This window comes from Desulfovibrio sp. JY (genome assembly GCA_021730285.1).
Taxonomy (GTDB): Bacteria; Desulfobacterota; Desulfovibrionia; order Desulfovibrionales; family Desulfovibrionaceae; genus Solidesulfovibrio.
Window position 1 is genome coordinate 2,018,408 of sequence record CP082962.1, and the last position, 229,463, is coordinate 2,247,870.

A 229,463-nucleotide genomic window follows, 5' to 3' on the forward strand; every position below is an offset into this window, starting at 1 on the left:
ATGCACTCCAGCCAGTGCCCGACGGTAATTTCCTTGGGGGCGACGCTGCGCAGCTGGGTGACGCAGCCGGCGCAGCCGGTGACGATCTGGTCGCCCGGGGCCGGATCGTAGACGGCCAGGGCATGGGCCGCCACGGCGTCGGACAGTTCCGGCGAGGTCAGTTTGGTCAGTCCCCCGAAGCCGCAGCACGGGGTTTCGGATTCCTTAAAGACAATGCGGTCCCCCATGGCCCGGCGCAAAAAGGTGAGGTCCTGGTTGCCGCCGGCCCCGTGGCAGGGGCGGTGGTAGCGCACGTGCGCCGGGGCCGCCTCGCCGAGGCGAAAGGACGTGTCGCCCATGAGCTCGGCCAGGGAGACGAGATTTTCGCGCCACAGCCCGATTTCGTCCATGGCCAGCCCCAGGTCCTTGCGGGCGTAGGCCCGCAGCCCGCAACGGCAGGTGGCGCAGAAAACCACCATCAGCGGCCGGCCGGCCTTGCGCCAGGCCTCGATATTCTGCTGCTGCATGGCGGCCTGGGCCTCGGGCGCGCCGGCATGGCCGAGCGTGCAGCCGCAGCAGGTGAACCCGGGATCGGGCAGCACGTCGAGGCCAAGGCCGGTCAGCAGCCTTTTGGCGGTTTTCTTCCACTGCGGGTTGGCGTGCTCGGCCACGCAACCGGCGAAGATCACGCACTTTTTGCCGGCGTGGGCGGTCTCGAAGGTCTCAGGGAAAATCCAGGGTTCCGGGGCCTTGCCCGCGCCCATGGCCTCGATGGCGGCCTTGGCCCGGCTGACGGTTTCCACAGGCACCTTGCCGGGCACGAGCTTGGTCAGGGTCCGGGCCAGCGGCCACATGAGCCCGGCCTGCTCGATCCACAGCTTCCAGAGGAAACCGGCGAAACCCGGGTGCGAGGCGCGCAGCTCGGCCACCAGATCCGGGCCGCAAAGCCCCAGCGGACAGGCATTTTCGCACTTGCCGCAGGACAGGCAGACCGTGGCCAGGATGTCGGCGGCCTTTTTGGACAGCTCGGCCCGTCCTTCGGCCACGGCCCGGGCCAGGAAAAATTTGGAACGCGGCGAGAGCTCCTCGCGGCCGGTGGCGATGAAAAGGGGACAGGCGGGCAGGCAACGGCCGCACAGGATGCATTCCGGGCGGCGGCCCTGGCCGTGCAGGCAATGGACGGGGGTAAGCTCTTCGGCCACGATCAGTACGCCTTTTGGGGATTCATGATGCCGGCCGGGTCGAAGACGGCCTTGACGCGGCGCAATATCCCGCGCTGGCCGTCATCGAGCTGCCGGTCGAGAAAGGGCAGCTTGGACAAGCCCACCCCGTGTTCGCCGGAGAGCGTGCCCCGCAGTTTCAGGCAGCGCATGAGGATGCGTTCGCGGGCGTTCTGGGCCCGGGCATGCTCGTCGGGCTTGGCGGCATCGTGCATGATGTTGACGTGGAGGTTGCCGTCGCCCACATGGCCGAAGAGCAGGATGCGCACGCGCTCTTCCTCGCCGATGGTTTTGATCGCGGCGGCGGCCTCGCGCAGCTTGCCGCGCGGCACGGTCACGTCGTCGCTGATCTTGTCCGGCGCGGCTTTAAACGACGCCGGGTTGAGCAGCCGGCGCAACTCCCACAGATTTTCCTCGGCCTCGGGGGTGACGGCCCGCTCGGTCCAGACCGGGCCGGCCGCGGCCGTCGCCCGCTCGATCAGGGCCACGTCGGCGGCCACGGCCTCGGGCGAGCCGTCCACGCGCACGAAAAGCGCGGCCCCGGCGTCGGCCGGCCAGGGCACGGCGTTTATGGCGGCCACGGCCTTCATGGCCTCGTGCCCGAGCATTTCCAGCGCCACGGGCAGGATGCCGGCCCGAAAGACGTCGCCGGCGGCGGTAAGCGCCGCGTCGATGCTCGCATAGGCCACGGCCAGGGTGGCCGTGGCCTGGGGCAGGGGCAACAGTTTGAGCGTCAGCTTGGTGAAAAGCCCAAGCGTCCCTTCCGAGCCCACGAAAAGGCGCGTCAGGTCCAGGCCGACCACGTTTTTGTGGGTGCGCCCGCCGGTCGTCAGCACCTGCCCGCCGGGCAGCACCGCCTCGATGCCGAGGATGTGGTCGCGGGTCACGCCGTATTTGACGGCCCGCATCCCGCCGGCGCAGGTGGCGGCGTTGCCGCCCACGGTGGAAAATTTCACGCTGGCCGGGTCCGGGGCGTAAAAGAGCTTTTGCGGCGCGATGGCCGCCTGCAGGTCGCCCGTGACCACGCCCGGCTCGACCACGGCCACGAAGTCGTCCGGGTCGATTTCGAGAATGCGGCCCAGGCGCGCCGTGGACACCACGATGCCCCCGGCCACCGGCACGCAGTCGCCCACGGTGTTGGTGGCCCGGCCCCGGGGCAGGATGGGGATGCGTTCGGCCTGGGCGAAGGCCAGCAGTTCCTTCACCTGTTCGAGGCTGTCCGGCCGCACGGCCGCGGCCGGGGGGGCGAAGCGGCGCGAGGCGTCGGTGCCGTACACGAGGGTCTCTTCCGGGGTGAAAACGGCCGCGTCGCCGGGGAAGACGCGCTCGATGAAGCGCCGGGCCGTCTGGGAAAGCGTGGGATGGGAAGTCATGTGGGCTCAATCCGCCTCGGCGGTCCAGGTCATGGCGTTGATGACGCCCTTGTCGTCGAAGGTAAAGGTCAGTTCGTTGTAGCCGCTCATGTCGGAATAGCGCCAGACGCTGTCCTCCACCTCTTCGGGCTGGCCGAGCACGGCGGCGAGCTTTTCCCGGGGCGTGCCCAGGCAGATGCCCCGGGCGAAGCAGACCTGGCCGGAGGTGGCGCTGATCTGGTGGAAAAACTGCCGTGCGCCGCCGTCCATGCTGTAAAGGGATACGGTCAGGCCGTCGTAGGCCAGGGTGATGATTTCATAGGTGGCGTCGTCGTGGGGGCTGGTAAAGGGCACGGCCTGGCGTTCGCGGGGCGCGCCGAGGCGGCTGGTGACGGCGGCTTCGTTCGGGCCGAACAGGGAAGCCGTCTCGTCGAGAAAGGCGTCCACGCGTTCGTCGGCATCGGTGGGGCCGGCGGCTGCCGTGGCGGCGCAGCAAAGGCACAGAAAGAGCGCCAACGGCAGGACAGGGCGGATGCATGCCATTACAAGACTCCTCGTTGCCTGATCGCCTCTGGCCGATCCAAGGTGCGTCGCACGCGCCGCGCCCCCTATGCCGTCGGCCGGGGGCGTGCGCTAATGCCGGGCCAGTTCCCTGGCCGCGTCGCGGTCGAGGTCCCGGTTTTTCAGGTCGTCGCGGCGGTCGAAGACCTTCTTGCCCCGGGCCAGGGCGATTTCCGTCTTGGCCCGACCGTTTTTGAAATAGACCCGCACCGGCACCACGGTCAGCCCCTTTTGCTCCACCTTGATCCGAAGCGTGCGGATCTCGGCCGTGTGGAGCAGGAGCTTGCGCCTGCGTTCCGGTTCGTGGCCGGCATAGCCGGCGTTCTCGTACACCCCGATATGTACGCCGACGAGGTAGGCCTCGTCGTTCTCGAATTTGACGTATCCGTCCTTGAAGCTGACGCGGCCGGCCCGAAGCGATTTCACCTCGGAACCGGTAAGCACCATCCCGGCCTCGTACTTTTCGAGAAACTCATACAGGTGTCGGGCTTTTTTATTTTGGGCGACGAGTTTTTCGCCCGATTCCTTGGCTGTCATGTCGTCCTTTCAGATGGCGAGGCTTCGACTGATACGTGTTTTCCCGGCGTCCGGCCAGTGAAATAAGGCTGTCCGCCCCGGCCGGTCACGACGCCGCGCCATCCTCGCGGTCGAGCAGGGAGGAGTAAAACATCAGCTCGTCCGGGAACTGCCGGAAAATGGTTTCCTGGACCAGGGCGTTGGTCCGGGAGACCGACGGACTTTCCAGGACCAATTTAAGCAGTTTTTTGCAGTCGTCCATGGTGGCCTGGCGAATGATGCGCTTGATGCCGGGAATGGCCTGGGGCGTGAGGCTTATGCAGTCGATCTGCATGCCCATGAGGATGGGCACGCAAAAGGGATCGGAGGCCATTTCGCCGCACAAGCTCACCTCGATGCCGGCCTGGTGGGCCGCGTCGACCACGTGCTTGATGCTCCTGACCACGGCCGGGTGCAGGGGCTGGTACATGTGGGAGACGAAGCGGTTGGTGCGGTCGATGCCGAGCGAATACTGGATGAGGTCGTTGGTGCCGATGCTGAAGAAATCGACCTCCCGGGCCAGGATCTCGGCGATCATCACGGCCGAGGGCAGCTCCATCATGATGCCGACGGGCATGTCGGCCTCGAAGCGGCTGCCTTCCTGGCGCAGCTCGGCCTTGGCTTCGGCCAGGAGCGCCTTGGCCTGCCGGATTTCCCGCAGGCCCGAGATCATGGGGAACATGACCGAGATGTTGCCGGCCAGCGAGGCCCGCAAAATGGCCCGCAACTGGGTCTTAAAGATGTCGCGGTGGCGCATGCACAGGCGTATGGCCCGAAGCCCCAGGGCCGGGTTGCGCTCGTCGAGGGAACCCAGGGTGGAGACGAACTTGTCCGCGCCGGCGTCCAGGGTGCGAAGCGTGACCCGCCTTGGCGACATGATCGTGGCAAGGTCCAGGTATTCCTGGTAAAGTTCGTCCTCGGTCGGCAGCTTCGACCGGTTCATGTAGGAATATTCGGTGCGGTAGAGCCCGATGCCCTCGCCGCCGTTGTTGACCACGGTCGACACCTCGTCGAGCATCTCGATGTTGGCTTTGACCTTGATGCGGTAGCCGTCGATGGTCTCGCCGGGCAGGTGGCAGCCGCGCATGATGCCGGCCTGGTAGGCCTCGAACTGGTATTTGAGGTCGGAAAGCCTGGCCAGTTCCTCCTCGCCCGGGGAGAGCAGCACCACGCCGCGCAGCCCGTCCACCACCACCAGGTCGCCGTCGCGCACCTCACGTTCGAGCTCCGTGACCCCGACCACGGCCGGGATGCCCAGCGTGCGGGCCAGGATGCCGGTATGGGAGGTCTTGCCGCCCTGGACCGTGACCAGGGCCATGATCTTGTCGGTCTGGAGGCTTGCGGTATCGGCCGGGGAAATGTCGTGGGCCATGAGCACGACCCGGTTTTCGATGGCCCGGGTGCCGCCGGTCTGTCCGGCCAGTCTGGCCAGCACCCGGCCGGCCACGGTGCGCACGTCCTGGATGCGGTCGCGGAAATAGGGATCGTCGAGGGCGGCGAAGGCCTTTTCCAGGTCGTCCACGGCCTTGTCCAGGGCCCACTCGGCGTTGATGGAGAGCTTTTTGATGTAATTGCGGGCCGCTCCGGCCAGTTTCGGGTCCTTCAGGATCATCAGGTGCGAGTCGAGGATGAGCGTGTGCTCCTTGAGCTCGGCCGGAATACGGTCGCGGGCCTGCTCGATCTCGCTTCTGAACTGCTCGAAGGCCCGTTCCAGGCGGCTGATTTCGGCCGGCAGCATGGCTTCGGTCAGGGTCTGGCGGGGCAGGGGGCCAACGCCCGAGCGATTGAGGAAAAAGGCCCGTCCGATGGAGATTCCGGCCGAAACGGGAATGCCTTTAAGCGTCGTCATGACCGGTTGGGTCCTCGGGGCGCGGCCGGGTCCGGGGCTGGCCGGCGCGGTCGCGGACTGGGTTTGGGGCAGGCGCGGTCACGGGACGCGGCCTACCGGAAACGGTTGCGGATAAGCGTGGCGAGGCTCACCAGGGCCGCCTCGGCCTCCGGGCCGCTGGCCCGCAGTTCCAACTCGGTTCCGTTGCCCGCGGCCAGGGTGAGGATATCGAGGATGCTCTTGGCGTCAACGGTTTCCCCCCCCATGGAGAGGCTTATGTCACAGGGGAACTTCTGCGCCTCCTGGGCCAGCTTGGCCGCCGGGCGGGCGTGGAGTCCCTGCTCGTTGAGCACGCGCACGGTCAGCGCGAAGCCCGTATCCGTGGGCGTTATGTCGTCGAGGGCCATCGCGCCCGTATCGTTGGTTTGGTTGGTCATTGTCCACCGCGTCGGCGGAGGTTTTCCCGGCCCGGGGCCGGGAGGTTTGGCCGGTCAGATCGGCCCGATGGAGCGCAAGAGGACCCAGCCCGCGGCCAGGACCAGCAGCGCGATCTCCCGGGAAACCGACGGCCGGGTGGCGGCCCAGGCCGCCAGAATGCCGATCAGTACGGCGTCGGACATGGATGCCGCCTGTCCCAGCGGATGGGCGAGCATCCAGAACACGGTCAAAAGCCCGGCGTTGACCAGCTTGATCTTGCGGCCGAGGTTGACCATATCCCAACGCTTGAGCCGGCGCAGCACATGGAATCCTTCCCGGTAGCCGGCTCGAAATGTCGCCGCCTTGAAGACCTGGGCCGCCAGGAACAGGCCGCTCGCGAGAATGCCCAGGGCGACGTAGCGGCCCCCGGCCACCAGACAGGCGGCGGACAGCCCCCACAGGCCCATGACGCTGGCGGAAAAAAACGTGTCGCCAATGGCGGACAGGGTGAATGCCGTCGTGGTCTTGACGTTGTCAAGCATTTCGGCCGGCAGAATCCCCTTGGCGATTTTGGCCTCCAGGGACAGAAACAGCCCGACCAAAAGCGGCGTCCAGAAAAAATGGGTGTTGTACAGGTCGAGGTAGCGGGCGAACACGGCGTCGCGTTTGTCCGGGTCGGGATACAAAACCGTCAGTCCCGGCTCCATGGCGTAGGCCAGCCCCACGTGCTGCAACCCGCGCGTGTTGTAGGCGGCGCCGACCAGGTAGCAACGCAGGAAACAAGCCGAAAGCGTCCTGGCGCTCAACTCTTCGCGTAAGTCCCCCAAACACGCACCGCCTTTCCGCGTGCCGGCCGGTTTGCCCGGTCGAAACCTCGCCAGCGGGGCCACGTCGTTCGCCGCGCCCCCTGCCTTTTTCCCATACGGATAAACGATAGGCGGGGTTCTGGTCAAACGGTGCGGTCAGGAAGGCGCGCCAGAAACCGGCCGAAGGGCGTGTCGTCGAGGCGGGCCCGCCAGGGCGGGGCGGCGAGACGGGCCAGATCGTCCGGGGTGTCGCAGTCCGGCAGCTCGGGGAGAAGCGCCAGGCTTTTTCCGGCCGCGGCCAGCCGGACCCGCGTCAGGGAGGCGACCGTTGCCGTGCTCCAGGGCATGTCCGTAAATATTTCCGGGCAATAGCCGGCGCGGGTCAGCCCCAGGGCATAGTAGCCGCCGTCGGTTGCCGGGCCGAGCACGGCGTCGTTTCCGGCAAGCTTCCGGGCCGCCCGGACAAGGAGCGGGCCGGTGACAAGCGGTAGGTCGCTGCCGAGCAGCACGGCGGCGTCGGCTTCCCGAAGCGTGGCGGTGAAGGCGGCGGCCATGCGCGCGCCGAGGTCCCCGTCCGACTGGGCGCGGCAGGTCCGGTCCGGCCCGCACAGTCGCCGCAGCGCCTCCAGCTCTCCGGCCGGCGTATAATAGAGGATGGTGGGCAGCCCCGAGGCGTCGGCCGCCTCCAGCACGCCCTCGACCATGGCCCGGTAGGCGGCCAGGGCGGCCGCGTCGCCGATGCCGGCGGCAAGCCGCGTCTTGACCCGGCCGGGCAGGGGGGCCTTGCAGAAAACGAGCAGGCGCACGTCCACGGCCGCTACCGTGTCCCCGGCCGGTCCGTGTCCGGCGTCGGGGGGTAGTGCTTGGCGAGCCTGCCCGGGGACACGCCCAGGCTGTAGAGCGTCAGCAGGGCCAGGTTGCGGGCCGTGGTCCGAAAAGTCCCCTCGGCCTCCCAACGCCTGGCCGAGGTGGTGGCGTGGGTCGGCAGGACGGCGATCCTACCCCCGGCCCGCCTGACGGCGCGCACGAGCGCCACGTCCTCCATGATGGGGATGTCCGGAAACCCGCCCAGGGCGCAGAAGAGGTCGTGCCGCAGGAACTGGGCTTGGTCGCCGTAGGGCAGGTCGAACCACTTCGAGCGCAGGGTGGCCCCGGCGGCGACCAGTCGCAGCCAGGGATTTTTCGAGCGGATGGCCAGGGAGAAGGCACCGAGGGCGGCGCCCGCGTCGAGGGCTCTGGCCGCGTCCTCGAAGGCCCGGGCCGGAAGCCTTGTGTCGGCGTGCAGGAAAAGCAGGCGCTCGCCCGAGGCGACAGCCACCCCGGCGTTGCACTGGCTGGCCCGGCCCCGGGGCGCGGTCAGGCCCAGCACGCCCTCGCGGTCGAGGGCAGTCAGCGTCGAACCGGCCGGATCGCCGTCGACTACCACGATCTCCACGGACAGGCCGTAGCCGACCATGCGCACGTGGTCCACCAGGGCGTTGATGCGCCGCGCCTCCCCGAGGACGGGCGTTATGACCGAAAAAAAAGGGCGCCCCAGGCAGGGCGGGGCCAGGCTGACCTGACCGGGAGGGAGCCGCATGGGGTGCAATAGATTTTTTCGGCGGAAACCGCTAGGGTCCGCCGATGTCGTACGCGATTGCAACTTCCCTCCACGACGGACGTCGTTTCCGCTTCGGCGGAGTCTGGCGATAGCCCATGCTTGAAGCCGAATACGCGACCATGTTCGCGGCCGAGGAGACCCACTGGTGGTACCGGGGCCTGCACGATCAGGTGCGCCGGGCCGTTGCCCATTGCCGCGAGGACGCACCCGGGCCGCTTCGGGTGCTCGACGCCGGCTGCGGCACGGGCAAGGTGCTGGAAGCGCTCGCCGCGGACAAGGCGACCGGCCTGGACCTCTCGGCCACGGCGCTTGCCCTGGCCCGTCGCCGGGGGGATTTCCCCCTCACCCGGGCCTCAGCCGTGAGCCTTCCTTTTCGGGACGCCAGCTTCGACGTGGTCCTCTCCCTGGATGTCCTGGCCAACGTGTCGCCGTCGGCCGTGATCCCGGCCCTGGCCGAGGCCCGCCGCGTGCTGGTCCCCGGGGGGCGGCTTGTCCTTAATATCGTCGCCCACCAGGCCCTTTACAGCGAACACGACCGGGCCGTCGGGGTGCAGCAGCGCTATACGACCCGGCAGATCCGGTCTTTCTTGGGTTCGGCCGGCTTTTTCGTCGAAAAGCTGACCTATTCCAACACGCTGCTTTTCCCCATCGCCGCCCTGGTGCGGCTTTGGCGCAAGCGTAACCGGCCGGGCCATGCGCCGCGCTCGGATCTTGCGCCGCTGCCCCCGCGCCTCAACGCCGCCCTGGCCCGGGCGCGGTTTGTGGAAAACGCCCTCATGGTGGACTATGGCTTTGCCATGCCTTTCGGGCTGTCGGTTTTCGCCATGGCCAAAAATCCCGTCGGACCGGCGCGGCCGTGGTCCGGCCGGAGTCGTACACGAGCATGAATCCGGAACCTTCGCCCTCGCTTACCATCGTCATTCCCGTCTACAACGCCGAAGCCACCATCGGCCGGCTGGTGCGTGTGCTCCTGGCCGATCCGCCGCTGCCGGGCACCGACATCGTGCTGGTCAACGACGGCAGCCGCGATAGGAGCCACGAGGTCTGTCTCGAGTGCTGCGAGGCTTTTCCCGGCCGGGTCACCTACCTGCGCCTGGCCCGCAATTTCGGCGAACACAACGCCGTCATGGCCGGACTGCGCCAGTCCGGCGGGGACTGGGTCGTGGTCATGGACGACGATTTTCAAAATCCCCCGGAGGAGATCGCCCGGATCGTGGCGGCGGCCCGCGACGGCGGGTTCGACGTGGTCTACACCGCCTTCCGGGAAAAGCGCCACGGCCGGCTGCGCAATCTGGGCAGCGCCTTCAACGACAAGGTGGCCACCCTGCTCCTCGACAAGCCGCCGCGCCTGTACCTGTCGAGCTTCAAGTGCTTAAGCCGCTTTCTGGTGGACCGCATCGTGGACTATACCGGTCCCGCGCCCTATATCGACGGCCTGATTTTGCGCGCCACGAACAATATCGGCCAGGTGGAGGTGGAGCACCGCGACCGGGAGGCCGGCCAGTCCGGCTACACCTTGTGGAAGCTCGTGCGACTGTGGCTGACCATGTTCGTCAATTTTTCCGTGGCCCCGCTGCGTGTTTCGGCGTTTCTCGGACTGGCCATGGGGGCTTTCGGCCTGCTTCTGGCCGTCTGGAGCCTGGCCGAGAAGGTTCTCGGCGTGTCCGTGCCCTCAGGCTGGACCATGCTCTACATCACGGTGATCATTTTCGCCGGGGTGCAGCTCGTGATGCTCGGGCTGCTCGGGGAATACGTCGGCCGCTCGCTCATGGAGATCAATCGTACGCCCCAGGCCGTGGTGCGCGAGGTTCACGGCGGCGACGGCCGGCCGCCAAGGGAGGTTCGCCCGTGAAAAGTCCCCTCGACGGCGTGCGCCTGCTCGACGTGCCGACCGTGCGCGACGACCGGGGCGCCTTGTCCGCCCTCGAAGGCGGCTGCCACATCCCCTTTGCCGTGGCCCGGGTCTTTTACATGCACGGCATGACCGCCGATCGGGGCGGCCACGCCCATCCGCGCACCGAACAGTGTGTGCTGGCCGTGGCCGGGTCGTTTACCGTAACGGTGACCGACGGCCGCGACACGGCGGCGTATCGCCTGGACGACCCTGCCCGGGGGCTCTACCTGCCGCCCATGGTCTTTCTCGACATCCGCGACATCAGCCCGGACGCCGTGTGCCTGGTGCTGGCCAGCACGCACTACGAACCCAAAAGCGTCATCCGCTCCCTTGACGTCTACCGCGAGGCCCTGGCCGGGGTATGAGCACCACCGCCGCGCGCCTGGCCTTTGCGCGGTCCTGCCGCGCCACCTCCGGCGTCTTTCCGGACATGGAGGCGGTCATGGCCTGGTTTGCGACCAAGGACCGCCGCGACCGTTTCGAGGTGCGCCGCGTGCCCCTTGCCGCACTGGATCAGTGGGACTTTCTGCCGGCTCCCCTGCGCCTGGGGCACAGCTCCGGCAAGTTCTTCACCATCGAGGGCATCCGGGTCGAGACGGACTTCGGCCCGGTCCCGTCCTGGGACCAGCCCATCATCAACCAGCCCGAGGTCGGCATCCTGGGCCTTCTCGCCCGGGAAATCGACGGCGTGCTCCATTTCCTCATGCAGGCCAAGATGGAGCCGGGCAACGTCAACGTGCTCCAGCTTTCCCCCACGGTTCAGGCCACGCGCAGCAACTATTCCCGGGTTCACGGCGGCCATGCCTCGCGCTACCTGGAATATTTCACCGAGCCGGGCCTGGCCACGGTGCTCCTCGACCAGCTCCAGCCCGAGCAGGGGGCCAGATTCCTGCGCAAGCGCAACCGCAACATGGTCGTGCTCGTTTCCCACGACGTGCCGGTGCACGAGGATTTCGCCTGGATGACGCTCGGCCAGATCAAGGCCCTGCTTGCCTGCGACAACCTCGTCAACATGGACGCCCGCACCGTGGTGTCGCTCATTCCCCTGGCCGATCCCGACGAGCCGCCGGACGCGTCCCGCCTCGAGGGCCTGTCGCCCTTCCGCCGCGACGTGTACCTGTCCTTTTGCCGCTCCGATCGCGAGCGCCACACCATGGACGCGGTCATGGGCTGGCTGACCAAGGGCAAGGCGGCCACTTCCATGCGCGTTTCGTCCCTGCCCCTGGACAGCCTTCGCGGCTGGACCGTGGCCGAGGACGCCATCCGCCACGAAACCGGACTGTATTTTTCCGTCATCGGCGTGGATGTCACGGCCCATACCCGCGAGGCCACGCGCTGGTCCCAGCCGCTGCTTCACCACGAAGGCCTGGGACTGGTCGGCTTTTTGTGCCAGAGCCAGTGGGGCGTGCTGCATTTCCTGGTCCGGGGGAGCCTCGAGCCCGGCAACCGCGACGGCATGGAGATCGGCCCCACCGTGGCCTGTTCGGAGGTGGCGACTCGGTCCGGCCGGGCCTGCGCCCCGCAGTTCCTGGAATATTTCCTTGATTCCGCTCTCGGCGCGGTGCGCTACGACGCCGTCCAGTCCGAGGAGGGCGGGCGCTTCCATCATTTCCAGAATCGCTATATGATTGTGGAAATTTCTCCGGGTACGGTCGTGGACACGCCCGGCCATTACCTGTGGCTGACCCTTGGCCAACTGTGGCGCATGGCCCGCCACGGCCACGTCAATATCGAGGCCCGCAACCTGCTTGCCTGCATGGGGGCCGTGGAGCGCAGGTCATGAAGCTGCTTGTCTGTGGCGGTTCGGATATCTTCGCCCGCCGCGTCTTGCCCGGCCTGCCCGGGCTTGGCGTTACGGCCGTGGACGTGGCCTCGCGAAGCGGCCGCCGCATGGAAAGCCCGCCGGGCCTGCCCCTGCGCTTTTTTGGCGACCCCGAAGCCGCCCTGGCCGCAAGCGACGCCGAGGCCGTCTACGTGACCACGGAAAACAGCCGGCATGCGCCGCTGGCCCTGGCCGCCCTGGCCTCCGGCCGCCACGTCATCGTGGACAAGCCCGCCTTTCTCGACCTCGCCACCGCCGAGAAAGCCTGCGACTTGGCCGCGCAAAAAAATCTCCTTCTGGCCGAAGCCACGGTCTGGGCCGAGCATCCCCGCGTCGCCGGCCTGGCCCAGGCCTTTGCCGACAGAAACACCGCCCCGGCGCGCATCGTCGCCACCTTCTCCTTCCCGCCGCTGCCGCCGGAAAATTTCCGCCACCGCCCCGAACTCGGCGGCGGCGCGCTTTTCGACCTCGGCCCCTATGCCGTCAGCCCCGGCCGCGTCCTTTTCGGCATCGAGCCCGAGGAGGTCGTCTGCCGCATAACCTCGCGCGGCCCGGCCGTGGAAACGGCCTTCACCTGTCTGCTCGTCTACTCCGGCGGCCGAACCCTGGCCGGCACCTTTGGCTTCGACACCGGCTACGTCAATCGCCTGGGCGTCCTCGGCCCCGGCCTCGCCGCCTCCATGGACCGGGCCTTCACTCCGCCGCCAAGCGCCACTCTGCCCCTTTCCTGCAACACCCCCCAAGGCGTACGATCCGTCGACTTCGAGCCCGCCGATGCCTTTGCCCGCTTTTTTACCCGGGCCTTTGCCGCCATGGAGCGCGGCGACGGCGAGGCCTTTATCGCCGCGCTGCTCTCCGACGCGCGCATGCTGGCGCGGCTGCGGGCGAGCGCCGGGTAAGGCGGGTAAGGCTGGCTGGGAGGAGATGGGGAGACTGGGGCGCTGCCCCAGACCCCGCCGGGAGGCCACGGGCCCCCCGGACCCCCCGTCCGGTGTGCTTTGGCTGGGCGGGGGAGGGATGGTTGCCGGTAAGGCGGAGAGTGGAGAAGATGGAGGCGGAATTTGTCGGGACGGTGCATGTCGCTTCGCGACAAGCTCGTCCCAAGCAAATTCCGCCTCCACCACGCCGTCGCCCCTTCGGGGCGAAAGGATAAGGAATTTTTTTAACTATTGAAAATACAATAGTTTAAAGTAGTTGGCTACAACCCTTTAGAAGTTTTTGGGGAGGGTGGGGGGCCCGGGGGGCGGGAACCCTTTTTTACCAAAAAAAGGGTTCCCGCCCCCCGGTTCCTCTCTCCGCTCCTCTCCTCACAAGGAACGACTATGGCGGTCAATGTTTGGGGATATTTGAAGGAATATGAAGCGGAGCGGGAGGAGATCTTGGCCGCCGTTACCGCTGTTTTGGAGTCGGGCAAGCTGATTTTGGGGCCGCATGTGGCGGCTTTTGAGGAAGCGTTTGCCGGCTATTGCGGGACGCGTTTCGGCGTGGGTTGCGACAACGGCACGAGCGCGGTGCTGTTGGCGCTGTTGGCGGTGGGGATACAGCCCGGCGACGAGGTGATCACCGTTGCCAATACGGCCGTGCCCACGGTTTCGGCCATTGTCAGCGCCGGGGGCGTGCCCCGGTTCGTGGATATCGACCCGGCCACGTATCTGATGGACGCGGCCAAGCTGGAAGCGGCCGTGACCCCGCGCACCAAGGCCATTGTGGCCGTGCATCTCTTTGGCCAGTGCGTGGCCATGGAAGCCGTGCGGGAAGTGGCCGAGCGCCACGGGCTGCGCGTGGTGGAAGATTGCGCCCAGGCCCATGGCGCGGTGCGAAACGGTCAGGTGGCCGGCTCCATGTCCGACGCGGCCTCGTTTTCCTTTTATCCGACCAAAATCCTCGGCACCTACGGCGACGGCGGCATGGTGTTGACGGGAAGCGAGGAGACGGCGGCCAAGCTCAAGCGCCTGCGTTTCTACGGCATGGAAAAGACCTATTACGCCCTGGAGCACGGCTACAATTCGCGCCTGGACGAGATCCATGCCGCCATATTACTGGGCAAGCTCAAGCACCTGCCGGAGTATCTCGCCCGCCGGCGGCAGCTGGCCGCGCGCTACGACGCCGCTCTGGCCGACACGTCGCTGACCCTGCCGGCCGTGGCTCCCGGCAACGAGCACGCCTATTATCTGTACGTGGCGCGTCACGAAAAACGCGACGCCGTGATCGCCGGGCTCAAGGAGCGGGGCGTCAACGTCAACATCAGCTACCCCTGGCCCATCCACACCATGACGGGCTATGCCCATTTGGGCTATAAGGAGGGCGACCTGCCCGAAACCGAGCGGGCGGCGCGGGAGATTTTCTCCCTGCCCATGTACCCGTCGCTGTCCGATGCCGAACAGGATACGGCCATCGCCGCCCTGCGCGACACCCTGGACGCGGTCGGGGCCTAAGCCCCAAGGAGTTTTCCCGTGGAATTCGGCGCCATCGCTTTGGCCATTATGGCCGCTTTTACCGGCGCGGCCCTGTATATCAACATCGTCGAGCATCCCGCCCGGCGCGTTTTCCTGGATGCCGACATGCTGGCCCAGTGGCAGCGCAGCTACCCAAGAGCCAGGCGGATGCAGGCTTCCCTGGTCATGGCCGGCTTCTTTTTCGGCATGGTCGGGCTCCTCTGGACGGGCAAGGGGCTGTATCTGACGGGCTCGCTTTTCACCTGCGCCATCTGGGTGGTGACGCGCAAGTGGATCATGCCCCTCAATAACACGCTCATGGCGATGAACTCCGATGACGCCAATGCCGACACCCGGGCGCTTCTGGAGAAGTGGAACATTCTCCACGTCGTGCGTGCGGGGCTCGGCATCCTGGCCGTATTGAGCTTCTTTGCCGCGCTTTAGGGAGAAGAGAATGCGAGAGGGGAAACCCTTTCAAGAAAGGGTTCTCCCCTCTCGCGCTCTCCCCTTCCTAAAGTTTATAATGGTTATGGGTGGGCTATGGATAACATTTTGTTATCGTTAAAAGTCTTTGGAAAGGGGGCCCGGGGGGAGAACCTTTCTTCAGAAAGGTTTCCCCCCGGTTCCTATGCCCTCTCTCTCCACTTCCCTTTGGCCTGACGGCGAGTTCCGGAGCGTCTGCCGTGTCTGCCATGGCGGTTGTGCGACCCGGGTGACGGTTGCCGGCGGGCGGGTGACGCAGGTGCGGCCCTGGCCGGGGTCGCCCTTTAATTGCGGCCGCATGTGCGTCAAGGGCCTGTCCACGCCCGAGGCGATGTACCACCCGGACCGGCTGCGCCATCCGCTTAAGCGCGTGGGGGAGCGGGGGGCGGGGAAATTCGTCCGCGTTTCCTGGGACGAGGCGCTCTCCGACATCGCCGCCCGCCTGGACACGTTTCGCCGGGAGTCCGGCCCCGAGTCCGTGGCCCTGGGCCAGGGCACCGGCCGGCACCATTATTTCCACGTCATCCGCTTCGCCAACACCTTCGGCACGCCCAATTGGTACGAGCCGGGGCTGGCCAACTGTTTCATTCCGCGCATCACGGCCTGCAACCTCACTTATGGCGGTTTCGTGGCCGGGGACTATTACGGCGACGTGCCGCCGCGCACCATTTTATTCTGGGGCCACAATCCGCTGGTCTCCGGGCCGGACGGCGAGCTGGCCTTTCCGATCAAGAAGGCCCTGGCCGGGGGAGCCTACGGCATCGCCGTCGACCCGAGGCGTAGCGAGACGGCCAAGCGTTGCGGCCTGTGGCTGCCGATTCGGCCCGGCACCGACGCGGCGCTGGCTCTGGCCATGATCCGGGCCATCATCGAAGAGGGATGGTACGATCGGGAGTTCGTGGAAGCCTACGGTTCCGGGTTCGAGGCGCTGCGGGAGCGGGTGGGAGCGGCCACGCCAGCGTGGGCCGAGGAAGTGACCGGCGTGCCGGCGGCCTCGCTTCTCGAGGCCGCCCGGCGCTACGCCCTGGACAAGCCGTCCATCCTCGAATGGGGCGTGTCGTTGGAGCAGAATCCCAACAGCCTGCAAACCGTACGGGCCGTGGCTATTTTGCGTGGGTTGACGGGCAATCTGGACATTCCGGGCGGGGATGTTTTCGGCCACGATCTGGTGGCCGCCTATCCGGTCATGCGGCAGGCCCTGCCGCCGGACGCCCTGGCCAAGCGTCTCGGGGCCGACCGGTTCAAGCTTCTGGGCGGGTTTCGGGCGTTCATGCCGGCGGCGCACCTCCCCGGGCTTTTCGGGGCCATGCGCACGGGCGAGCCCTACCGGGTGCGGGCACTGCTCGTCTTCGGCAACAATCCCCTGGCCACCGTGGCCAACAGCCTGGGTGTGCTCGAATCGCTTCGCGCCCTGGATCTGCTCGTGGTGGCCGATCATTTCATGACCCCGACCGCCGCGTTGGCCGATTACGTGCTGCCGTCGGCCTATTGGCCGGAGATCGACCAGATCATCGAGTTGCCGCTGGTGGCCCCGCAGGCGGTCTTTGGCCATCGCAAGCTGGCGCAGGTGGGCGAGTGCCGGCAAAACGAGTTGATTTTAAACGACCTGGCGAGGCGTCTGGGGCTTCCCGGGGCCGACGAGACGCTGACCGACATTCTCGACCAGCGCTTGAAGCCTATCGGCCTGACTTTCGACGAGCTGGCCGACCGGTTCATGGTCATGGCCGAGCCCGCCTATCGGCGGTTTGCGGCAAAGGGCTTTCGCACGCCGAGCCGCAAGGTGGAATTTTTCTGCAAGGCGCTGGCCCGGCTGGGCTATGATCCGTTGCCGTCCTTTGCCGAACCGCCGGAAAGTCCGGTGTCCGCGCCGGAGGTGGCACGCGAGTTTCCGCTGGTCTTGACCACCGGGGCGCGGCGACTGGAATTTTTCCACAGCGATGGCCGGCAGGTGGCGGGGCTTCGCAAGAGGCGTCCCGATCCCCTGGCCGAGCTTGGGCCGGCCACGGCCGCCCGCTTCGGCATCGTCGACGGTGACTGGATCATCGTCAAAAGCCCGCGCGGGGCCATCCGCATGCGGGCCAAAGTCACGGCGGACATCCGGGAGGGAGTGGTCAGCGTCGACCACGGCTGGTGGTTCCCTGAGCGCGGCGCATTCGATTTCGGGGCGTTCGAGTCCAACGCCAACGTCCTGACCAACGACGGCCCGCCCTATGATCCGGCTTTCGGCTCGTACCAGCTGCGCGGACTGCTCTGCGCCGTGGAAAAGGAGCCGGACTAGCCTCCGCCCAATCGGACTCCCCGCGCTCCATCACAGAGAGGAATATCCTCTCTCTATCCCAGAAAAATTGAAAAACTTTAGGAAGGGGAGAGCGCGAGAGGGGAGAACCCTTTCTTGAAAGGGTTTCCCCTCTCGCATTCTCTTCTCCCCTCTTCCTGTCAGTGGATGAAAGCGCTTTTGTACTGCGCGTAGAGCGCCGCCGCCGCCGGGCCGGCGAAGGGCGAGCAGTATTCGGGCAGGCTGAAGGCGACGATGCCGTCGTGGGGCAGGCGTCCGGCCGTGTCGAGCTGTTTTTTCAGGCGCTCGAGGGGCGCGGGAATGGCTTGGAACGGCTTGTCGTTGATCGGCGGTCCGGCGACCTGGGTGAAGGTTTCGACGACCGGGGTGAAGGCCCGGCCGGTTTCCTGGGCGGCCTGGGAAACCGCCGTCAGGAAGATGCCGGTTTCGCCGTGGAGCAGCTTGGCCACGCCCACGCCGTCCTGGAAGAGCACCCGGTCGATGCCGCTTGCGCCGAGAATCCGCGTCCAGAGCCGTCGCAGCACGAGGGGTTCGGCAAAGGCGTTGGAAAATCCGGAAATGGCCACGGGCAGGCCCGGCACGATCTGGCGCAGCCCTTCCCGCAAATCGGTCAGGTATTCCACCAGCACGTCCTGGCGATCCGGCTCGAGCCAGCTGCGGTCGTCGATTTCCTGGGGAATGTAATAGCCGACGACGGTCGGGTCTTCCGCCGTAAGCGCGGCAAGCTCCTTGGCGGCGGCTAGGCTTTCGAGGAGCAGCCGGCGGAAATAGACCCGCACGAGCTTGGGGTCCCGCTTGATTTTTTCCCAGTAGGCCGGGTCGTGCACGAGCCCCAGCACGAGATGCATGCCGCTGGCCCTGGCCGCCTGGAGCACGGCCGGCAGGGAGAGGCTCGGCGGGGCGGTGAAGTGTTCGCTCTGGTAGGTGGGGGCTTTGTCGTTGACGCTCCACTGCACCACCACTTCATCCACGCCGATGGCGCGCAGGGCGGTGAAAAGCGCCTGCCAGCGGGCCGCGTCCCAGGACGCATGGTCGGCCAGAAGCTGGAGAAAGGTGCCGGTGAAACGCGGCGTCTCGGCGGCTGCCGGCCTGGCCGGGCCGAGCAACGCAAGGAGGCACAGCAGTGCCGGGACGATGCGGCGAAAAGCGCTTCCCATGGCCCCCTCCGATCAGAATTTGAGAATGGTGGTCAGAAACAGGGCGTTGATGACGTTTTCCCTGTCCGTGACCTTGGTTTTGTTGAAAAGCGTCCCGTACTTGTATTGCAGCAGGAATTCCAGGGACGACCGCTCGACCTCGTAGTCGGCGCGGTTGAAGAGGTATTTGAATGACAACCCGCCGCCGCCTTCCACATAGGACGACTCGTTGAGGTCCGGCGACCAGACCCGCACGTCGGCCACGACGTGGGGCGTGATGAGAAACCGGTCGCGGACGTTGAACGAGATGCCCTGCCGGCCTTCGGCGTAAAACATGCTGCGCGGGTCGTTTTCGGTGTAGTAGTCGTATTCGCCGTAGAAGTACGAGTAGTTCCAGTATTTTTCTTTCGGTTTGACGTCGTAGCCGTCGGTCAGGGAATACATGGCCCGCAGCAGCCAGTTGTCCTCGGCCGCCTTGCCGAGTTTGAACAGCCGCTCGACGCCGACGTTGAGGTTCTGGGTCTTGAAAGGCTTGTAGCGCAGTCCCGCCGCGCCCTGCCAGGACTTGTCGTCGATTTCCAGGCTGTCCTTGTTGAAGCTGGCCGTCGCCCGGCCGATGACCTGGAGGATGCGGTCGTCGCGAAAGCCGATCTTGGGCGGAATCCAGGCGAACTCCGCGCCGGCCCCGGAGCGGATGGTGTCCATGGAGTCGCCCCCGGAGGAGGGCAGCGGCCCGGCGTCTCCGGCGATGTAGGACATGTAGGCCGTGGTGGTGAAGTGCGTCTCCAGCTTGGTCACTTCCTTGCGCATCCGGTAGACGTCCTTGTCCAGCTTTTCCCGGTCTTCGGGGCTGTCCACCGGGCGCAGCGGCGCGTTGTCGATGGCGCGCTTGAAGCGGTCCACGGATTTCGTGTTGTCGCACTCGTGCATGTAGGCGTAGCCGAGGTCCTCCCACAGATGCAGGTAGTCCGGGTCGCGGTGGAGCACGGTCTCGAACACCTCGGCCGCCGCGGCGTACTGCTTGTCCTCGCTTAAGGCGTAGCCCAGGGCGGTCAGGTAGCGGTTGGCGTCGTCGAGCTTCACGGCCCGGCGGTAGGCCTCGATGGCTTCCTTGAGGTGCTTCGCGTCGCGCAGCACGTTGCCGAGGCGAAATTCCGTGTCGGCGTCGGCTTTGATGGCCAGCGAGGCTTCGAGGAACTTGCGGGCCGTATCGTAATCCTTGTCCGCCTCGGCCAGGGAGGCCAGTTCGGACAAGCGCAGGACTTGCAAGTCCGGGGGGAGCGTTGCCGGGTCCACGGCTTCGAGGGTCTTTTTGGCTTCCTCGGGATGGCCGGCCAGCCGTTCCAGACGCCCGAGCCGCGTGGCCGTTTCCGGATCGTAGCCGAGTGCCAGGGTGGCCTTGAAGGCGGCGATGCCGGCTTCGTTGCGGGATTCCCCGGCGTAGAGGAAGCCCTTGGCCCGGTAATAGGCGCGGCGGTCCTGTGGCGACAGGGAGGAAATATCCGGGGTGGCTTTGTCGAAATCGACCAGAGCCAGGCCCGGCTTGCCGAGCTTTTCGTAGCAGCGGGCCATGGCGATGCGGGTGGCCGGGTCGGGATGGAGGGCCAGGGACTGGGAAAAGGCGTCCAGACCTTCCTGGTAGCGGCCGGTTGTGTAGGCGATCTGGCCCAGGGCGGACAGCACCCGCCAGTTGGGACCGGAGAGGACCAGGGCGCGGCGGAAGGCCTTTTCGGCGGCGGGCAGATCGCCGGCCCGGGTCAGGGCGTAGCCGAGATTTTCCTCGGAAGCGGCGATGTCGCTTCGAAGCGCCCCGGGCGCGGCGGCCGCCTGTCGCCAGAAGGCGATGGCTTTTGGGGCGTTGCCCAAGGTGCCGTAGGCCTGGGCCAGGGTCATGATGGCCTTGGCCTTGCGCGAGCCGTTGTCCATGAGGCCAAGGGCCTGGGTCAGGGGTGCTATGGCCTTGGCCGGCCGGCCCGAAAGCGCGGCCGCGGTGCCGAGGCCCAGGGCGATTTCCGCCTGTTTGTCCCGGGGCAGGTTCGAGGCCAGGCGCGAGGCCTGCTCGAAGGCGTCGTAGGCCTTGGCGGCGTTTTTCCGGCTGGCGTAGACATTGCCGAGGGCGAGCAGGGCTTCGGCCTTGTCGGCGGGGCTTACGTCCTGGCGCGTAAAGGCCTCGAGGCTGGCGATGGCGTCCTTGTCCATGTCGGCGGCGGCGAAGCTTTCGCCGGCCTGACGCAACAGGGTGGGTTGCCCGGACGCGGCCAGTTCCTGGAAAATGGGGGCGGCCTCGGCGTTGCGGCCCAGGCGCGAGAGCAGGTTGGCCACGGCCAGGCGGTAGGCGGCGCGCTTTTGCGGGGTCGCGGCCTTCTCGACCAGGGTTTTGTAGATGCCAAGCGCCCGTTCGGCCTGCCCGTCCTTGACGAGCGCTTCGGCCAGGGACGCCTGGATATCCTGCCCCGCGCCGGCCGAGAGGGCCTGGGTGAAGGCGGCCACGGCCGCCGGGGCGTCGCCCAGGCGCAGGCAGGTTTCGCCAAGCTGGGCCAACAGCCGGGCCTTGTCCGCGCCCGGAGCTTTGAGCGCGTCCTCCAGGACTTTGCGGGCGGCGGCGTTGTCGCCGGTTTCGGCCAAAAGCGTGGCCTTCATGGCCAGGATGCGGGTGCGCTGGGCCGGGTCCTTGGCTTCGTTCAGGGCCTTGTCGAGATAGGTGATGGCGGCGGCATTCTTGTCGAGCTTGGTGAGCAGTGTCGCCAGTTCGAGCAGGCTGTCCGGGTCCGCGCCCATGCTCACGGCCTCGTGCAGCGCCTGGGCGGCTTCCTGGGTGCGCCCCGCGCGCTCTTCGGCCCGGGACAGCCGGACCAGGGCCAGGGGCTCGCGGCGCAGGTCCACGGCGGCACGGAAATAGACGGCCGCTTCCCCGGGTTTGCCCGCCTGCATGGCCAGCACGCCCAGGCGCATGTTGAGGCGGTAGGCCTCCTTGGGCTTGGGCTTTTGGGCCAAAAGCGGCGTCAGTTCGGCGGCGGCGGCGTCGTAACGCTTGAGCGACGCCAGGACGTTGGCCAAAAAGAGCTTGTTTTCCAGGGTGGGGGCCAGCCGCGTCAGTTCCTGACCCAGGCGGGCGGCCTCCTCGAACCGGCCGGCCTTGTTGGCCAGGACGGCCTGCTGCTGCAAAAGAACGGGATCGCCTGGGGCCAGGCGCTGGGCTTCGGTCAGATACGCGCCGGCCTTTTGCGCATCGCCCGCGTCCGCGCTGGCCACGGCCAGGGCGCGCAGGGTGGCGAGTTTTTCCTTGTCGTTGCCGGCGGCGGCCAGGGCGTGGGTAAAGGCCTGGATCGACTGGACATTGTCGCCCATTTTCGCCAACAGCACGCCCTTGGCCTGCTTGAGGGCGTAGTCTCCTTCGGTCTCGGGCAGGCTGGAGAGCAGGGATAGGGCTTCCTGCAAGCGCCCCAGCTTCGCCAGCACGTCGGCCGTGGCCAAAACGGCCACGCGGTGGGGCACGGGCTTGTCCTTGGTCAGGGACACGGCCTGCTCCATGGGGGCGACGGCGGATTTGAGGTCGCCGGCGCGCATGAGGCAAAGGCCCGAGGTGAGCAGGGCGGAGGCGTCGTCGGGTTTGGCCGCCAGGATGCGATGGGCTTCGGCCATGGCCGCGTCGTAGCGGCCCAGGTCGTAGAGCAGGTCCATGTAATCGCCGCGCGCGGCAAGGTCGTCCGGCTGGATGCGCAGATAAAGCTCGAATTCCTTTTGCGCCTCCTCGCGCCGGTTCTCCTTCATGCGGCGGTAGGCCATGTCCAGATGCGGATAGGCCTTGAAATGCGACAGCTGCCTGCCGATCCAACTCTTGCCTTTTCCGTCGGTAGCCCCGACTTCATGGGCATTTCCCGCGGCCAGGGCCTGTCCGGCCGCGAGGCAGAGGACCAGGAGGGGCAGGACGAAAAGAATACGGCAGCGGGTGCTTTGCATAGTGCGGTCCACGTATGGCCTGGGTTGGTACGGCGGGGCCATGTTTATAAAGCAAGAACCAGTCCAACGTCTCGTTGGCTGTATCTAACCGGAAATGAAGGGACAATATCGAGAGGGGGCGGCTGCCGCATCCCTCCCGTTTGTCTGATTCAATCCCCGCCCCGTGTCCGTATCATTTTGTGATAGGGGCGGCCGACGCCGCATCCATCTCTCGGGCGGCGTCCGCCACCATGTCCGGCGTGGCGTAGCCGAGCTGGCACAGCACCTCGCGCAGCGACGGACAGGAGGTTTCCTGTTCGCGCAGGGCCTGGGTCAGCTGGTCGGTGGTGATGTAGCCCTGGCCGACCAGAAAATCGCCGAACCGGCCCGTGGACTGGGCGTGGGAAAGGAAGCGCGCCTCGGCTTCCTGGAGCCGGGAATAGTCGAGGATGTTGCTCCGCACCAGGATGTCGCCGAGCCGCGTGTAGCATTGGCGGCGCTTGCGGGCGGCGTCCTCGAACTGTTCCTCGGTCACGAGGTTGCGATTCTTGAGGTGTTGGGCGACGGAGCGGCTCTCGGCGGCGTCCGTGTCGGCCAGCCGCTCGAAACCGCGCCGCAGGGCGAAGGCCAGATCGCTTTTGGTGGCCAGAAAGAGTTCGATGGAGCGGCCGGCGGCCTTTTCCATGTCCATGAGGGCCTGGGGCGAAGGCGGGTTTTCCACGGCCACGGCCAGGGAGCCGCTCGGCAGGATCTCCAGGGGAAAGGCGTCGTTGGCCATGGCCACTTCGCGCGGCAGGGCGGCGATGGCGTCCACGGGGACCTGATAGGGGTCGATCGCCCGGGGCTCCAGGCGGAATTGCAGTCCCAGCACCTGGATCAGCTCGTGCTGGCTGGTCAGCCCCATGTCCAGGAGCACCTGCCCGAGGGGCTGCCCGGTCTGCTTCTGGCGCTCCAGGGCGGCGTCGAGCTGGGCGATGGTGACAAAGCGCCGGTCCAAAAGCAGGTCGCCCAGGCGGCGGCGGTAGCTCACCAGTTCCGCTTCCGAGGGATAGATGTGGTCGGTCTTGTCCCAGGCGATGACCTTGCCGGTGGCCAGATAGCGGGCATAAAGCCGCAGCGCCCGCATGGTGGCCACGAAGTTGATGGTATTGCCCCAGATGAGCCGGGGAGCGGAGAGCAGTCCCTGCCAGAAGCCGTAGACGCGCCAGACGTAGAGCATGCGTATGGTGGCGCGCCAGAAAAAGAAGAAGAGGTTGGCCAGCAGCAGGTACCAGGGCCATGTCCCGGCCTCGACGACGGGCGGGTAATGGTAGGCTTCGGGAAACAGCTTTTGGTACAGCCACAGCGCCCCGACGACCGGGACGATGCAGTTGGCCATCATGCTGATTTGGTTGGTCAAAAGGGCCTTGCGGTCGCGGTAGAGCATGTAGCGGTTCCAAAAGCCGCCCTGCCAGCCGAGGCTCGCCCAGCCTTGCAAGGCGATGCCCATGATCCAGCGGGACTTCTGGCGCACCGCCTCTCGGAAGGTGCGGGGGAAGTATTCGCGGATGACGATGAATTCCGGCTTGGTCACGGCCTTGGGCTTGCCGGTGAAAAAGCCCTTGCGGCTGACCCGGCGGTGCAGCACCTGGCGCACGAACACCTGGCGCAGGCCGAATTTACGCATGCGCAGGCCGAAGTCGTAGTCCTCGGTCAGGGAATCGATGTTGAACAGCTGGTTGTTGTTGTCCGCGGCCAGCGTTTCCAGGGCTCGGCGGCTGTAGCCGCTGCCCACCCCGGCCGAGGGCACGGACTTGCTCAGGATTTCCCGCACCAGCATGTCCCGGGCATGGTTTTCGGCGAATTCGTCGGCGTAATGGCCGGCCGTGAAGCGCCACCACTTGGGGATGAGCGGAAAGACCGGCAACTGGATCATGTCCTTGCGGGGAATGAGGTAGTTGAAGAGCTTTAAATAGAGAGGATGGACCAGATCCTCGGAGTCGTTCATCACGAAGATTTCAAAGGTGATCCCGTGTTCCTTTTCGAAGTGCTTGATGCCGGCGTAGACCCAGTTGAGGCAGTCGGCCTTGTTGGTGGGGCCGTCCTTGGGGCAGACAATGCGGTTGACGTTGCCGTAGACCTCCCGGGCCAGGTCCACTTCCCGTTGGGTCTTGGGGTCGTTGGGGTAGGTGCCGACGAAGATCTGGTAGTTGGAATAGTGGATGGTGCGGATGGTGTTGTCCAGCATGCGCCGGATGACGGCCGATTCGTCCCAGCAGGGGATCATGATGGCCACGGGCTTTTCCGGCGTCGCCAGGAGCAGTTCCTCGGTCAGGGGCGGGTGTTTGCGCCGGATGATCAGGTACCGGTAGGCTTGGCGCAGCATGTAGACGATATCGATGAAAAGCTCGTCGAAGCCGCTGAGCAGGAAAATGACGCCAAGGCCGATCAGCAACAGTTGGAGCCCGAGCAGGGCGTAGGGCATGATGAGGTCGAAGGTGGTCATGGCTGCGTGCCCTCCTGGCTTTGGAACTGTTGGCCGGCCGGGAGCACGGGCCGGTCGCCGGCGGCGAAGCGGCAGATGGCTTCGGCGATGCGGCCGGCGGCCTTGCCGTCGCCGTAGGGATTGGGGCCGCGCCGCATGGCCTCCCGGGCCGTTTCATCGGTCAAGAGCCGCGTTGCCTCGGCCACGATGGTCGCCCGGTCCGTACCGACCAGCCTGGCCAGCCCCAGGCGCGAGGCCTCGGGCCGTTCGGTGACCTGGCGCAAGACCAGCACCGGGGTGCGGAAGGTCGGGGCCTCCTCCTGCACGCCGCCGGAATCGGTCAGAATCAGGCTGGCGTCGCGCATGAGCAGCACGAAGGACCGGTAATCGAGCGGGTCGGTCAGATGCACGTTCGGCAGCCCGCCCAGGGTGGAAAAAGCCACCTCGCGGACATGGGGGTTGCGGTGCACCGGGTAGATGAAGGGCACGTCGGGAAAGGCCCGGGCCAGATCGGCCACGGCGTCGCAGATGTGGCACAGCGCCTCGCCCCAGCTTTCGCGGCGGTGGGAGGTGACCAGCACGAACCGGCCGGCCTGGGGCGCGAGTTCTTGCAGCAGCGGGCAACGTCCCGGCCCCAGGGTCTCGGACAGCCCGAGCAGGGCGTCGACCACGGTGTTGCCGGTGACGATGATGCGCTCCGGGTCGTGTCCTTCGCGCAGCAATTCCTCCCTGGCCAGGGGGGTGGGGGCGAAGTGGAGCCCCGCCAACACGCTGGTCAGGCGTCTGTTGGCCTCTTCCGGAAAGGGGTTGGCCATGTCGTGGCTGCGCAGTCCCGCCTCCACGTGCCCCACCGGGATGCCGCCATAAAAGGCGGCCAACGAGGCGGCGAACACGGTGGTGGTGTCGCCCTGGACCAGCAGCATGTCCGGTCGCAGCCGGGCGAGGCATTCGGTCAGCCCGCCGATGGCGGCTTGCGTCAGGCCGGACAGGGTCTGGTCCGGCGTCATGAGGGCCAGGTCCACATCGGGCTCGATGGAAAAAAGCGAAAGGGCCTGGGCCAGCATTTCCCGGTGCTGTCCGGTGGAAACAATGCTGTGGCGCAACGTGTCGCCACGCGCGGCCAGGGCGTGGATCACCGGGGCCATCTTGATGCCTTCCGGCCGCGTGCCGACGATGACGGCGACATGGTATTTCTCGGACATGCCTGCTCCTTCCGGGATCAGACCGTGGGCATGGTTTCCCTTATTTCGGATAAAAACGGTCTGAAATCAATCAATATAATAACCAAGCCCGGAGAGGACGCAAGGGGGCATGGCCGCACCGCGTCCCTACGGGCCGCGGAGTGTGCGGATGGAGGGGAAAGGGGAGAGTCCGGCTAGATGGTCAGGTCCAGGACGGAGCCCTTGGCCAGGGAGGGCTGGACTCCGGGCAGGACGCCCGGATCGATGCCGGCGTCGTCGCCGTACTGGCCTTGGAGGTAGGCGTCGGCGGCGGACAGGGCCGTGCCGAGGCCCTTGCGGTCCGCGCCGGTCTTTTCGAGGCTCGCGGTCAGGATGTCCGAGATGGCGTCGGCCGTGGCGTCGCCGAAGCGCTTGGACACGTCGTCGATGGCCGAGGCCAGGGTGGATTGGAGCGTATCCGTGGTCCCGGTGCCGTCAGAGGCGTAGAAAAGCTCGTTGTGGCCGTTTTGGAAATAGCCGTTGACCGCGTCGTTAAGCGCGCCGTTGAAATTGGCGATGGCCGCGTCGCCGGCGGCGATGCCGAAATTGCGGTCGATGAACTTGAGCGAGGAGACAAGCGCGTTGCCCACGGCGTCCTCGCCGCCCGAGCCGTCGCCCACGCCCTTGACGATGATGCCCATGACCGCCGTGGCCGCCGCGTCGCCGTGCTTTTCCCGGATGGCGTCGATGGCGCCCGACAGCGACGTTTGCAGGTCCCCGGCCGCGCCGCTGTCGATGAGCGCGCCGGCGTTGCTGGCGGATTGGGCGTTCTGGAGCCGGCGCAGGATTTCGGCGGCAAAGGTGTCCGAGGTCGTGCCGGAGGATTGGGCGGCCAGGACCGGCGTGGTTTCGGCCTTTTCGGAATAGCGCCCGAGTTTGAGCCCCCGGGCGTCTGCCTGGCTGGTCTGGGGGAGCAGACTGGAAAGGCCGGTCTGCTGGGGAGTAAGGGCCGTAATCCGCATGGGCGTTCCTCGACAATGCAATCCGTATGAAGCCTATCGGACGTTTCCCGCCGGGCTTTAGGCCCGCGATTGCCTCGTGCAACCCCTTCTGGTAGGTCCATCCCCACAAGATCGCGCATCAACGAAGAGCAGGCGACCCCCGTTGCACCCGGAAATCCTCCATATCGATCTGACCGCCGCGACGTCGCGCCGCGTCCCTTGCGACGCGTCTGCCCTTGGCCGCGCCCGGGGCGGCCGTGGGTTGGCCGGGTTGCTTCTGGACGAAAGCGCGCCTGATGCCGCCGTCTGTTTCGCGCCGGGGCGTCTGGCCGGGTTCGATCTGCCCGGGGCCGGACACGTTTCCCTGGCCTTTCTCTCGCCGCGCACCGGCGGGGCGGCCGTCACGACCCTTGGCGGCTCCCTGGGGCATGCCCTGGCCCGGGCGCGTCTTGCCGGCGTGGTCCTCACGGGCAGATCGGTCCATAAGGTGGGCCTCGCCATCCGCGACGACGCCGTCGGCTTCGTCGACGCCGCCGGGTTGGCCGGCCGGACCACCACGGAAATTTTCGACGGTTTGCTTGGGGAATACGACGCGGCGGCGGTGACCGGCCCGGCGGCGCTTTCCGGTTCGCTCCTGGCCACGGTGGCGGCCGACCGCTGGCACGATGCCGGCGGCACGGGCGCGGGGCTGGCCCTGGCCGCGAAAAACCTCGTCTTTCTGGCCGCCACGGGCACGGCCGAGGTCCGCCCGGCAGACGCGGCCGGTCTGGACGCGGCCCGGGCCGCCATGGAGCGCCTCATTGCCGCCGCCCCGACGCTGGCCGGACCGTGCGGCTTCGGCCGGTTCGGCACCGCCGCCCTGGTCGATCTGACCGCCGGGCGGCGCATGCAGCCGACGGACAATTTCCGGCGCACCTTTTTCCCCGAAGCCCCGGCCGTCAACGCGCCGCGCCTGGAAGCGCTTTTCCATGGCCATGGCGAAACCTGTCCGGGCTGTCCGGTCGGTTGTCGCCGGGTGGACGCTCGCGGACGGCTTTTGCCCGATGTGGACGCGCTGTCCCATTTCACGGCCCTGCTCGGGCTGGCCGATCCGGATCTGGCGGTTTTCGCCCGGCAATACTGCCTGGACCAGGGCCTCGACGCGGCGGGCTGCGCGGTGGTCCTCGCCGCCGAGGCCGAACGGACCGGGGAATCCCCGACGCCCGAGGGCGTGCGCCGGGGGCTCGCTTCGCTTGCGGCCATGGACGATGCCGGCCGGGCGCTCCTTGCCGCGCCGGCCCTGCGGGTGAAGGGCGTGGAACTGCCGGCCTTCGATCCGCGCGGGGCCTACGGTCTGGCCCTGTCCCTGGCCGTTGGCGCGTCCGGTCCCGATCCCTGGCGGGCCGGCTGTCTGGCCCATGAGTTGTTGCGCAAGCCCGTGGCCACAGAGCGCTTCACCTTCGAGGGCAAGGCCCGGGCCGTTTTTCTGGGTGAGGCCGCCGTGGCCGCCGTCGCCTGTCTAGCCGGCTGTCCCTGGCTTGGGTTGGCCATAGGCCTGGAGGAATGGGCGTTGGCCCTGGCCGCCGTCACGGGCGAACCGGTCGCGGCCGGCGATCTGGCCGATCTGGGCCAAGAGGTCGTGGCTCGGGAGCGCGCCCAAAACGCCCGGTGCGGTCTGACCGCCGCCGAGGACGACCTGCCGCGGCGTTTTTTCGTCGAACCCGGCTCGGGCGGGGACGGCATCGACGTGCCGCCGCTCGATCGCGCCGCCTTTCTGGCCGCCCGGGCGAAATATTACCGCTTGTGCGGCCTGTCCGCCGAGGGGCTGCCGGCTTCGGCCCCGAAGGAAAAGGACGCGCCATGGACGCGCTGACAAGCCTTTTCGCCGACCGGCTGGCCCGGGCCGGCCTGTGCGCGCCCGGCGCGGCGGTGATTGCCTGCGTCGACGACGCCGTCACCTTTTCCCGCGACGACGCCCCGCAAAACGCGATGCTGGCCGAAGCCGCGGCCCGCCTTGGCGCGGCCTGCCTCATGCTCGTGCCCCCGGCCGAGCCCTACCGCGCCATCCTGGAATTTCTGGCCGCCCGCGAGGCTCCGGCCATCCGCCCCCGCGACTGCGAAACGCGCACCTTCTTCCACGACATCCCGGTCGTCGAACGCCCGGACGCGGCGCTGGTCGCCGAGGCCCTGTCCCGGCGCAAGGGGGCCTACCTGCCCGGCCACGGTATCCTGGCTCACGGCGCGCTCTCGCCCGAGCAGGCCTTTATCACCGTGTCCTCGGTGGCCTTTGCCGGATTCGTGAAGTTTTTTTCCGATTACCTGGCCGCCCGCCGCGTCGGCGTCCGCGACGGCGAGGCGGATCGCGCCTTCGAGACCGCCGTGGCCCATCTGCCGCCGCCGCCGGAGCGCGTGCCGCCGCTTCTGCCCGGCCCGTTTGCCGACCGCGAGGCCGCTCTCGCCGCCATGGCCGAGGCCGGACGCGCCACCGTGGCCCTGGGACTGGTCGATTCGGTCTTCGGCAACATCTCCTATAACCTTGCCGGTACGCTGGCCATCAGCCAGACCGGCAGCGCCCTGGACGCCCTCGAAGGGGCCATCGACCTGTGCCCGCTCGACGGCTCGTCCTGTGCCGGGCTCACCGCCTCGAGCGAACTCTCGGCCCACGCCGCCCTGGCCGAAAAAGACGGCCGCAAGGCCATCTTGCACGGTCACCCCAAATTCGCCGTCATCATGTCCATGGACTGCGACGAGCCCCATTGCCGCAACCGCGACGCCTGCCACGTCGCCTGCAACAAATCCCGCTTTCTGGACGACATTCCCATCGTGCCGGGCGAGGTCGGCTGCGGCCCCCGGGGCCTCGTCCACACCATGCCCCCGGCTCTGGTCGGCCGGCGCGGCGTGGTCGTCCTCGGCCACGGCGTCTTCACCATGGGCCGCGACGACTTCAATGAAGCCCTCGTTGCCCTTTGCGCCATCGAAACATCCAGCCGCGCCCGCTATTTCGAAACGCTTGCGCGCTACAAAGCCTGATACGGAGCCACCCATGCACGAGCCGCAGACCCCTTCCCAACCGACCGTCAGCATCGTCATCCCGGTCTATAACGAGATGGAGACCCTCCCCGTCGTGCTGGCCAAGGTGCTGGCCCGGCCGGAAACCTGGGAAGTGGTCCTTGTGGACGACGCTTCTTCCGACGGCAGCCGCCAGTACCTGCAAGGGCTCGACGGCTCGGACCGCATCCGCGTGCTGTTCCACGAAAAAAACCAGGGCAAGGCGGCCGCCCTGCGCACCGGATTCGCCGCCGCCGCCGGCGACGTGGTGCTCATCCAGGACGCGGACCTCGAGTACGACCCCGAAGACTACCCCGTGCTGCTCGACCCCATCTTTTCCGGCAAGGCCGACGTCGTCTTCGGCTCCCGCTTCCTCGGCGGCCCCCACCGCGTACTGTATTTCTGGCATTCCGTGGCCAACAGGTTGCTGACGCTCTTCTCCAATATGTTAAACGACATCAACCTCTCGGACATGGAAGTCTGCTACAAGGTCTTTCGCCGGGAAATCCTCCAGCAGATCCACATCCAAAGCGATCGCTTCGGCGTCGAGCCGGAACTGACCGCCAAAGTGGCCAAGCTTCGGGCCCGCATCTACGAAGTGCCCGTCTCCTACTACGGCCGCACCTACGAGGAAGGCAAAAAAATCGGTTGGCGCGACGGCATCGCCGCCGTCTGGTGGATCATCCGCTTCGGGCTGTTGCATCGCGGCTAGGCCGGCGCGAGGATCACGTCCGTCGGGTCGCCTGTTCAAGCGCCAGTAGGGCCTTTTTCCGATCGAGCCCGCCGGCGTAGCCGGTGAGTGCGCCGCTTGCGCCGATGACGCGGTGGCAGGGGATGAGGATCGAAAGGGGGTTGCGCCCCACGGCCGCGCCCACGGCCCGCGCGCCGCTTGGCCGGCCGAGCCGCCGGGCCAGCTCCCCGTAGGTGGTCGTCTCGCCGTAGGGGATGGCGCGAAGCGCCTGCCAGACGGCCTTCTGAAACGGCGTGCCCCTGGGATCGAGCGGAATATCGAAGTGCCTGCTCCGGCCGGCCAGATAGGCGGTAAGCTGCGCCGCCGCCCGAAGGCACACGTCCCCCGGCGGCTCGGCTCCCGGCGTCGGCATTGCGGCCGGAAAGTGTTTTTGCCCCAAAAACCAGGTGCCGAGCAGCCTGCCGTCCTCGGCCACGAGCAGCATGGGCCCCAGTGTGGTGTCATGGTGGACAGCGGTTCGCACGGCCAGCCTCCTTATAATGTTCGCCACAGGTGCATGACGGCATAGGCCCGCCACGGCCGCCAGGCCTCGGCCCGTTGCAGCACGCGTTTGGCATCGGCTTCGCCGAGCGCCTTTTTCACGCCATGGTCCGTGTGGGGAAAGGCGTCCGGCCAGCCAAGCGCCCGCATGGCGATGTACTGGGCCGTCCATTCCCCGACGCCGGGCAACGCCCGTAGCGCATCGAGGGTTGCGCCCGGGTCGGCCGCCGGCGACAGGACGACGTCCCCGTCGCGTACGGCCCGGGCCAGCGCGAGAATCGCCCGGGCCCGGCCGGCGATCACGCCGAGCGAGGCGATGGCGTCCACGGACAGCGCCGCCACGCGCCCCGGGTCCGGAAACACGGTGGTCAACGCCTGGAAAGGCGTCTCCAACGGTTCGCCAAAAGCCGCCGCGAAACGACGGGCCAGGGTGCGGGCGGCGGCCACCGTCACCTGCTGGCCGAGAATGGCCCGCACCGCCACTTCGAAGCCATCCATGGCTCCGGGCAGGCGCACGCCCTCATGCCCGGCGGCAAGTCCCGCGAGCCCGTCGGCAATGGCCCAAGGATCGCAATCCAGGTCGAAAAGATGGGAAACGCGGGCCAGGACCGGCGGCAAGACCGGCATGAGCCCGGCCGACACCGTGACCCGCAAGGCGTTTTTCCCCGTAGCGTCGCTTACGGCGATCCATCCCGCATGGGCCGCGCCGTGGCGCGAGAGCTGCACCGTGCGGCGGTAGATGCCGCCTTCCACCTCTTCGACGCCGTCAACGGCCCGCGCGCCCAAAAAGGCGAGCAGGCTGGCCAGATCGTAGGGCGGGCGATAGCCGAGCCGCAGGCTCGGCGCATCCGTGGCCGGGGACTCGCCGGCGGCGTGGGCGCGCAGGCGTGTGGGCGACAGGCGGTAGCGGCTCGAAAAAAGCGCATTGAAGCGGCGCAGGCTGGAAAATCCGCTGGCAAAAGCCACGTCCGTCACCGGCAGAGAGGTCTCCGTCAGCAGCTTTTTGGCTAAAAGCAGACGTTGCGTCTGGGCGAAGGCCACGGGCGAAACCCCGAAGCGGCTTTTGAAGACGCGGCGCAAATGCCGGGCCGTCACGCCAAGCCTGGCGCACAGCCCTTCGATGCCGCCATCCTCCAGGCAGCCCTCGCCCATAAGTCGCACCGCCGCCTCGGCCAGCCGGGGGCCGGACCGGACCGTGGATAGCCCCGGCGCGCTCTCCGGCCGGCAGAGCAGGCACGGCCGAAAACCCGCCGCCTCGGCCGCCGCCGCGCTGGGGAAAAAACGGCAATGCTCCGCTTTGGGCAATCTGGCCGTGCAAACAGGCCGGCAATAGATCCCCGTCGACGTCACGCCCACGAAGAAGCGGCCGTCGAAGCGGGCATCCCTGGCCTGGTAGGCCCGGTAACAACTGGCGGCATCAAGCGACATGCACCCAGGCTACCGCTTGCCCACGGACGTGGCTAGCCGTTTTCGGACATGGCTGTGGCTTGGCGGAATGGGAGCCGGGCAACGTGGGGCTGGCCGGGGCTCTGCCCCGGACTCCGCCAGGGCGCTGCCCTGGACCCGCCGGGAGGCCACGGGCCCCCCGGCCCCCCCGTCCGGTGTGCTTTGGCTTGACGGGGGTGGGGTTGGCGGGCGGGAAGGCGGAGTGTGGAGAAGATGGCGACGGCATTTGCCGGGACGGTGCATGTCGCTTCGCGACAAGCTCGTCTCCGGCAAATGCCGCCGCCACCACGCCGTCGCCCCTTCGGGGCGACAAAAATAAGGAATTTTTCTTTTGGAAGTCTTGAAAGAGGCGGTGTTTCGTTGCCCACTCCTATGAAAGTTTTTGGGGAGGGTGGGGGTCCGGGGGAGGGAACCCTTTTTTGAAAAAAAGGGTTCCCTCCCCCGGGTGCCTTCCCTTCTTCTCCCCTCTACCCCTTCACATGCAACGCGCTGGCGTCGGCGAGGAGGTCGTTGATGCGGGCGACCATCTGGTGCGGGTCGGACAGGTAGCCGTCGAGGAGCAGGGCGGAGTCGTAGAGTTGTTCCACGGCCTTGCCGAGAAACGGGTCGGCGTCGTCGTTGCGGTAGATGGCGAGCAGGTTGCGGATGAGCGCGTGGTCGCGGTTAAGTTCCAGGGCTTTTTTCGGGACCGAGGAGTCCTTGGTGACCATGCGCATGATTTTCTGCATGCTCGAGGTCATGTGGTCGTCGGGGGAGACCAGGCAGGACGGGCTTTGGGTGAGCCGGGTGGACAGGCGCACTTCGGTGACGCGGTCGCCGAGGAGTTCCTTGATCTTTTTGAGGAAGTCGTCGAGGGAGCCTTCCTCGTCCTTGGACAGTTCCGGCGTTTCCTTTTTGGGGGCTTCGCCGGCGAAGGCGTCCAGTTCGCCGGCTTCGACCAGCTCGGCGGATTTGATGGTCAGGTCCTTATAGGTGCGGATGGAGTCCATGATGAACTCGTCCACGGGCTCGTAGAGGTAGAGGACTTCGAGGCCCTTGGCCCGGAAGATTTCCAGGTGCGGGTTTAAGTCCAGGGCATCGCGGGACGGGCCGGACAGGTAGTAGATGGACTTCTGGCCTTCCTTGGCGCGTTCGACGTAGGCGGCGAGGGAGGTGTCGTTGTCGTCGCGTGCGATGGCCGAGGAGTCGAAGCGCATGAGTTCGGCGAAGGTTTCGCGGTGGGCGAAGTCGCCGTAGCCGAGCTTGAGGGCCTGGCCGTGTTCCTTGAAGAAGGTGGCGTACTTGTCCGGGTCTTCCTTGGCTAGGCTTTTGAGCTTGTCGAGGACCTGCTTGACGATGACGGTCTGGATTTTGCGCAGCACCAGGTTTTCCTGGAGCGTTTCGCGCGAGAGGTTGAGCGGCAGGTCTTCGGTGTCGACCACGCCGCGCACGAAGCCCAGGTATTCGGGGATGAGCTCCTTGACCTCCTTGGAGATGAGCACCCGGCGCACGTAGAGGTCGAGGCCGTTGTGCAGGGCGTCGCGGAAGGCCATGGGGCCGAGTCCCTTGGCCGGGACGAAGAGCAGGGCGGTGAACTGCACCGGCGCGTCGACGCTGATATGGATGGTGGCCAGGGGCTCTTCTTCGTCGTAGGTCAGGAACTTGTAGAATTCCTTGTATTGTTCCGGGGTGACGCTGAATTTGGACTCGCGCCACAGGGCGGGCAGGGTGTTGGTCTTTTCGCCGTCGACCAGGACGGGGAAGGAGATGAAATTGGAGTGCTTGCGCAGGACGTCCTTGACGCGCTGCGGGTCGGCGTACTCCTTGTTTTCCTCGTTCAGTTCGATCTCGATGGTGGTGCCGCGCGGGACGTCGCCTTCCACGGCCTCGACGGAGAAGCTGCCCGAACCGTCGGAGATCCAGCGGGCCGGGGCGGCATCGGGGGTGAAGGAGCGGGAGGTGACGGTGACCTTGTCGGCGACCATGAAGACCGAATAGAAGCCCACGCCGAACCGGCCGATGAGGTTGGACGCGGCATCCTTGTTTTCGGCCACGGACTTCATGAAGGCCTCGGTGCCGGATTTGGCGATGGTGCCGAGGTTTTCGACCAGCTCGTTCTGGGTCATGCCGCAGCCGGTGTCGGCGATGGTGAGCTTGCCGCCTTCCTTGTCCGTGGTGATGCGGATTTCGAGCGGCGCCTCGGCGTCGGCAATGGCGGTTCCCTTGCTTATTTCGAAGCGCAGCTTGTCCAGGGCGTCGGAAGCGTTGGAGACGAGCTCGCGCAGGAATATTTCCCGATTGGTGTAGATGGAGTGGGTGATGATATCGAGGAGCTTACGGATTTCGGCTTTGAATTCGTGGGTTTCCCCTGCTGCGGCGGTCATGGGTCACTCCTTGTTGCGTGGTTTGGCCGGCCGGCGTGCGGCCGCAAAAAAGGCTCGCACCCCTCGGGCGGGTCGGGCCTGTGGGGGGATGCCCCGTCGGAAATATAAAAAGGGAGATAAGCAGGGGAGGGGACGTGTCAAGGGCGTGGCGTGTGGCGGGGCATGTGTGGCGGGAAAGTGGGCGCGCCCCATTGACAGGCCGGGGGTGTTGTTTATTTTCGGCTGTGAAGCGCAACCTTTGTCGGAGGTGCAGATATGGTTATTGATCTTGGTCCGTTTTACGGCGCCAACACGCCATTCGACCGGCTGTTCGAGTCCTTGTGGCCGGCCATGTCCATCAGCCAGCGCAGCGTGGCCTATCCGCCGATCAACATCGGCGAGGACGACGACAATATTTACGTGCGCTGCGAGATTCCGGGCATGGACATTGCCGATCTCGACCTGACGCTGACCGATTCGAGCCTGGTCATCAAGGGCGAGCGCAAGGCGGTCAGGGGCAAGTATTACCGCCAGGAGCGGCCCACGGGTTTTTTCCAGCGGGTGGTCAACGTGCAGGCCGCGGTGGCCCGGGAAAAGGTGACGGCTTCCATGCACGACGGGGTGTTGGAGGTCGTTTTGCCCAAATCGGACGAAAGCAGGCCGAAAAAGATCAGCATCGAGGCCGTGTAAGCGCGCCGGCGCGATTGCCGCAGGAGGACGATCATGACGGAAGGCGGTTTGAAAAACGAGGAGCGCCGGCTGCCCCGGGTGAAGCCGGCCACGGATATCATCGAGAAGGAAGACGGGTTTTATATTTACGTCGACATGCCGGGCGTGGCCAAGAGCGATCTGGTCATCGACCTCAATGAGGACGAGCTCAAGGTCTCGGGCAAGGCGGAGTATGTGTTGCCCGAGGGCCAGAAGCTCGGCCATGTGGAGTTCGGCGGGGGCGAGTATTTCCGCAGTTTCACGGTGTCGCACATCGTGGACAAGGAACGGATCAAGGCCACGCTTCGGGACGGGGTGCTGGAACTGCATTTGCCGCGTCAGGAAAAGGCCCAGCCCCGTAAAATCCAGATTCAGGCAGGCTAGATGCCGCATTGGTATGGCCGGGATGCGCAAAACGCATCCCGGTTTTGTTTTTTGTGGGGAAGAGAGGATATTTGTTCGAAGTTTCAAAATGAAAAATCAATATTTCAAAAATGTAATGTTAAGGTAGCCTTCGCTACTGCTTGAGGTTTGTGCTGTGCAGAAAAGGTGTTAGTGACATTTTCGTTCCTTCGTGTTGACAAGAAGGGGAAAGAGCCGCACTGTCCGTCGCCATTGCGGCATTTCGCAGGAATATCTCAAGGAGATGGTATGGAAGATTATCTCAAAAGCGCGCTGGAGATCGTCAAGGCCCAGGCGTCCGTGCGCAACATGACCGACGAAGAGATCACCTCCATGGTCCGTCGGCTGGCCATCGGCATCCGGGACATCAGCGGCGAGGCTCCTGCCGGCGAAGCGGAACAGACCGTCGGCATGGATCCGAAAAAGGCGATCAAGGAAAAATCCGTCACCTGCCTGGAATGCGGCAAGTCGTTTAAGGTGATCACCAAAAAGCACCTCGCCTCCCATGGCCTGACCCCGGAAGAGTACAAGGCCAAGCACGGCTACAAGAAGTCCATGCCGCTGGTTTGCAAGTCATTGCAGCGGGATCGGCGCAAAAAGATGAAGGATATGCGGCTGTGGGAGAAGAAGGGAAAAGTGGTGGCCTAACGCGGGGCTTTCTGCTATCCGGAAAACCGAATATGGGACTGGCCGCGCCGGACCTTACCCGCGCCGTCGTTTCCGGGGCGTCGGGTTTGGGCAGTCGCGGCAATCATACGAGAAGGAGATCGCACGCACATGGCTAAAACTGACATCATCGCCAAAATCCAGGCCAATGCCGGCATCGCCACCAAGGCCGAGGCGGGCAAGGTTCTTGACGCCGTCCTGGCGGCCATCCAGGATTCCCTGGCTGCGGGCGAGGCGCTGACCCTGACGGGCTTTGGCACCTTCAAGGTGTCCGAACGGGCGGCGCGTACCGGCCGCGATCCCCGCACCGGAAACGCCATCGACATCCCGGCCTCCAAGGCTGTCCGCTTCACCCCGGGCAAGACCCTCAAAGACGCCGTGAAGTAGTTTTCTTTCGCCCTTTGGGCGCAAGGCCGCGGGAAACCGCGGCCTTTTTTTATGGGAAACGGGCGCGTCGTCCGTTACAGCGGCGCCCAGCCGAGCAGCGAAAATCCCGTTTCCGGGTCCTTGGACCGGGCCAGATCCGTGCCCAGGATCTCGATCACCACCACCTCGAAAATCTTCCACACCTCGAGCCCCGGCCGCACGCAGCCGGCCCGCGTCTCCTCGCCGCGCCCGAGCACGCCGTGCATGTGCAGCATCGGCTTGCCACCGATGGCGGAGGGAAAAAGCGTGCCCACGGCCGCGGCCTCGTGCACGCGGGAAATGGCCGCGAACATGGTCGTCGGCGGCATGACCGTGCCATCCTCCGGCCCGACCACCAGCTTGCCCTTTTCCAGCCCGCCAAGGGCCAGCACCACGGCCGAGGTCACTTCCCGCTCGGCGGCGAACGCTTCGATGGCGTCCGGAATGCGGTCGCCGTCGCCGAGGCGCAACACGAACACGCGGCCGATGTGGCCTTCGGATACGATCATGCCATCCTCTCCGTTTTTTTTCTGGTTACCAAAGCGCCGGGCAAGACAACAGGCCAGGCCGCGCCAGGGGCGTCGCGCCGTCGGCGCGTTCGCCGTGGCGGCTTGCGGCCAGGCGGGACAGGGGTTCCCGTCGCGGTGGGCTTGGTGCGTGTCGCCCGGGCCGCCGCGATGTGGGAGGGCCGAAAGGCGTCGGAAAATGTCCCGGTGGGGGCGGTCATGGCGTCACGGGCGTGCGACGCGCTCCGTCGACAGCCCCCACCCGGCGGACATCCGCGCGCATCGCCAGGGACCGCGCGGGATTATGCGGAAAAAGCCGCGCCAGACGGCGCGGCATGGATCAGCCCGTGTCGTGCCCTCGAAAGGCGCGCAAACAAATTTCGAGGGCAACACGCTTGAATGTTCGTTTTTTGAAAAATACCGACGTATTTTTCAAAAATCTCGGCACTAGGCCTTGTTGAATTCGCTCTTCGGGGCGCCGCAGACCGGGCAGACCCAATCCTCGGGGATGTCTTCGAACTTGGTGCCGGGGGCCACGCCGTTGTCGGGATCGCCGGCGGCGGGGTCATACACATAGCCACAGATGCTGCACTCGTATTTGTCCATGATAAAGCTCCTTTGGGGTTGAGCCGGGTCGGCATTCCTTATTTGCCCGCAGCGCCGGGTCCACAAGGGTTCCCTTGCCTGCGCGGCAACAAGGTCATTCGGTCGGCGGGGCGCCGAAAAGGCATCCGCTTGCGCCTGCCGCATCGGCGGATGCGGCCCCACCGACAGTCCATAGCGACAGTAAATAGCGATCACGCCGGCTCAAGTCTATCCTTTAGTTCATACCAAATTGTCAAGACCGGCCGTGATCCCGGTTCACTCCTGGCGAAACTGTTCCACCAACTCGGCCAGATGGTGGGCCATGGAGCGTACATCGCCGATGCGGGTATTGGCGTCGGCGATCTGGCGGGCGATATCCTTGGACAGCTCGTTGATGTGGCTCACGCTGCCGTTGACTTCCTCGCTGGTGGCGGACTGTTGCTCGGAGGCGGCGGCGATGTTGCGCACCATGTCGGCGATGCGATTGGACTGCTCCACGATGCGGGTCAGCACGAGGCCGGATTGTTCGGCCATGCCCGCCGTCAGTTCCACCTTGGATTTGGTGTCGTTCATCCCGGCCACGACCTGGCGCGTGCTGTCCTGGATGTCGGTTATGGCCGTGGCCACCTCGGCCGTGGCGGTCATGGTCTTTTCGGCCAGTTTTCTAACCTCGTCGGCCACGACCGCGAAGCCCCGTCCGGCATCGCCGGCCCGGGCCGCCTCGATGGCGGCATTTAAGGCGAGCAGGTTGGTCTGGTCGGCGATGTCGCCGATGACGGTCAGGACCTGGCCGATATTGACGGTCCGGGTCTCGAGGTTGCCCAGGGACCCGGCCAGTTCGGCGGTCTTGACCGAGACCTGCTTGGTTTCGTCCACGGTGCGGGCCACTTCCTGCCCGCCGTCGATGGCGGCCTTGGTGGCCACGTCCGAGGCCTGGGCCGTGTCGCCGGCGTTCTGGGCCACCTCGAGCACGGTGGCGTTCATCTCCTCCATGGCCGTGGCCACGCGCTCGGTCTCGCGGGCGGTGTTCTCCACGCCGCCGGTGAGCTCGCCCATGCTGGCGGTCAGCACGTCCGAGGCGTCGGACAGGCTCTTGGCCACAGCGGTGACTTCGTCGGCCACGGCCAGAAGCTTTTCGCGCTGGGACCGGATGTGGTCCTTGTCCTTTTCCTCCTGGGTCAGGTCGATGAGCACGCCGATGACGCCGACCACCTCGCCCGAGGCGTTCTTGAGGGGGGAGATTTCGTAGTGCAGGGGGAAGACCTGGCCGTCGGTGCGGGTGAAGCGGGTAAATCCGCTCGAGCAGTCCCCGGAATCGAGCACCCCGGCGCAGCCCGAGCGGCCGTCCTCGCGCTTGAAGCTGTCGACCACGAGCTCGCCCAGCATTTCGGCGTCGGTCTTGCCGAGGATATGCTGCAGCGGCGTGTTGACGAATTCGAAACGGCGGTCCTTGCCGGCCACGAAAATGGGGATGATCACGCCGTTTAAAATGCCCTTGTTGTATTCGAGCTGATCCTTGATGGTGCGCACCATGGCGGAGAGGTTGACGGCGAGCTGAGCGATTTCATCCTGGCCCGGCACATCGAAGGAAAGGTCGAGGGAGCCGCGGCTTATGGCCTCGGACAGGCCGGCCAGCTTTTTCACCCGGCCGACCACGGAATATTTCATGAAGAGCAGCAGGGCGACGAGCAGGGCGGCCATGCCGCCAAGGGACAGGCCGGCGCTTTTGAGCTGGTCGTCCGTCAGGCGGGTCAGTTCCGGGGTGATGTCCTGGACCACCACCATGGCCCCCAGGATGGGCTTGGACGCGCCGTGGCAGTGGTGGCAGGCCGGTTCGTTTCGCACCGAGCCCACGGCCACGAAGGACTTCGTCCCGGCCCAGGGCAGGATGGCGCCGCCGTGGAAGTCGGCGGCCAGGGCTTTTCGCACCAGCCCCGTGACGTTCGCGTCCGCGGACAGGTCGGTGAAATCCCGGCGCTGGGCGGCCGGGTCCGTGGAGTAGGTCACGTTGCCGTTGAAATCGGTCAGAAAGACCCGGATATCGGTATGGGCCGCGGCCATCTTGGTGAACTGGGCCGCCGTTTCTTCGTTCTTGCCGAGGCGCATGGGCTCTTCGATGGCCATGCGCAGGATGCCGCTTATGCGGCGGGAGGTGCGGTCGATCTGGGCCACGGAGCCCTGGCGCTGCCAATGGGCGTTGGCCCAGAAAAGGCCGCTGAAGGCGAGGATGGTCAGGCCCGAAACGAGCAGGAGCACCTTGAGTCCAAGCGAGCGCGAAACGACTCCCATCCCTTCCCCCTGGTGGCATGTCCGCGAAAGGCGTCGGCGCGCGTTCCACGGGCAGCACATTTATTTTTCGATACCCGTGTGCAACCCTTGTCTGTGGCTGATTAAAAGATTGTGGTTGGCTGGTCGGCGTCCGGGGGTTGCGGCCGCGCGCGGCGCATATTTGAAGAATACGCATTCGCGCCCGTCACACCCCGCGCGCCATATCCGGGCGCACATCCCTGCCGCTGACCTCGCCGGTTTCTCTCCGATCCCTTTCGAACCCCGGGAAAGTCTTTCCCCTGGTCTCCCCATACAACACCGTTAAAAGATTTAGGAAGGGGAGAGCGCGAGAGGGGAGAACCCTTTTCAAAGGGTTTCCCCTCTCGCACTGTTTTCTCTCTCCAATCACCTAATGCGCTCCGGCGAAGAGCATGGGCTTGAAGTTGAAGTTGCGCACGCGCTCGGCGTTGTGGCAGCGCTCGCATTCGGCCATGGCCAGCTTCGATTTGATGAAGGATGGATCGCCGCCGGAATCGACATGGGCCGAGCCCGGGCCGTGGCAGACCTCGCAGCCGGCATTGGCCAGTTCGGGCGTTTTCTCGAAGCTCACGAAACCGCCGGGCCGGCCGTAGCCGGTGGTGTGGCAGGCGAAGCAGCCGCGCAGTTCCTCGGCGGTGAGCTTTTTGGCCATGATCTTGACCGATTGGGAGGAGTGGGCCTTTTTCGAATACCTGGAATAGGAGTCGTATTCCTTGGCGTGGCATTCCTGGCAGGCCTTGGAGCCGACGTAGGAGGCGGGCTTGGCCGGTTCGGGCGGGGCTTGTTCGTTTTGCTGGGCGAAGGCGGGGATCGGCAGGGGGGCGAAAAACAGGACCGCCGTAAGTAAAGCCGCATACAAAGACCGCCGCCGGACTGACATGGAGGGGCTCCTGGGCTTGGGTGGAAGAGGTAAATTACGTTAGCCTATTTTCCAGGCCCGAGCAATATGGTTTGGCCAATGACAGTGATGTCTCACGGAGGGGCCGCCGCGCGGCGGACAGGGGCAAGGGGGGGCGGGGAAGCGTTGTTCGATTGTGCCGCCGGGGGGATGGCCCCCCCGACGGACAAGGGCGGGAGAACCCGCCCGGAGAAGGGCTACCAGTCGAGGGTGGCCTTGAAGGCCTGGGCCAGATCCTCGGCGGTTTCGGCGCAGAAGATGACCGGTCCCCGGCGCAGGATCAGGTCCGGGGCTTCGGTGACCACGCCGACATGGCCCAGGGACTGACCGGCGAAAAGCGCTTCGAAGGCGTCCCGGTTTTCCGGGGCGACCGTCACCACCAGTCGGCTTTGGGATTCGGCGTAGAGCAGTTCCAGGTCGGTCAGCCCGGGGACGGCCGGAGCCAGGGCCAGATCCAGGTCCGCGCCGAGCCGGCCGCCGAGCGCCATTTCGGCCAGGGCCACGGCCAGGCCGCCGTCGGAGCAGTCGTGGCAGGCGGAAACCAGCCCCCGGCGCATGGCCGCGTGCAGGGTCCGGTAGCGCCGCGCGGCCGGGGTCGCGTCGACCTGGGGCACGTCGGGTGAGGAGAAGCCCAGTTCGTCGGCCAGTTCCGAGGCGCCCAGTTCCGGGCGCGTGATGCCGAGCACGTAGACCAGATCGTCGGCCTGCTTGAAATCGGACGTGACCACGCGGGCGACGTCGGGCACGAACCCCATGACCGAAAAGAGCACCGTGGGCGGGATGGAAATCTTGGCCCCGCCGCCGGAGTAATCGTTCTTCATGGAATCCTTGCCCGAGATGCAGGGCACGCGGTAGGCCCGGCTGAAATGGGCCAGGGCCCGGTTGGCGCGCACGAGCTGGGCCAGCTTGTAGCGGCCGTCCGGGGTCTTTTCCGATTCCACCGGGTCGCACCAGCAGAAGTTGTCCACCCCGGCCAGGCGCGCGGGGTCCGCGCCCACGGCCACGGCGCCGCGCACGGCCTCGTCGATGGCCGCGGCCATCATCCAGTAGGTGTCGATGTCGGAATAGCGCGGGCAGATGCCGTGGGAGAGCGCCACGCCCTCGGGACGCGACAGGTCCGGGCGCAGCACGCCGCCGTCGGACGGGCCGTCGCGCCGCGCGCCGCAAAGGGGCTTGACCGCCGAGCCGCCTTTGACCTCGTGGTCGTACTGGCGCACCACGTATTCCTTGCTGCAGATATTGAGCCGGCCGAGCATGCGTTTCAAGAGCTTGCCGTGACCGCCGCCGGGCATGGCGGGTTCGGTGCGGGCGATCTCCGGGCGCTTCCAGGCGGCGGCCAGGCGCATGCGCGGCGTGCCCCCGTGCAGGAAATCCATGTCGATGTAGGCCACGGTGCGCTTGTCGTAAAAAACGCGCAGGAACCCGGAGTTGGTGAAGTTGCCAAGCTCGGTGGATTCCACGCCCATTTCGCGGGAAAGCTTCATGAAGGCCGGAAAATGCACGGGCGGCACGGCCAGGGTCATGCGCTCCTGGGCCTCGGAAGTGAAAATCTCCCAGGGGACCAGGCCGTCGTATTTGAGGGGCACGCGGTCGAGGTAGAGTTCGCAGCCGCCGCAGTCCTGGGCCATCTCGCCGACGGAGCTCGAAAGCCCGCCCGCGCCGTTGTCGGTGATGGCATGGTAAAGCCCCAGGTCGCGGGCGCGCATGAGAAAATCGTACATGCGGCGCTGGGTGATGGGGTCGCCGATCTGCACGGCCGTGGCCGGCGAGCCCTCGTGGAGCTCCTCGGAGGAAAACGTCGCGCCGTGGATGCCGTCCTTGCCGACCCGGCCGCCGACCATGACGATGTAGTCCCCGGGCATGGCCTTTTTGACGTAGCTCGGCTTGCCGTGCAGGTCCGCCGGCAGGGTGCCGACCGTGCCGCAAAAAACCAGCGGTTTGCCGAGGTAGCGCTCGTCGAAGACGAGGGAGCCGTTGACGGTCGGGATGCCGGACTTGTTGCCGCCGTGCTCCACGCCCTCGCGCACGCCTTCGAGCACCCGGCGCGGGTGGAGCAGGCGCGGGGGAAGCTGGCCTTCCCAGAACGGCGAGGCGAAGCAGAAGACGTCGGTGTTGCACAAAAGGTTCGCGCCCATGCCGGTGCCCATGGGGTCGCGGTTGACGCCGACGATGCCGGTCAGGGCGCCGCCGTAGGGGTCCAGGGCCGAGGGGCTGTTGTGGGTCTCCACCTTGATGCAGATGTGCAGGTCCTCGGTGAAGCGCACCACGCCGGCGTTGTCGGAAAAAACCGACAGGCAGAAGTCGTTTTCGCCAAGCGTGCGGCGGATGTCGCGGGTCGAGCCCTGGATGTAGGTCTTGTACAGGCTCTCGATGACCTCGACCTCGCCGGTCTCCTCGTCGACATAGTCGATTATGGCGTTGAAAATCTTGTGCTTGCAGTGCTCGGACCATGTCTGGGCGATGCACTCGAGCTCCACGTCGGTGGGGTTGTGGTGGAGTCCCCAGCACGAGCGGCGCATTTTGAATCCCGGCCGGCCGAAATAGGCGCGGATGGCCCACCACTCGGGCAACGACAGGGCCAGGGTGCGCTCGCGCCCGAGGGCCAGCATTTCCGGCTCGAGCATGTTGAAGATGTCCGGAACCTCGACCTTGGCGCTGGCCTGTCCGGTCACCTTGGCCGCGCGGGCGGGAAATCCGGGCTCGGCGCGCCACTCGGCGCCGGACTTGATGTCGTGGCGCTGGAGCAGATCGTTGGCCAGCAGGTCCACGGCCACACGCTCGGCCGCAGCCCGGTCGGGCAGGCCCTCGATGTGGTACTGGGCGGCGGTGTAGACGGCCAGCGACGCCAAGCGGTCCTCGGGCAGGGAAAGCGCCAGGGCGATGGTGTCCCGGGCGGTCCTGGCCTCGTTGTCGGTCACGCCCGGGCGGAAGCCGATCTCGATGACCCAGTCCGTGGCCTCCGGGGCCGGGGAGAGGGGCTCGAGGGAAGCGGTCTGGACCACCGGGTCGTGCAGCACGCCGGCCGTGGCCACCTGTGCCGCCTCGGCCTCGGTCAGGCCATCGATGGTGAAGATTTTGACGAGGCGAACGGCCTTGACGGGCAGGCGCAGTTCGGTTCCGATCTTGGCGGCCACACGATGGCCGAGGACGTCCGTAACGCTTGGGCGCAGGCCCACGGCGACGCGACTGAGCATGGCGTTCCTTTCCTGATGGTCCGATGCGCGCCGGCAGCCGCCGGCCGAGCCCGGCCTATTTGTCCCGGGCGAGCATGGGCGCCAGCACCTGGCCGATGAGGCCGGCTTCCGGCGAGGGAGGGAAGACGGCCAGGGCGGCCTGGGCTTTTTCCAGGTAGGTGGCGGCCATTTCCCGGGTTTTTTCGGCGTGTCCGCCGGCAACGATGTTGCCGCGCAAATATTCGATGTCCTCTCCGGAAAGCTGATCCTGGCGGAAGTCCTCGGCCAGCCGGCGGCGCGCCTCGAAGGGCAGGGAGGCCAGGTAGAGGATCAGGGGCAGCGTGACCTTGCCTTCCTTGAGATCGCCGCCCGTGGGCTTGCCGGAAACGGCGGCCGGGGAGGTGTAGTCCAGGGCGTCGTCCACGAGCTGGAAGGCGATGCCGCAGTTGCCGCCAAGGGTCTTGGCCGCCTCTCGCAGGTTGGCGTCGGCCCCGGCCAGCACCGCGCCGCAGTGGCAGGCGGCCTGGAGCAGGTGGGCCGTCTTGCCCATGATGATGGAAAGATACGTGTCGAGGGGCAGATCGGTGTCGCGCAGGTGGGCGATTTCCAAAATCTCGCCCGTGGCGGTCTGGAGCAGGGCCTCGGAGAGGATGCGGGTCAGCTCCGGATCGTCGTATTCGGCCACGGTCCGGTTGGCCAGGGCCAACAGCACGTCGCCGGCCAGGATGGTGTGGGTGGCGCCGAAACGGGTGTGGGCCGAGGGCCTGCCGCGCCGCAGCGTCGCCCCGTCCACGATGTCGTCGTGGAGCAGGGTGGCCGAATGGAGAAACTCCAGGGAGCAGGCCAGGGGATAGACGTCGTCTTCCTGGTGCCCCAGCGCCCTGGCCACCAGAATGGCGAGCAGCGGACGCAGGCGTTTGCCTCCGGCCAAAAGCACATGGCGCACCACCGGCTGCACCAGAGGACTCAATGACGCCGTGGCGTCCTCCAGATGCCGGTTTATGGCCGGAACTTCCCGAGATAAAATGTCCGCGAAATCGCTCATCCGCTGGCGTTTAACAGTATTGGTCCGGGGCTGGCAAGGGGGAAGCTGCCGGGAAATGGCGTTCTTTGGCCATTTGCGCCAACTCGTGCAAATGCGAAAGCGCTTTGGCCCCGGTTTTGCCCATGGCCAGGCTCAGCTCGCCCACATAGGCGGCGATGTGGGCCCGGATGACGGCCTCGTTTTTTTCCCGGGCCAGAAGCCGGGCCAGGGGAGCCACCAGTTCCGGCTCCTCCCGGGCGGCCAGGAGGCTCTCGCGCAGCAGCTCCCCAAGCGCCGCCAGCCGCGCCTGCCCCAGGCTCTTCCTGGCCAGGATCACCCCCAGCGGCACGGGCACGTCCGGCAGGCGCGCCTGCCACCATTGGCCAAGGTCGAGGACCAGGCGCAGGCCATGGTCGGCGGCGGCCAGGGCGGTTTCGTGGATGAGCAGCCCCGCTTCGGCCCGGCCTGAGCGCACCGCGTCCACGATGGCGTCGTAGCGCACCGGGACAAAGGCGGCGTCCGGGGTCGGCAGGCCGGGATCGTCGCCGGCCAGGGCGGCCCGCAGCAGCGTCGCCGCCGTGGTGCGCAGTCCCGGCACGGCCACCGTCCGGGGCCGGCCGGAGAAATTCTTGTCGACCACCAGCTTGGGGCCGGCCCCGAAGCCGAAGGCCGCGCCCGAGGGCAGCACAGCGTAGCTCTGCGCCAGGGGCGCGGCCATGGCCGCCGACACCTTGACCACGTCGTAGGTCCCGGCCAGGGCGGCTTCGTTTAAGGTTTCCACATCCTCGAAGGCAAAGGCGGCGCGGGCGTCCGGCAAGCCCACCCGGCCGAGAATCCAGGCCCCGAAGATGACCACATCGTTGGGGCAGGGGGAAATGGCGACGGAAAGGACATCGCTTGGCACGGCGAACCTCGGTGCTCAGGAAAGAAGTCGGTCGGCGGCGCGGCCAAGAGCGGCCAGGGCCCCGGACAGGTCCCAGTCTTCCGGCGGACGCGAGCCGACCTTGTTGGAGATAGCGCGCAGTTCCAGAAACGGCACGCCGGCCAGGGACGCGGCCATGGCCACGGCGAAGCCCTCCATGGACTCGGTTGCGGCTTTGTATTTGCGGGAAAGGATCGCGGCCCGGTCCGGTTCGCCGGAAACCCCGGCCACGGTGACGGCGGCGCCCAGGGCGCAGCCGTCGGGGAGGCGCAGGCCCATGGCCGTCGCGCCGGCATCGGGGGCAAGGACCATGTGGTCGAAGACCGGGGCGCCGGCGAGGGTCAGCTGGGGAAAGCCCAGGCCCTGGGTGTCCACACCGGCCTTGGCCCGCAGGCCGTATTCGGGAAACGCCTCGGCCGTGGCCGCGACGATCCCCCTAAGGGGCGCGGCCGCGAAGTCGAAGCTCCCGGCCAGCCCCAGGTTGATCACGCCCGAAACGGACGTCCCCAGCCGGCCGAGGGCCAGGCCCAGGCTGGCGGCGGCGGCCACCGGGCCGACCCCGGTGACGCACACCAGGTGCTCGCGTCCGCCGCGACGCCAGAAAACGTTCCCCCCCGGCTCCGGCGCGGCCGGCGCGCCGAGCGGCGACAGCGCCGCCTTGTATTCCTTGGCCGTGGCCAGGACGATGACCAGGGGCGAATCGGTGTGTTGTGCCTGCGTCATGACGATGGGATTAGAGACGCCAGTAGCGGAAGCCGGCGGCCTCTCCGGCGGCGCGGTCGAAAATGCCCTTGACGTCCACCAGGATGGGATCGACGTTCGCCCGGAACCAGCCGGCGAGATCGGTCAGGGAGAGGCCCTTGAAGGCGTCGTGGCCCACGGCGACAATGAGGGCGTCCAGGTCGCGCAGTTCTTCCATGGGCACGAGGGTCAGGCCGTATTCCTCCCGGGCTTCCTCGGGCGAGGCCATGGGATCATGGATGAGCACGTGCATGCGGAATTCGCAGAGCTCGCGCACGATGTCCACGACCTTGGTGTTGCGAAGATCGGGCACGTTTTCCTTGAAGGTGAGCCCGAGTATGCCGATGCGCGGCGTGGTCGTGCGGCATTCCGCGCGAATGATGAGCTTCATCGTGGCCTCGGCCACGTGCTTGCCCATGGAATCGTTGATGCGCCGCCCGGCCGGAATGACCTGGGGATGCAGGTTCAGGCTCTGGGCCTTGTAGAGCAGGTAGTAGGGGTCCACGCCGATGCAGTGGCCGCCGACGAGGCCGGGCCGAAACGGCAGGAAGTTCCATTTGCTCCCGGCGGCTTCGAGCACGTCGGTGGTGTCGATGTCCAGCCGTTCGCAGATAAGCGACAGCTCGTTCATGAGCGCGATGTTGATGTCGCGCTGGGTGTTTTCGATGACCTTGGCCGCCTCGGCCACCTTGATGCTCGGGGCCTTGTGGATGCCCGCCGTGACCACCGTGCCGTAGACTTCGGCCAGGAGGTCGGTCACCTCCGGGGTTTGGCCGGAGACGATTTTCACCACGGTTTTTAAGGTGTGGACCTTGTCGCCGGGGTTGATGCGCTCGGGCGAGTAGCCGATGAAAAAGTCCTTGCCGGCGGCAAGTCCGCAGCCCTTCTCCAGAAGCGGCTGGCAGACTTCCTCGGTGAGTCCGGGGTAGACCGTGGATTCGTAGACCACCACCGAACCGGGGGTGAGGTGTTCGCCCAGCAGCGTGGACGCCTCGACGAGGGGGCCGAGTTCCGGCACCCGGTTGGCGTTTATGGGCGTGGGCACGGCCACGATGAAAAATTTGCAGGCGGAAAGATCGGCCGGGTCGCTGGTGTAGCGGACCGTCGCGGCGGCGAGGTCGGCCGGCTCGACTTCCAGGGTGCTGTCCTGGCCGTTTTCAAGCTCCGCGACGCGGGCGGCCTTGATGTCGAAACCGACCACGTCGAAATGCCGGGACAGGGCCACGGCCAGCGGCAGGCCGACATAGCCGAGGCCGATGACGGCAATGGGGGCATTTTTCTCGCGGATGTCCTCGAAAGTGATCAATGTCGTGTGCTCCTTCATAAGGGAATGGCTGAGAAGCGGTTTCGGGCCGGATAGCCCAAAGTCCGGCGGGGGGCAAGGCGGACGTATTTACTTGTCCCGGCCGAACCCGTATCCTCGCTCCATGCATTTCGAATGGAAAATTTTTCTGACGGCCTTGGGCTTGGCGTTTATTCTGGAGGGCCTGCCGTATTTTCTGGCGGCCGAAAAGATGCCCGAGGTGCTGCGCGCGCTTTCCGAGCGCAAGCCCCGCGAACTGCGCATGCTCGGCATGACCGCCATGCTGGTCGGGCTGCTGCTCATTATCGTGCTGCGCGGAGCGGGCTGAGGCGCTGCGTCATCGACCGGGGGAGGGGACCCTTTTTTGCAAAAAAGGGTCCCCTCCCCCGGACCCCCACCCTCCCAAAAAACTCTTTATAGGGTCGGTGGCGGAAGAACTTCGATGATCTTGTCCCAATCGTTTTCCTGCCTGCAACGATACCCGTTGAAAGTTTTTGAAGGGGGTCCAGGGGGAAACTTTTTCCAAAAAGTTTCCCCCTGGCCGCCGGAGGCATTCTTCCTTCTTTCTCCCGTCCCTGCTTACTCCGCCTTGACCCCGGCGTGCACGAACACGATGCCTCCGGTCATGGCCCGGTAGGACACCTCGGCGAATCCCGCCTGGCGCATCTGTTCGGCCAGGGCCGCTTCGTCCGGGAATTCGCGGATCGTTTCGGCGAGGTACAGGTAGGCCTCGTCGTCGCCGGAGATCAGTTTGCCGATTTTCGGCAGCACCCGGCGCAGATAGAAATTGTAGCAGCCGCCCCACAGCCGGCGTTTGCCCGTGCCGAATTCCAGCACCATGAGCCGCCCGCCGGGCCGCAGCACCCGGGCCAGTTCCCGGAAGGCGTTCTCCCGGGGGCGGATGTTGCGGATGCCGAACGCGATGGTCGCCCCGGCCACGGACGCGTCCGGAAGCGGCAGGGCCAGGCCGTCGCCGAGCACCGGATGGATGCGGCGGCCAAGGTGCGGCGGAATCTTGGTCTTCCCCCGCACGAGCATGGGCAGGCAGGGGTCCACGGCCACGACCTGCCGGTCGCACTGTCCGGCCAGCATGATGGAGACGTCGAGGGTGCCGGCGGCCAGATCCAGGACCGGCCCGGCCGGCAGGCCCGGGGCGGCGAGCGCCCGCACCATGGCCCGTCTCCAGGCGATGTCGCAGCCGGCCGAGAGCAGGTGGTTGAGCAGGTCGTAGGAGCCGGCCACGCGGCCGAACATGCCGGCCACGCGCCGCGCGTCGCCGGGCGTTGGCAGATCAGCCATCGTCGCGTCCGCCTTCTGCGGTCCCGGTCCCCTCGGACCGGCTGATCACCCGCAGCACTTCCTCGTATATCGGGCCGAAATGCTCGGTGAAATTCCCGGGCGAAATGCGGCCGGTTTCCACGAACTTGACCACGATTTCCTTGGTCACCTGCAAGGCCAGGTTTTCCCGTTTGTCCAAGCGTCCACCTCCAGAGAAGAAAAACCCGCCCGGTTGGGGAAATGGCCTTGGACCGTCCAAGGGCAAGGGCCGGGCGGGAAAAGGGAAAAACCAGGGGAGGCACTCCCCTTTTTTGCGCCCGGCCTAGCATGGCTTGGCCCGGACGTCGAGGGCCGGGCCAAGGGCGGCGGCGGGGCGTTTTTTGCGGGCGCGATTATTGTGGGACGCGGCGGGATCACGTAAGGTTCCGCAAAATCGCCGATCCCGTAACCGACCGCCGCGTTTGAGGTCGTGCGCGGGCAAGGAGTCTTGCCGCCATGCATCCGTCTCTCGCCGCCCCTCCCGGTCTGGCCTTGCCGTCACCCTGGGGAATTTTCGAAATCCTGCTGCTTGTCACCTTCGCGGCCCATCTGCTGGTCATGAACGTGGCGCTCGGCGGCACGCTGCTGCTTTTCTTCGCGCCGGGACCGGATCGGGGCGCGGCCGTGGCCCTGGGCAAAAGCCTGCCGACCGCCGTGGCCATCACCGTCAACCTCGGCATCCCGCCGCTTCTGTTCGCCACCGTGCTCTACGGCCATTTCCTCTACACCGCCGCCGTGCTTTCGGCCTCGGTCTGGCTGTCGCTTTTTCTGGTGGTCATGGTCGCCTATGCGCTCCTCTACCGGGCCCAACCCCGGCTGGCCGCCAAAGGATCGAACGCGATCGTCGTCCTGGCCGCCTGTCTGCTGCTGGCGGCAAGCCTCATTTTGGTCAACGTGTCCACCCTGTCCCAGCGCCCGGACGTCTGGAAGGCTTATTTCGACCATTCCGGGGGCACGCTCGTCAATTTGACCGACCCGACGTTTATCCCGCGCTGGCTCCATTTCGTCACCGCCTCCCTGGCCGTGGCCGGGCTTTTCCTGGCGCTTGTAAGCCGCAAGGCGGCCGGCCGGGGGGACGGGGCCGCGTCCTGGCGGCTGCGCACCGGGCTAAAGTGGTTCACCCGGGGGACCATGGTCCAGTTCGCCGTGGGCATCTGGTTTCTGCTGGCCCTGCCCCAGGCGGTGATGCTGCGTTTTCTCGGCGCAAGCGGGCTGGCCACCTTTACGTTTTTTTGCGGCATAGCCCTGGGCGCGGCCTCGCTTTGGGCCGGGCTCAAGGAAAAGGTCGTGACGGCCGTCTGGCTGACCGCGACCACGGTGCTGGCCATGGCCTGCGTGCGCGAGCTTGTCCGACAGGCCTATCTGGCCCCGGATTTCAGCCCGGCCACGCTGCCGACGCTCAGCCAATGGGGCCCGTTTTTCATGTTCGCGGCCAGCGCCGTCTTTTCCGGCGGCGTCATCGTCTGGATGGTGGCCGCCTATCGCCGTCAGGCGGGGAGGGGCTAAGCCATGGATTATCCCGTCTGGCAACTGGCCGCGTTCGGCGGCGGCTTCTGGATCATCGTCATCGCCGTGCTTCACGTGTTCGTGGCCCATTTCGCCGTGGGCGGCGGACTGTTCCTGGTCCTGACCGAGGCCAGGGCGCGCCGGCTCGGCTCCGCGCCCCTGCTTGAGTATCTCCATCGCCACACCCGGTTTTTCCTGCTCCTCACCATGGTCTTCGGCGGACTTTCCGGTGTCGGCATCTGGCTGACGATCACTACGCTCGCGCCCCAGGCCACCCTCGTGCTGGTGCGCACCTTCGCCTGGGGCTGGGCCACGGAATGGGCGTTTTTCGCCGGCGAGATCGGAGCCCTGCTCGTCTATTATTACGGCTTCGACCGGCTCGACGCCAAGACCCACATGCGGGTGGGCTTTTTCTATTTTCTCTTCGCCTTCCTGTCGCTTTTCGCCATCAACGGCATCATCGGCTTCATGCTCACCCCGGGCCAGTGGCCGGTGACGCTTGATTTCTGGGACGGCTTTTTCAATCCCACCTTCTGGCCGTCCCTGGTGCTGCGCTCGGCGTTGGCCTTGCTTCTGGCCGGGCTGTTCGGCTTCGCCACGGCCCTTGGCATTCGCGACGAAGAGGCCCGGGAGATCATGCTGCGCATGGCCTGCCGCTGGGTGGTCGCGGCCGCGCCGGTGCTGCTTCTTTCCGGCTGGTGGTACGTGGGCGTGTTGCCGGACGTGGTGCGCGCCTTCGTGCTGCATCGCTCCCTGGAAATCGCCTCCTACCGGGCGGCCTATCCCGTGCTGCTCGTGGCTCTGGCCGCCGGGGCGCTGGCCCTGGTGACGCGGCTGCCGCTTCGGTTGCGGCGCGTGTTCGCCGTGGTGCTGCTCCTTTTGGGCCTGGGCCTGGTCGGGACCTTCGAGACCATCCGCGAGGCGGCCCGGAAGCCCTGGCTCATCTACGGCCAGCTCTGGGCCACGGATATCCGGCCGTCGCGCGTCGCGCCCTACGACGCGCCGTTTCTGCCCCGGGCCAAATGGGCCAGGTTCAAGCGGGTCACCGCGGAAAACCGCTTGGCCGCCGGCAAGGAACTCTACGACCTGCAGTGTCTGGCCTGCCATTCCGTGGGCGGGCCGTTCAAGGACATCCGCAAATATACCGGTCATATCGGCGCGGCCGGCATGGCCGCCTACCTGACCGGGCAGGGCAAGCTCTTCACCCAGATGCCGCCTTTTCTCGGCGACAAGGACGAGCGCGACGCCCTGGCCGCCTACATTGCCGAAGGCATCAACGGGAAAAAGCCGCTTAAGCCAAAGCCCGTGTCCATCGACCCGGTAACGGTCGACCTGCCGGCCTTTGACGCCGCCTCCTCGCCGTATCTCCTGATCGGCGTGAGCAGCCTGGGCATGGTGGCTACGGCCGGCTGCGACGGTTCGTTTTCGCTGGCCGTGCCGGGCGACACCCTGGAAGCGGTACTCATCAAACGCGACGTCATGCCCGAGGTGGTGACCAAGGACGTGACCGTGAGCTACGCCGCGCCCGAGGGTTTCAAGCACCCGTCGGCCCGGTCGGATTTCTGGAAGTATTCCAAGGCGCTTGTCGGCAAGAAGCTTCCGCCTGACGTGTCGCTGACGGGCCTGACGCCGGACGGCGAAATGAAGGCCGGGGACAAGCTCTTTGCCGCCGCCGGCATCCCGGTTACGCCCTATCCCGAAAAGGGCGGCGTGAACCCCTATCCGGTCTTCACCCTGGCGGCCAGGGACGCCAAGACCGGCGAGGTGCTGGCCACGACCAAGGCCGTGGCTCCGGCTTCCACGGAAATGCGCTGCTACACCTGCCATGGCGGGAGCTTCGGCGTGGACGGCGTCACCGGCGTGTCCAGGGAGACCGCCAAAGGCATCCTGGCCGTGCACGACCGGCGAAACGGCACGGACCTGTCCGCCCGGGCCGCCGCCGGCGATCCCGTGGCCTGCCAGAGCTGCCACCCCGACGCCGGGCCCAATGCCGGCGTTTCGGCCCGGGGCGGCAAGGCGCTGCTGTCGCTTTCCGCCGCCATCCACGGCTTCCACGCCTCCTACCTCGCCGGCGGCGACGCGACCGCCTGCGCCAACTGCCATCCCACGGCCCCGGACGGCGTGACCCAGGCCCAGCGCGACAACCACAGCGCGGCCGGCGTGACCTGCGTCAACTGCCACGGCTACATGGAGGACCACGCCCTGTCGCTGCTGCGCCACGAGCGCATGGTCGGCAAGAAGGCGGCGGACTGGCTCATGAAGCCACTTTCGCCGCGAAGCGTGGCCGCCGTATCCGACGTGAAGCCCCGGGCCGCCTGGATTCAGGAACCGGATTGCCTGACCTGCCACAAGGACTTCATGCTGCCCGGCAAGCACGCCACGGCGTTTAACACCTGGACGGCCAACGCCACGCAGCTTTTCCGCAACCGCAAGGAATACACCGGCAACGTGCCCTGCGCGGCCTGCCACGGCAGCCCCCACGCCACCTTTGTCGCGGTCAACGACTACGGCATCGACATCAACAACATCCCCGGCATGCAGTACATGGGCGCGCCCGGCGTGGTCGGCTCGGGCAAACGCTGCGACGTCTGCCATACCGTGGAGATGGAAGGCGGCGAGGTCCACCACCCGAATATGGTGAAGGAATAGGGGAGAGGGAGACGTTGGGAAGATGCCTCCGGCGGCCAGGGGGAAACTTTTTGAAAAAAGTTTCCCCCTGGACCCCCTCCAAAAACTTTCAACGGGAAGTGGGGGGGGCGAGGAGAAAGGGAAGAGGAAATTCTATGAAATCGATGCTGATACTGTTCTTGCTGGTGGCGCTCCCGACGGTCGCCCTGGCGGCGGGCCGGCGGGTCACCCCGGAGATGCGCGAGGCCCTGACCCAGAAGCTGACCGCCCAGTGCCTGCAACAGGAGGCCGCCTTCGCCCAAAAGGGCTACACCAGGGCCCAGACCGTGGCCATCTGCAAATGCGCCATGCAACAAACCGGCGCGCTGCTGAATTCCCGGACCGTGGACTACATCCTGCGCCACGGCGTCATGCCGGAAGACATGCAGCGCAAGGCGGCCTCGGCCACCGAAGGCTGCATCCGCTCCATCACCATGCACCGCAAGCCGTAAAAAAAAGCCCGTCGCGTGAACGCGGCGGGCTGCGTCATTTCCAGTCGGAAGGATATCAGACGACCTTGATCAGCTCGTATTCCGGGGTGCCGAGCCCCATGGCCGCGCCGTGGGTGAAGGTCACGTCGCCGCGCGTCCACTTCCAAAGCGCCGCGAATTTGTCCTCGCCGGCGCCGAGGCCGTGCTCGAGCTGGCAGTCCGGGCAGGCCGCCTGCCCATTGACGAGGTCCAGGCAGGCCTTGTCCAGGGCCACCGGGTCGCTGGAGGCCAGAAAGCCGATGTCCGGCACGATGGGCGCGTCGGACCAGGGCACGCAGTCGCAGTCCGGGGTGATGTTGGTCAGAAAGTTGAAAAAGCCCGCCTTGCCGTGTTTTCCGGCTACCGCGCCGTAGGCGTATTCCACCAGCCGCTCCATGAAGGGCACGATCTCGGTGTGCCAGTCGATGCGCATGGCCTTTTTCGGGCACACGGTCAGGCATTCGCCGCAGCCGATGCAGATCGCCTTTTCGATGACGGCTTTTTTGTCCTGCATGGTGGCCGCTCCGGCCGGGCAGACCGCCACGCACTGGCCGCAGCCGATGCATTTTTTCGGCTCCACGACGAAACGCACGCAGTGCTGGTCCTGCTTGCCGGCGCGCGCGGCGCAGCCCATGCCCAGGTTCTTGACCGCGCCGCCGAAGCCGGCCAGCTCGTGGCCCTTGAAATGGGACAGCACGATCAGGGCGTCGGCCCGGGCGATGTCGCCGGCGATCTTCACCTTGTCGAAGTGCTTGCCCGGAATTGCCACCTCCACGATGTTGGTGCTGTCCAGGCCGTCGGCGATGATGACCGGCGCGCCGAGCACCGCGTAGTCGAAGCCGTGCTCCACGGCCGTGGCGATGTGGTCCACGGAATTGTGGCGGGCGCCGGAGTAGAGGGTGTTGGTGTCGGTGACGAAGGGCCGGCCGCCGCAGGCCTTGATCCGTTCGACCACGGTCCGGGCGTGGGTGGGGCTTATGTGGGTGTCGCAGCCGCGTTCCCCGAAATGGGCCTTGATGGCGGTCAGATCGCCCCTGGCGATGATGTTGTCGAAGCCCGCCGCCTCGAACAGTTTTTTGATCTTGGCCGTGCGGTTCTTGTTGGCGGCGCGGGCCCGCAGATCGGCGAAATAGACCTTGGCCGGCTCACGCGGCGCGGCGTCACTCATGGGACGTATCCTCTTTCGGGCGGGCGGGGCTTGCCTCGCGTCCGCCGGTTTTGCGTTCCAGGGCCGAGACCCGGTCGGCGAGATCGGACATCCGCCGCCCGTCCTCTTCCTGGCGGGTTTTCAGGTAGTCCTCCAGCACCGGCGCCGAGCGCAGATGCAGGTCGGACTGGGGAAAGGCGATCTCGATGCCGGCTTCCCGGAAAAGCCGGTCGATGGCCTCGCGGATGGCGCAGGTGGCCGCCACCGCGCCGGACACGTCGGCCAGCCACACCCGCAGGCGGAAATCCAGGGTGCTGGCCCCGAAATCCCAGTGCAGCACCTGGGGCGGCGGATTGCCGAGCACGACCGGGCAGGTTTCGGCGGCGGCCAAAAGCTTCTCGCGCACCAGCGCCGTGTCCGAGCCGTAGGCCACGCCCACGCAGATGTCGCGGCGCACGCTCGGGTCCCGGTGGCTCCAGTTGACGATCTTGCCGGAAATAAGCTCCGAGTTGGGCACGAACACCGTGGCGTTTTCGAAGGTCAGCACCTCGGTGTTGCGGATGTTGACCTCCTTGACCACGCCCCAGGCGTCTCCGAGCTGGATGGTGTCCCCGGCCTGGACGGAACGGCCGAACAGCAGGATCAGGCCGCTGATGAAATTGTTGACCATGGTCTGCAAACCGAAGCCGATGCCGACCGACAGGCCGCCGGCCACCACCGCGATGCTGGTCAGGGACAGCCCGAGCACCGTCATGATGAAAATGGCGTAAAGGCCCCACCAGACATAGGTGTTGATGGTCAGAAGCGAGGCCTTGGCCACGCGTTCCGTGCTGCGCCGCCGGCCGGTCGCGTTGGCGATGAAGGTGGCGGACAGGGAAATAAGCGCCCGCACGGCGTAGTAGCCGGCCATGAGGCTCACCAGCTTTTTGAGGCTGATGCCCACGGACTCGACATGGGTTTCGGTGGTGAGCAGCTCCAGGAAAATATCCTCGCCGCCGTATTGGGTCGACAGCAGCCACAAAAACAAGAACAGATAGAGCAGGAAGAAAAAGGGAAAACCGGCCTCGGCCGCCACGCCGAGCAGCGCGGCCCCCACCCCCGGATGCCGCTGGGGTTCGTGGCGGCTGAAGATGTGCGTGGTATGGGAGGCGAAGCGCAGGGCCAGGGCGATGTAGAAAAGCGACGAGGCCATCAGCACGGCGGTCTGGGGCAGGCCGACCAGGGCGAGGAAGGCCAGCACCGGCAGCAGGTAGGTCAGGGCCTGTGTCAGGCCGCGCTCCAGGCGCTGTCCCTCTGGGGTGCGGTTGTGGCGGGCGTGGAAGGCCCAGGCCGACAGGCACAGGATTACGCCGAAAATGGGGGCCATGATCGGTTCGGGGACGCGGGCGGCCTCGAGCAGCAGGCCCAGGGAAAAAATGCGCCAGGTGGGCCACAGTACCGGCGGCAACGCCACGCCGAGCGTTTCCGTCAGGCGCAGCCGCGACAGATAGACCAGGGCGGCGGCCATCATGATTTCGCCAACCGAGGACAGACACGTGAAAAGGAAAAACGGCGCGCGTCGGGACATGACGATAAAAAATACCCCCACCGCCAGGCAGACTCCGGCTTTGCGCAGGGTCGCCCGCGAAGGCCGGGGAAAACCGCGCCGTACCGCCAGCCACTCGCCAAGCAGGGCCAGGGCGAACACGGCCAGGGCGAAGGCGCCGCCGGTCATGCCGCCGCGCAGGAGCGCGAGCTGGTTGTGGCGGGTGTGTAGCAGTTCCCGGCAGAGCCCGAGCCCGAGGTCCCAGTCCTCCAATTCCTGGTGAAGATAGGTCAGGAAGAAGGGGGACAGGGGCGTGGGGAACACTTCCGTGTAATAGGCTTTCCAGGCGGGCGTCAGGGCGGCCTGGAGGGATTCCTCGGCGGCCTTGATCTGGGCGGCCAGCTCGCGCAGGGGGCCGGTTTCCGCCCCTATGGAATCGCGCAGGGCCGAGAGTTCGGCGGTGAGGGCGGCGATGGAATTGCGCGAGGGCAGGAGCGCTTGCCGATACTGCTCGGGGATTTGCTGCCGGGTGATTTCCAGCAGCCTGTCCCGGTAGGTGTCGAGCATGGCCACGTTCTGCTCCAGACTGGTCCAGGTCTGCTCCGGCCGCTGGCTCAGGCGTTCCACCGCGAAACGGAGCCGGGCAAATCCGGCCAGCAGGTCGCGGATTTCCCATGGGTCCGAAGCCGTGGCCTGCCACAAGGCCAGCTTGGCCCGTTCATGGACCAGCGCATCCACCTGCCTGTCCCGGTCGAGCACTTCCTTGGCATGACGCGCCTTGAAGGCGTCGAGGCGGTCATGGACCATCTTATCCTGCTTGCGCAGGGTATCCATGACCATGCTCCATTCGTTGCTGTCGTCGGCGTGAAGCGCCACAGGACCGGCGATCAGGGCCAGCAGCAAGACGAGCAGGAAGATGACGTCGCGGCGGGGCATCATGGCTCGGTTGATACGAGGTTGCCCCTGCCCTGTCCATGGCCGGCGTTTCGCCCGGGGAGGGCAAACGAGGAAGCGCTGTTTTTAGGCACGTTTTTCCCCGGCCGCGTCGGGGGAAAGAGCCTCTAGTCCGCTTGATCCCTTTTGCCGCCCGAGCCGAGCGCCCACTTGATCTGGCGGCACACGCCCATCAGCAGGCTGTATTCCTGGCGCTTGAGGCCCACGCGGTCGATGAAGCGCCGCACCGGCAGCATCCAGTACTCCGGATTGTCGGGCTTGATGAAGTCGATGGACAAAAGCGTCCGACGAAGCGCCGCGAAAAGCGCTTCCCGCTCGGCATGGGTGACCGTGCGCGCCGGCGTCGGACCGGCCGGTTCACCAACGTGGCCCGTTGTCGCCTTGAACATCTCGTAGCACATGACGAGCACGGCCTGGGCCAGATTGAGCGAGGTGGCCTCGTCCGAGGTGGGGATGTTGACCAGCCGGCCGCACAGTTGGGTTTCCTGGTTGGAAAGCCCCGCGTCCTCGGGACCGAACACCACGGCCACGTTGCCGCCGGCCGCCAGCGTGGGGCAGGCCGAAACCGCCGCCTGCTCGGGGCTTATGACCCCGGTGCGCCAGCCGCCAAGCCGCGCCGTGGTGCCGAAAACCAGCTCCGCCCCGGCCACGGCCGCGTCCAGGGTCGGGTAAAATTCCAGCTTCTCCAGCAACAGCCCACCCTTGCTCGTGGCCATGGGGCGCGCCCGGTCCAGGTCAAAGGCCGGCGGGTCGACCAAAAGCAAACGCGAAACGCCCATGTTGGCGCAGGCCCTGGCCGCCGCGCCGACATTTTCGGAGAACTTGGGCCGAAAAAGGACGATGGAGAGATGTTCGAGCATGGTGGTGATGATGATGGTTGCGGATTGTGGGGAGGGAGGCCCCTTTTTGAAAAAAAGGGGCCTCCCTCCCCACACCCCTCCCTCCCCCAAAAACTTCTCATGGGGGCGATTCGTTAAAATTCGCGGTGCGATACCTTTCGCCCCGAAGGGGCGACGGCTGGTGGTGGCTGGATTTTGCCCGACGCGCCTGCCGCGAAGCGGCGGCATCGTCGGACGAAATCCAGCCACCATCTTCCAGGGCTCAGACCCTTCGCAAGCCAGCCACGCCTCCCGCCGGCCAGAGCGAATCGGGGGGACCGGGGGGCGCGCCCGCCCCCCGGCGGTGAGGTCCAGGAGAGGCAGCGCCTCTCCTGGCCGCCGGAGGCACGCTTCTCCCCGCTACGGCTATACGCCTTCGCGCAGCCATTCGGCGAAGTCGGAGAGTTCGCCGGTCCAGCCCTGGCTTAAGCGGACATTTAAGAACTGAATATAGAGCGCGTCGAAGAAGCCGGCGCATTTTTCGATCAGGTACATCTTTTCCAGCACCTTGGCGTCGGGGTCGTCGCCTTCTTCGGAGCGGGTTTCCGTTTTGGGGGGGCGCAGGGCGTTGAACGTGAAGTCGTCGGCCTTGGCCACAACGGTCCAGGTTTCGCCGTCCTGTTCGAAGCGGATCAGCGCCCGGTCCACGCGTTTGCCGCTTTTGACGCCGAGGCGCGCTTCGGCGAACTGGGCGTGGGGACCGGAAACGGTGGCGGTTTCGGCTTCCTCGCCGGTGCCGCCGCGCACCGATATTTTCTGCTCCAGGTAGACGTTGACCTCGGAGCCGTCGGGCAGTTTGAAAAGCCAGCCGCTTTTTTCGCTTTTGAACCAGAGCCAGGTCAGGAAATCCTGGCCGAGCACCGGATTTTTGGCTTCCGCCATGTTTATATCCATACGCATGCCCTCCCGGCGTCGCTATGGTTCAGGTCTGGTGTGCGGTAGGCTGGCCGGCTGGGGGCAGGGCGGCCGCGCGCGGCGCATATTTGAAGAATACGCCTTCGCGTCCGACCTGCCCCCAGCCGGCCCTGGCCACGCGCCCCTTGCCGGGAGCAATGCTTCTCCCGGGGTGTCCGGTATGGTCAGCCTGGCGCACAAACAACAATTTTTGCCCTATCAATCCGAAAGATAAGGACTTCTCCCCAATACCGTATCGGGTCGTCCCCGATGCCCCCTATCGAAAGTTTTTGAAGGGGGTCCAGGGGGAAACTTTTTTCAAAAAGTTTCCCCCTGGCCGCCGGAGGCATCTTCTCTCTCTTCCTCTCTATCCATTGCCTCCGAACGCGCTGGGTTCGACGTGTTCGATGGCCAGGCCGCGTTCGACGCCGAGGATGCGTTCGGCGAGGTAGGCCGGCGTTTGCGGTTCCAGGTGCAGTTCGAAGGTCAGGGTGAAGAGGTCCTCGAAGAGCGTTTGGACCTTGCCGTTGGTGGAGCACAGCCAGATGACGTGATCCATGGTGTTCCACACGGCCTCGAACACGGCCGGGATGGGCAGGGACCGGGCCATGAGGTGGAGCTTGATCCGCTCGGCGATTTCCTTCTTGCGGTCCTTGGAGACGAAGTTTTTGCCTGCGGCCTGGTTGTGTTCCTTTTCCTGGTCGAGGGCCAGGCGCAGGTGTTTTTTGAGCACGGCCGGGGAGATGCGGCGCGTGTCCAGGCGCAGGGAGAAGGCCAGGTAGTGGCCTTTTTCCGGCGGCGCGGTGCGCCACTCGGTGTCGAGGTAATCCTCGAAGGCGACCCAGCCGAAGGAACGTTCGTCGGCGGTGCCGTCAATGTCCACGAAAGCGTATTTTTTGAGGCGGTCGGGGGCTTCCCGCAGGATGTCGTCCTTCACCTCGCCGACGATCCTGTAGCGGGTGAATCCGCCGCTGGCAGCCAAAAGTCCCAAGGCGTCCTCCTTTGCCGGCCGGTGGTATCCGGCATGGCGAATGGGTTGTGTGGCTCAATAGATCAAATCCGGCCGACGCGCCAGGGCCGTCGCCCGGGGTGGCATATTGGGTATAATCGTTGTGATATGAACAAGTTAGGGGCGCTATTCAACGCATTTGGCCCGCCTTATGCAGTGTGAAAAGAAACGGAGGTGACGTCATGGCCGTCATCAACTTCGCCCACACGGATGGCAGGATGCACATCGGCTCGCACTCCCGCAAGGCAATCACCCCCTCCGGGTGCAACGAACCTTTCAAGAAGTCCTACTGGTGCCCGAAGCGCAAGTGGTTTGCCAAGGAGCCGTGCCCGTTTTCCAACCGGTTCGAATGCATGAGCTTCGCACGCTTCAGCGGAGCCCTCTAGGCCGGGGTCCCTCATCCGGCGGGTTGCAGGAGGCCGTCCGGCCTTTTGCAACCATCGCCGCCACGTCATCGCGTCCTCCCGGGCGCAACCTGCCGCCGCGCCTTGTCCCTTTCCTTGATCCCACATGCGCCGCCCCTGGATATCCGTCACTGGCCTGACATTTTTGCCGGCCGGGGCTGCAAAAACGTCGGATTGTCCGGGCCGCGCATTTTCCCCTTGAGCCTGACGTAACGTCAGGGTTTATGTTCGGCCCAAACGGAGGTGCCCTGCCCATGTCGCTTCGCATCGGCGAGCTTGCCAGGAAATCGGGACTGACCGTGCGCGCCGACGGGTACGGCCCTTGGCGTGGCCACGCTGCGGGCGGCGCATCAGCTGCTCGACGGCCCGCCGGTCTTTGTCGATCCTCTTGCCCTGGCCATGGTGGGGCCGGGGCGCGAGGCGGTCATCCGCAACGCGCCGGCACGGTTCGCGTCCGGGGAATTGGTCGGACTTCGGGCCTCGGTGGTGGTGCGCGCCCGCTACGTCGAGGACGCCTGGACGGCGGCCAGGGGCCGGGGAGTGCGCCAATCCGTGATTCTCGGTGCCGGGTTCGACACCTTCGCCTTTCGCACGGCGGACCGGGAAAGCCGTATTTTCGAAGTTGACCATCCCGCGACCCAGGCGCAAAAACGCCAACGGTTGGCCGAAGCGGGCATCGCCGCGCCGGAAAATCTCGTGTTCGTGCCCCTGGATTTCGAGCGCCTGACCTTGGCCGAGGCCCTGGATGCGGCCGGGGTTCGCCGGGATGAACCGACTTTTTTTTCCTGGCCGGGCGTCACCATGTATCTGCCGGAAGCGACGGTGCTCGAAACGCTGGCCGTGCTTTCCGAGATGGCGGCGGACTCCGAGGTCGTCTTCGACTACGCGGCCGACCCGGAAGGATTGTCCGCAGCCGAACGCCGGGGCCGCGACGCGATCATGGCCCGGACGGCAGCCACGGGAGAGCCGTGGAAATCCTGTTTCGAACCGGCGGCCCTGGCTGACCGGCTTGCCCGAATGGGGTTCGTGGTTATCGAGGACCTTGGCGGCGTGGAATTGACGGAGCGTTATCTGGCCGGGCGGAGCGACGGCCTGCGAAAATCGGGTGTAAGCCGTATCGTGCACGTCGCTATCGGCCGATCTTCCTGACGATTTGGAAAGCAGGCCGCTTGCCGCTGGCTTCCCGCGATGCGCTCATGTAACCTTTCGCCTTCCGATTACGACGTGGGTCAGGCAACCGCATTTTTTCGGGTATTTTACGGGCGATTGCCTAAACGACAAGGATGTCCGTCATGCCGATACGTACCGACGGTCGGGCCGCGCGTGGGCCCATCAGATTTCTGGTTCTTCTGGCGGTTCTGGTGCTGGCCGCAGGGGCGCTGTGGCGTTTGGACGAGTGTTCGGGCGAGGCCCGGCCTCCGGGACCGCCGCCCGGGATGTCCATGGCGGTGGCCGTGACCACGGTCGCGGCCAGGCTCGGCGACGCGCCCGTGACCCTCTCCGGCATCGGCACGGTCACGCCGCTGAAAACCGTCACGGTCAAAAGCCGGGTGGACGGCGAGCTGACCAAGGTGCTGTTCAAGGAAGGCCAGCACGTCAAGGCCGGCGAATTGCTGGCCCAGATCGACCCGCGCGCCTTCGAGGCCCAGCGCGACCAGTACGAAGGCCAGCTGGCCAAGGACACGGCCCTGCTGCAAAACGCCCGGGCCGATCTGGCGCGCTACACCAATCTGGTCCAAAAGGACATGCTGGCCGGTCAGACCAAGGACACCCAGGCGTCGCTCGTGCGCCAGTACGAGGGCGCGGTGCGCTCGGACAAGGCCCAGATCGACAACGCCAATCTCCAGATCGAGTACAGTCGCATCACGGCCCCCATTTCCGGCCGGGTGGGCCTGCGCCAGATCGATCCAGGCAACATGATCCGGGCCGCCGACTCCTCCGGGCTTTGCGTCATCACCCAGATGTCGCCCATAAGCGTGCTGTTCACCTTGCCCGAGGACCAGCTTCCGGCCGTGCGCAAGCGCATGCGCACCGGGGAAAAGCTGTCGGTTGCCGCCTATGACCGCACCATGACCGAAAAACTGGCCGAGGGCAGTCTGGAGACCACGGACAACCAGATCGACACCGCCACGGGCACGGTCAAGCTGCGGGCCATATTCCCCAATACCGACGAGACGCTTTTCCCCAACCAGTTCGTCAACGCCGAGCTGCTCCTGGAAAAGAAAAAGGGCGTGGTCCTGCTGCCGGCTTCGGCCGTACTGCGCGGCCCCAAGGGGGCGCACGTGTTCGTGGTCGGCAAGGACGATACCGTCAGCGACCGCGCCGTGACCACGGGCATGACCGTGGGCACGGACCTCGTGGTGGCCTCCGGAATCACCCCGGACGAGACGGTGGTGGTCGAGGGCGCGGACAGGCTGCGCGACGGCGCGAAAGTGGTCATCAAAAACCCGGGCAGCGCGGCGGCCGACAAATCATGAACCTGTCGCGCCCGTTCATCGTACGGCCCGTCGCCACCACGCTCATCATGGTGGCGGTGATCCTGGCCGGCGCCGTCGCCTATTTCCAGCTTCCGGTCTCGGCCCTGCCCCAGGTGGATTACCCCACCATCCAGGTCCGCACGCTCTATCCCGGGGCCAGCCCCGACGTCATGGCCTCGGCCGTGACCGCGCCCCTGGAAGGCAAGTTCGGCCAGATGTCGGGGCTCACCCAGATGACCTCGGTCAGCTCCAGCGGGGCCTCGATCATCACCCTGCAATTTGCCCTGTCCCTGTCCCTGGACGTGGCCGAGCAGGAGGTGCAGGCGGCGATCAACACCGCCTCCAGCCTGCTGCCGGACGACCTGCCGACGCCCCCGGTCTACAGCAAGGTCAACCCGGCCGACACGCCCATCCTGTCGTTGGCCCTGACCTCCGATTCCCTGCCCCTAACCGAGGTCCAGGACCTTGCCGACACACGGCTGGCCCAGAAAATTTCCCAGCTTTCGGGCGTGGGGCTCGTGAGCGTGGCCGGCGGCCAGCGCCCGGCCGTGCGCATCGCCGCCAACCCGACGGCCCTGGCCGCCTACGGCATCACCCTGGAGGCGGTCCGCACGGCCGTGGCCGCGGCCAACGTCAACCAGGCCAAGGGCGGCTTCGACGGTCCCCACCAGTCCTCCATCCTCGGGGCCAACGACCAGCTTTTGACCAGCAAGGAATACCGGCCGCTGATCGTGTCGTACAAAAACGGCCGGCCGGTGCGCCTGTCCGACGTGGCCACGGTGACCGACGGGGCCGAGGACGTGCGGCAGGCCGCCTGGGTCAACGGCAAGCCGGCCATCGTGCTCAACATCCAGCGCCAGCCCGGGGCCAACGTCATCGCCGTGGTGGACCGGGTCAAGGCCATCCTACCGAGCCTTCGCGCCTCGCTGCCGGCCGCCGTCGACCTCGCCACCATGGCCGACCGCACCGTGACCATCCGCGCCTCCATCGAGGACGTGCAGCTCGAACTGCTTCTGGCCGTGGTCCTGGTCGTCGGCGTCATCTTCGTCTTTTTGCGCGACGCCCGGGCCACGCTCATTCCGGCCGTGGCCGTGCCGCTGTCGCTTGTCGGCACCTTCGGCGTCATGTACCTGCTCGGCTATGGCCTAAACAACCTGACGCTCATGGCGCTGACCATCTCCACCGGTTTCGTGGTGGACGACGCCATCGTCATGATCGAAAACGTGGCCCGCCACGTGGAGGCCGGCGCCTCGCCCATGCAGGCGGCCCTGGACGGGGCCGGGCAGATCGGCTTCACCATCCTGTCGCTGACCGTTTCCCTGGTCGCCGTGCTCATTCCGCTTCTCTTCATGGGCGACGTGGTGGGGCGGCTTTTCCGCGAATTCGCCGTGACCCTCGGCGTGACGATCCTTTTTTCGGCCGTGGTGTCGCTGACGCTCACCCCCATGATGTGCGGCCGCATGCTCGGCCACACCGGAGCCGGCGGCGGCCGCTTTTTCCGGGCCACCCAGGTCTTTTTCGATCGGGCCATCGCCGGCTACGGCCGCACGCTGACCGTGGTGCTGCGCCACCAGACCCTGACCCTGCTCGTGGCCCTGGCCACGGTGGTCCTGACCGTCGTGCTCTACATCTACGTGCCCAAGGGCTTCTTCCCGGTCCAGGATACGGGCATCATCTCGGGCGTGACCGTGGCCCCGCCCACGATCTCGTTTAAGGCCATGGGCGAGCGCCAGCAGGAAATGGCCAACCTGTTCTCCAAGGACCCGGCCGTGGTGTCGGTCGCTTCCTACGTCGGGGTGGACGGGATCAATGCCAGCCTCAACACCGGCCGGTTGTCCATCGTGCTTAAGCCCAAGGCCGATCGCGCCGCGACCGCCGCGGCCGTGGCCAGGCGTCTCGAGGAACAGGCAAGGTCCGTTGCCGGCATCACCGTGACCCTCTTGCCGGTGCAGGATTTGACCGTGGACGTGCGCACCACCCAGGCCCAGTACCAGTACACCCTGGATACGCCGAGTTCTGCCGAGCTTACGACCTGGACGCCGCGTTTCGTGGCGGCGCTGTCCAAGATGCCGGCCGTGCGCAACGTCGGCAGCAACCTGGCCGAGGGCGGGCTGCGCTACAATATCGACATCGACCGGGTGGCCGCCGCCCGCTACGGCATCACGCCCTCGGACGTGGACAACACCCTCTACGACGCCTTCGGCCAGCGCCAGATATCGACCATGTTCACGGAGCTCAGCCAATACAAGGTGGTGATCGGGCTCGCGACCGACATGGCCCAAGGAGCGGACGCGCTCTCGCGCATCCGCCTCCCCGGTGCGAACGACGCCCAGGTGCCGCTTTTGGCCGTGGCCAAGGTGACCGAGGGCACGGGGCCCCTGGCCATCAACCGGCAAGGCCAGTTTCCGGCCGCGACCATAAGCTTCGACGTGGCCCCGGGGTATTCGCTGGGGGACGCGGTGGAAGCGTTGAACGCGGTCAAGGCGGAACTCAACGTGCCGGCCAGCATTGTGGGTTCGTTCCAGGGCGCGGCCCGGGCGTTCATGGATTCGCTCAAAAACGAGCCGCTCCTGATCCTCGCCGCCCTGATCACGGTCTACATCGTGCTCGGCGTCATGTACGAGAGCTTCATCCATCCGGTGACGATCCTGTCCACGCTGCCTTCGGCCGGCATCGGCGGTTTGTGGGCCCTCATCCTCTTCCACCAGGATCTCGGGATCATGGCCGTTATTGGCATCATCCTTCTGATCGGCATCGTGAAGAAAAACGGCATCATGATGGTGGATTTCGCCCTTTCCGCCGAGCGCGAGGAGGGCAAGGCCCCGCGCGACGCCATCTACGACGCCTGCCTGTTGCGCTTTCGGCCGATCATGATGACCACCTTTGCCGCGCTCCTCGGCGCCTTGCCCCTGGCCCTCGGTACGGGCGTCGGGTCCGAGCTGCGCCGGCCCATGGGCATCGTCATCGTCGGCGGGCTGATCGTGAGCCAGGTGCTGACCCTTTACACCACGCCCGTGATCTACCTGTTCTTCGAGCGCCTGGCCCGGCGTCGCCGCGATGATTCTCCCCGGGACGAGGCGGTGCATACGTCATGACCCTGCCCGAGTTGTGCATCCGCCGCCCCGTCGGCACCACGCTGTTGACCATGGCCCTGATCCTGGCCGGTTCCATCGCCTTCAAGCTGTTGCCGGCGGCGGCCCTGCCCCAGGTGGATTTTCCCACCATTTCGGTCCAGGCCCAGTTGCCCGGAGCCGAGCCCCAGACCATGGCCACCTCGGTCGCCGCGCCGCTGGAGCGCCAGTTCGCCCGCATCGCCGGCGTAACCGAGATGACCTCCCAAAGCAGTCGGGGCTCGACGCGCATCAATTTGCAGTTCGACCTCGACCGCGACATCAACGGCGCGGCCCGCGACGTCCAGTCGGCGATAAACGCCGCCATGGGCTATCTGCCCTCCACCCTGAAGCAGAACCCTACCTACCGGAAGATGAACCCGGCCGACGCGCCGATCATGGTCCTGGCGCTCACTTCGGACTCGGTGTCGCGGGCCAGGATGTACGACGTGGCCTCCACCGTGCTCCAGCAAAAGCTCTCCCAGGTCGAGGGCGTGGGACAGGTGTTCGTGGGCGGCGGCGCGCTGCCGGCCGTGCGGGTCAACGTCGATCCCGCCGCCCTGGCCGCCAAGGGGCTGAGCCTCGCCGACGTCAAAAAGATGCTGACCACGACCACGGTCAACCAGCCCAAGGGCCGCATCGAGGCCGGGGATCGCTCCTACGAGGTGGAGACCAACGACCAGCTTCACAAGGCCTGGCAGTACCAGCCCCTGATCCTGTCCTATAAAAACGGCGCGGCCGTGCACCTGACCGACGTGGCCACGGTCACCTCGTCGGTGGAGGACGTGCGCACGGCCGGTTTCGTCAACGGCAAGCCGTCGGTCATGATCATCGTCTTTCGCCAGCCCGGGGCCAACATCATCGAGACGGTGGACAACGTCAAAGCGCTGCTCCCCCAGCTCAAGGCCTCCCTGCCCGGCGATGTGGGCGTCTCCGTGGAGATGGACCGCAGCCCGCCGATCCGGGCCTCCCTGGCCGAGGTGGAGCAAACGCTCGTCATCTCCTGCCTGCTGGTCATCCTGGTGGTGTTCGTGTTTCTCGGCAGCGCCCGGGCCACGCTCATTCCGGCCGTGGCCACGGTGGCCTCCCTCGTCGGCACCTTCGCGGTCATGTACCTGCTGGGTTATTCCCTGGACAATCTGTCGCTTATGGCGCTCACCATCGCCACCGGCTTCGTGGTCGACGACGCCATCGTGGTGGTGGAAAACGTGGCCCGGCACATGGAGCAGGGCATGGCCCCGCGCGCGGCCTCACTTCTGGGCTCGAAGGAAGTGGCCTTCACCGTGGTGTCCATGAGCGTGTCCCTGGTGGCGGTCTTTATCCCGATCCTGCTCATGGGCGGCATGGTGGGCCGGCTTTTCCGCGAATTCGCCATGGTGCTCTCCATCGCCATCCTCATATCGCTGGTGCTCTCGCTCACCTCCACCCCGACCCTGTGCGCCGTGCTGCTGCGCCCGACCGTGAAAAAGGCCTCCGGCCGGCCGGGACTGGCGGCCCGCGCCTTTGCCTGGCTTCATCGCGGCTACGAGCGCAGCCTGTCCTTCGCCCTGTCGCACCCGAGGCTCATGCTCACGGCCACGGTGGGGGCGCTGGCCGGCGCGATCTGGCTTTACGTGGCCATTCCCAAGGGCTTTTTTCCGGAACAGGACACCGGCCGGGTCATGGGCTTTATTCAGGCCGCGCCGGACACGTCGTTCCAGGCCATGGAGAAAAAGCTGCGGGCCGTGATCAAGGTCATCGGGGCCAACCCGGACGTTGCCTCGGTGACGGGGTTCACCGGCGGCGGCGGCGGGCCCGGCGGCGGCGGCACCAACTCGGCCCAGATGTTCATTTCCCTCAAGCCCAAAAACAAGCGTCCGCCCCTGGCCGTGACCATGGGGCGGTTGCGCAGGGCCCTGGCCGCCGTTCCCGGCGCGCCGGCGTTCCTCATGCCGGCCCAGGAGCTGCGCATGGGCGGCCGGCCGGGCAAGGCGCTCTACCAGTACACGCTGCTCTCGGACAGTTTTCCCGATCTGGTGGCGGCCGTGCCCAAGGTCGAGGCGGCCATGAAGAAGTTGCCCGGGCTCACCGACGTCAGCGCCGACCAGCAGGACAACGGGCTGATGACCTTTGTCGACGTCGACCGGGACACGGCCTCGCGCCTGGGCGTGACGACCGCGGCCGTGGACGCGGCGCTCTACAGCGCCTTCGGCCAGAGCCTGGTCGGCGTGTCCTACACCGACCAGAACCAGTACCATGTGGTGCTCGAGGTCACGCCGCGCGACTTGCAGGCCCCCGAGGGGCTGCGCAAGATCTACGTGGCCGGCAAGGACGGCGTCCAGGTGCCGCTGGCGTCGGTGGCCAGGTTCCGCCCGAGCGAGGCGGCGCTTTCGGTCAATCACCAGGGGCAGTTTCCGGCCGCTACCATCTCGTTCAACCTGGCTCCGGGCGTGGCCCTGTCCCAGGCGTCGACGGCCATCGAGGCGGCGACCCGGACGCTGCACCTGCCGTCCTCGGTGCGCGGCAGCTTCGCCGGCACGGCCGAGGCCTTCAAAAGCTCGCTGTCCACCCAGCCGTTGCTGCTCCTGGCCGCCCTGATCGCGGTCTACATCGTGCTCGGCATCCTCTACGAGAGCACCGTCCACCCGCTGACCATCCTCTCGACCCTGCCCTCGGCCGGGCTCGGGGCCGTGGCCGCGCTGTGGGCCTTCCACATGGACCTGACCATCATCGCCGTCATCGGCATCATTCTCTTGATCGGCATCGTCAAGAAAAACGGCATCATGCTGGTGGATTTCGCCCTTTCCGCCGAGCGCGAGCGCGACCTTTCGCCGCGCGACGCCATCTACGAAGCCTGCCTCAAACGCTTTCGGCCGATCATGATGACCACCATGGCCGCCTTCCTGGGCGCGCTGCCCCTGGCGCTCGGCACGGGTTCGGGAGCGGAACTGCGCCGGCCGCTCGGCATCGCTATCGCCGGCGGACTGCTCGTCAGCCAGGCCATGACGCTCTACACCACGCCGGTTATTTATTTGTATCTGGACAGGTTACGGTGCTGGGGGAGGGGGCCCCTTTTTGCAAAAAGGGGTCCCCTCCCCCAGACCCCCTCCCTCCCCAAAAACTCTTAACGGGGTTGGGGTCTTCTATGCGGCGCTTCGCCGCTGGCGCGTTTGTGGCCGCAATCGCGTCCGGCGTCGCGGCGCAGAGCGCCGCGTGTCGCCGGGCCGATTGCGGCCACAACTCCGGTATCCCGCCAACCCTACGCCTTCCCAGTCCCCCACCCCGTCAAAAGTTTTGGAAAGGGGTCCAGGGGGAAACTTTTTTCAAAAAGTTTCCCCCTGGCCGCCGGAGGCATCCTCCTCCTTCTTCTCCTTCTCCTGCCCCAACAGTGCGAACGTCAGTTCGTGCTTGTTGTGGGAGAGGTGGAGCAGGCGCGAGCCGGGGATGGCGCGGAATTTGTCCAGTAGCGTGAAGTCGGTTTCGCCTTGCAGTTTGACCGTCAGCACGAAGCGGCGGCACTGGCCGAATTCGAGCCAGCGCGACAGCCATTCGTGGAGCCGGTCGGGGTAGCAGATCACGTCGGAAAAGAGCCAGTCCACTTCCCCGGCGTGGCGGGGATCGAGGCCGAAGGCGCTGCCCTGGCACCAGGACACGAGCGGGTCGTGGGCCACGTTTGGGGCCAGCGGCGCTTTGTCGATGCAGAAGACCCGCGCTCCGAGGCTCGCCAGGACGAAGGCCCAGCCCCCGGGGCTGCCGCCCATGTCCAGGCACAGTTCCCCCGGCGCGGGACGCACGCCGGTGCGCGTGAAAAATTCCCACAGCTTGAGGTAGGCCCGGCTCGGCGGTCCGTCCTTGTCTTCGGCGAAGCGGTACTCGCCGCCCGGCACGGGCTCGCTGGTCGCGGGCGAGGCCAGCAGCAGGTTGTCTTCCCAGAGGGTGAACGCGCCGAGGGGGGCGGTGGGCAGCGGCGCGCCGAAAACGAGGGGCCGTGCCGCCACTTTGGGCAGCTTTTCGGCCACGAGCGCCGCCCGGCGGAAATGGCCTGTCGGCACGAGCGCCCAGTTGCGCTGGATGGCCTTGAGCTTTTTGGCCGCGTCGCCGATGGACTCCACGGGGATAAAGACCGGCTCGGTCCAGACGTTGGCGGCGAAGGCGGCCTGCCTGGGCGGGCCGTCGGCCGTGACCAGCGGGTCGCGCACGGCGGTGACGGCGTCGCCGAGTTCGGCAATAAGTTCGGGCAGGAGGCCCGGGGCGGCATGGTAGACGGTAAAGGGCATAGGCGGCACCGGAGAGTGAATTTTAGGGCCAAACATAATAGGCCGCCGGCCCGGGCGAGGCAAGGCGGGACAGGGCGGATACCGCAGCAGGGGCGAGGGCTCGTGTGGCGTTCTCTAAAAAATATGACAATATTTTTTAGAGAAAAAATAATTATCAAAATATATTATTCCCAAAATTCGTATGCACGAATTTCGAGAACGCGACACTAGGCCCTTGGCCGGACGAATTCCAGGCCAAGCAGGCTCAGGTCGTCGCGGGGCGGGGTGTCGCCGCAGAAATCCCGGGCCGCCCGGCGCACGGCGGCAAGGGTCGCCTCGAGGGGCTTTTTCGCCTCCCGCGTCAGCACGGACCGGATGCGGTCCTCGCCGAAAAACGCGCCGTCCGGGCCCACGGTGTCGGCCAGGCCGTCGCTGGTGACGATCAGCCGTTCACCCGGGGCCATGGAAAATTCCCCGGCCGGAAAGGGCAGGAAGCCCGAAAGTCCGATGATGGTGCCGCGCTCGGGAAGCGTCGCGATGTCCCCGTCGGGGGTGAGGCGGTACGGCGGCGGATGGCCGGCGTTGCTGTAGCGGACCCTGCCCGTGCCGAGGTCCAGGGTCATGTAGAACATGGTGAAAAATTTCGAGAAGTTCTCGAAGGGGAACTCCGCGTCGAGCCGCGTCAGCACCACTTCCGGCGGCACCACGGTGATGCGCCCAGCCGAACGGTCGACCAGGGTGGCCCGCTGGTAGTGCATGAAATTGTAGACCGAAAGCGCCACCAGCGACGAGGCCACGCCGTGCCCCGACACGTCGAGCATATAGAGCCCGACATGGTCCGGGCCCAGGGGAAAGACGTTGAAGATGTCGCCGCCGATGGATTCGCAGGGCAAAAATTCCCAGGCGAAGCGGATGGCGGGCGACATGGTGAAGCGCCGGGGAAGCAGGCTCTGCTGGATCTCGGCCGCCGCCTCCAGGTCCTTTTGATGGCGCGAGTGCTTCTTTTGCAGGTCTTCCTTCTGCTTTTCGAACAGGGTGACGTCCTGGATGTTCAGGATCAGGTCGCCGGTCGGCATGGTGGAAAGATGGATCAGGCAGACCCGGCTCTGGCCGTCCTTGGCGACATGGGGGGCGAGCCGGCGCCAGACGTGGCCCGGGGCCGGGCGGGCGGTCATGAGCTCGGCCAGGTCGGCGCGGACGCCCGGGTCCGGAAAGGCGATGTCCAGCCAGCGGTCCACGGTGGTGTAGGAATCGGCCGGCAGTCCGAAAATGCGTTCCATGCCGGGGGAGACGAAGCCGAAGCGGCCGTCCTGGCCGGCCACGGCGATGCCGTCGTGGGAATACTCCAGGATGGCGGCCATGCGGTCTTTTTCGTCCCGAAGCCTGCGCTCGTGGTCCTTGCGCGCGTCGTCGGCCTGCTTGAGCCGCAGCGCCGAGTCCACCCGGGCCAGAAGTTCCGAGCGGCGCAGCGGCTTGCGGATGTAATCCATGGCCCCGGCGGCGAAGGCCTCGGCCAGGTTGGCCTCTTCGTCGCTGACCGTGATCATGATGACCGGGATGTCGGCCAGCCGGGCGTCCGCCTTGATGCGCCGCGTGCAGCACAGCCCGCCGAGGCCGGGCATGATGCAGTCCATGAGGATCAGGTCGGGCAGCGGGCGACCGTCGCCTGCCAGCGCCGCCAGCAGCTTCTCGGCCGTGTCGTAAAAAACGAGGTCGTCGTGGCCCGCGCCGCGCAGCAGGCTTTGCAGGTAGACGGTGAAGGTCTCCGAGTCGTCGACGATGGCGATGCGCATGGCGGCAGGGGGGTCAGGAAGCGTCTTCCGGGGCGATGGCGAAAAATTCCGTCAGGCGCAGCATGGAAAAAAGCTTGCGGATGGCCGGGCTGGGGTCGGCCACGCGAAAGGCCTTGCCCTTGTCCTCGCACAGGCGGCGGATGCCGATAAGCAGCCCCACCCCGGAACTGTCCATGAAGTCCACCCGGCGCATGTCGCACACGACCTCGGGCTTTTGCGTGGCGTCGATGAGAAGCGTCAGTTCGGCCTTGAGGTCCGCCACCAGGTCCATGACGATTTCGCCGGAAAGGCCGATAATCAGCGCCTGATCGGTTTCCGTATGGGTGGGCTTTTCCATGGGGAATCTCCCTGGGACTCGGCTGCGGTGCGCCTGCGGGTTGGGCGAAGCCTGCCGCGCGCGCCGCGAAAATCCATGTGCGCGCACATGGCATTGGGGACGCGTATGGTGCGTGGATGATGATTACGTGTTGTGCTTATGGCAATCGACATCCTTAGGCAAGTCCGCCGCTTCGGCCTGGACCGCGGCAAGGCGTCCGAGGGTGGTCAGGGCCTCGTCCACGACCGGCGTCCAGACATTGCCGTAGCTTAGGCGCAAAAAACGGCTGAACTGGTCGCAACTGGAAAAGATGTTGCCCGGGGCCACGCCGATGCCCTTGGCCTTGGCCTCGTAGAAGAGCCTGATGGAGTCCACGGACTCGGGCAGCTGGACCCACAGCACCGTGCCGCCGCCGGGGTGGGTGACCCGCGTTCCCGGCGGAAAGCGGCGCAGGATGCGTTCCTCCATCATGCGGGCCTGGCGTTCGAGCACGGCCCGGATCTTGCGCAGGTGGCGCTCGAAGGAGCCCTGGGAAAGATATTCGGCCACGGCGGCCTGGGTGGGCGTGGCGCAGCAGACGTTGGTGGTGGCCTTTATCTCGAAGGCCTTGGCCGCATAGCGTCCGGGGAGCAGGTAGCCGACCCGGAAGCCCGGGGCCAGGGTCTTGGAAAACGAGGAGCAGTGGAGCACGTAGCCGTCGGTGTCGTAGGAGGCCAGGCAGCGCGGCCGGCCGCCGTCGAAATACAGGTCGCCGTAGACGTCGTCCTCGATGACCGGCACGCCCCGGGCGGCAGCCATGGCCGCCATTGCCGCCTTGGCCGGATCGGGGATGCGCGCTCCGTCGGGGTTGTTGAAATTGGGCGTGAGGATCACGACCTTGATGTCGAAGCGGTCCAGGGCCGCGGCCAGATCATCCGGGCGCACGCCGCCGTCGGGGTGGGAGGGCAGTTCCACGGCCCGCAGGCCGAAATTCTCCAGCAACTGCAGAAAGCAGTAGTAGGAAGGGGCGGCGATGGCCACGTTGTCGCCCGGCCGCGTGACCGAGCGCAGGGCGATGTACAGCGCCTCCATGGCCCCGGAGGTGACCATGACGTCCTCGGGCCGGGCCTCGATGCCGGCCTCGACCAGACGCCAGGCGATCTGGCGGCGCAGTCCCAGATTGCCGAACACGCCCTCGTAGGCCACCACCGACTCGCCGCCGGCCGTCGCCACCTTGGCCAGAAGCCGGGAAAGCTGGCGCGTGGGCAAAAGCGATTCGTCGGTCTGGGCCACATTGAGGGGCACCATGTCGTGCCGGCCCATGCCGTCGAGGACCTCCCGGATCAGCGCTCCCCGGTTGACGGCCGTGGGCGGCTTGGCCGGCAGGCGCGACGGCCGGGGCGCGGGCGGTCGGTCGGGCCGCGAACGCACGAAAAATCCCGATTTGGGCCGTGCCTCCACCACCCCGCGCCGCTCGAGGGCCATGTAGGCCTGGTTGACCGTGGACACGCTGACGCCAAGCCGGGTTCCCAGGGCGCGCAGCGACGGGATGCGCTCGCCAGGCAGCAGCTCCCCGGCCTCGATGCGCTCCAGGATATGGCGCTCCACGCTGACGTAGCGGAAGACGCCCTCGTCGGTCTCGGTCAGGGCCATGGCGTTTCCTCCTGCCCAATCTGTTATGCCCATTTTTTCTTTGAACTGTGTCTGTCATGGTAACAGACGTTCTGCTCTAAAGGAAGTGCGCCGCCGGTGGGGCCGACGGCGCAAAGATGAGGAGGACGCCATGTTTGCGGATCGGATCAAGGAAGACAAACAGCTTGCGGCGGCCCGTCCCGGGCTTTTGGACACCTGGCTTTCCCGCTTGCGGGACAACCGGCTCGCGCGGGTGGCGGCCGAGGCCGGCGAGCGTTTTTTCACGCCGGGGCGGCGGCTGACCGTGCGCCTGGGCCAGGGCAAATATCTGAGCCTTTCCGGCACGCGGTTTTGCCGGGTGGAGTGCCGGCGCGGCGCGGTCTGGGTGACGGCGGCGGGCGTCGGCCGGGATACGGTGCTGACGCCCGGGCAGCGGGCGAGCTTTTCCCGGGGCGGCAAGGTGGTGATCTCCGGGCGGGGCGACGCGTCGGAAGCGCGGGTGTGCTGGGACTGAAGCCTTTCGTCGGTGAGGCGCAATCCGTTCGACGCCGGATCGTGTTGCCGGGCTTGGCGCAACCTGCTATCGCCAGGACAGCAAAGGAGCCTGCCGCATGGAAGTAAGCTGTCCGATCGCCCCCATCGACACGTCCATCCCGGTTCTCGGCCCGGCCAAGATTCCCTCGCCGCTGCCCTATTGCCGCTTCGCCGACGACAGCCGCGCCCGGATGGAACTCGACGCCAGCGAATTCGGTTCGGGCGAAGGGCCGTGCTTCGCCGACTTCGAACTGGCCGGGCCGCGCAGCCGCATCTACTACGATTCCTCCAAGGTCAAGGCGGCCATCGTCACCTGCGGCGGGCTGTGCCCGGGCCTCAACGACGTCATCCGGGCCATCGTCATGGAGGCCCACCACAACTACCACGTGGCCGGCGTGCTCGGCATCCGCTTCGGCCTGCAAGGGTTCATCGAATCCTACGGCCACGAGCCCTTGGAACTGACCTCGGCCAACGTGGCCGACATCCACCAGTTCGGCGGCACCATGCTCGGCTCCAGCCGCGGCCCCCAGCGCCCGGAGGATATCGCCGACGCCCTGGAGCGCCTCAATGTCGCCATGCTCTTCGTCATCGGCGGCGACGGCTCCATGAAGGCGGCCCGGCGCATTCAGGAGGAAATCGCCCGACGCGGCTCGAAAATCAGCCTCATCGGCGTGCCCAAGACCATCGACAACGACATCAACCTCGTCACCCAGTCCTTCGGCTTCGACACGGCCGTGGAAAAGGCCGCCAAGGCCATCCGTTGCGCCCATACCGAGGCCATCGGAGCCTTAAACGGCGTGGGCCTGGTCAAGCTCATGGGCCGGGAATCGGGGTTTATCGCCGCCCAGGCGACGCTTGCGCTCAAGGAAGTCAACTACGTGCTGGTGCCGGAATACCCCTTCACCCTGGAGGGGGAGCATGGGCTCTTGCCGTCCCTGGAAAGTCGCCTGGCCCGGCGCGGTCACGCCGTGATCGTCGTGGCCGAGGGCGCCGGACAGGACCTGCTCCCGGACACGGGGCTGCGCGACGCTTCGGGCAACCCGGTGCTCGGCGACATCGCCGAATTTCTTTCCGGCAGGATCGAGTCGTATTTCCGCGACCGCGACATCCCCATGACGCTCAAGTTCATCGACCCGAGCTACATCGTCCGGTCGGTTCCGGCCAATGCCAACGACCGGGTCTACTGCGGCTTTCTGGGACAAAATGCGGTGCACGCGGCCATGGCCGGCAAAACGGGAATGGTGGTGTCCAAGCTCTACGGCCGCTACGTCCACCTGCCCCTCGACCTCGTGACGCTGCGGCGCAAGAAGCTCAATATCGCCTCGGACTACTGGCGCTCGGTGATCGAATCCACAGGCCAGTACACGGTGACGCCCTTCATCGACGACCCCGCCATTTTCTGCGCTAGGTAAGTTTGGGGGAAGAGGGAAGAGTGTGCGAGAGGGGAACCCTTTTTGAAAAAAGGGTTCCCCTCTCGCGCTCTCCCTTCCCAAAAACTTTCGACGGTTACAGACGCTGTGACGGTAATGATCTGTAACTATTAAAAGTCTTTTGGAGGGGGGTCCGGGGGGAACCTTTTCTTCAGAAAAGGTTCCCCCCGGGAAGTCTCTTTCCTTTCCCTCTCTCCCCTATCCCCTATTCTCTCTCCCAGGCCGCCAGGGCGCGCAGGGCGAATTCGAGGAGTTCGTCGATGGGGCGTTCGGGCAGGCTGGCGTGGGCGCAGGCCAGGTAGAGCGGTTCGCGCTCGGCCAGGGTGGCGGTGATTTCCTCGCGCAGCCCGAGCTGCGTCAATTTGGGCCGTTGTTCCTCGTTGAGGTCGGCCATGAGGCGTTCGGCCAGGCGTTCCGGGTCGGCCTGGAGGTAGAAAACCAGTCCCTTGCCCAGCAGGTCGCGGTTTTCGGGCAGGAGGATAACGCCGCCGCCCGTGGCCACCACCAGGCCCGGCTGTTCGGCGGTTTCGGCCAGGATGGCGGCTTCGGCCTTGCGGAAGGCGTCCCAGCCGTCGCGGCCGACCATGTCGGCGATGGTTTCCCCATATTTTTCGCAAAATGCCGCGTCGAGGTCGGTAAACGGCCGGCCGAGGCGTTCGGCCAGGCGTTTGCCCAGGGTGGTTTTGCCCGAGGCTCGGGGCCCGATGAGGTAGATGTTGCGGTCGTCGGCAAGGGGCATGGCGGCCTCCGTGAAGGATACTGGCGGGAAAAAACGGTCCGCCGCGCCCGGGAAATAGCGTTCCGGGGCCTTTCTGTCGAGCCGGGGTGTAACCGAAGGCCTCTTTGCCGCGCCCAAGACGGCAGTGTGGGTTTATGCCCGCGCCATCGAGGAGGGACTTGCGGCATGGACGGGGTGGCGGGCGTGACCTCGGCCCGGTCCCGGCCGTGCCGACGGCTGGTGGGCATGGGACAATTTTTGACGAAACTCGACGGCATCGACGACGGCTCCCTGGCCGCCGCCGCCGCTCGGGGCGATCAGCGGGCGTTTGCGGCCCTGGTGTCCCGGCATCAGCCCGGCGTCTTGCATCTCGTCTCGCGTTTTTGCGACGATCCCGACGGCATGGAGGATCTGGCCCAGGAGATCTTCGTCAAGGCCTACCTGAAGCTGGGGACGTTGCGCAACGGGGCGGTCTTTCGCGGCTGGCTGCACCGCATCGCGGCCAACACCTGCATCGACTGGCTGCGCCGGCGCAAATCCGACGTGGACACGGTGGCCGGGCTCGAGGAATCGCTGCCCGACGAGCGCGACCAGGCCAGGGTCGAGGCCCGCGATGCCCGGCGTCGGCTCGAGGCGGCCATGACCGTGCTCGGGCCCAAGGACAGGTTGCTGATGGTGCTTTTGGGACTCGAGGGCAAGAGCGTGGAAGAGGTGGCGGGCATGACCGGCATGACCCAGGTCAACGTCAAGGTCCGGGCCTTTCGCGCCCGGCGCAAGCTCAAGGCCTATCTGGAGAAGGAACATGACTGAGCGGACAAAAACGGCCCAGGGGCTGGCTCTGATCGCGGCTTGTCTGCTGGGCGTGGGGCTTGGCTGGCTGGGCGCCACCTACAAGGCCGTGCACGAGGGCCGGGCGCGGGACAACGAGCCGATGGATACCTTGCGCGCGCGTATCGAGGCCGAGGAAATGCGGCTGCTCGACTTGAACCCGTCCCAACGGGCGACCTTTATCGCCGCCCGGGAGCAGGCCCATCGAGAGATGGCCCAGGTGTTCGGCCGCAATCGGCCCGAACTCGAATATATCATGCGTCAAAGCGATGCGCGTATCCGCCCCATGCTTTCCCCCCGCCAACTGGCCGTCTATGACCGGCTGGAACAGGAACGTCGGCGCGGCCTGCCCGAGCGGCCGGACGGCGCGGACGACTGATCATTCGTTGCGCAGGTAGGGCCAGGCCTTGCCCGACAGGGTGCGCCAAAGCCCGGCCATGCCGAGCGTCAGCGTCAATCCCGCCGCCGCCCCCACCGTGAGCATCGCCGGCCCGGCGAAAAAGCGAAACGGCAGGTCCATGAAAAAGGCCACAAAGGCCCAGGCCAGCCCGCCGCCGATGACCAGGGCCATGCACCCGGCCAGCACTCCGAGCAGGGCGTTTTCCCCCAGAAAAACCGCCAGTATGTCCCGCCGCTTCGCGCCGCAGGCTTTGTAGATGGCCGCTTCGTAGGATTTGCGCCGCATGCCCACGGCCATGGTCTGCAGCAGCACCAGCATGCCCACGGCCAGGGTGGTTCCGGCCGCGACGCTCACGGCGGCCGCGACCTTGTCCGCCACGCGCAGCACGGCGCTTAGGGCATCGCCGGTGCCGATGGCGGTCACGTTGGAAAACCGTTTGGTCACGGCGTCAAAAAGCGCTTCGGCCGGATCGCCGGGGCTTTTTTTGTCCACGGAGGCCGTGGCCAGCCAGGTCATGGGAATGCCGTCGAGCGCTCCGGGCGAGAAGACGAAGACGTAGTTGATGCCGAGCGACAGCCAGTTGATGCGCCGCAGGCTGGCCACCGTGGCCGTGATCTCGCGGCCGAGCGCGTTGACCGTCACCGTGTCGCCCAGGGAAAGCCCCAGGCCGGCGGCGATTTTCGCATCCACCGACACCAGCGGCGGCCCGGCATAGTCCTTGGGCCACCAGTGCCCGGCCACGATATGCGTGCCTTCGGGCATGGTCGTGGCGTAGGTCAGTCCCCGGTCGCCTTGGACGGCCCAACGGGCGTCCGGCTCCACGCGCGCCTCCGCCACGGGCGTGCCGTGAAGTCTGGCGATGCGCCCCCGGGCCATGGGCGAGGTCTCGATACGGGTGACGCCCGGCACGGACCGGGCCGTTTGCAGGAACGCCGGCAACTGGCCCGGCTGGATGTCCACGAAGAAAAAGGCCGGGGCCGTGCGGGGAATGTCCTCGGTGAAGGCGGCGCGGAAATTGGCCTCCACCAGGATCATGGCGCACAGGGTGGAAAGCCCGAGCCCGAGCGCCGCCAGCACCCGCCCCACCTGGTTGTCCGGGCGGGAGACGGCGCGAAGGGCCAGTCCCCGGATTCCGGGCCGGCGGGGGATGCGCCCGGCCAGAAAGACCGCCAGTCTGGCGAAAAGCCAAAACAGGGCCGTTGCCGCGACGGCCGCCGCAACGAAGCCCAGCCCCAGGCGCCGGTCCGGGGTGGAGGCCACGGCCAGGGCGAACAGCCCGGCCAGGCAGACAAGGCCCGGCAGCCGGGCGGCCAGTCCGAGATGCGGGCGATCCGGGGCGTCGTAGCCGCGAAAAAGAAGCAGGGGCGGCACGTGCCCGGCGGCGGCCAGCTGGGGCAGGGAAAAGGCCAGGGCGGTCAGCGCCCCGCAGGCTCCGGCCAGCCCCAGCGCCCCGGGATAGGGGCCTGGCGGGAAACGCACCGGCACAAGCGTGCCGAGAAGCGGACCGAGCGCGACCGGAACCATGGCCCCGACGAGCAGGCCCACGGCGATGCCGCAGGCGGCCTGCCCCGCGATCACCAGGAGATAGGTGGTCACGATCAGCCGGCGGGGCGCGCCCAGGCATTTCATGGCCGCGATGGAGGCCGTGCGGCCGTCGAGGTAGCCGGAGACGGCCTGGGAGATGCCGATGCCGCCCAAAAGCAGCGCGGCAAGGCCGACAAGGGCGGTGATGGCGGCCAGCCGGTCCATGAAGCGCGTGAGCCCCGGCTGGGCCGCGGCGGCGTCGCGCAACCGCCAGTCGGCCGTGGGAAACTCCCGGCGCAGGGCGGCCATGGCGCTTTTGGCCGATCCCCCGGCCGGAAGCCGCAGACGGTAGAAGTGGCGGGTGAGGCTCCCCGGGCCGTCCAGGCCGGCGGCGTGCAGGCTGGACGCGGCCACGAGCAGGGGCGGTCCCAGGGCGGTCAGGCTGCCGGCGGCATCGGGCGTGCGGTCAAGCACGGCCCGCACGACATAGGCCGCGTCGGCGACGAGGATCGTATCGCCGACGCCGATCCCGAGGCGTGACAGCAGTTCCGGCGCGACGATTGCGCCGGGCCGGCCGTCCCGAACGGCCAAGGCCCGGGCCAGGGGCATGGCGGGGCGCAACGCCACGCTGCCGTAGAGCGGATAGGCCGCGTCCACGGCCCGCAGGGTGGCCAGCGTCCGGGGGGCCGGGCCGGCTGTCGCCTGGCGTCGGGCCATGACCTGCATGGACACGAGGTGGGAGACGCGGCCGAGGCGGGCCAGGGCGGCCTGTTCCTCGGCGCTCGCCGGCCGCTGGGACAGGGCCGCCTCCAGGTCGCCGCCCAGAAGCGCCGCCGCATCCTCGGTGAGGCCGGCCTCGTAGGAGGCCGCCAGGCTTTTGACCCCGGCCACGGCGGCGACGCCCAGGGCCAGGCAGGCCAGAAAAACGCCGAAGCCTCGGAAACCGGCCCGCAGTTCCCGCCCGGCCAGACGCAGAGCCAACCCTATCCCATTGGAAAAACGCATGTCCTTTGCCCTGCCTGTTGCCAGCATTACGGGAGATGGCGAGACGGGGGGGCCGTCTGGAAAAGTACTATTGGCATTGCAACACGTAGCGAAATAAGACAAGTAATGAAGATGCGCAGCTTCGAGTGCCCGCGTCCATTGCGGGTGGCGCGGTTTGTAATAGGGTGGGGATTTGGGAAACGCAAGCAACGGGGGAACGAACGTGAAAAACATGAAACTCGGCGTCAAAATCAGCATCGGCTTCGGACTGTTGATCCTCATTGCCTGCGTGCTCGGCGGCATGGCTGTGGTCAACATGCACGGCGTCGAAATCCAGTCCACCCGGCTGGCCAAGGAATTCGTTCCGGAAGTCGCCATCGCCAACACGATCGAGCGGGCCGCTTCGCTGGTGATGATGGATATCCGCGCCTATGGGTATAGTGAAAATAAAAAGGATCTTGAAGCCGGGCTGCGTAATTTCGCCGAACTGAAGCGGGCCCTGGGCGAGGCCAAGGCCCACTCGGAAAAATATCCGGACCTGACCAAACTGCGCGAGGATGTGGGCAAGGCCCAGGTCAGGGTGACGGAATACGAAAAACTCATTGCGGATACGTCGTCGCGCCTGGACGCCCTGACCTCGGTGCGGCGCACCCTGGATGTGGCCGCCGCCGCGTTTGTGAAAAACACCGGGGAGTACCAGGAAAGCCAGACCAAGGCGTTGCGCGACGAAATCGCCAGGGGTATGACCGCCGAAGCCTTGCGCGACCGCGCCGACAAGGTGGCCGGCATCGACGGCATCCTCACCCAGGTCACGGCCATCCGGGTCAACAACTACCGGGGCCAGCTCTACCGCGATCCGCGCGCCATCGAAGAGGCCATCAAGGAATTTACGCCCCTGGAGCAGGCCGTGGAAACGCTGCGGGGCAAGACCCGCGCCGACGCCAACCTGCGGCAACTGACCTCTATCAAGGACGCCGCCGGCAAGTACCGGCAGGCCCTGAGCGACTTCCTGGACAACTACAAGGTGTTGCAGGAGCTGGCCGCCAAGCGCCTGGAAGCCGGCAACGGCGTGCAGGAAGCGGCCGAGGCCATGGCCAAGGCGGCCCTGGACGCCACCCAGGGTATCGCCAACGAGGCCGTCGCCAGCCTGTCCACTGCGTCCACGATCATGCTCGGCGGATTGGCCGTGGCCCTCGTGCTCGGCATTCTCATCGCCATTTTCCTGACCAAGGCCATCACCGGCCCGGTGGTCAAGGGCGTGGACTTCGCCAAGGCCATGGCGGATGGGGACTTCACCCGCCTGCTCGACATCGATCAGAAGGACGAGATCGGCATCCTGGCCGCCTCGCTCAACGAGATGGTGAGCAAATTGCGCGAAGTGGTGGCCGAGGTGCAGTCGGCCTCGGAAAACGTGGCCTCCGGGTCGGAGGAGCTTTCCGCCTCGGCCCAGAGCATGTCCCAGGGCGCCACGGAACAGGCGGCCAGCGTCGAGGAAATCTCGTCGTCCATGGAGCAGATGAGTTCCAACATCAAGCAGAACGCCGAGAACGCCCAGCAGACCCAGTCCATCGCGGTCAAGGCGGCCCAGGACGCCCGTAAGGGCGGCGAAGCCGTGGTGTCGGCCATGGAGGCCATGAAGAATATCGCCGAAAAGATCTCCATCATCGAGGAGATCGCCCGCCAGACCAACCTGCTGGCGCTCAATGCCGCCATCGAGGCCGCCCGGGCCGGCGAACACGGCAAGGGCTTCGCCGTCGTGGCGGCCGAGGTGCGCAAACTCGCCGAGCGCAGCGGCTCGGCCGCGGCCGAAATCTCCGAGCTGTCCTCCTCCAGCGTCCAGGTGGCCGAACGGGCCGGGTCCATGCTGACCAAGATGGTGCCCGACATCCAGCGCACGGCCGACCTGGTGCAGGAGATCGCCGCCGCGAGCCAGGAGCAGAACTCCGGGGCCGACCAGATCAACAAGGCCATCCAGCAGCTCGACCAGGTGGTGCAGCAAAACGCCTCGGCTTCCGAGGAGATGGCCTCCACCTCCGAAGAGCTTTCGAGCCAGGCCGAACAGCTCCAAAGCACCATGGCCTTCTTCCGGGTGGACGGCACGGGTCGCCGGCAGGTCCGGACGGTCAAGGCCCTGCCCGCTTCCGGCGGCCGGCCGGCCGGCAAGACGCCGCCCCATGCGGCCACGGCCAAGACGTCGACCGGCGGGGTCGGCATCAACCTCGACGACAAGGACGACGATTTCGAGCGGTTTTAGAGATGGAACTGGGGGAAAACCTTTCTTGCAGAAAGGTTCTTCCCCCAGACCCCCTTTCCAAAGATTTTCAAAGGGGTGCTTTGTCGGCGTAATACCCTGACAGTTAAGAAATTTAGGAAGGGGAGAGCGCGAGAGGGGAGAACCCTTTTTAAAGGGTTTCCCCTCTCGCATTCTTCTTTCATATAAGGAGACTTCATGGATCAGGCCCGATTGCGCGAGGAGTTTCCGGTTGTGGCCGAAGCGGTCTATTTCAACCATGCGGCCGTTTCGCCTCTGCCCGGGCGCGCCTGCGCCGCCGGACAGGCCGTGTACGAGGACAGATGGCGGCGGGGCTCGGCCGATTATTTTCGCTGGCAGGCGGCCGTGGCCGCGGCCAGGGACGGGGCGGCGCGGCTCCTTGGGACCACGCCCGACCGGGTGGCCTTTACCGGCAACACCTCCCACGGCCTGTCGCTCGTGGCCGCCGGCATCGACTGGCGGCCGGGGGACAAGGTGGCCGTGACCTGGCCGGATTTCCCCACCGTTCGTTTTCCCTTCGATAATCTGGCCGGTCGCGGCGTGACCGTGGTGGAGCTGCCCAAGCACGACGGCCGCCTGGACATGGACGCGGCGCGAAGGCTCATTCCCGGCTGCCGGCTGGTGGCGGCTGCGACGGTGGACTGGACCACGGGCGTGCGTCTTCCGGCGGAGCCGCTTGGGGCGCTTTGCCGGGAGGCCGGGGCGCTGTATTGCCTGGACGCCATCCAGAGCCTGGGGGCGCTGCCCACGGACGTGACCGGGCTGGGCGTGGATTTCCTGGCCGCCGGCTGCCACAAATGGCAACTCGGGCCCATGGGGCTCGGCATCTTCTACGTGGCGCCGCAGGCCGATGCCGCCCTCGGTACGGTCATGGCCGGCTGGCGCTCCATGCGCGACGCCGAGGAACTCGGCATGACCTTTCGCTTGAAGGACGGGGCCGGCCGTTTCGAGGCCGGGACCCAGGACATCGCCGGCATCGCCGCGTATGGCGCATCGCTTGCCCTGTTCGAGGAGATCGGCCGGGAAGAGGTCGCCCGCCGCATTTTCGCCATCGTCGACATCCTGGCCGCCGGGCTCGCCGCGCGGGGGCTGCCCGTGGTCTCGCCCCTGACGCCGGAGGAGCGCTCGGGCATCATCGCCTTTGGCCATCCCGACGCCCCGGGCCTGTACAAGGCGCTTATGGCCGCGAACGTGGCCGTGTCGTTGCGCGACGGACGCATTCGCCTGTCGCCGCACTGCTACAACGACGCAACGGATGCCGAGCGCTTTTTCGCCAGGCTCGACGCCTTTGACGGACGCTGAGCACAGTTCCTGCGGGAGTTCGACGCCGCGGTGGAGGCCGTGGAGCCATGCCTGGGATGATCGCCAGGCCCGCACCATGATCGAATACGATCAATGCGGGCCTGACCTTCCCCCCATTTTCGCAATGCGCGCTCTTCTAGTCGACTAGAGCATAAATGAAGATCCGCATCTGTGCGTCTTTTACAGGATGGATGGTCAAGATCACGACGTGCTTGCTGTCGCCTGTTCCGGGCCTCACGTTAAGGCCTTCGAAATGCCCGAAGTCCTGGGGGTGTCCAATCGGGTTGAACCAGCACGCTTTTACAGGCCGGCTTCCAAAATCGATAAGGAACTCCTGGCTTTTGCCAACGGGCACGACATAGTTGCCCTCGCCTGACCCGCCGGCGACGACGACATTTTTCGTGATGATTTCCATAATGTCTCTCCTTGCTGCGTGGGTTGCGGTTTGCATGAGGCGCCAGGTAGGGGGAATACCGGGCGAGACGAACGAATAATTCCTATTCTATATATAAGTATTATTATATGCAATATATTATTTTCCCCGTCGTATTTCTTGATTTTCGCTGGAATCGTAGACGTTTTATATAAAAGGCGATCGTAGAAGATGCTTGTCGCGCCCGCCGGGGCACCCGGACGGCAAAGTCCAGCGACCCTACTCGAGGGCGCAGGCCGCCCCATCGGGCGCATGAAGTGAGCCTGATCGTCAGGCGACGCGCGGAGATGTGCAAGCGCAGGCGGATGCTCCGCCCGGGGGATCAGGCCATGGAACCCGGGATGCGGGGGTTGGACCCGGGAGGTCGGCCGGAGCGTCCCGTTTCGCGCTGGCGCGGCGCAAGACGACGGCGCGCCAGCCGATGCGGACGCGACGGTGACAGGGCAGATCCCGGCCCGTCTGTTCGAGGACTTCTTGGAGGAAGAAGTTTGCTTTTCAACTGGTCAGGCAGGAACGCCCGGAAGGGGAGGGTATCCCTTCCGGGCGACGAAAACGGCTGAGCCGACGCTCTTTCGCGAACGCCTAGCCGAACGAGCGGGTGAACAGGTCGGCGATGGCCGCCTTGCCGGATTCTTCGAGAAACCGGGTGCCGGTGCCGGTGAAATGGGTCTGGGTGATGGTCGGCGCGGCCACCGGGGCCCAGGTGTCGCTCTTCCAGGTGAACCAGCCGGCCTTTTGCTGGCAGAAGACGAAAAGCGGCTTGTTGCAGATCTTGGCGAATTCCGCGCCCCAGCCTGTGCCGCCCTTGACCGTGCCGTCCTCCTGGATGCTCCCCACCACGAAAATCTCCAGGCCGGCGTCGACCTGATGCATGATGGTGCGCAGGACCATGCGGATCTGCGGGCCGTTGGAAAATTTGCGCGCCAGAAGTTTGGACACGTAGGTGAGGCTCACGTCCTTCTTGGCCAGTTCCTCCTGGGTCAGGACGCGGATGCCGCGGGTGCGTTCGATGCGGTGCCCTTCGAACGTGTAGGTGACTTCCTGGACGCCGTGGCTTTCGGCCTGGCGGCCGAACTCGGCCTCGGCGCCCTGGGCGCCGCCGCTGAAAAGCGTGAAGTTGGTGGCCTTGGGCATGGGGACTCCTTGGCAGTGTGGTTCCTGTGGCGAGGCAGCGCCGACGCAAGCCGCCCATTTCCGGGCATTGTGCACGTTTTGGCCGGGCCGCGCAAGAAAAGGACGCGGTTTCCCGCGCCCCGGCCCGAACCTTCGCGTCCCGGCGGCCCGGGCGGTCGCGCCAGCCGGGCCGAAACGGGAAAGAACGTTATTCCAACCGCATACGGGTCATGGACGTCTTGAGGTCCGAGGCCAGATGGGCCAGGCTCGTCACGGCGTCGGACGTCTGGGTCATGGACCCGGCGGTATCCTCGGCGATGCGGTTGATGTGGTCGGTGGAGCGGTTGATTTCCTCGGAGGTGGCGGACTGCTGTTCGGCGGCTGTGGCGATGCCGCGCACCTGATCCGAGGTTTTTTCCACGAAATTGAGGATCTGGTGCAGGGCGTCGCCGGCTTCGTGGGCCAGGTTGTCGGCGTCCTCGATGCCCTGGGTGGTCTCGTCGGTGGCGGACATGTTGCGCCGGGCGCTTTCCTGGATGGCCCGGATGTAGTTGCTCACCTCTTTGGTGGCGGTCATGGTCTTTTCGGCGAGCTTGCGCACCTCGTCGGCCACCACCGCGAATCCCCGTCCGGCCTCGCCGGCCCGGGCCGCTTCGATGGCGGCATTGAGCGCCAGCAGGTTGGTCTGATCGGCGATATCGGAGATGACCTGCATGATCTGGCCGATGCCCTGGGCCTGGCCGCCAAGATCCTGCATTTCGGATTTGAGCCCGGCCGCCTTGACGTTGACCGACTCCATGACGCTTATGACCTTGGCCACGAGGTCCGCGCCGGTGGTGGCCATGGCATTGGCCTTGCTGGCCGTCGCGGCGGCGTCCCCGGCGTTTCTGGCCACCTCGAGGATCGTGGCGTTCATCTCTTCGATGGCCGTGGCCACTTCGGCCGTTCGGGAGCGCTGCTCCTCCATGCCTTCGGTGGACTGGGAAATATGGCTGGTCATCTGCTCGGCCGCGTCGGCCAGGGACTCGGCCACGGCCGTGGCTTCGGACACGCCCTGGGCGATGCGGTGGTTTTGCTCGGTGATGGTGCGTTCCTTGAGCACCACGCCCGTGAAGTCGGCCACGGACACGAAGCCGCCGATGAGGTTGTCGTCGAAGTCCAGGATAGGGGTGGAGAAGATGCTGATGTATTTGCGGTTGCCCTTGTGGGTGTCGAATTCCGTCTTGGAACTCTGGCGGGAGCGTTCGCGGATGGCCTTGTCGGCTATGGTCTCGCGCTCCTCGTTGTAGAAGAAGCGGGAGAAGCTCTTACCGACGTGGCTTTCCGGCGTGCCGTCGTTTTCCGTCAGGCGCACCATGTGCTGGTTGACCCATTTGATCTTGCCATCTTCCCCGACGATGGCCATGGGCGTGATGATGTTGCCGAGCATGGCTTCGTCCTTGCTCAGGCGTTCCTTGATGGCCTTTTCATGGGGCAGGATGGATTCGCGCAGGGCATCGGCGCGGAGCAGGGGGTCGTCTTCCAGTATGCAGTCGAAGGTGGCGGAGGCGACCGAGGCGAACATGCGGGTGATACAGGTAAACATCGTTTCCAGGCGTCCCTGGGCCCACAGCAGGAAGCCCGAGACGAGGACGAAGGCAAGCCCCAGGAGACAATAGGAAAGGATACCGCCGGCCAGGGCGCTTGCCACAAGGAGGACGGCGTTGGCGATAAGGACGGCGAACAGCAACGGACGTTTCATGATGCCTCCCGGGAAAAAATGGACAAACATCCGTGGCAGCGGACACGTCGGCCGTAACGTATAATCACCCGAACCGCAATAATAAGGGCGCAATTGTAACAGCGCGGACGCGTTCAGTAGACGAGGCAGGCGTCCTTGGCGGCGCGTTCCAGGAACAGGCGCACGAGCGGCGCGGCCATAGGCCGGGCGTCGCCCGGGGCGAAGGCGTCCCGGGGGGCATCCGGTTTGCCGTTCCAGTCGGAAAAGCGCAGCTCCACCACGTTTTCCCCGGTCTGGCCGGGCAGGACGGCGTCGGACAGGCAGGTCGGGACAAGCCAGGGCTCAGGCCGGCGATGCATAATAACAGCGCCCCTCGAAGCAGGGCCGGCAGAGCGTCTCCCCGCCGGAGACAATCTCGCGCCCGTCGAGGACCGATTCACCGCAGCGCGCGCACAGGCAGGCCCGCACCGGCCGGCCGGGCAGGTCCTCGGGGCGCAGGGGCACGGCAACCGGGGTCAGGCGGAAAAGCGCCTCGTCGGGGATCGTGGCGAGAAGCGCCGGATCGGCGTCCTTGTCCGGGCCGTCCTCGCGCGCGGCCACGCGCACGGCGGCCCCGGTGCGCAGGTTGACGAAGGTGGCCGCCATCTTGCCGTAATCGAGCACCTTCATGGTGCGCTTGCCGGGCCGGCAGCCGGTCAGGGCCATGATGGCGTCCGTGGCGCAGCGGTCGATTTCCACGAACACGATCAAATCCTTGCGGTCCGCGCCCTTGGGGTCGGTGATGCCGATTTCCCGCAGGCCGGCCATGGTCATGCGGGTGCCGATCCGGATGCCCCGGCAGACGTCGCCGTGAAAGCGGCCCGCCTCTTCGAGCAGACGGGCGTAGGTCTCGGATTGCGTTGTATCCATGCCGCTTCCTCCCTTGGCGCGTCTTGTCCCAGGGGCGCGGGAAAAAAGCAATCCATCACGGGTGGTTGTAAAATCGTGTGCCTTGCGTCACGCTCTTCGGCCTCTTCCCAACGTGGATTTCCGGTAAAAAGTTTCGGAAGGGGAGAGCGCGAGAGGGGAGAACCCTTTTCAAAGGGTTTCCCCTCTCGCATCCTCTTCTCACTTCTGTCTTTTCTCAGCTTCCCACTCGCGTTTGTAGTCCTCGAGCAACTCGCTGATGGCCCGGCCGATCCGCTTGTATTGCGGCGTGTCCAGGTTGGCCTGGGACACGCGCACGGACATGGTGGGGCCGGCGAAGCCGCCGCCGTCCATGAGCACCACGTCCTTTTCCCTGGCCAGCCGCCAGACGAAGTCGATGGGCTCGTGGGCGTCGCGCAGCCAGTCGTCGAAGTCGCGGCCGTAGCGCGCCGCCGCCAGCTTGTGGATATCGATGGTGGCGTAATAGCGGGCGCAGCCGGGACCGTCATGGGGCGGCGCGATGCCGAGGCCCCGGTAGAGCGCGGCGTAGCGTTCGGCCAGGAGCCCCCGGGCCTCGTTTTTATAGTCATGGGCTGCGGCGTCGAGGAGTTCGGCCAGGGAGAAAAAGACCATCATGGCCTGCTGGGGCGTGGACAGGCCGGCGGTGTGGTTTAGGGCCACGGCCCGGCTGTCGGCCACCAGCCGGTCGATGAGCTTCAAGCCGTCCGGGTCGGTGGTGATGGAGGCGTAGCGTTGCCGCAGGGCCTTGCGCTTGGCTTCGGGCAGGGCGGCGATCATGGGGTCGAGGGCGTTGTCCCGGGCGATGCCGATGACCCCGAGCCGCCAGCCGGTGCAGCCGAAATACTTGGAGTAGGAATAGACCAGGATGGTATTCCGGGGCGCCAGGGCGGCCAGGGAGGTGAAGCCGTCGACAAAGGTGCCATAGACGTCGTCGGTGAGGATGACGAGGTCCTTGCGCCGGCTGGCCACGAGGTCGGCGATGCGCTCCAGGGATTCTCTTGAAAGGCTGATCGACGGCGGGTTGGACGGGTTGACCAGGAAAAACGCCTTGACCGCGGGATCGGCCAGTTTTTCCAGCTCGCCTTCCGGGAACTGCCAGCCGAGGCTTTCGTCCATGGCGATGCGCAGGCTGGTCAGCTCGTAGTCGGCCAGGGGCGGAATCTCGAGGTAGGGCGAAAAGATGGGCGTGGCGATGGCCAGGGTGTCGCCGGGCGTCAGCAGGCCGTTTTCCTTGAGCGTGTTGAAAAGGTAGCTGATGGCGGCCGTGCCCCCCTCGGTAAGAAAGAAGTCCATGCCTCCGGCCGGGGGACGGCCGTCGAAGAGCGCGGCGTCGAGGTAGGCCCGGACGATTTTCTCGGTCAGGGGCAGCACCCGGTCCGGACTTGGATAGTGGTCGCCCAGGATGGCGTCGGCCATCTCGTAGGCAAAGGCGTCGCCGTCGAGGCCGAGCCGGCCGGTGACAAAGCGGTAGGCGTCGGTCAGAAACCGTGCGCCGTCCCGGTCGGCGTTGGCGGCGCAAAAAGCCAAAAGCCTTTGGCCGCAGCCCTGCCGTTCGGGGACGCCGGCCATGCCCGGCCGGGTCATCACGCGCCGGCCTTCCTCCAGGGCGAAGCCGCCGAAAAGGAAATAGGCTTCGCGCGGGGCAGTGGCGATCCAGTTGGGATTGCCCCGGCCGGCGTTGATCATCATCTTTTCGTGATTGGTTTTGGCCAGGTCGGCCAGCTTGTTTTTGAGCTCGAAGGGACTGAGATGCTCGTACCGTTTTTCTTCGGCGACCCGGTCGGCGGCCATGCGTGTCCTCCTTGGCGGTGTCGGAGAGGCGGGACCACGGCATGGTACGGCATGGCCGCGTTTCGGTAAATCGCCTTGCCGGGAAACCGCTTTCCCGGCGTCAGCCCGTCGTCCCGTGTTCCCGGGCGAAGGCGGCGAAGCGCTGGTCGTCGTTGCGGATGTGGCCGACGAACCACTCCCCCAGGTATTCGAGCGTTTCCAGGGACAAGAGTCCCGGCCCCTCGCTGGTGCGCTGTTCCAGGTCCCGCGTCATGCTGCGGAAGGTGTCGTGCTGGCGGCGATGGTCCGCGAGATCCGGGTAGTCGTAGCCGGCCATGGTGGCCTCCTCGTCGGTAAAATGGCCGTCGGCATAGGCCCGCATGCCCTGGAAGGCGTCCAGCACGCCCTGCCGATGGTGCCCCGCCTGTATCTGCGCCCCCAGTTCGGAAAGCATGTCCAGAAACATCCGGTGTTGCTCGTCGATGGCGTCAAAGCCGGTCCTCAGGCTGTCGTCGAAGATGGTGGACTGCATGGAGAATTCTCATCCTTCAAGGTGGTGGGACAGGCCGCCTCGAAGCCCGGGGCGGCCTGCCGGCGAACCGGGGATTATTCCGGCGGGGCCATGAACTGCGGGCCGACGGGGTCGGTCACGTGTTCGGCCAGGATACGGTTAACGGCCTCGAAATCGGCGGCCGTGAGCGCAAAGTCGAAGATGTCGCCGATGGGGGCCATCTGGGCCGGACGGCGGCCGCCCCACAGGGCCACCTCGACGCCCTGGTCGAGGACCCAGCGCACGGCGAAGGGGAGCAGTTCCTTGCCGTGGCGCTCCTTGGCCCAGGCGGCCAGGGCCCCGGCCGCACCGAGATATTGCCCGAACCGGGGCATGGCGAATTTGGGGTCGAACCGGCGCAGGTCGTCGCCGGTAAATTCCCGATCCGGCCCCATGGTCCCGGACAAAAGCCCCCGGCAAAGCGCCCCGTAGGTCATGAGCGCCACGTCGTGCCGCTTGCAGTAGGGCAGGATGGCGGTTTCCATATCCCGCTCGAACAGGTTGTAGGGCGGCTGGCAAAACGACAACCTGGCCCGGCCGCGGAAGGCTTCCATCTGGGCCGGGTCGTAGTTGCTGACCCCGAGGCAGCGCACCTTGCCCGACAGCCGCAGCCGCTCCAAGGCGGCCGCCGTTTCCTCGAAGGGCACCTTGCCGTCCGGCCAGTGCACGAAATAGATGTCGATGGTCTCGACGCCAAGCCGGCGAAGCGAATCCTCGACCTCGGCCTCGATGCGGGCGGGGCTGGCGTCGCGGCTGACCTGCCCGTCCTTCCAGGCCAGGGCGACCTTGGTCGAGATATGCACCCGATCGCGGCGGCCGTATTCCTTGAGGGCCTTGCCCACGATCTCCTCGGACCGGCCGAAGCCGTAGACCGGGGCGGTGTCGATCAGGGTGACCCCGGCGTCCAGGGCGGCGTGGATGGTGGCGATGCCCTCCCGCTCGTCGCTGCCGCCCCACATCCAGCCGCCGATGGCCCAGGTGCCGAGCGCCACCCGGGAAACCGTCAGATCCGTATCCGGAATGTGTACGTATTCCATGGCGATACTCCTGTCAGGTCGAGCGAGGGGAAACCCTTTCAACGGGTTCTCTCCTCTCACGCTCTCCCTTTCCTCGATATCATGCCGTTATGGGTGTTGTACGGGTAATGGTAATCGGCTGTTACTATTAAGAGTCTTTGGAAAGGGGGCCTGGGGGAAGAACCTTTCTGCAAGAAAGGTTTTCCCCCAGACGGTCTTCAATAGGCCCTAGGCCAGGCTGATGGCCTGGGAGGCTTCCCACAGGCCATGGATGTTGCAGAAGGCGGCGGCGGTCAGGGTGCCGGGGGCGGTGGTCTTCATGGAGAAGGTCACGCCGTGGAAGGTGTGGACGGGGCCGGTGTTGGGCCCCTCGACCGCCTCGCCGTGGGCGGTGAACTCGAAGCTGCCCACCTCGTAGGCGAATTTTCCGCCTTCGGGCTTGAAATAGACCCTGATCCAGCGGATGTGGTGTTCGGTGGTGTTGGGGTGGGCGATTTCCTTGCCCAGGGAGACGCGCACGTCGAAAAAGCCGTCCGCCGGGACCTTGGCCGGGCATTCGATCACCGGGACGTGCTTTTCCTTTTTCCAGTCAGCCGTTTGAAACAGATCGACCATACTCATGCTGCACCTCGCAGTGGTTTGGCGGCATGGTAAACACCTTTGGCCGTGGTTTGGCAAGCCCGGATGCGTTTAGCGGGGTATGTAGCCGTGATCCGCGCCGGTCGGGCCTTTTTTGCGGGCGGACGCGGGATGGCGCTCCTGCCAGCAGGCGCGTTCGGCTTCGAGCAGCCCCCAGTTCGTGAGCTTGATGGTGTTGCCGGCGCCGGTTTCCGGGTCCTCGCCCTCGACATGCTGTACGATCAGGCTGACCGGGCGGGTCCAGGGATCGATATAGCCCCACTTGTTGCCCATGATCCGGCCGTCGAGCTCGCCCTTGTATTCGGTCGGGTCGCCGTAGCGTGAAAGCAGCTCGCCGCTGATGCGGCGGAAGAAATCCAGGCTGCCGTCCCGGTAGCGGGCCTTGATCCTGGCCACCCGCCCCGGCGCGGCGCAGGTGCCGACCAGGACGTAGCCCGAGGAGAAGTACTTGTCGGGCTTGAGCGGAATGCGGCGCATCCAGGGGGCGTTTTGGACCGGGCGCTCCCGGGCGAGGGTGAGGCGGCCCCTGTAGCTTTTGGCCGCGTCGCCAAGGGTGATGCCGGCCAGGTTGGACGGCGTTTCGGCCCGGGCGGCGGTCGGCGCGGCCAAAAGCAGCAGGGCGAAAAGGACGAAGGCGCGGCAACGAAACATGGCGGACTCCTTGGGGGCGCGGCACGGGCATGGCGTCAAGGCCGATCCGGGCACCGGGCCGTGGCGGGGCGATCCCTCGCGGTTAGTGCTTGTTGCTGAAGCGGGTCCTGTCGTGGATGCCCCGGCGGTTGATCTCTCGGGCCTTGAACGCGTCGAAGTCGAATTTCCCCGGGGCGATGATGTCATGGCGCTTGCGTACGCTTTGGCGGATGAAAAACCATAAGCATATGCTGAGAATCAGGAAGAGCAAGGCGAAAACAAGAATTGTCTCCAACATGGGGTCGTCATAGCCTGAAAGAAAGCGAGTGTCATCCGGCGGCGTCGACTTCGGTGAAAAGCGCTTCCAGGTCGGTCGCCACCCGGGCCAGATCGGCTACGGCCCGGGCCGAGGCCTCCATGGCCTGGCTGGTGTCGGCGGCCGCGCCGGCGATTTCCCCGCCATGGCGGCCGGCCTCGTCGCCGGCGGCGGTCTGCGATGCGGCCGCCCCGGCAATGGCCCGCACATGGGCCGAGGTCGTATCCGCCAGCTCCAGGATGGCGCCCAGGGCCGTCCCGGCCTCACCGGCGATGCCGGTGGTCTCCGCGACCAGGGCCACGGCCTCGCCGGTGACCCGGTTGTTGGTCTCGGCGCTGTCGCGGATGGCCGTGACGTTGCGTCCGACCTCCTTGGTCGCGGCCATGGTCTTTTCGGCCAGCTTCCTGACCTCGTCGGCCACCACGGCGAAGCCCCGGCCCGATTCGCCGGCCCGGGCCGCCTCGATGGCGGCATTGAGCGCCAGCAGGTTGGTCTGGTCGGCGATGTCGGAAATGACGTCCAGGATGCCGCCGACCTCCTTGGCCTGGCCGGAGAGGGTCGCCATGTGCCCGCCGAGGTCGCCGGCCTTTTGGGACAGCTGTTTCATGCCCGAAAGCACCCTGGCCATGACGTTCGCCGCCCCGGCCGCCTGCTGGCGCGTCTGGTTGGCCACGGTGTCGGTCTGGCCGGCCTGTTCGGCGATGTCGCGGGAAGAGCGGCCGAGCTGTTCCACGGCCTCGCCCACCCGCTCCAGGCGCTCGCGCTGGTCCCGGGCCGCCCGGCTGGCCTGTTCGACCTGCGCGGCCAGGGTCTTGGCCGTCCCCGCCAGGTCGCCGGCCAGTTCTCCGGCCTTGGCCGCCCGCGCCGTCGTACGCTCGTTTTGCCGGCAAAGCGTGTCCTCCTTGGTCCGCAGCTCGGTGACGTCGAGGTAGAGACACAGCCCGCCGATGACCGTTCCGGCCGCGTCCTTGAGGGGAAAGACGTTGTAGAAGACGTTGCGCCGGCCGCCCTTGTGCCCGGTGATGGTCACCTCCTTGTTGGAGAAGACCATGTCCTGGCGCATGGCCTTGCCGACCACGGTTTCGCGGCCTGTTTCGTTGTAAAAGACCTCGGCCAGGGTGCGTCCGGTCTGGCTCGACGGCGGCGCGTCGATCTCCAGCATGCGCATGGTCGCTTCGTTGGTGTAAAGCGTGCGCTCGTCCGGATCGACGAGCAGGAAGGGGATGGGCAGGCCGCTCGTGATGCCGTTTAAAAAGCCCCGCGTGGTGCGCGAGGACTGGGCCAGGGCGGCGACCACCCCGGCCAGTTCGGGGGGCGCGTCGTCGCCGGCGGGCGTGTGCCCGGCCTCGATGTCGGCAAGGACCCGGCCCAGGCCTTCCAGGGTCTTGCGCCGTCCCAGGGCGGCGGCGATCCCCCCGGCAACGGCCACGGCGGCCGGGAACACCCCGCCGAGCAGGGCCGCCCCGGGCGCGTCCAAAAGCCAGCCGGCCAAAACGGCCAGGAGCAGGGAACAGGCCACGCCGCCAAAAAACAACCACAGCCGTCCGGACATGTTTTCCCCCTCGCCTGAAGGTCAGGCCCAGCCAACAGTTCGTCCCGATCGCGCACGCCGTCTCGCGCCGCCCCGCGTCCGTCAGTTCATACGCAGCATGCGGTGCGGCCCGCCGGTGGTGGTCATCTGCCACACCAGGCCGTCTTTGACGAAATAACGCGAGCCGTCGTACTCCGCCGTGACCGAGTCGCCGTTGATGACGGCCCCGGTCCAATCCTTGAACGTCGCCAGGCTCTTGCCGTCCATCACGTAGTACAGCATGGCGTAGCCGCTGCCTTCCTTCACCAGACAGAATTCGTACTTGTTGGGCCGGTTGTACTCGCTGGGCCGGCTCCTGACGTAGCAGCCGACAAGCAGCGGGTTGGGGGCTTTTTCGACCCTGGCGTACACCGACGGTTTCCCGGAGGCGTCCTTGGGACCGATGGCGTTGAGGCCGTTGCAGGCGCAAAGGCACAGGGTTAGGGCCGCGATGCAGGCGATGCCGGTGATGCGACGCATGGGTTGTCTCCCGGGTTATGGGTTGGTTTTATTTTCTATGTTTTTTCCCCGACAGAGTAAACCGTCACGGATGCGCTTTGTGCCGTGATGGCCGCCGTACAGGCGCATGGTCTCCCGGTCATCTCGCAGCGATCATTTTTGGTGATATTGGAAACAACTGCGGCCGGGGGTTGCCGGCGCATGGCAAAATGCCGTATCCCGACAATAGGCCCTTTATCCTCGCAGAGTAGAAACAAGGAGTTGCGCATGCCCCCGAGCCGACGTCGCATCCCGTTCCTGCGTTTTGCCTGTCTGTTGCCGGCGGTGTTGGGTCTTTTATTGCTTTGGGGCTGCGGCAACGGGGATGCCGACAAGGAGAAGGCCGCCGCGTCGCCGCCCGTGGCCGTCATGGTCGCGGCCCAAAAGCCGGTCGTGGCCGACGTGCCGGTTTACGCCGAATATGTGGGACGGCTGGCGGCCAAGGAGAACGTGGATATCCGGGCCCGGGTGGAGGGCTATCTCAAGGAGCGGCTTTTCACCGAAGGCTCCGTGGTGAAAAAGGGGGACCTGCTTTTCGTCATCGAGCCCCGCCAGTACCAGGAGAGCCTGCAAAAGGCCCGGGCCGAGCTGGCCCGCCAGCAGACGCTTTTGTCCAGGGCGCAGGTCGATTTCACGCGCTTCGAGAAGCTTTACAAGCAGGGCGCGGTCAGCCGCGATGAATACGACACCAAGCTCACCCGCCAGCACGAACTCGAAGCGGGCGTGACGAGCGCCAAAAGCGCCGTGGAAACGGCCGAGCGCGACCTCGGCTACACCCGGATAAGCGCCCCCATCACCGGGCGCATCGGCAAGGCCTTCGTCAATGTCGGCAACCTGGTCGGCAAGGGCGACAACACGCTTCTGGCCGAGATTTCCTCCACCGATCCCATCTATGTCGATTTCTCCATCAGCGAGCGCGACTACCTGGAACTGGTCAAGGCCATGCAGGCCGGCAACGGCGGCAAGGCCCAGGACTTTCCGCTGACCCTCATCCTGGCCGACGATTCGACCTATCCGCTGCCCGGCGAGGCGGATATGGCCGAGCGGGCCGTGGACGCCAAGACCGGGACGCTCGGCGTGCGCGGCGTGTTCCCCAACCCGGACGGCATCCTGAAGCCCGGGCAGTTCGGCAAGGTCCGGGTGCTTCTGGAAAACAGAAAGGGCGCCTTGCTCGTGCCCCAGCGGGCCATTTTCGACGTCCAGGGCAGCAAGTCGGTCTACGTGGTCGGCCCGGAAAACAAGATCGAGGCCAAGGCCGTGACCCTCGGCGGCAGCCAGAACGGCTCCTTCGTCATCGACTCGGGCCTGACCCCGGACGATATGGTGGTGGTCGAAGGCATAACCAAGGTGCGCCCCGGCGCCGTCGTCAAGGTCGCGCCGCCGTTGGCGAAGGAGGGGGGAGGAAAAGAATAAGGAACCGGGGGAGGGAACCCTTTTTTGAAAAAAAGGGTTCCCTCCCCCGGACCCCCACCCTCCCCAAAAACTTTTCAAGGGGAATGTGCCGGGCGCGATTGGTAGGGCATGGAAGGGAAGAGGCGGTGGCTGCTTGTAAAAGCATGGGGCGTATGGCCTGGGCCGGGGAGAGGGGGGCGCGGGCGTACCCCTCTCCCCGGCCAAACGGAAGTCGACGGGAACGCAAGCCTGAGGGGGGCGAACGGTCATGGTCAATTTCTTCATTGAAAGGCCTGTGTTTTCGGCCGTTTTGTCCATCGTCATCACCCTGGTCGGGGCGATCTGCATCCTGACCCTGCCCATCGCCCAGTACCCCCAGATCGTGCCGCCCACGGTCCAGGTGACGGCCACCTACGACGGCGCCAGCGCCCAGGTGGTGGAAGAATCCGTGGCCACCCCCATCGAGCAGGAGGTCAACGGCGCCCAGGACATGCTCTACATGAATTCCGTCAGCTCCAACGACGGGCGCATGGTCCTAAACGTCACCTTCGATATCGGCCGCGACCTCGACCTGGCCACGGTCGACGTGCAAAACCGCGTGGCCCTGGCCAACTCCCGCCTGCCCTCCGAAGTCGTCCGGCGCGGCATTTCGGTCAAGAAGCAGTCCCCGGACATGCTGCTCGTGATCAACCTGAATTCCCCGGACGGCAGCCGCGACACGCTTTTTCTCAACAACTACGCCAAGATAAACATCACCGATGCCCTGGCCCGGGTGCCCGGGGTGGGCAATGTGGCCGTTTTCGGCGAGCGCGACTACGGCATGCGGGTGTGGCTCGATCCGGACAAGCTGGCGCGCCTGGGGCTTACCGCCTCGGACGTGGCGAACGCCATCCGCCAGCAAAACGTCCAGGCCCCGGCCGGCCAGATCGGCATGCCCCCGGCCCCGCCGGGCCAGGAGTTCCAGCTCACGGTCCAGGTCAAGGGCCGGCTGACCGATCCCGAGGAATTCGCCGACATCATCGTGCGTTCGGGCAAGGGCGCGCAGCTCGTGCGGGTGCGCGACGTGGGCCGGGTGGAACTCGGCAGCCAGAGCTACACCGCCTTCACCCGCTTAAACGGCAAGCCCACCTGCACCATCCAGATTTTCCAGCTGCCCGGGGCCAACGCCCTGGAAGTGGTCAAGCAGATCCGGGCCATCATGGCCGAGCAGGCGACCTATTTTCCCCCGGGCGTCGCCTACACCATCCCCTACGACACCACCAAGTTCGTTACCGCCTCCATCCACGAGGTCATAAAGACCCTGTTCGAGGCCGTGGTCCTGGTGCTACTCGTGGTCTACGTCTTCCTGCAAAACGGCCGGGCCACGCTCATCCCCATGCTCACCGTGCCGGTGTCCCTGGTCGGGACCTTCGCCTTCATGCAGGTCTTCGGCTTTTCCATCAACACGCTGACGCTGTTCGGGCTGGTGCTGGCCATAGGCATTGTCGTGGACGACGCCATCGTGGTGGTGGAGGCGGTGCAGCACAAGATCGATCACGAAGGGCTGCCCGCCCGGGAAGCCACCAGGGCGGCCATGGCCGAGGTGGCCGGGCCGGTTATCGCCATCTCCCTGGTGCTGATCTCGGTCTTCGTGCCCGTGGCCTTCATGGGCGGGGTGACGGGCCGGCTGTACCAGCAGTTCGCCTTGACCCTGGCCGTGTCCGTGGCCCTCTCGGCCATTTGCGCCCTGACGCTCTCGCCGGCGCTTTGCGCCCTGATCCTGCGCCCGGCCGGCACGCCCAAGGGGCCGCTCGGAGCCTTTTTCCGCGGCTTCAACCGTGTTTTTACCGCCACCACCAACGGCTATGCGACCGGGGTGCGCGCGGCCATCCGCCTGTTTCTCGTGACGCTTGTGACCCTCGGGGCGCTGGTCGGCGGCACCTACTGGCTGCTGACCACGGTGCCCACGGGCTTCGTTCCCGACGAGGACCAGGGCTATTTCATCGTCAACGCCCAGTTGCCCGAGGGCGCGTCCCTGGAGCGCAACGAAGCGGTGGTCAAGCGCCTGGAAGAGCATATCGCCGCCGACCCGGCCGTGGCCGACGTCCTGTCCCTTGGCGGCTACAACCTGCTGACCGCCACCTACAGCTCCTATGCCAGCGCCCTATTCGTCATCCTGAAGCCCTGGGACGAGCGCGCCACGCCGCAGCTTTCCCTGGACGCGACCATGGGCCGGGCCAAGGACTTTTTCACCGGCATCCAGCAGGCGGTGGTCATGGGCCTGAACCCTTCGCCCATCCCCGGGCTCGGCACCACCGGCGGTTTTCAGTTCGAGTTGCAGGACCGCACCGGCGGCAAGGTGGAGGAACTGGCCAGGGTGGCCTATACCTTTATGGATGCCGCCCGGCGGCAACCGGCCGTGGCCAACGTCTTTTCCGACTTCAGCGTGGATGTGCCCCAGCTTTTCTACAACCTCGACCGCGACAAGGTGCAAACCCTTGGCATTCCGCCAAGCGACGTGTTCGAGGCGCTCCAGACCTATCTCGGCGGCCTCTACGTCAACGACTTCAACAAGTTCGGCCGCACCTACCGGGTCATGCTCCAGGCCGAGCCGCGTTTTCGCACCAGTCCGCGCGACATCGAGCGCTTTTACGTGCGCAGCGCCGACGGGGAGATGGTGCCGCTCAGCACCCTGGGGCAGACCAGATCCATTCGCGGGCCGGAATACATCCGCCGTTTCAACCTGTTTCGGACCGTGGAGATTTCCGGCGCGACCCCGCCCAGCTTCTCCTCGGGCCAGTCCCTGGCCGCCATGGCGACCCTCGCCCGCACCGACCTGCCCCAGGGCTTCGGCTACGACTGGACCGGCATCGCCTTCCAGGAGGTCCGCTCCGGCAGCCAGTCCATCTACATCTTCGCCCTGGCCCTGGTCATGGTGTTCCTGGTCCTGGCCGCCCAGTACGAATCCTGGGCCGTGCCGTTCGCGGTCATCCTGGCCGTGCCGCTGGCGGTGTTCGGGGCCATGGGCGCGCAGATGCTGCGGGGGCTCGACAACAACGTCTACGCCCAGATCGGGCTGGTCATGCTCATCGGCTTGGCCGCCAAAAACGCCATCCTGATCGTGGAATTCGCCAAGATGCGCCGGGAGGCCGGGGATACGGCCGAAGAGGCCGCCGTTTCGGCTTCCAGGCTCCGTTTCCGGCCGATCCTCATGACCTCCTTCGCCTTCATCCTCGGCGTGGTGCCGATGATGGTGGCCAGCGGGGCGGGCGCGGCCAGCCGCCATGCGCTTGGCACGGCGGTTTTCGGCGGCATGGTCGCGGCCACCATCCTTGGCGTCTATTTCGTGCCGGCGCTGTATTGCTTCATCCAGCGCGCCGTGGAGCGGCTGCGGCGGTAGGCGTCTCCGAAGAGTTGACGTCAGGACAGGAAGTCGCGGGGGACGGGGCTTTTCCCTGGCGCTCGTCGGCTACGCGTCGCCAATATCGGGGGGGAGCTGTTCCAGATCGAAGGGCAGGGTGAAGGTGAAAACCGAGCCCTGGTCCGGCACGCTGTCCACCGTGAGTTCCCCGCCCATGAGCGCCACGAGCCGTCGGGTGATGGCCAGCCCCAGCCCCGTGCCGCCGAAGCGCCGGGTGTAGGAGCCGTCGACCTGGGTGAAGGCCTCGAAAATGCGGGAGGTGTCCTCGGGGCGGATGCCGATGCCGGTGTCGCTGACGGAGAAGAGCAGCTCCTGGCGCATGCCGCGCACAATCGCCTCGGCCGGCCGGCAGGCTTCCACGCACTGTACCTGGACCACCACGCCGCCGTGTTCGGTGAATTTGATGGCGTTGCCGACGAGATTGATCAGCACCTGGCGCAGGCGGTCGGCGTCGCCCATGAGCATGTCCGGCACTTCGGGGGAGACGTCCACGGAGAGTTCCAGCTTCTTCTCCCGGGCCAGCACGCCCAGGGTGGCTTCCACCGAGGCCAGCACGGCGCGCAAGCCGAAGGGCTCGTGGGCCAGTTCCAGGCGTTCGGCCTCGATTTTGGAAAAGTCGAGGATGTCGTTTATCAGCGCGAGCAGCGAGGCCGCCGATTCCTCGATGTCCTTGAGGAAGCCCTGCTGATCGTCGGTGAGCCCGGTCTGGCCGATGACCTGGGCCATGCCGAGGATGCCGTTCATGGGCGTGCGGAGTTCGTGGCTCATGTTGGCCAGGAATTCCGATTTGGCCCGGCTGGCCGCTTCGGCCGCCTCCTTGGCCCGGGCCATGGCCGCCTCGGCCTCCCGGCGTTCCATGACCTCGTGGATGAGCTCCTCGTTCATGCGGTTGAGTGTGCGCGTCCGCTCCCGCACCATGTCTTCCAGGCGTTCGTTGACGCGCTCCAGCTCCAGGCGGGTCTGGGTGCTGTCGGTGATGTCCTCGATGGTGCCGGCCAGGCGGGAGATCACCCCGGAGGCGTCGGCCACGGGGAAATAGCGGGCTTGCACCCAGCGCACGCCGCCGTCGGCGCGCACCACGCGGAAATCGGGGAAGATCCCCTGGGCGGGCGGGCCGGCGGCCAGGCGGGTCAGGTGGTCGAGCACCTTGTCCCGATCGTCGGGATGGACGCTGTCGAGCCAGGACCGTGGCGAGGCGTAGAGGCTGACCGGGGATCTGCCCCAGAGGGTCTCGTAGGCCGGGCTGATGTAGAAAATGCGCTTGAGGTCCGGGGAGGCCAGCCAGAACACCTCGCCGATGGTTTCGGCCAGTTGCCGGAATTTTTTTTCGCTTTCCAGCAGGGCCCGCTCGGCGTTTTTGCGCTCGGTGATGTCGCGCGCCACGGCGATGATGCGGTCCTGCCCCCGGACCACGGCATGGCGCAGGTTGACCTCGATCCAGAAAAGCCGGCCGGTCTTGTCGCGGGCCAGCCACTCGAAAAGCTGGGGTTGGCCACGGCGGGCCTGATCGAGCTTGGCCAGGGAATCGGCTTCGGAATAGGGGGGATAGCCGGCGCTGAGCCCCTCCGGCGTGATCCGGCGCAGTTCGTCCAGGCCGTAGCCATAGAGGGAAATGGCGCGCTCGTTGGCGTCCAGGGTCAGGCCCGTGGCCGGGTCCTGGATGAAGATGGCGTCGTTGGCCGCGTCGAGGATGTCGCGGTACTCATGCTCCTTTTCCCGCAGGGCCGCCGCGACCTGGTTCATTGCGTCCACCTGCCGGCCGCAGGCGAGCACCATGGCCGGCCGGCCGTCGGGACCGTCGATAAGGGCCAGGCTCCAGCGCAGACGTCGCCAGCCCTGGGCGGTGTGGATGGCCTGATCCGGCGCCACGTCCCGGACGGACACCTCGCCGTCGAGAAGGGCGCGATGCAAAAGCCGCATGGTGTCACGGTCGTCGGGCGGCAGGGCCAGCTCGAACCAGTCCCGGCCCACGATCTCCGCCCGGCTGCGGCCCAAAAGCGCCAGGCCCTTTTCGTTGATGGACACCAGATGGCCCTCGGCGTCGAGGAGCATGACAAGATCGCCGGCGGCTTCCCACAGGGCGGTGAGCATGTCTCCGGCGTCGCAGGGGAAACGCGGAGCGGATGGGGATGGGCAATCGGGCATGGCGGTCGGGGCTCTTTGCGGTTACGCCGTCTACCATACGTATGGTCCTTTTCCCTTGCTCCGGCAAGGGGCGGGGGAGCGGTTGCCCGTGGCGGGCTCTGGCGTTATGGAGCGATGACGGATGCAGGGCGTTCAAGGAGTACCCGTATGGATCGCAGAAAATTTCTTATGACGGCGGGGGCCATGGCCGCCTGTTGCGGCATGCCCGGCGTAAGCCTGGCCGCTCGTGGCGTAGCGCTACCTCCCCCGGCAACTCCCGGGGCCAAGACCTTGGAGGAGGCGCTCAAAAACCGGCAGAGCCGGCGGCAGTTCGATGCCCGGCCCCTGCCCGAGGCGGTGCTGTCCGGACTTTTATGGGTGGCAAACGGCGTCAATCGTCCGGAAATCGGCAAACATACCGCGCCGACGGCCATGAACCGCCAGGAGATCGCCGTTTACGTGGCCAAGGCGGACGGGCTTTTTCTCTACGAACCCAAGGACCATGCCCTCGCCCGCGTCAAGGACGCCGACCTGCGGGCCGTAACCGGCAAGCAGGCCTTTGCCGCCACGGCCCCGGTCGATCTCGTCTACGTGGCCGACATGGACAAGGTGGCGGGCTCCACGCCGGAGGAAAAGCTTTTTTACGCCGGCACGGACACGGGCTTTATCAGCCAGAACGTCTACCTCTACTGCGCGGCCATGGACCTGGCCACGGTGGTGCGGGCCAGCATCGATACGGCGGCCCTGGCCGCGGCCATGGGGCTGCCCGCGACCCGGCGCGTCACCCTGGCCCAGACCGTGGGCTATCCCAAGGCCTGACATCACGCTTTACTTATAAATGGTGTTCGTGGATGCTGGATCAGCGCAAGATAGCAGCGGTTGTCCGCATTCCGGCACCACGATAATCGCAGCACACTTGTGCCAAAAATCACAAGCATGCTGCTGGTCCGGCCCGCAAGCAACACCCCTCACGTGATAAATCAGGCAAGGGCGCTTTGTTGTTGACAGTGCCTTGCTCAAATCGCTACCTCCCCTAGCATCGCAAAGCCGTTACGGTCGCCCGATGGCGCGGCGCCGCCGGCGCAAGTCCGGACGCCCGGGCGTTTTTCCTTGCATTGCCATACAAAAGGAGTCGTCATGGAAGAACTTTCGTATCAGGAAATGCAGCACGTGCTGATGGACGAGCTGCGGCTCATGCACTATCCGATTGCCGTCAAATACTTTTTCGATCAGGCCGAGCTTGACGACTTCAAGGAGCGCGTCTCCTACTACCTGCCGGCCAAGGCGCTCACCTTCTGCCAGGCCGAAATCGGCGCGCGCATGGAGGGCATCACCGTGCTCGTGGGCAAGGAACAGCTCGGCTGCTCCAACGCCAAGTGCGTCTTCGGCTGGAAGGACATCGACGCGGGCGAAATCAAGGGCCACCTCAAATACTGCGAAAACCTGGAGCAGGCCGAACGCTTCGTGCGCAGCAAGCCGCGCCTGAAGGAAGGGCTCCTGGCCGCTGTCGTCTCGCCCCTGGCCGACGCCGCCTTCCCGCCCGATGCGGTGCATTTCTACTGCGACAACATGCAGGCCTACCACCTGGTCGTGGACTGGATGGCCGTCATGGACAAGCATCCCCTGCGCCCCAACATGACCATGAACTCGGCCGCCTGCGCCGGCAACGTCTACGTCTACAACTCCGGCGAGGCCAACGTGTTTTTGGCCTGCAGCGGCAGCTACAACGCCGGCAAGACCGAGCGCGGGGAGATCAACGTGGCCATTCCCGGCAAGGACATCGGCCGCGTGGTGGCCCGGCTCAAGGCCCGCAAGGAGCGCGAGGGCGGCGCGGCCATCACCCGCATCGGCCACCCGTTCCCGGGCGCGGACATCTGCAAGAACTGCCCGCTGATCGTCTTCAAGAAAGCCAAGGACCCGGTCGCGGCTACGGAGTAAAGAGCCGGGGGGAAACTTTTCTGTAGAAAAGTTTCCCCCCGGACCCCCCTTCCAAATACCATGTTGGCCTCGACCCTCAAACTGGCTGATAGTGCCAGTAAACGTGCGTCTGGGCACAAACGAGGCGAGGAGACCAACATGGCAGGACAAGCGATATCCCAACTTCAGGCGTTTGTAGAGGCTTCTCAAGGTCGATCTTTTTTTGTCGGATTGGATATCCATAAGAACAGTTATTCTGTGGCATTGCGCCGCGTTGATGGGGCTGTCCACACCTTGGTGCTATCGGCGAGCCCGCAGGCTTTGATCGACAAATTGGCCGCGTTGGGCATCACCGTGGCCATGGCGGCCAGTGAATCCGGGCCAACCGGATTTCACTTGGCCAGGGCGCTTACCAAAGCGGGCATCCCCAACTTGGTGGCGGCTCCCAGCCGTATTCCCCGCCCCGTGATCTGGGGCGCAAAAACAGATCGGCTCGATTGCGTCAAATTGGCCGATTACGCCGCCAAGGGGATGCTGCGTCCCATCGCCGTACCGACGGAAGAACAAGAAGCGCAGAGGAGTCTGGAACGCCGGCGACACGACTTGGCCGACGACCTGCGTCGTGTGAAACTTCGCATCCATTCCCATCTGCTTTTTTTGGGCCTCACCGAACCTCCCAATCTGAAATACTGGAGCAAGGTCGCTGTAGCGTCCCTGCTTAAACTGCCCATGCATCAAGCCGCGCGGTTTACCCTGGAAAGTTATGTGCGAGAGATGCACGCCATCACGAGGGAATTGGTTCTCGTCGAACAGCAACTTGAGACCATTTGCCGCCAAACTGAGCATGACAAGGTCATCAAGTGTCTGCGCACCGTGCCCGGTGTGGGGCCGATCATCGCCGCGACATTCCGCCTGGAGTTGTTTCAGCCGGAACGTTTCAGCCGGGCCGAAGAGGTGACAAGCTATCTGGGACTTGCGCCCATGGTGCGCCAGAGCGGCGAAAGCAAGGGCCGGGCCAGGTTGCGGCCGGTGGGGCAGACAAAACTGCGAAGTCTTTTAGTGGAGGCGGCCTGGAAATGGCGCGCACACGATCCGAAGGCTCAGGCCTGGTATCACAAGCTGCTGGGGAAAAGCGGCTTGGCCCAAAAGGCCATCACAGCCTTGGCCCGAAAACTGGCCATCATTTTGTGGCGGCTGAGCCTGGAGAAAAGAGCGTACCGATTTGAGCCAGTCGTAGCGTGAAACGGCGGCGGGCGAGAATCACGCCGGCTCTGTGAAGCCCCGCGCTCCTTACACGCCAAGAGGGTATTGCAGCGCCAATAAGGACCTGTGGCAACGAACGGGGAAGACTGAAAGCCTAACAGCCAACAATTTTTCGGATTGGTCGCGGAAAAGTCTGGCCGCATGGCGGCGTTTCTCAAATGGCGAAAATCCGAAAACTACCGAATCGGTACTTGGCGCTTCGGGCGCGAATAGGAAACGGGCGGTTAGACTGCATCAGCCGGCTTGACTTCGGGCCACATAGGAAAGACTTTTAGCGGTTACAGAATATCAATCGTACGTTCTGTACCCGTTATAAACTTTAGGAAGGGGAGATCGCGAGAGGGGAGAACCCTTTTCAAAGGGTTTCCCCTCTCGCATTCTTCTTTTTCTTTCTTTCTTTCTCTCTTCACACACGCGTGCGCAGGATGGCGCCGAGGCCCGTTTCGAGGATAGGGCCGGTGGTGATGGCGTGGGGCGTGTCGTCGGGCACGTTGGAGCCCATGGACGGGGAGAGGCGTTCGATGGCGGCGTGGTCGTTGGCCAACTGCGCCACCATGTCGGCGGTGGAGCTGCCGTCGTAGCGGGTCAGGTAGGCGGCCCGTTCCCACATGCGGTCCGATATGGACATGGTTTTCTCCCGGATGGTCTTGGTTGCTACATAACGCGCCTTTCCCCCCCGGGCAAGGGATTGTCGACATATCGGCGATGTGGGCAACAAGTGTAACCGGGGTGTGCAAGATATGAAATGCCGGGTGGCCGAGGGCGCTGCCGCATCGGACTGTCATGCGGATTGAGTTGTAAAAACGGCCTGTTAGGGGTTTTGATTTCGGACGGGCATGGTTGGCATGGTTCTGGCTTGTAACAAGAAAACCAGAATCACACAGGAGGTACGCCATGAAGCGTCTTCTGAGCATCCTCGCCCTGACCTGTTCCCTGGTCGTCGCCGCCGGCACCGCTTCCGCCCTGACCGTGGCCGGACCGGGGTTCGCCGTAAGCGTTCCGCTCTACGTCGGCGTTGCCCCTGCCCCGGTCTATGTGGCGCCGCCCCCGCCGCCTGTCTATGTGGCTCCGCCGCCTGTCTACGTGGCTCCGGCCTATGTGCCGCCCCCGGTATGGGTGGGACCGGCCTATGTGCCGCCGCCGGTATGGGGCGCGCCGCGTCCGTACCGGGCACGGCCGCGTCCGGTGGCCGTGATGCCGCCGGTTGGTCCCCGGCCCTTCGGCCCCGGGCCTGTTGGTCCGCGTCCTCGCTAGGGCGGCAGGTAGTCTGTAATGGAAAAAACGCGCGGTCGAGTTTTCGGCCGCGCGTTTTCTTTTCAGATGCCTTCGGCCCGGGCCATCGCTTCCCGGGCTTCCCCGTCCCGTCCCTGGGCGGTAAGGGCGCGGGCCAGCGCCTGCCAGAATTCCGTCCGCTCGGGCCGCAGGGCCACGGCTTGCCGGGCCATGGCCTCGGCGATGGCCGGGTCCTGGCCCTCCTTGAGGTAGAGCCGGGCCATGAGGTGGAGCGACACCGCGTCCTTGGGGTCGTGGAGCAGGGCCTGATGCAGGTATTCCCGGGCTTCCTCGTTGCGGCCGCGCTTGAAGGCCAGCCGGGCCAGGTGGCGCAGGGTCTGGGGCGCGCCGCCCGGGGCGGCCATGGCCCGCTTGTAGTATTTGAGCGCCGGGGCGAAGCGCTTGTCCTCCTCGGCCATGCGCCCGAGCCGCAGCAGGCTGTAGACATGTCCGGGATTGGCCCGCAGGCATTTCTGGAAGGCCTTGCGGGCATCGGCGTTTTCGCCCAGCCGGCGGCAGACGCAGCCGAGGTTGTACAGGGCCATGGTGTTCTTGGCGTCGCGGGCGATGACCCGGTCGAATTCGCAGCGCGCCTTGTCCAGCCGGCCGAGCCGGGCCAGGCAGATGCCGAGCGAGTTGCGGGCCAGGGTGTTGGTCTCGTCGGCCAAAAGCGCCTGCTTGTACTCTTCCATGGCCGCGTAGATGTCGCCCATGGTGAAGTGCCGGTCGCCGCTGACGGTCAGCGACAAGGTGTCGAAGACGGCCGTCTTGGGGCCGGTCGGCAGGAGCAGGGCGTGGTCCAGGGCCTTGCGGCAGTTTTCCGGCACGTCGGCCCGGGTGTAGTTGAGAAACGGATAGCCGGCCACGCCCACGGCCGCCGTGCCGCCGAGGCGTTCGCCAAGGCCGGCCAGCACGGCTTCGGCGGCCTCGGCCAGCCCGGCCGGATCGCGGTCGGGCAGGTAGAAGACGAGCTTGGACGAGCTGAACCGGCCGCCCACGGCGGTCTGGCCGAAATGGGTCCGGCACACGGCTGCCGCCTCGGCCACGTCCGCCTCGGCCGGACGCCCGGCGCGCGGTTCGGACGACGGGTCGGGCAAAAGCACCAGGGCCATGGAAAACGTCTGGCGTTTCTCGCGGTCGGCGGTGGTCTGGCGCAGGAAATCCGCATGGGGGAAAAGGCCGGTGGCCGGATCTTTCTTGGGCGGGCCGTCCGGCGCGCAGGCATGGGAAGCCTCGTCGGATTCCGCCGCGAGCAGCAGCCGGTCCCCGGGCTCGATGGCCCAGCCCGGATCGTTGCACTGGAGCGTCTCGGCGAAGGCCAGATCCTCGCCCACTTCCAGCAGGGCGATTTCGCCCTTGATCATGGTGGGGGAGCGGCCGGAGACGCGTTCGCCGTCGGATCTGCGGATGTCGTGGGCGCCTTCGTGGCGCGGCGACCAGACCAGGAAGCGTTGCCCGGCTTCGGCGTCCACGAAGCGGCCGAGGCTTATGGCATAGCGCGACAGGGGCAGCGCCTCGAGCACCACGCCGCCCTCGGCCAGGATGCGGTGAAAGGCCATGGCCTGGTTGCGGCCGAGATCCTTGGCCACGGCCAGGGCTTTTTTGGCCTTGCGCAAAAGCACCCGGGCCTGTTCGGCCGGCGGGGCCACGAACTGGCCGCCGCGCATGTCCTGGGGATAGGCCACGCAGCCGGCGCTGGCCGTGATGGCGTGGCTTTCCCCGGTGGCTGGCGTCTCGAAGGTCAGGCGCGAGACCTCCCGCACGATGCCTTCGGCCGCCTCCCGGCAGCGCGAGGCCGTGGCCCCGGGCAAAAAAAGCCCGAAAAGGTCGTCGTGAAGCCGGGCGGCCAGCCCGCCTTCGGGGCACAGGCGGCGCAGCAGCGCGCCGGCTTCGGCCAGATCGCCCTCGGCCGCGACAAAGCCGTGCCGGGCGGCCAGCCGGCTGAAATGGTCCACATCGAGGACCACGAGCCCGAATCCGCCCCGAAGCCCGGTGAGCCCGGGATCGACCAGGCTGGCCGAGCCCGGTAGGATGCGGTCCTGGACCAGCTCGATTTCCCGGGTGACGGCCGCGATCAGGGCATCGGCGTTGGCCAGGCCCGTCAGCGCGTCGCTTGTGGCGGCCCGGGTCAGCCGGATTTCCTCCAGGGCCATGGCCGCGATGCGGGGCAGAAGCGCCAGCATGGTGCGCGGCGCGCCAAGGCCCGCTCCCCGGGCCACGAACACGCCAAGCAGCCTGCCCGCCCCGGCCAGGGGAATGAGCACCTTGCGTTCCGCCGGCAGATGCACGGCCTGGTCGTGGCCCGGGCCGAAGCCGGCGAGCAGGCCGTCGTCGTCGCGGGGAAAAAAGAGGCTGTGGGTTTTGAAGGAAAGAAACCGGGCGAAGACGTCCCGGAGAAACTGTTCGTTTGCGATGAGGTCACGCTGCGTGACGGATGCCGCCGGCATTGCCGCTCCCTTGCTGACTGTCTGAATGGGGCTTTTCTCTACCGTTGACGCGGCGGGAAAACAAGCGCGGACCGGGCGGCCTGCGGCGTCCCCTTGACGGGGGGCGGCCGGAAACGGCACTGCTTGCCACAGGCGGCGTCCGGCACGCTGTGGCCGGGCGGTCATCCACGGCCACGGGCCGGCAGGCGCGGCAAATCGTATGGGAGGGTCATGCGGCATGGACATCAAGACGTTTCCGATAGGTCCCCTGGAGACCAACTGTTACCTCGCGGTCGCGGGGAGCGCGGCCATTGCCGTGGATGTCGGCGGCAAGCCGACGGCGGTAGCACAATTTCTCAAGGAAAAAGGGCTTTCCCTCGAGGCGGTGCTGCTCACCCACCTGCACTGCGACCACCTTTACGGCGTGGGCGAGCTGGCCGGGGCCTTTGGCGCGCCGGTTTTCGCCGGAGCCGCCGACGCGCCGCTTCTGGAAACCGAACTGGGCCATGGCGGACTCATGGGCCTGCCCCAGGTGCCCGAATTTACCTACGAGCCCATCGCCCCCGGCGGGCGGACCCTGCTCGGCCAACCCTGCCGGGTGCTGGCCACCCCCGGCCATTCCCCGGGCAGCCTGTCCTATTATTTCCCCGAGGCCGGGGCGATTTTCGTCGGCGACCTGCTTTTTTACCGCTCCATCGGCCGCACCGATTTCGACGGCGGCGACTACGACCAGCTCATGACCTCGGTGCGCGAAAAGATTTTTGCCCTGCCGGCCGTCACGGCCGTCTATCCCGGCCATGGCCCGGCAACGACCATCGGTGACGAGATGAAGCACAATCCGTTTTTTTCGGAGTACGCCCGGTGACCTCCGGTCCCGCGGCTACGGTGTTTTTGTGCGGCCCCAGGGCCGGCGGCAATGCCGACGCGGCCGGGCGGGCCTTTGCCCGGGGGCTCTGGGATCAAGGCATCGCGGCCCAGGTCGTGGCCTTGCGCGACGAACGCATCGCCCCGTGCCGGGGCTGCGGCGCCTGTCTCGCTCCCGGTCACCGCTGCCCCCTGGATACGGAAGGCGACGCGGCCGAGGCGCTTTTCGCCCATGTCCGCGAATCTCCGATCCTGGCCTTTGCCGCGCCCATCTACTTTTACCACGTGCCGGCGCTTTTCAAGGCGTTCATCGACCGGGCCCAGCGCCATTGGGCCGTGCGCTACGCCGCCGGGGCCGGCGAGGTCATGCCGCCCGTCCTGCCGGAGGTCCGCGTCCTGCTGGTTGCCGGCCGGCCCCGGGGCGAAAAGCTCTTTGCCGGGGCGCTGCTCACCCTCAAGTATTTTCTCTGGCCCTTTTACCGCACCCTGGCCGAACCGTGCCTGTTCCGGGGCTATGACGCGCCGGGTGATCTGGCCGGCGACGTCGCCGCCGTGAAACAGGCGGTCGGGTACGGCCGGGATGCCGCCCATGGGGCTTTTTAGGGCCGGGCTGCCGCGTCTGGCCGGCTGGCTCGCCCGGGCCATGCTGCTTGCCTGCGATCGGTGTCAGGCCTGTTCGGGCCTGCTGCCGGCCCGGGCCGGACCGCATCCGGTGTGTCCGTCGTGCGCCGTGAGCCTGGCCCCGCGCCTGGGCGGCTACTGCCCCCGGTGCGGCGAGCTTGCCGCCGATCCCGCCGCGCCGCCGCAGGTCTGCCCCGAATGCCTCCGCCAGGGCCGCTCGTGGGACGGTTTCGCCTTTCACGGCCCGTACGAGGGGCTTTTGCGGGACATGGTGCTGGGGTTCAAATTTCACGGCCGACTCGGCCAGGGCCGGATCCTGGCCGGACTGGTCGCCGACGCCTACACGCGCGCCGCCGCGCGCTGTGGCCCCGGGTCCATGGACCCGGCCGGGCCGGACATCATCGTGCCCGTGCCGCTTTACCCCAGACGCCTGGCCTGGCGCGGCTTCAACCAGAGCCTGGAACTGGCCCGGGAACTCTCGCGCCGGCTGGACCGGCCCATCGTTACAAACGCCTTGGCCCGCATCCGCGACACCACGCCCCAAAGTCAGCTGCCCGGCGCCAAACGCCTGGGCAATATCCAGGGGGCCTTTGCCGCGATGCCGGAGATCGTCTCCGGCCGGGCCGCGCTGCTCGTCGACGACGTCATGACTACCGGAGCCACCGTGGAAACCGCCGCGCGCGCCTTGCTCCTGGCCGGGGCGACCCGCGTGGATGTGGTGGTGGTGGCGCGGTAGGGGGAGGGGAAGAGGGTGCGAGAGGGGAAACCCTTTAAAAAGGGTTCTCCCCTCTCGCGCTCTCCCCTTCCTAAAGTTTATAATTGGACAAGGGTGTTCGGTTAATACTGTATTATTATTGAAATTCTTTGGAAGGGGGGCCCGGGGGGAAACTTTTCTTCAGAAAAGTTTCCCCCCGGTATGCCGCCTCTGCTAGACTCCATCTGGAAACGACAAGGAGTGTGCATGCCCCGAAAGCCCTTCCCTGGCGCGGACGATCCGCTTTGGTTCAAGGACGCCGTCATTTACGAAGTCCACATCAAGGCCTTCATGGACGGCAACGGCGACGGCATCGGCGATTTCCCGGGCCTGACCAGCCGGCTGGACTACCTGGCCAGCCTCGGCGTCAACACCCTGTGGCTTCTGCCCTTTTATCCGTCGCCGCTACGTGACGACGGCTACGATATCGCGGACTATTACGGCATCCACCCCGACTACGGCACGCTCAAGGATTTCAAGGAATTCCTGCGCCAGGCCCACGCCCGGGGACTGCGGGTCATCACCGAGCTCGTGGTCAACCATACCTCCAAGGACCACCCCTGGTTCCAGCGCTCCCGGGCGGCCAGTCCCGGATCGGTCTGGCGCGACTACTACGTCTGGAACGACACCCCGGACAAATATCGACAGGCTCGCATCATCTTCAAGGATTTCGAGTACTCCAACTGGACCTACGACCATGAGGCCAAGGCCTATTACTGGCACCGCTTCTACTCCCACCAGCCCGACCTCAACTACGACAATCCGCGCGTGTGCAAGGAAATCACCCGGGTCATGGATTTCTGGCTGGGCCTTGGCGTGGACGGGCTGCGCCTGGACGCCGTGCCCTATCTGTACGAGCGCCGGGACACCAACTGCGAGAATCTGCCCGAGACCCACGCGTTTCTGAAAAAACTGCGGGCCCATGTGGACGGACGGTTCAAAAATCGCATGTTCCTGGCCGAGGCCAATCAATGGCCCGAGGACGCGGTGGCCTATTTCGGGGACGGCGACGAGTGCCACATGGCCTACCACTTCCCGATCATGCCCCGCATCTTCATGGCGCTCATGATGGAGGACCGCTTTCCCGTCCTCGACATCATGGAGCAGACGCCGGCCATTCCGAAAAACTGCCAGTGGGCCATGTTCCTGCGCAACCATGACGAGCTGACCCTGGAAATGGTCTCCGACGAGGAGCGCGACTACATGTACCGGGTCTACGCCAAGGACCGCAAAGCCCGCATCAACCTGGGCATCCGCCGCCGGCTCGCGCCGCTGATGCTCGGCAGCCGCCGCCGCATGGAGCTCATAAACTTCATCCTCTTTTCCTTTCCCGGCACGCCGATCATCTACTACGGCGACGAGATCGGCATGGGCGACAATTTCCACCTCGGCGACCGCGACGGCGTGCGCACCCCCATGCAGTGGAGCCCGGACCGCAACGCCGGCTTTTCTCGGGCCAATCCCCAGAATATCTACCTGCCCGTGGTCATCGATCCGCAATACCACTACGAGGCCGTCAACGTGGAGAACCAGGAGGCCAACCTGTCCTCCTTTCTGTGGTGGATGCGTCGGGTGATCGCCATGCGCAAACGCCTGCCGGCCATGGGACGCGGGGAAATCGAATTCCTGCGGCCGGACAACAACAAGGTTCTCGTTTTTCTGCGTTGCCACGAGGAGGAGACGATCCTGGTCGTGGTCAACCTGTCGCGGTTTTCCCAGGTGGCCTCCCTCGACCTGTCCCGCTTCGCCGGGGCGTCGCCCTTGGACGTCTTTTCCGGCACGCAGTTTCCGACCATAACCGAGGCCCCGTACGTGCTGCCGCTGGGGCAGTACGACTATTACTGGCTGCGGCTCACGCGCGACGACGCCGCCGTGGCCCTGGACGCCGCCCCGGCCCCCTATGTGGAGTTCGGCCAGGCCTTAAAAAGCATCCTGGGACCCAATGAGCGGGCGGTCCTGGCCGAAGATCTGCTGCCCGGCCACGCCCGCCGGGCCGGGCTTGCCGGCGTGCGCCTGCCCGCCACCCAGCGGGTGGAGATTCTCGACGCCGCGCCTGTGGGCCCGCGCGGGCTGCTCGCCTGGCTGCTGCTGGTCGAGGCCCACGCCATCACCGGCGAAACCCGCGCCATGCCGTTTCTCCTGGCCCTGGTCTCCGGCGAGGAGGCCGCCGCCGTGGCCCGCGAGGACCCGCAGTCCGTGGTGGCCCACATCACCCATGCCGGCAGGGAGGGCACGCTGGTCAACGGGTTCGTGCTGCCTCAGCTTCGCGCCTGGTGGCCCGAGGCGCTACGGCGCAAGGCCAGGCTTCGCGGCCCGGCCGGGGTGCTGGCCGCGCTGCCCGAACCGGGATTCCCTCGCGAATTGTGTTCGGACGGGGTCTGTCCGCCTTCGCACATGTTCCACGACGGCCAAAACAACGTCATCATGGCCTACGACGGCAAACTCTTCTTCAAGTTCTACGCCGCGCTGGACTCCGGGGCCCACCCCGAGGCCGAGCTGTTGCGCCATCTCGAAGCGGTGGGCTTCGACCATGCCCCGATCCTGGCCGGCGTGTTCGAATACCGCCCCAAGTCCGGGGCCGAGCCCATGGTTGTGGCCACGGTGCAGGAATACATCGCCGACGCCCGGGACGCCTACGGCTACAGCCTTGAGCACCTGACACGGTATTTCGAGCAGCGCCGGGCCATGCCCGAGGATGCCGACACCCTGGCCACAGGCAATATGCTTGATTTCGGCATGGCCAAGTCCATGGCCGGTATGGCCGACGAGTTTTATCTGGAGATGGCCAGGCTCCTTGGCCGGCGCACGGCCGGGATGCACCTGGCGCTGTCGGACGGCGGCGGAGCGTTTTCCCCGGAGCCCTTTACCAAACTCTACCAACGCTCGGTCTACCAGGCCATCCGCAACAGCATCCGCCAGGCCACCAACATCCTGTCCAAGCACATCGACTCGGTGCCGGCGGTTCTGCGCGAGGACGCCGCGCGCATCATCGACGCGGAAAGCGAAGCCCTGGCCGCCATCTCCGGACTGCTGTCCCGGGTGGTGGATACCGTCAAAATCCGTATCCACGGCGACTACCGCCTGGAACAGCTGCTTTTTACGGGCAAGGATTTCGTGATTGTGGACTTCGAGGGCGATCCCAGGCGCACCCTCGGCGAACGCCGGCTCAAACGCTCGGCGCTGCGGGACGTGGCCGGCATGTTCTACTCCTTCTACGCCGCCGGCGAGGAAGGCGTCAGTCGCCATGCCGCCACCCACCCCGAGGACAGCGGCCGTTGCGCCGGCTGGGCCTGGCCCTGGGCCGAGGCGGTCTCCCGCGCCTTTTTCGGGGCCTACGCCGCCGCTGTCGGCGATTCGCCCATTCTGCCGCCGCGCCGGGCCAGGCTGCTCCTGCTCAAAAGCTTCCTGCTCGAACGCTGCTACGACGCCCTGGGACAAGCGGCCGTCAACCGCCCGGACCGCATCGGCGCGCCGCTTTCCTGCATACGGTTGGTGTTGGCGCTTAAATAAGGAGGAGAAGGAACCGGGGGAGGGAACCCTTTTTTGAAAAAAAGGGTTCCCTCCCCCGGACCCCCACCCTCCCCAAAAACTTTAAAGGGGGTTGATGGGGGAGGAATATCTTTTGAAATTTCGGGCAGTAAAATTCCCTATCCCTTCGCCCCGAAGGGGCGACGGCGTGGTGGCGGCGGAATTTGATTGGGACGAGCCTGCCGCGAAGCGGCGGCACCGTCCCGGCAAATTCCGCCGCCATCTTCTCCACTCTCCGCCCTCCCGCCAAACCAGCCCCATCCCCGCCCGGCCAAAGCCGAGAAGGGGGGCCCGGGGGGCCCGTGGCCTCCCGGCGGAGTGCAGAGGCAGAGCCTCTGCCGGGGTCTGGGGCAGCGCCCCAGCCAGCCTGCGTCCGCCTGCTCAGGCCTAGCCGCCAAGCGGCAGGCGGACGCGGAACACGGTGCCGTCCTCGCGGGTGGAGGAGAAGTCCACCGCGCCGCCGAGGTAGCGTTCGGTGAGGAGTTTGATGCTGTAGGTGCCGAGTCCCCGGCCGAGTCCCTTGGTGGAAAACGAGCGGTTGAAGATGCGCATGCGCACGCTTTTGGGGATGACGGCGTCGTTTTGCACCCAGAATTCCACCCAGGTTTCGCCCGGGCGGCAACCGAGGCGCACGACGCCGCCCGGAGAGGTGGCTTCCAGGGCGTTTTTGATCATATTGCCGAGCACCCGGCGCAACAGCACCGGGTCCGAATCGAAGGTCACCTGGGAGCACTCGTCGCACACCTCGATCCGTTTTCCCTTGGCCTGTTCCGAGTTCTGGAAGGTCGCTTCCACCACTTCCAGCATGTCGCAGGAGCGCAGGGTGGTGAAATTGGTTTCCAGCTCGTTGGTCTCGGCCGCGAGGAGCTGCTTCTGGTAAGTGATCTCGTCGGTCAGATGGGCCATGGCCCGGTGGATGAGCTGGGCGTCGGGGCGCAGGTCCTCGGGGACCTCTTCGACCAGAAATTCCATGAGTCCCTGGAGGCCGCCCACGGTGTTGAGCATGTCGTGGAAGAAGATGCGTTCCAGGCTGCGCCGCCGGTGCTCGTGGCTGACGTCGGTAATGGAGAAGATGATGAATTTTTCCGCGTCGAAGGCCAGGGGGGAGGAGGACACGCGCAGGTCGAGGGCCTCGATCTTGCCGCCGTCCTCGCGGTTGATGTTGCATTCCTGGATGTTTTCCCGGCCGGCCAGACCGAGCAGGATGGAGCGCACGGCCCCGCAGTGCACGCAGAATTCCCCGGTGCCGCAGCCGCCCGGGGCGCTGGCGGCGTGGACGCAGCGAAAGGCCTCGCCCGGCCGTTTGCCGAGCGCCTCGCGGATATCCGTCACCCCGATGGCGTCGGCGAATTTTCGGTTGCCGAAGACCACCTGGCGGCAGCGGTTGAGCACCATGGAGATGACCGGCATGGCGTCAAGGACGCCCGGGATCTCGTGGTTGGAGAGCACCGCGAATTGGCGGTGGACTTCCTCTGCGGCGGCGCGCTCGGCCGGGGCGAAACAGGTCGGGTCGGGGGCGGGCATGGGCACTCCTGGCTGGTATGCTGCATCCGTATTGTAGGAAGATGGGGTCGAATGTAAAGCCCTGCCGCTCGCTCCTCCCGGGCCTTGAACAAACCGGCCGTATCTGCTCTTGTGGGCCGCTATGATGCGACGCCTTGTCCTGACTGATTTCATGGCCCATGCGCACACGGTTTTCGAATTCGCGCCCGGGCTTACCGTGCTCACCGGCCCCAACAACACCGGCAAATCCGCCGTGGTCGAGGGACTGCGCTGTCTGGCCCAGAACCCGACCCCGCGCCACTGCATCCGCCATGGCGCCCGCGAGGCCCGGGTGTCGGCGGAATTCGACGACGGCACGGTGGTCACCTGGGTGCGCCGGCCCAAGTATGCCCTTTACGAGCTGACCCGTCCGGGCGCTAAGGAGCCGGAAGTCTACGCCAAGTTCGGCCGCACGCCGCCCGAGGACATCCTGGACGTGCTGCGGCTGTCCCCGGTCCCCATCGAGGGCGGCGACCCCGTGGACGTGCATATCGGCAACCAGCGCGAACCGGTTTTTCTGCTCAACCAGCCGGGCTCGGCGCTTTCCGGATTTTTCGCCGCCTCCACCGAGGCCGCCCACCTGATCGCCATGCAGAACCTGCTGACCGATCGGACGCGCAAGGCCAAGACCGAGAAAAACCGGCTGGACAAGGAACTGGCGTCCCTGGCCGCTTCGCTGGACACGCTTTCCCCGCTGCCGGAACTGGAGTTGCGCCTGGAGCAGGCAGTTGCGGCGGAAGGCGACATCGCCGGCAGGGAGCGGGAGGCGTCGGGCCTTGCCGACTGGCTGGCGAGGCGTCGCGAACTGGCCGGGAGCATCGACCGATGCGAAAGGTCCGGCCGGGCGCTTTCCCGGCTGACCGGCCCGCCGGAGCTTACGCCGACCGCGCCCTTGGCCGGGCTTGTGGCCGCCCGGGAAACGCTGGCCCGGCGCATGGACCGGGCCGGACGTCGTGGCGGGGCGCTGGCCTCCCTGGCCGCGCCGCCGGCGCTTGTCGATACGGCCGGGCTGGCCGGGCGGGTCCGGGATTTGGTGGCGCTCCGTGGGGCGCTTGCCCGCACCGAAAAAAAGGCGGCCGCCGTGGCCGGGCTTGCGCCGCCCGGGGAACTGGCCGATGTGGCCGGACTCGGCGCGCTGGTGCAAGATTTGAAAGGCGTGCGGGACGGGTTGCGCTCCCTGGGCGGTCGGGCGAAAATTCTGTCACGTCTTTCCGGGCCGCCGGAAACGGCCGACCTCGCGCCCCTGGCCGCTTTGGCCGCCTCGCTCCAGGCGGCCCGGCGGGCCGTTTCCACGGCCAGGACCGCCGCCGTGGCCAAGGCCCGGGCGTTGGAAGAGCTGACGAGCCGCATCGCCGACAGGCTGGCCGCGCTCGGCTCCTGCCCCTTGTGCGGCGGCGCGCTGACCCCGGATGATTTTCTGGGCGCGGGACATGCCCACGAGACGAAGCCGGAGGGCGCGTCATGAATCTGCCCACCATCGAGGCCACGGGGCTTTTGTGCATCCCCGATCCGCACATTGCCGCAACGCCCCCCATGCAGCGCCTGGAATCCTACATGGACGACGTGCTGCAAAAGCTTGCCGCCTGTCTGGACCATGCCGTCCGGGAGAAGCTCGTGCCGGTGATCCTCGGCGACCTGTTCCACTGGCCGCGCGAGAACCCGAACACACTGATCGTGGCGCTTATCGAGCTTTTCCGGCCGCACCATCCCTTTGTCCTGGTCGGCAACCACGACAAGTACCAGGCGCGCTTTACGCCCGACACGTCCCTGGCCGTGCTGCGCGCGGCGGACGTGGTCACGGTGCTCGACGCGCCGGGGCTGTTTTTGCGCCTCGTCACCCCCACGGGCCCGGCCGTCGTCGGCGCGTCGCCCGACGGTTCGCCGCTGCCCGCCGCCGTCGAAAAGGAGGCCGGGGAGACGAGCGTGTGGCTCACCCACCATGGCATCGGCTTTCCCGACGCCGAGGACCGCCATGTGCGCATCCACGAAATCGCCGGCCTGGACTGGGTCATAAACGGCCACCTGCACCGGCCGCACCCCACGGTCGTTTCCGGGGCCACCCGCTGGGCCAACCCCGGCAACATCACGCGCCTCAAATTCACGCGCAAAGCCATGACCCGGGTGCCGGCGGCCTCGGTCTGGCGGCCGGGCGCGGACGACCTGGAACACTGGCCCGTGCCGTACCGCCCCTTTGCCGAGGTGTTTCCGGATCAGGAATTCCCGCCCGAGGAGGCTGCCTCGCCGGAGTACAAGTCCCGTTTTCTGGAAGGGCTGTCCCGGCTGGCCTGGCGGCGCACCCGCGAGGGGGCGGGGCTCGGGGAATTCCTGCGCGCCAATCTCAACCCCGAAAGCCCGGAGACGGAAGTCATCTGGGAACTTTACCGCGAGGTCACCCATGCCGGCAAATAACCGTGCCGCAAACGACGCCGACGCGCATCTCGAGCGCGAACTGGCGGGACTCAAGGCCCAGTACGAACGCCTGCGCGACGACAAGGTCCGCGCCGAACAGGACCTGACCCATCTGCAAGGCCAGCTGGCCGAGCTTTCCGCCCGGGCCAAGGCCGAATACGGCACGTCCGATCCGGCCGAGTTGGAAGCGCTTCTGGCCCAAAAACGTGAGGAGAACGGCAAGCTCGTGGCCGCCTACCGGGAACACATCGCGGCCGTGCGCCGCGACCTGGAAGCGGTGGAAAACGCCTTCGGCGGGGAGTAGGGCGGGGCTTATTCCTCTTCTTCGTCGTTGCCGGCGATCCACTGCTTGCGGCGGAAATAAATGGCCATGCCGGCGACCGTGGCCACCATGAACCCGATCAGGGCGTACACGCCCCAGTCCGTGGATTTAAACGGCAGGTTGTCGAAATTCATGCCGTAAAAGCCGACCAGGAAATTGAGCGGCAAAAAGATCGTGGCCACAAGCGTCAGGTACTGGCCCACGGCGTTCATGCGCAGCTCCGCCTTGGTCATGGACAGGCCGACCATTTCCGAGAGCATCTCGCGCAACGTCTCCACCGCGTCGAGCACCTGATACACGTCCTGGCGGATGTCGTTCCATAAAAGCGCGGCCACGGCATCGGCCTCGTCGGTTTCGCCTGGGCCGTCGGGCCGCGTGCGGCTGAGCATCTCCCGAAGCGGCCAAAGGGAGCGGTGCAAAAACAGCACCTCCCGCTTGAGCCGGTAGGTTTCGGTCAGGGTGTCGCCCCCGCCCGCGCCGGAGAGCACCTGCTGTTCCAGCTCCTCGATGTCTTCGGCCAGCCGCCCGAGCGTCAGGATGTATTCGTCCAGGGCCGCGGCGATCAGCGCATGGACAAGTTGTTCGCGTCCCCGCCGGGCCGGTTTGCAGCCGCCCTTTTCCAGGCGCGCCGCCAGGGCGTCCCACAAATTGGCCTCGCGCTCCTGAAACGTCAGCACGAAGCCGTCGCCCGAGGCCAGACACACCTGCTCGGCCAAAACCCGCTTGTCCGCCTCGTCGTAGCCCAGAAGCCGCAGCAGGATGAACACGATGGATTCGTATTCCTCGATCGCCGGGCGATGCCCCGTGTCCAGGATGTCGTCCACCAGCAGCGGATGCAGCCCGAACCGTTTGGCCACGGCGCGCACGAACGCCTCGTCATGCACCCCGATGACCCGCACCCAGTGGACCCTGCCCGGCTCGAGCACAGGCTCGTCCCCGGTCAGGGCGTCGTAGCGGCGGACGGTAACGGACGCGGCGTCATAGGCGTAGACCATGACGCAGGGCGCAAACGTCGGCCGCGCCGGAAAGGCGTTTTCGCCAGTGGCAAGCCCGCCGGCTCCCCGGGACCGTTTCTTGAAGCGCTCCAGCATGCCCATCCTCCCGCGGTCGTGGGTTGTGGCCGCAAGGGCGGCTTTTTCCGTCTTAGCCGGCCAGGCTCGTTCCGGGCAAGCCCCCGGTCGGCAGCTTTTCCCGCGTAAGCGCCAGCCAGGCCCGGGCCGCCGGGGAAAGCCGCGCCCCCTTGCGCCACACGAGCGCCGCCTGCCAGCGCAGGTCCGTCTCGTCGACCAGCACCGCCGTCAGCGGTGAAAGGGGCCGGCCCTCGGTCAATATGCGCGGCAAAAGCGCCACCCCGAGCCCCGAGGCCACGAGCGCGATGATGAAATCCACCTGGCCGCTGCGGGCCACGGTCATGGGCTCGAAGCCACGGGCCCGGCAGGCCGCCTCGATGCGGGCGTTTAGGGCGAAACCCTGCTCGAAAAGGATCATGGGCGCGGAAGCGAACCGGGCCAGGCGCACCGTCTTGCGGCCGGCCAGGGGATGGTCGGACCAGAGCAGCGCCATCATCGGGTCGTCGCGCACGAGCTGCCAGTCGAAGGCGTCCGGCACGGGCAAAAGCGACACGGCCAGCTCCACTTCGCCGGCCAGAAGCGCCTGCTCCAGCCGGGCGCTGCCCTGTTCCATGAGTTCGATTTCCACCCCGGGATGGCGGCTGCGGTATTCGGCGAAAAGCGGCGCGAAAAGCCTTGCGCTGCCGAAGATGGGCAGCCCCAGGCGCAGCCGGCCGGAGATGAGCCCCTTGAGGTCGGCCACCTCCGCCACCATGTGCTCGCTTTCAGCCAGCATGGCCACCGCCCGGGCGTAGACGATCTCCCCGGCCCCGGTCAGCCGCACCCCATTCCCCAGTCGTTCGAGCAGCGCCTCGCCCAATTCCTCCTCCAGCTGCCTGACAGCCTTGCTCACCGTGGACTGGGTGGAAAAAAGGGCGCGCGCCGCCCGGGTAAAGCCGCCCTGGCGCACGATCTCCACCAGGGCCCGCAGGTTGCGCAGTTCCATGCCCATTCCAATACGGAATAGGTTTTATTCTGACAATTCATTTCACAACTGACGCGGCCGTGCCTATCTCCAGACGAAGGAAACGTCATGAAACGAAAACCTGAAAATTGGCCCGGCAAAGTGGGGCTTTTCGTCCTGACCGTGGTCCAGGCCACGGCCCTGGTCGGGTTCTGGTGGGTGTGCGACCGGCTGGTGCGGATGGCCGGACTGCCGGTGCCGGCCGGCGTGGTGGGGATGCTCGCCATGATTGCGCTGCTGGCCCTGCACATCCTGCCGGTGCGCTGGTTCTCCCGGGGAGCCGGCGGGTTGCTCAACCATATGCTGCTTTTTTTCGTCCCGGCCTGCATCACCCTGCGCGACCATCCCGAGCTGGTCGGGGTGACCGGGCTCAAGCTTCTGGCCGTCATCGTGGTCGGCATCGTCTCGGTCATGGTCGGCACGGCGCTGATCGTGGAACTGCATTTTCGCACGAGGTCCCGTCATGTTCGCTGAACATCCCGCTATATTTTGGTTCACGGCCACCCTGGCCGCCTATGTCCTGTCGCGCATCGCCTACCATTACGTGAAGGCCTGGTGGACGTCGCCGCTGCTTCTGGCCTGCGTGCTGTGCCTGGGGCTGACCGTCGTCCTGCACGTGAGCTACCGCGAGTACATGCGCGGCGGGCAGTGGCTGCTCATGCTGCTCGGGCCGACCACGGTGGCCTTTGCCTTGCCGATTTACGAGCAAAGGGCGCTCTTGCGCCGCCATTGGCCGCCGCTGGCCATGGGGGTGTTTTTCGGCTGCCTGCTGGCTTTCGGCGGGTCCTGGCTGCTTTCCGGCCTGCTCGGGCTGCCCGAGGGGATGCGGCTTTCGGTGCTGCCGCGCTCGGTCACCACGCCCTTTGCCATGGCCTTTGCCAAGGAAGTCGGCGGCGCGCCGGATTTGGCCGCCGTGTGCGTCATCGTCACGGGCGTTTTGGGCGCGTCGTTTGGCGGCATGATCCTGAAGATCCTGCCCCTGCGCTCGGCCCTGGCACGGGGGGCCATGCTCGGCATGGGGGCGCACGGCGCGGGCGTGGCCCGGGCCCGGGAGATCGGCGACGAGGAAGGGGCCGTGGCCGGTCTGGTCATGATCCTGGCCGGCGTCACCTGCGCGCTCATCGGCCCGGCCGTGGCCATGCTCGGCACGGTGTAGGAAAGCCCGCAACGCCTAGGACAGGCGAATCACGCGATACCTGCCGGGCGGCACGCCCATGCGGCGGCGAAACTGGCGGGTAAGATGGCTCTGGTCGCAAAATCCGGCGGCCAGGGCCGCTTCGCAAAGCGCCTCCCCGTCCCCGATGCGCAAGGCGGCCAGGGCCACCCGCCGCGACAGGGCGTAGTCCAGAAGCGGCACCCCGAGATCGCGCCGGAAGAGCCGCTCCAGATGATACGGGCTCACCCCGACAAGCCCGGCCAGATCGGCCACGGTGACGGGTTCGGCCGGGGCCGCGTCGATGATCGCCTTGACCCGGCGCGTGGCCGGATGGAGCGGCGGCAGGGGGGCGGGGCGCAAATCGAGGCGCGTCGCCAGGGCGCCGAAAAACGCCAGGGCCCGCGCATCCCCTTTCGAGACGGCCTCGGCCGTGGCCACAAGCAGCTCCGCCGCCTGCCGGTCGCTCCATACCCTGGGCCAGACCTCCACGGTCCCGCCGTTGCGCCGGCCGGGCGGAAAACAGGCGGCGGATGCCGCCAGCACCACATACGAATGGCCCGCGTCCCCGGCCGGGGCGCAGGCATGGGCCACGCCGGGCGGGATGACGAACCCCTGGCCCGGCCCCGCCTCGAAGACCCCGCCGCCGGCCATGATGCGCCGCCCGCCGCCAAGGCACAGCCCGACCACGAGACGGGCGTGGGCATGGCGCACGATATCCGCCGCCACACCCACGCCGCGGATGGCCTCGAGGCCCGGCGCGGCCGGATGTCGGGACACGCGAAGCGCGCTGTCCGGCATGGCTGACTCCCTTGGCCGGAACCGTTCCCCGGCCGCCTCCGTCATAGCAGAGCCGGGAAGAACTTGGCAAAAAGGCACAGTCCCGCGTCCCCGGCCGTCACCTCGTGGGCGAGCCCCTTGGGGATGACCGCCACGACGCCCGGGCTGTACCGCGTCGCCGCGCCGTCGATGCCGGCCACCCCTTCCCCGGACACCACTTCGTGCAGCTCCCACTGTCCCTCATGGATATGGGATTTGAGCGTCTTGCCCGGCGCGACGCGCACCAGATGGCAACTGAGCGCTCCGTCGGTGTCGGCCCCGGTGACCAGATGCTTGAGGCTCACCCCCTCGAAGGCGGGATGGGGATTCCAGGGCAGGTCGGCGGCATCTTTCGCGCCGCCCACGGTGACGATCTGTCGGCCCTCGGCCAGGGCGGAAACGGTATCCGTGTTCATGGCAAAACCTCCGTTGCGTTTGACCGCACCCTGTCACGGGTCCGACCCGCCTTCTTGGACGATCTTGCCCCAAACAATGCGAACTTCGCTTTACGCGGGACGGATGCCTTGGTATCCTTAACGTACTTTTTTTCACAAGAAGGAGCCGCGACGCAAACATGGTCATCGCCGACATCATGCGCACCACGCTCATCAAGGTCCGCCCGGAAGCGCCGGTCGGGAATGTGCTTATCTGGTATGGCGGCATGGGGCACATCTTTCGCAACACCTACGTGGTGGACGAGCGCGAGCGGCTGCTCGGCGTGGTCACCATCCACAATTTCCTTTCCATCATCGTGCCGCCGACCGTGAACCAGAAAGCCAAGGCCGGGCTGTTAGACGGCCGCGAGGAACTCCTCGACGCCCTGCGCCACAACATGGCCGCCATCTCCGACACCACCGTGGGCAGCCTCATGGATTCGGACTACCCCTTCGCCCACCCCGACGACCTTTTCGTCATGGCCAATGAGTTGATCGTGGAAAAAGGCATCACCGCCTTGCCCGTCATCGATCCGAACGGGGTCCTCGTCGGCGAGATCAGCCGGCGCATGATCCTGCATTTCCTGGTGAAAAACCTGTAAGGATACACCCATGCGACACTGCGCCCTCACCGTGGCCCTTGCCCTGGTCCTGGCTTGCTCGCTCTTCGCCCTGGCCAAGGCCGCCCCGGTCGAAACCTTCGCCGCCTACAGCGACCACGTCAAAACAGACCCCCAAAGCGCCGTGGGCTGCGGCTGCCCCGGCTGCTCCTGCATCGGTTGCAGCTGCGGGTAGAGGAGAAGACCCAGGGGAGGCTCCGCCTCCCCTGGACCCCACCGGCAGGGGCGCTGCCCCTGCACCCCGCCGAGGGGCCACGGGCCCCCCGGACCCCCCTTTATTAGGGGACAGGGGAGGAGCGGGGGATGGTTTTTTGATGCGAGTGGGGGAAAAGAGGGCTATTCGTCGGAAGTTTCCGCTGAAGCATCAGCCGTGACGGGAGGCAGGGTCGCGTCGGAAGCGGCGCGGTCGCAGAGGATGTCCAGGCGCGGGCCATTTTCCCGGCCCGGGCGCAGGATGAAGACCCGGTCGGCCTGGTCCGCGAAAAGATCCACCGGATGGTGGCTGATGTAGAGCACCTGGATGCCGAGCTTTCGGGCGATGGCCGCGATCAGCCGCACGAAGCCCGGTACGAGGTCCGGCCGCAGCCAGCAGTCCTGTTCGTCGAGCACGAGAAAGGGGCGGTGTTTGGCCGGGTCCAGCTGGGACAGGGCGATAAGGCGCAGGCCCACGGACAGGATGTTGCACACCGAGCCGCCCTGGCCGCGCAGGATGTCCTCGGACTTGCCGTCCTGCTCCATCTCGAATTCGATGAAGAGCCGGCTGTTTTTCACGTCCCGGCGCGAGACCACCGTGCGGTCCTGGCCCAGGATTTCGCGCACGGCATGGGTCAGGTCGGCCTCGATCTCGTCCAAAAGTTCCCCGAAAAGCGCTCGCGTCAGCTCCTCGAGCTTCCCCGTCACCTGGGGGGCCATGTCCAGAAACCGTTCGATCTCCACCTTCGCCGTCCTGGCGGCGGCAAAAGCGCGCACCTTGCCGGCCGCCGCGCCCGAAAGGCGATCCAGTCGACGTGTGAGCTCCTGACGTTCTTCAGGAAGGGAAGAAGTGAAGACAGTGCGAGAGGGGAAAACCTTTGCAAAGGGTTCTCCCCTCTCGCGCTCTCCCTTTCCTAAATTTTCTAATGGGATCAAGGTCATGGCCCCTTGTTTTCCGGTAAAGTCTTTCCTGGTTACGCACAATCCTCAGCCAGTTTGAGCAGTCTGTAAGGCATGGGCGGCGTCCGCAAGGAGACCCAGGCCAACCGCGTGAGCATTGTCGCCAAGTCATAACGGCGATTGAATCGATATCCGAACGAGGCCAGATAGCGCGACACATGTTTGCCTCTCACGGCACGATATGTTCCCAATAATGCTGACTTCACATTGCCAAGCATGGTGTTGACCCACTTAAATACTGAGTCCTGCACAGCCTTGCGGCCACTGTCTTGAACGGGTTCGTGCCGACAGCCCGCAGCCTGGACCTCGGAAAAACATGGCAACCGGTCCGTCACCACCAATGTCCCGGAACGCAAGATTTTCTGAGATGCCCGCTGCACCTCATTACGCCGAAAACCTTTGACTCGGCACAGCTTCATCTTGTGTGGTTGTCCACTTTTTGTCGTTTCAACTGCCGCAATAAACGGAATTTTTCCTGGGGCACCACGTCCACGTTTCCCACCACGTCGTTTACCGCCAAGGTAAGCATCGTCCATCTCTACGCGGCCGGTGAGACGTTGCTGGTGTTCACGTTCGAGCATGACCTGCATCAGCTTGTGAGACATTTTCCAGGCCGTCGTTTGCGTGACACCAAGTCTGCGGGCTAATTCGACACTGGAGATGCCGCCCTTGCTTTGAGTGAGGTGATAAATGGCGCGGAACCACTTCTTGAGGGGAACTTTGGTGGAAGCGAAGATTGTTCCAGCGGTCACCGAAGTCTGCGTACGGCAATGTGAGCACTGAAAGAGCCGTCGCCTGCCAACAATAAGCAGCGAGTACTTATCCCTGCCGCAAATTGGACAAACGAATCCTTCGGGCCAACGCCATTGCACGAGGTGTGCCCAGCATTTCTCCTCGGTGCCGAATTGCGCCTCAAACGCATCTTCGCTCATACCCTTCTGGAATTGCACAATGTTTCTTGCCATATCCAGCGCCTCCAACCCCCAGAAAATACACAAAACAATGACCGCTGACAATTAGCTGATGATTGTGTGTAAGCAGGAAGTCTTTTGAAGGGGGGGCCGGGGGGAAACTTTTCTTCAGAAAAGTTTCCCCCCGGTTCTTTTTCTACGGCGCTCCGGCCGAGAGGATGGCGGCGGCGACGTCGGGATGCGTGACGACGAAGGTCCTGGGACAAAGGGCCTTGGCGCGATGGCCGAGCTCTTCGCGGTCGGCGACGAACAGGCAGCGGACGTCCGGGGTCAGGGCGGTCACGGCTTCGAGCAGTTCCAGCCCGTCGGGCCCGCCGCAGCACAGAAAATGGGGTCCGGTGGCCCAATCGAGGGACAGGGCGGCGTCTGTCGCGCGGAGTCCCTCGGCCGTGGTGAAATCGCGCCACACGTCCTGCTGGTTGGAGGTAGGGGTCACGATCATGTCCAGTCCGTCGTCTTCCACCCGGAAGTGTTCGCGCTCGGGGTCCACGGCGTCCACGATGTCGTGGACGTGTTCCAGGAGTTCCAGGGAGGCGTCCTCGTCCACGCTGCCCAGGCTGTCCTGGCGGGCGAGGACGGTTTCGCCGCGCCGGAATTGCAGCCCGGAGCCGACATAGGCGAAGGCGCGCCAGCTCGAATCGCCCAGCAGCATGGCCAGCCGGGCGTTGATCGATTCGAGCAGCGCGGCTTTTTCCCGGGACAGCGGCGCGTCGATGCCGCGCCCCGCGGTGTCCACGATCTGGCGGCCGAGCGATGCGGCCCAGGCGAAGGCCTGGGACGGGACCGTGGCCAGGTCGGCGATGCCGGGGCCGGAGAGCGGGGCGGCGGACCAGAGAACCGGCCGTTTGGACCGGGAGGTGGCGAAGCGGGCCAGGGCCACGGCGTTCCACAGGGGTTGCACGGCCGTGACGAACCGCTGGCCCGGGGCCCGAAAAAGCGCGTCGCACTGGCACAGGCAGACGTTTATGCCATGGCCGGAAATTTCCTTGAGCCCCTTGCGCATGGCGTCGCGCAGGCCATGCCGGCGGCGTCCCAGGTGCTTGAGCAGGGCTTCGCGGCCTTCCTCGAGGTAGATCGCGTCGTTTTCGAGCTGCTCGGTTTCCTCGGCCAGGGTCAGGCGCAGCGGCTGGTCCGGGTCCAAAAGGAGTTCGGCCCAGCCGTCTCGGTCGGCGGCCTCCGACAATTCGTCGCCGATGGCGGCGAGCGCCGGGGCGATTTCCGGAGGCACGGGCCGGCTGGCCAGAATGGCGGCGGCGGCCTGACGGCGAAGCGCAACCGATTCGGCCATGCGCGAGGCAAAGGCGTCCAGGGTGGTTATGGCGGGCTGATCTGATCCGTGGTGCATCATGGAAAGTGTTTTGCCCATTTCACCGGAAAAACGGTTCCCTGGCAAAGGAAAATTACGCCCCCCGCCGGAGGCCCCGAGGCCCCGTGTTGCCTCGATATGGTGTAGTTGGTATGAGAAGAAGAAGCGAGAGGGGAAACCCTTTAAAAAGGGTTCTCCCCTCTCGCGCTCTCCCTTTCCTAAACTTTATAGTGATTATTTATCCCAGCACAATAATTTAATTTTATTGAAAGTCTTTGGAGAGGGGGTCTGGGGGAGAACCTTTCTTCAGAAAGGTTCTCCCCCAGTCTCAAGGAGGCATCCATGCGGTTGTTGACGCGTTCGGATTTCGACGGGCTTATCTGCGCCGTGTTGCTCAAGGAAGCCGGGGTGATGGACGAGTGGACGTTCGTGCACCCAAAAGACGTCCAGGACGGCAAGGTGGAATGCGGCCCGAACGACATCCTGGCCAACGTGCCCTACGCGCCGGGCTGCGGCCTGTGGTTCGACCACCACACCAGCGAGACCGACCGCCTGGGCGACATCACGTTTACGGGCGCGTCCAAGCACTATCCGAGCTGCGCCCGGGTCATCTGGGAGTATTACGGCGGCCACAAGACCTTTCCCGAACGCTTCGACGAGATGCTCACGTTCGTCGACCGTTGCGACAGCGGCGACCTGACGCCCGGGGATGTGGCCCGGCCCGAGGGCTGGATACTTTTAAGCTTCATCATGGACCCGCGCACAGGCCTTGGCCGCTATCGCGACTACCGCATCAGCAACTACCAACTCATGATGCGTCTGGTGGACCTGTGCCGCCACGAGCCGGTGGGGAACATCCTGGCCGATCCCGACGTGGCCGAGCGCGTGAAACGCTACTTCGAGCAGGAGGAACAGTTCGCGGCCATGCTGCGGGCCCGCTCGAAGATGCTGGGCAAGGTGTTGGTCATCGATTTGCGCGAGCAGGACGAGATTTTCACCGGCAACCGCTTCACGGCCTATGCGCTTTTTCCCGAGTGCAACGTCAGCGTGCAGGTCATCTGGGGCAAGGCCAAACAAAACGTCGTGCTGACCGTGGGCAAATCCATTTTCGACCGCGCCAACCCGGTGGACATCGGCCGGCTGATGCTTGCCTACGGCGGCGGCGGACACAGGAACGTGGGCACCTGCCAGGTGCCGGAAGCCGAGGCCGAGCGGGTTCTGGCCGACGTCGTGGCGGTGCTCAACGGCGAGAAGCCCCAGCCCGGGGAGGGCGGCGTTGACGCCTGAGGTCCGCGTCCTCGGCCGCATCGCCTACGAGGCGGCCCTGGCCCTGCAGCAGGAAACCGCCGCAGCGGTCAAGGCCGGAACAAGCGGGGGGACGGTTTTCATCCTCGAGCACGATCCGGTCATCACGCTCGGGGGCAACAAGCCCATCAACAAGGTCTTGTGCGCGCCGCCGGACGTCAGCCTCGTGCAGACGGACCGGGGCGGCGGGGCGACGGTGCACAACCCCGGCCAGCTTGTCGTCTATCCGGTGGTCGGGCTTCGCGCCCTTGGCTTCGGCGTCAAGCCGTTCGTGGCATGGGTGCTGGAAATGGGCCGTGCGCTGCTCGAAAGCTATGGCGTGGCCGCCGAATGCCGCCAGAATCCGCTGGGACTGTGGGTAGGGGAGCGCAAGATCGCCTCGCTTGGCATCCACATCTCGCGCGGCGTGGCCACCCACGGCATCGCCATGAACCTTGCCAACGACCTGACGCTGTTCAATGCCATCGTGCCCTGTGGGCTGGCCGGCGTGGCCATGACCTCGGTTGCCGCCGAGACCGGCGCGCCCGTGGACATGGCCGAAGCCATGGCCCGCATGGCGACAATCGCCACGGACGGGCTTTCGCGGATACCGGCATGAGCGACACTACCTACACGCCGCCGTTTGCCATAACGCCGATCATCCTCGACCATGTGGCGGCCATCAGCCATTGGCTTGGCGCACAATCGGTCCTTGATGCCAGGAAGGTTTCCCCCCGCCTGCGTCGCGACAACCAAATCCGCACGATCCAGGCGACCCTTGCCATCGAAGGCAATTCCCTGTCCGTGCCCCAGGTGACGGCTGTTCTCGAGGGCAAGCGGGTACTGGGGTCTCCCCGCGAAGTGCAGGAAGTGCACAATGCCCTGACGGCATACGATATGCTTGCCGGCTTTGACCCCACAAAACGCGAGGACTTTTTGCGGGCGCATGGTTTGCTGATGTATGGGCTCATTGAGGATGCCGGGGCTTTTCGTCGTGGCGCGGTGGCTGTGGCGCGCGGGGAAAACGTCGTGCACATGCCGCCCCCGGCCATGCGTGTTGCCGGGCTTGTGGACGATCTGCTGGGGTGGCTCGGCAGGACGAACGTGCATCCGCTGGTGGCCGGGTGCGTCACCCACTACGAGATAGAATTCATTCATCCTTTTTCCGATGGCAATGGCCGTTTGGGCCGGTTCTGGCAAACCGTGATATTGGCTCACTGGAATCCGGTATTTGCTGCGGTTCCTGTGGAAAGCGTTGTGCGTGACCGTCAGGATGGCTACTACGCCGCCTTGGGCGCTGCCGACCATGCTGGTGCAGCCACGCCCTTTGTGGAATTCATGCTCCAGGCCCTGCGCGATGCCGCTCTTGCGGCCGTACCGGCATAACCCCAAACCGATTCGGAATGCCGCCTTGTCTCACGATATCCCCAAGACTCCCGCCGCCCCTGCCGCTCCCGACGATCTGCTCGCGTCCTATCGTTTCGACCTGCCGCCGGAGCGCATCGCCTCGCGGCCGTGCGAAACGCGCGACGCCTGCAAGCTCATGACCGTCTCCCGGGCCACGGGAAATGTTGCCGACGCCGTTTTTTCCGATTTGCCGGACCTGCTCCCGACTGGGGCGCTGCTCGTGGTCAACAACACCAAAGTCGCGCCGGTGCGGCTTTTCGGCCACAAGCCCTCGGGCGGCGCGGCCGAACTGCTGCTGACCACCCCGGTGGCGCTGCTGGCCCCGACCGTCGATCCGGACACGGGCTGGGCCGTCGCGCCGGCCTCGGGACTTTTGCGCGTCTCCCGGCCGCCAAAGCCCGGCGACCGGGTGGACTTCGCCCCGGACCTGCGCCTGACCACGACCAAGCGCGGACAGTTCGGCCGCACGGACTTCATTCTCCACTGGCGGGGCAGCCTGCCGGACATCCTTTGCCGCATCGGCCACGTGCCCCTGCCGCCCTACATCCGCCGCGCCGACGACGCCGACGACCGCAAAACCTACCAGACCGTCTACGCCCGGGACGACAAGCTCGGCTCCGCCGCCGCGCCGACCGCCGGCCTGCACTTCACCCAAGCCCTGCTGGCCCGCCTGCGGGAACGCGGTTTTGGCCTGGCCGCCGTCACCTGCCACGTGGGCATCGGCACGTTTTCCCCGGTGCGCGTGGAGGATATCCGCGACCATGCCATGCACAAGGAGTGGATCGAGGTGCCCGGGGAGGCGGCCGAGGCCGTGAAGCAGGCCAAGGCCGAGGGTCGGCCCGTCATCGCCGTCGGCACCACCGCCGCCCGCACCCTGGAAGGCGTGGTGCGCGAAGCCGGTGAAATGACTGCCTTTGCCGGCGAAACCGATATCTTCATCCGCCCCGGCTACGCCTTTAAAACGGTCGACGGGATGGTCACGAATTTCCATTTGCCTGGATCATCCCTGGTGATTATGCTGGCCGCCCTGGTCGGAAGGCAACGTCTGCTCGCCGCCTACGCGCGGGCCGTGGCCTCCGGCTACCGTTTCTTTTCCTACGGCGACGCCATGCTGGTCCTGTAAAAGGCCGGCGGGCGTCCCCCATCGCCTGGCGCTTTCGGGCACGGGGAGCGGCGGGCTCGCCCGTATCGGGGGCTCCTCCCCCGGGTCCGATTCTGCCCGCATAAGGAGTGATACAAACATGTCGCGGATTGCCATCGACGAGGAGCGGTGCAAAGGATGCCTCCTTTGCGTCGAGGTCTGCCCCAAGTCCATCATTGTGGCCTCCTCGCGCTTCAACACCAAAGGGTACAAAGTGGCCGAGGTTCCCGAGGCCGCCATGGAAAAATGCACCGGCTGCGCCTCCTGCGCCCAAATGTGCCCGGACGTGGCCATCAAGGTCTGGCGCACCGTTAAAAGCAAAGCCAAGGAGAACGCGTGATGTCGGGCAAACGCATCTTCATCAAAGGCAACGAGGCTATCGCCCATGGCGCGTTGGCCGCGGGCTGCCGTTGCTACTTCGGCTACCCCATCACCCCCCAGAACGACATCCCGGAGATGCTCTCTTCGGCCATGCCCGCCGCCGGCGGCCAGTTCGTCCAGGCCGAATCGGAAGTGGCCGCGGCCAACATGCTGCTTGGCGCCGCCGCCTGCGGGGTGCGGGCCATGACCACCTCGTCGAGCCCGGGCGTGTCGCTCATGCAGGAGGCCATCTCCTACATGGCCGGCTCGGAGCTGCCGGGGGTCATCGTCAACATGAACCGGGGCGGCCCCGGCCTTGGCGACATCGGCCCCTCCCAGGGCGACTATTTCCAGTCGGTCAAGGGCGGCGGCCACGGCGACTACCGCACCATGGTTCTGGCTCCGGCCACCTGCCAGGAATGCTACGACCTGACCTTCGAGGCTTTCGAGCTGGCCTACAAGTATCGCAACCCGGTGCTGCTTCTGGGCGACGCCATCGTCGGCCAGATGAAGGAGCCGGTCGTGCCCCGCGAACCTCTCGCCGTCGATCCGGAAGAGGGCGGGGACTGGAAGCTGACCGGACGCGGCCAGCGCGCCCCCAGGCTCCTCAAGTCACTGTTCCTCGAGGACGGGGCTCTGGCCGGCCAGAACATACTGCTGCAGCGCAAGTACGAGTCCATGCGCGACGAGGTGCGTGTCGAGGACTTCGAGACCAAGGACGCCGAACTGGTGGTGGTGGCCTTCGGCTCCATCGGCCGCATCGCCAAGTCGGCCGTGCGCACGCTTCGGGCCGAAGGGCTCAAGGTCGGGCTCTTGCGCCCCATCACCCTCTATCCCTTCCCCGATTCCGTGTTGCGCGAGCTTGCCGCCGCCGGCAAGCGCTTCCTCACCATCGAACACAACCTCGGCCAGATGGTCGACGATGTGCGTCTGGCCGTACGCGGCCTTGCCGACAGCGCCTTTTACGGCGTCTTCCCCGGCAACCTGCCCACGCCCGACGAATTCCTGGAACCCATCCGCGCGGCCGCAAAGGGGGCCTGAGCCATGTCCAGCATGCCTGAAATCAAGGAAGAACTCGTCTTCGACCGGCCGGGCGTCCTGGCCGACAAGCCCACCCACTATTGCCCCGGCTGCCAGCACGGCGTCATCCACCGCATCGTGGCCGAGTGCCTGGAAGAGTTCGGTTTGGTGGAAAAGACCATCGCCGTCAGCTCCATTGGCTGCTCGGTGTTTCTCTACAACTACCTCATGGTCGACACCGTCGAGGCCCCCCACGGCCGTGCCCCGGCCGAGGCCACCGGCGTCAAGCGCGCCCGGCCCGAGGCCTTCGTCTTCGCCTACCAGGGCGACGGCGACCTGGCTTCCATCGGCCTGGCCGAGATCATGCACGCCGCCAACCGTGGCGAGAAGCTCACCATCATCTTCGTCAACAACACGGTGTACGGCATGACCGGCGGCCAGATGGCCCCCACCACCATGATCGGCCAGAAGACCACCACTTGTCCCGCCGGCCGTTGCGCCGAGCGCGAGGGCGGGCCCATGCGCATGGCCGAGATCATCGCCGGGCTTGACGGCGTGGCCTACAGCGCCCGGGTGGCCGTCAATTCCATCAAGAATCTGGCCCAGGCCAAGCGGGCCGTGCGCCGCGCCTTCGAAACGCAACTGCACGGCGACGGGTTCGGCTTCGTCGAGTTTCTGGCCACCTGCCCCACCAACTGGAGAATGACGCCCGTGGCCGCCAACGAGCGCGTGGCCAAGGAGATGATCCCCGGCTTCCCGCTTGGCGTCTACAAGGACGCGGCCAAGGAGGACTAAGCCCATGAGCCTGTATCAAGACGTGATCATGGCCGGATTCGGCGGCCAGGGCGTGATGCTGATCGGCAACCTGCTGGCCTACGCCGGCATGGAGCACGGCCTGAATGTCACCTACATCCCGGTCTACGGCCCGGAGATGCGCGGCGGCACGGCCAACTGCACGGTGGTCGTCTCCGACGACGTCATCGGCTCGCCCATCATCCGCAGCCCCAAGAGCCTCATCATCATGAACCGGCCGTCCCTGGACAAGTTCCAGCCGCAGCTCGTCGACGGCGGGGTGCTGGTCATCAACTCCTCCCTGGTCGATCCGGAACTCGCCGACGACAAGCGGGTGAAGCTCGTGGCCGTGCCGGCCAACGAGATCGCCGACGGCCTGGGCAATACGCGCATGGCCAACATGGTGGCCCTTGGCGCCTACGTGAATGCCACCGGCATCCTGCCGCTTTCGGCGGTGGAGGACAGCCTCGGCCACGTGATCTCCAAGCACTACAGCCACCTGATCCCGAAAAACACCGAAGCCCTGCGCGCCGGTGCCGCGTATAAGAACTAGAAGAGAAGATGCCTCCGGCGGCCGGGGGGCGAGCTCGCCCCCCGGTCCCCTTTCCCGTCAAGGGGACTCGCCTGTGTTCCCAACGCATTGTTCAGGTGAAACGCATGGCTCTTGAATAGGGCTCTTGAGTATTCGGTATTGTTTACAGGGAAATGCAATGCAAGATGACAATACCCTTATTCTTACCACACCATGCGAGAGCCTCCTCCCCTCTTTTCGACGAGCGATTGCCAAGGGATATTCCCATGGCGTCCCGCCTGATTTTGATCCGAGTGATTCCCATTGCATGGATATGCTCAATATTTCCCAGGTTGGCGACAAACCCTGGCATCTCTATTGGCTGACGTTGTTGCCAAAATTGTCGCTCTTTCTCGGATCAGCCGGAATATGGGGTGATCGAGTAGGATACGAAATTTGCCAGGACTTTCGCGGTAAAGGCTTGGGAACAGAAATATTGAAACTCCTGCTTGCCCATGCCGGTACTCTTGGTTTGGACTCGGTTTATACGACGTGTGAAGAAGTGAATGCTGCTTCTCGAAAGGTTGTCGAACGTAACGGTGGCTGCCAAATAGACAAGCTGGTTCGCTTGCATGATGGCGTCGCCATGGTTCGCTATCGCTTGTTCACGAATTCCGCCTGCCACGAGTGCAGGTTGCAGTAGTTCCCCGTCCCCCAGCTTCTCATTTCCCACAAGGACAGCGATATGGAGCGGCTTTACGGCATCATAGGTCATCCCTTGGGGCATACGCTCAGTCCCTTGGTGCACAATTGGGGCTTCAAGCGTTTTGGGATCAAGGCCCGGTATGAGGCCTGGCCGACGCTGCCCGAGGAGCTTGGGGCGTTCATGGCCCGGCTGCGCGAGACGCCGGTGGAGGGCCTTAGCGTCACCATTCCGCACAAGACGCCGGTCATGGCCTATGTCGATGCCGTAACGGACCTTGGCCGGTCGGTCGGGGCCGTCAATACGCTGTACTGGCGCGACGGGGTGCTGTGGGCGGAAAATACCGACGTCGAGGGCTTTTGCCGGCCGCTGGTCCTGCGCAATATTGCGCCGCGGGCCGCCTTGATCCTCGGTTGCGGCGGCGTGGCCCGGGCGGCGGTGGCGGGGCTTGCGCGTCTGGGCGTGGAGCGGCTTGCCGTGACGGGGCGCAGCGCGGAAAAAACCGCCGTGCTGGCCCGGGAATTCGATCTGGAGCGGGTCGACTGGGACCGCCGGACGGAGTTCCCGGCCGGGCTCTTGGTCAATGCCACGCCCATGGGCATGACCGGCCGCCTGGAGGGCCTTTCGCCGTATCCGGCCGAGGCGCTACGGCCGGAACAGGTGGTCTACGATCTGGTCTATACGCCCGATCCCACGCAATTCGGCGCCGATGCGCTGGCGGCGGGGGCGTTGGTGGTCTCGGGCATGGAAATGTTTCTGTATCAGGCGGTGGAACAGTTTCGCTTGTGGACGGGACGGATTCTGCCCGACGACGAGTTGCGAACGTTGCTGCGGAAAGCGCTTTACGGGGCTTGACGCAGGAGGAGCGTCATTATAGCAAATGATTCCAATGTCGCCAGTTCCAAAATGCATGGCGATTCAATATTATTTGCGGTATGCAGCAGTTTATTTCGCTTCTCGATGCACACACGATGGTGTTCCTGTCGGCGGTCTTGTTTTTTTCGCTGACCGGAGTTCTTGCCTATACATATTCCTATAGAAAGACGTACCCAGGCTTCGGGTCTTTTACGCTGGGGCAACTGGCATGGTGCGTTGGTATTTTTTTGGTTTTCTTCAGAGTGCTTGGTCCGGATCCTTCGTTGATCATCGGAAACAGCCTGATATTTTTGCAAGGGATTCTCTGGTATCGCGGCATTGCCCTGTATGGTGAAATAGATCATATCGGCCTGCGCAATTCCTTTACCATCGCCCTGGCTGTGCTCTGCGAATTGTGCCTGATCTATTATACACTTGTCGATTTCGATACTTGCCGAAGAGTCTTTGTTTTTTCGGTGTATTGCATGCTGGTCTACGGACGTATCGCCATAGAGCCTTTTGTTGTGCGCAAATGGCGTACGTATGCGATGCAAACCGTTTTTTCCGGGTTTCTTTTTCTCGTTTCCATCTCCTACGCCTTTCGTGCCAATGAATCCCTGAAGGCGGTACAGTGCGCCATTGGCGGTCCGGACCCCATCGTCAAGGCACTGCTTTTGACCAGCATGTTTCTGATCCCGCTCTTGACGTTCTGCCTGCTTTCCATGACGTCCAGCCGCGTGGAGGCGGAATTGCGCGAGGCCCGGGATGCCTTGCGCAAACAGGCGCAGACCGATTTTCTGACCGGCCTGCCCAACCGGCGGCATTTCCTGCATCTGGCCGAAAAGGCCCTGGAGCGGGCCCGGGAGCGCGGCGAGCCGGTGAGCTTCATCATGCTCGATCTGGATTATTTCAAGGACATCAACGATACCTATGGCCATCAGACCGGGGATATCGTGCTGCGGGCCGTGGCCCGACGGCTGGCGGAGGCGCTTCGGGACGGGGATGAAATCGGGAGGCTTGGCGGCGAGGAATTCGGCGTGTTGCTGCCGGGCCTGGACGGGGCGGAAGCGGAAGACGTTGCCGAGCGTTTGCGGCAGGTCGTGGCGGCCTTGTCCCCCGGCGGGCATACGGTGACGGCAAGCCTGGGCGTGGCCTCGGGCGAGATGGGGCTCAATGCCCTGCTGGCCCGGGCCGACGGCTGTCTTTACGCGGCCAAGGGCGCGGGCCGCAACCGGGTTGTCGGCCGGGCATGCCCTGTCGTGGAAGCGCCGGAGGAGGCGCCGGCCTGATATGGAGACCCTGCGCCGTTTCGTGTCATTTTTCGAGGCCGTGGGGCAGGTGGCGGCGGTGGTTCTTCTCATCGCCGGCCTTGTGCTTGTCTGCGGGCTGGCCTGGCTCGGCCGGGCGAGCCGGCGCATGCGGCCGCTTGTATCCCCGGCCGAAGGGCCGCTTCGGGCCGACGGAAAAAAGCCCAACTGGGTCGCCACCACGGCGTCCCCAAACGATCCGCTGCATTTTGTCGCGCCCCGGCCCTGCGCCGAAAACCCCATCCCCGCTCTGGCCGCGTATCTGGAAAAAAACGGCTACGCCGTGGCCGCCTCGACCGGGCGCTATCTCCATGTCACCCAGTCCTCGTCCCGCTTCGGCTTCGTGGACGACGTGGAATTCCTCCACGACCCGGAGGCCGGACTGCTGCATGCCCGGTCCGCCTCGCGCGTGGGGCATAGCGACCTTGGCGTCAACCGCCGCCGCCTGGAAACGATTTTTCGGGAAACGGGCTTGTAGCGAGTCGGGGCCTTTCATGTCTCCTGCCCAGGCAATTCTCACGCTGGCAGGTTCTTCCCCACCACTTCCTTTCGCAAAGGCTCTTCTTTGAAAAAAGGAAGTTGTCTCTTAGGACAGCTTCAAAGACGAAAAGTTTAGGAAAGGGAGAGCGCGAGAGGGGAGAACCCTTTTTAAAGGGTTTCCCCTCTCGCATATCTTTTCCCTCTTTAATCCTTGCGGATGGTGATCTGGGAGCCGGCCTGGAGCGAGCTTGGGCTTTTCATGTTGTTCCAGGCCATGAGCGAGGACGGTTCCACGTTGAATTTCTTGGCGATGCCCCAGACTGTCTCACCCGGGCCGACTTTGTAATTGACGGACTTGGCCGCCTGGCGCTTTTGCGGGGTGGGCGGGGTTTTGGCGGCGGCGGGATGCTTTTCGGCCTGGGCCTGGGGCTTGGTGGCCCAAAGATTCTTTTTCGTCGGTTCGGCCTCGCGCGCGGCAATGGTCTTGGGCTGCTCCCGGCCCGAGCCCGGAATGGAGAGTGACTGGCCCACGCGCACGACGTCCGAGGACAGGTTGTTGGCCGCGGCGAGCTGTCTGCTGTCCACATTGAAGCGGCGGCTGATGCCGGAGAGGGTGTCGCCGGCGCGCACGGTGTAGGTGGTGCTCGGCAGGGCCGCGGCGGCCACGGCCGGAGCGGGGGGCGCGGACGGTTTTGCGTCGGCGCGACCGGGAATGGACAGCTTCTGGCCGGCGAGCAGGTCCCTGGCCGAGCGCAGGTGGTTGGCGGCCATGAGCGCGCCGGGGTCCACGTTGTATTTGTCGGCGATGCCGGAAATGGTCTCGCCGCGCTGCACGGTGTGGCTGCCGGAGGAGGAGGGGGCGGCGGAAGCGACCTGGACCGAACGGGCGGAAGCGCTTTGGGGGATGACGAGCCAGCTGCCAAGGGTGAGGCGGCCGGCATGCCGCATCTTGTTGGCGGCCATGAGCTCCTTGGTCGAGACACCGTATTTCCGGGCGATGCTGCCGATGGATTCGCCCTTGTTCACACGGTGGCGCTGGGGCTTGGAGGCTGCGGCCAGCTGTTTGGGCGCGCAGGCGGCCGGGCCTTCGGCCAGGGCGGTATTGTCGATGCTGAACGCGCTGGCGGCCACGCGCACGGCCTGGCCGGGGGGGAGCGTTTCGGGCAGCGAGGGGTTGAGCTGGCGCAGCTCGGCCACGGGCATGTTTGCCCGACGGGCCAGGGCCCACCATGTCTCGCCGGCCTGGGCGGTGACGCTTTGCAGACCGCTTGAAGGATAGTTGCCCGGAGTCTTCAGGTAGGCCACGGCGATCTGCTCCTTGGCCACGGGCACGTAGACGTTGACCGTGGAGTCGGGGGGGCTGACCATGCGGCGAAAACCGGGGTTGTATTCCCGAAACTGATCCCAGCTCAGGCCGCAGGCCTGGGCCAGGGCGGCCAGGTCCGTGCCGCCGGGTGCGGGCACTTCCTTGAGATTGGGGCCGGCCTGCCAGTTGACCTTTTGAAAGCCGAGGGGCTGGAGGTTCTGGAAGATTTTCAGCACCGCCAGGAACTTGGGCACGTAATGGCGGGTTTCGGCCTTGAGCAGCTTGGGGTCCTTGGCGATGTCGAAAAAGTCGCACTGGCCGCTTGCGGCCATGACCCGCGAAATCTTGCCCTCGCCGGCGTTGTAGGCGGCCAGGGCAAGGTTCCAGTCACCGAACATCTGGTAGAGTTTGCTTAAATATTTGGCGGCGGCCACGGTGGATTTGTAGGGGTCGCGGCGTTCGTCGACCCACCAGTTCACGGTCAGGCCGAAGCGGCGGGCGGTGTAGGGCATGAACTGCCACATGCCGCCGGCGCCGACCGGCGAATAGGCCATGGTGCTGTAACCGGATTCGATGAAGGGAAGGACTATCAGGTCGGGCGGCAGGTTGTAGCTGGCCAGTACGGCCCGCACGTAGGGCAGGTGGGGCTGGGCCCGGATGAGCCATTTTTCCATGGTGCCGCGCTTGTCCATGGAGAAATACTGGAGGAACATCTGGACTTCCTCGTTGTCGGCCACGTCCAGGTTGAACTGGATGGCGCCGCGCGAGGCCAGGGCTTCCTTCTCCTGCTTGGTCAGGGGGCGACCGCGCTTGAGGTCCTTGAGGATCTGGGTGGTGTCCCAGACCTCGGGCTCGAGGTTGGCCCGCATGTCATTGTTTTTATCGTATTTGTTTCCGGCGCAGCCGGACAGGACGAGCAGAACCGGCAGGATGGCAAAGAGGATATAACGGGCCATGCGGCTTTTCTCCACGCGAAGGGAGCCGTCCGCCGGGAGGCGGCTACGGCGGCGCGTTGGCAAGGATGTGCTTAACTACGCTAATTTTTTAACGATTAGCAGACTACTAGACCAAAGTTGATGAAAATGCAAGGGAAAAAAAGCTTGTGGTTCCGGCTGGTTTGGGCCAAGACGGGCCATGACCCGGCATGACCGCACCCATCGTCCCTTGCCTGCGTCGCCGGCCGACGCACAGCCCGAACCCGGCGAACTCCTGCCCGGGCGCAAGCCCGTACGCGAACTTTTGCTCGAACGCCCGCGCGGCATCGACGACGTGCTGTTGCGCCAGGGCCTTCGCGGCCCGGATATAGACGCCATTGTCGCCGCCTGCCGCGAAACCGGCGTGCGCTTTCGTTTCGTGCCAGCCGCCGACCTGGACCGGCTTTGTCCCGGCAACCACCAGGGCGTGGTGGCCAGGCTCGCCGCCGGTGAGCTGACCAGCCTCGAGGACGTGCTGGCCGCGACCCGCAGCGCGCCCCTGCCCGTGGCCCTGGCCCTCGACCGGGTGCAGGACCCCGGCAACGTGGGCACCCTGGCCCGTACGCTTTTCGCCCTTGGCGGCGGCGGCATCCTCTTGCCCCGCCACGAGGGGGCGCGATTGGGACCCGGGGCGGCCAAGGCCTCGGCCGGAACGCTGGCCCGGCTGCCCCTGGCCAAGGTGACCAATCTGGCCCAGGCCCTGGACACGGCCCTCGAGGCGGGTTTCGGCGTCATCGGCGCGGCCGGGGAGGCGGAGGCGGAAAGCGTGTTTGTTGCCACGGCCGATTTTCCGCTGATCCTGGTGCTCGGCAACGAGGACGAGGGGATTCGGCAAGGGATACGCAAACGCTGCGACCGGTTGTGGCGCATTCCCCAGGCCAGGCCCATCGATTCCCTGAACGTGGCCCAGGCCGGGGCGATCATTCTGGGGCGTCTGGCGGCGCTGACGCGGTAGGCCGTCCGAGGTCTTCCTCCCGGCAGGCGGCCAGGGAAGCCCGCCGCAGCCGTTTGACCAGCCAGGGTCCTTCCCAGGCGGGCGGCGCGCAAAAAGCGGCGTCCGGCAGTGTCAGCCGCCAGGCGTGCAGCCGCATGGGCGGCTGGCCGCCGCCGTATTTCGGGTCGCCGACGATGGGGTAGCCGCGCGAGGCGAGTTGGGCCCGGATCTGCTGGGTGCGGCCGGTCAAAAGCCGCACCTCGACCAGACTGGCCGTGTCCATGATTCCCAACAGCCGGACCTTGCACACCGCTTCCTTGCCGTCCTCCGACGGCTCCACCCGTTCGCGTCCCGGACCGCCTTCCTTGGCCAGCCGGTCGCGCAACGTCACCCAATCATTCACTTCGCCAAGCGCCCATTCGCCCCAGACCCAGGCGAGGTAGTCCTTGTGGGCCGTGCCGGTGGTGATGGCCTCGTGGATGGCGCGCAGGGCGCGGTAGGACTTGGCCACGAGGAGCACGCCGGTAGTGTCGCGGTCGAGGCGGTGGGCCGGCGTGGGACGGAAAGGGGCGTCGGGGTAGCGCGCGCGCAGGATGCTGGTCAGGGCGAAAGGATGGCCGGAGCCGGGATGGACGGGCAGGCCGGCCGGCTTGACGATGACGAGGAGGTCGTCGTCCTCGTGGAGGATGTCCAGGTCGTGCCCAGGCGGCGCGGTTTTTTTCTCCGGCGTGTCGTGTGGCGCTTTGATCTCGTAAGGCGGCATGCGCACGATCTGGCCGGTGGCCACCCGGTCGAAGGGCTTGCAGCGCTTGCCGTCGATGCGGACCTGCCCGGTGCGGATGAATTTCTGCAAGGCGGCCGGGGGCACCGCGCCGTCCAGACGCCGGGTCAGGTATTGAAGAAGCTTTTGTCCGCCCTCGGCCGCGGCCACGGTGAAATTCTGCACAGGCGTTTTCATTGTATCACCGGGACGCAGGTTTTTTCCCGTCTCTCCCCTTTAAAAGTTTTTCGGGAGGGGAGCGCGAGGGGAACCCCTTTTTTCAAAAAGGGGTTCCCCTCGCACCTTCTTTACCTCTTCCACTTTCACCTACGGCGCAAGCTTGAAGCGGCCGGAGTCCACGATGAGCATGATCATGGAGTCCGGACCCAGGCCGTTATGGTCCTGGGAGGAGAGGTTGTAGACGCCGGAGACGCCGACCACGTGGTGGAGGTTTTCCAGGGCCTCGCGCAGGGCCTCCGGGTCGGCCTTGCCGGCCTTTTCCAGGCCCGCCCGCAGAAGCGTCAGGGCGTCGTAGGCATAGCCGGAGTGGGTGTTGAGCGGAAATTTCTCCTGGATGCCGGCGTCATTGTAGGCCTTGATGAAGGACTCGATGACGATTTTCTGCGGGTCTTCGTCGGACAGGGTTTCCGGGGCCATGAGCTTGGTGCCGGGCATGATCGTGCCGCCGGCGGCCTCGCCGGCCAGCTTCAGGTAATTGGGGCCGGGCTGGCCGTGGCATTCGACGAGCAGGGGACGTTCGCCGGGCAGGGAGGCAAAGTTCTTGGCGGCGATGGCTCCGGCCGGGCCGATGGTCCAGACCACCACGGCCTGGGGCTTGGCGGCTTGCAGCTTGAAGGCCTGGGCCGAGAAATCCGTGCCCTTGGGATCGAAGGTTTCCGAGGCGATGATGTCGATGCCGGACTTGGAGGCGTTTTGCTTAAGCTCCGCGAGGCCGTCCTGGCCGAAGGCGTCCTTGGAGCTCATGACCGCGATCTTCGAGATGTTCTTGCCTTTCAGGTACTCGTAGATTTTGGCCACGGCCGTGGCGGTTCGCTGCGGGGCCTTGAAGGTCCAGGCGTAGGGGCCGAACTTGCCGCCGGCAATGACCGCGTCGCCGCCCACGGTCATGATGACCGGGACGTGTTTTTCCTCGGTGTATTTTTTGACGGCCAGCCCCTCGCCGGTGGAGGTCGGGCCGATAATCGCCAGGACGTGGTCGCCCTCGACGAGCTTTCTGGCCTCGCGCAGGGCCACATCCGGGGAGGATTCGGTGTCGTAGGCGATCAGTTTGAGCGGCCGGCCCAGGATGCCGCCCATGGCGTTGATCTGTTTGACGGTCATCTCGGCCACGAGCTTGCTCGGGGTGCCGACCACGGCGGCCGGGCCGGACTGGGCGAAAAGCCCGCCGATGACGATGGGGTCGCCGGTTGGGGCCGGGTGCTGTTCGGCCGGCTGCGTCGTGGCGGCGGGGGCCGGGCTCTGGCCGGCCTGCTGGGCCGCGGCGACGGCGGGAACAAGGAGCAATGCTGCGAACAGCATAAGGATTTTGGCCATGCGGAAGCCTCCGGGGCGGATTGGTCTTGGCGAAAGCAGCCAGGAATTTTTACCGCAACCGGGGGCGAAGTAAATCATTTTTGCAAGGGACGCATCTGGTCCGTCAGGCGCAGCCGCAGGAATCCGGCCACGAGCGCCGCGCCGAGAAGCAGGCCGTTGACCAGGGTGCGGGCGTCGCCCAGAAACTGGAGGTGGCTCATGGCCGTCTCCAGCACAAGGGCGGCGAGCAGGGGGCGCAGGAGGTTGCCCGGGCCGCCGATGACGAGGAATAAAAGCGCCTTGAGCGAGAGTTCCAGGTTGAACTGCTCCGGGCTTATAAAGCCGGTGTAGTGGCCGTGGAGCACGCCGGCCGCGGCCGAAAACGCCCCGCCCAGGCCAAAGGACACGGCCCGCACCGCCGGCCGGTCGATGCCGAGGCTCGAGGCGGCGGCGCGGTCGTCGCGGCAGGCGGCCAGGGCCCGCCCCAGCCGGCTGTCGCGCACGGCCAGGAAGACGTAGGCCCCCACGGCCAAAAGCAGGACGAAAAGGAAAAAGGTCACCCGGTCGCCGGCCAGCGCCCCGACACCCGGCAACGCCAGCTTGCTCTCCACCATGAGCCCGGCCGAGCCGCCGGTGACGCTTTCGAGGGTGAGCGCCACGTTGATGCACACCAGCGACACGCACAGCGTGGCCATGGCCAGAAATCCCTCGCCGAGGCGCTCCATGGGCCGGCTGATGACGGCCGCTAGGACTCCCGCGCCGACGACCACCGCCGGAACGATGACAAGCGTCGCCCCGGGATAGCGGGCGTGCAGCAGCACCGAGGCGTAGGCGCCGATGCCGGCGAAGGCTCCCTGGGCCAGGGAGATCTGGCCGCCGAGACCCAGGCAGAAGTTGAGCGCCAGGACGTTTGCCGCCAGAAACATGTGCTGGTTGACGCCGATGAGCTGGTAGGCGGGGGTGAAGATCCCCACCGCCAGAAGCGCTCCGAAAAAAAACGCCAGGGAGGTCTTGCGGGAAAGGGGCATGGCGTTCACGGCCGCTCGGCCTCGCCCTCGCCCGGGGCCAGGACCAGCAAAACGATGATGAGCGCGTAGGTGGCGGTTTCCTTGAGCTCCCCGGAAAGCAGCAGCACCAGCGCCGCCTCGACAAGCCCCAGGGCCAGGCCGCCCAGAAACACCCGGCCAAGCGAGACGTAGCCGCCGATGGTGGCCGCGGCGAAGCCCTTGAGCCCAAGCCCGAGGCCCATGTCGTAGCGAAGCCCGGTCTGCGGCCCGACGGCCAGGGCGGCCAGGGAGGCCAGTCCCCCGGCCAGGGCGAAGGACAGGGCATGGCAGAACACCGGGTTTATGCCCATGAGCCGCGCCGCCACGGCGTTTTGCGAGGTGGCCCGAAGCGCCCGGCCAAGGCGCGTGCGTTTGAGGAAAAGCCCGAGCACCAACGCGCTGCAAACGGCCAGCACAAGGCCGGTTGCCGTGTCGCGGCCGAGAAAGACCGGTCCCAGGCGCAGGTCGGGCAGGGGGAGCAGGCGCGGGGGCATGAGCGGATTCTTGCCCCAGGCCAGGATGGCCACGCCCTGAAACACCAGACTCGCCGCCACGGTCAGCATGAGTTGCCGCAGCGGCGAGGCGCGAAGCGAAAGCCCGAGCGTGGTGGCGAAAAGCAGCCTGCCCAAAAAAAATCCGGCCAGCACGGCGGCCGCCACCGCCACGAACGGCGAGAGGTGAACGAGGCTGGCCAGGGTGGCGATTGAAAGCCCGCCCAAAAGCAGCAGTTCGCCCTGGGCGAAGTTGATCAGCCGACTGGCGCTGTAGATCAGGGAAAAACCCAGGGCCATGAGGCCATAGACGGCCCCCAGGGCCAGTCCCGAGTTGACGATCTGGGCCAGATACAGGGCAAACAAAGGGACCTCGCCGGGGCAAACGGGTTCGGGTACAAAAAAAGCCGGGAGAACCGCCGCAAAATGCGGTTCTCCCGGCTTGTCGTCAAGAGGAAAGGGCTACTGGGTGCCCATGTCGATGCCGAACTCGCCGGGCTGGGTCTTGCTCGAGTTGTCGAGCTTGTAGGCCAGCACGATGGTGCGGCGGGCGTAGACGCCGGCGGCGCCCGGCCAGGTGTTGATGCACACCACGAGCTCTTTCTGGCCGTCGTTGTCGATGTCGGCCAGGGTGTAGCCGGTGATGGTGCCCTTGATGCGGCGCGTCTTCCACAGAAGGCTCATGCCCACGCCGTCCCAGTACAGGGAGTGGATCTCACCCTGGGAGAAGGTGCGGAAGGTTTCGAAGAACTGGGCGGCAAGGGAGATGTTCTTGCTCACCAGCAGTTCGAAACGGTCGCTTTTGTCCAGGTTGGCCACGATCATGGGCAGCGGGATGTAATAGTAGGTCCAGAGGTAGTCGGACTTTGGCTTTTCCATGGGGGCCATGAGCGAGTCGTATTCCAGGCCGATGGCCGAGCCGCAGTATTGCTCTTCCGTGGCGGCCACGCGTTCGCCCTTGGCCGTGAAGACGACCAGATGGTCCTTGTCGTCGTTTATGATGACCTTGTAGCCGCTTTTCTCGGGAAGGTAGACGAAGTTGAAGGGGTTGGCCTTGCTCGGGAGGTTCAGCCGCGTGGAAAGCGCGGGCTGGCCGCCGGAGAAGATGACGTTGTGCACGCCCTGGACGAACAGGTCCTTGGGATCGCCCTTGGACCCGACGAGCTGCCGGGAGAAGTCCGGCGGCACGGCGGCCACGTTCAGGTACAGCTTGATGTCCTTGTACAGCTCCTTGAGGTGCTGGCCATCGAGCTGGAGGATGAACGAACGGGGGTCCTTGAAGTACCGGCTCGAAACGATGATTTCGGCCTTGCCGTCGCCGTTGACGTCAAAGGTGCTGACTTTGAGCAGCTTGATGTTGGGCGGGACCTCGTACTTGGCGATGGGCATCAGCTGGCGGTCCTTGTAGGCGAAAACCTGCACGGAATGCTGGCCCATGATGACCACTTCGTTTTTCCCGTCGCCGTTGAGGTCGGCGATGGAGATGCCGGCGGAGACGAAGGGCATGGACTGGCTGCGCCACACGCCCGGGGAATCGGCGGGACCGGCGTAGCGGAAGTTCGGGTTGAGGTAGGCCTTCTGGTTCTGGTTGGTCTGGTTGACCACGAAATTCGGGTTCATCTGGTTGATGTCGTCGCCGCCTTTGGCGGCGGGACGCTGGAAGATCTCGTTATTGAGCGACTGGGCCGTACGCTCCATGGCTGGGATGAGGTCGGCCATCTTGGTGGTGAAATTTTTCGGCCATTTCTTGCCGTCCCGACCCAGCACCATGATGTCCACGCTGGCCTTGTCGCCGGAGACGGTGATGGAGCCGTAGGCGAGATAGTCCGCGCCGACGGCGCTCAGGGCCTTCTGGGCCTCGGCCTCGGAGCCCGGGGCCTTGGTCAGCTTGGACGTGACCTTGCTCTTGTCCATGGGCGCAAGGTGTCCGGGCCAGTTCATGCGCGATTCGAGCATGCTCTGGGCGCCCTGGCTCAGGTATTGGTATTTCTCGGGACCGTGCACGGCAAACGGCGCCACGGCGTAGGTCTTGGCCGCATCGGCCAGGGCCATGGACGGCAGGCACAGCAGGGCCACCGCCAAAAGGGCAAGGCGACGGAAAAGCGTCATAAGGGGTTCCTCCGGGTCCCATGGGGGACCGTTTTGTCCGGGAGCGCGGCCGTGGCTCGGGGCCAAGGCTTCGCGAGGCCCTGCATTACTATCAAAGACGACACCCTTGCAAGGGCCGGTTTCCGTTCCGTCATGATCCCGGGAATCGGCTTGGCGCGTCACCCAGGCGGGCCGCGCTGTTGAACATGGCCGCCCGATATGGTTGTATGGGGACAAGCGGCCGAGAGTGGCCTCCAAGGAATACATACATGTTCTTGCCTGGTGTCCTTCGCAACGGCGGTTTTGGGTTGGCCCATTGGCCGCGCCATGCGCGGCGGCTGGTCTTAAGCGCCCTGGTCGGCGTGGTCGCCGGGCTGGGGGCCGTCTTTTTCGACTCCCTGCTGGTGCAGTCCCTGACCTGGCTCGTCGAGGTCCCCATGGCCTGGGCGCGCCATGGAATCGCCTTCCAGTCCGCGCCCGGCCTGCACACCCCGATCGTCAGCTGGATCATCATCCCCATCGCCGGCCTTGGCGGGCTGGCGTCCGGGCTGCTGGTCTTCTGCATCGCCCCCGAGGCCGAGGGGCACGGCACCGACGCCATGATCGAGTCGTTCCATCTGCGCGGCGGTTACGTGCGCAAGCGCGCTCCGATCATCAAATTTATCGCCTCGGCGCTCACCATCGGCTCGGGCGGTTCGGCCGGCAAGGAAGGCCCCATCGCCCAGATCGGTTCGGGCTTCGGCTCCATCCTGGCCACCTTTCTCAAGCTCGACACGGCCGACCGGCGCGTTCTGCTGCTGGCCGGCGCGGCCGGCGGCATCGGGGCCATCTTCCAGGCCCCGCTCGGGGCGGCGCTTTTCGTGCCCGGCGTGCTCTACCGCGACACGGAATATGAATTCGAGGCGCTTTTATCCTGCATCATCGCCTCCATATCCGCCTACGCGGTTTTTTCCCAGGTGTTCGGCCGGCAAGCCCTTTTTACCCCGGGCCCGGTCCATTTCGCCATGCCGGTGGAGCTTTTGCCCTGTCTGATTTTCGGTGTGCTGTGCGCCGCCGCCGGTTACATCTATATCAAGGTTTTCTACGGCCTGCGCGATCATTTCTTCAAACCCCTGCCCATCCCGCGCATGCTCAAGCCCGCCATCGGCGGGCTGTTGCTCGGTTGCGTGGCCTGGCAGTTTCCGGAGGTCATCGACGGAGGCTACGTCTGGATACAGACCGCCCTGGACGGGAAAATGCTGTGGCAGACCATGGCCGCGCTGGTGCTGCTCAAGATGGTGGCCACCTCGTTCACCATCGCTTCCGGCGGCTCGGGCGGCGTGTTCGGGCCGTCGGTCTTTATCGGGGCCATGCTGGGCGGAGCCTTCGGGGAGCTCGGGCACGCCCTTTTTCCGAATCTGGTGGTCAATCCCGGCTCGTTCGTGCTGATCGGCATGGGCGGTTTTTTTTTCCGGCGTGGCCAAGGTGCCCATCGCCTCGGTCATCATGGCCAGCGAAATGTGCTCGAGCTACACGCTGCTCGTGCCGCTGCTTCTGGTGTCCACCATCACCTTCCTGCTTTTGCCCCACAAGGTGACGCTCTACGAAAAGCAGATGGACAACCGGCTGGCCTCGCCGGCCCATATCGGCGAATTCGCCCGGGGCATCCTGTCGCGCATGACCGTGGGCGAGGCCATCCGCCAGCGGCCGGTGAGCGTCATCGCCGAGAACATGCCGTTTCACGCCCTGATAAAGGCCGTGACCAATTCCACGGAGTCGTATTTTCCGGTGGTCGACAAAAGCGGCCGGATGACGGGCATCCTTTCGGTCAACGACCTGCGCGAGGTGCTTTTCGACGACAGCCTGCGCGACCTCGTGGTGGCCAAGGACGTGGCCACCGCCCAGGTGGCCCGCGTGCGCGTGGGCGATTCCCTGGAAGCGGCCATGGACATCATGGCGCGGCTGCAAATCGACGAGCTGCCCGTTGTGGCGGACGACCAGCCCGACGAGATCGAGGCCATGTTGTCCAAGCAGGACATCATCGACCACTACCACGACTGCTGCCTGATCTGATCCGTCCCCGTTTCGTCGCCGAAACTTCGCCCGTCGCCCCTTGTCTTGTCCGCGCCTTGGGACTACTCCCCTCCCGGACAAGCAAAGAGGCGTTATGTTCCGATACCGGTTCGCCGCCGCCTGCGGCGTCCTGGCCCTGATTTTCGCGTTGGCTGCGCCCGCGTCGGCGGAGCCCCCCGCGACCCCGCCGCCCGGATTCACCGCCGCCGCCGTGGACGCCGGGCACATCCTGCGCCGCGTGAATCGCAAGCTTCTCGGCATCGACGTCGACTATCTGCTCGACGCCGACGTCAATCGCCGCCCCGGCGCGCGCAAGCTGGCCCGGGCCATCCTGGACCTTGGGGCCGGCACCCTGCGCTATCCCGGCGGCGAGAAATCCGACGGCATGCTCTGGGCCGCGCCGCCCGCCTTTCGCCGCCCCGGTCCCACCCTGGCCCGGCTCGGCCCCGACGAATGGCCCTCCAACGACGCCCGCGTCTACGACCTCTACGGCCACCGCTACGTCCGCAAGCCCCTCGACTTCGACGCGTTCATCCGCCTGTGCCGGCAAACCGGGGCCGAACCGGTGGTGGTCGTGGCCTACGACTCCATGTACCGCCCCGGCAGCCCGGGCGAGACCGTGCCGGATAAGGCCACGCTGCTCAAAAACGCCGTGTCCTGGGTGCGCTATGCCAACATCGAGCGCCACTACGGCGTGAAATACTGGGAAATCGGCAACGAATCCTACTTCTACGTCTACAACGGCGGGGCCAAGGCCGCCGACTACGCCCGGGACCTGCCCGTCTTCGCCGCGGCCATGAAAGGCGTGGACCCGACCATCAAGATCGGAGCCAATGGTCCGTCCGGCGCCGACGACGTGGGCTCCCTCGATAACTTAAGCGGCATCACCACGCCCTGGTGGCAGGCCGTGTTCGGCCTGGCCGCCGGCAGCATCGATTTCGTGTCCGTCCACGAATATCCCTGCTACGCTTGGTACGGCTACGACTACTACCGCGACAGCCCGGTGCGCATGCTCGGCGTGTCCGAAATCGACAAGGCCGCCCGCCACTACGGCCCGCCCGGACTGGCCGACCGGCTGCGCTACCTCCTGACCGAAACCAACTCCGCCGACTGGTACGGGCATCCCCAGAACCTGGGCTGGAAACACGAAAATACCCTCGGCCACGCCCTGGTGCTCTTCGACATGCTGGCCCAGGCCATAAGCGACCCCCGGGTGGTCACGGCCCAGATCTGGACCACCCGCTGGCTCAATAACGATACCGCTCCGGAGCTCTGGGACGCCCTGGACAGCCGCAACCGGCCGTTGCCCACCGGATTGGCCCTCAAACTTCTCGCCAGAAACCTGGGAACCGCCCTCGTGGCCACAACCGACGGCGACAAGGTGCGCGTCGTCGCCACCCGTAACGACCAAACCCGGCAACTCACCGTCTTTCTCCTCAACAAGGACACCACCCGCGACATCGTCCTGCACCTGGACGGCGGCCGCCCGGGCCGCACCGCCGCGCGACAGGTCTGGTCCGGATCGGGCCCGGACGACAAACGACCCGTCCTGCGCGCCGAAGCCCCGGTCGCCATCGCCAAAGGTCAGGCGCGCCTCACCCTGCCGCCCGTTTCGCTTACCGTGCTTACGGTACCCTTTCGGCCGGACGATATCGGCAGGTTGCGGGCGCAGCGGACGCGGTGGAGGCGGGCGGCGCCTTCGGCGAGGAGCCGGGGCGCTGCCCCGGGATTGGGCAGGAGAGGCTCTGCCTCTCCTGCACCTCTCCGCCGGGGGGCTTGATGCCCCCCGGACCCCCCTTTACCGGGTTGGGCTGGTGGGAGGGGAGCTCTGTTGTGTGGATTGGTGCTGGGGCTGGTGTCTTTGGGCGGCGGGACGACGTATGTTAGTTGCCGCAATCGGCCCGGCGGCACGAGGCGCTTCGCGCCTCGACGCCGGACGCGATTGCGGCAACAACCACGCCAGCGGCGAAGCGCCGCATTCAAGAAAATTGAAAATCGGTCTGAATGGAGTTGGCCTGCCTCAACCCCTTTGAAAGTTTTTTGGGGAGGGTGGGGGGGCCTGGGGGGGCGGGAACATCTTTTTTTCAAAAAAGGGGTTCCCGCCCCCCCAGCTCCTTCCCTCCTCCTACTCCGCCGCTTCGGCGGCGGCGCGGCGGCGGTGGCGGATGTATTCGATGACGCCGGGCAGGATGGAGATGAAGATGACGGCGATGATGGCCACGCTGAAATTGCGTTTGATGAAGGGCAGGTTGCCGAAGAAGTAGCCGACGTAGACAAAGATGCCGACCCAGAGGATTGCGCCGCTGATGCTGTAGGCCAGGAATTTGGCGTAGGTCATGCGGGCGATGCCGGCGACGAAGGGGGAGAAGGTGCGCACGATGGGCACGAACCGGGCCAGGATGACGGTTTTGCCGCCGTGGCGTTCGTAGAAGGCGTGGGCGCGCAGCAGGTATTCTTTTTTGAAGAACCGGGTTTTTTCCCGTTCGAACACGGCCGGGCCGACGCGGCGGCCGATCCAGTAGTTGACGTTGTCGCCGAGGAAGGCGGCGGCCACGAGCAGCAGGAAGATAATGTTGGGGTCGAGCACGCCCGCGCCGCAGAGTGCTCCGGTGGCGAACAGCAGGGAGTCGCCGGGCAGAAACGGCGTGACCACGAGTCCTGTCTCGCAGAAGATGATCATGAAGAGGATGAAATAGGTCCACGTGCCGTAATCGGTTGCGATGATGCTTAAGTGCTTGTCGACATGCAGAACGATGTCGACAAGTTGCAGGAGAAAGTCCATGCGGGCTCCTTGTGGCGTAATGGGAGAGGCCCTTGCATAGGCGGCCGGGGGGTATTTGGCAAGAGGGATCGGGGGCGGCAGGCGCAACGGGGCTTTTCAAGGCTCGGGGCGCGCTGTAGGTTGGCCGCCATGCCGCAAAGCGATCCCGCCCATAGAGATGATGCCCCCGCGAGGGCCGGCCGCAGTTTTCGTCTGGTCTGCCCGTCCCAGGATATTCCCCTGGTCGAGGCGCTTTTGGCCGCAACCGGCCATCATGGCCAACCGGAGCCTTTTTCGCCCTGGTGCAGGCGGCTTGCCGACGAGCCGATGCCGCTGGGGAGTTCGCTGGCCGCCCGGTTCGGCTATATCCACATCCAGGACCGCTCGTCCATGTTGCCGCCGTTGTTGCTCGATCCACCGGCCGGGGCGCGGGTGCTCGACATGTGCGCCGCGCCGGGCGGCAAGACCGGGTTTCTGGCCCAGCTTGTGGGGCCGACGGGGTTTGTCCTTGGCAACGAACCTTCCCCGGACCGTCTGGCGACGCTGCGCCAGACGCTTTCGCGGGAAAATCTGGCCAACACGGCCACCTGCGCCCAGACGGACCTGTCGTCGTATTTTCCGGAGGGGGCGTTTACCCATATTCTGCTCGACCCGCCGTGCAGCGGCTGGGGCACGCTGGACAAAAATCCCCAGGCGGCGCGGATCTGGAGCGGGGACAAGGTCGCGCCGCTTATCGCCTTGCAGCGCAAGCTTCTGGAAACGGCGGCGCGGCTGCTGGCTCCGGGCGGGCGGCTGCTCTATTCCACCTGCACCACCAATGTCGCGGAAAACGAGGACCAGACGCGTTTCGCCCTGGACCATCTGCCCCTGGCCCCGTTGGCGCTGACGCCCCCGGAGGGGTTCGTGTTCGAGGCGCCGCACCGGGACGCCGTGTCGGGCGTGTTGCGGGTGGACAGCCGCGCCTCGGCGGCCCAGGGATTTTACATGGCGCTTTATGAAAAGACCGGCGGCGCGGCGGCCGATGCGGCGGACGGGGAACTGCCCGGAACGCCGGTGCCGGAGAAGGCGCTTGTCGCGGCCGGCTGCGACCCTGCCGGCCTGCCGCCGGGGAAGGTCATGGCGTTTGGCGACAAGGCGTTTTTTCTGCATGCCGGCGCGGCGGTCATTCCGGACCGGCTGCGCTATCAGGGCTACCAGGTGGGGACGTACCGTTCGGGCGTTTTCCGGCCCTTGGCCAGGGCGAGGGTGCTCCTTTCGCCTTGGGCTGTCGGCGTGGGGTTGAACGAGGAAGCGCTTTGCCGTATCGAGGCGCTCCTGGCCGGCCAAAGCCTGCCGGCGGGGGAACTGCCGGTGCGGCCGGGCCTTTTTTTTCGGGGTCTGCCGCTGGGGTTTCTCGCCCGCAAGGGCGCGCGGCTTCTGTGGTCGGACAGGTAACACTTTTTTCCTGGAGGATGCATGCACGGCAGCGATCGCAAACTGGCGCGGCTTTTTCACCCCCGGACCGGCAAGACGGTCATCGCGCCCCTGGATCATGGGGTCATGGAAGGGATGCTTTCGGGCCTTGAGGATCTGTCGCAGCTGATCGAGCTGGTGGGCGAATTTCCCGTGCAGGGCGTGATGCTCAACAAGGGGGCCATGCGGGCGCATCTGGGCGAGCTGCCGCTGTACGCCTTGGCCGTGGCCCAGCTTTCCGGCGGCACGCGCCACTGTCTGCCGCCCTATGCCCGCAGTCTCATGTGCGGCGCGGCCGAGGGGCTGCGTCTCGGCGCGGACATGGTGGCGGTGCAGGTCAACATCGCCAACGAACTCGAGGACCGGATGCTGGCCGACATGGGGGCCATCGTGGACGAGGCGCACGGCCTTGGCGTGCCGGTCCTGGCGCTCATCGCACCCAAGGGCGAGCGGGTGGTCAACGAGAACGACCCGAGCCTTATAAACCACTGCATCCGGCTCGGGGCCGAGCTTGGCGCGGACATCACGGGCGTGCCGTATTCCGGGGATGCGCGCAGCTTTGGCCGGGCGGTCGGCGCGTCGAGCGTGCCTGTTGTTGTGACGGGCGGGCCGTCCCGGGCGGAATTTAAGAGTTTCGCATCCATGGTGGCCGAGGCGCTTGCCGCCGGCGCGGCCGGCACGTGCATCGGGCGCAACGTCTGGCAGCATCCCAATCCGCGCGAGGCCTTGCGGCGCATCGTGGAATTGGTGCACGGGACCGAGGAGCTGGAGGCGGCCGAAGCGGCCCTGGCCGCGGTCCGGGAGGCGCGTCAGGCAGCCGAGGCGGGGGAAGGCGACGCCGCGGGCGACGTGGCCGGGGATTGACCCTGCGCGGCCGGGGGACGGGATTTTTCGACAGGCCGGGGCAACCCGGCCTTATTTTTTGGGGCTGTTACGCCGTGGCCTTGATGACGACCAGCGTCACGTCGTCTTCCAGGTGCTCGCCGGCCTTGAATTCCTTTAAGTCCGCCACCAGCGCGTTGACGATGACCGAGGCCGGCCGGTGGGCCTCCCGGCGCACGATCTGCTCCATGCGCTCCTTGCCGTACATGGCGTCCTCGCCGTTTCGGGCCTCGTGGATGCCGTCGGTGAAAAGCACCAGCACCTGCCCGGGGGCGAGCCACGGCCGCCGCGATTCCTCGTAGCGCCACTCGGCCATGGCGCCGAGCGGAATGCCGTTGCCCATGAGCTGCTCGAAGGAGTCCGTGCCCGGGTCGTAGAGCAGGCCCGGGTCGTGGCCGGCCCGGCACCAGACGAGTTCGTGGGCGGTCTTGTCCAGGCGCAGGAAAAAGAGCGTGATGAACCGGCCCGTCATCTGGGTGTCCTGGCACAGCAGGGCGTTGACCTCGGTGAGCAGGTCTCCCGGCCCCGGCCGGTCGATGGCCCGACCGCGCAAAAGCGCCCGGCCCGTGGCCATGAAAAGCGCCGCCGACACGCCGTGCCCGGTCACGTCGCCCACCACGATGTCGGCATGGGCCGCGTCGTCCTGGGCGAATTCCAGAAAATCGAAATAGTCGCCGCCGGTCTCGTCGCAGTAGAGGCTCAGCGCCGACACATCCATGCCGTCCATGGCCGGCGGCCGTCCCGGCAACAGGTTTTGCTGCACCTCCATGGCCAGGTTCATGTCGTTTTTGAGCTTCACCCGTTCGAGGAGCTGGGGGGCCATGTCGTTGAACGCCCGGCCGAGATCGCCCAGTTCGTCGCTGCCCCGCACCGGCACCCGGGCCGAAAAGTCCCCGGTGGCCAGCTTTGCCGCCGCCGCCGCCAGATCCTTGACCGGTCGGGTGACGGTCTTGGACGCGGACAGGGCGATGACGACCACCACGCCCACGGCCGCCAGCACGAACCAGCCGATATCCTTGAGCAGGCCATCGATCGCGGCCAGCACGCGGTGCTCGGCCCGTTTGGCGTCGTTGATCACCACCGATCGTGGCGCGGCCAGGGCCACGGCCAGTTGTTTGTCGCGAATGGGCGCGTAGGCGAAAAGCGTGTCCCGGCCCTTGTAGTCGAGCCGCCGTACTCCGGACCGGCCCGCTTCCAGGTCGGCGATGACGGCGGCCAGGGCGTCCCCGTGGGGCGAGTCGATGCGTTCGAGCTCCACCGGCGCGGTCCAGTCCTTGGTTTTCTGGGTATAGTCGCGGCAGGCCACGATCACGAGTTCCGGCTCGCCGGAAACGGTCTTGCGGCTGACCGAGACCACCATGGACTGCATCTTGTCGCTCCAGGCGTTGGACAGGTCGCTTTCGAGAAACAGGTCGCCCATGGGGATGTCGAGGCCGGCGACGCCGAGCACCTTCCCGCTCGGCGCGCGCAGGGCCAGGGCCATGGTGGCCAGCACCTGGCGCGTGACGGCGTCGGTCATGATGTCCCAGGTGATGCCATGCGACGTGGCGGCGTTTTGATACCAGGCCCGGCGGCGGGGATCGTAGTCGGCCGGATAGCCGCCGTGGCCGGGATAGGCGCAGTGCAGCCCCGAGTCCAGGCCCACGTAGCCGAACAGCATGAGCTTTTTGTGGCGCGCGAAAAGGGTGCGGTAAAAGGGCAGCATGTCGGAGAGGGCCCGCATCTGCGGCAGGGCGCGCTCGCGCGTGAGCCCTGGGGCGAGGTGGAAGGCCAGGGCGTCGTAGCTGGCCGAGACGTTCGTGCCGGGAATCTCGCTCAGGCTGTGCTTGGGCACGACCCCGGCGTCGAAATCCGTGTCCAGATACAGGGGGGGGATGGGCTTTTCCCAGGCGGCTTCCCGCAGGTCCCGGGCGGCCTCGTTCACGGTCAGGGCCAGGGAGGTTTGCAGCAGGTCGAGGGTGTCGGCGAAGTTTTCGCCCAGCATGTCGGCGGTCTGGCGCAACTCCTTGCCGGCATTGACCTCCAGGGCCATGGCCGCGCGTTCGGAAAGCTCACGGCCCAGCCGGTCGGTCTGCCGCCAGGCGTAAAAACCCAGGGCGCACAGGGGCGTGACGACCATCACGAGCAGGAATACACAGAATTTCGACCGAATGCGCATTTCCCGCTCCCCGGGTCCCGGTTGCTGGAAACCTGTCCGCGTGCCCTTTCCCGGCGGAGGTGCCGGCGGCAGACGATCAGTCTTCCTTTTTGAGTTCCTTAAGCGTCTTGGAGTAGGCCGTAAACACGTGCTGGCGGCCGAGCATGCCAAGCACCGTGTTGGGCTTGTCCGAGGCCACCACGGGCAACTGGCTCAGTTCCGTTTCGATAAAAAGCATCACCGCGTCGTACAGCGACATGTCCGGATGGATCACCACCACCGGCCGGGCCAGTTCGCCGACCAGAACCAGGTTGTGCAGGCATTCCTCGAACAGCACGTTGCGCACGTCCTGCAGGGCCAGGATGCCGGTAAGCACCCCTTCGCTGTTTTTGACCGGAAAGACCATGGCGCTCGTGCCGGAAATGATGTGGGCCAGGGCTTTCAGGGTGACGCTGTCCTCGAGGATGGTGGTGCGGCTCGGGGTGAAGACGCTCGAGACCGGCACGCCCTCGAGGATGTTGTTGGTGGCGTCGGCCACGTGGGCCGGGGAGGCGAATTTGTTGTCCACCTGGTTTTCGTAGAGGTGGATGTCGTCGCAAAGGACCAGCGCGATGGCCGAGCACAGCATGAGCGGCGCCAGCAGGCCGTAGCCCTGGGTGATCTCGCAGACCATGATCAGCGGGCCGATGGGGGCATGGGCCACGCCGGCGAAAAAGGTGGCCATGCCGACCATGGTGTAGCCGCCGGGCTGGGACACGATGTCCGGGCGCAGCCAGTGCCCGGCCTGACCCACGATGCCGCCCGCCGCGCCGCCCAGAAACAGGGCCGGGGCGAACATGCCGCCGGAAAGCCCCGAGCCCATGGTCAGCGACGTGGCCAGCACCTTGCCGAAAAAAAGCCCGACCAGAAACGTCAGCCCGATCTGCCCGTTGACCGACAGCTCCAGCCAGCCGTAACCGCCGCCGAGCAGTTGCGGGTAGTACATGCCCAAAATGCCCATGCCGAGCCCGCCGAGCACCATGGACGACGTCCAGCCGAAGCGTTTTTGTATCTCGCCGAATACCTTGAACTTCATGAAGAAGAACGTGCCGAGGAAAAACCGGGCCCCAAGCGATACGACAACGGCCAGGACCAGGTAGAAGGGCAGCTCCATGGGGTTGTCGAAGACGTAGCGCGGGGTATGGAGGATCGGGGCCACGCCGAAGAAAAAGGAGAAAAGCGTGTGGGCCACCACGGACGAGACAACGGCCGGCAACAGCGCCTCGGCCTCGAAGTCCTCGGAATACAGCACTTCCACGGCGGTGATGGCGCCGCCGAGGGGGGCGCGGAAAATGGCCCCGAGTCCCCCGGCCGCGCCGGCCAGAAGCAGGATGCGCCGCTGGCGGGTGGTCAGGTGCAGCAGGCGGGCCAGAAACGAGCCCAGGCCCGCGCCGAGCTGGGAGATGGGACCTTCCTGGCCGGCCGAGCCGCCCGACGCGATGGTGCAGATGGCCGTGGCACCTTTTATAAGCGGCACGAGCGGACGGATGATGCCGGATTTCTTGTGGAAGGCCCGGATCATGGCGTCGGTGCCGTCGGTGACGCCGCTCATGGCCTCGGGAATGAACTTGGTCGCCAGCAGGCCGGTAATGAGGCCCACGCTGGTGGTGAAGACCGGGATGAGCCAGGGCCGGTAGGGGCCGGGCAGGGTCTGCTCCATGGCCTCGCCGGCCGGATGGGGCAGGGACAGGCCGGCCAGGGTCACCTGGAGGAAGTTTTGCAGTTTGTCGAGGCCGAGGAAAAACAGCACGGCCAGGGTGCCGGAACCAAGGCCGGCGATGACCCCGAGCACCAGCCAGCGCATGAGGCTGATGCGGGTGTAGCGGCGGGTGAGGCGTCGCCAAAAGATGCGGGGACGGCGGAAAATCGAGGGAAGAATTCGTTTTTGCGGCGGGGTGGCTTCCATGAGTGCGGCTTTGGGGTCAGGGCCGGGCATCGGGCGCGGCCAGAATCATCCGGGCCAAGCCGATGTCTTCCCGTATACGGGCGGCCAGTTCGTCGGGACCGGAGAATTTTTTCTCGGAGCGGATGCGCTGCACGAAATGGACCCGTATGGGCTCTCCGTAAATCTTGCCTTTGAAATCGAGGATATGGGCTTCCACGGACATCTCGAATTCCCCGAAGGTGGGGTTTTTGCCGATGTTGGCCACACCCGGCCGGATTACGCCATCGACCTCGACCCAGACCGCGTAGACGCCGGTTAAGGGCACGAGTTCGTCCTTGAAGGACAGGTTGGCGGTGGGAAAGCCGAGTTTGCGGCCGCGTTTCTGGCCGTGGGCCACCAGCCCGCGCACCTGGTGGAACCGGCCGAGCAGGGGGCGCGCGTCCCAGACCTGTCCGGCCTGGACCATGTCGCGGATGCGGGTGGAGGAGACCACCGCGCCGTTGATGATGACCGGGTCGAGGCGCTCGACGGTAAAGCCCAGGTTCTGGCCGAGGGCGGTGAGCAGTTCGAAGTTGCCCCGCCGGCCCTTGCCGAAGGCGTAGTCGTAGCCGATGACGAGGTGGCGCAGGCCAAGCCCCTCGACCAGGACCTCGCGCACGAAGTCCTCGGGCTCGCGGGCGGCCAGCTCGCGGGTAAAGGGCAGGACCACGGCCACCTGGATGCCTTCCTTCTCGATGCATTCGAGCTTTTGCTCGGTGGAGGTGATGGCCGGCGGGGCGGCGCTGCCGAGCAGCACCTGCCGGGGATGGGGATCGAACGTCAGGGCGACGCTGACCAGGGAGGCGGCGGCGGCCCGGTCGCACACCCGCTGGAGTAATTTGGCGTGACCCATGTGCACGCCGTCGAAATTACCGATGGTCAGGCAGACGCCGCTTAAGGCTTCGTGGATATCCGCGATGCGGGTGACAACAATCATGAGGGTGATCCGGTGGGCAATTGTGGTTGCGCCGTGCCCGCGGCACGTCCGGTGCTACCTCAAAAGAGAGGCGGCTTCAACCGGGGAGATTTTCTCGTCCAAATGAAAAAATGCTGGGGAACGTCATTTTTTGCTTGCCAAGCCCGGCCCGCTTTTATAAAAGCTGTCTTCCGCACTGCCGAAGTGGTGGAATTGGTAGACACGCTAGGTTCAGGGTCTAGTCCTCGCAAGGGGGTGGGAGTTCGAGTCTCCCCTTCGGCACCATAAGAAAGCAAGGCCTCAGGGTAATTCCTGGGGCCTTTTTTTTCAGCCTTTTTCCTCCCGCCGTGAAAAAACGTTCCTCCGGTGTCCGGCGAAGATGACAAATCATTATGCTGACAACTAAAATGCCGCCTGCTAGACCCGCACCGTGAAATTGGCCGCTTTTCCTTCTTCATCGGCTAAGAGGTTTCGGATTATGAGGAAGAATATCGCTGTCACGGTGCTCTCCATTGTTTTTGTTATGAATGTCGGCTCGGGCTACACCCGGAGGATCGATCATCAACTGGCCAGAGTCGAATCCTCGCTGAGCGAACGCTTCGACATCAGGAACTTCACCGAACAGGCCCTCGAGGCCGAACGGAAACTGCGCTCGCGCCTGTCCTTGTCGGCCAAGGCCTGATGCGCCGCAACATCGGAGGGGTCGCACGCCAGGACCCCTCCGGCCACATCCCTCCCGCCGCCGCGTTCCGGCTGGCCAAACTTGACGCCGCCAGCCCGGTTTTTTATCTGCCCTGCCAGAACGAACAGGAAATTGGTGGGATATGGCGCAGAAAACCCGGGCAACCGTCGTCCTTAACCAGGCCGGCGTCCCCTTCACCACCGTGCATTATGCCTACGAGGCCGACTCCCATCACATCGGCCTGCACGCGGCGGCGGCCATCGGCGAGGACGCCTCGCGGGTGCTCAAGACCCTCATGGTGTCCGTCGACGGCAAGCCGGCCTGCGCCGTGGTGCCGTCCGACGGGGAGCTCAGCATGAAACGGGTGGCGGCCGCGTTTGGCGGCAAGTCGGCCAGGATGCTGCCCCCGGCCGACGCCGAACGGGTGACCGGCTACCATGTGGGCGGCATAAGCCCCTTCGGCATGCGCAAGAAAGTCCCCACCGCCATGGAAGAGGCCGTTTTCAGCGAAGCCTCCGTGGTGATCAATGCGGGCCAGCGGGGGGAGATGGTGCGGCTGGCGCCCGAGGACGCCCGCCGGGTGCTCGGGGCCGTCCGCGCGCCCCTTTTGGCCTGAAACCGCGCCGCGCTGGCCGGAAGACGGATCGGAAGGCGTCCGGCATCGGACAGAGCATGGAAAGCGATCCGACCCTGATTTTCGATTCCATCCGGGAACAAGGGCTGCCCAGCCACTTTCGCAGCCTCGCCGGTCCCTGGGCCGTCCCCGTCACGACCACGCCGCCCTCGCGCCAGGGCTTGGCGGAACTGCGCGCCTCGGGCAGCGAACAGCCCTCGTCGTCCGAGATGGCCACGACCATCAAGGGCCTGGCCCCCGAGGTCACGGTGGTGGACCTGCGCCAGGAATCCCACGCCCTGCTCGGCGAACATCCGGTCAGCTGGTACGGGCTCAGGAACTGGGCCAATGACGGCAAGTCCCTGCAAGCGGTGGAGTGTGACGAGGAGACCCGCATCGGCGACCTGCCCCCCTGCGGCGAGGCGGCGGTGTCGCGGGTCATTTCCAAGGACCCGGACGGCGCCTTGGCCGAGGTCCGGGTGGAGGAGGTCGCCTACGACCGGGCGCGAAGCGAGCAAGACACGCTTTGCGGACTCGGGCTGGGAACGTTTCGCATCGCCGTGCGCGACCACTCGCGGCCGTCCGACGCGGACGTTGATCGCTTCATCCGCTTCGTCCGGGATCTGCTGCCGGATACCTGGCTCCATTTCCACTGCCACGCCGGCGACGGGCGCACCACGACCTTTCTGCTGCTCTACGACATGCTGCGAAACGCCGCCGTCCTTGGCCTGGAGGAGCTGGCCGCCCGCCAGCATCTGATCGGCGGCATCGACCTGCTCCACACGCCGCATACCGGCTGGAAGGGCACGCTCTACAACGAACGGGCCGCCTTCGTCGGCCGCTTCCACCACTACGCCGGCACCAGGGATTTCCGCCGGGTGCTGTGGACGCAATACCTGGCTTCCGCCTGACGGCGCGTCCCCACGCCGGAACGCGCGTCCGTCTTTGCGACCTTGAGGCGGCCTAACCGCCGATGCCGACCGTGGGCACGTATTCCCCGGCCAGGGCGGCCCGGGCCAACACTTCCGCACGGGTGTGCGGCGCGACGCCGGTCATGGGATAGGGCCGGTCGAGTTGGCGCCACTTTGATTCCCCCAGACGATGGTAGGGCAGGATGTCGAAGCCTTGCAGGCGCGGCAACCCGGCGGCGAACCGGGCCGTGGCCGTGACGTTGGCTTCGCTGTCGTTGGCTCCGGGGATGAGCGGCAGGCGCAGGCGCAGTGTCGCCCCGTTGCGGCTTAAGCGCTCGATATTCTCCAGAATGCGCTCGTTGGAAACCCCGGTCAGTTCGCGGTGACGCGCGCTGTCCATGTGTTTGATGTCGCACAGAAACAGGTCAACGTCGTCGAGCAGGCCGGCAAACGAGTCCCAGGGCGCGTGGCCGCAGGTCTCGATGGCGGTGTGCAGCCCCCGGGCCTTGGCCTCGCGCAGGCAGGCGCGCAGGAAATCGAGCTGCAAGGTCGGCTCGCCGCCGGAAAAGGTCACCCCGCCGCCAGAGACGGTGTAGAACTTCGCGTCCCGGCACACCTCGTCCATGACTTCCCCGGGCGTCAGGTAGCGGCCGACGATGGTCATGGAGCCGGCATAGCAGGTGGCCACGCACTCCCCGCACAGGTCGCAGGCGTCGCGGTCGATGACCACCGTTCCGTTCTCGGCGAAGCGGATGGCGTTTTGCGGGCAAAGCGCCATGCACTTCACGCAGGAAATGCAGGTGTGGGCGATGCGCATGATCTCCGGGGCCGGGTTCATGGATTCGGGGTTCTGGCACCACCGGCAACGCAGGGGGCAGCCCTTGAGGAAAACCAGGGTGCGGATGCCGCCGCCGTCGTGCACGGCGAAACGCTGGATGTCGAAAACAAGGCCCGTGGGACCGGGACGGTCGCGGTCGGCCAGACTGAAGGAGTGCTGTCGCTGCTTCCAATTCATGCGCGAACCTTTGCGGAAGGAGGGGGAGGAGTTGAGAGAGATGAGAGGTGCGAGAGGGGAAACCCTTTCAAGAAAGGGTTCTCCCCTCTCGCGCTCTCCCCTTCCTAAAGTTTTTATCGTTATGCCTATTGTTGCTAACAATTTGTTATCGTTAAAAGTCTTTGGAAAGGGGGTCTGGGGGAAGAACCTTTCTTCAGAAAGGTTTTCCCCCAGACTTCTCTCTCCAATAGTCTGTTAAAACGTCTGCTCGGTACGGGCGATGATGTCGTTTTGGAGCGACTTGTCGAGGGCCGTGAAGAAGGCGCTGTAGCCGGCCACGCGCACCACGAGCCCCTTGTAGGCGTCGGGGTTGGCCTGGGCGTCGAGCAGGGTTTCGCGGCTGATCACGTTGTACTGGACGTGGAAGCCGCCGTTTTGGAAGTAGGTTTCGGTCACGGCCTTGAGGTTGTCGAGGCCGGTGTCGCCTTCCAGGGCCGAGGGGTGGAACTTCTGGTTCAGGAGCGTGCCGTTGGAGGCGATTTCGTGGTCCAGCTTGGCCACGGACAGCACCGAGGCCGTGGGGCCGCAGGTGTCGCAGCCGGAGATGGGCGACACGCCGTCGGCGAGCGGCGTCCAGGCCTTGCGGCCGTCGGGGGTGGCGGCCACCACCGACCCCAGGGGCACGTTGGCCGAGGCCGGGTAGAGCCCGGGCTGGAACCTGCCGCCGCGCGGGTTCTCGTAGCGGTTGACCTCTTCGCAGTAGATGAGCGCCGCGTCGTGGGCCAGGGCGTCGGCGTAGTCGTCGTCGTTGCCGTACTTGGGCGCGCGGTTGAGCATCATCTGGCGCATGTCCTCGCGGCCTTCGAAGTTCGTGGCCAGCAGTTCGCGCAGCTCGGCCATGGTGAGCGCCTTGTCGTCGAAGACCAGCTTCTTGATGGCGGTCAGGCTGTCGCCGGCATTGGCCACGCCCACGCCCTGGGGGCCGGTGAAGTTGTAATGCGCGCCGCCTTCCTGGAGCGATTTGCCCGAGGCGATGCAGTCGTCGACCAGGGAGGAGAGAAACGGCAGGGGGCAGCGCATGGCGTGGGCCATGTCCACGGCGTTGTCCGCCGAGGCCATCAGCCGCACGAAGTAGGCGGTCTGGGCCTTGTAGGCGGCCATGACGTCGTCGAAGGTCCTAAACGTCTCCAGGCTGCCGGTCATGGGGCCGATCTGCTTGCCCGTGCGCTGGTCCACGCCGTCGTTTAAGGCCAGCTCCACCACCTTCCCCATGTTGAAGAAGGCGGCGTCGTGCCAACCCTCGGTCTTGCCGCCGACCTGCGGCTCCACGCAGCCGATGATGCCGTAGTCGCGGGCGTCCTCGCGGGCCAGTCCCCGGGCGAGCAGGGCCGGGATGATGACCCGGTCGTTGTAGTAGGCCGGGTAGCCCATGCCCATGCGGGAAATCTCCGCCGCCTTGCGGTAGAGCGCCGCCGGGGTGCCCTCGTGGATGCGGATGGACAGCGACGGGGCGTAGAGCTTGGTGTTGGCCGCAGCCTGCAGGCACATGAACGACAGGTCGTTGGTGGCGTCTGATCCGTCGCGCTTTTGCCCGCCCACGATCAGGTTCATGAACATGGGGTAGCCGGCGAAGGCCATGGTCGAGGTCTCGTCGCGCACCTTGTTGAGCTCGGAGAACTTGATCCACAGCTGGTCCAGGAGTTCCTGGGCCTTTTCCGGCAGCAGGCGCTGCTTTTCGCGGGCGTAGTAGGGATACATGTACTGGTCGAAGCGCATGGGCGAGATGGAATGGCCGTTGGATTCGATCTGGATGACCAGATGGACGAACCAGAAAGCTTGCAGGGCCTCGTGGAAGGTCTCGGCGGGGCTGGCCGGCACCTTGCGGCAGATCCGGGCGATTTCCTTGAGTTCGTCGGCCCGCAGCGGATCGTCGCAGGTGGCGGCCAGCTTTTCGGCCAGCTCGGCGAACCGGCCGGCAAAGGCGATGACGGCCTTGTTGGCGATGATCACCGCTTCGAGGAAATGGCGTTTTTTCAGCTGTCCGGCGTCGGCGTAGTCCAGGACGGCCATGGCTTTCGCGGCGGCGTCGATAACGCTTCCTAGTCCCTGGCCGATGGCCTTGGCGTAGTCCACGGAGATGTGCCCGACGCCGTTATAAAAATAGTTGCCCACGGTGTAGATCACGTCGTTGTGGGCTTCCAGGGCTTCGGGCGGCATCATGGCGGCGGCGAATTCGTTGGTGGTCCTGCCGTCCCAGTAGGCGAAGGCCTGGCGCAGCTGGGCCTTGGTGTCCTCGGAGATGCGGAACACGTCGGCGGTGCGCTTTTCCAGCCGGTCGAGTTCGGATTCGACCCATTTGCAGGAAAATTCCGGGAAGATGGGGGCGCTTCTGGGCTTGCCGGCCTGGTTGCCGACGAGAAGCTCCCCGTCCTGGATGAAGATGGACATGTTGGCCAGGATCTTCTCCAGGGCCTTGGCCCGACGCAGGACCATGGGCAGGGCCTCGGTCTCCTTGTAGGACTCGGTGATGAGCACGGCGCGTTCGGGGCAGATGGCCGGTTCGGTGGCCACGAAGCGTTCCAGGGCTTTTTCGATGCGTTCCGTCGGGCCATGGGCTTCGGGCATGGTCAACGTGGGGTGCGTGGGGGCCTTGCGGGCGGTTGTGACCTGTTGCTGGGACATGGGTTCCTCCGGGAAGGGTGTGTATGAAGCGGCCGGCTGGCCGCGGGTGTGCCTGGGCCGTTAAAACGCGTTTTGCCCGGCGGTGGCGCAGGCCGTATCCTCGGCCACGGAACCGCCGCTGACGCCGATACCGCCGACGACCTTGCCATCCTTTACAAGGGGCAGGCCGCCGCCGAAGGTGACGATGCGCCCGCCCGAGGCCCGGCCGAGGCCGAAGAGTTCCGCCCCGGGCTGGGCGAGTTCGCCGATGGTGGCGGTGTCGGTCTTGACGGCCACGGCCGAATAGGCCTTGTCGCGGGCCAGCTCGAGGCTGACGAGCAGGGCGTCGTCCTGGCGGTCCAGGGCCACGAGGTTGCCGCCGGCGTCGACCACGGCCACGACCATGGGCACGCCAAGGGCCAGGGCTTTTTCCTTGGCCGCTTCGATCAGGCGGCGGGCGATTTCGAGGGTGACGGGCATGGGGCGTCTCTCCTTGGTGTTGTTCGGACGATAGATCAAAGGACGTTCCATTCGCCAAAAGTCGTGTATCGACGGCGTTTAGGTCCTGTGCCCGACCGGTCACGAAGCATTATTGGTTGCGTGACGCAACCTGGGTTGACAAGATGGATCGGGGAAGAAAGCGCTCGCGTGCGAAAGACTGGCAAAAGAGGCGGTTACGTCTGTCAACGCAGGTTGTCGCCGCATCGGCAGGTTGTCAGCGTTGGTTGCGCGACCGGGCGGCCTGGCCCGGACAGGCGGAAAGAGGCGGGCCCGGGCGCTTGAAGAGGGCCGGAAAACGGCCAGCCGGAGCGGCTGGGGGACGGGTGACGCTGGCCCGTTTCATGCTTGGAGAAAAAAGCGTCGGCAGGTGGCCCGAAAAGGGCGGCGTCAACGACCAAGCGGAGGAAGATGGCCCATGGAATCGGGGGAACAGACGGAGCGGCCCCAGCGTCCGGGGCAAGTGATCCTGCTGCGGGAACTCGAAAGCCTGCGCGCCCGTATCCGCGAATTGGAGGCGGACAGCGGGCTTTATCCCCTGGGCGATCCGCCGCGTCCGGGCTTTCGCTGGCCCGGGACGGACGGCAAGGGCGACACGCTTACCTTTCGGGACATCTTCAACGTGGAGGCGATCCAGGAAATCCAGGACGCCTTTGCCGCGGCCACCAACGTCGCCTCCATCATCACCGACACCGAAGGCCGGCCCATCACCCGGCCGAGCCGCTTTTGCCGCCTGTGCCGCGAGGTGGTGCGCCGCACGCCCAAGGGACTTTCCAACTGCATCCGCTCCGACGCCTCGTTCGGCTCCACCGATCCGCTGGAGCCGATCATGCGCCCGTGCCTGAGCAGTGGGCTGTGGGACGGCGGCACGAGCATCTATGCCGGCGATCGCCATGTGGCCAACTGGGTGGTGGGGCAGGTGCGCATCGAAACCGGCGACGACGACAGGGCCAGGGCCTACGCGGCCGAGATCGGCGCCGACGAGGCGCATTACATGGATGCCCTGGCCGAGGTGCCGGTCATGACCCGCGACCAGTTTCTGACCGTGTGCCGGGCGCTTTGCCTGATCGCCCACCAGATTTCCAGCCTGGCCGAGAAGAACTATCTCCAGGCCCAGGCCATCGAGCTGCGCCGCCGGGCCGAACTGGCCCTGCGCGAAAGCGAGGAGCGGTTTCGCCAGCTTTCGGAAGCCACCTTCGAAGGCATTTTCATCCACCAGGGCGGGACCATCGTCGACGCCAACAAGGCCGGCTGCGCCATGTTCGGGCAGGGCCCGGCCGCGCTCATAGGCCGGGAGGTGGATACGCTGCTGGCTCCGACCGACCGCGACCAGGACGTCCCCTGCGACGACGCGGCCGGGGCGGACGCCTGTCTGGCCCGGTTCGTCGGCCCGGGTGGCCAGGAGCGCACCTGCGAGGTGCGCGAGCGCGATATCGCCTACCAGGGCGGGGCGGCCCGGGTGCTGGCCGTGCGCGACATCACCGAGCGGGTGCTGGCCGACAGGGCGGCCAAGGAAAAGCAGCAGCAGCTCATCCAGGCCGACAAGATGGTTTCGCTCGGCGTGCTGGTCGCCGGCATGGCCCACGAGATCAACAACCCCAACAGCTTCATGACGTTAAACCTGCCCATGTTGCAGGAGATCTGGGAGGACATCAGCCCCATCCTCGAAGCCTATTACCGGGAAAACGGGGATTTTCTGGCCGGGGGCCTGGAATATTCCGAACTGCGCGACATGCTCCCGGACCTGCTCGCCCGGATGTACGAAGGGGCCACCCGCATCCGGGGCATCGTCGGGAGCCTCAAGAATTTTTCGCGCCGCGCCCCGGACGACTTCAAATGGGACATCGACATAAGCGACGTGGTGCGCAATTCCCTGCAACTGGTCGACAACCTCGTGGCCAAGAGCACCAACCGCTTTACGGTCTCTTTGGCCGAGGGCCTGCCGGCCGTAACGGCCAATCCGCAAAAGCTGTCCCAGGTGGTCATAAACCTGCTGGTCAACGCCTGCGAGGCCCTGACCAGCCGCGACCAGGCCATCCGCGTGGAGACCCTGGCCGATGCCGCTGACGGCTCGGTGGTGGTGCGGGTGACGGATGCCGGCTCGGGCATCGCGCAGGAGATCGTCTCCAAGATCATGGACCCGTTTTTCACCACCAAGCGCGAAACCGGCGGCACGGGCCTTGGGCTTTCGGTTTCCTCCAACATCGTCGAGGAGCATGGCGGCCGGCTGGTCTTTGCTTCCGAGCCGGGGGCGGGTACACGGGTGGAGATGCGCCTGCCGGTGTGCGGACGCGGTCGGGAAGGGGCGGTGTGATGGGGCGCGGCGAACTCCGGCGGGAGACGGACAAGGAAGTGGCGACGGTGGAGACGCGAGCGGAGAGGGCCGGGGCCAAGCGGACTTCCCCCCGGTATCCGGTGCTCCTGGTCGACGACGAGGAGTCGTGGTTGCGCAGTTTTCAAAGCGCGCTTCGCGCCTCGGGCATCAACAACGTCGTGGCCCTCTCCGACAGCCGCCTGGTGCCGGAGATGCTTGGCAAGCGCCAGTTTTGCGCCGTGGCCGTGGACCTGATGATGCCCCACGTCGCCGGCGAGGAGCTCATTCCCCGCATCCTGGCCGAGCATCCGGAACTGCCGGTGCTGGTCATTTCCGGGCTCAATGAGATCAAGACCGCGGTCAACTGCATTCGGCTTGGCGCCTTCGACTTCATCGTCAAGACCGAATCGCGCAATACGCTCATCGCCGGCATCAAGCACGCCATCGAAATCTTCGAGCTGCGCCGGGAAAACAGCACCCTGCGCCAGCGTCTGTTTCAGGAGGAGCTGGACGCCCCGGAGCTTTTCGCGGACATCCTCACCGTGGACAAGACCATGCGGGCGGTCTTCCATTACGTGGAAGCCATCGCCGAGACCGCCTGGCCGGTGCTGGTGACCGGGGAAAGCGGCTCGGGCAAGGAGCTGATCGCCCGGGCCGTCCACCGGGTCAGCCGCCGGCAGGGCAAATTCGTGGCCGTCAACATGGCCGGGCTCGACGACAACATGGTGGCGGACACGCTTTTCGGCCACACCCGGGGGGCTTTCACCGGGGCGGCCCAGGCCAGGGCCGGGCTGGTGGAGACGGCCCGGGACGGCACGCTCTTTCTGGACGAGATCGGCGACCTGAGTCCGCAGTCCCAAAAAAAGCTGTTGCGCCTGCTCCAGGAGGACGAATACGCCCCCCTGGGTTCGGACGTTTCGCGCAAGTCCACGGCCCGCATCGTCGCCGCCACCCACCAGGACCTGACCGCGCTCCAGGAGGAGGGTACGTTTCGGCGCGACCTCTACTTTCGCCTGCGCGGCCACATGGTCTCCCTGCCGCCGCTGCGGGAACGCCCCGGCGACCTGCCGCTTTTGATCGAACACTTCCTCGACGAGGCGGCTGGCGAAGGCGGGCGACACCTCCGGGCCGACGTGCCCGGCATCGCCAGCCTGCTCGCGGGCTACGCCTTTCCGGGCAACGTCCGGGAACTGCGGCACCTCGTCCACGACGCCGCCCGCCTGGCCGAGGGCGCAACGCTCGGACCGGAGGCCTTCCGGGTGGTGCTGCGCTTCGATCCGGCGGTGCGCCTGGACACGGCGACTGCGGCGGACGGGGCGGTCCCGGCGGATCTGCTGGGGTTCGGCTCGCGCCTGCCCACGCTCAAGCAGGCCCGGGAACTGCTCATCGAGGAAGCCCTGCGCCGCGCCGGCGGCAACCAGTCCATCGCCGCCCGGCTCATCGGCATCACCCGGCAGGCGGTCAGCAAATACCGGCAGTCGCGCCAGGACGGCGACGCATCAAAGGCTTCGTAACGGCCGCTTCCACAGCGACAGCAAGACCGCCCGGGTCGAGCCCATGACGGACACAGGCGATGCGGCCCCCGGCGCGGGAAAGGTGACTCACGATGCGCTATGAACAGGCGCTGGCCGTGGCCCGGGCCAGGGGCGAGGCCGGCCTGCTCGGCGGCGGTAAGGGGAAGCGTCGCCGGGCCGGCAAGAGGGCTTCGAAGCGCGGTCCCGGACAGGCGTCTTGCGGGCAGGGCTCTTGACGCCGCGCCAGGGAGGAACCATCTTCGTAGGGTATGAAGAGCGGTTTGCATTGGCCGGCGTCTCCGGCCGGCGTTGCAAACCGCCGAGGCGTGGACAAAGGAGTGAACCATGGCCAATGGCTGGGCCGGCGACGGGGCCGTGCAGGATCAGATCGCGCATTCCATAGCCGACGAGGTGGCCCGGGTGCGCAGCCGCATGCCCCAGGGCGAAAGCCTCTCGGAGTGCGAGGAATGCGGCGAGCCCATCCCCGAGGCCCGGCGCAAGGCGCTGCCCGGCGTGCGGCTCTGCGTCGCCTGCCAACAGGAGCGCGACCGGGACCATGTCGCCTTTTCCCCGTACAACCGCCGCGGCAGCAAGGACAGCCAATTGCGGTAGGGAGAGAGGAGGGAGGCGAAGAGGGAGCGAAGGCGATGCGAGAGGGGAAACCCTTTCAGGAAAGGGTTCTCCCCTCTCGCGCTCTCCCCTTCCTAAAGTTTTTAACGGGGTAAGATGCGCATGGTCGTGGTGCGCAAAAAAAAAGGGCCTTCCCGCCGCTCTGGCGATGGGAAGGCCCTTTGCATTTCCGTTATGAGGCGGAAGGTTATTTGGTAAAGTCGATCAGCGTGTCGCAGTAGCCTTCCATGGCCGTGCGGATGGCCTCCTGGTCGGCCTCGGTGGGCGCTCCCTGCCATTCATAATGGCCGAGGATGTCCCAGCCGGATTTCTCCGTCTTGGCCTCGAAGTCCTTTTGCGCGCCGCCGACCCAGCCGAACGAGCCGAAGCGGTATACCTTCTTGTTGGCGACCTTCTTGACCAACAGCTCTTCGATCATCTGGGCCATGGGCGGGAACATCTTGTACTCGTAGGTCGGCATGCAAAATATCAGGCCGGCCGACTTCCAGGCGCTGGCCAGCACGTAGCCGGCGTCGTCGCCCGGCGCCTGGTACACATGCACCGGGATGTCCCGCTTGCGCAGCACCTCGATGATGGTGTTGAGCACCTGCTTGGTGTTGCCGTACATGCTGCTCCAGATGATGGTCACGTCCCGTTCCGCCGGACCCTTGCTGTACTCGGCGTAGCGCTTGTAGTCGTTGATGATGACGGAGGGGTTGTCCCGCCAGATGATGCCGTGGGACGGGCAGATGATCTTGATGTCCAGGTCCTTCAGCTTTTCCAGGCCGCGCAGCACGAAGGAAGAAAACGTGGCCACGATGTTGGCGTAATAGCGCAGGGCCTCGTTCTCGTAGAACTCGTGCTGTTCCTGCGAGATCTGGTCGTCGAAGATCTTGTCTTCCTCGATGCGCCCGTAGCAGCCGAAGGCGTCGCAGGAGAAGAGAATCTTCCTCTTGCGCTCGTAGGTCATCATGGTTTCCGGCCAGTGGATGTTCGGGGTCTCGAAGAACTGCAGTTCGTAATCCCCCACCGTCAGTTCCATGCCGTCGGTGATGGCGATGGCCCTGTCCGCCGGCACATCGGAGAAGGCCTGCAACAACGGAATGGCCTTTTTCGTGCAATAGATGACCGCTTTCTTGTTTTTCTTGCAGAATTCGCGCAGCCAGCCGGAATGGTCCGGCTCCATGTGGTTGATGACCAGGATGTCGATATCCTCGACTTCCAGTTTGGCCCCTTCGATCTGACGGGTAAATTCCTTGGGGAAATCGAAGATGTTTTGCGTCAGGTCGATGAGGACGTTCTTCTCGCCCTTGATGAGGTAGCCGTTGATGGAAATCCCGTGGGGGATCGGCCAGATGCCCTCGAACAGATAATTCTTGTCCTCGATGTTTACAGAAACACGGTAAACATCATCCACAATCTTCTTGATATGCATGATCCTGGCGATTCCTTTTAGAGGGTTGAACAAAGCATTCCGTATAAAGGCTATTGAGAATGCTTCAAGCGTACAGTGTTTGTCGCTACCCTGATATCGGGGTGCTTGTTCCCGCTATCCTGGGTGGTTTGTCGCTGCTATGCGGTGGACTGCATTTCCACCTTATCTCTATGACTAATAAATCCTAAACAGAATTGGGGGTGTTGTCTAGCGTTTTGGGGGTTGCGCTTTTGGGGCCGCCAACGCGGTCAAGGGCATTTCCGAATGCCGGCGTGCACGAAATGCACGGCAGCCCCTGGGCAAAAGGTATTTGTCCTGGGCGGTTGGGGCATGGTCCATGGATCGGAAAAACGGGACCCTGGCGCGGAGCCGTCGGCAACGGACACGCTTCCCGTGAAGCGAAGGGCGGTTTTTTGGGGGGCGTAAGTGCCGGGCGCGGTGTTTTACGGCGGCGGCAAGGGCGGCGGGGCGCTCGGCCCGGCAAGGCCGGTTATTGCACCTCGCGGAAATCCCGGACGTCGAGGCCGAAGCGCAGGATGCGGGCGTAGAGCGTGGCCCGGGTCACGCCGACCTCTTTGGCCGCCGCGCGCACATTGCCTCGGGTGCGGCGTAGCGCCGTGACGAGGGCCTCGCAGTCCTGGTCTTCCCGGGCCGTTTTCAGCGTCGGGGCCGGCGCCGGGGCCGTCGTCGGGGTTGGGAAGGGGGAGGCTGCGGCGACGGGCCTTTCTTGCTGGCCGATTTCCGGGGGCAGGTCCGCCACGTCGATGACCGGCCCCTCCGTCATCACCGCCGTGCGTTCGATGCAGTTTTCCAGCTCGCGCACGTTGCCGGGCCAGCCGAACGCCTCCAGACAGGCCAGGGCGGCCGGCGTGAACCCGGTCAAGGGTTTGCGCAGGGACCGGGAAATCTTGTCCAGGAAGAACCGGGCCAGCACCGGCACGTCGCCCAGGCGCAGCCGCAACGGCGGCACCTGGATGACCAGCACGTTGAGCCTGTAATAGAGGTCCTGGCGGAAGGTGCCTTTTTCCACGGCCTGGCCCAGGTCGCGGTGCGTGGCCGCCACCACCCGCACGTCCACCCGGGTCGGGCGCTTGCCGCCGATGCGGGTCACCTCGCCTTCCTGCAGCACGCGCAAAAGGCTCACCTGGGCGGCCAGCGGCATGTCCCCGATCTCGTCGAGAAAAAGCGTGCCGCCGTCGGCCAGCTCGAATTTGCCTGGCGCGCCCTGCCCCGCTGCGCCGGTGAAGGCCCCGGCCTCGTAGCCGAAGAGCTCGCTTTGCACCAGATCGCGGGGGATGGCCCCGCAGTTGACCACGATGAAGGGTTCCTGGCGGCGTTCGCCGCCGTTGTGGATGGCCTGGGCGAAAAGCTCCTTGCCCACGCCCGATTCGCCGAGCAGCAGGGTGGTCATGCCGTTGCCGCTGGCCATGCGCGCCAGGTGCAGGGCCTGCCCCATGGCCGCGCTGTCCCCGATGATGTCGCCGAAATCGTAGACCGCCTTGGCGCCGGTCAGGCGGTTGGTCAGGGCGTGGACGCGCCGGGTCTCGCGCAGGGTGACGCACAGTCCGCCCCCCGGGATGGGGGACGAGGAAAAAAGACAGTGCAGCGAGGTGCCGTCGGCCAGCAGCATGGAACATTCGCCGTCCTTGACCTTCTTGTCGGGAAACGCCGGGCTCTTGCCGCCGGCCTCGGTGGCGATGCCGGAGAAATTCCGGCCCACCACGTCGCCGCGCACATGGAAAAGCCGCTTGGCGTAGCGGTTCATCAGCCGCAGATTGCCGCCCGCGTCCAGGACCACCACGGCCTCGCCCAAAAGCTCCATGACCGTCTGGACTTCCTGGAGCAGCGTCCGAAGCCGCATCTGCTCGGTGATGGCCTTGGCCGCCGCGATGACCAGGCCGAAGGTGTGCTGGTGGAACTTGTCGCGCTCCAGGGTCAGGGACAACGTGCCGACGAGTTCCCCTTCGTTGTCGAAGATGGGCGCGGCCGCGCAGGACCAGCCGTCGAAATGCGGGTTGTAGTGCTCGCAGCCGAGCACGCACACCGGAATTTTTTCCTCCAGGCAGATGCCCATGGAGGTGGTGCCATCCACGGATTCGCGGCTGATAAGCCCCCGCATCAGGCAGCACGAGCCCCGGCCGTAGCCTTCCCCGTCGCCCACGGTATGGAGAAACACGCCGTCGGCGTCGGTTAGGACGATGCAGCTTTTCGACGGCAGGATGTTTTCGAGCAGCTCCTCCATGACGCGACTGGCGCAGTCCACGAGAACGGCGTGCCGTCGCAGGACTTCCTGGAATTCCACGGGGCCGATCATGGCCACGGGCAGGCCCACGGACGGAACATGGGCCGCCCGGGAACGCTGCCAGGAACGGAGGATATAGGGGCGGACATGCAGGAAGTGCGCGTCCCGGCCGACATGGAACTGGGCGCGCGCCTGGCGGATTTTTTCCCAGAACGGCGCGTTGAGCCCGTTGAGCATGAAGTACGGACCGCTCATGCTGCTCATGAAGGGGCCGTGGTACTCGGCCATGATGGCCGCATCCGGGCCGGAGGGCGCACGCAACAGGGCGCTTATCGACATAATACTGCTTCCCGTTCCTTTTCCAGCCGGTGCAGATGACGTTCGGCCTGCGGCAAGGAGGGTTTCGTGTCCTAACACTACCATGGAACAAACACGCGAGCAAGAAGGTTTCGTGATACTCCCGGGAAGTCGAAGGCCCGGGGCCGGCGGCAAGAGCGGGGAGAAAACGCGGCGCGGCGGCCTTGGGGAAGCGGGGGGAGAGGCCCCGGACGCGCCCTGGCGGTTTGAAAGGGTGTGCGGCTCATCCTGGGCGCTCGGCATGGTGTGCTCTGGTCTGGGGGCGGCCGGTTGCGGCCGGCCGCCCGGTTCGGATCAGAACACGTAGGCCAGTCGGAGGGTGATGCTGTTGGTCTTGATGCCGTTTTGCACGGCCACCGGTAGCTTGTAATCGGCCATGAGCTGGAGGTGCTGGTTGAGCATGTAGAAAAAGCTCAGTCCCACCGTATGGTTGCAGGTGCGGTCGTTTTGCCGCGCCCCGTCCAGGGTCGTTTCCGCGCCGTAGGCGAAGTAGTAGTCGCCGGACACGAAGAAGTCCTTGGTCAGGTCGTAGCTGGCGTGAAACTCCACGCCGTAGAGCGGGTCTTTGGACGACGTCACGGGCTTTTTTTCCGCGTCCGGGGCGTCGATGTTGTTGGTGAAAAACTCCACGTTGGCGATGAGTTCCAGCCAGGCCTTGTCGGCCAGGCGTTTGCCGACGGCCAGCTCCTGCTTGAAGGACCAGCGGTTGGAGCCGAGGTTGACGATGCTTTCCCGGCGGTAGGGACCGGAAGGAATGGTGATGTAGGGGCTGTAGGCGAAGTAGTAGCCCTGTTCCATGTTGTTGATAAGCCAGATGGTGGAGAGAAACGTGATGTCGCCGACGCCGGAGGAGCGTTCGCCGTTTAACTCCACCTCGCCGAAGGGAATGACCGCCTGGGGATCGATGGTGAAGGGGCCGAGCTGCATGTAGTGGATGGGGCGCAGGATGCCCATATTGGTGGTCAGATTGGCGTTGTCGCTCACTTTCTTGTCCCGGGCGTACAGTTCGTTGCCGAAGCCGTGGGAGTAGTAGAGGTTGATGATGTTGGTGCCCGGCGGCAGGGGCACGTAGTCCCGGGCGTTGGTCGTGCCGGCCGTGGCCCGCCCCCAGGGCGCAAGGACCAGCAGCACGGCGAGGCACAGGATGGACTTTCGCATGACCTCCCCCTTGGGTGGTGCGGTTGATGGTGGGTCGTTGTGGAAGTAGCGCCGCGGGTCAGGCCATGGCCGGCTGCTGTTCGCTTTTGAGGCTGGCGATGGCCAGGATGATGCCGAGCACCACGCCGAGGGCCGCGGCGAAAAGCACCCGCATTTCCGTCGGCAGGATGAAGGTGATGGTGTGGCAGGGGACCCAGAAAAACGGCAGGGTCTTCTTGAACACGAAGCCCCACAGCATGTGCCAGTCGATCTTGCCCAGCGAGCGGCTGATATGGACGGTGGAGAAAAAGCCGGCCAGCGTGCCGCCGGTTTCGGCGATGTGCATGGAGAGTACGGCCTGGACGGTCATGAAAAGCGGGGCGAACAGGAAGTTGTTGGCCACGCTCACGCAAAAGGCCATGCCGGCTTTCTGGGCCAGCGAGTCCCCGGCCAGGGCGTCCGCGGGCAGGGGCAGGCCCAGGGCCGCCACCAGATGGGGCACGCCCATGGCGTAGATGATAAACGAGGCATTGATGACCATGCCGATGATTCCCCACATGATAAACCGGGGGAGCAGGCCGAATCCCAAACGGTTGTAGGTCTTGGCGGTGATGCGCAGGGCGAGGACCTCGCCGAAGGTGCACAGCACGCCGAATTTGATGAAACTCATGAGGAAATCGTGATCGCGCGAAAAATCGTTGAAGGCTTCGAACACGCCGGGCACCAGGCCGAACAGGCCGAGCACCAGGGCGACACACAACCAGACCGCGATATCCGAGGCTTTCATGGCTTGCTTCCTTGTGGTTCGAGTGAGGCTCCACCGACCGTCGCCTTGGGATCGGCGCGTCGGTCGAAAGGCCCCGTCCCTCCCCGGGCGGACCGGGAACGGGACGGGGCGGGGTCGCTCGCTACCGGGGCCGGGCCGCTACCAGCACCGGGTATAGAGACCCTCGATGTCCACCACGGTCGGCACCCGGGGGTTGGTGGGCGTGCAAGGGTCGTTCATCGCGTCTTTGGACAGGGCGGGGATGTCCGCCTTGTCGACGGTCACGCCGCGACGGGCGGCCGCCTCGGAGATGGTGGCGGCGATGCGCACGTCGGCGCCGAGGCGCCTTATGGCGGCGATGGCCGTATCCTCGGGATAAGGGCCAAGGTCGGTGAGTCCCGCGGCCCGGGCCACGTCGGCCAGCTTCTCGCGGCACACGATCTTGTTGAATTCGAGGACATGGGGCAGGACCAGGGCGTTGGCGTCGCCATGGGGGATGCCGTAAAAGGCGCTTAGGGGGTGGGCCAGGGAGTGGACGATGCCGAGCCCCCCGTTGCTAAACGCCATGCCAGCCATGGTCTGGGCGTAGGCCATCTTTTCCCGGGCCTCGATGTCGCCGCCGTTGCCCACGGCCCGGCGCAGGTACTTGAAGATGAGCCGCACCGCGCCGATGGCCAGGGCGTCGGTGTATTCCGAGGCCCCGAGCGAGATGTAGGCCTCCACGGCGTGGGTCATGGCGTCCATGCCCGTGGCCGCCGTGATGAAGGGCGGCAGGCCGGTCATGAGCAGCGGGTCGATGATGGCCACCCTGGGCAGCAGCCTCGGGTCGGCCACGCCGAACTTCACCTTGTGCGCGCCCGTGTCGTTGGTGATGACCGCGATGCAGGTCGATTCCGAGCCGGTGCCGGCCGTGGTGGGGATGGCGATGTAGCAGGGCAGCGGGGCTTTCAAGGTGCCCGGCCCGGCATAGGCCAGGATGTCGTCCCCGCCGCTGGTGGCCAGAACGCCGCAGGCCTTGGCCGTATCCATGGAGCTGCCGCCGCCGAGCCCGATCAGGCAATCGCAGCCTTCGGAGCGGTAGAGGGCCAGGGCGGCGTGGACGTTGCCGGTGGTGGGGTTGGGCACGGTCTCGTCGTAGACGGCGTAGGGGATGCCGGCCTCGGTCAGCACCGCTTCCACCTTCTGGCTGATTCCCGCCTTCACGATGCCCTTGTCCGTGACGACAAGCGGCTTTTTCCCCCCGTTGCCGGTGATGGATTCGGGCAGCTTGGCCAGGGCTCCGGCTCCGGTGAAAAGGATGTCGGCCATCTGAAATGCGGTGACGGTGGACATGAAACGCCTCCTTAATGGGCAGGTTGGTTGTTTCCCGGGCGTTGCGGACGCGGGCCTAGTTGGCGTCGGCCAGAAGGGCGGCCAGCACTTTTTCCGGCTTGGCCGGCAGGCTGGTCACCCGGACGCCGCAGGCGTCGCGAATGGCGTTGGTGATGGCCACGTGGGGGCTGGCCATGGGGCCCTCGCCCGCGCCGGCCGCGCCGAAGGGGCCGTAGGCGCGGGGATTGTCCTCGAAGTAGATGATCTCCAAGTCGTCGGGCACGGATTCGATGAAGGGGAAGCCCGCGCCGGCCAGGGAGGAGTGCTTTTTGACGTCCTCGTAGTCCTCGGACAGGGCGTAGCCGATGCCTTGGAGCATGCAGCCGTAGATCTGGCCGTCGGTGACCAGCCGGTTGTTGACCTTGCCGATGTCGGCCAGGCAGGTCATATGCTCCACGGTCACCTTGCCCGTGGCGGCATCCACCGCGATTTCGGCCTGGTAGATGGCGTACATGAAGACCAGAAACGGGCTGCCGAGGCCGGTTTCGGCCGAGCAGGGCGTGCCGGGAACGGTGTAGACGCCGTCGAAGCGGGTGGGTTTGCCGGCGGCCACGAGCTCGGCCTGGGTCATGAAGGTGCCGTCGGGCTTTTTGGCGGTTGCGAGCAAGGCTTCGCAGGCGGTGCGGATGGCGCCGCCGACCACGACCTGGGAGCGCGAGCCGCCGGCCGGGCCGGCCGGCGGCTGCTTGGAGCTGTCGGGCCAGCTGAAGCGGATCTTTTCCGGCGGGATGCCCATGGGGAACAGGGCCTCGTGGGCCGTGCCCACGGCGCCGATGTCCGCGCCCTGGCCATGGTCCTCCCAGGACGCGCCGACCGTGACGCCGCCGTCGGGATCGTACTGGACGAAGACCGAGGCGCTGTCCGCGCCGTCGAGGCCCGAACCGTAGACGCCAAGGGCGATGCCCACGCCTTTTTTCACCTCGGGCGTTGACTCCTTCCTGGCGCGTTGCTTGGCGGCCTTGTAGCGCGGCCGCAACGCTTCGAGCATGCCGGGTAGGCAGTAGACGTCCGGCGTCTGGCCGGTGGGGGTGGTGGCTCCGGGTCGGTAGCAGTTGGCCAGGCGGAATTCGATCGGGTCCATGCCGAGGGCCAAGGCCATCTCATCGATCAACGATTCCCCGGCGAAGAAGGACTGGGGACCGCCGAAGCCGCGAAAGGCCGCGCCCCAGCAGTGGTTGGTGGCCACGGCGTGGCCCATGCCCCGGATGCTCGGGATGTCGTAGCCCGCGCCGATGAACTGGATGCCGCGTCCGGTCAGGCCGTCGGCGAACTCGCAGTAGGGGCCGTGGTCCACATAGTAGTCGTGTTCAAGGGCCAGGATGCGGCCGGTCTTCCTGTCCGCCGCCATTTTGGCCTTGATGTGAAACGGCGAGCGTTTGCCGGTGTAGGTCATCTGCTGGAAGTAAGTGTAGCGCAGGGAGGCCGGACGCCCGGTGGCCAGCACCGCCACGCCGAGCAGGGCCTCCATGGTGGGGCTCAGCTTGTAGCCGAAGGTGCCGCCCATGGGGTTGGCGATCATGGCGATCTTGTCCGGCGGCAGGCCGAGCCCTTCGGCGATCATGAAGGCGTGCAGGTGCACGGCGATGGACTTGCTGTGGATGTGGAGCAGGCCGTCCTCGCCCATGTAGGCGAAGCCGACGTCGGGTTCGATGGGCATGTGGGGCTGGCGGCTGGTGTGGAATTCGCCTGTGACGACAGCCACGTCGTTGCGGGCGAACACCGCCTCGGGGTCGTCGCCCTTGACCAGCGGCTGGGTGAAATAGACGTTGGGCGTGCCGGGGTGGATCTCGATGGCGTCCTCGGCCATGGCCTCCTGGGCGCTTAAGTAGGCGGGCAGTTCCTCCAGGTCGAGGCGTACCTTGGCTGCGGCCGCCTTGGCCTGCTCTTCGGTGTCGGCGCAGACGATGGCCACGGCGTCGCCGTACTGGAAGACCTTGGCGTCGCACAAAATGGGCCGTTCCCAGCCGTCGCCCTTGCTGTTGGGATTGGACACCAGGCCGAAGATGCGGTTTTTGCCCTGGACGTCCTTGGCCGTGAGCACGCGGTATACGCCGGGCATCTTTTCCGCTTCCGCCGTGTCGATGCCCCTTATCAGCGCATGGTGGACCTCGGCCTGGACCAGGGCCAGGTACAGGGTGTTTTCGGGCAGGCGCAGCCCGAGGTCCGCGCCGTAATCCAGGGTGCCCGTGGCCTTGGCTTCGGCCGTGGGGCGCGGATAGGTCGAGCCCCAGATGCGCCGGTTAGCGGGCATGACGAAGTCGAGGCTCTCCGGTGCGGCCTCGCTGCGCATGACGGCGGCGGCGTCCATGACCGCATCCACCAGGGGCTTGTAGCCGGTGCAGCGGCAGGCGTTGCGGTGTTCCTGGAACCAGTGGCGCACGTCTTCGCGGCTGGGGCTCGGGTTTTCGTCCAGCAGCCCCTTGGCCGAGACGATGAATCCCGGTGTGCAAAAGCCGCACTGGGCCGCCCCGTGCTTGACCCAGGACCGCTGGAGCGGCGCCAGGTGGCCCGGCTGGCCGATGCCTTCAATGGTTGTGATGTCGGCCTTGTCCGGCACGCGCTGCATTTTTGTGATGCAGGAACGAACGACTTTGCCATTGATGATGACGGAGCATGCGCCGCATTGTCCTTGGGCGCAGCCGATTTTTGTCCCCGTCAAATGAAGGTTTTTCCGCAGTACATCGGCGAGGGTGCTTTTGTGTGGATAGATCAGCGTTCTTTCCACGCCATTTACGACGAGTATCTTCTGTTCCATTTCTTCCATATGCCGTTCTCCAGTATTTCTTTTTCCAAAAGCAAGCGGCATGCCAGGAAGACGGCATTGTATCTATCTGAAATAACAGATGTATATTGTATGGGCAGTGTTGTGTAATCCCGAAACATGTCTAGACATGTTTAGACAGACAAGGGCGCTCGGGCAGGGGATGAAGCGGGAAAACGGCAGCGTGCTGGCGAAGAAAAACGCTATGATTTTAGAGAGGTGAAGACCTGGAGCCGCGAATGCGCCCCGGTCTTTGGCCGCTTATGACCGGCCGGGGCGTTCGGGATGTCTGGCCTGCGGGAAGGGCGGGCCGTCCTCCCGCGTGGTCCCGCCCTGGAAGGGCCTTTTTCCTCCTGATCGCTGGCGGAACGGCTTCGCGATATGCCGCCCAATGCTCTTTGAGGTCATTGACCATGCGCGTTAACCTGATAGGGTGGAAAAATGCTGCATTCACTGGATATGCGCACGGTCCTCTTCGAAGGCGCGTTTGTCTGCTTCACTATTTTCGGGATCATGGCCTACCATTGCCTGGCCAGGAACACGTATCCCGGCTTCCGCTATTGGACCGTCGGATTCATGTGCGCGGGTACGGGAGCCATCCTCATCGCACTGCGCGGGAGCCTGCCCGATTTCCTCTCCATTGTGCTGGCCAACCTGCTGATTGCCGCGATGCCGTTCACGTTGGCCTGGGGCTTGGCCGTCTTTCTGGATATTCCATGGGCGCGTCGGACGATGCATAGCGCTCTCTTCGTGGCGCTTCTTCTGGTCCTGATCTGGTCGACGTATATCTCGCCGAGTCTCTATTGGCGGATTATATGCTTTTCCTTCGTGTTCCTCGTGTTTTTCGCCGAAGCGTTACGGATTGCGGTCAAGCATCTCCCCGGCGCGCTCGGCGGACAAAATTGGCTTCTCGTGACGATGATCGCGTTCTCCCTCGCCTCCATGGCGCTGCGGCTGGGCATCGCGACCGCCATGGGGTCCTCCCTGACCTTTTTCCGAAACGGGGGCGCATGGCAAAGCATTGCGATTTTGCTGACCGTTTTGAGTATGGTCGGGATCATGGCGGCCTTGATTATCGTCAACGCCCAACGCATGGAGCTCGAACTCAAGGAAGCCAATCGCAAAATCGAAATCCTCGCCAACCAGGATGGGCTGACGCGGCTTTTCAACAGAAGGTATTTCGACAAGAAGCTCAGGCAGGAATTCAAACGGCTGCAACGCAGCGCCCAACCGTTGTCGCTCGTCATGGCCGATATCGACTGCTTCAAGAACTTCAACGACACGTATGGGCATCAGGCCGGGGACGACTGCATCCGGGCCATCGCCGACGCCTTCAGGCAGTCGGGGGGCCGCGTTTCGGATATCGCCGCCCGTTACGGCGGAGAGGAATTCGTGATGCTGCTGCCCAACACGGATGTGCGCGGGGCCGACGCGGTGGCGCGGGAAATAGCCGCGCGGGTGACCGCCAGGGCCATCCCGCACGCCTCCTCGGTCGCGGCCCCCATCGTGACCCTCAGCATGGGCGTGGCCACGGTCGTGCCGGCGCGGTCGATGCACCCCGGGACCCTGGTCGAAATGGCCGACCAGGCCCTTTACGCCGGCAAGGCCAATGGAAGAAACCAGATCCGCAGCGCCGCGCCGCAGCAGGATATGCGGCTTTTGCCCTGCAGCCCCGACACGGCTTGACCACGGCCTCACGCGGCGTTAGGCGCATTTCCAACGCAACAAAGGGGGCTTGCCATGGCGCTCGATCGCTATATCTGCCTGCAGTGCGGCTACACCTACGATCCCAAACGCGGTGATCCCAAAGGCGGGATCGAACCCGGCACGCCCGGCGAAAAACTGCCCGACGACTGGCGCTGCCCCGTCTGCCAGGCCGACCAGCGGCAATTCGCCCGCCGTGATGATTAGGGGGAATGGAAAAATGAATGCCGGGGGGAAACCTTTCTGAAGAAAGGTTCTCCCCCCGGCACCCCCTTTCCAAAGACTTTTAACAATAACGGTGCACTATCGATATCGTGCTGTTATCGTGAGAAAGTTTAGGAAGGGGAGAGCGCGAGAGGGGAGAACCCTTTTCAAAGGGTTTCCCCTCTCGCACCTTCTTCTCTTCTCTAATCTTACATATCGCCCACAGCCTGGCGGTAGGCGGCCAGGGCGGCGACGGTGACCAGCGGGAAGCCGTTGGCCGCGGCGAAGCGTTCGATTTGCGCGCCCTTGGCCATGGTGCCGTCGGGATTGGTCAACTCGCAAAGGACGCCACAGGGGGCAAACCCCGCCAGCCGGGCCAGATCCACCGTGGCCTCGGTATGGCCCCGGCGCTCGAGCACGCCGCCGGGCTTGGCGATCAGCGGAAACACGTGGCCCGGATGGGCCAGGTCGCAGGGCTTGGCGTTCGGCGCGCTGGCCGTCTTGACGGTCGTCACCCGGTCCGCAGCCGAAACGCCGGTGGTGACGCCTTCGGCCGCCTCGATGGTGATGGTGAAGGCCGTGCGGTTTTTGCAGGTATTGACCGTGACCATGGGCGTCAGCTCGAGCTGCTCGGCCTTGGCCGCGGTCAGGCACAGGCACACGATGCCGCTGCATTCGCGGATCAGCATGGCCATCTGCGGGACGGTCAGTGTTTCGGCCGCGAAAATGAGGTCTCCCTCGTCCTCGCGATCCGCATCGTCGGTCACGACGACGCCTTTGCCCTGGCGCATGGCCTCGATGGCCCGCACCACACTCTGATACTCGTTTTGAACACCGGAATAGGTCTGATTCATGGCGTGCTCCGTACGCGGTCCTGGCTTGCCAGAATCAGGGCGGAAATGGAGACGACCGGACAAGCCGCGCCAAAGCGGCCCGTCGGCCTCACGCCGGCCCGATGCCGGCGAGGGGAATGCCGTCTGCTCCTCTTGCATCCGGACTGTAACCGTCGGCCCTGGCCTCGCACCAGGTCTGCTGACCTTCGTGCCGTGAAGGACCGGATGGGGTCCTTGCGCTGCGACCTGGAGGGATGCCTCCGTCGGAAACCGGTCTTGCCGGGTCCGTGTCGCGTCGGCGCGAAGCGCTCGCGGGCTCCCCGGATTGCCGGGATACCGCCGGTGGGGACTTTCACCCCGCCCTGAGGACAACGCGGCTTTGATAGCGCCGCCGGTTGCGCTTGGCAAGGGCAAGGGAGGGGATGCTAAAAAGAGTTCTGGGGGAAAACTTTTCTGAAGAAAAGTTTTCCCCCAGACCCCCTTTCCAAAGACTTTCAATAGTGGCGGGGTGTTGTCGGTAGCTAGCGTGTATAGTTAAAAAATTGAGGAAGGGGAGAGCGCGAGAGGGGAGAACCCTTTTTAAAGGGTTTCCCCTCTCGCACCCTCTTTGCCCTTTCTTACTGCATCTTCATGCCGGAGGCGTGGCCGAGGTATTCGTCGCGGGTGACCTTGCCATCGCCGTTCTTGTCGGCCTTGGCGAAGTCGTCGGCCATGTGGTGGGCGGCGAATTCTTCCTTGGTCAGGACGCCGTCTTTGTTGGTGTCCATGGTGGTGAACATCTTTTCGGCGGCCGTGGTGTCCTGCTCCGGCTGGGACGCGGCGTAAGCGGCGGGGACGGCGGCCAGGGCGGCGATGAGGGCGAAGGCGGCTATGGCGGTACGCATGGGGCTTCTCCGTGAGTCTGCGTGGTTAGCGTAGAGGGGCGTGGTTATTGGTTGGCCGGGGCGGCGGGAGCGCTAGGAGCGGCAGGGGCGGCCGCGGCCGGGGTGTTCTGGGCGTTGGCGGCAGGCATGGGCATGTTATGGCCAGGCATGGCGCCGTTTGCGCCGTGGTCCATGGCCTTCATGTCATGTTGCATGCCCTGCATCATGTCCTTGCCCATCATCATCATGCCCTTGTCCTTGCCCATCATCTTGCAGTCGGCATCGCTCTTGGGGCCCATCATCATCTTACCGCCCATCATGCCGTCCATCATCATGCCTTCCATCTGGCCCATACGGTGGGTCATGCGGATGGGGGTGCCGGTTTCCTTGGCGTAGCGGATGCGGAAGAGGGTGTCCTGTTCGAACAGCTTGCCGCGAAGGGCGCTGATTTCAGTGGTCAGCTTGGTGACGGCGGCGGTGTCGCCGGGCTTGGTGGCGAGCAGGGTTTCCAGCTCGGCCTGGCGGGCGACGAGCTTGCCGCGCAGTTCGGCGGTCTTGGCGATGTAGTCCTGGCGGAGCAGGTAGACCTTGTTGGGGTCCACGGGGGGGGCGGCCGGGGTGGCGGTCGTGGCTGTATCGGTCGTGGCGGCCGGTGCGGCCGGAGCATTGTGCTGGTGCGTGGTCTGGGCCAGGGCCGGAACGGCCAGGGCCAGGGTCAGAGCTAATGCGGCGGGGATACGAATGCTGTTACGCATGGTGAATGCCTCCTTGGGGTTTGTCTTCCCCAATAGCATCCGTCGTGCCATATAGGAACTTTTTTTGTCGGGAATTTATTCAAGGCGTACTCTATTTCGATATAACACTTTGATATTATAAAATTTATATGAAGATGACAATTCGGTTCCCTTGCGGGAACTTCTTTGAAAAACAGCTTGCGGCAACGGCGCGGATTTTTCCGTGTCTATAAACTATACGAATTTAGGATGAAATATGGATGGAAATGATACGCCGTGCCGGGCAGTGTCTTCTTTCTATCCATGAACGGGGAGAACCTTGAACGCCCGCCGGGGAGGACGTGACAGGAATCCGGCTTTCAGTCTTTCAAAAAAACACGCGATCTCTCTCTATTATGACCATTGAAAGTTTTTGGGGAGGGTGGGGGTCCGGGGGAGGGAACCCTTTTTTTCAAAAAAGGGTTCCCTCCCCCGGTTCCTCTCCCACCGCCTCTCCGCGGGCCTTGCTACCGCGTCACGGCGCAGTCGGGCGCGGCGTCGGCGTCTTCGACCCCGAACCGGGCCTCGAACTCCTTGCCGAACCGGCACAGGGCCTCGAGGATGGGGATGATGTCGCGGCCGGGCTCGGTCAGGCCGTATTCCACGCGTGGCGGCACCTCGGCGTAGACGGTGCGGGTGATGAGGCCGTCGGCCTCGAGTTCGCGCAACTGCTGGGTGAGCATCTTCTGGGTGATGGTCGGCATGGTGCGGCGCAGGGCCGAAAAGCGCAATGTCGCGACATCGCGCAGATGCCACAGGATCAGCGGTTTCCACTTGCCGCCGATGACCGCCAGCGACAGCTCCATGCTGCATGAATATTCCTTGCCCCGGCAGCGCTTGCGCCCACCCGACGTTCCCTGTCCGGCCATGATGTCCGCTCCTTTGAATAGTATCCAAAAGGGTACTACATAACTTATATGTGCCTACTTGCCTTTTCCGCCATACTTGCAGAATTCTCTTTAGGCGTAAAGCGGAAACCGCAAAGGAGGCCCCATGGATCTGTTCGAAGCCATCCATACCCGGCGCAGCATCCGCGCCTTCACCGACGCGCCGGTGTCCGAAGCGGATATGGACACCATCCTGCGCGCGGCCATGGCCGCGCCAAGCGCCGGCAACGCCCAGCCCTGGCATTTCATCGTCCTCGACGACCGCGCCACCATGGACGCCATCGTCGCGATTCATGCCCACGCGGCCATGATCCAACAGGCACCGGTGGCGGTGGTGGTGGCGGCCGAACTGGCCCAGGAGAAGTATCCGGGGTTCGGGTACTGGACGCTCGATTGCTCCGCCGCCGTGGAAAATATGCTGCTGGCCGCCCGGGGGCTCGGCATCGGCTCGGTGTGGTGCGGCATTTATCCCCGGACCGAGCGCATGGAAGGCCTGACGAAACTGCTCGGCCTGCCGGACGGGGTGAAGGCCCACGCCCTGGTGGTGCTCGGCCATCCGGCCCAGGACTTCAAGCGCGTGGAACGTTTCAAGCCCGAGCGCATCCACAAGAATCACTGGTAGAAGGCAGTACGCATGCAACGCCATCTCGGCCGCACCTGCCTGCTGTACCCCATGCCCGCCACCATCGTCGGCGCCATGGTGGACGGCAGGCCCAATTTCCTGGCCATCGCCCATGTGGGCATCCTGAACAACGTGGCTCCCCAGTACCTGACCGTGAGCCTGAAGAAGTTTCGGCACACCAGCCGGGGCATCCACGAATCCGGCGCGTTTTCCATCTGCCTGCCCGGCAAATCCATGGCCGTGGCCACGGACTATGTGGGCATCGTCTCCGGGGCGAAGGTGGACAAGTCGCGGGTTTTCGATGTCTTTTACGGGGAACTCGGCAATGCGCCCATGATCCGGGAGTGCCCGGTCAATATGGAGTTGAAGCTGCATCAGGTGATCGACCTGCCGGCCCACGAGGTGTTCGTGGGCGAGCTGGCCGGTTCCTACGCCGAGGAATCCTGTCTGAAAGAGGGCAAGGTGGACCTGGAAAAAGCCAGGCCGCTGCTGTTCGACTATTCCAGCGGCTGGTATTTCTCCGTTGGCGAGCCCGTCGCCCCCTGCTGGCGGGCCGGCCGGGACTACCCGGCGCAACAGACAGAACACGAAGGAGCATAATGATGGAAAAGGTCTCTCTTGGCGCGACAACCATGACCCTGCCCACCCCGGCCTGGCTGATCGGCACCTACGACGCGACCGGCAAGCCCAACCTCATGACCGCGGCCTGGGGCGGGATTTGCTGCTCCAAGCCGGTGTGCATGACCGTTTCGCTGCAAAAGCCCCGGCATTCCTATGCCGCCATCTTGGAGCGCAAGGCGTTCACGATAAACGTCGCGTCCGAGGCGGACGTGGCCAAGGTGGACTACTGCGGCATCGTCTCCGGCAAAAAAGCCGACAAGTTCGCGGTGTGCGGCTACACGGCCGTGAAAAGCGAGCTCGTGGACGCGCCCTATGTCGCCGAGTGCCCACTTACGGTCGAATGCAAGCTGATCCATGTCCAGGATCTGGGCCAGCACACCATGTTCGTGGGCGAGGTGTTGGACGTGAAGGTGGACGCCGCGTGCATGAAGGACGGCAAGCCGGATGCCGCCGCCATAAAGCCCATCATCTTCGCCCCCGAGGACCGGCATTACTACGGCCTGGGCCGCGATCTCGGCCTGGCTTTTTCCATCGGCAAGGAGCTGAAATAATATGGAGAAAGTGCGTCTGGACCCGGAAATCCTGCCGCCCATGCCTGTGACCCTGGTCGGGGCCATGGTGGCGGGGCGGCCCAATTTCATGACCGCCGCCTGGGTGACGCGGGTAGGGCACAAGCCGCCGATGATCGGCGTGTCCATCAACCACCGCCAGCTCACCGGCCAGGGCATCCGGGAATCGGGCGCATTTTCCCTGTGCCTGCCCGGGCCGGAGCTTGCGGAGAAAACCGATTACTGTGGGCTCGTGTCCGGGCGCAAGGCGGACAAGGCCGCGCTCTTCGACGTCTTCTTCGGCGAGGTCGCGGCTGCGCCCATGATCCGCCAGTGTCCGCTGTGCCTGGAGATGACCCTTTTTCAGGCCGTGGACCTGCCGCACCACACGTTTTTCATCGGCGAAATCAAGGCCGGTTGGGCGGACGGCGAAATTCTCACCAACGGCAAGCCGGATGTGGCGAAATACAAGCCGCTGCTGCTCACCATGCCCGACAACCGCTACTGGACGCTCGGGGACCATGTCGCCGATGCCTGGAGCGCGGGCAAGGCGCTCAAGAAAGGAGAACCGCAATGAAAGTACTGGCCATCAACGGCAGCGCCAGAAAGGATGGCAATACGGCCATCATGCTGCGCACGGCCCTTGGCGAAATCGAGGCCGCAGGCATCGAGACCGAACTGCTGCAACTCCACGGCAAGAATATCCACGGCTGCATCGCCTGTATGAAGTGCTGGGAGAAAAAAGACGGCCACTGCACCGTCAAAAACGACATGTTAAACGAGATCATCGACAAGATGGTCGCGGCCGAGGGCATGATTCTGGGATCGCCCACCTACTTCGCCAACGTCTCGAGCAACATCAAGTCCATCATCGACCGGGCCGGCATGGTGGCCCTGGCCAACGATTCCATGCTCGCGCGCAAGGTCGGCGCGGCGGCGGTGGCCGTGCGGCGCGCCGGGGCCATCCATGTCTTCAACTCCATCAACCACTTCTACTTCATCAACCAGATGGTGGTGCCGGGGGCGAGCTACTGGAACATGGGTCGGGGCCTCGAACCCGGGGATGTGGAAACAGACGACGAGGGCATGCTGACCATGAAAAACCTCGGCAAGAACATGGCCTGGGTGCTCGAAAAGCTTCGCGCGTAAGGCTTCGGGGTCTACTCGCGGCAAGTTCTGACACCGGCCAACACCACAGGAGTTCCGATGTGCCGGGGAATTTGCTCGGGAAAAACATCCGCCGGCGAAACTGGAGGCACAGATGAAATCGATTATGCTACGCAACGGATTCGGTGTCGAAAACCTGACATTAGCCGAGATGCCGAAACCGGAGCCTGAAGCGGGGCAGATCCTTGTCAAGCTCAAGGCCGCGTCGCTCAACTATGTGGACCTGCTTTTGGTGAAAGGACAGTTAGACCCCAATCTTCGGCTCCCTTTTATTCCCGTTTCGGACGGTTCCGGCATTGTTGAAGCGATCGGGGCCGGCGTCACCGGCTTTGCTCCGGGAGATCGCGTGGCGACCACGTATATCCCGCAATGGGTGGATGGGCGTTGCACCCGGGAAAATTCGCGATTCGAGACGCGTCCCGGTTCTGGGACAACTCCTGGGCAATTGCTCGAATATAAGGTGATGCAACCTAACGAGTTGATCAAAATTCCGGCCGCACTGCGTTACGCCGAGGCCGCCACGCTCCCCATCGCGGGCGTGACCGCTTGGAACGCGCTTGCCTACGGTAAGATCAAGGCCGGCGATACGGTCCTTCTCCACGGTACTGGCGGTGTTTCCATTTTTGCATTGCAATTCGCGAAAGCGGCCGGGGCCAGAGTGATCATCACCTCGGGCGATGACCAAAAATTGGCCCAGGCCCAAGAGTTGGGGGCCGACCATCTGATCAACTCCAAGCAACACCCGGATTGGGCGTCCGCTGTTGTAGACATAACTCACGGTGAGGGAGCGGACATCGTGGTCGAAACCATCGGGGGGAGCAACCTCGCCAAGAGCATCCACGCCTTGAGACTTGGAGGCCATATCGCTGTGGTCGGTTTTCTGGGTGGTGTGGAGAGTACGATCAATTTGATCGCATTCAATCTCAAACACGCAAACATTTATGGATTCAGCGTCGGTAACACCCGTGATTTTGCGGATATGCTTAGGGCTGTGGAGGCAAATGCCATACCCCCTATCATCGCCCGAAGTTTCCCCCTGGAACAGACGGCGGCGGCGTTTTCCTATCTTGAATCCGGGCGGCATTTCGGCAAGGTCGTGATAGAATGGTGAGTTGGGTTTCATCGTTGTGGCTCGAACCTCGGGGAAAGAGGAATATGTCCCTGGCCCCGGAGCATACGAAGGAAGAAAACCAGTATGGCTACAAATACAAGCGCCCCGGGACTGGTCGTCCTGTGGGTGACCGCCGACAAGGAAGCGGCCCTGAACATGGCGCTGATGTACGCCAAGAACTCCCGGCTCAAAGGCTGGTGGGACGAGGTGCACCTCGTCGTCTGGGGGCCTTCGGCGAAACTTCTCGCCACGGACGCCGAACTTCAGGCCGAAGTGGCCGCCTGCCGCGAGGCCGGGGTGACGCTTCTGGCCTGCCTGGCCTGCGCCGAGCGCTACGGCGTGACCGATGACCTCAAGCGCCTCGGCCTGGACGTGATCTACATGGGCGAGCCCATGACCGGATACCTCAAAGACGGCTGGAAGGTCCTGAGCGTGTAGGGAGGGGAGGGGGCGGGGAGGAGAAAAGGCGATGCGAGAGGGGGACCCTTTTTGAAAAAAGTGTCCCCCTCTCGCGCTCTCCCCTCCCAAAAACGTTTAATGGTGACAGGCAGTAACCGCTGAAAGTCTTTGGGAAGGGGGTCTGGGGGAAACCTTTTCTTCAGAAAAGGTTTCCCCCAGCTCTTTCCCCTGAAACGCATTGTTGGCGGTGGCTCCGTCTGCTACGCTGTCGGAAAACCGGAAGGTCCCCGATGGCCAATTATTTCAATGCGTGCCTGTCCCATATCGAGGACGCCCTCGGCCATATCGAAGCGCCCGAAGCCGTCCAGGAAATTCTGGCCATCATGGACGCGCCGCCCATGGAGCTGCAGGCCATCACCCATATCCGGCTCTACGCCGAAACCCTGCCCAAGGCGGCCGAGTATCCGCTGACGCCGGCCCTGCGCCATCTGCATTTCCTCTGGGACGCCTTCGACAAGCTGCCGCTGTGCCTGGTGGTGTCGTTTTCCATCCCGTTTCGACGGCTTCTGGCCAGACGGCTTTTCGGGGCCTGCGGCGCGGCCTTCACGGCCGAGGAAAACCTGCGCTTCAATTTTCCCCAACTGCTGAGCGTCGGGGACAACGTGTTTTTTAACCGCAACGTCTTTCTGGACACCAAGGGCGGGGTGCGCATCGGCAACGATGTGGCCGTGGCCGAGGACGTGCGCGTTTTCACCCACAGCCACGACGAGGCCTCGCACATCACCAGGAGCTACAAGCCGGTGGTCATCGGCGACTACGCCAAGATCTATTCCGGCGCGGTGCTGCTGCCCGGCGTGACCATCGGCCGGCAGGCCATCGTCGCCGCCGGGGCGCTGGTGACTCACGACGTGCCGGACAACATGGTGGCCGCCGGACGGCCGGCGACGATCCTGCGGGAACGGCGCACCGAAGGCCACGACGGCGTCGGCCTCGACCATATTTGGTTGTTTTAGGAGGGGGAGGGAAAAGAGGGTGCGAGAGGGGAAACCCTTTTGCAAAGGGTTCTCCCCTCTCGCGCTCTCCCCTTCCTAAACTTCTTAACGGTTACGAATGCGTTTCGTGTAACATCCTGTAACCATTAAAAGTCTTTTGGAAGGGAGTCCGGGGGAAACCTTTTCTTCAGAAAAGGTTTCCCCCGGCTCCTCTCTCCCCACGACTCAGCGCGACTTGGCGCAAAAGCGTTGCCAGCCCATGAGCGCCGCCGCGCCGGCCACGGTGGTGCCGTAGAAGATGACCGGCTTGTCGGTGAGGAAATCGCCGATGGTGTCGTTGGCGAGCGTCGAGCCCGTGGACACGATCAGGTCGGCCCAGTCCAGGATCGAGGCCTGATCCTCGGGGCCGTGGATGGGCGCGCCGTGCTTGACCGCGCCGATGTTCTCCGGGTCGCGGTCCAGGACCTTGAGCGTGAAGCGGCTGCTCAGGATTTCGATCATCTTGGGCTGGAAGCCGACCTGGGCGATGCGCGGATTGCCGTAGGTGGCGCTGATGTGGTCGCGGAAGGCGGTGGCGCAGTCGTTTGGTTCCTTGTCGCGGCAGTGGACGGTGCCGGTGCAGAGCCCCAGGCTGCGGCAGGTGGCGTTGAGGGCGGAGACGAACACGGCCCGGCGGAAGTTGCCGGTGAGCTCCATGGCGGCCACGTCGGCCAGGGAGCCGGAGAAATCGCCGAAGCGGTCCGTGAAAGCCTGGCCTTTTTCGCCGCGAAACACGGCCTCCATGAGCTGTTCCTTGCCTTTTTGCAGTGGGAAATCGTCGCCGTCGGGGTCGCCGATGGCCTCGTGCACCGTGAGCGTGCGGGCCGTGACAGAGATGGGTTCGCCGAGCAGATCGTGTTCCTTCCACAGGGCGAGGGCTCGCTCGCGCACGGTTTCAAGCATGGTTTCCGCCATTTCCTGCCTCCTTGTCCGTATGTGCTTTTCCCCGGCGTCACGCGTCGCGTTTCCCGCCGTCTGGGGCTGGCGGAAAATGCTTGGTGCGGGGAGTGTTATGCGAAAACGGAGCTATGTTGGACGAACGGCAACAGAAGTCAAGGAAGCGCAACCAGACAAAAGAACGGGAAAAGTATGGAATAGGCAACCATATTTAGGCTGAAACATGGTCAAGGGAGCGTCCATATTCCATAATATATTCAGGATAGTCCAGTGAGAAAAGATGCTTTGCCTTGTTTACTGCTTTGGTGACACACGGGCCGTTGCTTATTTTTGAAGACAGATGTTTGTCTATTGCCTGCAGCATTGTGGCGTTGTTGGTAAGCACTGCGGAATTGAGCAGTTCCAGTATGGTGTCAGGATTATCGTCGTGCGTAATGATTTGAAGGTCGTTGTTATTCGTATTGCAATATGCGAGCAACCTGGCAAGTATTGTATGGTTTTGTTTTGGGCAGGATGTATAAAAATTGAATAATTTCTCAATATGAGCCTTGTTTCGCGGCAAAGTGAAAAACAGGGAGGCGATATGTGCGTTTTGTGAAGAATCGGTAGCGAGTTGTTTTATAAAATACAAGGTTGAATATTCCAGGGTGCTTTTGGCTATTTCATTTCCCTTTTCCCAGTAAGGAGTGCAATGCTGCTTGACGGCCTCGAGAAACGAGCCGTTTTGCGTCCCGGACGGGTTGTCCCTGATCGCTTGCAGAATAAAGAAGTCTCCGGATTTCCAGAAAGACGTACACTTCGTGTATAGCTTCGTAAAGAAATCTTCATGGCCGGTATTTAAATAGTATGGGAAGATATATCCGAGGGAATAATACAGAATTTGATAGTCGCAGTAGGCCTTGATAGAGGGAAGTTGTTTGTAGAAAAGATTGCAACATGTTTCAAAAAGCGCGCAAGTTGTCTTCTCTTTGAATTCATAAGGGATGATGCCCGGTTTTCTTGATTTTTGATCGCTTGGCGTTATGTTCTTTTCGATGAGCGTGCCTCTGTAGCACGTCAGTTTAGAGTTCATGGATTGCAAGGCTGGAAAGTCGATCTCTTGCATGACGGCAATCGTTTCATCGACCTCGGCCTTGGTCGTCCACTGGTCAAAGAAAATAAAACCGGGATTGACGGTTATACCAAGGTTGTTGAGGGTCTCTATGGCCTGCAGGTGCTCGCCGACTGTCTCCCTCTTCTTGTAGCGATCAAGTACGGGCTGGGAAAAGGATTCAATCCCCAGGAACACGCCTGCCAAACCGGCTTTCTTGAGCAAATGGAAAAGATTTTTTTCGATTGCGGCCGAACGGCACATGAAGCCGAAGCGGATCGGAGGCGCTTTTTTGAGGATCAATTCCGCGAAGCGAGCGGCCCTGTTGTAGGACGCTGCTGATGTTATGACGAAATTGTCATCGACGAAGTAAAAGTGATAGACGCCGTATCGCTTATTGAGAAAAAGAATTTCCTCGACCACATCCTCGATGTCGCGCGGACGCCACGTATTGATTTTCCCCGCCCGGGGGATGCTGCAAAAACTGCAATGGAAGGGACATCCTCGGGAACCGGAAATGCTGGCCTGCGGGTGTCGTTGCAGTTGCCAGGGGAGCATTTCCCGGGACGGCCAGCCGAGGGCGTCGACGTCGAGAGCGGTTTTCTGGGCGACCTCGAGCAGCGGCATGTCGCCTGTGGCGTCGAATTGGCGCAGGACGTCCACAATGAGGGCCTCGCCTTCGCCACGGACAATGGCGTCGGGATGATAATCCGCCAATTCCTCGGCGGTCAGCGAGGTGGCCAGGATGCCGCCGAGGATGATCTTGCTTTCGGGACGGTGTCTTTTGATGGCGTCCGCCAGGGCCATGCCGGGGAGGGCATTCATCGAGGTCAGCGAGAAGCCGATGTAATCCGGTCGGATGTCTTGCAGCAATGTTTCGATGTGCTGCATGCCGGGATCAACGATGGAGCAGTCCCATATGTACGCCTCATGCGTCTTGGCGAGATTTCTTTTGATGGAAGCGGCAATATAGCCAAGGCCGAGGTTTTCAAGATTGAGATGGGCGCCGACATCGGCGTTGGGGGGCGGGTTCAGGAGAAGCAGGCGTTTTTTGGACGTGTTGTCAGCCGCCATAATGTGATTTCCCGAAACGTAATTACAGAGTCCGCGGACTGCCGTGGCCGCGCGTCCAACGCGGTTGTTGCCGCGGAAGGTCGGGGGCTTTGCGCCAACACCTCGTCGGGCAACCACCATGGCTGCGCTGGCGCGCAGGCGTTGTGGAAAAGAAGTCGCAGGGCGAGGGGGGGCGGTTACACGATCGCCGGATCGGATGGGGGCCGGCGCGGGCGGAGAAGGGAAGCGCCGGCCATCATGTGAAGGACGTTTCCCGGAGAGCCCGCGCCAGGTGAAAGCGTTGCAGATTGAGGAAGGGGAGGGCGCGGGAGGGGTTACCGCTTTTATTTCAAAGGGTTTCCCCCTCCTGCCTCCGCTTCTCTCCTCCTAATCCTGGTCGGCCGTCTTTTCCAATCGGGCCAGACGTTCGTTTAAGGCGTCGAGGTTGGCCTGCATGGCCTGGGCCTGTTGGAGAAGCGCCTGGGGCTCGGCGTCCGTGTCGCTTCCGGCGACGTTGCCCGGCGCGAAGCCGGCCCCGCGTCCCATGCCGCGACACCATACGCCGCCGCGACCGCCCATGCGACCACGACCCATGCCCATATCCATCTGCCGTCCGCCCCGACCCGGCGCGCAGGAAAATCCCGGCGCGTCCGCGCCGCCGCAAAAACCGGCTCCCCGGCCCGTGCCGGAACCCTGCCCCATGGGACCGTTGCGATCACCTCGTGGCATAACGTCATCCTCCTTTTAAGGAGCGTCTTTGTCGGCCGCGTCCCCGGCGGCGCAGGCGTCTTCGGCCAGGGCGTAGTCCCCGCCCTCGATGCGAAGCGCCGATCCGGTGGTCAGCGCCCGGGCCACATTGCCCCTGGCTTCGGCCAGCACCCGGCCGAAGGTGTGGCGGGACACGCCCATGCGCGTCGCCGCCACCTCGGTGGTCAGCCCTTCCACATCGGCCAGACGCAAGGCCTCGAGCCCTTCCACGGACAGGCGGATTTCCGGCAGGTCCCGCAGGGGCGCGCCTTGCGGTTTGAAATACGTGGCCTTGGGGATGCCGGAGACGCACCGGCGCAGACGGGGACGCGGCATGATCGCTCCTTTGTTTTGCTCAAAAGAGCATTAAGGCTTGCCTGGGCGACGTCAAGGGGGAGGAGAGATGTTTTTGCTCTTTTGAGCAAAAAAGGCGGCTGCGGGCGACCGGGCGTTTTCCGCCGGCTCTTGTTCCCCGGGGCCACGGCGTGTAGGCTAAGGCCCCAGGCCGGCAGGCCAATCCGTCCAGCCGAGGGCCCCCCATGACCAGCCTCCTTCGCGCCCGCCTCAGTCTTCGGCAAAAAATCGTTGCCATTCTCGCTCTTTACGTGCTCGGCATCGGCGCCATGGGCATCATTTCCTACGAGGATCTGCGCACCATGGAGGACAAGCTCGAGTTTATGCGCCTGGGGCACGTCATTGCCAATACCATCCTCGAAGTGCGGCGCTACGAGAAGAACTATTTGCTCTACGGTCTGCCCGAGGATCTGGCCGAGGACCGGCGCTACCTGGGCGAGTCCTTCAAAACCCTGGATGCGCTCACGGCCGAGGCCAGCGATCTGAAGGTCTCCTCCCAGCTCGGCGCCTTGCGGACCTTGCTGCGCGACTACCGCCAGGCTCTGGGGGCTCTGGCCATCTCCGGGGGCGGGCAGGGCGGCGAGGCGGCGCGCAAGCTGCGTGAGATCGGCAAGGAACTCACCGAGGCCGCCGACGCGGTGGTGGAGTTCGAGCTCAGCCGCATCCATGCCCTGATCCGCCTGCTCGGGGCCCAGCTTCTCTTGGCCGTGTCCGTGTCCGTGGCCCTGGGCGTGGCCTTGCCGCTGCTCATGTTTCGCAAGATCTTCCAGCCGCTCGGCATCATCCGCTCCGCCACCCAGGACATCGCGGCCGGGCGGTTCAAGGAAATCCAGGTGGTCAACACCAACGACGAGATCGAGCAGGTCATGGAGGCCATAAACCGCATGGTGGCCGAGATCGAGCGCCGCCAGGATCAGCTCGTGCAGACCAAGAAGCTCTCGTCCATCGGCACCCTGACCGCCGGCGTGGCCCACCAGCTCAACAATCCGCTCAACAACATCTCGACGTCCAGCCAGATCGCCCTGGACGAGCTGGAAACCGCCGATCCCGCATTTTTGCGCAAGCTGCTCGGCAACATCCTCCAGGAGACACTGCGGGCGCGGGACATCGTGCAGGGGCTGCTCGAATTTTCCCGGGCCCGGGAATTCTCCCTGCGCCCGGTGGTCCTGTCCGAGCTTGCCGGCCGGACCCTGCGGCTGGTGTCCAGCCAGGGCGGTTCGGGCGTGCGGTTGACGAGCGACGTGCCGGACGACCTCGTCATCCCGGCCGACGCCTCGCGGCTTCAGGAAGCGCTTCTCAACCTGCTCATAAACGGCATCCAGGCCGTGGACGGCAGCGGCGAGGTGCGCCTGGCCGCCCGGCGCGACGCGGCTGCCGGCCAAGCCGTCATCACCGTTTCCGACACCGGCCCCGGCATCCCGAAGGAGACCAAGAGCCGCGTCTTCGATCCTTTTTACACCACCAAGGAGGAAGGCAAGGGCACGGGGCTCGGGCTGTCCATCGTCTACGGCATCGTGGAAAAGCATGCCGGCACCATCACCGTGGACAGCGAGCCGGGCCAGGGCGCGGTGTTCACCATCCGCCTGCCCCTGTCCGAGGGCGCTTCCGGCCGGACGGACGGCCCGGCATGAAGCGCGCCCGCGTGCTGGTAGTGGACGACGAGCCCATCGCCCGGGAAAACCTCGTCCACATCCTGACCAAGGCCGGGCACCGGGCCAGCGCCGCCGAGGATGGCCGCGAGGCCTTGGCCCTTCTGGCCGGGGAGCCCTTCGACCTGGTGCTGACCGACCTGCGCATGCCGGGCATGGACGGCATGGAGCTATTGACCGCCATCAAGCGCCGCGCCCCCGAGACCGAGGTCATTGTGGTCACGGGCCATGCCGCCGTGGAAACGGCGGTGACCGCCATGCGCCTGGGGGCCTTTACCTACGTTTCCAAGCCCATCCACGTGGAGGAGGTGCTGGCCCAGATCGCCAAGGCCCTGGAAAAAACCGCCATGCGCCGGGAGCTGACGCGGCTGCGCCAAAACGCCGATCCGGCCTCGGGGCTTTCGCGGCTCATCGGCGGCAGCGATTCCATGGAGGCCCTGCGCCAGTCCATCATCCAGGTGGCGCGGCTGGAATGCAACGTGCTCATCACCGGCGAGACCGGCACCGGCAAGGAGCTGGTCGCCCGCACCATCCACGACCTGAGCCCCCGGTCCAAGGGGCGGTTCATGGCCGTCAACTGCGGCGCGTTTTCCGAGGAGCTCATCAGCAACGAACTGTTCGGCCACGAGCGCGAGGCCTTTACCGGGGCCGGGGCCCGGCGCAAGGGGCTCATCGAGGCCGCGGCCGGGGGAACGCTCTTTCTCGACGAGATCGGCGAGCTGCCGCTTTCCATGCAGGTCAAGCTCTTGCGCGTGCTCCAGGAGCGCACGTTCCTGCGCGTGGGCGGCACCGAGGAAGCGCCCATGGACGCCCGGGTGCTCTCGGCCACCAACAAGGACCTCAAGAAGGAATCGGATACCGGGGCCTTCCGCCAGGACCTCTTCTACCGCCTCGACGTCATTACCGTGCACGTGCCGCCCCTGTCCGAACGCCGCGAGGACATCCCGGAGCTGGCCCGACATTTCCTGGCCAAGCACGCCGCCGCTTCCGGGCGCAACGTCCAGCTTTCGCCCGAGGTTCTCGACAAGCTCCTGCTCTATGAATACCCCGGCAACGTGCGCGAACTGGAAAACATCGTGCAAAAGGCCCTGGCCGTGAGCGAGGGCGAAGTCATCGAATCCGCCCATCTGCTGGCCGATCTGCGCGACGAGCGCATCCGCCCCACGCGCGGGGCGCGCCGCGACTGGCCGAGCCTGGAGGAACACGAGAAAAGCTACATCCGCGACGTGCTCGAGGAGGTGGAGGGCAACAAGTCCAAGGCCGCCCGCATCCTCGGCATCGACCGGGTGTCGCTGTGGCGCAAGGTCAAGCGCTACGGGCTGGAGTAGGGGGGCGGCGCCTGGAGCGGGCAGGAAAACGCTAGCCGAACACCTTGATGTCCGCGCCAAGCACCCCGACGATGCGTTCGTCGGCAAAGATGGGCGTGGAGATGGTCAGGCAGTACTCGCCCGAGGCCTCGGACACGTAGATGGCCGAGATGGACGTGTCCTTTTTCTTTATGACCTCGGTGAACCAGGGCCGGGCCGACCAGTTTTTGCCCTTGACCGAGCCCGAGGCGCTGGCCGGGAAGCCGGCCGGGGCGATATTCTCCGTGATCTGGATGCCTTGGGCATCGGTGGCGTAGAGCAGCTCCAGGAAGGCGTTTTGCGACAGGGCGTCGCGCATACGCCGTTCCATGGCTGCCTGGGCGAGTCCGGTCATGTCCGTGGTCGCGGCCAGCCCTTCCACCACGTCCTGGGCCGTGCCCTGGCCGATGAGCTTGAACACCCCGTTTAATTTGATGAGTTCCTCGATCTCGCCGCCAAGCGCCTCGATGGTGCCGGCCGAGCGGACCATGCCGTCGGTGGTGCGTCCGGACAGTTCGCGCACCCGGTCGATGGCGTTCTGGATGCGTTCGCTGGCCGCGACCTGCTCGTCCGAGGCGCCGGCGATGGAGGCGACCTGGGTGGCGGCGTCGCCGGAGAGGCGCACGATTTCGCCAAGCGCCGCCCGGGACTGGCCGGCCAGGGCCGTGGCCTTGGTGACGGCCTCGGAGGCCTGGTCCATGTGGCGGATGTTGTCGAAGGTGCCTTTCTGGATGGCCTTTATGACCTGCCCCACCTCGCGGGTCGCGGTCATGGTCTTTTCGGCCAGCTTTCTGACCTCGTCGGCGACCACGGCAAAGCCACGTCCGGCCTCGCCGGCCCGGGCCGCCTCGATGGCGGCGTTTAGGGCCAGCAGGTTGGTCTGGTCGGCGATGTCGGTGATGACGGTCATGACCTGCCCGATGGACTCGGCTTGCCGGCCAAGCTCGGCCATGTTGGTCGTGAGCTCCTTGGTCAGCGTGCTGACCTCGCCGATGGCGGCCACGGAATCGTCCACCACGGTGGCCCCGTCCGTGGCCTGGTTGCGGGCCTGCTCGGCGGCGTCGGCGGCCATCTCGGCGCTTTTGGCCACGGCCACGGTGGAGTCGACCATGACCGACACCGAAGCGGCCGTGTCGTCGATGCAGGTTTTTTGCTCCTCGGCCCCGAGGCTGACTTCCTTGGCCTCGCCGCGCAGGTCGGCCGTGGCTTTCTTGATGGAGTCGGCCACGCCTTCCAGGGTCTCGCCGGCGGCCAGCATGCCCATGCGCCGGGTCTCGTCCTTCTTGCCCGCCCGGTTCGCCTCGCGCGAGGCCCGCTCGGCCGCGGCGGCGGCTTCGACCTCGGCGGCCTTGGCCTTGGCCAGGGCCAGCCGTTCCTCCATGACCCGGACCATGGCCTCCAGGCTTTCCTTGAGCAGGCCCAGGCGGCCGATGAACCGGCCGTCGTCGGTCAGGGGCGCGGTCTTGCCCGCGCCCACGCTTCGGGCATAGCCGGCCAGCCGTTCCAGGGGCCGCATGAGGGAGCGGCCTATGCTCCATAAAAAAAGAGCCGCCAGAAGGACGGCGGCAAGGAGGGAAGCCAGGGCGGAAACCGTGGCGGTTTTCCCCGGCAGGGCGTTAAGACGTCCGGACAGGACGCGCAGGTCGTCGCGCACGGCGGAATTGGCGCTCGGTCCAAGGTCGGCCTGGGCCCGGGCAAGGGTGCCCCCGGCCTCGTCGGCCAGGTCGGAAAGGCGCCAGTAGGATACGCCGCTTGCCACCAGCACCACCAGGAGAAAACCGATGATCGTGCCGATGGTCAGGCGCAGCTGCAATGACATGGTGTACGACCCCTCTTCCGAGCCTGCCGCCCGCGTCGTGGGCGCAAGGCCGTCGTCACCCGGACGTCGGCCTCGTCCCCACGACGCGAAACAGTCATATTGGTTTCACGGGCTCGTAGCATACAAGGGGCGCAAGTCAATCCCGGCGCGGTTTCCCGCGGTTTTCCGCCGGAGCGTGGGGCGTTACGAAACGCGTCCGCCTGGGGCGACCGGGGCGGACGGCGTCAAAAGGGCCATGCCGTCCGCGTGTTTGACGGCCAGAATCATGCCATGGGAGACAGTGCCACGCAGCTTTCGCGGCTTGAGGTTGGCCACCAGCACCACCTGACGGCCGACGAGGTCCTCGGCCGGAAAGTATTCGGCCAGCCCGGCCACCACGGGCCGGGGTTCGGCCTCGCCCACGTCCACGGTCACGGCATAGAGCCGGTCGGCCCCGGGCACCGGGGCGGCCGTCAGCACCGTGGCCACGCGCAGATCGAGCTTGGCGAAATCCTCGAACGCCACTTCCGCCTCGGGTTCGGGCTTGGCGGCCGGGGCCTTGGCCGCTTTGGCCGCCTTGGCCTTGTCTTTGGCGGCCTTGGGCTTGGGCGCGGGTTCGTCCGCCTTGGCCGGGGCTTCCATGCGGGGGAAGAGGTTGGAGGTGGCGGCGACGGTGGTGCCGGCGGCGAGCGGCGCGAAGGCCTCGGCCTCTTTGGCGAGGTTTAAGCCGGCGGTCTCCTGGCCGAGCTGGGTCAGGAGCTTCTCGGCCGCTTCGGGCATGACCGGCAGCAGGCACACGGCCACCTGGCGCAGGCCGCCGAGGACCATGGCCATGACCGTGCCCAGGCGTTTGGTGTCGCCTTCCTTGAAAAGCGTCCATGGAGCCATGGCGTCGATGTATTTGTTGAGTCCCCGCACCAGTTCCCACAGCGCTTCGAGAGCCCGGGAAAACTGGGCCGCGCCGAAAAGCTGCACGAAATTGGCCATGGCCTCGCGGCCCAGGCGGGCAAGCTCCGTATCCGCGGCCTGGGGCGCGTCGGCTTCGGGCACCGTGCCGCCGAAGTACTTGTGCGTCATGGCCAGGGAGCGGTTGGCCAGGTTGCCGAGGTCGTTGGCCAGATCGGCGTTGAACCGGCCGATGAGCGCCTCGTCGGAAAAGCTCGCGTCCGAGCCGAAGACCATCTCGCGCAAAAGAAAATAGCGCATGCCGGACAGGCCGGCGTGCTCGGCCATGGCCAGCGGCTCGACCACGTTGCCGAGCGACTTGGACATCTTGGTGTCGCGCACCAGCCAGTAGCCATGGACGTTTAAGCGCTTATACAGCGGCAGCCCCATGGCCAGCAGCATGGTCGGCCAGAACACGGCGTGGGGCTTCAGGATATCCTTGGCCACCACGTGTTCGGCCACGTCCCACCATTTGGAGAAATCCGGGTCATCGGGCCAGCCGATAGCCGTCAGGTAGTTCATGAGCGCGTCGAACCAGACGTAGGTGACGAAGTTGTCGTCAAAGGGCAGCTCGATGCCCCAGGTCAGGCGCGACTTGGGCCGGGAGATGCACAGGTCCTCCAGGGCCCCGGACTCGAGCAGGCTCACCACTTCGTTTCGGTACTGGCGGGGGCGGATGAAATCCGGATTGGCCTTGATGTGCGTAAGAAGCGCGCCCTGGTATTTGGACATGCGGAAGAAGTAGTTTTTCTCCGCGATGTATTCGGGCTTGACCTTGTGGTCCGGGCACAGCCCGTCCACCAGCTCCTTTTCGGTCAGGAAGCGCTCGCAACCCTTGCAGTAATGGCCGCCGTACTCGCCGAAATAGATGTCGCCCTTGTCGTAGACGAGCTGCAGGGCCTTTTTCACCGCTTCCTTGTGATCGGTGTCGGTGGTGCGGATGAAGCGTTTGGGGGTGATGCCGAGCTTCGGCCAAAGCGAGCTGAAAAGGCCGCTTATGGCGTCGGCGTATTCCTTGGGCGTCTGGCCGGCCTTTGTGGCCGCCTCGGCGATCTTGTCGCCGTGCTCGTCGGTGCCGGTGAGGAAAAAGACCTCCTCGCCCAGAAGGGCGTGGAAGCGGGCCAGGGCATCGACCACGATGGTGGTGTAGGCATGGCCGAGGTGCGGCTTGGCGTTGACGTAATATATGGGGGTGGTGATGAAAAAGCGGTTCACGATCCGGACTCCGGGGCACGGGAAGAAGTTTTGCCGCCCTGGCGCGTGTCGGGGCGCGGGGCATGCTTGGATGGGCTGGGACGCTGGGCCTGGGACGACTGTTCCTGGGACGGCTGGCCGGCGGGCCTGGGATTTTTCCGGGACGGGCGGCGTCCCCGGCGGGAGCGGCTTTGTCCTTCGCGGGATTCCCGGGGCGTTTCGCCGGGGCCCTGGGAGGCGGCGCGGGGGCGGTCGCGGCGATCCCCGCGCGAGGATTGGGCTTGCTGCCCTTCCGGGGGCTTGCGCGGGGCGTTGCGGCCGGGTTCGGGCGGGGCGGCGGCGTCCGGCCTGTCCTGGGAACGGGGTTCGCTTGGGGCCGGCGCGGCGAGGGCCGCGTTCCATTCCTCCACGGACAGCTCGTGTTCCTCGCCGACTTCATCGAGGACGCTTATGGTCTCGCGGAAGAGGTTGGTGCGCAGCACCTTGACCAGCCCCAGGGCAGTGGAAAATTTCTTGCCCACCCGGGGGCATTTTTTCTGGAACTGTTCGTAGTTTTCCTGCTCGAAGGACAGGCAGCACAAGAGCCGACCGCAGATGCCGGAAATCTTGGTGGGATTTAAGAACAGGTTTTGTTCCTTGGCCATCTTGATGGTGACCGGGGCGAACTTGCGCATGAAGCGGCGGCAGCAGCACATCTGGCCGCAATTGCCGATGGCCCCGAGCATCTGCGTCTCGTGGCGCACGCCGATCTGGCGCAGCTCGATGCGGGTGTGGTAGGCCTTGACCAGGTCCTTGACCAGCTCGCGGAAATCGATGCGACCCGGGGCGGTGAAATAGAAAACGATCTTGCCCCGGTCGTGGAGCACCTCCACGTCGACGAGCTTCATCTCCAGCTTGCGGGCCTCGATGCATTTGCGGCAGTAGGTGTGGGCCTCGCGGCCCAGGGCGTCGTTTTCGCGCTGGATGTCCACGTCTTCGGAGGTGGGCAGGCGGAAGATGGGTTTGATTTCGGGTTGTTCCTCGCCTTCGGGCGGGGTGTCGCGCACAAGGGCGACCTTGCCCATGCCGAGTCCCTGTTCGGTCTGGACGAGGACACTGTCGCCGACGGCGACGACGAAGGGGCCGGAGTCGAAATAATACAACTGTCCGTGGTCACGGAACTTGATGCCGAGGATATGGCTCATGAACGCCCTATGGGGAACGCCGCGCCGTGGCGGCGGTAATCACGTTTAGGAGTATTCTTTTACGCGATAAACCGTGCGACGGCAAATGCCGCGAGGGGAATGACGAATTTTTTTTACACGATCTTGTTGACAAGCATGGGGCTCCCGCGTAAACGACTTTTCCGCCGCACGTGAACGGCGCGCGGGCCATTAGCTCAATTGGTAGAGCAGCGGACTCTTAATCCGTTGGTTCAAAGTTCGAGTCTTTGATGGCCCACCAGCAAGTCCAGGGAGTTAGGTGCATAACCTAGCTCCCTTTTGCTTTTGGAAAGGGATGTTATCCGACTCCTGTCCAACCGTTGCGGAGGAACAACTTCGGCGGGGAGGGGGGTATCCCATAGAGCGGGCCTGCTTCCCCATCTTCTGTCCCCTTCTCCTGTTGCTCGAGCGCACGTCATTGTAAGCGCTCAAGCAAAATGAGAAATTGTTTCAGGCAATCTGGGAAAGAGGAGTATGTTTTCTGCCAGTTGGGTTCCATGTTTTTGTCCGAAGGTGTTCGTCAGGGCGAGGGCATGGCTCCCCGGCAATCCTATCCTTCGTAACTCGTGAGAATATTTTGCTATATACTGATTTTGTCTGTTTTTAGGGATTAGGTGGATGCGGACGGATAGGCTGTATAGACAAAATGCCATGTGTTGTCTTATGGTTGGGGTGTAAGTGTTAGCGCAATTTGGCGGATGCCCCGAGATGGTCAAACCACAACCGAGTCTTCACAAAAACTTCACCACTAGGGAAGCCCTCCTATGATTGGAAAAGTTGACTCCGTGTTACGGGAGAATAGTATCCAGTTTGAACGAAGAGATATCCAACACGGCGTTCAATTTCGTTTCCCTGATGGAGCCATACTAAATGTTTTCGATACTGGGAAAACACATTGGGCAGGAAAGCCAACGTCAACGAAAGAAAAAATAGAGAAACTAATTTCTCCAGACCGGTCTTGCCCTGTAGAAATAGTCTCAGGTCATGATGTTCATATACCAAATAAAAAAGTTTTTATTGTTTACGGACATGACACGGATGCCCGTGAACAGCTAGAACTATTGCTTAGGCGTTTACAACTGGAGCCTGTCGTTCTTCAGAACTTGCCAGCTGCCGGTGAAACAGTCATTGAAAAGCTTGAAAGCAATTCTGATGTCCATTACGCTTGTGTGTTGCTTACCCCAGACGATCAAGGACACGCTATTAGCAAGCCTGACGAAATACGGCATCGCGCACGACAAAATGTTGTATTAGAGCTCGGCATGTTTTTAGCTAGTCTCGGTCGCAAGCGCGTAGCAATTTTACACAAAGGCGACATTGAGCTTCCCTCAGACATCAGTGGTCTTCTCTATATTCGGTTTAGCAATAGGATTGACGAAATTAAGGAACGGATCGCTGCAGAACTTCAAGAGGCTGGATTTACGATTAATATCAAGGATCTCCTTAGTTAAGCGAAGGAGATTCTCTAAATGAGAAACATTTTCGCGGCATAGCCTTTAGCCATTTGGATGAAGTCCTCCAGACTAGTGGGTGTCGATGGTGTAGCCCCCGGCTCAAGCCGGGGGCTTGTAGAATTCAAGCGTGGAGAGCTGGATTCTGAACAGCAATGAATCCGTATGTTCTTCAGAGACCACATTGCTGCTTTGTGCTAGATTCTTCCGAGCGCCCACTGCAGCACAGCAGGCGTGATGCCGTTTCCGAGGCACCTAAGTCGGTCCAGCCAATGGGGACTCCCATCATCCACTCGACAAACGACGGGGCCGCGATAAGCCGATATGGCGGCCTGGGCTCGCGAGCCTTCAAGCCGTAGGCCATTCCAATCAACCGGGCCGTCAGGTTGCCGGTGGATTGCCAAGTCTCCTCCCGGCGCAAGTATTGGCGTACTGGCTGGCCCTCTATCGCCGCCGGGGTAGGCAACAAGGATAACCCTTTCACGCAAGTGAGGGGCGCCAAAGGCTGCCGCCGGAAACACATCCCATTCCGCATCATACCCGATCTCGGCCAGGTCCCCAAGTACGCGGTCGAGGCCCCGGCCGAGGAGCGCCTTGACGTTTTCCACGACCGCGTAGCGTGGTCGTAGCTCGCGAAGGATTCGGGCGTATTCGGACCATAGTCCGGACCGCTTGCCCGTGATGCCCGCTCCTTTGCCGGCGACGCTGATATCCTGGCAAGGGAAGCCACCGATGACGATATCGACTTTTTGGGCGCTTTTGGCATGGACGTCCCTCACATCATGGAAAACAGGGACGCCCGGCCAGCGCCTTTCCAGCACGGCGCGGGCGAATGGATCACACTCACAAAACCAGGCATGAGAAAGACCGATCGCTTCGGCGGCGATGTCGCCCAACCCCGCCCCGCTAAAAAGACTTCCGACATACAACGCTATCTCCTGATGGGGCCTCTTGGGGCTCTTGTCCGGGGCTCGTGGCCCTCAGGAGATTCATGGTCCCGCATCGCGGGCACTTGATGGAGAGGTTTACGGCCTCCCCTTTCGCCAACAGTTTTCCACAGTTACCGCATCGAATTTCTCGCATAAGTCCGTTGATTGTTGCGCTCGTGCCTGCTACGCCCCTCGTCACCCTTGTCCGCAGGGGAGGGAGCAGCTGGCGCAAGCCGGTGGACCGGCGATCCCCCGCCGGGCCAGTGAGGTGGTTGCAGCCACCTCGCCTGCTCCACTTATGCCGCCTTGGGCAGCGTCATCTCGCAAACTTTGTCGATCATTGCGTCCTGTTCGGCAATCAGGCCACGGGCTACGGCGGACAGCATATCTAAAGCCTCCTCGCTGACGTCGTCCATGGCTTGTTCCTTGGCCAGCGCCGGCTGGAGCCGGATATAGTGGTCGCCCAGGAGCACTTGGCTGCCGTAGGCCGAGACGTCCGATTGGCCGTCGAACATGCAGCCGATCAACGGCCGCGCCCACTTCGCCAAGCCCCAGAATCGGGCGTCCTTGTAGAGATAGGGGCGGCTATTGTTCCCGGTCCCCAGCGACAGCATGAACACTTTGCCCAACTGGCCAGCCTTGGCCGCCTGGGGCAACGCGAGTGTCGCAGGGTTGTTGGCGAACAAGCCTCCGTCCACGCAGGTGGCCACCTCGCCGGTCAGGCTTCGGATGCGAGCCGGCGGGAAATAAGTCGGAGCGGCGCTGGTGGCCCGGCAGACGTCGCGGAGAAAGAAGTCCCGGCGGTTGTCTGTCTTCGCCTTGGCGGACTTAAATAACGTCGGCGTTCGGGCCTCAATGTCGTAGGCCGGCACGATCAGATCGATTGAGCAATCGGACAGTTTGCGGTCGACGAACACGTCAGCCAAGGCGGCCTCAATGCCCCGAGCGCTGTACTGCGGTCCCCACAGGCCAAAACCCGTAACCAGGCGGTGCCAGACGTTTTTGGAGAAGATGTCTTTGCCGCGCTGGCGGTAGAGGTCGGCCACGTCCTTGGCCGGGATGCCGGCGGCAACAGCGCAGGCGATGATGCCGCCCGTGCTGGTGCCGGCCGCCAAATCGAACAGTTTGCCGGCCAAGCATCCGACTCGCGCCTCAATCTCAGCCAAGATCAGGGCCGCGATCAAACCCATGATTCCGCCGCCGTCGACACAGAGGATACGCCGGATCACAACGTCACCCCCAGGATGGCATCGGCCCGGGCCTGGTCGAATCCGTCGATTTTGCCGACGAGATAATTCACGCCTTTGACTACGGGGGGATACGTGAGATCAATGCCGGTACTGGCCGCGCCCTGGACGCGAACCCAGAACAGATCCACGTCGCTGTCCGTTTTGGCTAATTCACGGGCCGCCTTTAATTCTGTTTCGGTGAACCGTGCGTAAAACGCGGTGACGCTCATGGTGGTCACCACCGGCGGATTGTCGATCCCATCGCGCCAGGCCGTGACGGCCTCCAGGGTCAGTGGGTTAAACAGTACGTGTCGTTCCCCGCTGGCGTCCTCATAGACTACCGCCGGGTATCCCCTAAATTGCGGCATCAGTGCCACGGCCGCCGCGTGATCGGTGATGACCTCGCCGGGGACAGGGGCGGCGGCCAGCCATAGAGCCAAAAGATCGCGGCTGGCCGGAACAAGATCGGAATGTAAAAGTGTCAATCCTTGCGGCATACTATCACCATCCCATGGTTGCGAAAGTCTTAGCCTCGGCATGGCCGGCACCACCATTGCCGCCGGCGGTCGCAGAAAGATTTAAGGAGCCAGATATACTCCCACCGTAGAAAACCCCCACTTTCCCTGCCCCTGTTCCCCCCGAATACGCCATAGAGTCATAAACGCCATTTGCCGAAAGGCTGTGGCCCGATGTAACAGAGATGGAATACCTCACAAACACGAGTAGCACGCCGCCTGTACCGATGGCGCTTGCCCCGTACAGATACCCGTCTACCCCAAGGGGTCCCATGGTATTGACGTTTCTGTAGCCGGTTGCTCGGTCACCGCCGCCCCAAACCCTTCCGGGACCGCCTCGTCCGCCATACGCCCAAGCATTCGCCCCAGAGTTTACAGCAGACGCCGTCCCGCCCCCGCCCCCACCAGGGGCGTTTAATCCAGCGTTCCCTGCGCTACCGGAGTATGTGGAATTAAAGGCAATGTACGCCGTGCCGAGAGCGACTGCCCCCGTCTGTGCCCCGCAGCCTGACGCCGAGATGATGGCTGTCCCACGTCCTGGCCATGACGAGTAATCCGCCTGTACGTCTGGCATCATTGGTGAGGGGCAGGCGAACATCGTGGGGTCGAAGATAGCGTAGCCCATTTTGCCCAGCCACGACCAAAAATCACGTAACGCGGCGCGACGTCCGGTTAAGTTCATAAAAGACGGAACAACGATGTCCTGGTGCGCCCAATGCGGAGAGCCGGCTGCCCCCTTACCTGTCATGGAGATAGACCCGGTCGAACCCATGACCAGAGAATCGCAGAGTATTACCAGACCACGACAGCGGTTGGTGACAGTCATAGGGGCATCGACTGTTAGTGATCCATACCGAACAACCTGAATCGGGCCGTCCAGTGTCGTGGGGAGGCTGGTCGCGCTGTTGATGGTCACGTCGCCCGCCGAGCGGTACAGTGCAAAAAGGGTGGCGATGTTGGTCAAGGGGATAGTTTGCCGCCAACCCTTCGGATAATGCACGCCCATTATCTTTCAACTCCGCTGGCTACGAAGGACACCGCAGCCACGTCTGATTGCACACGGATTTTATCCGGCGTGGCAGATGCCGCCAGAAAGATTTTTGTGTCAATGTGGACGGATTCAGCTGGGGCTATGCTCCCGAGCCAAAGGGTTCCGAGCGTGGCGTCATTCGAGTCGGCAAGCGTCACGGATACGGCGGCCATACTTTCAGAGTCCGTATTACAGATGATAAAACCAGCAATGCCAACGGAGAGGCTACCGCTCGGAACGACCAGATCAGTGACCGTATTCGCGGCGACCGATGCAAGAGGCCAGTTTCGTAAGATCATACGTCCCCCTTAATTCAGCCCAAAACAAGGGCGGCTAGAACGGCCTCATCTTCTGCCGTGTTACGCGGCGCGTTGTCCGGGTCCTGACCGAGCCACACCTCGGCCAGATCGACCTCCACGGCGACCCCGGTCACCGTGACCACCACGCGGCCGGCATCCGCGTCGAAAGTTGCCCCGGCGACGTAGCCGACGCCGGGTGTCGTCTGAAGCAATTTAAGCGGCCGGCGAAGCTTGTAGGGGAGCGCCGCCACCTCGGGGCCGGTGACGGCGATCTGGGTGTCGGAGAGGCGCGTTATGGGCAGGACCTCCTGCACCCAGGCTCCGGCTTGGGCGGCCGCCGCCCTGGCCATGTCCACCAGGTCGACCACAGCCGTGACCGCTGTGGCCGCGTCGGCCAGCGACCGGGGAAATTCGGCCTCATAGCCGTCGTCGCCAAAACCGTGAGGGTTGGTCAGGCTATCAAAGGAGTTGCTGTTGTACTGGCGCATCCGCGCCAGCGCTTCGGTCAAACTGCTCATATCGGAGCCCTCCAGGCGACTTCCTTGATTTCAAAGCCCATGCTGGTCATGCCCACGAAGGGGAAATCCAAGGGGGACAAGGTGCGCAGGTTCCCCAGGAAGGAGCGTTGCTGCAGGAGCAGCGGATTGCCCGGGTCCCAGCAGAAAAAGAGGTCCTTATCCACGCCGGCCCGGCGCTGAAGCGCCATGGCCTGGTTGACCCCCTCAATGAGATCCATATTGTCGAAGGAGACGGTGACTACGCGGCGGGGTTCCCGGCGATCGTATTCCTCGTGACCGTCCAGGGCCTGATCCATGACGGTATCGGTCTCGTGGGACAGGCTCGCGCCAAGCGTGAAGTTCCACTGCGGCATCCAGCCCGGGGCCATGTAGAGACGGCCTATGTCGAGGTACCCCTTGGGGTTGGTGGGGTTGGACAGGGCGATGCGCCACCACCGATACCGCTTGTGGCTCGGCAAAATATGGATGGCGTTGCGTGGATAGAGATCGATATCCTCGGCCGCGACCTTGCCGCCCCAGAAGTTCGTGTCGCCCCAGCGCAGGTCCCGCCAGGAGAATATGCGGGGGAAGACCGCCATGTCGCCGGAATCGTAAAGCAGCTGCGTGCGGCCGGCATCGCCGTAGCCGGTCACGCGCCATCGGCCATCCAGGTTCATGGAATGGGCACAGACCACGATGATGCGCACGGGGTTGGTATGGGCCAGTTCCAGGTCGATGGCGGTCGAAGCCGGATCGCAATCGGCCGCGCGAGCCACCCTGGCCAGTACGGGGTCCTTGAGGGCGTCGAGGCCGATCAACCAGTTGCCGCCCGAGAGAGTGGCCGCGTCGGCCCGGTTGGGAAAGGCGATGAACCCGTTAGCCATACAGGTCCGCCTCCACGTAGCCGTCCTCGAAGTCCAGGGCGAGCCCCAGCACGGCAAAGAGCTTGCCCGCGCTGAGCCCGAAGCGGGGCAAGGTCAGGCGCACCACGTTGCCGAGAGAAAGCGGCAGGCCATAGCGCGGCCGCAATCGCACCCGGAACCGCTGCCGACGCACTTTATAGAGGGCAAGCAGCCGGTCGGCCTCGTTGTTGGCGGCGGCAGCTTCCACCAGCAATGTGTCGATGTCGATTGCCGGCGACAGGGGGTGGATATCCAGCACGGCGGCGTCCTCGGCCACCACAGTCCGGGTTTTCTCGGCCAGCCAGGCCCGACGGTCATCTTCGACCGCGCCGGCCAGATCGTTGTCATCCTGGACGGACCAGTTGCGGCCATAGGTCAGCGACACGCGGTGGACAGGCACGCCGTTGCCCGTGTCATTGGCCGGGATCTGTTCCACGCCGCCGCCATCACCAGCCAGGATCTCCACCTCGGTCAACGTCGCCACGGGCTCTCCGGCCGGGGCCTCGAAACGGCCGACACGCACCACGCCAAAGCGGTCGAGAGTCCACCACGCGCCGATGGATCGGGCCAGATCGTCCAGCACCTGGTCCATGTCCGCGCCGTCTCCGGCATCAATGCAAAGCCCGACTTCGGCCGGGTTGGCGGCCGCCAACGCCGCGAAATCGGCGGCGGACAAGTCCGTGCTGCCATATCCGGCCCGGGTCCGCAGGATGCGCTCCATGATGCCGGCCACGGTCGAGACGTAGCCGCCCGAGGCGTCGCCGCGCACGTCGGCGGTCACGGCCCCGGCGGGTTTGGCCCACAAACGAAACATGCCGGCGGACAGGCAGGTGGCGAACTGGCCGGCGGAGAAGGTTGCCGCCTGGAGCGAGGCCACGTCGGCGTAATCCTGGGTGGCGGTCAGGGGCAAACCCTTGTCGTAGACGGCTTCTATGGCGGCCACCGGACCGTCGTGGATCTGGTAGATCAAGGTCGAAGCGTTGACCTTGGTGGTGGGCGCATTGCAGCAATGCCCATAACACAAGGGTTTCTCGTCACCCTTGAGGTTGTCGTCCCCTTCGACGCCGTCGGGACCGCTGTCGGTGCCGGCGTACAGGTTGGCCTGAATGGGCTTTTCGAGCTCGGCCCGGCGGTCACGGATATTGAGGATGGCCCGTGTCCAGGTCAGCTCCAGGGATTCGACCACGCCGGTCATGACCGTCTCGGCCGTATCCACCCGGCCGTGGGCGGCATGGCGCAGCACAAACCTGCGGCCGTCCAACGCATAACCGGCCAGGGTGTCCAGACCGCCCGAGACGGCCACCAGTTCGATTTCCCCCAGGGAAATGTCGCCGGCCCCACCCGTGACGCCGTCCTTGAACACGCTGACCTCGAACGATGCCGGAATGGCCAGAAGCGGCGCGTAGTAGGCATTGGGCGGCGTGTCGTCCGGGGGCGTGGTCAGGCCGCCGGAAGAATAGCGCAGGGTCGTGACCGCGCCGGCGGCGATGTCGTAGGCCTCGAGGTCGAGCAGGTACATCAGCGCATCCTCCGGGCCAGACGATCCACGGACCGCGCCAGGCGTTTGGTGGCCATGCGGTTGGCCTCCTGGGATTTGGCCAGGGTGCGGTAGCCCGCGCCGTCCAAGCGCATCTGGGCATCCAACCTGCTTTCGATGCCCGAGGTGTCGGTCCGTTCGCCGCCACGATCGGCAAGGCGTTCGATGATGCGGGAATGGGAGACGGAAAAAACGCGCTCCCCGGGCATAAGCATGGTCGGCACCGAATCCAGGCCCGGGATGCCGCCCGTGACCAACCCGCCGTCAGCCATGCCCGTAAAGGAGGCGAAGAGCGCGGCGGCCGCTGCCGCCTGGGCCGCGTTGGCGGCGGCAATGGAATCGGCGTAGGCGCTGGAAAAAGAGGAATTGTTGATGGCTCCGACGATGGCCGAGACGCCATCCCCCATGGCGCTGGCCAGCGTCCCGAGGTTGGAATTGACCAGGGAAAGCTGGTTTACCTGCAGTTGCAGGACCGCGATCTCATTATTGATGGCGTCGAGTTGGGCCTGGGCCTGGTCGACCTGGGTCTGGGCGTACTGCTCCAGGCTGGCCAGGGTCGAGTCGGCATGCTCGAAATCCGCGTAGTATTGCTCGGAACTGGCGTAGTAATCCCGCGAGGCATTCACGTAATCCTTGGTGATGTCCGGCAGTTCGGATTGGGCAGCCGTATCGCCGGCCCGAGCCTTGGCGGCAGTGCTGTCGAACAGCGCCTTTTTCTGTTCGTAAAGTTCGCGGGGGGACAGATCGGTGAGGTCGGGGTCCAGCTTGAGCGACTGGCGCAGGTCCTTGATCGACGCGAGGAAATCCGACCACATATCCAGGGTGTCCTGGATGGCGTCGCGCTGGTCCTGCAAGGCCGAAATCTGGTCGTTGATGCCGTCGATGATGGTCTGGTTGGTGTCGTCCCAGGCCTGACCGGCGGATTTGAGCGAGCTGTCCCACGCCTCGACCCATTGGGCGGCGTCATCCCACGATTTGAAATCATCCGGAGAGAGGGAACCGGATTCCATGGCCGAGCGATATGCGGACCAGAAGTTTTCCAGGCTCACGCCCGACTGGTTCAGTGCGCCGATGGCTTCGCCCGCGCCCTCGGCGTAGTATTGCATGAGCCGGGTCGCCTGTTCGGTGCTGCTGTAAGCGTTGGTGAAGAAGCGATTGAAGGCGCTTTGGGCGGCGTCCGTGGAGCCGAAGGCGGCCACGATCTCGCTGGCGTATTGGGCCAGGGCCAACTGGCGCAACTGTTCGTTTGTGGCCTGGACTTCTTCGCCCGTGGCGGCGGCCTGGTCCTGCATGTCCCGAAGCGAGGCGATGGTTTCATCGTCGAGCACGCCGGAAAGCGCGTCCAGGTCCAGGCTCGCCGTGTTGGCCGAATCGCCGGCGGCCAGCATCTTGTCCACGAGCCCGGAAATGTAGTCTTCGCCGGCCAGGGATTCGAGGGACAGGCCCATCTGCTCCGTGGCCGTGCCGACGGTGGCCATGGCCGACTCGAGCCGGGTAATCTGGTCGATCCAATACTCGCCGTCATTGGCAATGGCGGAAAACGCGCCGACAAGGCCGCTATCAGAAAGAATTTTTCCGACCTTGGCGTTGGAAACGTTCCTGTAGAAATCCTCCTGCTGTTCGTCCGTGACGTCCCATTGCGGAAAGGAGAAGTTGTCCAGGCTTTCCTTCGTCTCGACACCCAGCTTATCGAAGCCCGATGTAATGACGTCGGTGTAGGCGTCCAGGGCGTCGTTGACGCTTTGGGTCGTCTCGGCATCGGCCGCGCCGGTGGAGCGGATTTCATGGGAGGTGGACGATCCTCCAAACATGGAGGAGTCCGTCACCTTGTAATAGTCCGCCGTGCCGACGTTGGCGGAACCACCTACGATGGATATTTGCAGACCAGAGCCCGTTTTCGTCTCGGTGTGCGTGTTGGAAAATCCCATGGCCAGCAGGCCACCAAGGGCGGCCACGCCGCCGACCACGCCCAGGGCTGTTCCGAGGCCGATGCCAGCCCCGGCAGAGGACGCGCCGGCCAGCGCGCCACCCTCAGCGGCCCCGGAAGTCACGGCCGTGTAGCCGGCCCCTTCGGCCAGGGACGTGGCCGTGGTGGTCCCCAGGGTGCTCATTTCCGTGGCCGAGGCGGCGGAAAGCGCGGACAAGGAGGAGCCGCTGCTGAAAAGATCGCTGACGTAGCTTACCCCTTTGGAGATGCCATAGTCGGCCGCCTTGCTGGTGATCTTGGATACGGCCGAGTTGGACAGGGAGCCGGTCCCTGAACCGGAGCTTGTACCTGAAGACCCCGCCAGGGCGCTCGTGGCATCGCTGCCGACCACGGATTCCACGATGGGGATGACCACATAGTTTTCCAACGCGTACTTGATCATCTGCTGAACGATGTTCATCAGGTAATCGAGCATCGAATCCATGGCGCTTTTGAAAGCGTCGGCCATGGAGCCGCTGCCGTTGATCCAGGCCTTGAAGGCATCGGTCGCCCCGCCGGCGATCGAACCAGACAGATCGTGGACCCCGGACGCGATTTCCTTGGAGAGCGAAACCCAGGAATCGCGCTGCCGGGTGGCGGCATCCTTGTAGAGCCCGAATTCCAGGGTCAGGGCGTCCGAGAGCGTCGAGAGGAAATCGGTCTCGTATTCGAGGCGGGCTTCGATCTCCTCCTTGCGCAAATCCGACCGCTTCTTGGCGGCATAGGCCTCGTAGGCCGTCTCGGAATCGCAGTTGTCCTTGACGTGCTTGAGATGTTCGTCGAGGAGCGCCCACGCGGCCTGCCAATAGGCGTCGGACACGCCGGCAAGCGAGGCGAAGGCGGACTTCTGGTTTTCCAGGTCCTTGAGGCGAATTTCCTCCTTGAGATCGGCCAGGGCCTGGGCTCGCTCAGCTTCGTTGGCGTAGCGGGCATTAACGATCTTTTCCTGGTCCTGCGCCCACTTCTGGAGCTCCGTGGTCGAGCCGCCGTAAATCAGGTCCGGATCGCTGGTTAGTCGGCCGAGTTCCTTGAGGGTGGCGGCCGCCGTGTCCATGGCCGCTCCCCATGCCTTGATCTGGACAATCTGCTTTTCCAGCTCCCGGGCTTCCGCCAGCTTGGCCAGGGCCGCCTGGTAGTCGGCCACGTCACCCTTGGCCCCGATCATGGCCTTACGGATGGTCGCGCCGAGCTGGTCATAGCGCTTGTCGATCTTGGCCAGATCGGCGGTCAGGCTGTCGCCACCGATCTGGGCCTGGAGCGTGTCGAGCTGGTTCTCGATGGATTGCAGGTAGGACGCGCCTCGGGCTTCGAAGCGCTCGATGGCGTTGGCGCTGGCCCCCGTCGACTTGGTCAGGTTCTTGACCGAGTTGTCTTCGGCTTCCTGGGCGCGCTGCACCGCCGCATAATATCCCGGCATGTCGGTCAAACCGGCCTGCAACTCGGCGTAGGCGTCCGCCTGCCGGGCAACGGACAGCGCGTGGGCATCGGCCACCCGGGTCGATTTGCTCAGCTCGGACTCATTGATGCCGGCCCTCCCGGCGCTGTAGCCGGCGACCGCGCCGCTGTCCTTGATTTCCTGTTTGGCCAGGTTGTCCCGCTGCTTCTTGAGCTCCTTGTAGGCAAGATTCGCATCATCGAGCTGCCCGTTGAGGTTTTCCAGCTCCCGCGACAGGGCGTCGGCCTCGCGCAGGTCGATATTGGGGTTGGCCAGCTTGGCTTCCACAGCCGTCTTGCTGTTCGTGACGACGCCCACGGCGTTGTCCAGGGAGTATTGCTTGGCCTCCAGGCTCCGGGTCTTGTATTCGGCCGTGCCCTTGATGAGCTCCTGAATGTAGGCCTTGGCCTGGACGAGCTGGGAGTTGTCCACGTTGGCAACGACGTTGACCACCCAGGTCTGGCCGGTCAGCTCGCGGATCTGTTCCTCGAACCATTTGAGCTTGGCGCGCAGCTGGTCGACCGTTTCGCCCGAGGGACCGAAGTCGACCTGGTGCGTTTGGACATCGACCAGGGCTTCGGCCAGTCCTTGCGCCTGTTCCTTGAGGTCCTTGACCCAGGTTGCCTTGCGCTGGTCCAGGTCCTCGAGCTGCTTCTTGAGGCCCTCAAGCGACGACGTCCAGGTGGCGAACGGCGGCAGCTCGCCCCTGGCTTCGGCCATCATGGCTTTGTACGTGACCGTGAACTGCTCGAGGTTGTGGGTCAGATTCTGGTTGAAGGCGGTGCCGATCTTTTCGACGATCGTCACAAGGCCCGTCACCAAAGAGGAATCGGACAGCTCCAGGAAGGAATTCTTGAGGCGTTCGGCGTTGGCGATGGCGGTATCGGCCGTGGCCTGCCAGCCGTCGCCGAAGGCGGCCAGCTTGTCGGCGAGTTTCGGAATGAAGGTATCGGAAACCACCTCGCCGTTTTCCATCATCTTCTGGAACGCGGCCGTGGTCACGCCCAGGGCATCCGCGCCCATCTTGAGCGCGCCCGGGATTCTCTCGGCAAACTGCTGCCGGTATTCCTCGGCCTGCACCGTGCCCTTGGAAAGCATCTGTTCCAGGGCGAGCAGCGCCCCAGCCACGTCCTGGGAGGAGCCGCCGACCTTGGTGATGGCCGCCGTCACCGCCTCGAAAGTCTTGCGCTGGTTGTCCGTGGACAGGCCGACGGTGTCGGCGGCGGCCGCGAACTTCTTGTAGGAGCCGGCGACGTCCAGGAGGCTTTTGCCGAAGGCGTCGGCCATGGATGCGGCATAGCGGAGCTGCTCCGCGCCGGCGTCCTTGAAAACCGCCGTGTAGGTCGCGGCCAGCTGCTCCATGGCCATGGCCGCGCCGACAACCTGGTTGGCAAAGGAAATGACCTGGTCAACGCCGAAGGCCGCGATCATCGCGGTGCCGACCTGGACGGCCAGGGCACGGATGTCGGACAGGTTCGCGCCGAGCGCTTCGGCCTGCGCCTTGGCTTCGGCCGCGCCGCTGCCCAGATTGCGCATAGCCGTGCCGCCGGCCTTGCCGCCGGCTTCGGCTTCGCTGCCGGCTTTCTTGATCTCCGCCCCGGCCGTGGCCATGGCCGCGCCGGCCTCGTCGCCGGCCTTCTTGGCCGTGGCTCCCATGCCATCCAGGGCCTGCGTCGCCTTGGCGACCGGCTGCGTCACCGCGCTCGCGTCGAGCTTGAGCGCACCATTCAGATCGACGGCCTGCCCCTTGGCCTTCAGGGAATCCAGGTCCTGTGCGGTTTCCTGGATTCCCCGACGGCCCGAAGCATTGTCGGTCTCGATGATGATGCGGACGCGGTTTTCGGGCGTGGACATGGCTTAAAACAGGCTTTGCTGCCGGCGTTGGATGTAGAGTTCCAGGATGCCCAGATCGATCCAGGTTTGTTCGTCAAGGTCGTCTTGCCCGTAAGGGTAGCCGCCCAGACGTTTGGTGCGCAGGTAGATCAGGAAGTTCACATACAGGCTCGGGGCGGCGTGCCGTTTGGGGCATCCCGCGCAGGCCGCCCTGAGCCACGGCCCATTGGCGCTTACGCACTCGGCAAGGGGCTGGTCGGGTCCTCCGCATCCGTCGAAGTGTCGGCCAATAATTCGCTCAAAGGGTCGTCGCCGAGGTCCTCCACCACCTCGAAGTTGTTTTCCTCGTCCGGCGTGGACGTGGGATTGATGGCCATCCGGCCAACGACGGCCAGGATGTCCGGACGCCACTTGGCCAGCAGCCCCTTCCAGTTCGGGTCGTAGGCCGGATCGGTTTTGTCCGAGCTGATGATCTGGCCGGCCTCATTGGCCAGGCAGCCTTTTTTGAAGCCGAGCAGCACGCATTTTCCGAGCGCCGTTTGCTCGGGAAAAACGTTGGATTTGGTCAGGATCTTGTTGCCTTTCCGTTTCATGGTGGCTTTTTGGTAGGCATCCCGCTCGGGCTGTGTGGGGAAGCGGTAATGGAATTCCAACAGCTTGCCCGAGGTCTTGTCCCGAAGCTCCAGAACGTTGCTGCCGCCCAAAACGAGAGCGCCCGATTCTTCCGACATGCGAAACTCCTTTGCGAGGCTTGCGGTTAAAGGATGGTCAGTCGCCATTCGTCGTCGCCTGCGTCCCGGTGGGCGTTGGCGATGTAGTTGGCGGTGTAGGCGGAGATGCCCGAACGGTCGGCATGCTTGAGGCCGTCGTATTGGGCGGCCGGGAGTTCGATGCGAATCCGGTTGCCGGGGTTACTGCCGAACAAGGTGGCGATGCGTGAGGTGCCGGCCGATTTCCATTTGGCCCAGGGGTTGTAGTTGGCCAGGGCGTCCATTTCCGGATTGATCGTGCCCGTCGATTCACGGCCGGTAATGAGTGCCCCGATCATGCCCTCGGCCGCGTTGGCATCCAGGCGGTCGGCCAAGGTGTTGCCAATGGCATAGGTGAATTCGGTGATCACGGGCCGGTACTCGCCGATGACGAAATTGGCCCCCATGAACATGGGCGGCACGATATCGGTGAGCTCCGGGACGGGGATCGTCTCGGCGTCGGCCGGGTCGGTCCACAGCCCGGTCATGGTGAATTCGAAGGACGGGTATTTGTTGACGGCGCAATTCATTGTGAACGTGCCGCGCGCGCCGACCACGGTGTAGAGGATGGCATCCTTGTAGAAGAGAATGCCGGCCGAGTTCTGGGTGACCGGGCGTTGGGTGATGGGCCGATATTCGATGCCGGGCGCGACGGACGTCACGTCAGCGGTGACGTTGGACGAGGCGCCGGTGATCTGCTCGGGCTCGAAGGTGCCGACAACGTCCTTGACCACCAGCGTGTTGTCGCCGTCGATATGATGCACCACACCCGTGGCTTGGGACGTTGCGCCGGTGATGTTTTCGCCGAGCAGGATGCCGGCCACCGCACTCACGGCCAGCCGCACCACGTCCGTGCGCTGGGTGCCGCAGGCCAAAAGCAGCGGTTCGCAGTCCGGAGGCAGTACCTTGCCGCCCTCGGCCACGCCGCCGCCGCGCAGTTCGACCGTCGTTTTGAACGTGATTTTTTTGGAGCCGATGACGGCCCCGGCCGGGGAGAAGGTGCCCCGCACCACGTCGCGCTTGACCTTCTCGCCCGTGGGCTCCACGTCCACGCCGTTGTTGATAAAAAGGCCGTTTTTGGCCTCCATGACAGGCAACTGGCCATAGACGTCTTCCTTTTTGGCCATGACCACGGCTTTCCTGGTCAACTGCACTTGCTGTTCTTGCTGTACGGGCATGTGCCGTTCTCCTTATTCGCCGAGCCGGTACGGCTGGGCGATCTCGTAAACCGCATAGCAGGCCGTCATGTCCGTCTTGGACAGGAACGTCTCCTGACGCTTGAGGATCGCCGGCATGTTCGGGAAGATTTCCTGGCCATGCAGAAGCCGGCGAACCGCTCCAAGGAGCGGGTAGGCTCCGGACGCGCCGGTCCGGGTGTCGGCCTCGCTGCGTAGGGACCGATCGCAAACGAAGACGAAGTAGGCTCCCCGATCGATCTGCCGCTGTCCCAGGTTCTCGATGACCGATCCGGCGTAGACCACCAGGAGCGCCGGCAGGTTGGGCAAAAGCCTGGGCAGGGCTTCGGGCTCCAGGTCGTCGCCGTAAGTCTTGATCTGCCGCACGCCGTGGCTGGCCCGGAGCGGTTCCAAGGCTGCCACCAGCGCGTCTTCCATCTCGTGGATTTCAACCATTGACCTTTCCCAGGTAGTCGAGGAGCGTTTCCCCGATGCTGTTCCAGTCCTCGGCGCTGAGGCCCATGTAGGGACGGGCCGGGATGCGAACGACATTGACCGCGCGCGCCTGGCCGTCCGCGCCCCGGAAAAAAAGCGCCTTGGCCGTCTTCGGGCGAATCTCGCCGCCTTCCTGGTGGATGCGCGCGTACTTGAGCGAGGGGCCGCTCGGACCGATTTCCACCCGGTTGGCCGAGGCCTCGTAGACGATGCCGGACATGAGCGCCCCGGTATCGACCAGGGTCTGGCCGCCCTGGAGCTTGGCCCGGAGGCTCGGCTTCCAGCGCGTGCCGTCCGGCGCGTGCCCCAGCTCGAAGTTTTCCTGGATACTGCCCACCAGCAGCCTGCCGATCAGGGCCATGGCCGGCGTCATGTCGTCGACCCGCGTCAGGAGACGGGCCAGGAATCCGGCCGTCGGCGCGACGACCACCTCGACGCGGAAATCCATCAGGGCATCCTCCGAAAGAACGCGTCCCCGAACAGGGGCGCGCCGGCGGACGCGGTCAGGCCGCTGTCGCCGGACACAACGGGTTCGCTGCCGATGGCACCCGGCAACTTGAGCGTTCCGGCGGCGAACTGCGTAAGGAGGGCGACGGCCCCGTTGTAGTCGGCGGCCACGGGCTTGAGCGCGTCCTCGAGATTGGGACGGCGCTGGTAGAGCCGGTAACGGGCGATCCTGGCGGCGAGCTGCCGGACGATGCGCGGCGGCGCGGTAAACGGTACGTCCGCGACGCCGGCGAGATGCGCGTCGACCTCCTGGGACGCCTGGTCAAAGACATCGGCCAGGATCGCGGCCGCCCCCGGATCGGACAGGTCGGTTGCCGTGCCGGCGTCGTTGACCAGGGCCAGGACGTCCTGGTCCTGGATGAGCCCCCGGAGGTCCGCGAGAGTGACGTAGGCCATGGCGCGCCTACAGGACCACGGCGTCGCAGACGCCACGGGTGTTGACGACGGGGAACGGCTTGGACTCGGCAATGAGCTTGTAGCCGCTGGGGTCGTCGGTCTTGACCGGCTTCACGAACAGCGGCAGCGCCTGCAGGTTGGCGTCCAGATCGTCCACGGCGCAGTACGGGAGGCGGTGGCCGGCATCGAGGGCGATCATGCGCACCGTGTCGTCGGGTACGGCCGGAACCATGGCCCCGGATTCCGGGTCGCGCTGTTTTTCCGACCGACGCTTGACCAGGTAGCCGCCGACATTGATGCCCTGGCTCGTGATCTCCACCCGGATTTGCGCCGTGGTCTTGGAGTTCTCGGCAATGACGAAAAGCGCGTTGTAGGCTTCCTTGCCGGCCCAGATTTCGACCTGTCCGCCGAAGCCGCCGTCCTGGATGGCTTCTTCCATGTCGGACAGGCAGGTGTAGACATCCTTGAGCTTGGCGTCGGCTGCGTTCCAGGCCTTTTCCGCCTCCACGGAAAGGATCTGGCCGTAAACGACTTCAAGGACGTCGAAGCCGCCTTTTTCCAGGGCCACGGGCCAGCGCAACGTTCCGGACAGCGCCCGGGCGCACATGGCCTCGGTGGTGCGCCGCACGGCCCGGCGCAAATAGTCGGTTTTTCCCCTGGCCCAAGTATCCAGGCTTTCACCTTTGAGTATGGCCAGGTTGTTGAGGTCGGCAGCCGTGAGCGGCTTGTGGGTGCGCACCGGCAGGGGTTCGTACATGGCGATGCCGCCGCTTTCGGACACGGCCGCGATACTCGGGCCGCCCCGGCGAATCAGCGGCAGCGGTTGGGCATCCACGGCGAGGTCGTCCGCGCCGAGGAGCGCCAGGGGATGCTGCGGCCGGTCGGTGAAAACGGCGTCCATGACCGGCGTCTTGAGCACGGGCAAGGCGACCAGGTAGGCGATGATGGCGTCGCGGGTGAAAAGACCGCGCAAATTGATCATGTCGGGTCTCCTTTAGTTGGGCCAGATGCCGGCTTCGGCGAGCAGGGACAGCACGGCGGCGGTCGGTGCGGCCGAAGAGACGGCACCGACTTTGAGCACGTCCTTGCGCACGCTGCCGTGGACGACGACAAGGCCGGATGAGGACGCCGCGGTGTCCACCATTTCGTCCAGGACCCCGTGCAACCGGCGGTTATAGGCAGCGGCCACCTCGGTGCCGTCCGCCACGTTGGCGGCGAAGGTAACGGCCACGGCCCCGGTGACGTAGTTCACGGTGCCGCTGCCGCCGGCGCTGCCGTAAAGGCGACCGCAACCATCATCGGCGAAGCTCTCGACGCCGTCGGTTATGGACGAGGTCCCGGGCTGAATCGGGGCGTTGGCCAGGGTGCCGGCATAGGCTTTGGTGGTGCCGTTGCCCGTGCCGAGCAATTCGCCGGGCACGCTTTCGAAGGGGATGGCCTCTCCGGCTGCGTCGGCGGCCAGAAGCAGGCCCACAGGCAACACGCCCTGGCCGGCTTTGAGCTTGCGAGTGACGATGACCGGCGGATGGCCTTCGCCCCGGGCGCGCTGGTCGTCGTAATTGATGCGGGTGATGACGCCGTTGATGCTCATGGTTCCCCCTTAGACCTTGCCGGTCAGGTCGACGGCCGTGCCGCCCTTGTCCGCGCCGCTTGCGCCGGCGGGAGCGGCGAACGCATGGGTCAGGGTGTTTTCGGGACGGGTTTCGAGGTCGCGCCAGTAGGCTTCCTCTTGGCCGAGCTTCTCGGTCTTGCCGTCGCCGGCGGCCATCTCGATTTCGCCCCCGGCGCTGCCCAAGGCGGCGGCGAACGACAACACCTTGGCCTTCTCCCCGGGCAGGGCCTTGCCGGCGGCCACCAGGGCTTCGAAGCGGTTTTCCCGGCCCTTGGCCGTCTGTTCGTCCTTGTAGGCGGCGAATTCCTTGGTCGTTTTGTCCCTGGCCGTCTCGGCCGCCTGGAGTTTCTGGGTCAGTTCGTCGATCCGGGTCGCCAGCTCCTTGGCCTTGCCTTCGCCGGCCTTCTCGGCCTTAAGCCTGGCGATTTCGTCCAAGGCTTCCTTCAGGGCCGCCTTGGCGTCGGCCGCCTCCTGCCGCAGCCGCGTCAGTTCATCCATGTCCGCCTCCTTGGCGAATTCGAAGGTGATTCCATCCTCGGCCCCGGCCAGCTGGACCTCCCTGAGGCCCGGTATGGCCGGCTGGGCCGCCCCCAACAGGCCCACATGCCAAAGCCGCCATCCTCGGGCGAACTTGGCCGAAACATTGCGGTAGCGCCCCTGGTCCACGGCCTCGCGCACCGGGTCCGGAACGTCGCCGAAGCGGGCCAGCAGCACGTCGCCGTCGCGTTTGACGGCGGCCAGCCAGCCGTAGGCCGGGTCGTCGAGCCGGGGATGCCCCAGCACCAGCGGTACACGGCGGTCGGCCGGGTCGAAGCTGGTCACGGCCGCATCCAGGTCGTCGCGGGTGATGTCGACCTTCTCGCCGGACAGCGCCGTGTAGGGGCCGCCGGCGCGGGCGATCTCGATCCATTTGGTGAGTGCTGCCATGCCCCTGGTATGCCCGAAGGGCCGGAAGCCGAGGAGCGCGCTACGGACGCGCACGGACACGAATGCGGCAATCCCCCGCGCTTCGGGGGGGAGGTGGGATAATCCCGGAATAATCCTAGGTCTAAAATGGGTCTAAGAATCCGGGAGGCGGTTGGCGAAGTCGGCAGGGACTCAGAATGGGCAGGGAAGTATCCCGAGAACCAGGATGGGATCAGACGGTTAAAAGAGGTCTAAGACATCCGGCAACCGCTTGACCGGGCTTACGCGCATGACTAGACAGAAGATGTGAGGACCAAACGGCGCGTCCGAGTCCCGGCTGGGGGATCGGTAGGCACGCCGGCCGCTCAAGGAGCCTCGCCCTCCTTGAGTTCCTCGCGGTACGCCAACACCCCCACCCGTTGCGCTTCCAAGTATTCGAGCATCCGCGCTTCGGATGCGGCGTTTACCTTGGGCGTAAAGGCCGTCGCGGCCTGCCACTGCCTCCCCCGCACGAGATTAAAGACCGAGAAACCGCCGATACGCTTGCCGTCCAGGCTGAACAGCCGTAGCAGGCGCAACGTGTCCACGGGCTTGCCGGATACTTCGGCGGGCACTTGCCAGACTTCGTAGGGATCGCGGATGGTTCGGGCCAGAAGCCGGACATACGGGGCGCGGCCGGATTTATTCACCTTCCACTCTCCGGACCTCTTGTCGATAAAAAAGCCCTTGCCGACCACCATGGGAAGCTCGACGCCGGGCAAGGTGACGACATTGGCTCCTTCCATGTCGGTTATCCCGAATTCGGACAAGAACGCCTGGACGTAGCGCTCTGGAGCCAACCCCGCCGGCAGGATGTCTTCATCCTCCACTGTCAGGATATACCCGGGATCGAGCCCGGCCAGCGGCGGCCGGCAAGGATCGTCGGCAAAGGCCAGGCCGCCCCGGCAGATGGCCCGCTCAACCAGCGGCCTGATTTCGTCGGCCAGGGGGCCAGGCGTCAGCGACCCCAGCCAATCTTCTCCCACATTGGTTGCAAAACCCTGGTCGGGCGTGATGCGCACCGGGCCGGACGCCGTGTCGATCTCCTCCGGGATCTCGCTCTCGACGGTCAGGCCCCGGTCTTCGACCTGGCGGCGGGTGAGCGCTTTGACCGAGCAGCGGCAATTGTAGCCGTTGGGCGGATACCACGTCTTCCAAAAGGGATGCTCGGCCGGGTAGATGCGGCCGGAGAGCGCCCGGTGGGCCGGCCGGGTGCGGCCGTCGTTGACGGCCGAGTATTGCCAGTAGGGGAACGTGTCGGCCATGGACAGCATTTCGGCGTACCGGCCGGCCATGTAGGCGGACTGGACGTTGGTGCGAAAGATCGTCTCCAGGCGAAGCGGCCGCTCGCCGGTGAACCCCGCCGCGTCCAGGGCCTGGCTGACGGTGGCTTTCCACTCCTTGAGGGGAGTGCCATTCTCCATGGCTTCGAGCATGGAACGACGCACGGTCTCGACCATGTCCGCCCTGGCCAGCCCGGAGACGACAAAGGCCCGGGCCTTGGCCGCGTCGGAAAGCCGGTCGAACTGCGCGCGGGTGACGGAGACCTTGTCTTGCAGGAATTGGATGGCCTGGGCCGGCCGCACCGGCGTGAAGGCGATGGGCGACGGACTATCCGGCACGGCCGGTCTCCAGGCGCACGGCATAGCGGCCGAGCAGATCGGCGGCGACTTGCGCCGCTTCCACGGCCTTCTGGAAATCCCCGTCGTCCAGGTCCGGAAAGGCTTCGAGCAGCAGGAGCTCGGCGTCCTCCCAGGAGTCGGCCCGCTCCATGAGGTCCACGATGCGACCGGCCTGGTCGCGCACGGCCTTGCCGCCGTCCTTGAGGGCTTGCGTCACCAGCCGTTCCACGGCCTGCTGGTCCGGGGTAAGAGCCTCCTCCCCGGCCGCGAAGGCGGCGACCTCGCCGGCGTCGGAGGCCGGCGCTACGCTGGCCACGCTGAACTCCTCGGGCGTCAGGCCGAAGCTCTCGAAGTAGGCGGTTTTGAAGCGTGCGCCGAGGGCGTAGAGCGACCTTCCGAGCTTGGCCTTTTGCTCCAGGTCCTCGGGCTCCACGTAGGAAAATACAGGCGTCAGCGCCTCCGGGGCGTTCACCTGCCCGTAAATCCAGGCCAGATCGTTCATGGCCGTGACCACCAGCGTCTGGTCGGCCTCGGCGTAGTCCGTCAGCACCGCATAATGCGTGTTGGCGGCGGCATAACTGCCTTTGGAGCCTATTTCCTGGGTAAGGGTCTGGCCCTGGATGACCTGCGCGATGGCCGCGTCCATGTAGTTGACGATGGACAGGTGGATGCCGCCCGTGGCCTTGCCCTCCACGGACTCGATCTGCACCTCGGCCCCGCCCGAGACCACGGCCACGGCGTCGCGGATCATGGCTGCAAGGCTCGCTGCCATGTCGCGGCGTTCTTCCGGCGTCGCCCCGGGCCGGGCCTTGCCCACCACCCAGGGCATCCCGAACTTTTCGGCGAAGCGCATCAAGAATTCGAGGCCGCCTTTCTTGAAGGCCACCAGGAACAGACAACGGGAGAGCAGTCGCAGGCCGTAAGGATTCTTGTAGGTCGGGAAGTGCCTGGAGAGCACCGTCTTGAACGGATGAACCTTGTCGCCGACAACGGCTTCCTCGCCCCGGAAACAGAGCGCACCGTCGCCGTCGAAGACGAACCACTCCCGAGGTTTGGGAACCAGGTCGCGCACGCGCATTCGGCCGCCCTCAAGCCTCCACATGATTTCCGTGGGCGTGTAGCCATAATACGGCGTATCGAGCACCTGGGAAAAGAGGTTATAGAGGTCCACCCGCTCCAGATCGCGGGTCAGGTCGTCGCACAGGCGCTTGGCCTCGGGCGTGGGTTCCTGGCCCTCCAGTTTGCCGGGCGCGAACTTGTAATCACGCTTGTTGAGCGTCTTGATCTTGCGCCCCTGGATCGAGGAACACACTTTGCCGTCGGCGGTCAGGTCCTCGAGCACCCTGACATCGTCGCCCCGTTCCCGAAGGACCGGGTCGGGATCGGGCAGCAAGCCGAGAAAACCCCAAGAGGCCGGCGGCACGGCCACCTCGCCGAGCAGCTCGGCCAGGGGCTGGGCTCCGAACTCCATAAACTCCCGCTCGTTGAGCCACAGACCGTCGTGCATCAGTACCCCCGGAACAGGTTGCCGGCCGTGTAGGGCATGGCCGTTTCCACCGCAAAAGGCTCGGCTTCGATCGTTTTGGCCGCGAACACGGCCAGGGCGGTGGCCACGCCGGCGTCGCCGTGGCGCTTCTCGCCCTTGGCTCCGGTGCGCGTCTCCGGGAGCTTGGCCACGCCCTTGACCACCTTGAAAGCGCGGAGGTCATCCAAAATGAGCGAGTCGCGCGGCAAAAGGATCGTCTTGTCCTCAAAGCTCGCCTTGAGCTTGGGCATGTGCTCCCGGTACCAGCTCTCGGAAAGCATGACCTCCTGGATCAACTCCGGGCCGTATTCCTGCCGGGCCACCTCGGCCAGGTATTGGCCGTTGCCCCGGGCATCGAGCGCCGCCCCGCAGAAACGCGGCAACCGGTCGCAGATGAAGAAAAGCGCCTGCTCCTGCTGCTGAAACGGGCAATCGCGCAACTCCAGCATGAAGGGCGCGGCCAGGGTCAGGTCGGGATGTTCGACCAGCGGCACGTCCACGGACAGGTCGGCCGTGCGGCCGAAGTCCTCGCCGACAAAGGAAGCCAGCCCCCGAGGGAGCCGTTCCAGAAGCGGCGACACCCCGGCCGTGAGCCAGTCGCGCATTTCCCGGAAGCGCCGGTCCTTGGGCCAGTCCACGAAATTCGGTTTCGGCGGCGACCAGCGCAGCACCGGGATATCCGGCGACATGCAGGATTCGACGAGCTGGCGGGTCAGGAAGGTTCCCGAGCCCTGGGCGGGGATGCAGAAAAGCTCTTCATCCGCGCCGTCGCCGTAGAATTCGATCAGGCTGGCCCGCCAGGTGGCTTCTTCCTCGGGCGACCAGGCCAGGCCCCGGACCTTGCAGATGCGCCGGTAAAGCCCTTCGGACAGGGCGTCGTCCAGGGTGACGCGGTGCAGGCTGTACGGCAGCTTCCCGCCCCGGATATCCAGGATGTAGTTGTTGAAGGGATTGGTCTCGCCGTTGTGCGTGGAAATCACTTCCACCATGCCGCCCCACATGGTCAGGGCGATGGCGGCCTTGAGGAGTTCTTCCAGATCGTCGCAGAAGGCGGCTTCGTCGATGACGATGCGACCTTGCTTGGAACGCAGATTCTTGGGCTTGCCCGAAAGCGCGATAACGGCATGGCCCGAGGCGAAGCGCACGCGGTAGGCCAGCACGTCCTTGTCCTCATCCTCCAGGACCACCTCTTCGAACTCCGAGGCCGCCAGATTAAGGCGCTCGGCCCAATTGGCCACGTCCTTGATGTAGGTCTCGGTCATCTCCTTGTTGTAGGAGATATAGAAGGTGTTCATGCCGCCTTCGCTCTTTTTGAGGCCGGCCAGCGTCGCGGACTCGGCCGCATCGCCGTAGGAAAGGCCGATACGACGTGACTTCTCGCAGAACTTGACCGGATTGTGGTCCCGGTTCCAGCGGTCCTGATAGGGCAGAAGCGGCGCGTCGCTCATGAGGCTTCACCCCCAAGCAAGGCGCGGATGCGATCGGCCGTGTCGGCGCTCAAGCCACGTTCCCGGGTCGGTGTTCCGTCCTTGGCGGCCGCGCCGGCGGCGGCCCGCATGTCCTTGAGTAGATCGAGCACTTGTTTAACCTCCCGAAGCGCCGTCAGCGTCACCTTGTCCGGGCTGGCCAGCATGGCGTTAAGCCGCATCCCCACCGCCTCTTCCAGGGCGGCCACGGCATCGGCCTCGGTGGCGATCTCGCGCATGGCCGCGACCGTCGGCGGTGCGGCCTCGGCCCGCTTGTCCGCCAGTTCGGCCGCCTTGATGGCCACCTCTTCCATTTTCGCCACGGCAAAGGCGTCCATGGCCTGCATGGAGCCCAGGCAGTTTTCGATGAGTTTGGCGCGCAGCTTGATCGTGTCCACGCGGATTGAGGCCAGCGCCTGGCGTATCTCCTCGCGCTTGGCCTGCCAGCCGTACTTCTCGGCCCACCGCTTGAGGGTCGAGGTCGCCACGCCGACCCGCGAGCCCACGTCCGCCAAGGTCAGGCCGTCCACGCACCACAGCTCTTCGGCGCGCTCCACGGTCTCCATGGGATGTTCACGGCGTCCGGCCACGGCGGGCATGGATCAAGCCCCCAGATGCTTGTTGATGACCGCGATCTCGGCCCGCACAGCCCGCAGGGCGATCAATGCCTGGGCCAAATCCATGGCCTGGCCGGCGATCCGTTCGTCTTCCAGCGCTTCCACCGGCGTTGTGGGCAGCAGGAGCAGGCGCAACGAGTCCCGCAGGCCGCTGGCCCGGATGACCAAGCCTTTGGCGGTGAGCTCCTTTTCGGTCTTCTGGCCGACCATGGCCGCGCGTTCGAGGTTCATCACAAGCCGCTCCTCATGGGGCTTTCCCCTTTGGCAATGCGCCCATACGGGCAATATTGATTGGTGCAGATGGCATCCACCATGCGCTGCATGACTTGCGTGTTGAGCACCACCTGGTCATGCAGGCTGGTCGCCAGGGACTGGTAGTCTTTCACAAGCTGTACGTTGTCCTTGTAATAGCCGGTCACCCCGCGCATATCGTCGCCGTAGGCCTTGAGAATCCGGTCCATATCCTTTTGGTACCGCGTCAGATCGGCGCGCCGGCGGCGATCCTCAATGAGCCAAAAGACCACGATGAGCGACACCAGTCCCATGGGCGTGAGCGTCACCAGGGCCACCAGATAGGCAAGTGAGGTCGCATCCATGGCCGAAAGGATTTTGAGAAGCGTCGCCGCCAGCGGTTGATCCATGTCAGGCTCCCTTGCTCGGCCCGTGCAGGATCAAGAAGACGCCCGCCAACGCGGTGATGCACACCTGGGTGATGGGAGCCAGGTGCAATCCCAGCGGGTCCTGGGCCATCAGGGCGGCCGCTGTTCCCAGCATGGTCCACAAGGGGCTGGACTTGAGCACCGACCTGCCCTTGGACGAGAGCAGTAATGTGCCGGCCATTGCTTCGAGTTCGCCAGGGATCACCTGACCGGGAGATGGCAACGCGGCCGCCGCCGGCGGCGCGGCGGGTTCCTGCGGATCAGGCGTCGTCGGGGAAGCCGGGAGGACAAACTTCTTGGCGGCTTCCCCCAGTACGGCCAGGGCCGAAGCCACGGCGTCCGGGGTGAGGGGCGACCCGGCGGCGGCCGGCGCGGCGACCTGGGCCGATTGTGATTGCTTTTGCGCTTCCATGATGCCTCCTTATTGCGGCCAGACGCCGCCCGGCAGGTGCGCCAGCACCTTGGCCGGATACGTGTTCGCGGGATTGTGGGCATTGCCGGGACCGCCGTTATAGGCACGACAAACGACCT

Annotated in this window: 201 protein-coding genes, 2 tRNA genes, 2 pseudogenes and 1 riboswitch (2 of these 206 running past the window's edge); of the genes and pseudogenes, 86 read left to right on the top strand and 119 right to left on the bottom strand. The window is 65.3% G+C overall.

Going from position 1 to position 229,463, the window contains the following annotated elements; genetic code table 11:
- From K9F62_09005 to K9F62_09045, 9 genes are all read right to left on the bottom strand, one after another.
- Positions 1-1,181 carry the 5' portion of a (Fe-S)-binding protein gene (locus K9F62_09005; GenBank protein UJX42793.1) on the bottom strand. Its footprint begins 7 nt before the window's first position, so only the first 1,181 of its 1,188 coding nucleotides appear in the window; the start codon lies at positions 1,179-1,181; its stop codon lies beyond the left edge, outside the window.
- Positions 1,182-1,183: 2 nt separating this feature from the next.
- A complete protein-coding gene (locus tag K9F62_09010) occupies positions 1,184-2,572 on the bottom strand; it encodes an FAD-binding protein (GenBank protein UJX42794.1) in 1,389 nt (462 codons plus the stop codon).
- A gap of 6 nt (positions 2,573-2,578) precedes the next feature.
- Entirely contained in the window at positions 2,579-3,094 is a 516-nt protein-coding gene (locus K9F62_09015) for a hypothetical protein (protein ID UJX42795.1), read from the bottom strand.
- A gap of 90 nt (positions 3,095-3,184) precedes the next feature.
- Complete coding sequence (gene smpB, locus K9F62_09020; protein ID UJX42796.1) at positions 3,185-3,649, bottom strand: SsrA-binding protein SmpB; 465 nt, start codon at positions 3,647-3,649, stop codon at positions 3,185-3,187.
- A gap of 85 nt (positions 3,650-3,734) precedes the next feature.
- Positions 3,735-5,516, bottom strand: coding sequence for a phosphoenolpyruvate--protein phosphotransferase (gene ptsP / locus K9F62_09025; GenBank protein UJX42797.1), 1,782 nt, complete (start codon positions 5,514-5,516; stop codon positions 3,735-3,737).
- A 92-nt stretch (positions 5,517-5,608) separates the two neighbouring features.
- Entirely contained in the window at positions 5,609-5,932 is a 324-nt protein-coding gene (locus K9F62_09030; GenBank protein UJX42798.1) for an HPr family phosphocarrier protein, read from the bottom strand.
- A gap of 54 nt (positions 5,933-5,986) precedes the next feature.
- Positions 5,987-6,739, bottom strand: coding sequence for a PTS system mannose/fructose/sorbose family transporter subunit IID (locus K9F62_09035; protein ID UJX42799.1), 753 nt, complete (start codon positions 6,737-6,739; stop codon positions 5,987-5,989).
- A 122-nt stretch (positions 6,740-6,861) separates the two neighbouring features.
- Entirely contained in the window at positions 6,862-7,530 is a 669-nt protein-coding gene (locus K9F62_09040) for a TIGR04282 family arsenosugar biosynthesis glycosyltransferase (protein UJX42800.1), read from the bottom strand.
- A gap of 5 nt (positions 7,531-7,535) precedes the next feature.
- Positions 7,536-8,297 (bottom strand): TIGR04283 family arsenosugar biosynthesis glycosyltransferase, encoded by a 762-nt coding sequence (locus tag K9F62_09045; protein UJX42801.1) that lies wholly within the window; start codon positions 8,295-8,297, stop codon positions 7,536-7,538.
- 116 nt (positions 8,298-8,413) lie between these two features.
- Between K9F62_09045 and K9F62_09050 the strand changes: the two genes are divergently transcribed.
- The 8 genes from K9F62_09050 (at position 8,414) to K9F62_09085 (ending at position 17,230) form a co-directional block, all read left to right on the top strand.
- Positions 8,414-9,205 carry a class I SAM-dependent methyltransferase gene (locus tag K9F62_09050; protein ID UJX42802.1) on the top strand — a complete coding sequence of 264 codons (792 nt, stop codon included), beginning with the start codon at positions 8,414-8,416 and terminating at the stop codon, positions 9,203-9,205.
- Positions 9,202-10,170 carry a glycosyltransferase family 2 protein gene (locus tag K9F62_09055; protein UJX42803.1) on the top strand — a complete coding sequence of 323 codons (969 nt, stop codon included), beginning with the start codon at positions 9,202-9,204 and terminating at the stop codon, positions 10,168-10,170. The genes K9F62_09050 and K9F62_09055 overlap by 4 nt, the downstream gene beginning before the upstream one ends.
- Positions 10,167-10,577, top strand: coding sequence for an FdtA/QdtA family cupin domain-containing protein (locus K9F62_09060; protein ID UJX42804.1), 411 nt, complete (start codon positions 10,167-10,169; stop codon positions 10,575-10,577). Before K9F62_09055 ends, K9F62_09060 begins: the two co-directional genes overlap by 4 nt.
- A complete protein-coding gene (locus K9F62_09065) occupies positions 10,574-11,995 on the top strand; it encodes an NDP-hexose 2,3-dehydratase family protein (protein ID UJX42805.1) in 1,422 nt (473 codons plus the stop codon). The genes K9F62_09060 and K9F62_09065 overlap by 4 nt, the downstream gene beginning before the upstream one ends.
- A complete protein-coding gene (locus tag K9F62_09070; GenBank protein UJX42806.1) occupies positions 11,992-12,933 on the top strand; it encodes a Gfo/Idh/MocA family oxidoreductase in 942 nt (313 codons plus the stop codon). The genes K9F62_09065 and K9F62_09070 overlap by 4 nt, the downstream gene beginning before the upstream one ends.
- A gap of 423 nt (positions 12,934-13,356) precedes the next feature.
- Entirely contained in the window at positions 13,357-14,469 is a 1,113-nt protein-coding gene (locus tag K9F62_09075; protein ID UJX42807.1) for a DegT/DnrJ/EryC1/StrS family aminotransferase, read from the top strand.
- An 18-nt stretch (positions 14,470-14,487) separates the two neighbouring features.
- Positions 14,488-14,913 (top strand): DUF1772 domain-containing protein, encoded by a 426-nt coding sequence (locus K9F62_09080; GenBank protein UJX42808.1) that lies wholly within the window; start codon positions 14,488-14,490, stop codon positions 14,911-14,913.
- A 184-nt stretch (positions 14,914-15,097) separates the two neighbouring features.
- Complete coding sequence (locus tag K9F62_09085) at positions 15,098-17,230, top strand: molybdopterin-dependent oxidoreductase (protein ID UJX42809.1); 2,133 nt, start codon at positions 15,098-15,100, stop codon at positions 17,228-17,230.
- 158 nt (positions 17,231-17,388) lie between these two features.
- On the opposite strand, the gene K9F62_09090 is transcribed toward K9F62_09085, so the two are convergent.
- From K9F62_09090 to K9F62_09110, 5 genes are all read right to left on the bottom strand, one after another.
- Positions 17,389-18,405 (bottom strand): DUF4434 domain-containing protein, encoded by a 1,017-nt coding sequence (locus K9F62_09090; GenBank protein UJX42810.1) that lies wholly within the window; start codon positions 18,403-18,405, stop codon positions 17,389-17,391.
- Between the two features lie 12 nt (positions 18,406-18,417).
- Entirely contained in the window at positions 18,418-22,344 is a 3,927-nt protein-coding gene (locus K9F62_09095; GenBank protein UJX42811.1) for a tetratricopeptide repeat protein, read from the bottom strand.
- Positions 22,345-22,516: 172 nt separating this feature from the next.
- Complete coding sequence (locus K9F62_09100; GenBank protein UJX42812.1) at positions 22,517-24,808, bottom strand: glycosyl transferase family protein; 2,292 nt, start codon at positions 24,806-24,808, stop codon at positions 22,517-22,519.
- The gene (gene wecB, locus K9F62_09105) at positions 24,805-25,989 is read right to left on the bottom strand and encodes a UDP-N-acetylglucosamine 2-epimerase (non-hydrolyzing) (GenBank protein UJX42813.1); all 1,185 of its coding nucleotides are present in this window, start codon (positions 25,987-25,989) and stop codon (positions 24,805-24,807) included. Before wecB ends, K9F62_09100 begins: the two co-directional genes overlap by 4 nt.
- A gap of 173 nt (positions 25,990-26,162) precedes the next feature.
- Positions 26,163-26,969 (bottom strand): hypothetical protein, encoded by an 807-nt coding sequence (locus K9F62_09110; GenBank protein ID UJX42814.1) that lies wholly within the window; start codon positions 26,967-26,969, stop codon positions 26,163-26,165.
- Between the two features lie 142 nt (positions 26,970-27,111).
- On the opposite strand from K9F62_09110, the gene K9F62_09115 reads away from it, so the two are divergent.
- Genes K9F62_09115 through K9F62_09125 form a run of 3 tightly spaced genes read left to right on the top strand, consistent with a single transcriptional unit; the run spans position 27,112 to position 30,687 of the window.
- The gene (locus tag K9F62_09115) at positions 27,112-28,800 is read left to right on the top strand and encodes an aldehyde ferredoxin oxidoreductase (GenBank protein ID UJX42815.1); all 1,689 of its coding nucleotides are present in this window, start codon (positions 27,112-27,114) and stop codon (positions 28,798-28,800) included.
- Positions 28,788-29,957 carry a class II aldolase/adducin family protein gene (locus K9F62_09120; GenBank protein ID UJX42816.1) on the top strand — a complete coding sequence of 390 codons (1,170 nt, stop codon included), beginning with the start codon at positions 28,788-28,790 and terminating at the stop codon, positions 29,955-29,957. Before K9F62_09115 ends, K9F62_09120 begins: the two co-directional genes overlap by 13 nt.
- Positions 29,958-29,970: 13 nt before the next feature.
- Complete coding sequence (locus K9F62_09125) at positions 29,971-30,687, top strand: glycosyltransferase family 2 protein (GenBank protein ID UJX42817.1); 717 nt, start codon at positions 29,971-29,973, stop codon at positions 30,685-30,687.
- A gap of 13 nt (positions 30,688-30,700) precedes the next feature.
- On the opposite strand, the gene K9F62_09130 is transcribed toward K9F62_09125, so the two are convergent.
- From K9F62_09130 to htpG, 3 genes are all read right to left on the bottom strand, one after another.
- Positions 30,701-31,150, bottom strand: a complete 450-nt coding sequence (locus K9F62_09130; GenBank protein UJX43177.1) for a methylated-DNA--[protein]-cysteine S-methyltransferase — start codon at positions 31,148-31,150, stop codon at positions 30,701-30,703.
- A gap of 50 nt (positions 31,151-31,200) precedes the next feature.
- The gene (locus K9F62_09135; GenBank protein ID UJX42818.1) at positions 31,201-32,634 is read right to left on the bottom strand and encodes a helix-turn-helix domain-containing protein; all 1,434 of its coding nucleotides are present in this window, start codon (positions 32,632-32,634) and stop codon (positions 31,201-31,203) included.
- 485 nt (positions 32,635-33,119) lie between these two features.
- Entirely contained in the window at positions 33,120-35,015 is a 1,896-nt protein-coding gene (htpG, locus tag K9F62_09140) for a molecular chaperone HtpG (protein UJX42819.1), read from the bottom strand.
- Positions 35,016-35,270: 255 nt separating this feature from the next.
- On the opposite strand from htpG, the gene K9F62_09145 reads away from it, so the two are divergent.
- The 4 genes from K9F62_09145 to K9F62_09160 all read left to right on the top strand — a co-directional run bounded on the left by K9F62_09145 (position 35,271) and on the right by K9F62_09160 (position 37,157).
- Complete coding sequence (locus K9F62_09145) at positions 35,271-35,684, top strand: Hsp20/alpha crystallin family protein (protein ID UJX42820.1); 414 nt, start codon at positions 35,271-35,273, stop codon at positions 35,682-35,684.
- Between the two features lie 33 nt (positions 35,685-35,717).
- Complete coding sequence (locus K9F62_09150; GenBank protein ID UJX42821.1) at positions 35,718-36,086, top strand: Hsp20/alpha crystallin family protein; 369 nt, start codon at positions 35,718-35,720, stop codon at positions 36,084-36,086.
- Positions 36,087-36,353: 267 nt separating this feature from the next.
- A complete protein-coding gene (locus K9F62_09155) occupies positions 36,354-36,752 on the top strand; it encodes a MucR family transcriptional regulator (GenBank protein UJX42822.1) in 399 nt (132 codons plus the stop codon).
- 129 nt (positions 36,753-36,881) lie between these two features.
- Positions 36,882-37,157, top strand: coding sequence for an HU family DNA-binding protein (locus tag K9F62_09160; protein ID UJX42823.1), 276 nt, complete (start codon positions 36,882-36,884; stop codon positions 37,155-37,157).
- Positions 37,158-37,231: 74 nt separating this feature from the next.
- On the opposite strand, the gene K9F62_09165 is transcribed toward K9F62_09160, so the two are convergent.
- The 9 genes from K9F62_09165 to K9F62_09205 all read right to left on the bottom strand — a co-directional run bounded on the left by K9F62_09165 (position 37,232) and on the right by K9F62_09205 (position 48,637).
- The gene (locus K9F62_09165; protein UJX42824.1) at positions 37,232-37,684 is read right to left on the bottom strand and encodes a DNA-binding protein; all 453 of its coding nucleotides are present in this window, start codon (positions 37,682-37,684) and stop codon (positions 37,232-37,234) included.
- Positions 37,685-38,128: 444 nt separating this feature from the next.
- On the bottom strand, positions 38,129-38,287 hold the full coding sequence (locus K9F62_09170; protein ID UJX42825.1) for a rubredoxin: 159 nt from the start codon (positions 38,285-38,287) through the stop codon (positions 38,129-38,131).
- Positions 38,288-38,542: 255 nt separating this feature from the next.
- Positions 38,543-40,555 (bottom strand): methyl-accepting chemotaxis protein, encoded by a 2,013-nt coding sequence (locus tag K9F62_09175; protein UJX42826.1) that lies wholly within the window; start codon positions 40,553-40,555, stop codon positions 38,543-38,545.
- A gap of 388 nt (positions 40,556-40,943) precedes the next feature.
- A complete protein-coding gene (locus tag K9F62_09180) occupies positions 40,944-41,453 on the bottom strand; it encodes a cytochrome c family protein (GenBank protein ID UJX42827.1) in 510 nt (169 codons plus the stop codon).
- Positions 41,454-41,668: 215 nt separating this feature from the next.
- Complete coding sequence (locus K9F62_09185; GenBank protein UJX42828.1) at positions 41,669-44,665, bottom strand: phosphoribosylformylglycinamidine synthase; 2,997 nt, start codon at positions 44,663-44,665, stop codon at positions 41,669-41,671.
- Positions 44,666-44,720: 55 nt separating this feature from the next.
- Positions 44,721-45,689: a polyprenyl synthetase family protein gene (locus K9F62_09190; protein UJX42829.1), complete on the bottom strand. Its 969-nt coding sequence runs from the start codon at positions 45,687-45,689 to the stop codon at positions 44,721-44,723.
- Between the two features lie 10 nt (positions 45,690-45,699).
- Positions 45,700-46,572, bottom strand: coding sequence for an ABC transporter substrate-binding protein (locus tag K9F62_09195; GenBank protein ID UJX42830.1), 873 nt, complete (start codon positions 46,570-46,572; stop codon positions 45,700-45,702).
- A gap of 15 nt (positions 46,573-46,587) precedes the next feature.
- Positions 46,588-47,319, bottom strand: a complete 732-nt coding sequence (gene mqnB / locus K9F62_09200; GenBank protein ID UJX43178.1) for a futalosine hydrolase — start codon at positions 47,317-47,319, stop codon at positions 46,588-46,590.
- A 4-nt stretch (positions 47,320-47,323) separates the two neighbouring features.
- Positions 47,324-48,637 carry a nucleotide sugar dehydrogenase gene (locus tag K9F62_09205; protein UJX42831.1) on the bottom strand — a complete coding sequence of 438 codons (1,314 nt, stop codon included), beginning with the start codon at positions 48,635-48,637 and terminating at the stop codon, positions 47,324-47,326.
- Positions 48,638-48,758: 121 nt separating this feature from the next.
- Here K9F62_09205 and K9F62_09210 point away from each other — a divergent pair, with 121 nt between their 5' ends.
- Positions 48,759-48,962, top strand: coding sequence for a DUF2065 domain-containing protein (locus K9F62_09210; GenBank protein ID UJX42832.1), 204 nt, complete (start codon positions 48,759-48,761; stop codon positions 48,960-48,962).
- Between the two features lie 251 nt (positions 48,963-49,213).
- On the opposite strand, the gene K9F62_09215 is transcribed toward K9F62_09210, so the two are convergent.
- Positions 49,214-49,933 carry a ubiquinone/menaquinone biosynthesis methyltransferase gene (locus K9F62_09215; GenBank protein ID UJX42833.1) on the bottom strand — a complete coding sequence of 240 codons (720 nt, stop codon included), beginning with the start codon at positions 49,931-49,933 and terminating at the stop codon, positions 49,214-49,216.
- Positions 49,926-50,111, bottom strand: coding sequence for a hypothetical protein (locus tag K9F62_09220; GenBank protein UJX42834.1), 186 nt, complete (start codon positions 50,109-50,111; stop codon positions 49,926-49,928). Before K9F62_09220 ends, K9F62_09215 begins: the two co-directional genes overlap by 8 nt.
- Before the next feature lie 296 nt (positions 50,112-50,407).
- On the opposite strand from K9F62_09220, the gene K9F62_09225 reads away from it, so the two are divergent.
- The 3 genes from K9F62_09225 (at position 50,408) to K9F62_09235 (ending at position 54,576) form a co-directional block, all read left to right on the top strand.
- Positions 50,408-51,457, top strand: a complete 1,050-nt coding sequence (locus K9F62_09225; GenBank protein UJX42835.1) for a hypothetical protein — start codon at positions 50,408-50,410, stop codon at positions 51,455-51,457.
- A gap of 3 nt (positions 51,458-51,460) precedes the next feature.
- Positions 51,461-54,106, top strand: a complete 2,646-nt coding sequence (locus K9F62_09230) for a cytochrome C (protein ID UJX42836.1) — start codon at positions 51,461-51,463, stop codon at positions 54,104-54,106.
- Between the two features lie 134 nt (positions 54,107-54,240).
- Entirely contained in the window at positions 54,241-54,576 is a 336-nt protein-coding gene (locus K9F62_09235) for a hypothetical protein (GenBank protein UJX42837.1), read from the top strand.
- Positions 54,577-54,631: 55 nt separating this feature from the next.
- Here K9F62_09235 and K9F62_09240 read toward each other — a convergent pair whose 3' ends face one another.
- The 5 genes from K9F62_09240 to K9F62_09260 all read right to left on the bottom strand — a co-directional run bounded on the left by K9F62_09240 (position 54,632) and on the right by K9F62_09260 (position 60,983).
- Positions 54,632-55,762 carry a DUF362 domain-containing protein gene (locus tag K9F62_09240; protein UJX42838.1) on the bottom strand — a complete coding sequence of 377 codons (1,131 nt, stop codon included), beginning with the start codon at positions 55,760-55,762 and terminating at the stop codon, positions 54,632-54,634.
- Positions 55,755-58,202, bottom strand: coding sequence for a mechanosensitive ion channel (locus K9F62_09245; GenBank protein ID UJX42839.1), 2,448 nt, complete (start codon positions 58,200-58,202; stop codon positions 55,755-55,757). The genes K9F62_09240 and K9F62_09245 overlap by 8 nt, the downstream gene beginning before the upstream one ends.
- A gap of 125 nt (positions 58,203-58,327) precedes the next feature.
- Positions 58,328-59,080 carry an RNA methyltransferase gene (locus tag K9F62_09250; protein UJX42840.1) on the bottom strand — a complete coding sequence of 251 codons (753 nt, stop codon included), beginning with the start codon at positions 59,078-59,080 and terminating at the stop codon, positions 58,328-58,330.
- Between the two features lie 384 nt (positions 59,081-59,464).
- Positions 59,465-59,992, bottom strand: coding sequence for a hypothetical protein (locus K9F62_09255; protein UJX43179.1), 528 nt, complete (start codon positions 59,990-59,992; stop codon positions 59,465-59,467).
- A 367-nt stretch (positions 59,993-60,359) separates the two neighbouring features.
- Positions 60,360-60,983 (bottom strand): hypothetical protein, encoded by a 624-nt coding sequence (locus K9F62_09260; protein UJX42841.1) that lies wholly within the window; start codon positions 60,981-60,983, stop codon positions 60,360-60,362.
- 200 nt (positions 60,984-61,183) lie between these two features.
- On the opposite strand from K9F62_09260, the gene K9F62_09265 reads away from it, so the two are divergent.
- From K9F62_09265 to K9F62_09285, 5 genes and pseudogenes are all read left to right on the top strand, one after another.
- Positions 61,184-61,387: a hypothetical protein gene (locus tag K9F62_09265; GenBank protein ID UJX42842.1), complete on the top strand. Its 204-nt coding sequence runs from the start codon at positions 61,184-61,186 to the stop codon at positions 61,385-61,387.
- 324 nt (positions 61,388-61,711) lie between these two features.
- Positions 61,712-62,554, top strand: a pseudogene (locus tag K9F62_09270) (class I SAM-dependent methyltransferase).
- A gap of 143 nt (positions 62,555-62,697) precedes the next feature.
- Positions 62,698-63,882 carry an MdtA/MuxA family multidrug efflux RND transporter periplasmic adaptor subunit gene (locus K9F62_09275; GenBank protein UJX42843.1) on the top strand — a complete coding sequence of 395 codons (1,185 nt, stop codon included), beginning with the start codon at positions 62,698-62,700 and terminating at the stop codon, positions 63,880-63,882.
- The gene (locus K9F62_09280) at positions 63,879-66,977 is read left to right on the top strand and encodes a multidrug efflux RND transporter permease subunit (GenBank protein ID UJX42844.1); all 3,099 of its coding nucleotides are present in this window, start codon (positions 63,879-63,881) and stop codon (positions 66,975-66,977) included. Before K9F62_09275 ends, K9F62_09280 begins: the two co-directional genes overlap by 4 nt.
- On the top strand, positions 66,974-70,099 hold the full coding sequence (locus K9F62_09285) for an efflux RND transporter permease subunit (GenBank protein ID UJX42845.1): 3,126 nt from the start codon (positions 66,974-66,976) through the stop codon (positions 70,097-70,099). Before K9F62_09280 ends, K9F62_09285 begins: the two co-directional genes overlap by 4 nt.
- A gap of 195 nt (positions 70,100-70,294) precedes the next feature.
- On the opposite strand, the gene K9F62_09290 is transcribed toward K9F62_09285, so the two are convergent.
- The 4 genes from K9F62_09290 to K9F62_09305 all read right to left on the bottom strand — a co-directional run bounded on the left by K9F62_09290 (position 70,295) and on the right by K9F62_09305 (position 74,968).
- A complete protein-coding gene (locus tag K9F62_09290) occupies positions 70,295-71,248 on the bottom strand; it encodes a hypothetical protein (protein UJX42846.1) in 954 nt (317 codons plus the stop codon).
- Between the two features lie 206 nt (positions 71,249-71,454).
- Complete coding sequence (locus K9F62_09295; protein ID UJX42847.1) at positions 71,455-73,020, bottom strand: SpoIIE family protein phosphatase; 1,566 nt, start codon at positions 73,018-73,020, stop codon at positions 71,455-71,457.
- A gap of 13 nt (positions 73,021-73,033) precedes the next feature.
- Positions 73,034-73,357: an STAS domain-containing protein gene (locus K9F62_09300; GenBank protein UJX42848.1), complete on the bottom strand. Its 324-nt coding sequence runs from the start codon at positions 73,355-73,357 to the stop codon at positions 73,034-73,036.
- A gap of 123 nt (positions 73,358-73,480) precedes the next feature.
- Positions 73,481-74,968 carry a PLP-dependent aminotransferase family protein gene (locus K9F62_09305; protein ID UJX42849.1) on the bottom strand — a complete coding sequence of 496 codons (1,488 nt, stop codon included), beginning with the start codon at positions 74,966-74,968 and terminating at the stop codon, positions 73,481-73,483.
- 130 nt (positions 74,969-75,098) lie between these two features.
- Between K9F62_09305 and K9F62_09310 the strand changes: the two genes are divergently transcribed.
- Positions 75,099-75,461 carry a DUF2917 domain-containing protein gene (locus tag K9F62_09310; protein UJX42850.1) on the top strand — a complete coding sequence of 121 codons (363 nt, stop codon included), beginning with the start codon at positions 75,099-75,101 and terminating at the stop codon, positions 75,459-75,461.
- 97 nt (positions 75,462-75,558) lie between these two features.
- Positions 75,559-76,893: an ATP-dependent 6-phosphofructokinase gene (locus tag K9F62_09315; protein UJX42851.1), complete on the top strand. Its 1,335-nt coding sequence runs from the start codon at positions 75,559-75,561 to the stop codon at positions 76,891-76,893.
- Positions 76,894-77,116: 223 nt separating this feature from the next.
- On the opposite strand, the gene K9F62_09320 is transcribed toward K9F62_09315, so the two are convergent.
- Complete coding sequence (locus K9F62_09320; protein ID UJX42852.1) at positions 77,117-77,650, bottom strand: AAA family ATPase; 534 nt, start codon at positions 77,648-77,650, stop codon at positions 77,117-77,119.
- Positions 77,651-77,875: 225 nt separating this feature from the next.
- On the opposite strand from K9F62_09320, the gene K9F62_09325 reads away from it, so the two are divergent.
- The gene (locus K9F62_09325) at positions 77,876-78,439 is read left to right on the top strand and encodes an RNA polymerase sigma factor (GenBank protein ID UJX43180.1); all 564 of its coding nucleotides are present in this window, start codon (positions 77,876-77,878) and stop codon (positions 78,437-78,439) included.
- Entirely contained in the window at positions 78,432-78,836 is a 405-nt protein-coding gene (locus K9F62_09330) for a hypothetical protein (GenBank protein UJX42853.1), read from the top strand. The genes K9F62_09325 and K9F62_09330 overlap by 8 nt, the downstream gene beginning before the upstream one ends.
- On the opposite strand, the gene K9F62_09335 is transcribed toward K9F62_09330, so the two are convergent.
- Positions 78,837-81,386 (bottom strand): FtsX-like permease family protein, encoded by a 2,550-nt coding sequence (locus K9F62_09335; protein ID UJX42854.1) that lies wholly within the window; start codon positions 81,384-81,386, stop codon positions 78,837-78,839. It lies immediately after the preceding gene.
- A gap of 202 nt (positions 81,387-81,588) precedes the next feature.
- On the opposite strand from K9F62_09335, the gene K9F62_09340 reads away from it, so the two are divergent.
- Positions 81,589-83,619, top strand: a complete 2,031-nt coding sequence (locus K9F62_09340; protein UJX42855.1) for a HAMP domain-containing protein — start codon at positions 81,589-81,591, stop codon at positions 83,617-83,619.
- A gap of 195 nt (positions 83,620-83,814) precedes the next feature.
- Complete coding sequence (locus tag K9F62_09345) at positions 83,815-84,939, top strand: aminotransferase class V-fold PLP-dependent enzyme (protein UJX42856.1); 1,125 nt, start codon at positions 83,815-83,817, stop codon at positions 84,937-84,939.
- Positions 84,940-85,075: 136 nt separating this feature from the next.
- On the opposite strand, the gene K9F62_09350 is transcribed toward K9F62_09345, so the two are convergent.
- From K9F62_09350 to K9F62_09410, 13 genes are all read right to left on the bottom strand, one after another.
- The gene (locus tag K9F62_09350; protein ID UJX42857.1) at positions 85,076-85,354 is read right to left on the bottom strand and encodes a hypothetical protein; all 279 of its coding nucleotides are present in this window, start codon (positions 85,352-85,354) and stop codon (positions 85,076-85,078) included.
- Between the two features lie 600 nt (positions 85,355-85,954).
- Positions 85,955-86,506: a hypothetical protein gene (locus K9F62_09355; GenBank protein UJX42858.1), complete on the bottom strand. Its 552-nt coding sequence runs from the start codon at positions 86,504-86,506 to the stop codon at positions 85,955-85,957.
- Positions 86,507-86,693: 187 nt separating this feature from the next.
- The gene (locus K9F62_09360) at positions 86,694-88,226 is read right to left on the bottom strand and encodes a methyl-accepting chemotaxis protein (protein UJX42859.1); all 1,533 of its coding nucleotides are present in this window, start codon (positions 88,224-88,226) and stop codon (positions 86,694-86,696) included.
- A 113-nt stretch (positions 88,227-88,339) separates the two neighbouring features.
- Entirely contained in the window at positions 88,340-88,564 is a 225-nt protein-coding gene (locus K9F62_09365) for a hypothetical protein (GenBank protein UJX42860.1), read from the bottom strand.
- The gene (locus K9F62_09370; GenBank protein UJX42861.1) at positions 88,548-89,114 is read right to left on the bottom strand and encodes a TraR/DksA C4-type zinc finger protein; all 567 of its coding nucleotides are present in this window, start codon (positions 89,112-89,114) and stop codon (positions 88,548-88,550) included. The genes K9F62_09365 and K9F62_09370 overlap by 17 nt, the downstream gene beginning before the upstream one ends.
- 198 nt (positions 89,115-89,312) lie before the next feature.
- On the bottom strand, positions 89,313-90,923 hold the full coding sequence (locus K9F62_09375) for a bifunctional aspartate transaminase/aspartate 4-decarboxylase (GenBank protein UJX42862.1): 1,611 nt from the start codon (positions 90,921-90,923) through the stop codon (positions 89,313-89,315).
- A gap of 100 nt (positions 90,924-91,023) precedes the next feature.
- A complete protein-coding gene (locus K9F62_09380) occupies positions 91,024-91,434 on the bottom strand; it encodes a hemerythrin family protein (GenBank protein ID UJX42863.1) in 411 nt (136 codons plus the stop codon).
- 74 nt (positions 91,435-91,508) lie between these two features.
- A complete protein-coding gene (locus K9F62_09385; GenBank protein ID UJX42864.1) occupies positions 91,509-92,489 on the bottom strand; it encodes an aldo/keto reductase in 981 nt (326 codons plus the stop codon).
- 207 nt (positions 92,490-92,696) lie between these two features.
- Positions 92,697-93,089: a class II SORL domain-containing protein gene (locus K9F62_09390; protein UJX42865.1), complete on the bottom strand. Its 393-nt coding sequence runs from the start codon at positions 93,087-93,089 to the stop codon at positions 92,697-92,699.
- Between the two features lie 69 nt (positions 93,090-93,158).
- Positions 93,159-93,758, bottom strand: coding sequence for a hypothetical protein (locus tag K9F62_09395; protein ID UJX42866.1), 600 nt, complete (start codon positions 93,756-93,758; stop codon positions 93,159-93,161).
- Between the two features lie 82 nt (positions 93,759-93,840).
- On the bottom strand, positions 93,841-94,035 hold the full coding sequence (locus K9F62_09400) for a hypothetical protein (protein UJX42867.1): 195 nt from the start codon (positions 94,033-94,035) through the stop codon (positions 93,841-93,843).
- A gap of 31 nt (positions 94,036-94,066) precedes the next feature.
- On the bottom strand, positions 94,067-95,605 hold the full coding sequence (locus K9F62_09405) for a methyl-accepting chemotaxis protein (GenBank protein UJX42868.1): 1,539 nt from the start codon (positions 95,603-95,605) through the stop codon (positions 94,067-94,069).
- 81 nt (positions 95,606-95,686) lie between these two features.
- Positions 95,687-96,103: a hypothetical protein gene (locus tag K9F62_09410; protein ID UJX42869.1), complete on the bottom strand. Its 417-nt coding sequence runs from the start codon at positions 96,101-96,103 to the stop codon at positions 95,687-95,689.
- Between the two features lie 246 nt (positions 96,104-96,349).
- Here K9F62_09410 and K9F62_09415 point away from each other — a divergent pair, with 246 nt between their 5' ends.
- Together K9F62_09415 and K9F62_09420 are read left to right on the top strand one after the other, a co-directional pair.
- On the top strand, positions 96,350-97,534 hold the full coding sequence (locus K9F62_09415; protein ID UJX42870.1) for an efflux RND transporter periplasmic adaptor subunit: 1,185 nt from the start codon (positions 96,350-96,352) through the stop codon (positions 97,532-97,534).
- A gap of 247 nt (positions 97,535-97,781) precedes the next feature.
- Complete coding sequence (locus K9F62_09420) at positions 97,782-100,892, top strand: multidrug efflux RND transporter permease subunit (GenBank protein ID UJX42871.1); 3,111 nt, start codon at positions 97,782-97,784, stop codon at positions 100,890-100,892.
- A 69-nt stretch (positions 100,893-100,961) separates the two neighbouring features.
- Here the strand turns inward: K9F62_09420 and K9F62_09425 are convergent, their stop codons facing one another.
- Positions 100,962-103,058, bottom strand: a complete 2,097-nt coding sequence (locus K9F62_09425) for a PAS domain S-box protein (protein ID UJX42872.1) — start codon at positions 103,056-103,058, stop codon at positions 100,962-100,964.
- A 147-nt stretch (positions 103,059-103,205) separates the two neighbouring features.
- On the opposite strand from K9F62_09425, the gene K9F62_09430 reads away from it, so the two are divergent.
- The 3 genes from K9F62_09430 (at position 103,206) to K9F62_09440 (ending at position 106,196) form a co-directional block, all read left to right on the top strand.
- Positions 103,206-103,856: a SagB/ThcOx family dehydrogenase gene (locus tag K9F62_09430; GenBank protein ID UJX42873.1), complete on the top strand. Its 651-nt coding sequence runs from the start codon at positions 103,206-103,208 to the stop codon at positions 103,854-103,856.
- Between the two features lie 318 nt (positions 103,857-104,174).
- The gene (locus K9F62_09435; protein UJX42874.1) at positions 104,175-104,975 is read left to right on the top strand and encodes a DUF169 domain-containing protein; all 801 of its coding nucleotides are present in this window, start codon (positions 104,175-104,177) and stop codon (positions 104,973-104,975) included.
- A gap of 138 nt (positions 104,976-105,113) precedes the next feature.
- Positions 105,114-106,196, top strand: coding sequence for an IS110 family transposase (locus K9F62_09440; protein UJX42875.1), 1,083 nt, complete (start codon positions 105,114-105,116; stop codon positions 106,194-106,196).
- Between the two features lie 427 nt (positions 106,197-106,623).
- Here K9F62_09440 and K9F62_09445 read toward each other — a convergent pair whose 3' ends face one another.
- Positions 106,624-106,845 carry a hypothetical protein gene (locus K9F62_09445; GenBank protein UJX42876.1) on the bottom strand — a complete coding sequence of 74 codons (222 nt, stop codon included), beginning with the start codon at positions 106,843-106,845 and terminating at the stop codon, positions 106,624-106,626.
- A gap of 266 nt (positions 106,846-107,111) precedes the next feature.
- Between K9F62_09445 and K9F62_09450 the strand changes: the two genes are divergently transcribed.
- Positions 107,112-107,471 (top strand): hypothetical protein, encoded by a 360-nt coding sequence (locus K9F62_09450; GenBank protein UJX42877.1) that lies wholly within the window; start codon positions 107,112-107,114, stop codon positions 107,469-107,471.
- 62 nt (positions 107,472-107,533) lie between these two features.
- On the opposite strand, the gene K9F62_09455 is transcribed toward K9F62_09450, so the two are convergent.
- Positions 107,534-109,936 carry a tetratricopeptide repeat protein gene (locus tag K9F62_09455; GenBank protein ID UJX42878.1) on the bottom strand — a complete coding sequence of 801 codons (2,403 nt, stop codon included), beginning with the start codon at positions 109,934-109,936 and terminating at the stop codon, positions 107,534-107,536.
- A gap of 217 nt (positions 109,937-110,153) precedes the next feature.
- Here K9F62_09455 and K9F62_09460 point away from each other — a divergent pair, with 217 nt between their 5' ends.
- From K9F62_09460 to treS, 4 genes are all read left to right on the top strand, one after another.
- Positions 110,154-110,780 carry an MBL fold metallo-hydrolase gene (locus K9F62_09460; protein UJX42879.1) on the top strand — a complete coding sequence of 209 codons (627 nt, stop codon included), beginning with the start codon at positions 110,154-110,156 and terminating at the stop codon, positions 110,778-110,780.
- Positions 110,777-111,382: a flavodoxin family protein gene (locus K9F62_09465; protein ID UJX42880.1), complete on the top strand. Its 606-nt coding sequence runs from the start codon at positions 110,777-110,779 to the stop codon at positions 111,380-111,382. Before K9F62_09460 ends, K9F62_09465 begins: the two co-directional genes overlap by 4 nt.
- Positions 111,369-112,136: a ComF family protein gene (locus K9F62_09470; protein UJX42881.1), complete on the top strand. Its 768-nt coding sequence runs from the start codon at positions 111,369-111,371 to the stop codon at positions 112,134-112,136. The genes K9F62_09465 and K9F62_09470 overlap by 14 nt, the downstream gene beginning before the upstream one ends.
- A 225-nt stretch (positions 112,137-112,361) precedes the next feature.
- On the top strand, positions 112,362-115,664 hold the full coding sequence (gene treS / locus K9F62_09475; protein UJX42882.1) for a maltose alpha-D-glucosyltransferase: 3,303 nt from the start codon (positions 112,362-112,364) through the stop codon (positions 115,662-115,664).
- A gap of 405 nt (positions 115,665-116,069) precedes the next feature.
- Here the strand turns inward: treS and K9F62_09480 are convergent, their stop codons facing one another.
- Entirely contained in the window at positions 116,070-117,206 is a 1,137-nt protein-coding gene (locus K9F62_09480; protein ID UJX42883.1) for a HAMP domain-containing histidine kinase, read from the bottom strand.
- 121 nt (positions 117,207-117,327) lie between these two features.
- On the opposite strand from K9F62_09480, the gene K9F62_09485 reads away from it, so the two are divergent.
- Genes K9F62_09485 through K9F62_09495 form a run of 3 tightly spaced genes read left to right on the top strand, consistent with a single transcriptional unit; the run spans position 117,328 to position 119,937 of the window.
- On the top strand, positions 117,328-118,689 hold the full coding sequence (locus K9F62_09485; protein ID UJX42884.1) for an AAA family ATPase: 1,362 nt from the start codon (positions 117,328-117,330) through the stop codon (positions 118,687-118,689).
- Positions 118,686-119,633, top strand: a complete 948-nt coding sequence (locus K9F62_09490) for a metallophosphoesterase (protein UJX42885.1) — start codon at positions 118,686-118,688, stop codon at positions 119,631-119,633. Before K9F62_09485 ends, K9F62_09490 begins: the two co-directional genes overlap by 4 nt.
- Positions 119,620-119,937: a hypothetical protein gene (locus tag K9F62_09495; GenBank protein ID UJX42886.1), complete on the top strand. Its 318-nt coding sequence runs from the start codon at positions 119,620-119,622 to the stop codon at positions 119,935-119,937. The genes K9F62_09490 and K9F62_09495 overlap by 14 nt, the downstream gene beginning before the upstream one ends.
- A gap of 8 nt (positions 119,938-119,945) precedes the next feature.
- On the opposite strand, the gene corA is transcribed toward K9F62_09495, so the two are convergent.
- Both corA and K9F62_09505 read right to left on the bottom strand, forming a co-directional pair.
- Positions 119,946-121,046 (bottom strand): magnesium/cobalt transporter CorA, encoded by a 1,101-nt coding sequence (gene corA, locus K9F62_09500; protein ID UJX42887.1) that lies wholly within the window; start codon positions 121,044-121,046, stop codon positions 119,946-119,948.
- A 52-nt stretch (positions 121,047-121,098) separates the two neighbouring features.
- Complete coding sequence (locus K9F62_09505) at positions 121,099-122,010, bottom strand: LysR family transcriptional regulator (protein UJX42888.1); 912 nt, start codon at positions 122,008-122,010, stop codon at positions 121,099-121,101.
- An 87-nt stretch (positions 122,011-122,097) separates the two neighbouring features.
- On the opposite strand from K9F62_09505, the gene K9F62_09510 reads away from it, so the two are divergent.
- Positions 122,098-122,502: a CidA/LrgA family protein gene (locus tag K9F62_09510; GenBank protein ID UJX42889.1), complete on the top strand. Its 405-nt coding sequence runs from the start codon at positions 122,098-122,100 to the stop codon at positions 122,500-122,502.
- On the top strand, positions 122,492-123,184 hold the full coding sequence (locus K9F62_09515; GenBank protein UJX42890.1) for an LrgB family protein: 693 nt from the start codon (positions 122,492-122,494) through the stop codon (positions 123,182-123,184). The genes K9F62_09510 and K9F62_09515 overlap by 11 nt, the downstream gene beginning before the upstream one ends.
- Before the next feature lie 15 nt (positions 123,185-123,199).
- On the opposite strand, the gene K9F62_09520 is transcribed toward K9F62_09515, so the two are convergent.
- Positions 123,200-123,982, bottom strand: coding sequence for an AraC family transcriptional regulator (locus tag K9F62_09520; protein ID UJX42891.1), 783 nt, complete (start codon positions 123,980-123,982; stop codon positions 123,200-123,202).
- 41 nt (positions 123,983-124,023) lie between these two features.
- The gene (locus tag K9F62_09525; protein ID UJX42892.1) at positions 124,024-124,416 is read right to left on the bottom strand and encodes a cupin domain-containing protein; all 393 of its coding nucleotides are present in this window, start codon (positions 124,414-124,416) and stop codon (positions 124,024-124,026) included.
- Between the two features lie 158 nt (positions 124,417-124,574).
- Here K9F62_09525 and K9F62_09530 point away from each other — a divergent pair, with 158 nt between their 5' ends.
- Both K9F62_09530 and K9F62_09535 read left to right on the top strand, forming a co-directional pair.
- Positions 124,575-125,036: a CBS domain-containing protein gene (locus K9F62_09530; GenBank protein UJX42893.1), complete on the top strand. Its 462-nt coding sequence runs from the start codon at positions 124,575-124,577 to the stop codon at positions 125,034-125,036.
- A 10-nt stretch (positions 125,037-125,046) separates the two neighbouring features.
- Positions 125,047-125,229: a hypothetical protein gene (locus K9F62_09535; protein ID UJX42894.1), complete on the top strand. Its 183-nt coding sequence runs from the start codon at positions 125,047-125,049 to the stop codon at positions 125,227-125,229.
- A gap of 161 nt (positions 125,230-125,390) precedes the next feature.
- Here K9F62_09535 and K9F62_09540 read toward each other — a convergent pair whose 3' ends face one another.
- From K9F62_09540 to K9F62_09550, 3 genes are all read right to left on the bottom strand, one after another.
- A complete protein-coding gene (locus tag K9F62_09540) occupies positions 125,391-126,188 on the bottom strand; it encodes a hypothetical protein (protein ID UJX42895.1) in 798 nt (265 codons plus the stop codon).
- A 32-nt stretch (positions 126,189-126,220) separates the two neighbouring features.
- A complete protein-coding gene (locus K9F62_09545) occupies positions 126,221-127,171 on the bottom strand; it encodes an IS1595 family transposase (GenBank protein ID UJX42896.1) in 951 nt (316 codons plus the stop codon).
- Positions 127,172-127,313: 142 nt separating this feature from the next.
- Entirely contained in the window at positions 127,314-128,525 is a 1,212-nt protein-coding gene (locus K9F62_09550; protein ID UJX43181.1) for a hypothetical protein, read from the bottom strand.
- Positions 128,526-128,825: 300 nt separating this feature from the next.
- Between K9F62_09550 and K9F62_09555 the strand changes: the two genes are divergently transcribed.
- The 12 genes from K9F62_09555 to K9F62_09610 all read left to right on the top strand — a co-directional run bounded on the left by K9F62_09555 (position 128,826) and on the right by K9F62_09610 (position 138,341).
- Positions 128,826-129,770 (top strand): exopolyphosphatase, encoded by a 945-nt coding sequence (locus tag K9F62_09555; protein UJX42897.1) that lies wholly within the window; start codon positions 128,826-128,828, stop codon positions 129,768-129,770.
- Positions 129,760-130,386, top strand: a complete 627-nt coding sequence (gene lipB / locus K9F62_09560; protein ID UJX42898.1) for a lipoyl(octanoyl) transferase LipB — start codon at positions 129,760-129,762, stop codon at positions 130,384-130,386. The genes K9F62_09555 and lipB overlap by 11 nt, the downstream gene beginning before the upstream one ends.
- A complete protein-coding gene (locus K9F62_09565) occupies positions 130,383-131,153 on the top strand; it encodes a Fic family protein (GenBank protein UJX42899.1) in 771 nt (256 codons plus the stop codon). Before lipB ends, K9F62_09565 begins: the two co-directional genes overlap by 4 nt.
- Positions 131,154-131,178: 25 nt before the next feature.
- Positions 131,179-132,297, top strand: a complete 1,119-nt coding sequence (gene queA, locus K9F62_09570; GenBank protein UJX42900.1) for a tRNA preQ1(34) S-adenosylmethionine ribosyltransferase-isomerase QueA — start codon at positions 131,179-131,181, stop codon at positions 132,295-132,297.
- Positions 132,298-132,415: 118 nt separating this feature from the next.
- Positions 132,416-132,655, top strand: coding sequence for a ferredoxin family protein (locus K9F62_09575; GenBank protein UJX42901.1), 240 nt, complete (start codon positions 132,416-132,418; stop codon positions 132,653-132,655).
- A complete protein-coding gene (locus tag K9F62_09580; GenBank protein ID UJX42902.1) occupies positions 132,655-133,716 on the top strand; it encodes a 3-methyl-2-oxobutanoate dehydrogenase subunit VorB in 1,062 nt (353 codons plus the stop codon). Before K9F62_09575 ends, K9F62_09580 begins: the two co-directional genes overlap by 1 nt.
- Before the next feature lie 3 nt (positions 133,717-133,719).
- Positions 133,720-134,490 carry a 2-oxoglutarate oxidoreductase gene (locus K9F62_09585; GenBank protein UJX42903.1) on the top strand — a complete coding sequence of 257 codons (771 nt, stop codon included), beginning with the start codon at positions 133,720-133,722 and terminating at the stop codon, positions 134,488-134,490.
- A 4-nt stretch (positions 134,491-134,494) separates the two neighbouring features.
- Entirely contained in the window at positions 134,495-135,040 is a 546-nt protein-coding gene (locus K9F62_09590) for a 2-oxoacid:acceptor oxidoreductase family protein (protein UJX42904.1), read from the top strand.
- Between the two features lie 157 nt (positions 135,041-135,197).
- Complete coding sequence (locus K9F62_09595) at positions 135,198-135,701, top strand: GNAT family N-acetyltransferase (protein ID UJX42905.1); 504 nt, start codon at positions 135,198-135,200, stop codon at positions 135,699-135,701.
- Between the two features lie 42 nt (positions 135,702-135,743).
- Positions 135,744-136,556 (top strand): shikimate dehydrogenase, encoded by an 813-nt coding sequence (locus K9F62_09600; protein ID UJX42906.1) that lies wholly within the window; start codon positions 135,744-135,746, stop codon positions 136,554-136,556.
- An 80-nt stretch (positions 136,557-136,636) separates the two neighbouring features.
- Positions 136,637-137,845, top strand: coding sequence for a GGDEF domain-containing protein (locus K9F62_09605; GenBank protein UJX42907.1), 1,209 nt, complete (start codon positions 136,637-136,639; stop codon positions 137,843-137,845).
- A 1-nt stretch (position 137,846) separates the two neighbouring features.
- Positions 137,847-138,341: a DUF1499 domain-containing protein gene (locus tag K9F62_09610; protein ID UJX42908.1), complete on the top strand. Its 495-nt coding sequence runs from the start codon at positions 137,847-137,849 to the stop codon at positions 138,339-138,341.
- Positions 138,342-138,547: 206 nt separating this feature from the next.
- Here K9F62_09610 and K9F62_09615 read toward each other — a convergent pair whose 3' ends face one another.
- The gene (locus K9F62_09615; protein UJX42909.1) at positions 138,548-140,605 is read right to left on the bottom strand and encodes a LysM peptidoglycan-binding domain-containing protein; all 2,058 of its coding nucleotides are present in this window, start codon (positions 140,603-140,605) and stop codon (positions 138,548-138,550) included.
- Positions 140,606-140,783: 178 nt separating this feature from the next.
- Between K9F62_09615 and K9F62_09620 the strand changes: the two genes are divergently transcribed.
- The gene (locus K9F62_09620; protein UJX42910.1) at positions 140,784-141,578 is read left to right on the top strand and encodes an RNA methyltransferase; all 795 of its coding nucleotides are present in this window, start codon (positions 140,784-140,786) and stop codon (positions 141,576-141,578) included.
- On the opposite strand, the gene K9F62_09625 is transcribed toward K9F62_09620, so the two are convergent.
- From K9F62_09625 to K9F62_09645, 5 genes are all read right to left on the bottom strand, one after another.
- A complete protein-coding gene (locus K9F62_09625; protein ID UJX42911.1) occupies positions 141,544-142,515 on the bottom strand; it encodes an RluA family pseudouridine synthase in 972 nt (323 codons plus the stop codon). The genes K9F62_09620 and K9F62_09625 overlap by 35 nt on opposite strands.
- A gap of 129 nt (positions 142,516-142,644) precedes the next feature.
- Positions 142,645-143,871, bottom strand: coding sequence for an ABC transporter substrate-binding protein (locus K9F62_09630; GenBank protein UJX42912.1), 1,227 nt, complete (start codon positions 143,869-143,871; stop codon positions 142,645-142,647).
- 74 nt (positions 143,872-143,945) lie between these two features.
- A complete protein-coding gene (locus K9F62_09635) occupies positions 143,946-144,887 on the bottom strand; it encodes a branched-chain amino acid ABC transporter permease (protein UJX42913.1) in 942 nt (313 codons plus the stop codon).
- Positions 144,884-145,753: a branched-chain amino acid ABC transporter permease gene (locus K9F62_09640; protein ID UJX42914.1), complete on the bottom strand. Its 870-nt coding sequence runs from the start codon at positions 145,751-145,753 to the stop codon at positions 144,884-144,886. Before K9F62_09640 ends, K9F62_09635 begins: the two co-directional genes overlap by 4 nt.
- 96 nt (positions 145,754-145,849) lie before the next feature.
- Positions 145,850-147,496, bottom strand: coding sequence for an FG-GAP-like repeat-containing protein (locus tag K9F62_09645; protein ID UJX42915.1), 1,647 nt, complete (start codon positions 147,494-147,496; stop codon positions 145,850-145,852).
- A 248-nt stretch (positions 147,497-147,744) separates the two neighbouring features.
- On the opposite strand from K9F62_09645, the gene K9F62_09650 reads away from it, so the two are divergent.
- Together K9F62_09650 and K9F62_09655 are read left to right on the top strand one after the other, a co-directional pair.
- Positions 147,745-149,667, top strand: a complete 1,923-nt coding sequence (locus tag K9F62_09650; protein UJX42916.1) for a chloride channel protein — start codon at positions 147,745-147,747, stop codon at positions 149,665-149,667.
- Positions 149,622-151,307 carry an alpha-L-arabinofuranosidase gene (locus K9F62_09655; protein UJX42917.1) on the top strand — a complete coding sequence of 562 codons (1,686 nt, stop codon included), beginning with the start codon at positions 149,622-149,624 and terminating at the stop codon, positions 151,305-151,307. The genes K9F62_09650 and K9F62_09655 overlap by 46 nt, the downstream gene beginning before the upstream one ends.
- 345 nt (positions 151,308-151,652) lie before the next feature.
- Here the strand turns inward: K9F62_09655 and K9F62_09660 are convergent, their stop codons facing one another.
- Entirely contained in the window at positions 151,653-152,309 is a 657-nt protein-coding gene (locus tag K9F62_09660) for a DedA family protein (protein ID UJX42918.1), read from the bottom strand.
- Between the two features lie 129 nt (positions 152,310-152,438).
- Between K9F62_09660 and K9F62_09665 the strand changes: the two genes are divergently transcribed.
- Complete coding sequence (locus K9F62_09665; GenBank protein UJX42919.1) at positions 152,439-153,722, top strand: RsmB/NOP family class I SAM-dependent RNA methyltransferase; 1,284 nt, start codon at positions 152,439-152,441, stop codon at positions 153,720-153,722.
- A 21-nt stretch (positions 153,723-153,743) separates the two neighbouring features.
- Positions 153,744-154,604, top strand: coding sequence for a fructose-bisphosphate aldolase (locus K9F62_09670; protein UJX42920.1), 861 nt, complete (start codon positions 153,744-153,746; stop codon positions 154,602-154,604).
- 67 nt (positions 154,605-154,671) lie between these two features.
- Here the strand turns inward: K9F62_09670 and K9F62_09675 are convergent, their stop codons facing one another.
- From K9F62_09675 to K9F62_09685, 3 genes are all read right to left on the bottom strand, one after another.
- Positions 154,672-156,780 carry a SpoIIE family protein phosphatase gene (locus K9F62_09675; GenBank protein UJX42921.1) on the bottom strand — a complete coding sequence of 703 codons (2,109 nt, stop codon included), beginning with the start codon at positions 156,778-156,780 and terminating at the stop codon, positions 154,672-154,674.
- A gap of 76 nt (positions 156,781-156,856) precedes the next feature.
- Positions 156,857-158,704, bottom strand: a complete 1,848-nt coding sequence (locus K9F62_09680) for a chloride channel protein (protein ID UJX42922.1) — start codon at positions 158,702-158,704, stop codon at positions 156,857-156,859.
- Positions 158,705-158,720: 16 nt separating this feature from the next.
- Positions 158,721-159,659 carry a bifunctional riboflavin kinase/FAD synthetase gene (locus tag K9F62_09685; GenBank protein ID UJX42923.1) on the bottom strand — a complete coding sequence of 313 codons (939 nt, stop codon included), beginning with the start codon at positions 159,657-159,659 and terminating at the stop codon, positions 158,721-158,723.
- A 177-nt stretch (positions 159,660-159,836) separates the two neighbouring features.
- Between K9F62_09685 and K9F62_09690 the strand changes: the two genes are divergently transcribed.
- The 4 genes from K9F62_09690 to K9F62_09705 all read left to right on the top strand — a co-directional run bounded on the left by K9F62_09690 (position 159,837) and on the right by K9F62_09705 (position 161,844).
- Positions 159,837-159,923 (top strand) — tRNA-Leu (locus K9F62_09690).
- A 193-nt stretch (positions 159,924-160,116) separates the two neighbouring features.
- On the top strand, positions 160,117-160,320 hold the full coding sequence (locus K9F62_09695) for a hypothetical protein (protein UJX42924.1): 204 nt from the start codon (positions 160,117-160,119) through the stop codon (positions 160,318-160,320).
- Between the two features lie 142 nt (positions 160,321-160,462).
- Positions 160,463-160,936, top strand: coding sequence for a Cys-tRNA(Pro) deacylase (ybaK, locus tag K9F62_09700; protein ID UJX42925.1), 474 nt, complete (start codon positions 160,463-160,465; stop codon positions 160,934-160,936).
- Between the two features lie 56 nt (positions 160,937-160,992).
- On the top strand, positions 160,993-161,844 hold the full coding sequence (locus K9F62_09705; protein UJX42926.1) for a phosphatase: 852 nt from the start codon (positions 160,993-160,995) through the stop codon (positions 161,842-161,844).
- Between the two features lie 52 nt (positions 161,845-161,896).
- Here K9F62_09705 and K9F62_09710 read toward each other — a convergent pair whose 3' ends face one another.
- The 3 genes from K9F62_09710 to K9F62_09720 all read right to left on the bottom strand — a co-directional run bounded on the left by K9F62_09710 (position 161,897) and on the right by K9F62_09720 (position 165,979).
- A complete protein-coding gene (locus tag K9F62_09710) occupies positions 161,897-162,859 on the bottom strand; it encodes a glycyl-radical enzyme activating protein (protein ID UJX42927.1) in 963 nt (320 codons plus the stop codon).
- Positions 162,860-163,093: 234 nt separating this feature from the next.
- Positions 163,094-165,520, bottom strand: coding sequence for a glycyl radical protein (locus tag K9F62_09715; GenBank protein UJX42928.1), 2,427 nt, complete (start codon positions 165,518-165,520; stop codon positions 163,094-163,096).
- Between the two features lie 60 nt (positions 165,521-165,580).
- Entirely contained in the window at positions 165,581-165,979 is a 399-nt protein-coding gene (locus tag K9F62_09720; GenBank protein ID UJX42929.1) for a heme-binding protein, read from the bottom strand.
- Between the two features lie 436 nt (positions 165,980-166,415).
- On the opposite strand from K9F62_09720, the gene K9F62_09725 reads away from it, so the two are divergent.
- The 4 genes from K9F62_09725 (at position 166,416) to K9F62_09740 (ending at position 170,437) form a co-directional block, all read left to right on the top strand.
- The gene (locus tag K9F62_09725; GenBank protein UJX42930.1) at positions 166,416-168,311 is read left to right on the top strand and encodes a PocR ligand-binding domain-containing protein; all 1,896 of its coding nucleotides are present in this window, start codon (positions 166,416-166,418) and stop codon (positions 168,309-168,311) included.
- Positions 168,312-168,358: 47 nt separating this feature from the next.
- Positions 168,359-169,825, top strand: coding sequence for a sigma-54 dependent transcriptional regulator (locus K9F62_09730; GenBank protein ID UJX43182.1), 1,467 nt, complete (start codon positions 168,359-168,361; stop codon positions 169,823-169,825).
- A gap of 92 nt (positions 169,826-169,917) precedes the next feature.
- Positions 169,918-170,061 carry a hypothetical protein gene (locus K9F62_09735; GenBank protein UJX42931.1) on the top strand — a complete coding sequence of 48 codons (144 nt, stop codon included), beginning with the start codon at positions 169,918-169,920 and terminating at the stop codon, positions 170,059-170,061.
- Positions 170,062-170,170: 109 nt separating this feature from the next.
- On the top strand, positions 170,171-170,437 hold the full coding sequence (locus K9F62_09740) for a DksA/TraR family C4-type zinc finger protein (protein UJX42932.1): 267 nt from the start codon (positions 170,171-170,173) through the stop codon (positions 170,435-170,437).
- Positions 170,438-170,642: 205 nt separating this feature from the next.
- Here K9F62_09740 and K9F62_09745 read toward each other — a convergent pair whose 3' ends face one another.
- From K9F62_09745 to K9F62_09770, 6 genes are all read right to left on the bottom strand, one after another.
- Complete coding sequence (locus K9F62_09745) at positions 170,643-171,869, bottom strand: FprA family A-type flavoprotein (GenBank protein UJX42933.1); 1,227 nt, start codon at positions 171,867-171,869, stop codon at positions 170,643-170,645.
- A gap of 490 nt (positions 171,870-172,359) precedes the next feature.
- Positions 172,360-174,450: a sigma 54-interacting transcriptional regulator gene (locus K9F62_09750; protein UJX42934.1), complete on the bottom strand. Its 2,091-nt coding sequence runs from the start codon at positions 174,448-174,450 to the stop codon at positions 172,360-172,362.
- A 312-nt stretch (positions 174,451-174,762) separates the two neighbouring features.
- Positions 174,763-175,626 (bottom strand): transporter, encoded by an 864-nt coding sequence (locus tag K9F62_09755; GenBank protein UJX42935.1) that lies wholly within the window; start codon positions 175,624-175,626, stop codon positions 174,763-174,765.
- 58 nt (positions 175,627-175,684) lie between these two features.
- Positions 175,685-176,392, bottom strand: coding sequence for a hypothetical protein (locus K9F62_09760; protein UJX42936.1), 708 nt, complete (start codon positions 176,390-176,392; stop codon positions 175,685-175,687).
- 138 nt (positions 176,393-176,530) lie between these two features.
- Complete coding sequence (locus K9F62_09765; GenBank protein ID UJX42937.1) at positions 176,531-177,703, bottom strand: iron-containing alcohol dehydrogenase; 1,173 nt, start codon at positions 177,701-177,703, stop codon at positions 176,531-176,533.
- Between the two features lie 55 nt (positions 177,704-177,758).
- Positions 177,759-180,497: a molybdopterin-dependent oxidoreductase gene (locus K9F62_09770; GenBank protein UJX43183.1), complete on the bottom strand. Its 2,739-nt coding sequence runs from the start codon at positions 180,495-180,497 to the stop codon at positions 177,759-177,761.
- Between the two features lie 447 nt (positions 180,498-180,944).
- On the opposite strand from K9F62_09770, the gene K9F62_09775 reads away from it, so the two are divergent.
- Together K9F62_09775 and K9F62_09780 are read left to right on the top strand one after the other, a co-directional pair.
- Positions 180,945-182,189 carry a GGDEF domain-containing protein gene (locus tag K9F62_09775; GenBank protein UJX42938.1) on the top strand — a complete coding sequence of 415 codons (1,245 nt, stop codon included), beginning with the start codon at positions 180,945-180,947 and terminating at the stop codon, positions 182,187-182,189.
- A 54-nt stretch (positions 182,190-182,243) separates the two neighbouring features.
- Positions 182,244-182,414: a rubredoxin gene (locus K9F62_09780; GenBank protein ID UJX42939.1), complete on the top strand. Its 171-nt coding sequence runs from the start codon at positions 182,244-182,246 to the stop codon at positions 182,412-182,414.
- Positions 182,415-182,620: 206 nt separating this feature from the next.
- Here K9F62_09780 and ribB read toward each other — a convergent pair whose 3' ends face one another.
- From ribB to K9F62_09800, 4 genes are all read right to left on the bottom strand, one after another.
- Entirely contained in the window at positions 182,621-183,265 is a 645-nt protein-coding gene (ribB, locus tag K9F62_09785; GenBank protein UJX42940.1) for a 3,4-dihydroxy-2-butanone-4-phosphate synthase, read from the bottom strand.
- A 122-nt stretch (positions 183,266-183,387) separates the two neighbouring features.
- Positions 183,388-183,618, bottom strand: a riboswitch (FMN riboswitch).
- Positions 183,619-183,861: 243 nt separating this feature from the next.
- Positions 183,862-184,128, bottom strand: a complete 267-nt coding sequence (locus tag K9F62_09790; protein UJX42941.1) for an EF-hand domain-containing protein — start codon at positions 184,126-184,128, stop codon at positions 183,862-183,864.
- A gap of 44 nt (positions 184,129-184,172) precedes the next feature.
- The gene (locus K9F62_09795; GenBank protein ID UJX42942.1) at positions 184,173-184,862 is read right to left on the bottom strand and encodes a periplasmic heavy metal sensor; all 690 of its coding nucleotides are present in this window, start codon (positions 184,860-184,862) and stop codon (positions 184,173-184,175) included.
- 485 nt (positions 184,863-185,347) lie between these two features.
- Positions 185,348-185,749, bottom strand: a complete 402-nt coding sequence (locus K9F62_09800) for a helix-turn-helix transcriptional regulator (GenBank protein UJX42943.1) — start codon at positions 185,747-185,749, stop codon at positions 185,348-185,350.
- A 124-nt stretch (positions 185,750-185,873) separates the two neighbouring features.
- Here K9F62_09800 and K9F62_09805 point away from each other — a divergent pair, with 124 nt between their 5' ends.
- The 8 genes from K9F62_09805 to K9F62_09840 all read left to right on the top strand — a co-directional run bounded on the left by K9F62_09805 (position 185,874) and on the right by K9F62_09840 (position 191,248).
- Positions 185,874-186,389 (top strand): nitroreductase family protein, encoded by a 516-nt coding sequence (locus tag K9F62_09805; protein ID UJX42944.1) that lies wholly within the window; start codon positions 185,874-185,876, stop codon positions 186,387-186,389.
- Between the two features lie 12 nt (positions 186,390-186,401).
- Entirely contained in the window at positions 186,402-186,989 is a 588-nt protein-coding gene (locus tag K9F62_09810; protein UJX42945.1) for a flavin reductase family protein, read from the top strand.
- Positions 186,990-186,991: 2 nt separating this feature from the next.
- Positions 186,992-187,561, top strand: coding sequence for a flavin reductase family protein (locus K9F62_09815; protein UJX42946.1), 570 nt, complete (start codon positions 186,992-186,994; stop codon positions 187,559-187,561).
- Position 187,562: 1 nt separating this feature from the next.
- The gene (locus tag K9F62_09820; protein UJX42947.1) at positions 187,563-188,135 is read left to right on the top strand and encodes a flavin reductase family protein; all 573 of its coding nucleotides are present in this window, start codon (positions 187,563-187,565) and stop codon (positions 188,133-188,135) included.
- On the top strand, positions 188,132-188,707 hold the full coding sequence (locus tag K9F62_09825; protein UJX42948.1) for a flavodoxin family protein: 576 nt from the start codon (positions 188,132-188,134) through the stop codon (positions 188,705-188,707). Before K9F62_09820 ends, K9F62_09825 begins: the two co-directional genes overlap by 4 nt.
- Positions 188,708-188,819: 112 nt before the next feature.
- The gene (locus K9F62_09830; protein UJX42949.1) at positions 188,820-189,836 is read left to right on the top strand and encodes an NAD(P)-dependent alcohol dehydrogenase; all 1,017 of its coding nucleotides are present in this window, start codon (positions 188,820-188,822) and stop codon (positions 189,834-189,836) included.
- A gap of 84 nt (positions 189,837-189,920) precedes the next feature.
- Entirely contained in the window at positions 189,921-190,274 is a 354-nt protein-coding gene (locus tag K9F62_09835; protein UJX42950.1) for a DsrE family protein, read from the top strand.
- A gap of 251 nt (positions 190,275-190,525) precedes the next feature.
- A complete protein-coding gene (locus tag K9F62_09840; protein UJX42951.1) occupies positions 190,526-191,248 on the top strand; it encodes an acyltransferase in 723 nt (240 codons plus the stop codon).
- A gap of 204 nt (positions 191,249-191,452) precedes the next feature.
- Here the strand turns inward: K9F62_09840 and K9F62_09845 are convergent, their stop codons facing one another.
- The 4 genes from K9F62_09845 to K9F62_09860 form a co-directional block, all read right to left on the bottom strand.
- On the bottom strand, positions 191,453-192,181 hold the full coding sequence (locus K9F62_09845) for a hypothetical protein (GenBank protein ID UJX42952.1): 729 nt from the start codon (positions 192,179-192,181) through the stop codon (positions 191,453-191,455).
- Positions 192,182-192,374: 193 nt separating this feature from the next.
- A complete protein-coding gene (locus tag K9F62_09850) occupies positions 192,375-194,327 on the bottom strand; it encodes a B12-binding domain-containing radical SAM protein (GenBank protein ID UJX42953.1) in 1,953 nt (650 codons plus the stop codon).
- Positions 194,328-194,693: 366 nt separating this feature from the next.
- On the bottom strand, positions 194,694-195,035 hold the full coding sequence (locus K9F62_09855; protein UJX42954.1) for a DUF5320 domain-containing protein: 342 nt from the start codon (positions 195,033-195,035) through the stop codon (positions 194,694-194,696).
- Between the two features lie 15 nt (positions 195,036-195,050).
- Positions 195,051-195,389: a DUF134 domain-containing protein gene (locus K9F62_09860; protein UJX42955.1), complete on the bottom strand. Its 339-nt coding sequence runs from the start codon at positions 195,387-195,389 to the stop codon at positions 195,051-195,053.
- A gap of 203 nt (positions 195,390-195,592) precedes the next feature.
- On the opposite strand from K9F62_09860, the gene K9F62_09865 reads away from it, so the two are divergent.
- The gene (locus tag K9F62_09865; protein UJX42956.1) at positions 195,593-197,038 is read left to right on the top strand and encodes a HAMP domain-containing protein; all 1,446 of its coding nucleotides are present in this window, start codon (positions 195,593-195,595) and stop codon (positions 197,036-197,038) included.
- Entirely contained in the window at positions 197,035-198,384 is a 1,350-nt protein-coding gene (locus K9F62_09870; protein UJX42957.1) for a sigma-54 dependent transcriptional regulator, read from the top strand. Before K9F62_09865 ends, K9F62_09870 begins: the two co-directional genes overlap by 4 nt.
- 31 nt (positions 198,385-198,415) lie before the next feature.
- Here the strand turns inward: K9F62_09870 and K9F62_09875 are convergent, their stop codons facing one another.
- The 3 genes from K9F62_09875 to K9F62_09885 all read right to left on the bottom strand — a co-directional run bounded on the left by K9F62_09875 (position 198,416) and on the right by K9F62_09885 (position 203,523).
- Positions 198,416-200,221 (bottom strand): methyl-accepting chemotaxis protein, encoded by a 1,806-nt coding sequence (locus K9F62_09875; protein UJX42958.1) that lies wholly within the window; start codon positions 200,219-200,221, stop codon positions 198,416-198,418.
- A 183-nt stretch (positions 200,222-200,404) separates the two neighbouring features.
- Positions 200,405-202,360, bottom strand: coding sequence for a methionine--tRNA ligase (metG, locus tag K9F62_09880; protein ID UJX42959.1), 1,956 nt, complete (start codon positions 202,358-202,360; stop codon positions 200,405-200,407).
- Positions 202,357-203,523: a hypothetical protein gene (locus K9F62_09885; GenBank protein ID UJX42960.1), complete on the bottom strand. Its 1,167-nt coding sequence runs from the start codon at positions 203,521-203,523 to the stop codon at positions 202,357-202,359. The genes metG and K9F62_09885 overlap by 4 nt, the downstream gene beginning before the upstream one ends.
- A gap of 183 nt (positions 203,524-203,706) precedes the next feature.
- On the opposite strand from K9F62_09885, the gene K9F62_09890 reads away from it, so the two are divergent.
- Positions 203,707-203,782 (top strand) — tRNA-Lys (locus K9F62_09890).
- 523 nt (positions 203,783-204,305) lie between these two features.
- The gene (locus K9F62_09895; GenBank protein UJX42961.1) at positions 204,306-204,992 is read left to right on the top strand and encodes a nucleotide-binding protein; all 687 of its coding nucleotides are present in this window, start codon (positions 204,306-204,308) and stop codon (positions 204,990-204,992) included.
- Between the two features lie 197 nt (positions 204,993-205,189).
- Here K9F62_09895 and K9F62_09900 read toward each other — a convergent pair whose 3' ends face one another.
- The 26 genes and pseudogenes from K9F62_09900 to K9F62_10025 all read right to left on the bottom strand — a co-directional run.
- Entirely contained in the window at positions 205,190-205,921 is a 732-nt protein-coding gene (locus K9F62_09900; protein UJX42962.1) for a DNA cytosine methyltransferase, read from the bottom strand.
- A complete protein-coding gene (locus K9F62_09905; GenBank protein UJX43184.1) occupies positions 205,899-206,075 on the bottom strand; it encodes a Com family DNA-binding transcriptional regulator in 177 nt (58 codons plus the stop codon). The genes K9F62_09900 and K9F62_09905 overlap by 23 nt, the downstream gene beginning before the upstream one ends.
- Before the next feature lie 142 nt (positions 206,076-206,217).
- Positions 206,218-207,150, bottom strand: coding sequence for a patatin-like phospholipase family protein (locus tag K9F62_09910; protein ID UJX42963.1), 933 nt, complete (start codon positions 207,148-207,150; stop codon positions 206,218-206,220).
- Positions 207,151-207,392: 242 nt separating this feature from the next.
- Positions 207,393-207,647, bottom strand: a pseudogene (locus K9F62_09915) (hypothetical protein).
- A 1,023-nt stretch (positions 207,648-208,670) separates the two neighbouring features.
- Positions 208,671-208,994 carry an amidohydrolase gene (locus K9F62_09920; protein UJX42964.1) on the bottom strand — a complete coding sequence of 108 codons (324 nt, stop codon included), beginning with the start codon at positions 208,992-208,994 and terminating at the stop codon, positions 208,671-208,673.
- 14 nt (positions 208,995-209,008) lie between these two features.
- On the bottom strand, positions 209,009-209,512 hold the full coding sequence (locus K9F62_09925) for a hypothetical protein (protein UJX42965.1): 504 nt from the start codon (positions 209,510-209,512) through the stop codon (positions 209,009-209,011).
- Positions 209,509-210,375: a hypothetical protein gene (locus tag K9F62_09930; GenBank protein UJX42966.1), complete on the bottom strand. Its 867-nt coding sequence runs from the start codon at positions 210,373-210,375 to the stop codon at positions 209,509-209,511. The genes K9F62_09925 and K9F62_09930 overlap by 4 nt, the downstream gene beginning before the upstream one ends.
- On the bottom strand, positions 210,368-211,912 hold the full coding sequence (locus K9F62_09935) for a hypothetical protein (protein ID UJX42967.1): 1,545 nt from the start codon (positions 211,910-211,912) through the stop codon (positions 210,368-210,370). The genes K9F62_09930 and K9F62_09935 overlap by 8 nt, the downstream gene beginning before the upstream one ends.
- On the bottom strand, positions 211,912-217,185 hold the full coding sequence (locus K9F62_09940) for a tape measure protein (GenBank protein UJX42968.1): 5,274 nt from the start codon (positions 217,183-217,185) through the stop codon (positions 211,912-211,914). The genes K9F62_09935 and K9F62_09940 overlap by 1 nt, the downstream gene beginning before the upstream one ends.
- 3 nt (positions 217,186-217,188) lie before the next feature.
- Entirely contained in the window at positions 217,189-217,326 is a 138-nt protein-coding gene (locus K9F62_09945) for a hypothetical protein (protein ID UJX42969.1), read from the bottom strand.
- A gap of 71 nt (positions 217,327-217,397) precedes the next feature.
- The gene (locus K9F62_09950) at positions 217,398-217,895 is read right to left on the bottom strand and encodes a hypothetical protein (GenBank protein UJX42970.1); all 498 of its coding nucleotides are present in this window, start codon (positions 217,893-217,895) and stop codon (positions 217,398-217,400) included.
- 26 nt (positions 217,896-217,921) lie between these two features.
- Entirely contained in the window at positions 217,922-219,091 is a 1,170-nt protein-coding gene (locus tag K9F62_09955; protein UJX42971.1) for a hypothetical protein, read from the bottom strand.
- 12 nt (positions 219,092-219,103) lie between these two features.
- A complete protein-coding gene (locus K9F62_09960; protein ID UJX42972.1) occupies positions 219,104-219,544 on the bottom strand; it encodes a DUF1834 family protein in 441 nt (146 codons plus the stop codon).
- Positions 219,537-220,031, bottom strand: a complete 495-nt coding sequence (locus tag K9F62_09965) for a phage virion morphogenesis protein (GenBank protein UJX42973.1) — start codon at positions 220,029-220,031, stop codon at positions 219,537-219,539. Before K9F62_09965 ends, K9F62_09960 begins: the two co-directional genes overlap by 8 nt.
- Complete coding sequence (locus K9F62_09970) at positions 220,031-220,486, bottom strand: DUF1320 domain-containing protein (GenBank protein UJX42974.1); 456 nt, start codon at positions 220,484-220,486, stop codon at positions 220,031-220,033. Before K9F62_09970 ends, K9F62_09965 begins: the two co-directional genes overlap by 1 nt.
- 7 nt (positions 220,487-220,493) lie before the next feature.
- A complete protein-coding gene (locus K9F62_09975; protein ID UJX42975.1) occupies positions 220,494-221,468 on the bottom strand; it encodes a major capsid protein in 975 nt (324 codons plus the stop codon).
- A 12-nt stretch (positions 221,469-221,480) separates the two neighbouring features.
- Complete coding sequence (locus tag K9F62_09980; GenBank protein ID UJX42976.1) at positions 221,481-222,077, bottom strand: hypothetical protein; 597 nt, start codon at positions 222,075-222,077, stop codon at positions 221,481-221,483.
- Positions 222,078-222,086: 9 nt separating this feature from the next.
- Entirely contained in the window at positions 222,087-223,025 is a 939-nt protein-coding gene (locus tag K9F62_09985; GenBank protein UJX42977.1) for a Mic19 family protein, read from the bottom strand.
- Positions 223,026-223,369: 344 nt separating this feature from the next.
- The gene (locus K9F62_09990; GenBank protein ID UJX42978.1) at positions 223,370-224,665 is read right to left on the bottom strand and encodes a minor capsid protein; all 1,296 of its coding nucleotides are present in this window, start codon (positions 224,663-224,665) and stop codon (positions 223,370-223,372) included.
- Positions 224,655-226,172, bottom strand: a complete 1,518-nt coding sequence (locus K9F62_09995) for a DUF935 domain-containing protein (protein ID UJX42979.1) — start codon at positions 226,170-226,172, stop codon at positions 224,655-224,657. The genes K9F62_09990 and K9F62_09995 overlap by 11 nt, the downstream gene beginning before the upstream one ends.
- Positions 226,172-227,638, bottom strand: a complete 1,467-nt coding sequence (locus K9F62_10000) for a hypothetical protein (protein UJX42980.1) — start codon at positions 227,636-227,638, stop codon at positions 226,172-226,174. The genes K9F62_09995 and K9F62_10000 overlap by 1 nt, the downstream gene beginning before the upstream one ends.
- Positions 227,635-228,255: a hypothetical protein gene (locus K9F62_10005; GenBank protein UJX42981.1), complete on the bottom strand. Its 621-nt coding sequence runs from the start codon at positions 228,253-228,255 to the stop codon at positions 227,635-227,637. Before K9F62_10005 ends, K9F62_10000 begins: the two co-directional genes overlap by 4 nt.
- A gap of 3 nt (positions 228,256-228,258) precedes the next feature.
- Positions 228,259-228,504, bottom strand: a complete 246-nt coding sequence (locus K9F62_10010; protein UJX42982.1) for a hypothetical protein — start codon at positions 228,502-228,504, stop codon at positions 228,259-228,261.
- Positions 228,504-228,914, bottom strand: coding sequence for a hypothetical protein (locus K9F62_10015; GenBank protein ID UJX42983.1), 411 nt, complete (start codon positions 228,912-228,914; stop codon positions 228,504-228,506). Before K9F62_10015 ends, K9F62_10010 begins: the two co-directional genes overlap by 1 nt.
- Position 228,915: 1 nt before the next feature.
- Positions 228,916-229,344, bottom strand: coding sequence for a hypothetical protein (locus K9F62_10020; protein ID UJX42984.1), 429 nt, complete (start codon positions 229,342-229,344; stop codon positions 228,916-228,918).
- 9 nt (positions 229,345-229,353) lie between these two features.
- A protein-coding gene (locus tag K9F62_10025; GenBank protein UJX42985.1) for a transglycosylase SLT domain-containing protein crosses the window boundary here: on the bottom strand, positions 229,354-229,463 show its end. Its footprint extends 382 nt past the window's final position; the window shows 110 of its 492 coding nt (coding positions 383-492); its start codon lies beyond the right edge, outside the window; its stop codon occupies positions 229,354-229,356.

Bases quoted from the DNA above. Each gene is read 5' to 3' on its own strand.
- K9F62_09715 (UJX42928.1), bottom strand. From the start codon at position 165,520: ATGTCCCAGCAACAGGTCACAACCGCCCGCAAGGCCCCCACGCACCCC.
- K9F62_10005 (UJX42981.1), bottom strand. From the start codon at position 228,255: ATGCCCGCCGTGGCCGGACGCCGTGAACATCCCATGGAGACCGTGGAG.
- K9F62_09315 (UJX42851.1), top strand. From the start codon at position 75,559: ATGGAAGTAAGCTGTCCGATCGCCCCCATCGACACGTCCATCCCGGTT.
- K9F62_09410 (UJX42869.1), bottom strand. From the start codon at position 96,103: ATGCGTCGCATCACCGGCATCGCCTGCATCGCGGCCCTAACCCTGTGC.
- wecB (UJX42813.1), bottom strand. From the start codon at position 25,989: ATGTCCGAGAAATACCATGTCGCCGTCATCGTCGGCACGCGGCCGGAA.
- K9F62_09355 (UJX42858.1), bottom strand. From the start codon at position 86,506: ATGCCCAAGGCCACCAACTTCACGCTTTTCAGCGGCGGCGCCCAGGGC.
- K9F62_09875 (UJX42958.1), bottom strand. From the start codon at position 200,221: ATGTCATTGCAGCTGCGCCTGACCATCGGCACGATCATCGGTTTTCTC.
- K9F62_09380 (UJX42863.1), bottom strand. From the start codon at position 91,434: ATGCAGTCCACCATCTTCGACGACAGCCTGAGGACCGGCTTTGACGCC.
- K9F62_09610 (UJX42908.1), top strand. From the start codon at position 137,847: ATGGAGACCCTGCGCCGTTTCGTGTCATTTTTCGAGGCCGTGGGGCAG.
- K9F62_09520 (UJX42891.1), bottom strand. From the start codon at position 123,982: ATGCCGGACAGCGCGCTTCGCGTGTCCCGACATCCGGCCGCGCCGGGC.
- K9F62_09135 (UJX42818.1), bottom strand. From the start codon at position 32,634: ATGTCGCTTGATGCCGCCAGTTGTTACCGGGCCTACCAGGCCAGGGAT.
- K9F62_09925 (UJX42965.1), bottom strand. From the start codon at position 209,512: ATGAGCAGTTTGACCGAAGCGCTGGCGCGGATGCGCCAGTACAACAGC.
- K9F62_09580 (UJX42902.1), top strand. From the start codon at position 132,655: ATGTCGGGCAAACGCATCTTCATCAAAGGCAACGAGGCTATCGCCCAT.
- K9F62_09385 (UJX42864.1), bottom strand. From the start codon at position 92,489: ATGGAATACGTACACATTCCGGATACGGATCTGACGGTTTCCCGGGTG.
- K9F62_09280 (UJX42844.1), top strand. From the start codon at position 63,879: ATGAACCTGTCGCGCCCGTTCATCGTACGGCCCGTCGCCACCACGCTC.
- K9F62_09440 (UJX42875.1), top strand. From the start codon at position 105,114: ATGGCAGGACAAGCGATATCCCAACTTCAGGCGTTTGTAGAGGCTTCT.
- K9F62_09985 (UJX42977.1), bottom strand. From the start codon at position 223,025: ATGGCAGCACTCACCAAATGGATCGAGATCGCCCGCGCCGGCGGCCCC.
- K9F62_09470 (UJX42881.1), top strand. From the start codon at position 111,369: ATGGGGCTTTTTAGGGCCGGGCTGCCGCGTCTGGCCGGCTGGCTCGCC.
- K9F62_09075 (UJX42807.1), top strand. From the start codon at position 13,357: ATGGCGGTCAATGTTTGGGGATATTTGAAGGAATATGAAGCGGAGCGG.
- corA (UJX42887.1), bottom strand. From the start codon at position 121,046: ATGCTGGAGCGCTTCAAGAAACGGTCCCGGGGAGCCGGCGGGCTTGCC.
- K9F62_09010 (UJX42794.1), bottom strand. From the start codon at position 2,572: ATGACTTCCCATCCCACGCTTTCCCAGACGGCCCGGCGCTTCATCGAG.
- K9F62_09310 (UJX42850.1), top strand. From the start codon at position 75,099: ATGTTTGCGGATCGGATCAAGGAAGACAAACAGCTTGCGGCGGCCCGT.
- K9F62_09565 (UJX42899.1), top strand. From the start codon at position 130,383: ATGAGCGACACTACCTACACGCCGCCGTTTGCCATAACGCCGATCATC.
- K9F62_09805 (UJX42944.1), top strand. From the start codon at position 185,874: ATGGATCTGTTCGAAGCCATCCATACCCGGCGCAGCATCCGCGCCTTC.
- K9F62_09445 (UJX42876.1), bottom strand. From the start codon at position 106,845: ATGTCCATATCGGACCGCATGTGGGAACGGGCCGCCTACCTGACCCGC.
- K9F62_09930 (UJX42966.1), bottom strand. From the start codon at position 210,375: ATGGCTAACGGGTTCATCGCCTTTCCCAACCGGGCCGACGCGGCCACT.
- K9F62_09745 (UJX42933.1), bottom strand. From the start codon at position 171,869: ATGCATATCAAGAAGATTGTGGATGATGTTTACCGTGTTTCTGTAAAC.
- K9F62_09975 (UJX42975.1), bottom strand. From the start codon at position 221,468: ATGATCAATTTGCGCGGTCTTTTCACCCGCGACGCCATCATCGCCTAC.
- K9F62_09885 (UJX42960.1), bottom strand. From the start codon at position 203,523: ATGAGCCATATCCTCGGCATCAAGTTCCGTGACCACGGACAGTTGTAT.
- K9F62_09840 (UJX42951.1), top strand. From the start codon at position 190,526: ATGGCCAATTATTTCAATGCGTGCCTGTCCCATATCGAGGACGCCCTC.
- K9F62_09585 (UJX42903.1), top strand. From the start codon at position 133,720: ATGTCCAGCATGCCTGAAATCAAGGAAGAACTCGTCTTCGACCGGCCG.
- K9F62_09485 (UJX42884.1), top strand. From the start codon at position 117,328: ATGATGCGACGCCTTGTCCTGACTGATTTCATGGCCCATGCGCACACG.
- K9F62_09535 (UJX42894.1), top strand. From the start codon at position 125,047: ATGCGACACTGCGCCCTCACCGTGGCCCTTGCCCTGGTCCTGGCTTGC.
- K9F62_09155 (UJX42822.1), top strand. From the start codon at position 36,354: ATGGAAGATTATCTCAAAAGCGCGCTGGAGATCGTCAAGGCCCAGGCG.
- K9F62_09215 (UJX42833.1), bottom strand. From the start codon at position 49,933: ATGGCTGATCTGCCAACGCCCGGCGACGCGCGGCGCGTGGCCGGCATG.
- K9F62_09595 (UJX42905.1), top strand. From the start codon at position 135,198: ATGCAAGATGACAATACCCTTATTCTTACCACACCATGCGAGAGCCTC.
- K9F62_09365 (UJX42860.1), bottom strand. From the start codon at position 88,564: ATGCATCGCCGGCCTGAGCCCTGGCTTGTCCCGACCTGCCTGTCCGAC.
- K9F62_09435 (UJX42874.1), top strand. From the start codon at position 104,175: ATGGAAGAACTTTCGTATCAGGAAATGCAGCACGTGCTGATGGACGAG.
- K9F62_09575 (UJX42901.1), top strand. From the start codon at position 132,416: ATGTCGCGGATTGCCATCGACGAGGAGCGGTGCAAAGGATGCCTCCTT.
- ptsP (UJX42797.1), bottom strand. From the start codon at position 5,516: ATGACGACGCTTAAAGGCATTCCCGTTTCGGCCGGAATCTCCATCGGA.
- K9F62_09830 (UJX42949.1), top strand. From the start codon at position 188,820: ATGAAATCGATTATGCTACGCAACGGATTCGGTGTCGAAAACCTGACA.
- K9F62_09650 (UJX42916.1), top strand. From the start codon at position 147,745: ATGTTCTTGCCTGGTGTCCTTCGCAACGGCGGTTTTGGGTTGGCCCAT.
- K9F62_09175 (UJX42826.1), bottom strand. From the start codon at position 40,555: ATGGGAGTCGTTTCGCGCTCGCTTGGACTCAAGGTGCTCCTGCTCGTT.
- K9F62_09955 (UJX42971.1), bottom strand. From the start codon at position 219,091: ATGCCCGTACAGCAAGAACAGCAAGTGCAGTTGACCAGGAAAGCCGTG.
- K9F62_09540 (UJX42895.1), bottom strand. From the start codon at position 126,188: ATGACCTTGATCCCATTAGAAAATTTAGGAAAGGGAGAGCGCGAGAGG.
- K9F62_09735 (UJX42931.1), top strand. From the start codon at position 169,918: ATGCGCTATGAACAGGCGCTGGCCGTGGCCCGGGCCAGGGGCGAGGCC.
- K9F62_09685 (UJX42923.1), bottom strand. From the start codon at position 159,659: ATGATTGTTGTCACCCGCATCGCGGATATCCACGAAGCCTTAAGCGGC.
- K9F62_10015 (UJX42983.1), bottom strand. From the start codon at position 228,914: ATGGATCAACCGCTGGCGGCGACGCTTCTCAAAATCCTTTCGGCCATG.
- K9F62_09790 (UJX42941.1), bottom strand. From the start codon at position 184,128: ATGCGTACCGCCATAGCCGCCTTCGCCCTCATCGCCGCCCTGGCCGCC.
- treS (UJX42882.1), top strand. From the start codon at position 112,362: ATGCCCCGAAAGCCCTTCCCTGGCGCGGACGATCCGCTTTGGTTCAAG.
- K9F62_09375 (UJX42862.1), bottom strand. From the start codon at position 90,923: ATGGCCGCCGACCGGGTCGCCGAAGAAAAACGGTACGAGCATCTCAGT.
- K9F62_09630 (UJX42912.1), bottom strand. From the start codon at position 143,871: ATGGCCAAAATCCTTATGCTGTTCGCAGCATTGCTCCTTGTTCCCGCC.
- htpG (UJX42819.1), bottom strand. From the start codon at position 35,015: ATGACCGCCGCAGCAGGGGAAACCCACGAATTCAAAGCCGAAATCCGT.
- K9F62_09420 (UJX42871.1), top strand. From the start codon at position 97,782: ATGGTCAATTTCTTCATTGAAAGGCCTGTGTTTTCGGCCGTTTTGTCC.
- K9F62_09935 (UJX42967.1), bottom strand. From the start codon at position 211,912: ATGTACCTGCTCGACCTCGAGGCCTACGACATCGCCGCCGGCGCGGTC.
- K9F62_09870 (UJX42957.1), top strand. From the start codon at position 197,035: ATGAAGCGCGCCCGCGTGCTGGTAGTGGACGACGAGCCCATCGCCCGG.
- K9F62_09425 (UJX42872.1), bottom strand. From the start codon at position 103,058: ATGCCCGATTGCCCATCCCCATCCGCTCCGCGTTTCCCCTGCGACGCC.
- K9F62_09045 (UJX42801.1), bottom strand. From the start codon at position 8,297: ATGCGGCTCCCTCCCGGTCAGGTCAGCCTGGCCCCGCCCTGCCTGGGG.
- K9F62_09160 (UJX42823.1), top strand. From the start codon at position 36,882: ATGGCTAAAACTGACATCATCGCCAAAATCCAGGCCAATGCCGGCATC.
- K9F62_09300 (UJX42848.1), bottom strand. From the start codon at position 73,357: ATGGAAAAGCCCACCCATACGGAAACCGATCAGGCGCTGATTATCGGC.
- K9F62_10000 (UJX42980.1), bottom strand. From the start codon at position 227,638: ATGAGCGACGCGCCGCTTCTGCCCTATCAGGACCGCTGGAACCGGGAC.
- K9F62_09515 (UJX42890.1), top strand. From the start codon at position 122,492: ATGTTCGCTGAACATCCCGCTATATTTTGGTTCACGGCCACCCTGGCC.
- K9F62_09755 (UJX42935.1), bottom strand. From the start codon at position 175,626: ATGCGAAAGTCCATCCTGTGCCTCGCCGTGCTGCTGGTCCTTGCGCCC.
- K9F62_09095 (UJX42811.1), bottom strand. From the start codon at position 22,344: ATGCAAAGCACCCGCTGCCGTATTCTTTTCGTCCTGCCCCTCCTGGTC.
- K9F62_09860 (UJX42955.1), bottom strand. From the start codon at position 195,389: ATGCCGCGTCCCCGTCTGCGCCGGTGCGTCTCCGGCATCCCCAAGGCC.
- K9F62_09600 (UJX42906.1), top strand. From the start codon at position 135,744: ATGGAGCGGCTTTACGGCATCATAGGTCATCCCTTGGGGCATACGCTC.
- K9F62_10020 (UJX42984.1), bottom strand. From the start codon at position 229,344: ATGGAAGCGCAAAAGCAATCACAATCGGCCCAGGTCGCCGCGCCGGCC.
- K9F62_09120 (UJX42816.1), top strand. From the start codon at position 28,788: ATGGACGCGCTGACAAGCCTTTTCGCCGACCGGCTGGCCCGGGCCGGC.
- K9F62_09825 (UJX42948.1), top strand. From the start codon at position 188,132: ATGAAAGTACTGGCCATCAACGGCAGCGCCAGAAAGGATGGCAATACG.
- K9F62_09295 (UJX42847.1), bottom strand. From the start codon at position 73,020: ATGCGCATCGCCATCGTCGACGACTCGGAGACCTTCACCGTCTACCTG.
- K9F62_09720 (UJX42929.1), bottom strand. From the start codon at position 165,979: ATGCCCGTCACCCTCGAAATCGCCCGCCGCCTGATCGAAGCGGCCAAG.
- K9F62_09995 (UJX42979.1), bottom strand. From the start codon at position 226,172: ATGCACGACGGTCTGTGGCTCAACGAGCGGGAGTTTATGGAGTTCGGA.
- K9F62_09390 (UJX42865.1), bottom strand. From the start codon at position 93,089: ATGAGTATGGTCGATCTGTTTCAAACGGCTGACTGGAAAAAGGAAAAG.
- K9F62_09645 (UJX42915.1), bottom strand. From the start codon at position 147,496: ATGACGCTTTTCCGTCGCCTTGCCCTTTTGGCGGTGGCCCTGCTGTGC.
- K9F62_09405 (UJX42868.1), bottom strand. From the start codon at position 95,605: ATGTCCGGACGGCTGTGGTTGTTTTTTGGCGGCGTGGCCTGTTCCCTG.
- K9F62_09255 (UJX43179.1), bottom strand. From the start codon at position 59,992: ATGGATATAAACATGGCGGAAGCCAAAAATCCGGTGCTCGGCCAGGAT.
- smpB (UJX42796.1), bottom strand. From the start codon at position 3,649: ATGACAGCCAAGGAATCGGGCGAAAAACTCGTCGCCCAAAATAAAAAA.
- K9F62_09145 (UJX42820.1), top strand. From the start codon at position 35,271: ATGGTTATTGATCTTGGTCCGTTTTACGGCGCCAACACGCCATTCGAC.
- K9F62_09620 (UJX42910.1), top strand. From the start codon at position 140,784: ATGACCCGGCATGACCGCACCCATCGTCCCTTGCCTGCGTCGCCGGCC.
- K9F62_09555 (UJX42897.1), top strand. From the start codon at position 128,826: ATGCGGTTGTTGACGCGTTCGGATTTCGACGGGCTTATCTGCGCCGTG.
- K9F62_09495 (UJX42886.1), top strand. From the start codon at position 119,620: ATGCCGGCAAATAACCGTGCCGCAAACGACGCCGACGCGCATCTCGAG.
- K9F62_09670 (UJX42920.1), top strand. From the start codon at position 153,744: ATGCACGGCAGCGATCGCAAACTGGCGCGGCTTTTTCACCCCCGGACC.
- K9F62_09360 (UJX42859.1), bottom strand. From the start codon at position 88,226: ATGAAACGTCCGTTGCTGTTCGCCGTCCTTATCGCCAACGCCGTCCTC.
- K9F62_09330 (UJX42853.1), top strand. From the start codon at position 78,432: ATGACTGAGCGGACAAAAACGGCCCAGGGGCTGGCTCTGATCGCGGCT.
- K9F62_09695 (UJX42924.1), top strand. From the start codon at position 160,117: ATGAGGAAGAATATCGCTGTCACGGTGCTCTCCATTGTTTTTGTTATG.
- K9F62_09815 (UJX42946.1), top strand. From the start codon at position 186,992: ATGGAAAAGGTCTCTCTTGGCGCGACAACCATGACCCTGCCCACCCCG.
- K9F62_09050 (UJX42802.1), top strand. From the start codon at position 8,414: ATGCTTGAAGCCGAATACGCGACCATGTTCGCGGCCGAGGAGACCCAC.
- K9F62_09320 (UJX42852.1), bottom strand. From the start codon at position 77,650: ATGCCCCTTGCCGACGACCGCAACATCTACCTCATCGGGCCCCGAGCC.
- K9F62_09810 (UJX42945.1), top strand. From the start codon at position 186,402: ATGCAACGCCATCTCGGCCGCACCTGCCTGCTGTACCCCATGCCCGCC.
- K9F62_09210 (UJX42832.1), top strand. From the start codon at position 48,759: ATGCATTTCGAATGGAAAATTTTTCTGACGGCCTTGGGCTTGGCGTTT.
- K9F62_09325 (UJX43180.1), top strand. From the start codon at position 77,876: ATGGGACAATTTTTGACGAAACTCGACGGCATCGACGACGGCTCCCTG.
- K9F62_09820 (UJX42947.1), top strand. From the start codon at position 187,563: ATGGAGAAAGTGCGTCTGGACCCGGAAATCCTGCCGCCCATGCCTGTG.
- K9F62_09250 (UJX42840.1), bottom strand. From the start codon at position 59,080: ATGCTCGAACATCTCTCCATCGTCCTTTTTCGGCCCAAGTTCTCCGAA.
- K9F62_09030 (UJX42798.1), bottom strand. From the start codon at position 5,932: ATGACCAACCAAACCAACGATACGGGCGCGATGGCCCTCGACGACATA.
- K9F62_09965 (UJX42973.1), bottom strand. From the start codon at position 220,031: ATGGATTTCCGCGTCGAGGTGGTCGTCGCGCCGACGGCCGGATTCCTG.
- K9F62_09235 (UJX42837.1), top strand. From the start codon at position 54,241: ATGAAATCGATGCTGATACTGTTCTTGCTGGTGGCGCTCCCGACGGTC.
- K9F62_09150 (UJX42821.1), top strand. From the start codon at position 35,718: ATGACGGAAGGCGGTTTGAAAAACGAGGAGCGCCGGCTGCCCCGGGTG.
- K9F62_09705 (UJX42926.1), top strand. From the start codon at position 160,993: ATGGAAAGCGATCCGACCCTGATTTTCGATTCCATCCGGGAACAAGGG.
- K9F62_09835 (UJX42950.1), top strand. From the start codon at position 189,921: ATGGCTACAAATACAAGCGCCCCGGGACTGGTCGTCCTGTGGGTGACC.
- K9F62_09795 (UJX42942.1), bottom strand. From the start codon at position 184,862: ATGCGTAACAGCATTCGTATCCCCGCCGCATTAGCTCTGACCCTGGCC.
- K9F62_09530 (UJX42893.1), top strand. From the start codon at position 124,575: ATGGTCATCGCCGACATCATGCGCACCACGCTCATCAAGGTCCGCCCG.
- K9F62_09455 (UJX42878.1), bottom strand. From the start codon at position 109,936: ATGCCGGCGGCATCCGTCACGCAGCGTGACCTCATCGCAAACGAACAG.
- ybaK (UJX42925.1), top strand. From the start codon at position 160,463: ATGGCGCAGAAAACCCGGGCAACCGTCGTCCTTAACCAGGCCGGCGTC.
- K9F62_09090 (UJX42810.1), bottom strand. From the start codon at position 18,405: ATGGGAAGCGCTTTTCGCCGCATCGTCCCGGCACTGCTGTGCCTCCTT.
- K9F62_09350 (UJX42857.1), bottom strand. From the start codon at position 85,354: ATGGAAATCATCACGAAAAATGTCGTCGTCGCCGGCGGGTCAGGCGAG.
- K9F62_09110 (UJX42814.1), bottom strand. From the start codon at position 26,969: ATGCGGATTACGGCCCTTACTCCCCAGCAGACCGGCCTTTCCAGTCTG.
- K9F62_10010 (UJX42982.1), bottom strand. From the start codon at position 228,504: ATGAACCTCGAACGCGCGGCCATGGTCGGCCAGAAGACCGAAAAGGAG.
- K9F62_09940 (UJX42968.1), bottom strand. From the start codon at position 217,185: ATGTCCACGCCCGAAAACCGCGTCCGCATCATCATCGAGACCGACAAT.
- K9F62_09180 (UJX42827.1), bottom strand. From the start codon at position 41,453: ATGTCAGTCCGGCGGCGGTCTTTGTATGCGGCTTTACTTACGGCGGTC.
- K9F62_09490 (UJX42885.1), top strand. From the start codon at position 118,686: ATGAATCTGCCCACCATCGAGGCCACGGGGCTTTTGTGCATCCCCGAT.
- K9F62_09400 (UJX42867.1), bottom strand. From the start codon at position 94,035: ATGTTGGAGACAATTCTTGTTTTCGCCTTGCTCTTCCTGATTCTCAGC.
- K9F62_09905 (UJX43184.1), bottom strand. From the start codon at position 206,075: ATGCGAGAAATTCGATGCGGTAACTGTGGAAAACTGTTGGCGAAAGGG.
- K9F62_09920 (UJX42964.1), bottom strand. From the start codon at position 208,994: ATGATCTTACGAAACTGGCCTCTTGCATCGGTCGCCGCGAATACGGTC.
- ribB (UJX42940.1), bottom strand. From the start codon at position 183,265: ATGAATCAGACCTATTCCGGTGTTCAAAACGAGTATCAGAGTGTGGTG.
- K9F62_09615 (UJX42909.1), bottom strand. From the start codon at position 140,605: ATGGCCCGTTATATCCTCTTTGCCATCCTGCCGGTTCTGCTCGTCCTG.
- K9F62_09125 (UJX42817.1), top strand. From the start codon at position 29,971: ATGCACGAGCCGCAGACCCCTTCCCAACCGACCGTCAGCATCGTCATC.
- K9F62_09335 (UJX42854.1), bottom strand. From the start codon at position 81,386: ATGCGTTTTTCCAATGGGATAGGGTTGGCTCTGCGTCTGGCCGGGCGG.
- K9F62_09065 (UJX42805.1), top strand. From the start codon at position 10,574: ATGAGCACCACCGCCGCGCGCCTGGCCTTTGCGCGGTCCTGCCGCGCC.
- K9F62_09865 (UJX42956.1), top strand. From the start codon at position 195,593: ATGACCAGCCTCCTTCGCGCCCGCCTCAGTCTTCGGCAAAAAATCGTT.
- K9F62_09450 (UJX42877.1), top strand. From the start codon at position 107,112: ATGAAGCGTCTTCTGAGCATCCTCGCCCTGACCTGTTCCCTGGTCGTC.
- K9F62_09345 (UJX42856.1), top strand. From the start codon at position 83,815: ATGGATCAGGCCCGATTGCGCGAGGAGTTTCCGGTTGTGGCCGAAGCG.
- K9F62_09760 (UJX42936.1), bottom strand. From the start codon at position 176,392: ATGAAAGCCTCGGATATCGCGGTCTGGTTGTGTGTCGCCCTGGTGCTC.
- K9F62_09265 (UJX42842.1), top strand. From the start codon at position 61,184: ATGGCCGTCATCAACTTCGCCCACACGGATGGCAGGATGCACATCGGC.
- K9F62_09225 (UJX42835.1), top strand. From the start codon at position 50,408: ATGCATCCGTCTCTCGCCGCCCCTCCCGGTCTGGCCTTGCCGTCACCC.
- K9F62_09545 (UJX42896.1), bottom strand. From the start codon at position 127,171: ATGGCAAGAAACATTGTGCAATTCCAGAAGGGTATGAGCGAAGATGCG.
- K9F62_09100 (UJX42812.1), bottom strand. From the start codon at position 24,808: ATGACCACCTTCGACCTCATCATGCCCTACGCCCTGCTCGGGCTCCAA.
- K9F62_09655 (UJX42917.1), top strand. From the start codon at position 149,622: ATGTTCCGATACCGGTTCGCCGCCGCCTGCGGCGTCCTGGCCCTGATT.
- K9F62_09775 (UJX42938.1), top strand. From the start codon at position 180,945: ATGCTGCATTCACTGGATATGCGCACGGTCCTCTTCGAAGGCGCGTTT.
- K9F62_09780 (UJX42939.1), top strand. From the start codon at position 182,244: ATGGCGCTCGATCGCTATATCTGCCTGCAGTGCGGCTACACCTACGAT.
- K9F62_09415 (UJX42870.1), top strand. From the start codon at position 96,350: ATGCCCCCGAGCCGACGTCGCATCCCGTTCCTGCGTTTTGCCTGTCTG.
- K9F62_09290 (UJX42846.1), bottom strand. From the start codon at position 71,248: ATGCCCTTTACCGTCTACCATGCCGCCCCGGGCCTCCTGCCCGAACTT.
- K9F62_09185 (UJX42828.1), bottom strand. From the start codon at position 44,665: ATGCTCAGTCGCGTCGCCGTGGGCCTGCGCCCAAGCGTTACGGACGTC.
- K9F62_09370 (UJX42861.1), bottom strand. From the start codon at position 89,114: ATGGATACAACGCAATCCGAGACCTACGCCCGTCTGCTCGAAGAGGCG.
- K9F62_09245 (UJX42839.1), bottom strand. From the start codon at position 58,202: ATGCCCCGCCGCGACGTCATCTTCCTGCTCGTCTTGCTGCTGGCCCTG.
- K9F62_09055 (UJX42803.1), top strand. From the start codon at position 9,202: ATGAATCCGGAACCTTCGCCCTCGCTTACCATCGTCATTCCCGTCTAC.
- K9F62_09230 (UJX42836.1), top strand. From the start codon at position 51,461: ATGGATTATCCCGTCTGGCAACTGGCCGCGTTCGGCGGCGGCTTCTGG.
- K9F62_09680 (UJX42922.1), bottom strand. From the start codon at position 158,704: ATGGAAGCCACCCCGCCGCAAAAACGAATTCTTCCCTCGATTTTCCGC.
- K9F62_09845 (UJX42952.1), bottom strand. From the start codon at position 192,181: ATGGCGGAAACCATGCTTGAAACCGTGCGCGAGCGAGCCCTCGCCCTG.
- K9F62_09305 (UJX42849.1), bottom strand. From the start codon at position 74,968: ATGGCCCTGACCGAGACCGACGAGGGCGTCTTCCGCTACGTCAGCGTG.
- K9F62_09480 (UJX42883.1), bottom strand. From the start codon at position 117,206: ATGCCCGCCCCCGACCCGACCTGTTTCGCCCCGGCCGAGCGCGCCGCC.
- K9F62_09015 (UJX42795.1), bottom strand. From the start codon at position 3,094: ATGGCATGCATCCGCCCTGTCCTGCCGTTGGCGCTCTTTCTGTGCCTT.
- K9F62_09070 (UJX42806.1), top strand. From the start codon at position 11,992: ATGAAGCTGCTTGTCTGTGGCGGTTCGGATATCTTCGCCCGCCGCGTC.
- K9F62_09665 (UJX42919.1), top strand. From the start codon at position 152,439: ATGCCGCAAAGCGATCCCGCCCATAGAGATGATGCCCCCGCGAGGGCC.
- K9F62_09625 (UJX42911.1), bottom strand. From the start codon at position 142,515: ATGAAAACGCCTGTGCAGAATTTCACCGTGGCCGCGGCCGAGGGCGGA.
- K9F62_09165 (UJX42824.1), bottom strand. From the start codon at position 37,684: ATGATCGTATCCGAAGGCCACATCGGCCGCGTGTTCGTGTTGCGCCTC.
- K9F62_09395 (UJX42866.1), bottom strand. From the start codon at position 93,758: ATGTTTCGTTGCCGCGCCTTCGTCCTTTTCGCCCTGCTGCTTTTGGCC.
- K9F62_09550 (UJX43181.1), bottom strand. From the start codon at position 128,525: ATGATGCACCACGGATCAGATCAGCCCGCCATAACCACCCTGGACGCC.
- K9F62_09850 (UJX42953.1), bottom strand. From the start codon at position 194,327: ATGGCGGCTGACAACACGTCCAAAAAACGCCTGCTTCTCCTGAACCCG.
- K9F62_09980 (UJX42976.1), bottom strand. From the start codon at position 222,077: ATGAGCATCAACGGCGTCATCACCCGCATCAATTACGACGACCAGCGC.
- K9F62_09660 (UJX42918.1), bottom strand. From the start codon at position 152,309: ATGGACTTTCTCCTGCAACTTGTCGACATCGTTCTGCATGTCGACAAG.
- K9F62_09800 (UJX42943.1), bottom strand. From the start codon at position 185,749: ATGGCCGGACAGGGAACGTCGGGTGGGCGCAAGCGCTGCCGGGGCAAG.
- K9F62_09170 (UJX42825.1), bottom strand. From the start codon at position 38,287: ATGGACAAATACGAGTGCAGCATCTGTGGCTATGTGTATGACCCCGCC.
- K9F62_09240 (UJX42838.1), bottom strand. From the start codon at position 55,762: ATGAGTGACGCCGCGCCGCGTGAGCCGGCCAAGGTCTATTTCGCCGAT.
- K9F62_09855 (UJX42954.1), bottom strand. From the start codon at position 195,035: ATGCCACGAGGTGATCGCAACGGTCCCATGGGGCAGGGTTCCGGCACG.
- K9F62_09895 (UJX42961.1), top strand. From the start codon at position 204,306: ATGATTGGAAAAGTTGACTCCGTGTTACGGGAGAATAGTATCCAGTTT.
- K9F62_09770 (UJX43183.1), bottom strand. From the start codon at position 180,497: ATGGAACAGAAGATACTCGTCGTAAATGGCGTGGAAAGAACGCTGATC.
- K9F62_09725 (UJX42930.1), top strand. From the start codon at position 166,416: ATGGAATCGGGGGAACAGACGGAGCGGCCCCAGCGTCCGGGGCAAGTG.
- K9F62_09190 (UJX42829.1), bottom strand. From the start codon at position 45,689: ATGAGCGATTTCGCGGACATTTTATCTCGGGAAGTTCCGGCCATAAAC.
- K9F62_09085 (UJX42809.1), top strand. From the start codon at position 15,098: ATGCCCTCTCTCTCCACTTCCCTTTGGCCTGACGGCGAGTTCCGGAGC.
- K9F62_09605 (UJX42907.1), top strand. From the start codon at position 136,637: ATGCAGCAGTTTATTTCGCTTCTCGATGCACACACGATGGTGTTCCTG.
- K9F62_09430 (UJX42873.1), top strand. From the start codon at position 103,206: ATGGATCGCAGAAAATTTCTTATGACGGCGGGGGCCATGGCCGCCTGT.
- K9F62_09275 (UJX42843.1), top strand. From the start codon at position 62,698: ATGCCGATACGTACCGACGGTCGGGCCGCGCGTGGGCCCATCAGATTT.
- K9F62_09740 (UJX42932.1), top strand. From the start codon at position 170,171: ATGGCCAATGGCTGGGCCGGCGACGGGGCCGTGCAGGATCAGATCGCG.
- K9F62_09510 (UJX42889.1), top strand. From the start codon at position 122,098: ATGAAACGAAAACCTGAAAATTGGCCCGGCAAAGTGGGGCTTTTCGTC.
- K9F62_09130 (UJX43177.1), bottom strand. From the start codon at position 31,150: ATGCTGCTCGTGGCCGAGGACGGCAGGCTGCTCGGCACCTGGTTTTTG.
- K9F62_09750 (UJX42934.1), bottom strand. From the start codon at position 174,450: ATGTCGATAAGCGCCCTGTTGCGTGCGCCCTCCGGCCCGGATGCGGCC.
- K9F62_09460 (UJX42879.1), top strand. From the start codon at position 110,154: ATGGACATCAAGACGTTTCCGATAGGTCCCCTGGAGACCAACTGTTAC.
- K9F62_09590 (UJX42904.1), top strand. From the start codon at position 134,495: ATGAGCCTGTATCAAGACGTGATCATGGCCGGATTCGGCGGCCAGGGC.
- K9F62_09765 (UJX42937.1), bottom strand. From the start codon at position 177,703: ATGTCCACCGTCACCGCATTTCAGATGGCCGACATCCTTTTCACCGGA.
- K9F62_09505 (UJX42888.1), bottom strand. From the start codon at position 122,010: ATGGAACTGCGCAACCTGCGGGCCCTGGTGGAGATCGTGCGCCAGGGC.
- K9F62_09970 (UJX42974.1), bottom strand. From the start codon at position 220,486: ATGGCCTACGTCACTCTCGCGGACCTCCGGGGGCTCATCCAGGACCAG.
- K9F62_09525 (UJX42892.1), bottom strand. From the start codon at position 124,416: ATGAACACGGATACCGTTTCCGCCCTGGCCGAGGGCCGACAGATCGTC.
- K9F62_09950 (UJX42970.1), bottom strand. From the start codon at position 217,895: ATGTCGGAAGAATCGGGCGCTCTCGTTTTGGGCGGCAGCAACGTTCTG.
- K9F62_09960 (UJX42972.1), bottom strand. From the start codon at position 219,544: ATGGTTGAAATCCACGAGATGGAAGACGCGCTGGTGGCAGCCTTGGAA.
- K9F62_09285 (UJX42845.1), top strand. From the start codon at position 66,974: ATGACCCTGCCCGAGTTGTGCATCCGCCGCCCCGTCGGCACCACGCTG.
- K9F62_09675 (UJX42921.1), bottom strand. From the start codon at position 156,780: ATGCGCATTCGGTCGAAATTCTGTGTATTCCTGCTCGTGATGGTCGTC.
- K9F62_09710 (UJX42927.1), bottom strand. From the start codon at position 162,859: ATGAATTGGAAGCAGCGACAGCACTCCTTCAGTCTGGCCGACCGCGAC.